Source organism: Flavobacterium resistens (genome assembly GCF_900182645.1).
In the GTDB taxonomy this organism is placed as follows: domain Bacteria; phylum Bacteroidota; class Bacteroidia; order Flavobacteriales; family Flavobacteriaceae; genus Flavobacterium; species Flavobacterium resistens.
This window is the reverse complement of sequence record NZ_FXTA01000004.1, coordinates 288,358-501,035: the sequence shown is the minus strand read 5'-3', so window position 1 is coordinate 501,035 and position 212,678 is coordinate 288,358. Positions and strand designations below refer to the sequence as shown.

Sequence of the window (212,678 nt, the reverse complement as noted above, 5' to 3'; positions counted from 1 at the left end):
GGGGTGCAAATGTAAAAAGCATTTTCAAATCTCACAAGCTTTTCGAAATCTTTTTTTGAAAATATTTTTTCATCATGATTCCGTATTCTTGTCAGCATTTCAGTGAACGTCTCTCGTTGTTGCGGGTGCAAAAGTAGAACCTTTATTCAGTTATACAAGCTTTTTCGATGTGTTTTTTTCATCTTTTTTTGGATTATTTCTTAACTCGCTGATAACGGATTCTTTACAATCCAAAAAATTTTACTCATCTGTAGCCTTTTTCTGAATCAAGGTGCGGTTTTGATTGTTTCCGGGGCTTTTCTGCTTTCCGTTTTATTGATTTTTTAGTCTTTCGTACACTTCTTTGACAAGAAAACAACCTTTTGAAGTCGAACATTTGGCCGTTTTGATTCCGGAAAGGCGCAAAAGTCCCGAGCTTTCTTCCTTTCAGCCCCTCCTTTTACACGCAATCTTCCCTTCTCACTCTGGATTTCTCCTCAAAACAGCTCCCATAGCCCCGATAGTAGCGGAAATCCTTTTGCTTTTTTCTTTAAAAAGCAAAAGATTGGAGCGGATAGCGGGAAATAGCTCCTTATATACAATCCAAAATTCAGTTTTTTTTTACTCTTATATATAGTATAGCTTTCTATATACATATATGTATAGAAAAAAAACAAACCCGACAGGTTTTCAAAAACTGTCGGGTTTGAAATGAAAATATTTAAATATCAATCAAAACGAATTGCTTTGACTGGAGATATTCTCGTTATTATATAAGACGGAATCAGCAAGACCATAAAACAAATTATCACTGTAAGTAAATTTAATGCTATTACATAACCCCAATTTAAATATACTGGAGCTTGGTTTACATAATAATTTTCTGGATTAAGATGAACAACTCCGAACTGCTGCTGAATTAACAAGATTGAAATACCTATAAGATTACCCCAAAACAGACCTCGTATTATTAGATAGAAAGCGTTATATAGAAATATTTTTCTGACTGTCCAATTATTTGCGCCAAGAGATTTTAAAATACCAATCATTTGTGTACGCTCTAAAATAAGAACCAGCAATGCTACTACCATATTTATAGTTGCAACCAAGATCATAACACCAAGAATTACTACTATATTAAAATCAAAAAGTTGCAACCAATCAAAAATATAACTGTACTTTTCAATTATAGTTTTAGTATCCAAGCCCGAGGGGGTTTGCTCGTAAATTTGATTGCCGGTTTGCTTTATTTTTGTAAAATCTTTTACAAAAACTTCGAAAGCACCTATTTGATCAGGATTCCATTTGTTGATTCTCTGGATATGACGAATGTCACCTATTATAAAAGTAGCGTCAAAATCCTGAAATCCCGAACTAAAAATACCTACAATTTTAAATCGGCGGCTATTTGGCACTTTCCCTTGTTCTTCTTTTATAAAAAAAGTATTAAAACTATCTCCTAATTTTAAATTGAGTCGGTCAGCAAGATATCTGGAAATAATAACTTCTTCATTGAGTGATTTTGTAAAATCTGGCAAATTTCCCTCTACAAGATATTCTTTTATATTGCTCCAATCGTAATCAGCACCTACTCCTTTAAAAACTATTCCTTCGAATGCGTTTGCAGTTCTAATGATTCCTGCTTTTGTAGCAATTGCCTGGACATGACTTACCTCTGGAACGGATTTGAAATTAGGATAAAAATCTTGTTTTTTTGAAATTGGAACTAAAGTAACTTCAGAATTATTGTTATCAAAATTCGATATAATAACCTGACCATTGAAAGCAGAGATTTTATCTCTGATTTTTTGCTGCAGTCCAATTCCGGTTGCTACGGAAACCAGCATCATAATAATACCAATTGCAATTGCCGAAATAGCAATTTTTATGATTGGCGCCGAAATACTGCTTTTATAATCCTTTGCAGTAATAAGTCTTTTGGCTATAAAATATTCTAAATTCAATTTAATGATGTTATATGATGATACTTACCGCTTAATTTATTTAAGTCAAAAATACGTTTAAAAAATCAGAATTGAATTGTCAGAAAAAACAATTACGATTTTTTCAGATTCCTTATAAAGGCATTTTCTTTTTCATTTCTTCAACAATATTATATGCAGCAGGGCATATTGCTACATTTTTTAATGTCAGATCTGAAATTTGATGAAACTTTTTACGATCAGTATGTGGGAATTCGCGACATGCCTTTGGACGCACGTCATATATCATACAATAATTTTCACTATCCAAGAAAGTACACGGAACACTTTTTAAAACATAATCTTTATCTTCATCAATTCGTAAATACTGATCAATAAATTGCTGTGGTTTTTGCCTAAACGATTTCGCGATTCTTTCAATATCAGCCAAGGTAAATAACGGCCCTGTAGTTTTACAACAATTGGCGCATTGCAGACAATCCGTTTTTTTGAATTCGGCGTCATGCAAATCCTGCATTATATAATCTAAATTTTTAGGCTGTTTCTTTTTAAGCTTATCAAAATACTTTTTGTTTTCGATATGCTTATCTTTGGCTAACTTATTTAAGTTATTTAAAATTTGCTTCAAGTTTAAAATTTAAAGTTGATTCTGCAAAATTAAACAACTTTGAACTTGAAACCTTAATCTTTGAACTAAATTACGATGAAAGATCTATTTGGGAAAGCGATGTACGATTTCCAAACCAATAATTCACCTGAAGATATTATTACCGAGACCTCAATTTCTGAAGAAGACGAAATGAGTGTTGCGTATTTATTTCGGTCTTATAATGAAATGCCGAAATTAGAACAAAAAGCACTTCAGTTATCTTTCGGCAAAATTTTAGATGTGGGGTGCGGAGCAGGAAGTCATAGTCTTTCATTACAAAATGATCGTAATTTAGATGTCACCTCGATTGATATTTCAGAAAAAGCAATCGAAACTTGTAAATTAAGAGGAGTAAAAAAACCAAAAGTTCAAAACATTCTTGATTTTCAAGAAGAAAAATTCGACACCATTCTTCTATTAATGAATGGTACCGGAATTTTTGGAAAATTAGAAAACTGCAATCAATATTTATCAAAACTTAAATCGTTATTAAATCCTGGAGGTCAAATTTTAATTGACAGTTCAGATATTATATATATGTTTGATGAGGATGAAGATGGCGGAAAATGGATTCCGTCAAGCAATGATTATTATGGAGAACTAACTTTTACAATTTCTTACAAAGGAGAAAAAGAAGAATCGTTTGACTGGCTTTATCTAGATTACAACACACTACAAAACGCAGCAATTGCTAATGGATTAAAATGTGAACTTATTTTAGAGGGCGAACATTATGATTATTTAGCCAAACTTTCTATTTAACATTTAAACATACACAATGAAAGAATTTGATCTTGAAAATTTAAAATATCCTATTGGAAAATTTATTGCTCCAGAACATTATTCGCCAGAATATCATTCTGAAAGAATTAAAGAAATTGAAGCTTTCCCTGAAAAATTAGCAAAAGAAACCATTCATTTGACCAATGAGCAATTGGATACGCCTTATCGTCCCGATGGATGGACCGTGAGACAAGTTATCCATCATTGCGCTGAAAGTCACATGCATTGTTATGTTAGAATCAAATGGGCATTAACTGAAAACAATCCCGTGATTAAAGCTTATGATGAAGTTTTATGGTCTGAACTAAATGATAATTTAACAATGCCGATTCAGCCAACCTTAGATTTATTAAAAGGGCTTCATTTCAGACTAGGCTATATCATGAAAAACTTATCAGAATCTGATTTAGAAAAGACGTTTATACATCCAGCAGATAACTCAGAAAACAAACTAAAGAAAATTATAGGAATGTATGCCTGGCATGGAAACCACCATTTGGCGCACATTACGACTTTAAAAAAATATAAAAACTGGCAATAAAAAAATCTCTTCAATTGAAGAGATTTTTTTTACGGTATATTCAAATATTTATGCGTCTGTAGAGAAACACGCCATTTTGGATTATTCATTACATAATCAACAATCAGCGGAGTCATTTCTTCTTTTTTACTCCATTCTGGCTGAAGAAACAGAATTGCATTGTCATTAACAAGTTCGGCTTGTTCTTCTGCAAAAATAAAATCGTGTTTGTTGTAGATAATCACTTTTAATTCATCAGCATTATCATAAACCGTTTGAGTTGGCAATTTGTTCTTCTTTGGTGAAAGGCAAATCCAATCCCAAGTTCCACTTAAAGGATATGCTCCAGATGTTTCAATATGAACTTTTAAATTTTCATTTTTTAATTGCTGCGTAAGCAAAGTCATATCCCATGTTAAAGGCTCCCCACCAGTTATTACTACAGTATCTGCATAAGTTGAAGCATTTTTCACAATTAAATCAATACTTGTTGGCGGATGAAGTTCTGCATTCCAGCTTTCTTTCACATCGCACCAATGACAACCAACATCACATCCTCCAATTCTAATAAAATACGCCGCTGTCCCTGTATGATAACCTTCTCCCTGAATGGTATAAAATTCTTCCATCAGAGGCAACATAGCTCCTTTATTAACTTCTAATTGTATTTCTTTTGATAACATTATTCAATTTTAAAGTGCAAAGATAGTCATTTCTTAACGGAACAAAAAAACCGACAGCTCATTGAACTGTCGGTTTTATAATAAGTTAGAAACTAATTTATTATTTTAAAGCTTTTACAGAATCAGCTGCATATTTATTAGCAGGATCTAAAACTAAAGATTTATTGAAATATTCAACTGCTTTAGCTTTGTCTGTATTAGCATAAGCTGCACCAATACTATTGTAAGACTCAACTATTTTTTTTACTGTCGCAGGTTTTGCTAATTCTTCAGCACCTTTAGCAGTTGTTTTTGCAACATACTCTTCGTAGTTTTTGATAATTAAATCATCTTTTTCCAATAAGTTATTGATTCTTCCTTTGTATAAGTAAGCCTCATCATAAGTAGGAGAAGCCACAAGAACTCTGTCAAAAGCAGCATCAGCTTTAGTCAAAGCAGCAGCATCAGCAGTCCCAGCAGGTTTGTTAGCATTAGCATAATAAAGTGAAATACCTAAATAAACATTATCGTTTAAGTAGTTTTTTTGCTCTGTATTAGTTGTGCTTAACTCATAAATAGCAGCAGCTTGATTGTATTGTTTTTTACCAAACAATTCTTTACCAAAATCACCAAGATCCTCAACAGCTAATGGTTCCATAGCAACGGCTTTTTTGATATCAGTCAAACCAGCTTCAAACGCAGAAGCTTCAATTGTACCATCAGCAGCAGTACCTTTTTTAATTTTCGCAAATCCTAAGTATAAATAATCTTTAGCAATTACTTTATTGTTAGGAACTTTTACATAATCCTCTAATGATTTAAGAGCAACATCGATGTTTCCATTCTCATAAGCAGAATATCCTAAATATCTGTAAATTCTAGGATTAACTTTGTCCTCAGCAATCATTTTGTTTGCAACAGTTTCTAGACTTTTGTAATCTTTTACCAAGATCAAGAAATCTGCATGACGCATTTTTGAATCTAAAGAGTAATCTGTTAAACTTAAATATTTCTCGTAATTTGTAATTGCATTCTGCAAATTAGTTTTAGCTGTAGAAGGCTTATTTCTAGCCCATTTGTAATACGTTTCAGCTAATTCTCTGTAAACAGGACCATAACCAGCATTAATAGTAATAACTTCATTGAATGCTTTAATAGCTTCATCATATGATTTAGCACCTTTCAACAAAACACCTAATTGCATTTTAGCTCTCAAAAGCGTTGGATCAGCAGTAAAAGCATCACGGTAAGCTTTGTAAGCATCATTTTGATTATTTGCTCCGTAATAAGCATCACCAATTGTAAGCAAAGCTGTTGGATTTTGTGGTTCAATTGCTAAAGCACGTTTCAAACTAGTGATTGCACTATTGTAATCAGGATTGTTTGAATTGATGTAAGCTTTACCGATGTAGATATATTCATCAACATCTTTACGCTTCATATCTTTAGTTGCCAAACCAAAATTAGCTTGAGCAGCAGCGGTATTTTTGTTATCAAGATCAATTTGACCTAATCCAATATAATTCAGATTTTTTTTATCAGCTGCTTCAATACCATTTAGGTAATAAATTTTAGCAGAATCGATAACGCTTTGGTTTAAATAGATATTACCTAAAACAAAATTAGCTTCACCATCTGAAGGCTTTGCTTTGATGATTGACTTTAGCAAAGATTTTGCCTTTTGAAACTGCTCAGCATCAATTGCTTTTTTAGCTTCTTTGATGTCTTGCGCGTTTGCAACAGAAGCTGTAGCAACTAAGGCAAGACTAAAAATTTTAAATTTATTCATCTTTGTAGTAATTAATTTATTCTTTATCTTTTAAAATTTGGGTTCTAATATTAAGTTTTCTTCCCGGTGTTTTCACTGGCATCAAACTAGATTTCAATATAATTCTTTGACCAATTTCTCCTGCCATAAATGACGAGAAGCCCATTCCTAATCCTGTATAACCCTGACAATTTATAATAAACAAATCACGTGCCAAAGGATACTTCTCTTCGGCAAGGTCATTTTGGCTTGGATAGTAATATTGATTGCCGTTTACACCTTTCACGCCCAAAATATTGACTTTTTCTATATATTGAGTCATATTTGCTGAAGGCTGAGACAACCAATTAACACCAACTACCCCAATCATTCCTTCGTTTTCAGAAACGAATTTAATCACTTCATCATTGGTTTTAAAAGAAAACACTCCAGTTGCTGGAATATCTTTCATCTTGGCCAAATCCTTCATATAACGAACTGTACTAGAGTTTGGATTATCAAAAACAAGCCCTTTAATTCCGGTATCTTTTTTTCCTTGCATAAAATCTATCACAGACTTCAACGCAATTAATGTGTCATTATTGCTTTTATTTGAAATTAAAGCTATTGCATCTATAGCAAACGGCGTAACTCTAGGATTAATTTTACTTTTTTCAAATCTTTTCAATTCTTCCGCTGTCAAATTACGAGCAGTTACTACAACTTTAGCTTTTTTATTAAGCAAATCATTGATAAGCTCAACCTCAGATTTAGGTTTCACATTGATTTTGGCATCATAGTAAGTTCCTTCGAAAACAGCAACCTGATCATCAACAATTGGTTTTATTGTTTCATCAACTGTAACATCAAGTGATCCTTTTAAAATTGTTTCTTCTGATTCATTCTTGCTTTTTTGGTTGCACATGGCAAACAAAAAAACAAAAGCAACCAAACCAAAGACTTTACTATACTTCAACATATTAGTCCGTATTAGAATTAATTAACCTAAGGAAGCGTATTCCTGAATACACAATCAATAGTCCTCCAAAAGCATATCTGTATTTAGGTTCCATGTTTAAAGGTAATTTTTCCCAAAACATAATCATTAAACCCAGCACAAGATATATTAAAAAAAACAGTATTCCTAAAACAAGAAGAAATCGCTCTTTGAGCGATTTCTTCTGAATATTATTAAGCATATCTTTTAACATTATTCTGCAGATTGAATAGTAATAGGAAGAGAGTACAATACCCTAACTTTTTTACCATTTTGTTCGCCAGGAGTCCATTTTGGACATTTTTTAAGAACACGAATTGCTTCTGCTCCTGTACCGTAACCGATATCCCTTAAAACTTTAATGTCGGTTAATGAACCGTCTTTTTCAACTACAAACGTAACGTAAACTTTACCTTTTAAACCTTCTTCTTCTGGAGTTTTATAATTGTTTCCTACGAATTTGTAGAATTTTTCAATACCTCCAGGGAAATCTGGTTTTACTTCGATACCAGCTGTGTTATATACTTGGTTATCTTCTTCAACTACTGCAGCAGTTCCAGTACCTACTGGTTCCTCAACAGTTAAAACTGCATCTGGATCTCCTTTAATAGTTTCAGCACCAACTTTCTTATCTTTAAGATCTTCAATTTTTGGTGGATCCTCAGTAACTTCTTCTGCTTTAGCAACAACCGGCTTCACAAACTTCACCTGATCCACTTTTGGTGGTGGTGGCGGTGGTGGCGGTTCATTTGGTTTTACCTCTTCTTTTTTCTTAGGAGGTAATTTAACTGTAGCGATCTTAATATCTTTATTCGCATCATCTTCGCTAGAATCTGGCAAATAGCTTGCAATAAGAGGAGCTGCTACAGCAAAGCTAAAAATAATCGAACCAATGATAAGTGCTCTTACCGTAGTTTTGTTGTTCGATTTTCTTAACTCATATGCACCATATATCTTATTACGTCCTTCGAATACGATATCAAGCCACTGATTTTTTATAATATCTAATTTCATTTTTCTTGATTATTAGGATGTTCAAACAAGATAATTCTTATTTTTTATCTATCAATTTTGTTTCCTCAGGACTAAACTCAGGAACAATTGCATAAGTTTCAACTCCAGTGATCGCCATTTCATCTAAGATATCAACCAAATTACGGTAATTTGATTTCTTAGTTGGTTTGATAATCACAATGATTCCATTCTTAGGTTTTCCTAAAGCTGTAGAATATGCTAAAACATTTTGTTTCTGTTTTAATAATTCTCTACGGATACCATCTTTTCCATAAGTTATATCCTTAGGACCTACTTTAGGACTAGCTAATAATCCCATGTAATAAATCACTTTATTATCTCCACCTAACATTACTGTCATAGTACGATTCTCATCTACTTTGGTATCCTTTTGTTCCGGATTTTTCTCATCCTTATCCGGCAACGATAAATCCATCGCTTTAGGTTTTGACAACGATGTGGTTAACATAAAGAACGTGATCAATAAGAATGCCAAATCCACCATTGCCGTTAAATCGACTTTTGAGTTTTGCTTTTTACTTCTTACTTTACCACCTTTTCCGCCACCACTGTCGCCAGTATTTAATTCAGCCATTTTAGTGTATCTTTTTTAATTAAAAGTCTTTTCCTCTTGTACCTGTAACTAAGTTAAAGGAATTGATTTTTTGCTCCTGTAAAATATCCATAATCTTTTTGATTTGAGGATATTGTTCTTTAGCATCTCCTTTGATTGCAATCTCTAACTCTTTGTCTTCAAGGTCAATTGTAGCTCTTCTTGAAACCAAAAGCCACTCTTTTAATTGATTATCCAAAGAATCGATTGGAATACCTGGCTGATTTGCTTTAGTTCTATCAGCTGCTTTCATATCAATGATTTGCTTTAAACTTGCTACTGGAACACCAAAGTCATCCATTAACGCAAATTTAGCTTTATCATCTTCTGAAAAAGTCACTCCAAATTTTGCTCCCATACCTTCAAGAGTTCTTTTACGAATCTCTCTTCCTTTGATATCGAAAAACACTTTGCTCTTTCCGTCTGATCCTTTTCCTATTGTAATAATTGCCAAATTAGAATCTGGTAATTTATGTTCTACAGTAGAAGCAGGCATATCTACAGGAAGCGCTTCAGGAACTTTAGCAGTAGCAGTCAAGATAAAGAACGTAAGCAAAAGGAACGCAACATCACACATGGCAGTCATATCTGTCGATGTTGACTTCTTTTTCATTTTAATTTTAGCCATTATCTTTTATTTTATTTTTTTGATATAATTAAATCTAATTATTTATATATCAAAAATTAATTATTGTTTTAAACTTCCTCTGAATTTTCTGTAAGTATTCACGATTGTAGTACCAGCCTCATCGATAGAGTAAGTTAAATCGTCAATTTTAGCAGTAAAGAAGTTGTAAGAAACAATTGCAAAGATAGAAGTAGAGATACCTGTTGCAGTGTTGATAAGTGCCTCAGAGATACCTGTTGCAAGAGCTGCCTGGTCTGGAGTTCCAGCAGAAGCTAACGCACCAAACGCTTTAATCATACCTGATACTGTTCCTAATAATCCTCCTAATGTACCTAAAGATACTAAAGTAGAGATAATAGTCATATTTTTTTCTAACATTGGCATTTCTAATGAAGTAGCCTCTTCGATTTCTTTGTGGATTACTTCTGAAGCCTCTTCACTATTGAAACCTTCTTTTTTAACGTCTTGATATTTAATCAAAGCAGATTTAATTGCATTTGCAACTGAACCTTGTTGTTTGTCACATGAAGCGATAGCAGCCTCGATGTTTCCTTCTTTAATGCTTCCTTGAACACTTTTCATGAATTTGTCTAAGTTAGCTTTACCTGCAGCTTTACCGATAACGATAAATCTTTCAATAGAAAAAACAACAACCATTAAAAGCATACCTAATAATACTGGTACAATGAAACCTCCTTTGTAAACCATACCTAAAGTATTGATTGGGTGACCTGTTTCTGGATTCCCTCCTTCAAAGTTAGCTGAATCCCCCATAACGAATTTCCAAATACACCAACCAACAAAAACACATGCTGCAATAATGATTCCTGAAATCATTCCTCCCCCATTTGAAGTGCTTTCTTTTTTAACTTTAACGTTTGCCATTTTTTTTAATTTTAATAGTTTTAAATAATTTTTATTTTTTAGTTATATTTAACTTGTAGAGGAGCAAATTTATACGTTTAGTTTAAATAAAAAAACTTTTTTTAATTTTATTGAAGGAAATTTAACGTCAATTTAAAAAATATCTCATTAATTTGTCGCTGTCATTTTTTTGATAAACCAAAAAAAAGGTCGATTAGTAAAAAAATTACAACGTTTTAGTAAATATTCAATTAATCCATTGAAATCTTCTTAAAAAGCTGAGAATTTATTTTTTATATCATTTTCAATCAAAAAAAGCATTTTCTTACTAAAAAAAATATAGTCTTATTGTTAAAAAATGAAGCAAAACTCTTATAATCATCTAAATTACAAATAAAAACATGAATAAAAAAGATAATTTCATTCAAGACATCAACAACGGTTATCTTTCTAAAGGCGATAGCATTACTTTAGGAAGTGCAATTCTGGATGGAGAGGCTGTTGCAGATGCTCATGTAAAAATTCCGTTAAAAACCCTGAACCGCCACGGACTTATAGCTGGCGCGACTGGAACTGGAAAAACAAAGACAATTCAGGTTTTCTCAGAACAATTATCAAATGTGGGAATTCCTGTTTTAATGATGGATATTAAAGGAGACTTCAGTGGTATTGCAAAAGAAGGCAAAGAACAAAGCTTTATTACGGAACGCCATGCAAAAATGAATATACCTTATAATGTAGCTTCATTTCCTGTAGAATTAATGTCACTCTCTAAACAAAACGGAGTTCGTCTTCGTGCAACGGTATCTGAATTTGGTCCTGTGCTGTTTTCCAGAATATTAGACCTTAATGATACTCAGGCTGGTGTTGTTGCAGTTATTTTTAAATATTGTGATGACAAACAAATGCCTTTATTAGATTTAAAAGACATTAAAAAAGTCATTAATTATATTACTGAAGAAGGTAAAGACGAAATTGCAGCAGATTATGGTAAAATTTCTACTGCAACAACAGGAACAATTCTTCGAAAAATAATTGAATTGGAGCAACAAGGCGGTGATTTATTTTTTGGTGAATTATCTTTTGACACTGAAGATTTGATGCGAATTGACGAAAATGGAAAAGGTTATGTAAATATCATCCGCTTGACGGATATTCAGGATAAACCAAAATTGTTTTCAACTTTCATGTTAAGTTTACTTGCCGAAATTTATCAAAAAATGCCTGAAAAAGGTGATGCCGAACAACCAGAATTAGTAATTTTTATTGACGAAGCGCATTTGATTTTTAATGAAGCCAGCAAAGCATTATTGGAACAAATTGAGACTATTGTAAAATTGATTCGTTCAAAGGGTGTTGGTGTTTATTTTGTAACTCAAAACCCGATGGATGTTCCAAGTGGTGTTTTGGCGCAATTGGGTTTAAAAATCCAGCATGCATTAAGAGCTTTTACAGCAAATGATCGCCAGGCAATTAAAAAGACGGCAGATAATTATCCAACTTCCGATTATTATAAAACGGATGAGTTGCTAACTAGTTTAGGAATTGGAGAAGCATTAGTTACTGCGTTAAGCGAAAAAGGGATTCCGACTCCGCTTGTTGCGACGATGATGCGCGCGCCAATGAGCAGAATGGATATTTTAACCGACGATGAAATTGAAGAAATAAACGGCAAATCAAAATTGGTTAAAAAATATGCCGAAGAAATTGATCGGGAAAGTGCCTACGAAATATTGAATAAAAAGATTGAAAGCGCTACTCAGGCTGCAGCTGAACAAGAAGAACAAGCTCCAACAAAATCTTCAAAAACAGGACCTAGTACTACAGAAGTCGTTACAAAATCTGTTTTGAAAGTTGTTACCAGTGCTACTTTTATTAGAGGCGTTTTTGGTGTTTTGACCAAAATCTTTAAGAAGTAGAAATTACATCATATAAATGATATAAGTTCATTTAATTTTATAAATACAAAACCCGAAAGATTTTAAAATCTTTCGGGTTTTATTATTAGACACAAATGAATTTATATCAACTTATATCACTTATATGGCTAAAAGTTATGCGTTTTGTAGCAACGCAAGAATTTTATTTTCAACTTCTGGCGTATTCCAGATATTTTCGATGTTGTCTAGTTTTAAAACTTCTTCCATAATTGCATTTTGAAAATCACCAATCGCTAAAGCTTCAGAATAAGGACGATCACTAAATGTAACACGGCTGTAAAGCGGAATCCATTTGTCTGGATGTTTATCGGAAAAAATCTTTTCTATTTTCTTTTGAAGCAAGAATTTTTCATCTGCAGTTTTAGTGCTCATTTCCATAAAATTACGATATGAAAGCTCTGCAATTGCATCTGCATTTGGTTTTCTGGAAATTTGGTATTCTGAAAATATTTTTTTCCAATCGTCTTGGTACTTTTCAATCATTTCATTCAAAACCGTAATATCTTCAAAACCTGCATTCATTCCTTGTCCATAAAACGGAACAATGGCGTGACAAGCATCTCCAATCAAAGCAATTTTATTCTCAAAAGTCCACGGAAAACATTTCATTGTAACCAAAGTACTCGTTGGATTTTTAAAGAAATCATTTGCCAACTCCGGAATCACCTCAATCGAATCCGGGAAATTTTTCTCAAAGAAATCTTCCACCATTTTACGATCCGTCAATGATTCGAAAGAGTTTTCACCTTCAAAAGGCATAAATAAAGTACAGGTAAAACTTCCGTCAAGATTTGGCAATGCAATTAACATGTACTCGCCTCTTGGCCAAATATGAAATGAGTTTTTATCTAATTTATGAGTTCCATCAGCATTTGCCGGAATATTCAATTCTTTATAACCCATATTCAAAAATTCCTGCGAATAATTGAACATGCTCTGTCGCTGCATTCTGTGGCGGATTCTTGAGAACGCTCCATCGGCACCAAAAACCATATCAAATTTTCGTTCTTCCCACTCGCCTCTTTCGCTTTCGCCAATATGCAAGGTTGCATCGCTTAAGGTAACGTCCCAAACTTTTTGCTCAAAATGAAATTCAGCTCCGGCTTCTTCAGCCAAATCGATCATTTTTCTGTTCAGTTTTCCTCTTGAAATCGAATAAATAGATTCTCCTTCCTGGCCATAATTCTGAAAATTCAATTTATCTACTAAATGAATCGCACGTTTATCCATCGGAATTGCAATTTCACGAACCGAATCGCCAACTCCTACAGCATCAAGTGCTTTCCATCCGCGATTCGACATCGCCAAATTTATAGAACGGCCAGAGAAATTTATTTTTCTAATATCGGGACTACGATCATAAACATGAACGGTGTGACCAGCTTTTTTAAGATAAATTGCCAAAAGCGATCCTACAAGTCCAGAACCAACTACAGCAATTTTTAATGAAGTTTGCATCGAGGGAAATTCTAATATATTGGGTCGTAAAAATAAGTAATAATTATAGATAACCTTTAAAATAAACGAATTATTTGTGAGCCAACTATTTCGAATAACGTTTTTAATTGTTATAGTTTTAAAAGTTAATCATACCTATAATATAATTGGGCAAAATCAGAATTTGATCTTTTGTTTTACAAATGCAACATTTTGTTATATTATTCAATTTATTTACAAAAATTAAACAACTACCTTCGCTTTAAGATTACATTAATATTTTAAAAAATCATGAACAGCGAAATTTTACAATCGGATATTATTCTAGAAAACGAAAAAGCAGTATTAATTCCATTTGATAGTGAAAGAAATACAGAACTCAAACAAATTATTTTTGATGATGAAATCTGGAAATATATGGGAATGTACGTTCGAAATGAACGAGATTTCGAAAACTATATTCAAAGCACCTTAAAACAAAAAGCAGACGGAATTTGTTATCCGTTTTTAATTATAGACAAAGCAACAAATAAAGTTGCAGGAAGCACACGTTATGGTTATGTGAATCATGCGAGTCAAAAATGCGAAATTGGCTGGACTTGGTACGGAAAAGAATTTCAAGGAACTGGTTTAAACAAAGCCTGCAAATTTGAGTTGCTGAATTTTGGTTTTGAAAAGATTCAATTTAGAAGAATACAATTCAGCGCAGATCTAGAAAATATAAGATCACAGAGAGCAATTGAAAAACTTGGAGCTTTAAAAGAAGGACTTTTTAGAAATAATTATGTTGATTCTGAAGGAAAAAGCAAAGACGACGTTTATTTTAGTATTATTTTGGAAGAATGGGAAAATACTAAACGAGATTATTTTGGGGAGTTTATATAATTACATTTTATTCTTTAACAAAAAAAGTGATACATTAGCTTGATACAATTTTCAAAAATCCATGAAAAATAAAACCTTTTTTATCCTATTTTTTATTCTGGTTTCTTTCAATTTTTATGCGCAATCAAAGTTGTTGACTGGCAATAAACATTTAATAATGCTAAATATTCCCAAAAATTGGATTCAGGTTGAGAATGAGCAAATTCCTTTTTTAATAAAACCTAATGAAAAAAATGTCAGCGATAATACATATATGTATGTTTACGGATTAGATTATCAATCGCCTCCTGATATGGATTTATGGATTGAAGGAAATAATTCAGGCTTAAAAAATGATATTCCTCAAATAAAGATTAGCGATTTAAATTTAAAATTTGAGAATTTAAAAACTGGGAATTTTTTGACTGGACGTTACAAACCTGTATCTTATATTTATCCAGATTCTAAAGAAGAAGTTTTACTGGTTATTGAATCAAAAACTACAATTATTACTGCTGTTCTTTCTGCAAAGGATAATGTCGAATTCAATAAATATCTTGATTCTTTTAAAGAACTGGTTAATTCATTAAAAATTAATGGAGCCAATGTTACCTATAAATAAATATCTGAAATTCCGTTTCGCCAGATTTATAAAAAAATAAAAAACAGCAAGACAACACTTAAAAAATGAACCTCTACTCTGAACATTATGTCTCTAATAAAACGGAAAGGTTCGTCAATAAAATTTGGTGTCTTGACAACAGCATCGGCGAAAGCCAAATTGAAAACAAACTCGTTTTACCAAATGGCTGTTTTAATCTAGCGATTGTAAACGGAAATGCAATAGAAGTTCATACAAGCAAACAGAAATATGAAATGAGTGAAGGCATTTATTTCTGTTCACAAATGACCAATAAAGTTCTGGTCAATATTCAGCCGAAAACTAAAGTCACTATTATTCAGCTTCACGCCTGGACGATTTCGATGTTTCCCAAATATGACTTGAGCAATTTTGTCGATTCAATCATTAAAATTGATGCGGCAGAATTGCCTTTTCAAATTCAGATTGATTCTGATATTGAAACTTTATTAGGTAAATTAAACTCTTATTTTGAAGAACTGAATAATTCAAATCCGAATCAAAATACGATTGAAAAAATCTGTGAAATAATCCGAATGCAGGAAGAAGAAATTTCAGTTTCGGACATTTCTAAAAAGATAAAATCTTCGCAGCGTCTTCTTCAAATTAAATTTAAAACGGCAACTGGGCTTACGATCAAAAAGTACATTCAGATTTTAAAATTCAGAAAATCGGTCGACCAGATGATTTCTGCCGATTTAGAAAAAATGAGTCTGACCGATATTGCGCTCTACAATAAATATTTTGATCAATCTCATTTTATACGAAAGTTCAAAGACGTAACAAAAGCAAGTCCGAAAACATTCAATCCAAGTTCGTATTTTCTTTCTCAAAAAAGATAATATTTCGCTTTTGTACAATTTCCCTATTTTTGATTGTAGTATTCTTGCAAAATCATTAATCATCAATCAATTATCAAAATGAAAACCATCAATTTTATTACTTTCCAATTAAAAATCATTTTACTCGGAATTGCATTATTCTGTTCTCAAACCATATTTTCGCAAGAAGAAAAAAACTCAGAACTGTACAAAACTATTATGTCACGTGACAGCCTTCTTTTTAATGTTGGTTTTAACACTTGTGATATTAGCCAATTTGAAAATTTATACAGCGATCAATTCGAATTTTATCACGATAAAGACGGAACTTCAAACAAAACAGAATTTTTACAAAGCTTCAAAAATGGTTTATGTGGTTCACCGGCAACCTATAAATGCAGACGTGAATTAGTTGATGGAAGTACCAAAATTTTTCCGATGTATAAAAAAGGTGTTTTATACGCTGCTATTCAAACTGGAATTCATCAATTTTATGAAAATGTAGCAGCTAAAAATGAACCTTTAAAACCTGAAAACGAAAAATTAGTTGGTAAAGCAAGATTTACGCATGTTTGGGTTTTAGAAAATAATGTTTGGAGATTAAAAAGATCTTTGAGCTACGATCACAATGCTGTAAATGAAGCTGAAAAAACAACTCTTTTTGACAATGAACAGGAAACAGAGAAATGGCTGAAAGAGAATAATATCCCAACTTTAGGCCTCGGAATTATTTCGGAAGGAAAACTGAAGCAAATCAAAGTTTATGGCGAACTTAAAAAAGGTATTACTGCACCTTATAACACAATTTGGAATGTAGCTTCGCTAACAAAACCAGTTACAGCAATTGTAGCATTAAAATTAGTAAGCCAAGGAAAATGGGATTTAGACGAACCTTTATATAAATACTGGACGGATCCAGACATTGCAAACGATCCGAATCATAAATTACTAACTACGCGAATTGTTTTAAGTCATCAAACTGGTTTTCCAAACTGGCGTTATATGAATAAATCCGGAAAATTGGATTTTAAATTCAAACCTGGAACTCAATATCAATATTCTGGCGAGGGAATGGAATATTTGAGAAAAGCTTTAGAGAAAAAATTCCACAAAACCCTTAATCAGTTGGCTTCAGAATTAATTTTTGAACCACTGAAAATGAACGACACACAATATATCTGGAACGATAAAGTAGATATTTCAAGATATGCTATCAATTATGACAAAAACGGAAATGCATACGAACCTGTAAAAAACAAAACCGCAAATGCTGCCGACGATTTATTGACCACAATTCAGGATTATGGAACTTTTTTATGCAGTGTAATGAATGGCGATGGTTTGAGCAAAAAAGTTTATGAGGAAATGAATAGACATCAGGTAAAACAAACAAAGGCTGACAAATATTTTGGATTGGGTTTTGAAATTTACGATTTAGGAAATGAAAATTACGCGTTATCGCATGGTGGCGCTGATCAAGGCGTACAAACGCTGTTTTTTCTTTTTCCAAAAACAAAACAAGGCTTGATTATTTTTACCAACGTCGATGATGGATATAAAGTTTACACGAAGCTTATGGAACATTTTTTAGGAGAAAATGGAAAAAAATTGATTGAAATTGAAACCAAACGATAATTCAGTCGTCTAACAATTAGAACACGATAATTTATTTCGGTATTTTTACTACAAAATACTGAATATGTAATTGTTATGACGTTTCAATCATCAATCAAAAAACAAATTATTTCATTAATCCTAAAACCATAATCATCAATCATTATGAAAAAGTCAATCAAACCAATTGCCCTCTGTGCAATATTATTTCTTTTTACCATTACAACTTTCGCTCAGGAAAAAGCCAAACAAATTGAACAGCTTTTGAGCAAATACAACGAATATGGGCAATTTAACGGATCGGCTTTAGTGGCTGAAAACGGAAAAGTAATTTTCAAAAAAGGTTTTGGCTCGGCTAATTTTGAATGGAATATTCCCAATCAACCTGACACTAAATTTAGATTAGGATCTATTACAAAACAATTCACAGCGCTTTTAATTGTGAAATTGGCCGAAGAAGGAAAAATAAAATTAGATGTTCCAATTACGACTTATTTACCAGATTATCCAAAAGAAACTGGAGATAAAATAACGATTCATAATCTCTTGACGCATACATCTGGAATTCCTAATTACACAAGTGTACCAAACTTTATGCGAGAGAAAGCCCGAAATTCGTATACACCTGAAGCATTTGTAAAAACATTTTCAAGTCTTCCACTGGAATTTACGCCAGGTGAAAAATTCAATTATAGTAATTCGGGTTATTTTTTACTGGGATATATTATCGAAAAAATCACAGGAAAAACATACGAGCAATATTTACAAGAAGTTATACTGACGCCTCTAAAAATGACTAATACTGGTTTTGATCACAGCGAAATCATCATAAAAAACAGAGCGGCAGGTTATGAAAAAGAGGGAAAAAATATAACTAACGCTTCTTTTATCGATATGAGTATTCCCTATGCGGCGGGATCTTTGTATTCGACAGTTGAAGATTTATATCTTTGGGATCAGGCACTTTATACAAATAAATTGCTTTCAGAAAAATCAATGGAATTGCTATTCAAACCTTATATTAAAGCTTGGGATGGTTCATACGGATATGGTTGGGGCGTTGAAGAAGTTACAGTTGGTGATAAAAAACTAAAAATTATAGAACACGGCGGCGGAATTAATGGATTTAATACTATCATTTCAAGAATTCCTTCTGATAAGATTTTAGTTGTTTTATTAAATAATACAGGCGGAACTGTTTTGGGCGAAATGAATAATTCAATCAGAGCTATTTTATACAAACAGCCTTATAATCAGGCAAAAAAATCATTGGCACTTGATTTATTAGATGCCTATTCACAAAAAGGCGTTACAGCAGGAAATGAAACTTATAAAAAGTTAAAAAATGATCCGACATACGCCATTAAAGAAGGCGACATGAACCGAGTTGGATATCAATTATTACAAACAGGCAAAAAGAAAGAAGCGATTGAAGTTTTCAAAATTAATGTAGAAGCTTTTCCAAAATCAGGAAATACTTATGACAGTCTGGGTGAAGCTTATTTAGCCGATGGCGATAAACAGTTGGCAATTGAAAATTATACAAAATCGGTTCAACTTGATCCTGGTAATGAAGGTGGTAAAAAAGTTTTAGCTGAACTTTCGAAAAAATAAACGAAATCATAAATTCAAAAAACTCCGACAAGGCAGCTTCAAACTGCTTTATCGGAGTTTTTTTGTTATAACTTATAACATTCCTATTCGATGATTTATCATAAAAAATACTATTTTAGCTCTTCCCAAAAACAGCTAAATAACCTATGAAAAATCTAAAAAAGTATAGTCTTTTGACTGCCTTGTTTTGTTTGTTTATTTCCTCAAAATGCTTGTCGCAAAACAATCCGCCACCTCCGGCAATGCCAACACAGCAAAACAAAATCATCGTCGATAAAATTGTCGAAGCGGTACATTATAAAACTTATGTAATTGATTTTTGTCTGACTAAAATTAATGAGGCCTCCGCCAAAGAAGGCTGGAACGAACAAAAATCGATGGAAATTACGCAAAGCATCAATTATAAAAATTTCAGGGACGCCATTTATAATTCTTTTGCCTTTTATGATGAAGTAGAATTAGAAACTCTTCTAAAAGCGTACGAAAAAGATACTGCCTACCAAACCAAAAATGTAATGCTTGCTAACAAAGCGCTTGCAAATAATCTGAACATTTTTGCAAATGATATTGTTTTAGGGAAGTATATTTCTAAATAAGGTCCAAAAGCACAAAGTTGAAAAGGTTCAAAGGTTTTTCTTTTAAAACCTTTGAACCTTTTTATTTTAAGCTGAAAAGTTTAAATATTGGTTGTATGCAAATAACCTTCTATTGCTTTTACCAAAAATAAAAGAATGCCAAAAATTGGGATAATCAAGAAATAATAGGCTCCACTAATTTCACTTTTCTTTTCTTTAAATACTTCGGTATTTGACAAATTATCATGCCAGCTGGCATTAAACAAAAAAGATACTCCGTCAAAAGGAATATTTCTACATAAAGTTCTTAAAAGCACATTAGAATTAGCAGGAACTAAACCTTCACTGTTGACCAATCTGCTTTGTGTTAAAAATTTTCCGGGTGTTGCGCTAAAAAGCTTTTCAAATATATAATAGTAAACAAAGCTGAATACTGGAAAAACAATTAGTAAAAAAAATCGATCAGCATGATCTCCTCTCACTATTCCGAAATAAGAATTGACAAATTCAAAAGATAAAATTCCCATGAAAAGTTGGTATCCAATCAGCAAGAAAATTAAATTATCAATTATGAAATGAAGCAAGCGTTCCCAATTTCCTGTCTTAAAATAATAAACTTCTGTTGATTCCGTATAATCAACCGTTTCAAAATCTAATGATTGTTGCTCACTCATGAATTTTATGCTTTTATATAAAACATAAAGTACAAAAAAAGTTATTACATAAGAGATGGCAATGCCTGCATAACTCTTTACTTCAATTCCCTCGAATCTATTTAAAATAAAAATAAACTGAACAACAACACCAAAACAAAGCTGTACAAATAATGTAGCGAAACTAAAGCGCAAAAGACGTGTTTCTTTACCTTTTGAAAAATAATAAGCAATCACACCAACAAACAATAGAAAATTGAAAAATAATCGCAAGGTTCTAGCTTCAATCCAGCCTACATCAATCCATCCTGCAATACTATAATTGAAAAAACTTAAAACATAATACAAGTTCGAATTATAATCATTATAAAAAGCAGTGAAAAAACTAATAACGGAAAGGAACAAAGCAAAAGCAATAATTTTTTTATACATAGAGATGGGGTTTTATTTCAATTAATAATTTTTAAGTTGTCTATATCTTTGGTTTCAAAACCAATTTCGTTGAAGTTTTCACAATCTCATCTTTATTCAATTTCATTTTTCTGAATTTGCCTTCATTGTACATTTTTGCCTGATCGTGATAATGTTTACTGAATGGATTTCCGGATTGTCCGGTTGGTAAAATGCTCCAGCTGTTTTCAATATCAGAGAAATCGACAATTCTTCTGGTTGAAGGTCCGCCTTTTACGTAATATTTACCTTCTTCGTTAAAACCAAAGAACAAATTATTAATCACTTCATTTGATCCTGGCGATGCAAAAGGTCCAACATTAAATAATTTTCGCAATGCTGCTACTTTTCCTAACGGATGTTCATGCTCAACGGTGTGAACTTTGCCCCAATTCCAATCTGAAATCGTAGTTCCTAATTGTTTTTGAAGTGCTGTAACCGCCTCATGAAATGATTTTGAAACAATATCTTTTCTCGTTTCTTTTACATTTTTGGTTTTGATATTATCCCACCAAACTGAATTTTCATTTGCAACTTGTCTGGCAATAACTTGTTTACCAATATGCGTTCCTAAAAACAAATCGAAATTGTCTTTTCCCATTTCATCTTCAAAAGTATTTTTCATGTACAAATAAATCCATTTGTTGTAAATCGTTGGCGCAACATCTTGTAGATTTGTTGTTCCTTTCCATGATTTTAAAACATCTATAACTTGTTTTTCTTCTGATGAAAGCGCTTTATTATCTAAATTTGAAATCAAACTTTGAGCAGTTCCCGGAGCAATCGGAGAAGTATTATCATAAATCATTTTACTGATTGCTTCTTTATCCCAATCTGATTTGGCATCCATTAAACCTGAAATTCTTTTCGCACGATCTTCCGGCAAATAATAACCCGGATACAAATAACCATCTATAGCTTCAGGCTGATTATTCGCCGAATAAACATAACCCCATTTCGGGTTTTCAGAAGATGGATTTTTTGAGAAATCCAGATATTCTTTAATATCATCTTTTCCGCTTGCGCCATCAAGAATCAAAAAAGTATTCACGCCTTTGTCGTGTTTATACAATTTTCCTGTTGCCCACCAAGCCACATTTCCTTTAGCATCGCCATACATCACATTCAATCCCGGCGCTGCAACTAATTGAACGGCTTTTCTAAAATCATCTTTGCTTTTTGCATGCGAAAGTCCGTAAACCGCATCTAAAATCTGAATAGGTTCTCGCGTATAAGTCCATGACATTGCAATAGGATTTTTTTTATCCAAACGCTCTAAAACATCATTCATAATTGGTCCATGTCGGCTAGATTTTATAGTCATGACAACATCAGAAGTATCTTTGACTTTGATTGTTTTTTTTCTGATTTCATAAGTTGCAAAACCCGTCGGAGTTTGGTATTGATTATTGTCTCCCGATTTATTTTTCTCCTGATAAAAATCAATATCATCATTTTCAAACATTGTCAAACCGTAAGCATAATCGCGATTGTGCGCCAGCAACGGAAACGGAGTTCCTGCTAAATAACAACCGTACAATTCATGTTCAGACGTAATCAAATGTGCCTCGTACCAAGTGGCAGGCTGTGAGAATCCAATATGTGGATCATTGGCAAAAATCACTTTTCCGCTTTTGGTTTTATGAGGTCCGGCTACCCAACTGTTGCTTCCAATAAATGGTGGAATTGGTGATTTGTCCAACAAAGCCGCAACCGATTTTGAAATTTCTGTATACTCCTCAATATTCTCTTTTGAGCTTTTTAACTGAGTCGTATTGAATTCACCTTCAATTCCTAAATCTTTCAAATATTCGACACCATATTTATTGCGAATTTCAGTCAATAACGGATCTGTTTTTTGAGCCATTGCAAAACTGAAAGACATATATCCGAAGATATTATAAACATCTTTTATAGTAAATTTTTCTTTTTTCACACCAACCAAAGTAAATTCTACTGGCGTAACACCTTCATCTAAATATTGATTAATTCCATCCAAATAAGCCATCGTCAACTGATACGCCTGACTATTTTTATCTAATTTGGAAATGGCTTTCGCCGAAGCTTCTTCAATACCAATTCCGGAGAAAAACTTATCATTTTTCAGCGCTACAGATCCGAAAATTTCAGATAAACGTCCCGGAGCGATTCTTCGGAGCAATTCCATTTGCCATAATCTTTCCTGCGCGTGAACATATCCAAGCGCTGTCATCGCATCTTTTTCAGAATCGGCATAAATATGAGGAACTCCAAATTCATCAAAATAAACAGTCGTTTCTTTTTCAAGATTTTTCAATTCCAGCTCTCCTTCATACTTGGGTTTTAAATGAAAAATATAAGCGCATAAACCTATTCCTAAAACAACAATCAGGACAAATAAAACCAGCAGGAATTTCTTAAGTTTTTTCATATTCAAAAAAAGTGTTGCGATGTGATAATTAGTTAAAATGTAACGTAAAAACAAAATCATGTAAACGACTTTATTTTCTAAAGTCTAAATTTATATTTAAAATCAATACAATAAATGTCAATCTATAAAAAAATAGCAATCGGAGTAATTTCTCTGTTTATTATTGTGATTCTCGCCAATGTTGGTTTGAATTACTGGATCAAAAAACAGCTTCCGATTATCATTCATGAGAAAAACAAAACGGCATACAATATCAATTATGAAAAAATTGAAGTATCGCTTTTTTCTCGAAATATCTATGCTCAGACATTATTGGTAAGTCCGAAAAACGAGCCGAAAGACAGTAAAAACGGTCTTTTTTCTAAAATTGAATCGATTACTATAAAACATTTCAATATTTGGGATTTGGCTTTTCACGATATTATTCAGGCCGAAAGTATAATCATCAATAAACCTCGCGTGATTTTATACAAAAAAGGCGAAAAACTTTTGAATAACAGCAAAAGCATTGAAACTGAAATTGTGGCTCCTTTCCGAAAAATAGTTGCGGTTTCGAATATTTATCTGAATGAGGGAACAATTGATGTTGTTTCGCTCGATACTGAAAAACCAATTTTCAGCGTTAAAAAAATCATTTTAAAATTGGAAGGAATTTTAATCACCGATACGACTTTAAAAGAAAAAATTCCGCTTCAATATCAAAAATATGCTTTAATTATTGATAGTTTATTTTACAGACCTAATGCTTTTTATCATATAACTATTGGAAAAATAAGCACGGAGAAAAACTTTCTGAAAATCAATAATTTTACCAATCTTCCTCAGTTTGACCGACCTAATTTTGTGAAACGATTGGAAAAAGAAAAGGATATTTATACCTTAAAATTCGATTCGGCTCAAATTGCGAAAATGGATTGGGGATTTAAAAATGACCAATTTTATTTTAAAGCAAATTCCCTTGTAATACATCATTTTGACGCCAATATTTACAGAAGTAAAATACCAAAAGACGATTTAAGCAAAAAATATCTTTACAATCATTTATTGCGAAATATTAAATTCCCGCTTCAAATTGACACTCTTCAGGTTTTGAAATCGAAACTGGTTTATGAAGAAGAAATTGATTTTTCAAAAGGCCCCGGAATTTTGACATTTGACCAATTCAATTTACAGGCAACAAATTTGAAAAGCGGTTTTGGATTAAAAAAAACGGATGATGTAAAAATCAAAGTGAAATGTATTTTCATGAAAAAATCTCCATTAGATGTAGATTGGAATTTTAATGTTTTAGACAAAACCGATGGATTTCACATTCAGGGCATCATCTCAAATTTTGACGTTGTTGCAATGACAAGATTTACCAAACCTTATATGAACACCACTTTTACCGGAACTTTCAATAAATACCGATTTAATTTTTACGGAAATGATAATGTTTCAAAAGGAAATGCTTCTTTAGATTATGACGATCTTAAAGTGAAACTTTACAAAAAGAAAAATCCAGAAAAAGAAGCCAAACTCAAAACGGCCGTCGCAAATTTATTGGTAAAAAACGATTCAAAAGACAAAGCCAAAACCGCCGATGTCGAAGTGGAAAGAATTCAGGAAAAATCATTCTATAACTTTTTGTGGCGAAGTATTGCAGAATCATTGAAGAAGATTTTGATATAAAAATCACAAAGATTTTCCTCAATCTTGTCATTCCGAGGAACGAGAAATGACAAGATTGAGGAGAATTTCTGGCGGAAAAACTTCCTCAACATTTTCAAAACCTGACAATTATCAGGTTTTAGGAAAATCCTTTTTTCAATATTTGTCTTTATTTTAATCTGCAATCTAATGACAAAAACACCTTTACATACTTTCCATATTCCGGTAATGGGACTTGCTTATACAATCGACAGTCCCATTCGCGTTGCACAATATGGAATTTCATCTGTGATCGCGCTCGCCGACCATGATTTGATTGAAAAGATGCGTAATTTTTATAGCGTAAAATTCAATCTTCCGTATGAAGAAATCACGCAAAAATTTCATGATTACCGCGCTGAAAGAATTACTTCTTACTTAAATTTAGTCGATAAAATTGTAAAAGAGAAATTCGAAAATTTCAAAACTGAATTAACTGAAAGCAAAACAGCTTTGGAAAACTTCATGTCAATGTTACCCAATACTTCTGACATAAAAAAAGGTTTCCAAAATTTATTAGACGACGGAATAGCTTTTAAAGAAAACATTCAGCATTATATTGAATCACATCTTTTTCCCGGAGAAATCGATGTCAATATTATGACAAAACTGGATAAAGATAATTTTATCAAAAATGAACAGCTTCCAATTGAGTTTAATGACGCTCATGCCGCTTTGCGAGGTTTTGCGAACAGTAATTTAGAATCGTCTGTGGTACTTTCAGCCGGAATGAATCCGAGATTGTTTGGTTATTTTGAAAACTTCAAAGATTTTTTCCCGAATGAAAATAATGAACTGAGAAAGAAAATCATTTTAAAAGTGAGTGATTTTAGATCGGCTATGATCCAGGGAAATTTCCTTGCGAAAAAAGGACTTTGGGTTTCCGAATACCGAATTGAGTCAGGATTAAACTGCGGTGGTCATGCCTTTGCAACCGACGGACTCTTATTGGGCACTATTTTAGAAGAATTCAAGCAAAAAAAAGAACAACTGACACAATCTGCCCACGATTTAATGATTAAAGCTTTACAGCTAAAAAATCAGCTTTTTCCTGAAAATCCTTTACCATTAAAAATTACGGTACAAGGCGGTGTTGGAACTTCTGAAGAACATGAATTTTTATTAAACGAATATAATGTAGATGCTGTTGGATGGGGTTCTCCGTTTTTATTGGTTCCCGAAGCCACTTCTGTAGATAAGGAAACTCGTAATTTATTGATGAATGCAAAGGAAGATGATTTTTATCTAAGTAATATTTCACCTTTGGGAGTTCCGTTTAATACTTTGAAAGGAACAACAAATGAATTTTTAAAACAAAAACGTATTCAGGAAAATAAAGCCGGAAGCTCGTGTCCGAAGAAATTTTTAGCATTAAGCAAAGAATATGATCCACATGGAATTTGTACGGCATCAAAAAAATATCAAGATATAAAACTGGAAGAACTCGAAATCAAAAAAGATTCTTTATCAGCCGAAAATTTTGAAAAAAGCAAAATCAAAATCACCGAAAAATCATGTTTGTGTGTTGGTTTGGCAAATGCATCTTATCTTGAAAATGATATTAAAATAAAAGGGCAATCGCAAGGTGTTGTCATTTGTCCCGGACCAAATTTGGCTTATTTTGATCAGGAAGTTTCATTGAAAGAAATGCTTCAGCATATTTATCAGGGGAAATCAGTTTTGAGAACAGATCGTCCTCATTTATTTGTGAAAGAATTAAAAATGTATGTTGATTATTTTAGAAACGAAATCGAATCTGTTTCTGAAGTTACTTCAAATCAACTGAAAAAATGGAATTCTTTCAAAGCCAATATTTTGGAAGGAATTGAATATTATCAAAATCTATTTTCATCAACTTTTTACTTCAAAAACGATGAAGAAAAAATCAAGAATCAATTCAATTTTTATAAATCAGAATTAAATGCCATTCAGATTCCAGCATTGGAATTAGCATAAAACAAAACGCCGATTCATAAATTTGAATCGGCGTTTTTTTATTTATAATATTTTAGATCTATTCTTTTTTCTTTTTGTTGCTGTCAATAATTGCACCTGTACCGGCACCAACTCCAGCTCCAGCCAAACCTCCTATAATGGCACCTTCACCTTTTTTCTTACTGACAATTGCTCCTGTAGCTGCACCTACTCCGGCACCAATTACTGCTCCTTTAGCAGTTGAGCTCCAGCCTTTCTTTTTTGCTGGCGCGGCAGTTGCTGTTCCGTCATTTTCGTGAACCACAACAACTTTTTGTGCTTCTGCTTTTTGTTTCTCTTCTACCTTTGCCATTTCAGTCTTCATCGAATCGATAACACGCTGTTTGTTAATCTCAACTTTCATTGAATCAATACTGGCTTGTTTGGCTTTATTTAAATCTTCCTTGCTTTGATTTTGGCAAGAAGTTAAAAGTATCGCTGCTAATAAAATATATAAGCCTTTCATGATTGTAGTTTTTAAAATTATACACTACAAAATACGGAATATCTGCTATAATGTTTATTACAGAATTTTTCGGAAAGTTTATAAGATTAGAAGATTTTTAGTTTTTCTCTCATTTATGTCATTTCGAGGAACGAGAAATCGCACTCGATATTCTACAAAGATCGAGACATACTTTGCGGAGTTTCTAGTGCGATTTCTCGTTCCTCGAAATGACAAACAGTACGCTTACTATTTTTTTTTAAATGAAACCTTATTTCCCTAAAATTCCTTTTTTCAGAATTTGTCCAAAGTCATACATGTCTTCGTATGAAGAATACAAAGGAACTGGTGCAAGACGAATAACGTTTGGCTCACGCCAATCTGTAATCACACCATTTTTCATTAAATAATCGAATAAGCTTCGTCCTTGCCCGTGAAGGAAAACTGATAATTGCGAAGCTCTTTCTTCTGGGTTTGTTGGTGTAATAATTTCAAAAGTACTTTCTACTTCTTTATCAATTTCATGAAGAATAAATTCTAAATAAGAAGTAATATGATCGCGTTTTGCAATTAAAGCATCCATTCCAACCTCAGCAAACATTTCTACTGATGCCAAATAAGGCGCTAAAGACAAAACTGGTAAATTACTAATCTGCCATCCATCAGCTCCATGAACTGGGTCAAAGTTTGGTTCCATTTTGAAACGGCGTTCTTTGTTATGTCCCCACCATCCAGCAAATCTTGGTAAATCTGAATTATGATGTTTTTCATGAACAAAACAGCCAGAAGCATTTCCTGGTCCTGAATTCATATATTTATAACTGCACCAAGCCGCAAAATCTACGTTCCAATCGTGAAGTTCTAATTTGATATTTCCAGCAGCGTGTGCTAAATCCCAACCTACTTTTGCTCCAGCTTTTTGTCCGGCTGCTGTAATGGTTTTTATGTCGAAAACTTGTCCGGTATAATAATTTACTCCGCCAATTAAAACCAAAGCCAATTCATCACCAACTTCTTCGATTTTTGCTAAAACATCTTCAAGACGAATATTGTGTTCTCCTTCTCTGCGTTTAATTTCTACAATCGCATCTTCTGGTTTGTATCCATGAAAATTCACCTGACTCTGAAACATATATTGATCTGACGGAAAAGCTTTTTCTTCGCAGATAATTTTATAACGTTTGCCTTTTGGCTGATAAAAAGAAACCATCAATAAGTGAAGATTTACAGTCAAAGTATTCATAACCGTAACTTCTGATGGAAGCGCACCCACAATTTTACTCAACGGCTCTGCAAACCTTTCCTGATAATCCCACCAAGGTTTCTCCGCATAAAAATGACCTTCAACAGCCAATTCTGCCCAATCATTCATTATTTCATCAATGTAAGCTTTGGTACGTTTTGGTTGTAATCCTAAAGAGTTTCCAGTAAAATAGATAACTCGTTTATCATTTACTTTAGGAAAAATAAATTGTTCCTGATAGTGGTTTAATGCGTCTTTCGAATCTAGCCCTCGTGCAAATTCGCGTGTATTTTGAAAAGTCATTTTGTTTTGTTTTGGTTGCTAAAATAACAAATTTTGTTCATTTTGTTTCAGGTTTCAAGTTTCAAGTTGATATGCTTTGTGTGATTTAACCGCAAAGTTCGCAAGGATTTTTATCAGGATTAACGTTTACAAACGCTAAGTTCGCAAAGCTTTGCGTTCTTTTTCATTTAGCAAACACAAACTGAGCAAAAATTCTTGCGAACTTTGCGGTTAAATTTCATAACGAACGTCAAACTTGAAACCTGAAACTTGAAACCAATAAAAAACAGAAAACCCGACAGATTCTAAAAAAACTGTCGGGTTCTTATTTTAAAGATAAATTCTAATTAAAGAATTAACATCGCATCTCCGTAAGAATAGAATTTATATCCTTCTTTGATTGCTTCGTCGTATGCTTTTTTCATTAAATCATGTCCACAGAAAGCAGAAATCATCATTAACAATGTTGATTTTGGTGTGTGGAAGTTTGTGATCATACAGTTTGCAATACTAAAATCGTGAGGAGGGAAAATAAATTTATTTGTCCATCCTTCGTAAGGATTCAAAGTATTTGCAGAAGAAACAGAACTTTCAATTGCACGCATAGAAGTTGTTCCAACAGCACAAATACGTTTTTTCTTTGCTTTTCCTTCGTTCACAATATCACAAGCTTGTTGCGTGATAATTAATTCCTCAGAATCCATTTTGTGTTTAGACAAATCTTCAACCTCAACTGGATTGAAAGTTCCTAAACCAACGTGTAAAGTTACCTCAGCAAAATTTACTCCTTTGATTTCTAATTTTTTCAAAAGGTGTTTTGAAAAGTGCAAACCAGCAGTTGGCGCCGCAACAGCTCCTTCTTCTTTTGCGTAGATTGTTTGGTATCTTTCAGCATCTTCAGCAGTAACTTCTCTGTTGATGTATTTAGGAATTGGAGTTTCTCCAAGTTCTGTTAATTTATTTCTGAATTCTTCGTAAGAACCATCATATAAGAAACGTAAAGTTCTACCACGAGAAGTTGTATTGTCAATTACCTCAGCAACTAATGAATCATCGTCACCAAAATAAAGTTTATTACCAATACGGATTTTTCTAGCCGGATCAACTAAAACGTCCCAAAGACGTTGCTCAGAATTTAATTCTCTTAATAAGAAAACCTCAATTCTCGCTCCCGTTTTTTCTTTATTTCCATACAAACGCGCAGGGAAAACTTTTGTATTGTTAAGAATTAAAACGTCTCCGTCATCAAAATAGTTGATAACGTCTTTAAACATTTTATGCTCGATAGTGTTTTTTTTACGGTCAATTACCATTAAACGAGATTCATCTCTGTTTTCTGCTGGAAATTCAGCCAAAAGTTCTTTCGGTAAATTGAAATTGAAGTGTGATAATTTCATATTTGAAGTTAGATTTTAAAATATCAATCTTAGATTTTTTTATCTAAAATTTTAAATCGCTTGCAAATATACGATTGTGAAATAGGCGTTGTCAAGTGTTTTGGCTTTTATTTTCAAAAGTCCTTGATTTACTGATGTTTCAGATTGACTTAAAAAGATATTCTTTAAGTCAAATTTAACTTTTTTGAATCATAAAGCTTTTTTATTAAACCATATAAGTTATATAGATTCAAATTAATCGAAATCTTTTGTTTGAAAACCGCTAAAATCTACACATAAAAAAAACCTCTGGTTGAAACCAGAGGCTATATTTTTGTCAACGAATATTTTTTAATTATAATTCTGAGACTTGAAAATTTAATGCTTTTAAATCGTCCCAGAAATCTGGATATGATTTTGAAACTACTCCGGCATCTTCAATGATAATTGGTACTTTTATTGCCAATGGTGCAAAAGCCATTGCCATTCTGTGATCATTATAAGTCCCGATTTTTACATCGTGATTTATATTATCTGATTTTACCAAAGTCAAGCTTTCATTTGTAACCGAAATATTCGCTCCTAATTTTGTCAACTCGATTCTTAAAGCTTCAAGTCGGTCTGTTTCTTTAATTTTTAAAGTATGAAGTCCAGTTAAATGGCATCCAATACCTAAACCTAAACAAGTTACTACGATTGTCTGTGCAATATCTGGAGTATTGTTCAATTCAAAATTTACATCTTGATAATTAAAACCTGAAACTTTTTCCAAAGTCATTTTATTGTTTTGGAAAGTCGTTTTTACACCCATCTTTTCATACAGAGAAACTAATTCTGAATCTCCCTGAAGGCTGTTTTCTTTGTAACTGCTCAAAGTTATTTTAGCAGATTCAGATAAAGCAACCAAACTGAAGAAATAAGAAGCTGAACTCCAATCCGATTCTACGACCATTTCTTTTGATTCAACAGCTTCTTTAGGGAAAACTTTAATTACGTTTCCTTCAAAACTAGTTTTAATATCTAAATCCGTCAGCAAAGCCAAAGTCATTTTGATATACGGAATCGAAGTAATTTCTCCTTCTAAAGTCAACTCTAAACCATTTTCTAATTTTGAAGCTACCAATAAAAGTGCTGAGATATATTGACTACTTACATTTGCTGCCAAAGTAACTTTTGAAGCCGTAACTTTTTTTCCTTTGATTCTAATTGGCGGATAGCCTTCTTCTTTTTCATATGAGATTTCAACTCCCAATTGTCTTAAAGTATCAACCAAAATTTTGATTGGGCGTTCCTGCATTCTGCTAGAACCTGTCATTACCACTTCTCTGCCTTCGTTTACAGCAAAATAAGCTGTCAAAAAACGCATTGCAGTTCCGGCGTGATGAATATCAACGATTTCATCATTTCCAATTAACGCTTTTTGCATTACTTCGCTGTCGTCTGAGTTTGAAGTATTGGCTAAAATGATATTTGGAAATAAAGCTTTTAGTAACAATAAACGGTTCGTTTCGCTTTTAGAACCTGTGATATTTAGTTTCGAATCATCAATTGTGAATGGTGAATTCGTGCTTAATTTTAAATTCATGATATTAGTTATGAGTTGCGAATTATGAGAAACATAATTCGAGTGCGCAATTTACCACTCCTCGTTCGTAAATCAAAATTCACGCTGAAATTTCACAATTATTTCAATTTATCATTGTTTTTGTGACGATCTTTATCTCTAACCGATTTTAAATCCATTTTTTTGTCAAAAGCAGCCTGCAAATCGATTCCGGTTTGGTTTGCCAAACATAAAACCACAAAAACAACATCGGCTAATTCTTCACCTAAATCTTTGTTTTTATCACTTTCCTTTTCAGATTGTTCTCCATAACGACGCGCGATAATTCGGGCAACTTCACCTACTTCTTCTGTAAGTTGCGCCATATTTGTCAATTCGTTAAAATATCGAACTCCGTGTTCTTTTATCCAAGTATCAACATCAAGTTGAGCATTTTTCAAATCCATTGCTATATTTTTTTAAAGACAATTTTTTCATTTTGGCTGGCGATCACTTGCTGGAAAAGATTTTTTAATCCAATATAATCGCCAGCTACAAAAATACTATTGTTAATTTCTTTTATACAGCTAATCTGAATTTTATTTTCAAGATTTGAAAGATTTAAAGTCTAAATGATTTCTTTGTTTTGTGATTTTACTTTTGTTGCAAAAAAATATGCAAAATTGCAATCGCTAAACTTTTAACCTTCATTTTTTATATACGTTTTAAAACAATTTTTTCTGTCTCTTTCGCAATCATTGTTTTATAATATTCTTTCAGCATTTCGTATTTTTCTGCAGAAAAAATAGCTTCATTAATTTGATTTGAGATAATTACCTGCAAACTATTTCCGCTCGCTGCAACATTAAATTTAAAACTTCCTGCATTATCTTCCATATTTATAGTCGCAGGAGCTGGCAATGTTTCAACGGCAAAACCATCAGGAATCTGAATTGTGATATTGAATTTATCCATTTGCGGAAATCCAAAATCAACCGGATATTCTCTCACTTCCTGTTTAAACGGATTTTTATCATTTGTAAAAAACAGCATTGGACTAATATAAATTTTACCACCAATAATTTCGCATAAATCATTTCCGGTAAAGGCATATGTTTCTATGGCAGGCAACAAAATATCTTTTTCGTTAGTTCGGCTGTAATCACTAATCTCAATTTTTCCGCTTTTATTTTCTAATTTCTCAAGATAATCTTCTTCTTTAACACCATCAATTTTTTCTCTTGTAATCATTGCCATGTGATCTGTGTATTGTCTTTTGGTTTTCCCAGAAATTTTTCCATCAGCATCAATACTATAAATCATAAAAACAAAATCATTTGATGCTTTTTTAGGTGTCAGCTCAATTTCTTCAGAAGTACCGTCTTTACGGATCAATCTTCCTGTCCAGTTAATGGTTCTAAAAGGAAGAATATTTGGTGTTGAAAATTTATTGGAAGCATCTAACAATAAATTTCCTTGCGGCGTTTCGACAGCGGCAACTACATAATCGAAAGCAGTTCTGTTAGGAAATAAAGCAATTCCGTTTTCACGTGTACTTAGCAAAACCGGATTTGCAGTCAGACCTGCATAGCGAAGCATTGAAGTAAGCATTAAATTGATGTCACCAATATTTCCTGTTTTTTCTTTATATGCTTTTTTAACGCCATTGTCACAATCATAACCCGTGTAACCGTTCCATTTCACATTAGATTTTACGTGATTCAAAATCACCCAGATTTTTTCTTCAGGTGTATTTTTTCCGGCAAGAAGCGCTTTTAAATCATCTTCATAATAACCCGTTTTATTTAATTCAGGACCAAAAGTTTCATAATCATAAATTGTTTTCACTACCGATTCCCAATCTGTTGAATACATTTTCAGCTGTGAATTCGGATATTTTATCATCGCTAATTCATGTTGAACGCTGGAAACATAATTGTCCATATTGTTTACAAAAGATTCCTCTTTTATAGCTGGAAAATTTTGTGCTATGTATGTTGTTCTTGTTTCTATATATTCGTATTTGTCTGTTGAAAAATCGGTTCTGACTGGACCGCCAAATCCGCCAACATTTGATCGTTCTTTAGTTGTAATTATAATGGAACGTGGTCCTTTTTCAACCGACATTTTAGGAAAAACATAGCCTTTTTGTCTTGGATTAAACACATAATATTCTGGAATATTAGTACCAAATTCAGAATAATTTACCGGAATAGCTTCCTGGAAATTCCATTCTCTTATTATTCTGTCGCTCGGACTTTTGATCGTATATTTAAATTCAATTACAGAACCTTCTTTTACATTAGGCATTGTAATTTTTTTCTGCGCTTTGAACTTGTTTAGCACTTCATCAAAAATCCCTTCAGGTTTTAATTTTGTTTTTTCGACTTTACCGTTCACTAAATTATAAGTATAGGCATCTGAAAAAGTAACTTTTTCAACAAAGTTAGCTTGCTTATAATACCAAACTGCCTGATTCGCCCATTCATAACCTTCTTTTTTATAAACTTTTATTCGAACCTCAACATCGGCCATTGTAGCAAAACCTCCTTCACTTACATCGTACTCAATTCTGGTTCTTCCTCTTTTATATAAAATAGCGGCCGGCGCTGCTGAATCTTTGGGATGCACTTTTTGCTCTAATTCGGCAACAGATACTTTTCCTAATTTAAATTCTTGTGCTGTAGTTTTTGAAACGATTAACAGCACAATTGAAATACTGAAGATCTTGATTAATTTCATGTGGTATTTTTTGATTAGTTGGTTTTGGTTAGTTTATTAGCTTTTAATCAATATAATTTTTGCATTATCATTTTTTGAAATCTGTTCCATAAACAAACGAAATTCATCATATTCCTTATTTGAATATTTTCCTTTATTCAAAAACATGCTTCGTTTGTAAACAAGCTTATTATTCTCTTTTTTGATGATTTCGGTTTTGTATTCGCCGAATTTCCCTTTGAGTTCATAATTTCCAGGAAGAAATTCGATTGTAAAACCGGCAGGAAGATTCACTTCAATTTCATCAGAATCTAAAAAACCACGCTGAATTTGGAACGGATTTTTTCTGTTTCTAATTCGTTTTATATTTCCTGTATTTTGATTGAAAGCATCAATGGCAAAAATCATTTTGTTTGCTGAAATTGAAGCGTAATTTATAGCGCTGAATTGTACATCTTCAGTAAAACGAACATTTTCCTTATCGTTTGAAAATGTTATTTTTCCTAATTTCAGATTATTGATATTATCCCAATATTCCTTATAATGAGCTTCTTTTTCTGTTGGCTGATAGGTTTCGATTCTATATTTCTCATTATATTTCGAGCCTTCAGAAGTTATCGAAATAGAACCTGAAAAGTTTCCGTTTTCATCAATTGTATAAATTCCTTTGTCTTTTTGGATATTTCCTTTGTCTTCGTAAATCTTTGTGCGAACAATTTCACCTCCTTCTGGCTTAACAATCAAAACATCACGATCATCTGTAAAAGTTCCCTGATAACCGAAAGGATCGTCTTGACTTGTACATTCCAAAAAAGTATAATTGTCTCCATTTGGAATTGCCAATATCATATGATTTCCCTGCATTGAAACAAAATCAGACTGAATATTAGATTTATATGAATCTCCATATAAAATGGTATTGTAAGAAGGAACATCAACTGCTTGTAAAAGTGCTTTGGTATAATTTGACAATGCTTTACAGTCGCCATATCCCAGACGGTCAACATCGCTGGCCAGCATTGGTTTCCATCCGCCAATTCCAATAGCAATATTTACATATCTTGATTTTTTTTGGACATAATCGTAAATGATTTTTGCTTTCTTGATCGGGTCTTTTTCATTGCCTACAAGCGCCTTCATTTTTGACTTGGTTTCTTCCGACAAAGTCGTTGTTCCGGTTAAAATTTTATCTCCGTACCATTTCCCAAATGCTTCCCAGGTTGTTGCCGTTCCATCAACACCTTCTAAATGAAACTTTTCTAAACCCATTATAATTTTTGGAAACAAATCAGATGGAGACGGACTTAAATCTTCTCCTTTTTGAGCCAAAATATTCGATGCTACATAACTTAGTTTTGTAGCGGTTTCTTCTGTCTTTTTGATGTTAAATCCAGTAAACTGAAATTCCTTTTTCTTGAAACCTAAATCACTCGGAAAAGTAACATTCAAAATACATTTCTCAATGCTTGCATTATAGCCTCCTACAAAATACCAACGCGGAATAAAGGCAGTATTTGAAGTCTCTGTCTCACATGTATAAGCAATTGTAAAAGGATATGAAATTGGTGTATAATTTAAATAAACTACCCGACTATCTGAAAAAAGCGTACTACCGCTTACTGCACTTTGGTCTCTAAAATCTTTACGCTTGATTTTTTTGATTTCATTGCCCGCTACATCATAAACAATTGCCTCAATGCTGTTTATTGAAGTCGTTTTATCGTAGTGCTCATAAGCATCGATATCACCGAGTCCTTTTTCATTTAAAACGGTTACAATTCTTTGTTTTTTGATAATCATGCTTCGTTGCGAAGCAATAGTAATATCCATTTGATCTAACCGAACAACTGCATTTGCATTTTGTTTTAAACTATCTGGAATAGAAGTAACGTTATAATTAACCTTTTGAGAATAAGAATTAAGGGCAATTAGAAATAAAAATAACGCAAAAAAAGGGTTTTTCATTAGTAAGGAATTTCCCCAAATATATATTTTTTTTAGAAATCCTTAACATTTGTTTATATTTTTTTACTCTCGATTTTTGCTGTCCATAACGATTGTGACGGGGCCATCATTTAAGAGGCTGACTTTCATATCGGCACCAAAAATTCCGGTTTGGATTTTTTTACTGAATTCTTTTTCCAAAGTTTTTACGAAGGTTTCATACATCGGAATTGCAAAATCTGGTTTTGCTGCTTTTATATAAGAAGGGCGATTTCCTTTTTTTGTAGAAGCATGAAGTGTAAACTGACTAACTACAATTATCTCACCGTCGATATCCTGAACTGAACAATTCATAACATCGTTTTCGTCTCCAAAAATTCTCATTTTAATGATTTTGCCGGCAAGCCAGTCAATATCTTCCTGAGTATCGGCATCTTCTATTCCAACTAAGATTAGTAAACCTTTTTTTATATCTGCTGTTTTTACATTATCAACAGTTACAGATGCCTCAGAAACTCTTTGAAGTACAATTTTCATTATTATTTTGATCTAATGTAGCAAAAGTTTTTAGCCACAGATTACACGGATTTAACAGATTTTAAAATCCAATTTTAGATCCACTCTATTACGCTTTGCAAATAGAATGTTCTACTATTTAATTGGAATTTTATTTTTTATTTCCTCGTTTCATCGCTCGCAGCGCGATCTTCTCCATACGTGTCAGTGCGATAATGTTCTTCGTCGCCCTCTAAAATTTTAAGATAACTATTGTAACGCGACCAGGCGATTTCATCTTTTTCTAAAGCGGCTTTTATAGCACAATGCGGTTCTTCTTTGTGTAAACAATTGTTAAACTTGCATTGATCTTTTAATTTGAAGAATTCCGGAAAATAACCGCTGATTTCTGTGGGTTCCATATCTACGATTCCGAAACCTTTAATTCCTGGAGTATCAATAATTCGGGCATTAAAAGACAAATCGTACATTTCTGCAAAAGTTGTAGTGTGCTGACCTTGTTTGCTTTGCTCTGAAATTACAGTCGTTTTTAAATGAAGACTTGGTTCCATCGCATTTACCAAAGTTGATTTTCCAACTCCGGAATGTCCTGAAAACATACTTACTTTTCCGACCATCATTTCTTTCAGCTTGTCAACACCTTTATTTTCGGTAGATGAAATTCGCAGACATTTATATCCAATTTCCTGATAAATGTGCTGTAAATAAAGCTGATCATCTAAAGTCTGATCATTTAAAGTATCAATTTTATTAAAAATCAAAATGGCTTCAATTCCGTATGCTTCGGCAGTTACCAAAAAACGGTCAATAAAACTGGTTGTTGTAGGTGGATTATCGATTGTGACCAATAAAAAAACCTGATCAATATTAGAAGCAATAATATGAATCTGTTTCGACAAATTAACCGATTTACGAACGATATAGTTTTTCCTTTCATGAATATTATGAATCGTTCCGGTAACGGCATCTGAAGTTTCCTCCAATTCATAATCAACAATATCACCTACAGCAATAGGATTGGTACTTTTTATACCTTTAATTCTAAATTTCCCTTTCATACGGCATTCGATAAAATCTCCATTTTCAGATTTTACGGTATACCAGCTTCCTGTAGATTTATAAACGGTTCCTGTCATTCTTTAATTTTAGATATCCGATTTTAGATTTTAAAATATTTTAAAACCTAAAAAATAAAAGGCAAAATTACGTTTTTAGAATTGAACAACGCAACTTCGCCTTTTAAATTTGAAATCTAAGCTTTGGATTTCTGACTTTTACCAAACAATTTCGGCCAGAATTTCATTTTCTTTTATTTTTCCTATCTGAATTGTTTTCAAAGTTCTGGAAGTTTTTCCGGCCTTAGTTGTATAAATTTCAATCATTACAGTTGCCGGGCCATTTTCAGTTAATGTGGTTTCGCCAAAGAAATTAGTTTTTATTTTATATTTCCCTTTTACCGCATTTCGAATCAAATATTGCTCTGGGCCGTAACCTTGTGTAAAATCTTTAGAAAATCTGCCACCAATTTCTGTCGAAGTATGACTATAATAACATTCTTCGCCAGTTGGTTCAATTACATGTAAATCTAAATCAACATCCATTTGGTTCCAGTTCATGATGATTCTGACATCGACAGGCATTTTTGCAATATATTTTTTATCTAATTTTCCAGTTTTCAATCCTGGGTGCTCTTTCATTATTCGATTAATATCCATTAAAACAATATCTTCTACACCTTCATATTGACCGCTCATTTCTCCGTAATAATTTACTTCAAGTGATTTTACTAATTCATCAAATGCTTCTTGATATTTTCCGGCATCTTCTAGTGTTAAAGCGTAATCTCTTAGGCTTTGCGGTTCATGTTCTCTCCATTTTGCAACTTGTTTTGCAGTAAACACTGCATCACCATAATCTTTCCATTCGCGCAAAGTATAAGTTAATGTTTTATACAATTGATGATTTTCTAAACCTAAATCAGCAATGTTACTGATGATTAGTAATGCCTTTTTAACATCGCCTTGATTATAGAAAAAGTGAGCCACATCAAAATAAAAACTCGGATTTCTTTCCTGAGCTTTTCTTAACTCAAAATACAAATCGTATTGTTTTTCTTTTGGCGCCGATGCCAATGCTTTTAAATACAATCGATCTGGATTCCAGCTTTTTGTTTGAACAACACTATTAGAAGACTTCTTTTTTGTTGTTATAATAATAACTCCATTTGCCCCTCTGCTACCATAAGTAGCAATTCTCGATGCATCTTTCAAAACATCTACAGTATCGATATCATCTGATTTTAAATCGGTCAATTCGCCTTCATAAAACTGACCATCCACTATAATTAAAGGCTTTTTGGAATCTCCAGCTAGATAACCTCTATCTAGATTTGTTTCGTTTTGGATAGTTTTTACGACCTGACCTGCGACTTCGGGTTTTATATCTTGTACAGCATCTTTATTTTTTACAGCACTTTCAGCAGAAACACCAACAAGATCTCTTTTCCTTTGAATTCCGTCCGCAACGACCACAACTTCACTTCCAACTTTTTTATCTTTTAATTCAGTGATTACAGGTGCAGAATTATCTTGAGGAGTCATGTTATATACATTATTATCTTCCTCAACAGCTACGGCAGTTCCACTACCAACAGGTTCGTCTATTGTTAAAACAGCATCAGGATCTCCCTTAATTGTTTCATAACCAGCAATAGTTACGACTTCACTTAAAGTCTGAGAATTCTCTCTTAATCTTATAGAAACCAAATTGTTTCTGCCTACATTAACACGAGCAGGTTCGAAACCAATATACGTAATATTAAAAATAGTATTCTGAGGAGCTTTTATCGTAAATTTTCCATCAAAATCGGTTTGAACTCCCTCACTTCGTCCATTTATAATAATACTCGCTCCTGGCAATGGCTGACTATTCCCATCTAAAACAATTCCAGAAATAAATCCTGCTGGTACGGTTTGACTACTTCTTAAAATTGTATTTGCAACATTATTATTTGCTCTTTGGGAATTCTTGATTTTAGATTTTGACGCTAATTTAGATGCAGAATATTTCGTGTCTTTTTTCCACCAGGCGTTTATGCTGGCAAAATAACTTTCAATACTTTCCCAGTTATTTCTTTGCTGGGCCAATGTAGCATCACGTTCTTGTTTTTTAATTCGATCAAATTCTTCGCGTAATTCTGCCGGCGGTAAAATATCATATAAAATATAATCACTTAGATTTTCCAGAACAATCAACGAGGTATTTTTAGTTACAATTCCGAATTTCTTTCCAAGAAGTTCAATTTCATCTGCATTTTTAGCATATTCTAATTCAAGATTGGCGATTTTTTTCTGTGCCCAAAGTTTCTCAACATTAATATCATTAGTGTTTTGAACCGCACCATCAAGTATAATTTTTCTTTCTAAAACAGCTTCATTATTATAGCCAAATAATAAAATAATTTCATTTTTCGGATTTAAAGAAATTCCTGAAAAACTAAAATTCCCTGAAACCGAAGTTCCTTCCATCGGAAACAAATCAGTTACCGTTAAATTTTCTTTTATTCCGAGAAATTTCAAACTAGAATTCGTCAATTTATCCAAAGCTGTTTCTGAATTTATCTGATTTAAATTGATAAAATTACCGCCAGTTTTTGTTGAAGAAAAATTCAAAAAAGCAAAATCGGCAGAAACTGAAGAGGTAATCGTATAAACAGGTTTTTTAGTTTTTGGCAGAAGATTTTCACTCAAAGAAGATAATCCATCAGTAAAAAACAAATATTCATCTTGACCCGTAAAATTCAGTTGCGAAAAACGAGTCCCTCCATCGTATTTTGTTTTTTCTAAAACGGCTTTTAAAGCATCCCAATTTCCATTGGAAACAATATATTCTTGTTGTTTATCGAAAGTATAATTCAAAAAGTACAGCGTAACTTTTGTATTTTTTATTTTCTGAAAATAAGCATCCAGCAAATTCAATTCTTTCTTTAAATCCCTATTCTGACAGCTCAAAGAATTATCCCAAATCAAACCAATCGAAGCTGGTATCTTTTTAACCGTTTTATTTCCTTCAATAAAAGTATTTCCATAAAAATAATGTTGTCCGCCAACATCCTGCATCAAAACACTTGGAATATTTTGCTGAATTGGAATTTTAAGAACAATTTTTTCTGCAGGCTGGTAATTTTCTTTTTTAATAGAAGCCTGAAAAGCTTGATTCCATTTTGAAAAAGTAATTTCATTTCCTGAATTTTCAGTAACAGTTGGTGCTGTCGAAGTTCCTAAAACCGAAACATTAATTTCAAACTTATCCAGTTTTTTCGGAAAACGGCTTACCAATTGATACGCCATATTATCTTTATCAAAAGCCGAAAGTTCTTCTTCGTAACCAATAACAACAGTTCGCTCTCCGTTTGGCATCAGCGGATAAATTCTCGTTTTAAAATTATTGCCGTCTACTTTTTCCAGTAATCCCGGATCAACACGTCGATGTTCAATGGCTTCAAAAACTTGTTTTCCCTTATTTTTGTTTACCGGTACTGCTTCACGAAGTTTTCCATTAATATCAATTGCATATCTTGAAACCGAAACATTTTCTGGCAACGGAAAAATAAGTTCCGCTTCCATCTGGCGAGTTCCTGAATTAAAAAAATGCATTTCGGCAGTAGTGTATGCAATATTTCCCACCACTTTTACATTAACGAAAAGTTTATTCATTCTCACTTTTTCAGGTTCTTCTCCTTTAACAGTAAGTTCAGGACTTTGTGCGAAAGTTTTTGTTCCAATAAAAAACAGAAAAAAAAGCAATACATTCAAATTCATTTGAAAAATGCCCGGCGCAGACGAAAACAATTTTAACTTCATGACACGAAAATTAAGGTTTATATTGTTATAGAGAACAAAAAACATCAAAAGGTTGGGAAGATAAAAATATTTATGCAAAAAAAATCTCCACCACTTCTTACTTAAGTGATGGAGATTTTAAAAAAAACAATCTAATTTTACCATTATGATATAAGAAAACCTAAAAACAAAGTTCAAAAGATTTTAAATTAACTTATACCATAAATATTATTTAGAGAAAATTATGCATTGAAAATTTTCTCCTGGTGTCCAATACTTTCCTGGTGAATTGCTTTGAACATTCTTAAAACAAACTCTTCAGTAAGACCTTTTTTCTCGCCTTCAAGAATCATTTTGCCTAAGATTTCGTTCCAACGGTTGTTTTGAAGAATCGCAACGTTTGCATCTTTTTTCACCTGACCAATTTCGTCAGCTACTTTCATACGTTTTCCTAATAACTCTAATAAGTTAGCATCAAGAACATCGATGTTAGCTCTTAGTTTTTTCATTTTTTGACTGTACTCATCTGTAGTATCATCCGTTTTTCTGATTGTCAAATCTTTAATGATTTGTTTCAAAGCGTCTGGAGTAACTTGTTGCGCAGCATCAGACCAAGCATTGTCTGGATCGTAGTGCGTTTCGATAATCATACCATCATAGTTCAAATCTAAAGCCTCTTGCGTTACTTCAAAAATCATTTTACGATCTCCTGTAATGTGAGATGGATCGATGATTAATGGCAAATCAGGGAATTTATTTTGCAATTCGATAGCAATCTGCCACTCTGGAATGTTTCTGTATTTTGTTTTCTCGTAAGTAGAGAAACCTCTGTGGATAACACCTAATTTCTCGATTCCAGCCATGTGCAAACGCTCAACACCACCTAACCATAAAGCTAAATCCGGGTTTACTGGGTTTTTAACCAAAACGATTTTATCAGTTCCTTTTAAAGTATCAGCAATTTCCTGAACTGCGAAAGGGTTTGCAGTTGTACGAGCACCAACCCATAAAACGTCGATATCATGTTCTAAAGCCAGTTTACAGTGAGCCGCAGTCGCAACTTCAGTTCCCATTAATAAACCAGTTTCAGCTTTTGCTTTTTGCAACCATTTTAATCCAATTTCTCCAACACCTTCAAATCCTCCTGGACGTGTTCTTGGTTTCCAGATTCCTGCTCTGAAAACACTTACTTTTGAATCTTTCAATTCGTGAGCAATTTTCAATACTTGATCTTCAGTTTCTGCACTACATGGTCCAGCTATCACAAGTGGGTGATTTAAATTGAAATCTTCTAACCACTTTCTCATTTCTTTCTTATTTTCCATCTTAATTCTAATTTACTTTTTAGTTGTTGTTAATCCGTTTAGTATTTCTTTTATTTTATTTGTGCTTTCCATTTCTTCAAAAATGGCATTGTAATTTTCGTCTTTCAACAAATCCCTAAACCGACTGAGATTTGAAATATATTCTTCTAATGTTTCCAGAACGTGTTCTTTATTTTGCTTAAAAATTGGGGTCCACATAGCCGGCGAACTTTTTGCTAAACGAACGGTGCTTTCAAATCCACTTCCCGCCATATCAAAAATATCCTGTTCGTCTTTTTCTTTATTCATTACCGTTTTACCGAGCATAAACGAACTAATGTGTGACAAATGCGAAACGTAAGCGATGTGCTTGTCGTGCGAAGTCGGATCCATATATCGAATCCTCATTCCTATTTCGCTAAAAAGCTTTAACGCCTTTTCCTGCAATTTAAAAGTGGTTTTTTCCACTTCGCAAATAATATTTGTTTTTCCTTTAAACAAACCTCTTATCGCCGCCGAAGGTCCTGAAAACTCCGTTCCTGCTATCGGATGCGTGGCAATAAAATTTCTTCTTTTCGGATGATTGGCAACTGCATCACAAATTGGTTTCTTCGTCGAACCAACTTCAAAAACAATCGTTTTATCTCCAACTAAATCCAGAACTTTAGGCAAAACCGTCAGCGCCACATCCACGGGAACCGAAACAATTACAAAATCGGCTTCAGCCAAATCTTCAAAACTTCCTGCTTCGTCGATAACTCCTAAATCAATGGCTTCTTGCAAATGTTTCTCGTTGCTGTCGATTCCAAAAATCGTCGAATCAGGATGTTGGTCTTTGATATCCAGCACCATCGAACCGCCTATTAATCCTATTCCTATTACGTATACTTTCATACTTTTTCTTTAATTTTCAAATCTTGATTTTTTACTTGTCACCCTGAGCGAAGTCGAAGGGCTTTCCAATTGGAACGTGGGCTTCGACTTCGCTCAGCCTGACAATCTAAAATCTGATATCTAAAATTTTCAAAATCGATCAATTGCTTCTTGTACTTTTTCTTCTTTCACACACAATGAGAATCTGATATAACCTTCGCCGTTGCTTCCAAAAATGGTTCCCGGTGTAATGAAAATATGTTTCTCATATAATATTTCGTCAATGAACTTCTCTGCTGATTCAATTCCTTCTGGAAGTTTTGCCCAAACAAAAAGTCCAACTCCTTCTTTATATACTTTACAGTTTAACTTTTCAGCTAACTTCTCCGTTAATTCTCTGCGGCGTCTATAAATTTTGTTTTGATCTTCGAACCATGATTTATCACATTTTAACGCTGCGATAGCACCTTTCTGAATTCCGTAATACATCCCGCTGTCCATATTGCTTTTTACTTTTAGAACCGCATCGATAATTTCAGGATTTCCTAAAACCATTCCGACTCTCCAGCCTGCCATGTTGAAAGTTTTACTTAACGAATTCAATTCTAAAGCCACTTCCTTCGCGCCTTCAACCTGCAGTAAACTCATCGGATTATCATTCAAAACAAAACTATACGGATTGTCATTGATCAATAATATATTGTGTTTTTGAGCAAAAGCAACCAATTTTTCAAATAACGCTAAACTTCCTCTCGCTCCTGTTGGCATGTGCGGATAACCCAGCCACATAATTTTTACTTTCGAAAGATCTAATTTTTCTAAAGCTTCAAAATCCGGTTCCCATCCATTTTCTTCTTTCAAATCATAATAAACCGGAACTGCCTGAACCAAATTGGTTACCGAAGTATAAGTCGGATAACCCGGATTCGGAATTAAAACGTGATCACCTTCGTTTAAAAATGCTAACGAAATATGCATAATTCCTTCTTTCGAACCCATAAGAGGTAAAATCTCATTATTCGGATTCACTTCAACACCAAACTGATCTTTATAAAAATCTGCCATCGCCTGTCTCATTTCTGGTAATCCCTGATAGCTTTGATAACCATGCCCGTTTTCGTCTTGAATTGCGGCAGCTACTGCTTCAATTACTGCTTTTGACGGACTCAAATCAGGGCTTCCGATTCCCATATTGATGATCGATTTTCCTTCAGACATCAACTGACGAACTTCTCTTAATTTTGATGAGAAGTAGTATTCTTCAACTGTGTCTAATCGTTTTGCTGTTGTAATCATTTTTTTATTGCTTTAGGCCGTAAGCTTTAGGCTATAGGCTTTTTTTAAATTTTCTATTTTTGACTTTAAGACTTACGACTTTATAACTTACGACTCGCTTAAAGGTTTTGTATTTTTATATTCTCCTAATACTTTGAAATATTCTGCCATAATGTTTAATAATGCTTTGGCTTTTGCAAAATCTTCGTATTTCTCAAATGTCACGTCTACGAAGAATGAATATTTCCAAGGTGTTTCTATTTTTGGAAGCGACTGGATTTTTGTCAAATTCAGTTTGCAATCGCTCATTACATTTAAAACTGCCGCTAAGCTTCCTCTTTTATGATCCAATTCAAATTTCACAGATGCTCTGTTGATTTCGCTTTCCGGCAAAAATGAATTTTGCTTTTTGATGATTACGAAACGTGTCATATTATTTTTAATCGTTTGAATCGATGACACAATAATATCTAAATTATACATTTCAGCTGCCGTTTCACTTGCAATTGCCGCAATTCCGGTTAACTGTTTTTCCTGAATTCTTCTTGCCGTTTCTGCTGTATCTTTATCCTCAACCAATTTGATATTTGGATATTGTTTCAGAAAATCCATACACTGCAAAAGTGCCATCGGGTGCGAATGAACCTCTTTTATATCTTCAATTTTCTGACCTTTTAGAGCCATTAAATTCTGCTGAATGTTTAAATAATGCTCTCCAATTATGTGTAAATTATTCTTGTCTATCAAAGCATAATTCGGAATAATTGGCCCTGCAATTGAATTTTCGATCGCCATAACCGCCTGATCAGATTTTCCGGCAATAAGGCTGTCGATTAATTCTTCAAAAGACAAACACTCATCAATATCCACATTTTCAGAGAAATACTCTTTCACAACTTGATGATGAAATGATCCTTTAATACCTTGTATTGCAATTTTCGTTGTCATATAGTCAAAAAAAAATCCTGATTTGCATCAGGATTGTATATTAGTTTTATTTGTCTTAAAATTCGATCTCAAATAACCATAGCACAATCCTGACTTCTACTAAAGAAGAAATAAAAATTGTTGCTAAAATAAAAACGGTTACTTGCCATTTTGTTTGTGTTTTGTTTTAAATTCTCTGCGAATGTATAAATTATTTTTAGTGCACCAAAAAAAAGATTGCATTTTATGAAACAAAAAAGGATTTCTTAACAAATTTAGCAGGTTTTGTATGATAATATAAAAATATGGGCTTAAAATGAGATATATACAATTGCTTTTGAAAGGTTATGAGGTTATGAGATACTAAGGTGCTGAGTTTTTTTCGCCACGAATTCACGAATTAGCGTAAATCATTGTGGTTATTTAATTCGAATTACACAGATTTTAAGAAATAAAATTCGTGAATTTGTGGCTATCTTCAAATCAAAACAATCCTGAAACTGGTTTATTCGAAATCCCGATTTTAGTATAATCGAAATTCATTTTTTCTTTTAATAAAGAAGCGTAGACACTTCTAAAATCGATTTGATATTTTAAATCGCCGTTATCCAAGTCGGCTAAATTTGGATTATTTCCTAAAATTGCTCCTTTATTATTTCCTCCAATAATAAACATTGGCGCAGCAGTTCCGTGATCTGTTCCATTTCCGTTGTCTTTTACTCGTCTTCCAAATTCAGAAAAAACAACGATAGTCACATTCTGCAATAATTGCGCTTGTTTTAAATCCTGATAAAAACTGTACAAAGCATCATTCAAATCGGCCAATTTTTTCTCATGAATTGTAATTTGATTATCATGTGTATCAAAACCGCCGAGAGAGGTATAATACACTTTTGAATTTAAATTTCCTTTTATCAGTCGTGAAATCCATTCCAGATTTTTAGACAATTCTGTTTTAGGATAATTAATTTCATTTTTAGATTTTGATAATGCTTTTTGAATTTCGTCTGAACCTTCTGTAACCGAATTGGCAATCTTCCGAACAAAATCCAAATGCGGATTATTCGACAAGGTTACATTTTCTTCCAAATCTGATTTTACTTTAAATCGGTTTGGATCTTTAATTGTAATAAAATTGGGTTCAGTTCCTTTCAACGCCAGATTATCGATTGAATCTAAATTTATTCCGGCTGTCGCCTGATGGCCATTGCACTGTAAATCCAGATATCTTCCCAACCAACCTTGATTACTATATTTATTCGAATCGGTTGCAGTCTGCCAGATTTCCTGGCTTCTAAAATGAGAACGGATCGGTTCCGGATATCCAACGTTTTGAATTACCGTCAAATCTCCATTTTGTTGTATTTGTGCAAAATCTTTTAAAGAAGGATGAAAAGCCATTCCTTTGTTTTTTCCAATAACTGCATCTTTATTTAAAGCAATTTTACTCCTGAAATCATAATATAAAGGATCATCATACGGAATAAACGTATTTAAACCGTCATTACCCCCATTTAATTGCACAAAAACTACGCATTGCTCGCCAATAATTAAATTATTCTGCGAACCTAAAGCGTGCAAAAAATCAGGAAGAATTAGCATTCCGCCTGTGAAAGTTCCTGTCAAGGTTAGAAAATTTCTTCTGTTCATGATTTCTGCTTTTTAAATTAATTGATATTCGGGTAGTTTTGCGATGTAATTAAACAATCTGATTACAGCAAAATTGGCATGCGGTTCTTTTGGATCAAAATCATATTTCAAAATGCTTTCCATATCTTTTTGAGCTGCTTCACTTACATTGAAAAGCAATCTGCCAGACAATTCAGAAATAATGGTTTTGTTATTTCCAGTGGCATCAAAATCAATTTTTACATCAATTTTCTCAAATTCCACTTTCGGTTTCTCATCAACGTTGCTCATTGTGTTTAGGATTTTCTTCGAGATACTTCTTCCGCTACAGAGCAAATCAGCTGTATTGTTTCGCTGCAAATAGATTTGCGAAGTCAGCCAGGAATTTCCGCCGTCCCAGCCCTTAACGTTTACCTGATTGTACAAATCCATTCCTTGTTGCCTCAAAAAAAGCGCAATCATGGCATTGTCAAAGTCTTTTATTTCTAATTCTTCAATTAACTGAATGATATAAACCAAAGGATCTTTTATCTTATTTCCCGAATTTTCCTTCGCATATTCTTCTGTAAAAATTTTAGTCAATAAAGGTTCGCTTTCAAATTTTTTCTTTCGGAAGTAATCCCCATAATAAGTTACTAAATCCTCCGGCGGATTGTCATAAATAAACCATTTCAGAATTTTTCTGGTAATGAGATACGGAATGTTTTTTTGCTCGAAAATGATATCAACAAGGTCATCGGCTTTCCAATTTCCAGTTTTTCCAAAATAAGTTTTGTCGCTGTTATCTTCAGAAAAACGTCTGTAGACTGCGCCCTCGTCTCCATAATTTAATCCAGCTAAAGCTTTTGCGCCGTTTTTGATATCGCTTTCAGAATAATTTCCAATTCCGATAGTGAATAATTCTAATAATTCCCTGCTGAGATTTTCGTTGTATTTTTCTTTTTTATTATCGACATTGTCCAGATATTTTACCATCGCATTCGATTTGATGATTTGTTTGGTCAACTCTTTAAAATTACCAAAAGCATTTTCGCGTAAAATCATATTATGCTGATAAATCCAGTAATTGACTTTTACTTTTTGAGAAGTTGAAACGAAATGATTATGCCAAAAACAAACCATATTTTCGCGCAACGGAAATTCATCAGTCCGCATTTTATCAATCCACCATCTTCGTAACTCGATAGCGGAATAAACTTCTTTTTTTAGGATTTTTTTCTTGGCTTCAGAATCAGCATTTTTTACTAATTCCTTAAATGCTTTAAGTTCAATAAGTGTTTTGGGATCGTCGTCTAAAAATGACGGAAGATTTTTATCGAATTTTGAATCATAGGAATGCTTTAGAAACTTTTCTAAGCCTAATTCCTCAATTTGAGTTGCTTGTTTTCCTGAAAAACCTAATCGTAAGGACCAAAGATTGCTTTTTTTCATCATTCAGAAATTATTACAATAAGACTTTGCTTTCTCATAAAGGTTTAATTTAGAGAAAGTTTCTGAGTTACTTAGTTATTGAGATGCTAAGTTTTAAAAATCTTTGGTAATAATTTAAACGGGGAATTATTGGGGATATTGTTATCAGAATAAAAATAATTACAATCAAACACAAGCCAAGTTTGAAATCGAAAGCTATATTTCTCAAATTGGCATAGAAACAAAAAAGCAGCTATCATTACAATAACTGCTTTCTATAAATTAAGAATAAATCTTTTCTCTTTCTTCTATTTTCTTTCTTCTAAAAAAGGAATTAAGACCCACACATCTCACAATCCTCAGGATCTGCAGCTTGTGCTTTAAGCAACATCGCTTTATAATCCTCAACACTGATTGCTTCAGTTTCTGCAACTAATGATGGAGCTGTTTCTTCTTTTTTATCGTTGTTCAATGTGAATTTAATCGCATCTACAGCTGCTTTTGTTCTCAAGTAATACATTCCTGTTTTTAAACCTGATTGCCAAGCGTAGAAGTGCATTGACGTCAATTTAGAATAGTTAGCATCTTGCATGAACAAGTTCAACGATTGAGACTGGTCAATGAAATATCCTCTTTGACGAGACATATCGATAATATCTTTCATCGACATTTCCCAAACTGTTTTGTAAAGATCTTTTAAGTCTTGCGGAATCTTATCAATATTTTGAACAGATCCGTTATGACGCATAATTTCTTGTTTCAAATCTTCGTTCCATAAACCTAGTTTCACTAAGTCTTCTAGTAAATGTTTGTTTACTACGATGAATTCCCCAGACAATACACGACGTGTGTAAATGTTTGATGTATATGGTTCGAAAGCTTCGTTGTTTCCAAGAATTTGAGAAGTAGAAGCTGTTGGCATTGGCGCAACTAACAATGAGTTACGAACTCCATGCTCTACCACTTCTTTTCTTAATGAAGCCCAGTCCCAACGACCTGATAATTCTTCATCTTTCATTCCCCACATATTGTGTTGGAATTCTCCTTGTGACATTGGAGAACCTTCGAAAGTTGAATATGGTCCTTCTTCTTTTGCCATTTCCATAGAAGCGGTTACAGCTGCAAAGTATAAAGTTTCGAAAATCTCTTGGTTTAACGCTTTTGCTTCGTCGCTTGTAAATGGCAAACGCAACATAATAAAAGCATCTGCTAAACCTTGCACTCCTAATCCAACAGGACGGTGACGCATGTTAGAGTTTTCAGCTTCTTTTACTGGGTAATAGTTTCTGTCGATTACTTTGTTCAAGTTACGAGTTACACGTTTTGTAACGTTGTAAAGCGCTTCGTGATCAAATTTTCCGTTTTCGATGAACATTGGCAACGAAATAGAAGCTAGGTTACAAACTGCAATTTCATCTTTAGATGTAAACTCCATAATCTCTGTACACAAGTTAGAAGAACGAATTGTTCCTAAATTCTTGTGGTTAGATTTACGGTTTGCTGCATCTTTGTACAACATATATGGCGTTCCAGTCTCAATTTGAGATTCTAGGATTTTCTCCCATAATTCACGAGCACGGATTGTTTTTCTACCTTTTCCTCTAAATTCATAATCGGTATATAATGCTTCGAATTCATCTCCGTAAACATCATATAATCCTGGACATTCGTTAGGGCACATTAAAGTCCAAGTTGAATCTTCCTGAACACGTTTCATGAATAAATCTGAAGTCCACATTGCGAAGAATAAATCTCTTGCACGCATTTCTTCTTTACCTGTATTTTTCTTTAAATCCAAGAAGTCAAAGATATCAGCATGCCAAGTTTCGATGTAAATTGCAAAACTTCCTTTACGCTTTCCACCACCTTGATCTACGTAACGAGCGGTATCATTGAAAACTCTCAACATCGGAACAATTCCGTTTGAAGTTCCGTTTGTACCACGAATATATGATCCCGTTGCACGAACGTTATGAATAGAAAGTCCAATTCCTCCCGCTGATTGCGAGATTTTTGCTGTTTGTTTTAATGTATCGTAAATTCCGTCAATACTATCATCCTGCATTGCCAAAAGGAAACAAGAAGACATTTGAGGTTTTGGCGTTCCTGCGTTGAACAACGTTGGCGTTGCATGCGTGAAGAACTTTTTAGACATTAAATCGTAAGTTTCAATTACCGATTTTAAATCGTCTAAGTGAATACCAACAGAAACACGCATTAACATGTGCTGCGGGCGCTCAACGATTTTTCCGTTTATTTTAAGAAGATAAGAACGCTCTAAAGTTTTGAAACCAAAGTAATCGTAATTAAAATCTCTTGTGTAAATAATGTGAGAATCTAAAAAAGCAGCGTTTTCCTGAATCACTTTAAATACGTCATCAGCAATTAATGGTGCGTCTTGACCATTTCTTGGATTTACGTAGTGATACATATCTTTCATCGTTTCAGAGAAAGATTTTTTAGTATTTGAATGTAGGTTTGAAATTGCTACACGAGCTGCCAATTGAGCATAATCAGGATGCGCAATAGTCATTGAAGCCGCCGTTTCTGCCGCAAGATTATCTAGTTCAGAAGTAGAAACCCCATCATACAATCCCTCGATAACTCTCATCGCTACCTTAACCGGATCTACGAGCTCATTCAAGCCGTAACACAATTTTTTGATTCTTTCTGTAATCTTATCAAACATTACGGGCTCTCTGTGGCCATCTCTTTTTACTACATACATAAGCTTACCTTTTATAGTTATTGAAAAAATGAAAGTAACTAGAAAACGAATTCCAGTCCCTAAACATTGCGTGTTTTTAAATTATTTTTCGAGAATTACAGGATTCTCAATAGTTGCCCTTTTCCAATTTGAATATCAAACCGAAAAGCCGTTAAAATTGCTATTAAATCTCCGATTTGGGTGATAGAGATTCAACCTAATAAATGTTCTGTAAATATTAATTATGGCTTTAGATAAAATCGGCCAAAATTAAAATGCTGTTGTTCTAAAAATCTGCGTCAAATGAAATTTTTTGAGCATCGCTGTCTGTGTTCATCACACCAGATTTTTGATACTCGGCAACACGTTTTTCAAAGAAATTAGTTTTTCCCTGAAGAGAGATCATGTCCATGAAATCAAACGGATTCGCTGATCCATACACACGCTCACAACCTAATTCTACTAGTAATCTGTCGGCAACAAATTCTAAGTATTGCGTCATTAAAGTCGCGTTCATACCAATTAAACTTACCGGAAGAGATTCTGTTACAAATTGTCTTTCGATATCAAGAGCATCAACGATGATTTCTTTGATTCTCTCTTTTGGTACTTTGTTTACTAAATGGTGATTATGCAAGTGAACTGCAAAATCACAATGTACACCTTCGTCACGAGAAATCAACTCATTAGAGAATGTCAAACCTGGCATTAAACCACGTTTTTTCAACCAATAAATTGAACAGAAAGCTCCTGAGAAGAAAATACCTTCAACAGCAGCAAAAGCAATAAGTCTTTCAGCAAATGAATCAGACTCGATCCATTTTAAAGCCCATTCTGCTTTTTTAGCAATCGCCGGAAAAACTTCTAAAGCGTTGAACAATTCTGTTTTCTCAGCTTCGTCTTTCACGTAAGTGTCAATCAATAAAGAATACGTTTCACTATGAATGTTTTCCATCATGATTTGGAAACCATAGAAAAACTTCGCTTCAGCATATTGAACTTCGTTTACAAAGTTCTCAGCAAGATTCTCATTTACGATTCCGTCAGAAGCTGCAAAAAATGCAAGGATGTGTTTGATGAAATATCTTTCATCATCATTTAATTTGTTATTCCAGTCTGTCAAATCCTGGTGCAAGTCGATTTCTTCCGCAGTCCAAAAACTAGCTTCCATCTTTTTGTACCATTCCCAAATATCATGATGTTTAATTGGAAAAATAACGAAACGATTTTTATTTTCTTGTAATATTGGTTCGACTTGTGACATGACAATTTTTGTTTAATTTTTATACTGAAACTTTACTAATTCAGTAGACTACAAAGATTGTCAATTATCGCTAAAAATGAAAGTCAAACTTATTCACAATTCGACGTAGTTTTTAACAACGGGTGAAATTTGAAATGATTTTCATACAATAATTAATTTATTGCAAATGAACACTTTAAAAGCATAAATAGCATCTTGAAGTCCCGTAGAATATAGACTTTTTGAAATAAAAAGCAAGAAATTTTAAATTGTTTTTAAAAGTTTTTTTTGAGTCAAAACTTTATTTTTTTGAGTTAAATCACGCCCTCGCAAAAGGGTATTTTTTACACTTGACTTTTACGAGTTTTTAAGTTCCTCAGCAACTTTTTCAAGTTCCAAATACCAATCTTCACCAAAACGGCGAATCAAAGCTTCTTTAACAAATTTGTAAACCGGAACTTCTAATTCTTTTCCTAAAGAGCAGGCATCATCGCAAATATCCCATTTATCATAATTCACCGCAGCAAATTCTGTAAAATCTTTCACACGGATTGGATATAAATGACATGAAACTGGTTTTTTCCAGTCTACGATTCCTTGATTATAAGCTTGCTCAATTCCGCAAAGTGCCGTTTTTCCGTCAAAAATTACGTAAGCGCAATCTTTATTATCAATAAGCGGCGTTTCAAGATCGCCGTCGGTTCCTTTTACCCAAGTTCCTTGGGCTTCAATTGCAGCAATTCCTTCTTTTCGTAAAAAAGGTTTTACTTTCGGATAAATCTCTTCCAGGATTTTAGTTTCAGCTTCACTCAAAGGCGCACCTGCATCACCGTCGACGCAACAAGCCCCTTTGCATGCTGATAAATTACAAACAAATTCTTTTTCGAGGATATCCTCTGACACTATGGTTTTTCCTAATTGAAACATTTTGCAAAGGTAACCAAAGATTCAGGAAATAAAAACCGCTCGCCAATATATGTTTGCAAACCCAACTTATTTAGAATGTTACCATTTTATCTACATAAATTTATAATCCGATTTATTAAATGTATAAGAACTTTTTTCCAAGCTAAGACATTTCATTGTGGTTACTTTTTTGCTTTTTAAATCTTTCATAGTCATATCCATTAATAAGGTACGATCTTCGGGTTTAAAATAATTCGACAATCCTTCGGGCATTTTCCAGCCTTTTTGGTTTTTGAACATATCGCCAAAGCTCACTTTTGCTTCGCTCGTGTAATAACAAATAATATCGTATTCATCACTTGTCATCTGAATTCCTTTGCAGTTGTAACCTAAAAAAGTTTTGTTTGGAAGTGTCTTAAAAGTGAATTTTGATTTCTCTCCTTCTTTTTTCGCCATTTCTGTATAATCAGGCATTTTTGAAGCTGATGCCATTTTTTCCTTGCCGTTTCCAAAAGCAGTTACCGTAATACTGTTTTTAGAATCCATAATCATAAACATATCCTGTCCTTGTCCCTGAGAAATATTCATTCCAAAATACGCCGCATTTGGTTCCAGTAAATAATTTGCATTCATAGCTTTTCCTTCATCGGTTTTAATTTCCATTATATATTTCCAGCTGAAATTATAGGAATTCGGCACAACCGAGGGATCAACTTTGTTTTTACCGTAACTTAAAACGGCATTTTCCATATTTACATTTTGATCAGCAGCTCCACTTCCATTTTGGCCTTTTTGTTGCGCTGCTTTTTTAATTTGTTGCCAGATTTGGGCTTGTGAACTATTGGACGAAAACAATAAACACAAGAAAACTATAACAAACATCATCTTTTTCATAACCATTCCTTTTTAAGTTACAACAAATTTAACAATTGATTTTCAGTAAGTTATATTTTTTAACGTTTGATTTTTTATACCCTGTTCAGAACAACAATAAAATAAATCAAGTTCAAAAACAAACCGTTCTTTTTTCTTGATATCAATAATTTTAGCATCATAATGTTACAAATATCACACTTTACATATCTAAACAATGTTTTTATAACAAAAATACAATCTGTGAAAAAATCACCTAACTTTATTACCTACTTTTGCACCAAATTATTAATCGCTTAAAATCAGAACTATATGTTAGAAATTGACTTTAAAGAAATTATTACAGTTGGAATGGTACTTTTTGCAGTAATTGATATTGTAGGATCAATTCCGATTATTGTCAATTTACGAGCAAAAGTAGGTCACATCGACTCAGAAAAAGCTTCATTAGTCGCAGGTATGATTATGATTATTTTTCTTTTTGTTGGAGAGGGATTATTAAATTTGATTGGCATCGACGTACATTCATTTGCCGTTGCCGGATCTTTTGTATTATTCTTTCTTGCTTTGGAAATGATTTTAGGAATCCGAATATATCGTGATGAAGAACCAGGATCTGCTTCAATTGTTCCGTTGGCATTTCCACTGATTGCTGGAGCCGGAACCATGACCACTTTATTATCACTTCGATCTCAATTTCATACCATCAATATTATTATCGCCATTTTATTGAATATCATACTGGTTTACATTGTTTTAAAATCATCTAAGAAAATTGAAACTTTATTAGGCGAGAACGGTCTAGGCGTGGTCCGCAAGACATTTGGGGTCATACTTTTAGCGATTGCTGTTAAATTATTCGCTGCTAATGTTAAAGGTTTGTTTGTCTAACATTTATTTTTATACTTTTACCCCGTAAAATTTCTAAAAACAAAACTTTAAGCTCTTTTTAAAAGGTTTTGCTTTAATTATTTTAAACAAAAAACAACCAGATGAAAATTTTTACTTCAATATTAGTGCTTTTGGCATTAGCTTTAATTGTGTTTAATATTACGCTATTAGACTTTAAAAACCCTTTTCAGGGTGACAGCATGGTAGCTTTTATTGGAATCGTCGCTTCTTTCTGCGCCGTATTGATTCTTTTGATTTTTAGAATTTCAAAAAGAATTGAAGAAAAAACAAACGGCAGATAATAATGTTTGACGTTTTAATTATTGGCGGAGGCGTATCAGGAATGTCTTGTGCACTCGTTCTAGGCTCTGCTAAAAATAAAGCTTTTGTTACCGATAAGAAAATCGGAATTTTTACACATCAAAAGAATTCTTCTCTACAAGAAGCAATTTTCTACAATGCTTATGGTATTACACCTGGAAAATTAGGCTCTGAATTACTTACAGAAAGTACGCAGGATTTGGCAACGACTTACCCTCACATTACTCAAATTCCAAATGAAAAAGTAATTAAAGTGGAAGGGCAATTTCCAGAATTTACTGTAACAACAAATAAAAACTCTTATAAAACAAAAAATATCGTTGTCGGAATCGGTTCTGCCAATACTTTTGACATTGAGGGTTTAATGCAATTTGTTGAACCTCATAAAAAAGCACTTCCAGAAAAACACCGCATTCAACTTAAAAACGAAGATCATAAAGTTGCTGAGGGTATTTATGCAATTGGAACTTTAGCAGGCTGGAGAAGCCAATTAGCAATCGCCGCAGGAAGCGGTGCTGCTGTTGCTACAGATATTCTTACTTTATGGAATAATGGCGTGCAAACTCATGCGCACGATAGCATTCGATAATTTTTTTCACCATTAAGAGATTAAGAAAATTAAGTTCTCTTTGTTACACAAATTTAATTTCGAAGTTCATTAAGAATAAAATACAAAACCATTAAGAAGTTAAGAAAACAAGCTATAAAGCTTAACAAACTTAATCTCTTAATGGTTTGAAAAATATTTAATATTGAATTTATTTTACAGAAATAATCTGCGTAACCTTAATATGGTTTTCATCTTCACTTTTCCAGAATTCCCCTTTTACTGAGACTTCATCACCGATTTTTACTTGTTTGTAATTTTGCGGTCCGCCCACGTTTACGATACTGATTGTAGCAAAATAAACTTCTTTTTGAGCTGTATTGATTTTTGCTGTGTAGCCGTCTTTACCGCCTTCAATTGATTCTACTTTTCCTGAAACTGTCTTACTGCTGTCTTTGGCAGTTGCGCAAGAGATTATAAAAGTCATTACAACCAGGAGAAAGCTTATTCTTTTTAAATTTTTCATGTTTTAAATATTATTTAACCGCAAAGTACGCTAAGAATTACGCAAGGATCGCTAAGTCTAATTTTATGTTACTATTAAATTTCTTTTCAAAATTTATGCCAATGGAGTGCAGCTTCCAGCAACAACTTTTAGATTTTCATCAAATTGTTTCCAAACTCTGATATATTTCAAAACACCATTTATTGGAGCATTATCATAAGTTCCTTTCAATGAAATCGCTACAGTTACGACAGCCACATCATCAATTATATTAATAATTTGATCTGAAGCTTCTAATGATTCGACTTGCATTTTTCCCGAACGATAAGAATCTAAATCGAAATCTTTTGTAATGGTATTTCCGTCAGGTAAATTAAAAAGCAGATCGTCGTGAAGGATTTTTTCTAGAGTTGAAACATCAGCATTTTTAATTGCAGTCAAAAGTTCGATTTCAGCATTTACAACGGCTTCTGTTTTCATATTTTTAAAAAATTTCAGGATTGTTTTTTTGGACTCAAAACCGACTTGATCATCGCATCTTCTTTCAAAACCACATTATAATAATATACTTCGCCGAATAACTGTCTTGCAAATTCAGCTGTGATATAACGATTTACCAAGGCTTTAGTTTTATCTAATTTCAAATCAAGACCCGTTATTGCTACGTAGTTTTTGAACTTTTTAAAATAAACATCTGAGTTTTTCATTTCGTCTAAAAACTCATTAAAATGAAGTCCGGCAAATGCTTTTCTGTTTTTATCCAATTCTTCAAAAACAAAATGACCTACAATTCCGGTTTGAAGCAAATACGCAACGTTTTCATTTCCGTGTTCTGCTTCCATCGGAACAAAAACATCTGGAACGATTCCGCCACCGCCGTAAACGATTTTACCTTTTGGAGTTTTGAATTTTAAAGAATCGGCCACTTTAATACTGTCTTTTGCATAAAGTTCACCCGATTTAATTCTGGATTCTGATTCTTTAAAATACTCTTCATTTCCTTTTTTATAAGGTTTTTGAATCGATCTTCCTGTTGGTGTATAATAACGCGCTACAGTCAATCTTACCGCTGATCCGTCATTAAAATCCATTTCGCGCTGTACCAAACCTTTCCCGAAAGAACGACGTCCGACAATAACACCACGATCATTATCCTGAATTGCTCCGGCTAAAATTTCACTAGCTGAAGCGCTGTTTTCATTTATTAAAACATATACTTTTCCGGTTTCAAAACTTCCAGCTTTTGTCGCATATGTTTTTTCAGTTGTACCGTTTTTATTCTTTGTAAAAACGATCAACTGTTTGTCTTTCAAAAATTCATCGGCAATAGCTATGGCTTCTTCCATATAACCGCCGCCGTTGTCTCGAAGATCAATTATCAGCGACTGAATTCCGCTTTGTTTTAATCTCGTTAAACCGGTTTTAAATTCATTATAAGTTGTTTCGGCAAATCGATTAATTTTGATATAACCTGTATTATTTCCAAGCAAAACAGAGGCATCAACGCTTTTTATCGGAATAACATCTCTTTTTATTTTAAATTTCAGTTTCTTTTGTTCTGATTTTCTAAAAACGGTAAGTTCAATTTCAGAACCCTGAAGTCCTTTTAATTTGGAAAACAAACTATCAGAAGGCAATTTTCTTCCAAATAATTTGGTTTTTCCGGCAAATAAAATTCGGTCACCCGATTTTATTCCGGCTTTTGCCGATGGCCCATTTTCTATTGGTTTTATAATCGCAACTGAATCTTTATACATATAAAAATTAATTCCGATTCCAACAAAATCGCCTTTCATGCTTTCAGCAACTTCGGCTTGTTCGCTTGGCGGAATATAAACAGAGTGTGGATCTAATTTGGAGAGAATATTATCAACTGTAAGATTTACAATTGAGTCTGTATTGATACTGTCGACATATTCATTATTGATAAAATCGATCAGTTTATTTAATTTGGTTTTAGAGTAATTTTTAGCCAAAAGCTGATCATCTGCGGGAGCATTCATTAAGCTTCCGAGCACCGTTCCGAGAGCAAAAGTTGCTCCAATGACAATTGGCAAATATTTTGGATTAAATTTCATTACTCTTCTAAAACAGGAATATGTTCGACTTCAATACCTGCTTTTATTAAAAATTGAATTCCAGAATCATCACGATATCCATCTTTGTACACCACTCTTTTTATTCCCGACTGATGTATTAATTTACTACATTCTTTACATGGCGAAAGCGTGATATATAAAGTTGCGCCTTCGCAAGATTGTGTCGACCTTGCTACTTTCAAAATTGCATTTGCCTCGGCATGCAACACATCCCAACGGGTTAAACCGTCTTCATCTTCGCAGCAATTTTCAAATCCTGACGGCGTACCATTGTATCCATCAGAGATAATCATTCGGTCTTTTACGATAATGGCTCCTACTTGTTTGCGTTTGCAATAAGAAAGCAAACTCCATTCTTTTGCAATTCTCAAATAAGCTTTATCGTATTTGTTTAACTTTTTTATTTCCATTTATTTTATCTGTTCCAAATAGGGCTTTCGATAATCATTGGAATCACAACTCCAACAATAAAAGCCGACATTACAAGTGCCCAATCGCGTTTTGAAAAACGAAATACGGTTTGCACTATATATGATAGTACCAAAACTACAAAAACTACAACTAACTGCGCTGCTTCGATTCCTAACGCAAATTCTCCTAAAGGTACTAATTTTGACGTTGCGGTACCACCTAAAATTGTTTTAAAATAATTTGAGAATCCAAGTCCGTGAATTATTCCAAAAAACAACGTGACCATAAAAATTAAATTTACACCTTCATTTTTAGTAGCTTTTCCTGCCGTAAACAAGTGATATAAAGCGGTAATCAAAATGGTAATCGGAATTAAAAATTCGACTAAATTTACTTTGACAGCAATTATTCCGAAAACTGAAAGTATTAAAGCTAAAGTATGACCAATTGTGAAAACGGAAACCAATAGCAAAATGCGTTTCCAGTCTTTAAATGAATACGGAACTGTTAGTGCGATTAAAAAAAGAACGTGATCGTAGGCGTGGATATCTAAAACGTGTTTTAATCCTATCTGAAAATAAATCCAAAATTCTGACATAGGGGTAATGATATTAAATGATTAGGGGATGTAAACTTACGATTTATTTTCAAAATTTCGTGAAGTCCATCTTTAAAACAACGCAGAAAAATAAGTTAAATTTTATGAGAAATTTAAAATTATGAATTAAAATAACTTTTATCTTTGTTTAACAAAAACCTTAATTAATTATGTCATTTTCAGAATTATTTGATAGCGAATTCAAGCAAAGAAACAAAGGGCACTTTTCAGCTATCGTTCGTGTAGCATTAGCAGACGGAGTTGTATACCCAGAAGAAAAAGCCTTTTTAGACAAACTTGCTTCTCGTTTAGAAATTACAGAATCGGAATACGAAGAAATTCTTAGCGATCCATTAAAATACCCAATCAATCCACCTTATTCATATGTTCAGCGTTTAGAGCGTTTATATGATTTAACAAGAATGGTACATGTTGACCATCATCTTGAAGATAAACAAGAAGTATTGTTAAAAAAGATAAGTGTAGCTTTAGGATTTACTCCAAGCAACGTGGATTATATCATTGCAAAAGCATTGTCATTAGTTGACCAAAAAGTTGACGGCGATACTTTTATCTACGAAATGCAGCACATGCACAAATAGTATTCAGTGATCAGTTTTTAGTGTTCAGTTTTGATACTGAAACTTGACTGTGAATGAAAATTAAAATAAAAAACCCGATAATCAAATTATCGGGTTTTTTCATAAAATTGAATTGTGTATTAATCCTTAATTAATTTCAAATTCAATTTTCCGTATTGATTTTGAGAATCATTTGCAGTAATTTCATAAGTATAGTTTCCTTTTTCCAGTGGTGTTTCTCCAACATAATCAATAGGTTGCAATGTATAAGTTTTCCCGTCAATTTGCAATTCAACAAATGCGTAGCTATATGCAAACGAGAAACCTTTATATTTTGTCTTCTGTCCAGAATCTACATTTTCAAAATTAACATTACCAGTTGTAGTATTTACTGTAATATTTTGAAAATTGAATTTACTGGCATTCGACAATCGAATTCTTAAGTCAGACGAATCTTCCTTCGAAAAACGAGATGACGAATCTTCACTAGAACAGCCAAATAAAACAAAAACCAAGACAACTAAAACAAATATATTTTTCATAAGTCTATTTTATTTAATAGATATTGAAAACACAAAAAGGTTGCGTAAAAAAGAATCTTATCGCTATTCAACCTCTGCCATAAATTCCTCGGCTTTTTCGACCATATTTTTGCTTCCACAGAAAAACGGAACTCTTTGATGCAGTTCTGTCGGCTGGATTTCCATAATTCTTCCAAAACCGTCTGTTGCTTTTCCTCCTGCCTGCTCAGCAATAAAAGCCATCGGATTACATTCATATAACAAACGTAGTTTTCCTTTTGGCGCTTTTGAACTTGTCGGATAAATATAAACACCGCCTTTAATCATATTTCTATGAAAATCGGCTACCAGACTTCCTATATATCTTGAAGTATAAGGTCTGTCCTCTTCTTCACGCTGACAATATTTAATGTAATTTTTTACTCCTTGCGGAAAATGAACATAGTTTCCTTCATTCACTGAATAGATATTTCCATTTTCAGGAAACTTCATATTTGGATGTGAAAGATAAAATGTACCAATTGCCGGATTCAGTGTAAAACCATTTACTCCATGTCCAGTTGTATAAACCAGCATTGTTGAAGTTCCATAAATTACATAACCTGCTGCCACTTGATTGATTCCCGGTTGTAAAAAATCCTCGCTTGTTACCGGAGTTCCTATTGGCGTAATTCTTCTGAAAACAGAAAAAATTGTTCCTACAGAAACATTTACATCAATGTTTGAAGATCCGTCAAGCGGATCCATCAAGATCACGTACTTATTATTATGACTGTTGTCGCTCCCCTGAACAGTTATAAAATCGTCGTTTTCTTCTGAAGCAATACCACAGACAATCTCACGGTTTATTAACGTCTGGATAAATACTTCGTTGGCATACACATCTAATTTTTGCTGGTCTTCTCCCTGAATATTTTGTTCGCCTGCGGCGCCAATAATATCCACTAATCCTGCCTGGTTAACTTTATAGTTCACGACTTTTGCCGCCAAACGTATAGAGTTGATAATCCGGGAAAGTTCTCCCGACGAATACTGAAATGCTTTTTGGTTCTCAATAATAAACTCTCCCAGTGTTTTATTGCGTTCTTCCATTGCTATATCGTTATAGTTTTAATTTAAAGTCACAAATATCGCTTATTTTGTGAGAATGATTTAAAAATTATTTTGTTAGTTTGCTACTATTGTATATTTGCTAATTAATAGCAAAAAGTACCATATAAATAAATGCTTTTTTAGCTAATAAACACTTAATAATACGAATAAATGAATATTAGAAAAGGAAATCCCGAAGACATGAAATCGGTTTTAGGGCTAATACAGGAGCTGGCAATATTCGAAAAAGAACCGGAAGCTGTCGTAATTACAGAAGAAGATTTAGTTCGTGACGGATTTGGAGAAAAACCTCTTTTTCAGGTTTTTGTTGCCGAAATTGAAAGTGATTCAGAAGAAAGTAAAAATGGAAAGGAAATAGTTGGAATTGCATTATACTATTACCGTTATTCAACTTGGAAAGGAAAAACAATACATCTTGAAGATTTGATTGTAAAAGAAAAAATGCGCGGTACAGGTTTGGGATCGGCACTTTATGCTGAAATCATGAAACAAGGAAAAAAAGACAACGTTCGAAGAGTGGAATGGAATGTTTTAGCATGGAATACACCTGCAGTCAATTTTTACAAGAATTCTGGCGCAAGAATTCTGGAAGACTGGCAAGTTGTTCAAATGGATGAAGCTGGAGTTAATTCGTTTCTAGAAAAATTATAAAAACAAAAAAACATAAGATTTCGCCTCAAATCTGAAATCTATCCCGATAGCTATCGGGACTAAATCTAATAAATTAATAATGAGAGTATTTAAATTTGGAGGAGCATCGGTAAAAGATGCAGATGGAATTAAAAACGTATACGACGTTTTACAAAAAGTAGGTTACGAAGATGTAATTCTTGTAGTTTCGGCTATGGGAAAAACAACAAATGCTCTAGAAGTTGTAATCAAGAATTACTTTGATAAATCGGCAGAATTAAATTCTTCTGTTCAGGAAATAAAAAAATACCACAATCAAATATTATTGGATTTGTTTGAGGATGAAAAACATCAGGTTTTCGCAGCTGTAAATGAGCAATTTACTGAACTTGAGTATTTTTTAGCGCACAATAAATCACCCAATTATAACTTTGTTTACGATCAGATTGTAAGTTTTGGAGAATTGATTTCTACAAATATTTTAAGTCACTACATGAATTTTAGAGGAATTCAGACGCAATGGCTTGATGTTCGTAATTTCATTAAAACCAATGCAAATTATAGAGATGCTGAAGTAGATTGGGAAGCAACTCAGCAAAACATCAGTAAAAATGTTCCAAGAAAACAGCTAAACATCACACAAGGATTTTTAGGTGCTGACGAAAACAATTTTACTACAACTCTTGGGCGTGAAGGTTCTGATTATACTGCTGGAATTTTTGCTTATTGCTTAAATGCTGAAAGTGTAACTATCTGGAAAGATGTTCCTGGAGTTATGAATGCTGATCCTCGTTATTTTGAAAATGCTAGTTTATTAAATCAAATTTCATATCGTGAAGCAATCGAATTAGCATTTTACGGAGCAACGGTTATTCACCCAAAAACATTACAGCCGTTACAGAAAAAAGAGATTCCATTATATGTAAAATCTTTCATTAATCCTTTATTAAAAGGAACTTGTGTTTCAAAAGGTGTTGACTTAGAACCACAATATCCATGTTTTATCGTAAAAAGAGAGCAACTTTTAATTTCGCTTTCTTCAATTGATTTCTCTTTCATTATGGAAGAAAACATTAGTGAGATTTTTGGTTTATTCCACGAATTTAAAATCAAAGTGAATTTGATTCAGAATTCTGCGATTAGTTTTTCTGTTTGTGTGGAAGATAAATTTGGAAACTTCAATGATTTGAATGCAATTCTTTCGAAAAAATTCAAAGTGGAGTATAGCGAAAATGTGACCTTATATACAATCCGTCACTTTACAGAAGAAGCTGCGCAAACCGTTGAAGCTAACAAAGAAGTTTTATTGAAACAAGTTAGCCGTGAAACAATGCAAATTGTGACTAAGGAACTTAATTAATATTGCTTTATAAAAGGTAATTATTTCAATTCAAATATATTTTCAAAAAAGGCTTCACAAATTGATGAAGCCTTTTTTCATTTTACCTCGCCCTATTATTTTCCGTCTGCTCAACTTCTGATTTTTTATAAGTCGTCTTTTTAGAATCTCCGAAATTGTATGTTGCAATTAATTTAAAATAATCCGTACTATAGGTTCGGTGATAATAAATCTGAGTCTGTCCGACATTATAATCACCAGAAACCATAAACTTATGAAAGATGTCGTTTGCGGTAAAATTGAGTTTTAGTGCGTCTTTAAAAAAGTTTCTCTCTATTCCTAAAGTTACAATCGAACGGCTGTTTTCACTTCCTAATCCATAACTTCTATCACTTAAATACCAAGCCAAAAGCTGTAACTTAAAAAATTTAGGAATCGTAAATGTATTATTAGTATATAAATAAATCTGAGGTTCTACGGGACTAAAAGCAAATGCATAATAATTGTCTACAGATTTCTGCCAAGTAATGCTTGCTGTATTAACAGAATTCCACCATTTGACATTGAAGGATCTGGATAGTGAAGTAAAAAATGTATGCCCTTTTTCAAGATTCAGCGCTCTTAAAATATAGCTATTTGGTGTGTCGCCACGCAAAGCCGCCGCAGAAATCGGATCATTTTTATAAGTGTAGCCAACTTTAAAATCGAACTTTTTGTACATCGTACCTATTTCAAAAGCGTGTGTTTTTTCTGGAAGAAGATTCGGATTTCCTTCAATCGTCGTAAACGGATCTTGGTAAATCACATACGGATTTAAAGCCTGATATCTCGGTCTTGTAATTCTGGAAACATACGAAAAATGTCCTTTCCAATCTTCTGAAAGATCAAAATTTAAAAGTGCATTTGGAAAAAAGTTACTGTACGATTTCTCAAATTTCTGAATTCCGTTGGCATTTGTGAATAAATCATAACTTGTTTTTTCGGCTCTTACGCCAAGAGAAAAATTGACTTTTTCGTTTAATGTTCCAATATAATTAAAGTAGGCAGCAGCAATTTTTTCATTGTATTCAAAATCACTCGAAAGCGCATCGTCCAGCTCAAAATTTACATTATCAGCTGCAATCAGGAAATCTGTTCCTGAGTTTATTGTGGCATGACTCAACTTGGCTCCTACTTCAAGTTTTGTTTTTTCATTAATTTTCTTCGAATAATCGGCTTGAACTGCGATTATATTGATTCGACTTCCAACATTATTCTTCAAATATCTTTCAGAATCGGTTTGTTCTACCAAACTGCTTTCTTCAATAAAATCTCTTATAGTTTGATTGTAATTTGAAAATTGTGATCCTATAAATAATGTCGAACCTTTATCAGTTGTCCAGTTATAATTCAAATTGATAAACTGGTTTAACAAAACATCGTTTCGGTCAACATCTGTGGCATAAAAACTAATTCCTGAATTGTTGGTTATGGAATTCCTGCTTTCTGTAATTCCGCCTAAATCATTCACGTTTCCGCTATAAGCCAATGAAATATAATTATTTGGAGAAAAACTATATTGAAGTCCGAATCCGAAATTAGAATAATTATTAAATCTTCTTTTCCAATCGGTCGTCAATTCAGATTTCATAAAATCATCAGGATTTGGACGAGTTCTGGTAGTGTACAGCAACTCGCGGTTTTTTCCTAACTGCAAACCATAATTGGTTATAAAAGAAAACTTTCCTTTAGAATAATTAAAATCAAAAAGCGTGTTATAAAGGGTTCCGCCAAATTTAGAAACTGTTACCTGCTGATTGACAGCACCCATTATACCGCTTTCAATATTTTGTTTTGTAATAATATTGATGACAGCTTTTCCTTCTGCATCGTATCTCGCAGAAGGATTGGAAATGACTTCGATCTTCTGAATTTGTGAAACGGGAATTGCAGCAAACCTTTCGTAATTAATCAAAACTCCGTTGAGATAAATAATGGCTTCTCCTTTTCCAACAACGCTGATTTCTCCGTCGGCAACCACAACATTTGGCACTCTTCCCAACAATTCGTTTACCGAACTGCTCGTTGCGAGAACAGTTCCATTTACATTCACATCGATATTTCCGTTGGCTCCATATTTTAATAATGACGGATTGCTTTTTACCACAATCTCATTTAACTGATTATTATTTTCTGAAACTATAATGGAGCCCAAATCAATGTTTGATGAATTTGAAAATTTTATGCCCAAAAAAAGATCTGCAAATTCTACCGAAGTCAATTTCAGAATAATTTCATTTTGATTGATATCTGATAATTGAAAAACGCCGTCCAAGAAATCCTGCTGTTTTATAATTACAGAATCGCGAACAGACAAAACCGATGCCGTTCCCATCATCAATTCATTGTTTCGATTGACAACTTTACCTGAAATTTTTTGGATTGATTGCGCTTTTGACGGCACAGAATTTAAAAGAAAAAAAGAAACATAAATGAAAACCAGAATTAGAAACCTCATAAAATTTAGGGATTAAGATTTGACTTTTTGTAGCAACAAAAGTCAGTTCTAAATCACGAAACGAGGTAATCGAAAGTGAAATCAGGAGTACGAATTTATAAATCGACACTCTGTTTTACGGCTGTAAAGCCTGAAGCTGATAATTTAGAGGCGTTGTTCCGGTATGTTTTTTAAAAGCTGCAAAAAAGGTTGATTTCGAATTAAAACCAACATCATAACCAACAGATTCTAAAGTCAGTTTATCATTTGAAGTAATGATTTTACAAGCCTCGTTTATTCTAAATTCATTCACAAAACTGGTAAAATTCTTTCCCATGTTATTATTTAAAAACTGTGATAATTGATGACTCGAAATATTAATTTCACGCGCCAAATCCTGTAAATTCAAGTTTGGATTTTTATACAAGTCTTTTTCATTCATTACATTTTCTAATTTTTCAGAAATAATAACGGCTTCGACTGCATCTATTTTTTTTCCGTAAACCTTCTGGCTATTCAGCAGAAACAAATCGTCGGTTTTTTTTCGGTATAAAAGAATAGAAATGATTAGATATAAAATAAAAGAAAAAACAACAGCGCCACTTATATAAGTTGCTGCCGGAGCTCCCAAAATAGCTAAAAAGTAAAAAAGGAATAATAAAAAAGTGCCTAGAAAAAGGGTTCCAAACCAAATTTCTGATGAGCTTGCTTTTTCTTTTATATTGAAAATTTTCTTTAAAACACCTCGAATTGTAAATCCAGAAAGAATAACATATACAAACCATTGAAAATAAATGATTCTAATAAAATAAAAACTCCAAAGTGTTGGATAAGTTTCGTACGGATATAGGATTCCGACAACAAAAATTAGGATTCCCCAAAACAGCAGAATCATTTTCCACGATTTTGGCATTATATTGATTTCTTCAACCGCCGATCTTAAAAAATAATACAAACACGGACCAATAAAGAAACAAGCACTAAGCCCTAACTGCAAATACATTTTTGGCAGTTCGGGATGAAAATAAACAAAAACAGATTTCCCAATTCGTATACTTAATGCAAATAAAAGTGCACCAAGGAAATAATTTGTGAGGTATTTTTTCTTAGTAAAAAAGAAAAAATAAACTCCTAAAATAATTCCGTTGAAAGATCCCAAAGCGCTAAAAAAAAATAAAAGTTCTTTGCCGGTATCCATAATTTAAGTTCGTTATATCTTGAGCAAAGCTAAAAAAAAGATTGATTTATGATGAGAATTATACTTCAAAATATAATTAAAAATAAGGCTTAAAATGAGAAAACGAACTTAAAATCAATCAATTGTCCAATAAATAAAAGCCTCACAATTTCTTGATTATAAATACTACTTTTGAATTTTTAGAGTTAAAGTATTTATGCTGAAAAAATTACTGTTTTTAACGGTTTTCATCTGGTTTTCTGGGCTTCATGCTCAGGAAACAGAATCATCGTATAAAACAAAAAAAGTAATTGCTTCCCGCGACACCATTCATCTGGAAAAATTCAGCATAAATCCAAGTTACTTTCAGCTTTTGAACACTAAAAATGAAGCTGTCGATTCTACTTTTTATAAAATTGATTTTCAAAAAGGAACACTTCTTTTAAATGAAAAATTCACTTCAATTTCAGATACTTTAATTGTCAATTATTTAAAATATCCCGATTTTATTACCAAAGAATATAGTCTTTACAAATCTGATCAAGTGGTCAGCAATGAAGCCGGTTCTGAAAAACTGTACAAAATTGACAACAAAAACACCAAAAAAGTTGTTCCTTTTGATGGTTTAAATACTTCCGGAAGTATTACGCGTGGCGTTACAGTTGGAAACAATCAAAATACGGTTTTAAATTCTAATCTAGATTTGCAGATTACCGGAAAAATTTCCGACAAAGTCAGTCTGCGGGCTTCGCTTCAGGACAATAATATTCCGTTACAAGATGGCGGTTATTCGCAAAAGCTAGATCAGTTTGACAATATTTTCATGGAACTTTTTAGCGACGATTGGAATATTCGCGCCGGCGATGTTTTTCTGGAAAACCGAAAAACACAATTTCTTAATTTCAATAAAAAGGTTCAAGGACTTTCTGCAAGTTTCGATTTTGATACTGAAAAAAGCAAAACCAACATTTTTGCATCGGTCGCTTTTGTCAAAGGACAATATGCAAAAAGTACTTTTACAGGACAGGAAGGAAATCAAGGGCCTTATAAATTGAAAGGCCAAAATGGCGAATTGTATGTTTTGGTCATTTCAGGTTCTGAGCGTGTTTATGTGAATGGTGTTTTGCTAAAACGTGGTGAAAACAACGATTATGTAATTGATTATAATGCGGGCGAAATTGTTTTTACATCACTTTTCACAATCACTTCTGAAATGCGTATTAATATTGAATATCAATATTCAGAACGAAATTACAACCGATTGGTAACCTACGCCGGCGGTACGCATGAAAACAAAAACTGGAGTTTTGGCGGTTATGTTTATTCTGAAAGTGATTTGAAAAATCAGCCTTTGCAGCAAAATCTTTCTGCAGATCAGGTTCAGATTTTGAAAAATGCGGGCGACAATCCGGATTTAATGAAAGCACCTTCGGCTTATGAAGATAAATATGCCGATAATAAAATTTTGTACAAGAAAACACTCATCAATTCAGTTGAAGTTTATGAATATTCGAATAATCCTGCTGACGTTTTATATAATGTAAAATTCAGTCTTGTGGGAAATAATGCTGGAAATTACATTATCCAAAACAATAATTCGGTTGAAAGAATTTACGAATATACGCCACCGGTAAACGGAATTTTGCAGGGAAATTACGAGCCAATTGTGCAATTAGTTCCGCCAATAAAACTTCAGGTTGCTACTTTTTTAGGAAAATATAATCCGAATGAAAAAACACTTGCCGATTTTGAACTTGCCGTTAGCAACAACGACAAAAATTTATTTTCGGGTATTGATGATGGAAATAACGAAGGAATTGCTTTTAAAACCAATCTCAAAAAACGTCTTTTTACCAAAAGCTGGACACTTGACGCATTTGCAAATTATCAATATGTTGCAGAAAATTTCAAGTCGGTTGAGCGTTTGTATAATATTGAATTTAACCGCGACTGGAACTTAAATACCACACTTTTTGGCAATCAGAGTTTGTTATCTACTGGTTTTAATTTTGATTTATTTGCGAAGAAGAAAACTTCGAACATAGGATTATTGACGTATCAATTTGAGAAATTAGATTTTAGCGAAAGTTATACAGGAACGCGCCACACTACAACCGCGTTTTTTAAAATAAAAAAGTGGACTTTTGAAAATCAGGGAAGTTTCCTGAATTCAGATGCGACAACATCAACTTCAAAATTTATTCGGAATCAAACGCGAACGAAATATCATTTTGGTAAAAACTGGATTGGCGCCAGCATGCAACTTGAAGACAATCAGGAAAAAGACAAAACAACCAATCAGTTTTCGGCTTTAAGCCAAAGATTTTCAGAATTTGGCGGTTTTATAGGCCGTGGCGACAGTACTAAAGTTTTTGTAGAATTGGGTTTTCTGCAACGTAAAAATGACAGTTTACAAAATGGATTACTACAACATGTCAACAATTCGCAGACTTATTATTTAAAATCGAAATTGATTCAGAATAAAAAAACAAATTTGGCGGTTTATGCGAGTTATAGAAATTTAGATTTTACAGATCCAAATCGGAAAAATGAACCTTCTTTAAATTCGAGAGTTTTATACAATGATCGTTTCTTTAATCAATTAATCCAAGCCGGAACCGCTTATGAAACGAGTTCAGGAACTATTGCTCAACAGGAATTCACTTATATTGAAGTACCAACTGGGCAAGGTGTTTATACATGGAACGATTATAATGGTAATGGAATTCAGGAATTAGAAGAATTTGAAATTGCTCAATTTCCAGATCAGGCAAGATTTATCAGAATCTTTTTGCCGAATCAGGTTTATATAAAAACCAATCAAAACAAATTTTCACAGTCGGTTACGCTGAACCCGACGCAATGGCAAAATGAAAAAGGCCTGAAAAAATTTGCCTCGTATTTCTATAATCAAACTTCCTTTATTATGGATCGAAAAGTAAAAAGTCAAGGCCAGCGTTTAGAACTAAATCCGTTTGAATCTTCGGAAGAAAATATTTTGGGGTTGAATTCAAGTTTGAGAAACAGTTTGTACTTTAATCGAGGCAAACAAAAACATTCGGTTACCTATTCTTATTTAGTCAATAAAGGAAAAAATCTGCTTTCTGTAGGTTCGCAAAATGTCACGAACAATTCGCATCAATTGCAATACACCCATTTATATAAAAAAACCTGGCTTTTTAATTTTTTCACCAAAACCATAAAAACCGATTTAGTTTCAGAAGATTTTGTAGAGAAAAACTATGATTTGAAAGGCTATCAAATTGCGCCAAAAATCAGTTATTTATTTTCAAAAAATACAAGTCTGGATTTCTTTTATGAATTTCAGAATAAAGAAAACCAAATTGGAAATTTAGAAACTTTAGTCCAAAAAAGACTTGGAACTTCATTTTCATTTGCCGGAGAAAAGAAAGTAACACTAAATGGAGAATTTTCTTTTTATGACAACAAATTTAACGGAAATGAATTTTCATCAGTAGGATATCAAATGCTTGAAGGACTTCAGGCAGGACAAAATTTAGTTTGGAAACTCCTCTTACAGAAAAACATAACATCATTTTTAGATATTAATCTAAACTATCAGGGCCGAAAAAGCGAAACTGGAGCAACCATACACACAGGAAACGTAAACCTTCGTGCATATTTTTAACGGGTTACGAAAAAGGTGACAATAAATTGATTAATTTTAGTAGAAATTTAAATATGTAACCTTATGAAAAAATTATTATTACTTTGTTTTATAGTTGTTTTCTCATCTAATTTCTATGGTCAGGACGCCGCTGTAAAAGCAACAAAGAGCCAAACTGAAGCGGCTGCAAAAAAAGCAAAAGCTGACGCAAAAAAAGAAGCTGACAAATCTAAAAAAGCAGCAGACAAATCTAAAAAAGCGGCAGATGACGCAACAGCATCAGCAACAAAAGCTAAAAAAGAGTCGGCAAGTGATGCAAAAAAAGCGGCAGACAAATCTAAAAAAGCAGCAGATGACGCAACCGCAGCTGCAACAAAAGCTAAAAAAGAATCAGCTAGCACTGCTAAAAAAACTGCAGATAAAGAAGCTACAAAAGCAAAAAGCGAAGCTGACAAAGCCAAAAAATCAGCAACAAAAGCTGATGCTGCAAGCAAAAGCGCAAAAACTGAAGCCGACAAAGCTAAAAAATCAGCTTCTAAGACTTTAAAAGAAACTAATGAGAAAGCTCCAAAAACACCAGATAAAGTTACAGGAGAATACAACGGTAAAAAAGTATACACCGGACCAAAAGGCGGTAAATACTACATCAACAAAAATGGAAATAAAACTTATATTCAGGATTAGGGACTAAGGTTCTAAGTTATTGAAATACGACATTTAAAAAGCCGAACTTACGTTCGGCTTTTTTTTATTTAATACAAAAACCTCAGAACCTTAGCGCCTCAGTATCTTAGCACCTTAAAAAAAATATTCAGTTAATAATTTAGTAATATGTCCGAAATATCATCAAAAACATATTTCTTTATCTTCGTTTTTTAAAAAGCGTATAAACATATGAGCATTGACTATTCTGCGAACAAAACAATTTTAGTTGCTCCATTAAACTGGGGATTAGGCCATGCCACTAGATGTATCCCAATTATCAAAGCGCTTCAAGAGAATAATTTCATTCCGATTATTGCTTCTGATGGAGTTGCACTTGCTTTATTGCGAAAAGAATTTCCGTATATACAAACTTTAGAATTGCCTTCTTATCATATTGAATATGCTAAAAACGGTAAAAACTTCAAATGGAAACTGATTAAGAATCTTCCAAAAATGATTACAGCCATTTTGGATGAGAAAAAAGTCGTGAATTCTTGGATCAAAAAACATGGAATTGACGGCATCATTTCTGATAATCGATTGGGCGTTTTCAGTAAAAGAGTTCCGTCTGTTTTTATGACACATCAATTGAATGTAATGACAGGAAACACAACTTGGTTTACAAGCAAATGCCATCAGCACATTATAAAAAAATATACGGAGTGCTGGGTTCCTGATACAAATGAAGAGACAAATCTTACCGGAGATTTAGGACATCTTAAAAACGATCATCTTAATTTAAAATATATTGGTCCTTTAAGCAGAATGAAAAAGAAGGAAACACCAATAGTTTATGACTTAATGATTATTTTATCGGGTCCTGAACCTCAACGTACTTATTTGGACGAAAAATTACAAAAGGAAGTTTCTAATTTCAAAGGAAAAGTGGTCTTTGTTCAAGGTATTGTAGAGAAAGTACAAAGCAAATGGCAGGCAGGAAATGTTACTTATTACAATTTTATGAATTCAAAACAGCTGGAACAGACTTTCAATGAGAGTGAATTTGTTCTTTGCCGTTCTGGATATACAACTGTTATGGACTTGGCAAAATTGGGCAAAAAAGCTTTTTTTATTCCAACTCCAGGGCAATATGAACAGGAATATCTGGCGATTAAACTACAGGAAGAAAATTTGGTACCGTATGCAATGCAAGACGACTTTACCATTGAAGATCTTTCAAAAGTAAAGTCGTTTAAAGGATTGTCCCAATTTAAAAATGATATTGACTGGGATAAATTATTTTCGGTTTTTGAAGAATAACATTAGAAGTTAAACTGCGCCTGTAATCGTAGCAAATTCCCTTCTTGTCTATTAATCGGGCGGGCGCTGTCTTCAAAAGTTCTATCCGCGATAACATATTCGGCAGTTAATTCGAATGCTTTGATTGGTTGCCATTCGATACCAAATTGGTAATCTCTCACCACATAACTTCTCGCATCTTTTTCATATTTTTTGCCTCCGTCATAATATTGAAATTGGGCGTAAGGATAAATATGTTGTTTCTTGTAATCCCATTTGTAATTCAGTAAAACATAACCTCCATTCAAACTCTTTTCGTCAACAGTATTTGTTGCTGGATTATAGCGAGGTCCTTTACCTATATTATATTCTGTTTGGATTCCGAAAGGTTTTGGATACAAAACAAACGTTGCACCTACTCTTTCATCTTTCACATATTTAGGATCATTAACAATTACACCTGTAGAAATTTCGTCTGTAAAAGCCCATTTTCCGTCATACGCCTGAATTCCAGGTTCAATAATCTGGCTTCCAATTACAAAAGGATAAGAAACTCTGGCTACTACATTCAAATCTCTGTTTGCATCTATTTTATTGGCAATTTGTCCGTTATAAACTCCAAAAGCAAAAACTCCAAAATCGCCTGAACCTTTATAACCATCTTTTACTAACATAGCAAAACGCTCTCTGATTTCGGCTGGAGCCCAATAAAAAATCAGTCCCAAATCACGTTCATTTGCTATTGAACTGTTTATTCCATCAGGACGATCTAAAGTTAAACGTTGCGAACTAGACTGCATGTTTATAAATCCATATGGAATTTTACTTTGTCCGACACGAACACGATATTCTCTTTTCTTATCAAAAGAAAGGTCAAAATATAAGTCTCGAATTTGAACGAAATTTTGGATTCCGGTAACTGGTGAACTGGCAAAATCGGGTTGAAAATAGAAAAATACATTTGGATGAACCTGACCAGAAAATACCAAACGGGCACGACGAATAAAAAGTCCGTTGTTTGCTTTTGCGTCCGGAGCGGTTGAAGTCGTTCCCCAAGATCTGTCACATTGGTCGCAAGCAACTTTATCGTTTGTAGAAAACAAACCATTGTATCGAATTTGGGCATAACCTCTTAAAGAGATTTTATCGTACCAATGTTCTTCAATACCTCCTCCTGATTTTGTTTCTGGAAGTTTAGCTTTATTGATAGAATCTAAAATACGAAGTACTTCATTTTTTACTTCTTGTTTATTTACATTCTGCTGATTTACATCTTGTGCATTTACTGCTATTGCAAACAATATTGTCATCACAAGAACTAATTTTTTTATCATTTTTCTTTTACCCTTAGTTTCAGGATGCAAAGATGACGCACCTATGTTAAGAAATCATTAACAAGATGTTACTATAATAAAAATTTAATGTTAGGCACTGAAACCTAATGTTTCTTTAATGTTAAAAACCTTGTTCTACGGCTTCTAAGAAAAGCCAACTTACAATTATTTAACCTCAGTTTTTATCGTTTTATTGGCTTTTTCGAGTGTAAAAGAGAATTCTGAACCAATTCCGAATTCACTTTCTACATAAACTTTCTCTTTATGAGCCTCAATAATATGTTTTACAATTGCTAATCCTAAACCAGAACCTCCTTCAGATCTTGTTCCGCTTTTGTCCACTCGGTAAAAACGTTCAAAAAGTCTTGAAATATTCTGTTTTTCAACTCCTTCCCCGTTATCGCTGATTCGGATTAATACTTTTTTCTTTGTAAGATTTACAACGCCAACTTCAGTCAAACCGCCTTCTTTTCCGTATTTAATTGAGTTCACAATCAGGTTTTCCAGAACTTGCTGAATTCTGTCCTGATCTCCTCGAATAATTACGGACTGAACATTTTTGCTTTCAAAAGCCAATTTGATTTTCTTTTTATCAGCTTTCATTTCTAACAAATCAAAAACATTCTGAATCAATTCGACAATATCAAAATCAGTCATATTCAAATCCAAATCTCCCGATTCTAATTTGGTAATCATATCCAAATCTTCGACTATATATATAAGACGCTCTACACCTTTTTCGGCACGTTTTAAATATTTTTTACGAATATGTTTGTCATCCATTGCGCCATCTAACAAAGTCGAAACATAACCTTGCACTGTAAACAATGGCGTTTTAAGTTCGTGTGAAACGTTTCCTAAAAACTCTCTTCGATATTGTTCACGAATTTCAAGCATTTCGATTTCAAGTTTCTTATCCGTCGCAAATTTTTTCACTTCTCGCGAAAGCGTTTCCATATCGGTTGTTATAGGCTGATTGATAAGCGGCGTTGATTCCAGCAACGAAACCTCATCGTAAATTTTCTTTACTCTTCTATAAATGAAACGTTCAACGCGATATTGAAGCACTAAAAAAGAGAAAATATAAATTGAAATTATAAAAACGATTCCAAAAGCAATTTGATGTTTCAGTTGATTTTTATAGAATAAAGACATCAGCATCAATACAAATCCCGTTGAGAAAAGACTGATATACAATGCCGATTTTATTGCGAATTTGTATGTTTTTTTAAAATTGATTTTCATTAAAAATAGCTCCCATTAAGGGATTAAGTAAAATTAAGTTTAACTCAAAAACCATATAAAAAACTGAAGTTAAAGTAAACTTCAATTTCTTATATGGTTTAAATATAGTGAATGTTTTAAATAATTTGAGTGAGCTTAAAATTAACTTCAATACATTGTTACTAAAAACCTTAGCAACTTAGTATCTTAGAATCTTAGCTACTAAAAAAATTATACTTCGAATTTATAACCAACTCCTTTTATGGTTTTAAAAAGGTCTTCGCCAATTTTCTCGCGAAGCTTTCTAATGTGAACGTCGATTGTTCTTCCTCCTACAACCACTTCATTTCCCCAAACTTTATCAAGGATTTCATCTCTTTTGAAAACTTTCCCTGGTTTAGAAGCCAATAAATAGAACAATTCGAATTCTTTTCTTGGCAAAGCAATTTCAACATTGCCTTTTATGATCTTGTATTCTTCGCGGTTGATCTCGATTCCGCCTACATTTATAGTGTCTGTAACAATTTCTTGTTCTTTTAACCTTCTTAACAAAGCCTTTACTTTGCTGACCAATAATTTTGGTTTTATTGGCTTAGTAATATAGTCATCAGCACCTGCGTCAAAACCAGCTACTTGCGAATAATCCTCACTTCTTGCCGTTAAGAATGTTATGATAACATTATTTAATTCTGGAATTTTTCTGATGTGTTCACAAGCTTCCATCCCGTCCATTTCGGCCATCATTACATCCATGATGATTAATTCCGGCAATTCTTTCTGAGCTTTTGCTATCGCTTCTTTTCCATTTGAAGCTGTTACAATTTGATAGCCTTCTTGAGCAAGGTTATAGCCAACGATTTCTAAGATATCTGGTTCATCGTCAACTAATAAAATCTTAGTTTGTGTTTTTTTCATAAATAGCAAAAATTGAGATTTTGACATCAAATTTCATTTGTTATTATTTGATGTTTTTTATTTCACAGCGTAAAGATAGTAACAAAATAACCGTTAAAAATTACGGTTAACGGTAATTTAATTTGGTAACAATTTGATAATCTTGACAACACAAAAACATAACAAGTGCCTAACATGAACTTTACAATGCGTGTCTTTCTTTGCACCAAAATAAATTAAACACAACACTGAAATGAAATTCAATTTAAAATTTCTATTAATCACATTATTTATCTGTTCGATTTCGATCGCGCAAAACAAAGGTACGATTTCTGGTGTATTAACCGACAAAGAAACTAATAATGAAGTACTTCCTTTTGCAAATGTTTTATTAAAAGGAACAAACATTACTGCCAACACTGACATTGACGGAAAATATTCGTTGACTGTAAATCCTGGAACTTATACTATTATTTTTAGTTTCGTAGGATATGAATCTGTAGAAAAACCTGTTACTGTAAAAGCTGGTGAAACAATCACTGTTAACCAAGTACTTTCATCAGGAAGTTATACTCTTAAAGATGTTGTTGTAAAATCGACAGCAAATAAAGAAAAAGAAACTGCTCTTTTATTAGACCAAAAAAATGCTGTTGTAATCAAACAAAGTATTGGTGCACAGGAAATGTCTAGAAAAGGTGTAAGCGATGTTGAAGAAGGTTTGACAAAAGTAACCGGAATTACAAAAGTAGGTTCAAGAGGAATATTTGTTCGTGGTCTTGAAGATCGTTACAACAACTTATTGATCAATGACCTTGCTGCTCCTTCAAACAGTCCATACTCAAAAATTGTTCCGCTTGATTTGTTCCCAACAAATATTGTAGGTGTAATTGATGTTTACAAAACTTTCAACCCAAACATTTACGGAGATTTTGCTGGAGGAACTTTTAATATTCAAACTTCAAAACCAACAAAAAACATTACTAAAATAAATCTTGGAGCAGGATATACAACTGGAAACAGCTTTAAAGATTTCTTGCTTTCTGGAGATGCAGATTCTGCTGCAGGATTCTTTGGATTTAATGGAAAAGACAGAGAGTTACCAAGTTTCTTAGGCGAAACTGCCGGAAGAACAACTTTCACGACAGATCAGGCATTAAATTCTGTAAGTGGAGATAAAGGTTTTAACGTAAACAAAAGCAAAAGCCCGCTTAACTCAAGTTTCAATTTTCTACACGCAGAAAAATTTGACTTAAGCAATAACCGCAACGTTTCTTATTTATTATCTCTTAATTTTGATAATAGCTTTGCAGTTAGAGAAGGTGTTAACAGAACACTACAAACACTTGGTGATAAATACAACAATGATTTCATCAATACTGAATATCGTTTCAAAACCAGTACTTCTGCTTTAGTAGGTGTAAATTATTCAGCTGAACGATACAAATTATCTTTCAACACTTTATACTTAAAAACAACATTAAACTCGATTTTAGATCAATACGGAGTTTTAAGTAATAATGGTGTTAAAAACAACTTTATTCGTACGAATCAATTGGACAAAACAGATTACTTAAATGCTCAATTATTAGGTGAATACAATTTGACAGAAGATAAAAACCAAACTTTAAAAGGTGGTGTATCTTATGCAAATACTAAATATGGTCAACCGGACAGAAAATTCTACACTGGTACTCAAGAAGCTGACAACCAAATCAACACTTCATATGGAGGTAACAACTTCTTACGTCAGTATTTATCTGTAGATGGAAATGTATATGTTTCTGGGTTATTAGAATACAACTTGAAATTTGGAAAAGACAAACAAAACAAATTGACTGTTGGTTATAACGGAAATTTTTCTAAAATGGAATCTTCTTACCGTTTCGTAGCAAGTTATGGTGGTACTTTCTCATCAAATGACATCAACAATATCGATTCTAAAATCACTAGCGACATCAACAGCAATGCGGTTTTCTTTGCAGAAAGTTCAAACACAACATACAAAGTAAAACTTAATGAAAGCGCAAATGCAGGATATGCAAACTTATTCTGGAAATTCGCTGACAAGTTTGAACTTAATGGAGGTTTAAGAGTTGAAAACACTATTAAAGAAACATACTTCAGAACTTTAGGTTCTTTTGATGATCCATTCAAAAAGAAAACATACAACAATCTTTATGTTTTGCCTTCTGTAAACTTGAAATACTTAATGACAGAAACATCTAATATTCGTTTCGCGGCAAGTAAAACATACACAAAGCCAGTTGTAATGGAATCTTTCCCGATCTCATACATCAATGCTGATAATACTTCTACACAAGGTAACTCATTATTGAAAAATAGTGACAACTATAATGTTGATTTGAAATACGAATTATTCCCAACAGCTAAAGAAATGGTAACTTTTGGAGTATTTGGAAAATATATTGATAATCCAATCGAAAGAACATTTATTGCAAATGCAACTTCTGGAACTGTAACTACTTTCTTAAATTCAGACAATGCAACTTTATACGGAGCAGAAGTTGAATTCCTTTTAGGACTAAACAGAATTAGCGACAAGTTAGAGCATTTCTCTTTCGGATTAAACGCTTCTTTGATGTCAACAAAAGTAAATGTTGCTAAAACTTACGAATCTCAGGATGAGGACGGAGTTGTTACTATCAAAAATTCTATTGAAACACACCAAACAAGATCATTGCAAGGTGCATCAGATTGGTTAGTGAATTCTGATTTAAAATATGAATTTACTTTAGGTAAAGATTGGACAAACACTATGTCTCTTGTTTATGGTGTATTCGGAAAAAGAATTTATGCAGTAGGAACAAACGGTCAGGACAATACTTATGAATTACCAGTATCTCAATTAGACTTTGTTTGGGGAAGTAAAATCTCAGACCATTTTGATGTGAAATTTACAGCAGACAACTTAATAAACCCTGCAAGACAATTAGAATTTGGAAACAACGGAACAGTAAAAGTTGATGAACCATCTTTATTAGCAAACAGCTACAAAAAGGGTGTAGGATTCTCAGTTAAAGTTGGCTACACATTCTAATATTAAGAACATAACAAACTTAAAAGCTCCAGATATCTGGAGCTTTTTTTATGGCTACAATTTGCAAAGATTCACTTAACATTCTCTTCACATTTTAGTCAATTTTTGATAACTGTAATGTAATGTTGAGATAACACCTTAAAAAGATTAACCTCATAATTTTGACAAAAATAAAAACGAATAATACAACACAAAAACTATGAAAACTAAAATTCTTGCTTTAGCACTTGCTACAGGTTTATTTTTTAATTCTTGCTCAAGCAGTGACGATCCAACTCCTGCACCGACACCTGCTACAGGCGAAATTACAGGTCCAATTACTGCTAACAAATCTTATGCTTACGGTAACTACACTTTAAAAGGAATTGTAAAAATCAATTCTGGTGTAACTGTTACTTTTGATGCAGGATCTACAATCACTATAGACAAAGCTACCGGAGACAACGCTTTAGTTGTTTTGAACGGAGGAAAATTAATCATCAACGGAACTGCTGACAAACCAGTTGTTTTTACAGAAAAATCTAAAGTTCCAGGTTCTTGGGGAGGTATCATCATGTACGGTGATGCACCTGCAAAAGTTGCTGGAGGAGGAACTTCTTCTACTTCTGAAGACGGAAACAATATCTCTTACGGAGGATCAAATGCAACTCACAATGGTGGTTCATTAAACTATGTTAGAGTTGAGTACGCTGGTTCTAAATTAGCTGACGGACAAAAAGAAAACAACGCTTTCACATTCTACTCTGTAGGTTCTGGAACAACTTTAGATCACTTAGTAGCTTACAAAGGTGCTGACGACGGATTCGAATTCTTCGGAGGAACTGTAAGTATGACAAACGCTATCTCTTATGGTAACTATGATGATGCTTTTGACTGGCAAGATGGATGGCAAGGTACTACTAATACAAACTGGTATGCTTACCAAACTGGAAAAGGAAACTACGGAATGGAAATCGAAGCATCTGCAAATGACAATGCTTTCGGACCAAAAGTTTCTAACATTACTTTAAAAAGAGAAGCTGGAAACGTTCCTGAAGTTGGAGACAACCAAGTTGATGCTTTCCAATTCAAAAGAGAAGGTAACGGTGAATACAGCAACATCATTGTTGATGGATACGGAAACTTCACAACTGGAACTACAACTTACCAAGGTGCTGTAGTAAGTATCTTAGATGCTGCAACTAACACACACCAAGTAAACACATCTAAAATTAAAGTTTTAAATGTAAAAATTTCTAACACTACAAGTGTAATACCAGTTGCTGGTGCTGCAGGCTTTACTGTTGCTTTCCCAGCTGGAACTTTCACTACAAGTGCTACAGCTACTGGAGCTTCATTAACTGCTGGAGCTTGGGCAACTGTTGACGGTGCAAACTTGATCAAATAATTTACTTCGAACATAAATTGTTAAAAACATCCTAAATATTTAGGATGTTTTTTTTTGGCGTAATTTTTGTAATTTTTTTTGTATATTTACGTATCAAATAAATGCGATGGCAAAAAACTACTTTTATATTACATTCTTATTGGCTTTTTTCTTTACTGTAAGTGTCTCGGCGCAAGACAGTAAACAATTACCAAAACCTCAAGAGTCTACTTCTATTGAGGGTCTAAGCTTGTATCCTAACCCTGTTATTAACGGAAAAGTATATATTTCGACCAAAAATGATCTTGAAAAAGAAATAATCATTTTTGATCTTCTTGGCAAAAAAGTACTCCAGACACATTTAAGTTCGCGAGAATTGAACGTTTCAGATTTGGTTCCAGGCGTTTACATCATCAAAATAAGTGAAGAAAATGCATCCGCAACCCGAAAACTGATTATCAGATAAATATAAAAAAAGCTCCTTCTTGGGAGTTTTTTTAGTTTTCAGTCACTGTCTCACTTTTCAGTTAAACTAAACCCAAAAACCGTGGTCGAAAACTGAGACTAAAAACTAAAAACAATATCTTTGCAAAAAAAAGTTTTGATTACAGCCAGCGATATCTTTACCATTTCAAGTCAGAAACAATTTGAAAAAATAGCACTAAAAGTGTTTCGTTTTCAGCACGAGAACAACAAAGTATATCGTGATTTCTGTGACTTTTTAAATGTAAATCCGCAACAGGTAAAAACATTGAAGCAAATTCCGTTTTTGCCAATCCAGTTTTTCAAAACTCATAAAGTAGTTTCTAATTCAGATTTCCCACAAGTTACTTTTACAAGCAGTGGAACAACCGGAATGGTCACAAGCCGACATTTAGTTACCGATGTTTCACTTTACGAAGAAAGTTATCGCCAGGGATTTTCTCAGTTTTACGGCAATATTGAAGATTATGTCGTTTTAGCCCTTTTACCGTCTTATTTAGAGCGCGAAGGCTCTTCGTTGATTTACATGGTAGAAGATCTTATAAAACTCTCTAATCAGCCTGAAAGTGGGTTTTATTTACACAACCACGAAGAACTTACCCAGAAGCTAATCCAATTAGATAATGCCGGACAAAATGTAATTTTGATTGGCGTTACATACGCACTCTTAGATTTAATCGAAAAACATCAGTTTCAGCTTCAAAATACCATTATAATGGAAACTGGTGGAATGAAAGGAAAACGCAAAGAAATGATTCGCGAAGAATTACACGAAATTTTATGCAAAGGTTTTGGTGTTTCTTCAATTCATTCTGAATATGGAATGACCGAACTTCTTGCACAAGCTTATTCATTAGGAGACGGTATTTTTGAATGTCCATCTTGGATGAACATTTTAGTTCGTGATCCTGAAGATGCGCTTACCTATGTGAATGACGAAAAAACAGGCGGAATCAATGTTATCGATTTGGCGAACATCAATTCATGTTCCTTTATTGCAACCCAGGATTTAGGCAAAAAATATCCCAACAACTCTTTCGAGGTATTGGGACGTTTTGATAATTCTGATATTCGTGGTTGTAACCTTATGGTTCTTTAAAGGTTTAACCGTTAATTTGGTTAATCGTTTAATTGCAAAAAACCGATCGATAAAAAAAATATTTTCATTATTAGAAATCTCAAAAAAAATCCCAATAACTCTTCGAGGTATTGGGATTTCATATATCTAGATTTAACTTTGCAAAAATCGATTAAACAATTAACCGATTAAACAGTTAAACAAAATTTAAACAGTTCTTATCACAAAATAGTTTTTCTTTCCACTTTGTAATAACACGAATTGATTATTAATTAAATCATTTGCTGTCAAAACAAAATCTTCTTTGATTTTTTCTCTGTTTACCGAAATTGAATTTGCCGTTAAAGCTCTTCTCGCTTCTCCGTTTGATTTAAAAAAACCAGTTTTTTCGTTTAAAACCGTAATAATGTCTAATCCATTTTCTAAATCTGCTTTTGCGATTTCAGCTTGCGGAACACCGTCGAAAACTTCCAAGAAAGTCTTTTCATCCAATTTCTTTAAATCTTCAGCAGTTGAATTTCCGAACAAGATATTCGAAGCTTGAATTGCTTTTTCCAACTCTTCTTTGCTATGAACAAAAATCGTGATTTCTTCAGCTAATTTCTTCTGTAAAACTCTTAAATGTGGAGCAGCTTGATGTTCAGCGATTAAAGCATCAATAGTTTCTTTATCCAAGAAAGTAAAGATTTTAATATATTTTTCAGCATCTGCATCTGTAGCATTTACCCAAAATTGGTAAAATTTGTAAACAGAAGTCTTATCGGCGTCAAGCCAAACATTTCCACCCTCAGATTTACCAAATTTAGATCCGTCCGCTTTTGTAATTAATGGAGTTGTCAAGGCAAAAGCTTTTGCATTTTCCCCACCCATTCTGCGCACTAATTCCGTCCCTGTGGTAATATTTCCCCATTGGTCAGAACCTCCCATTTGCAAAAGGCAGTTGTTATTTTTATATAAATGATAAAAATCGTATCCCTGAATTAATTGATAAGTAAATTCTGTGAAAGACATTCCTTCTCCCTCTCCGTTAATTCTTTTTTTAACCGAGTCCTTCGCCATCATGTAATTTACAGTGATTCGTTTTCCAACTTCACGTGCAAAATCAATAAACGAGAATTCCTTCATCCAGTCATAGTTGTTTACCATAATTGGACCATTTGGTTCGTTTGAATTAAAGTCTAAGAAACGAGACAAAACACTTTTGATTCCGGCAACATTTTTAGCCAAAGTTTCTTCGTTCAACAGATTTCTTTCGTCAGATTTTCCAGATGGATCGCCAATCATTCCGGTCGCGCCACCCACAAGAGCAACTGGCTGATGACCAAAATTCTTTAAATGAACCAATAAAATAATCTGAACCATACTGCCAATGTGCAGCGAATCTGCCGTTGGATCAAAACCAATATAAGCCGATGTTACCTCTTTTAGCAATTGTTCTTCCGTTCCTGGCATGCTATCATGGTACAAACCGCGCCATTTTAATTCTTCAACTAGATTCTTCATTTTTTAAATATTTTGCGCAAATATAATCAATGACAATGGCAATATCAAAAAGCAATCACAATATCAATGCATAAAAACTTTGAACCTCTGCAACTTTGTCTCTTTGCTCCTTTGCTCCTTTCAACCAAAAACTTATCTTTACAAAATGGTATTAGTAACAGGAGGAACAGGTTTAGTAGGCTCACATTTATTACTTCATTTACTTGAAAATGGAGAAAATGTTCGGGCTATTTACCGCAATAAAAGTGGTATCCAAAAAACAAAATCGGTTTTTGAACTTTATCAAAAAGACGATTTATTTGAAAAAATAGAATGGCTTGAAGCCGATATTTTAGACGTTCCTTCTCTCGAAATTGCTTTTGAAAACATCAATTATGTTTACCACTGCGCCGCTTTAATTTCATTTGACCCAAAAGATGAAGATGCGCTTCGAAAAACCAATATTGAAGGAACTGCCAATATGGTCAATTTTTCGATTGCCCGTGGAATAAAAAAATTCTGTTTTGTAAGTTCTATTGCGGCTTTAGGAGATTTGGCTTCTCATGAAAAAGAAATCACTGAAGAAACCGACTGGAATCCTGAAAAACCACACAGTGATTATGCTATTTCTAAATATGGTGCCGAAATGGAAGTTTGGCGCGCTGTTCAGGAAGGTTTGGATATTGTAATTGTAAATCCGGGTGTGATTTTAGGTCCAATTCCGAAAACGAAAGACGCACAACAAGGAAGTGCCGAATTATATGTGAAAGTTAGAAACGGACTTCCATTTTATACACTAGGAAGCACAGGTTTCATCACCGTTGACGACGTTGTCAAAATCGCATATCAACTAATGAAAAGCGACATCAAAAACGAGCGTTTCACACTAATTGCCGAAAATGTAGTTTTTAAAGATATTCTTGATACGATTGCTGTAGCTCTAAAAGTCAAAAAACCACATATTCACGCAAAACCGTTTTTAATGAATTTCCTTTGGATGGCCGATGGTGTGTTTTCGACTATATTCTTCCAAAAAAGACGCCTTACCAGAGCAACAGCAAAATCTTCATACACTAAAGATTTGTATTCGAACCAAAAAATAAAAACCGCTCTAGGAACGGTTTTTCAAGATGTACACGAGTACATTATAAATATTTCAAAACTCTAACTTGTTATCGATCTAAAAGTTTTTGCCTACCGTTCGGATTAACATTTGCAGGGTTTGATGCACTTTTTAAAGAATCTTTAGGTTTTTCAATTGCTTTCTTTTTAGCTGCTTTAGCCGCTTTTTTCTCTTCTATCTTAAGAATTGAATCTGTAGCTCTTTCCTGAACAGCCAATCGCTTGCCCAATTCATCAAACATGTCCTTATACGTTTCATAATCTGCTGCGTAATAAATATTGCTTTGAGCAAACTGCAGACTATCCACTTTATATTTTTTAAGAATAAATTTTTTCGGATCAGATTCAACCGAATCTAATGAAAGCGGATTTTGATATTTGATTGCTTCCAAAAGAGACAAATCATACATAATATCAACCATTTTCCCTTTCTCAATAAGTCCTTTTGGCTCTTTTACAAGCTCTTTTTTGCAACTTACAGAAAGAAACAAAACCAATATTATAAATACAAAATTCTTCATTTCCTTTTTTTATCTGTCAAATAATAATCTTTTTCCAGCGCGTACATCTTTTACTTTGAAATTGTTATAAACCATTTCTCCGTTCACAAAAGTATGTGTGATTCTAGATTTGAAAGCCATATTCTCAAAAGGCGACCAACCGCATTTGTATAAAATATTATCCGAATTTACACTCCAAGGCAAACTTGGATTTACAATTACTAAATCGGCATAATATCCTTCTTTGATAAAACCTCTTTTTTCGATTTTGAAAATTTTAGCCGGATTGTGACACATTTTCTCCACAATTTTCTCCACACTGATTTTTCCCTGATGATGAGCTTCAAACATTGCAACTACTGCATGCTGCACAAGCGGACCTCCAGATGGTGCTTTCAAATAAGATTGCTGTTTTTCTTCTTTTGTATGAGGTGCGTGATCTGTTGCAATAACATCAATTCGGCCATCATTCAAAGCTTTCCAAAGTTCAGCACGATCTTCAGCAGTTTTAACAGCTGGATTCCATTTTATGTAATTCCCTTTTGTTTTGTAATCTTCATCAGTAAACCAAAGATGGTGCACACAAACCTCAGCAGTAATTTTTTTATCTTCTAACGGAATTTTATTCGTAAACAATTCCATTTCCTTAGCAGTCGAAAGATGAAAAATATGAAGTCTTGCTCCTGTCTTTTTTGCTAAAGCAACTGCTTTTGAAGAAGAAATATAACAAGCTTCAGCACTTCTAATCAAGTGATGCGCCGTTACCGGAATATCCTCTCCATATTGTTCTTTAAATTTCGCTAGATTATTTTGAATTGTAGTTTCATCTTCGCAATGAACCGCAATTAACATTGGAGTACTTGAGAAAATTTTCTCCAAAGTCTCTTCTCTGTCAACCAGCATATTTCCAGTTGAAGAACCTAGAAAAATCTTAATTCCGGCAACATTTTTTGGATTTGTTTTTAGAACTTCTTCCAAATTATCATTTGTTGCTCCCATCATAAACGAATAATTCGCAAATGATTTTTGAGCTGCAATCTGGTATTTTTCTTCTAATATTTCCTGAGTAACCGCATTCGGAACCGTATTTGGCTGTTCAATAAAAGAGGTAATTCCTCCTGCAACTGCCGCTCTCGATTCTGATTCAATATCACCTTTGTGCGTTAATCCCGGTTCTCTAAAATGAACCTGATCATCAATCGCCCCTGGAATTAAATAATTCCCTTCGGCATCAATTACTTTGCAATCTGAAGTTTTTAGGCTGATGCTGTCTGAAACCTCAACAATCAAATCATTTTCGATCAATACATCACCTTCAAAAATTGATCCTTCGTTTACAATTTTAGCGTTTTTTATTAAAATCCTGTTCATCGCCTTTTGTTTATAATGTATTGAATAATTTTTTTAATCGAAGAGAAATCACACCGAGAATAGCTTCCTTAATAATGGCGTTGCTCATTTTAGAAACTCCTTTTGTTCTGTCTGTAAAAATAATTGGAACTTCAGTTATCTCAAATTTACCACAATAAGTTCGATATTTCATCTCAATTTGAAAAGCATATCCAACAAATTTGATTTTGTTCAGATTAATTTTTTCCAAAACCTCTCTTTTATAACAAACAAAACCTGCCGTAGCATCGTGAATTTTCATTCCGGTTATAAACTTAACATAAACCGAAGCAAAATACGACATCAAAACACGACTTAATGGCCAGTTTACGACATTCACACCCGTAACATAACGAGATCCAATAGCTAAATCGGCGCCTCCAAAATGACAAGCGTCAAATAATTTTTCAAGATCATTTGGGTTGTGTGAAAAATCGGCATCCATTTCAAAAATAAAATCATATTTGCGCTCTAGTGCCCATTTAAAACCATGAACATAGGCTGTTCCCAAACCTGATTTTTTTGCTCTTTTTTCCAAAAATAATTTACCAGGATATTCTTCCTGCAATGCAATTACTTTATTTGCAGTATGATCTGGAGAATTATCATCAATAATTAAAAGATGAAAAGATTTATGTTGCGAAAGAACAGCTCTCACTATACTTTCGATGTTTTCAATTTCGTTATAAGTAGGAATTATGACAATGCTATCACTCATTTTTTTCTCGGTAATTTCACCGCAAAAGTAAACTTTTTATAGCATTTGCTTCATAATAAATCTATAATAAAACTATTGAAATAAAAAATTACTAATTTTGTGACACTATGATTGAACACCTTCATCCACGAATTATTGAAAACAAAGACTGGGCAACTGCTTTATTTGTCCTGACTTTTGCTGTTGTTGCGATAACAAAATCTGCTTACGAAACCCGATTCTCTGAATTCAGTAAGCTTATTTTTTCTGATAAATATGCCAAAATCTACCGTGACAACAGCCACATGAAAAGCAGTTTTACGGTTGGATTATTTTTTGTTCAAATTATCTCGTTTGCCTTTTTTATTCAATTGGCGATGCATATTTTTTCAGAGAATTCAAAAGCCGCAGAAATTGTCCTAAAAACCGACTGGATTTTATTTATTCAGATTGCAACATTCCTTCTTTATTTTATTTTGGCGAAATATTTAGTCGAGAAAATTGTTGCAACTTCCTTTAATATCGAAGAATTTGTTGATCTTTTTAACTTACAAAAAGTCACTTATCGAACTTATATTGGCGTTTTATTGCTTCCTATCAACGCGGTTTTATTTTATTATGACAATATTCCGAGCATTGTTCCGTTGGCAATCATAGGTATTTCGCTGTGTATAAGTATATACTCCTATTTTATTTCAATTAAAACGTATCAAAATGCAATAATCAGCAAGTTATTTTATTTTATTTTATATCTTTGCGCTCTTGAAATAGCCCCTTATTATTTTCTCTATTATTGGATAACAAAAGGGAGTGCTTAGAAAATGTTTATAATATGAAAGTGAAAACAATTTTGGTGTCACAGCCTGAACCTAAAGTGGAGAATTCTCCTTACTTTGAGCTCCAACAAAAACACAAAATAAAAATTGATTTCAGACCATTTATTCATGTGGAAGGGGTTAGCGCAAAAGAGATTCGATTACAAAAAATCGATCTTAATCATTACACTGCGATCATTTTAACAAGTCGAAATGCTGTAGATCATTTTTTTAGAGTGGCTGATGAAATGCGTTACAAAGTTCCAGAAGGATTGAAATATTTTTGTCAATCTGAGGCTGTTGCATTTTACCTTCAAAAGTATGTTGTGTACAGAAAACGTAAAATTTACGTTGGAGCAAAAGATTTTGCAGACTTATCTCCGCTAATCAAAAAGTACAAAGACGAGAAGTTTTTACTTCCTGCATCTGACCAGTTAAACGCAGATGCTCCTGTAACACTAAACAACTTAAAAGTTGATTGGGCACAGGCTATTTTTTACAGAACTGTAATGAGTGATTTGTCTGATTTGGCAGATGTTTATTATGATGTTTTGGCATTTTTTAGCCCAACAGGAATTAAATCTTTGTTTAAAAATTTCCCTGATTTTAAACAAAACAACACCAGAATTGCCGTATTTGGAAGCACAACTCAAAAAGAAGCTTTAGATCATGGTTTAAGAATTGACATTCTTGCTCCAACTCCTGAAACTCCTTCTATGACAATGGCTTTAGAAAAATACATCGCCGAAGCAAACAAAGGAAAATAACCTAAGAATAAAAATATACAATTTTTTAAAATCCAAATTCCAACTTAATCACTTGGGATTTGGATTTTTTGTTTTATAACAATCCTTCGATTTTAGAATTTCATTATTGGAATTTCATTATTCAGAGCCTTTTAACTACATTTGATTTCTATTTAAAACCCAAATCACAAAAAATAGTTTCAAATTTTAAGTTATGAAAATTAATTCCCTAATAATTGAAATTGACGGTATCGACAAAGAGATTCTTCGTTATTTAATGGACGATGCCCGAAAACCGATATTACAAATCGCCAACAAAATTGGCATTTCAGGCGCTGCAATTCATCAGCGATTAAAAAAACTCGAGCAATCTGGCGTTATTTCAGGATCAAAATTCACTGTAAATCCAAAAGTTTTAGGCTACAATACAATGGCATTTATTGGAGTTTATCTGGACAAAGCTTCCCGAAACTCAGAAGCCGTAAAAGAATTGAGAAAAATCCCCGAAGTTTTAGAATGTCATTACACAACAGGAAACTGGTCAGTTTTGATTAAAATTATTTGCCGCGATAATGAACATTTAATGTCGCTTTTAAATAATAAAATCCAAGCTATTGAAGGCGTTTCGAGAACAGAAACTTTTATATCGCTAGATCAGCAGATTGACAGACAAATTCAATTGTAAATTAGAAAATTTGTCAATTTAATAATTAGATAATTCCAACATGCTAACAAACCTTCGAACCGAATACAAAACTTTATTATTCTACAGCATTTATTTCATTACTACATTCATATTTGATAAAATAGATCGAGGCGGACCATGCACACCGGGAATGGGCGGCATATTATTTTTACTTTCAATCCCTATAAGTCTGATTTATGTTTTTGTATTAATTTATAAACTATATAAATTTGGTGAAAAACAGTATCAAAATAGCATTTTTATAATCACGGCAATCTGGATCTTAATATTTTTTATTTTAAAATATAAAATACTATAAAAAACAAAACCCGACAGATTTTTAAAACCTGTCGGGTTTGCCATAAATTATCTAATTGACTAATTATCAAATTAATTCCTCCTACTTCCCGAATAAATCGAGATATAATACAACAATGTCGCAATTGATCCAATAGCTGCAACCACATAAGTTCTTGCCGCCCATTTTAAAGCATCTTTTGCCCCTGCTTGTTCTTGTTGTGTCAACATGTGCTTATTTTCAAGCCATGCCAACGCTCTGTTGCTCGCATCATATTCAACTGGTAATGTAATGATCGAAAATAAAGTTGTTGCCGCAAAAAGCACAATTCCCACTAACAATAATTGCGGAAAAGCTTTAATCATCAAGATTCCTGCAAGTAAAATCCACTGCATGAAATTTGACGCGACATTTACAATCGGAACTAACTTTGAACGCATTGTAAGCCATTCATATCCGACAGAATGTTGCACCGCATGTCCACATTCGTGCGCTGCAACAGCCGCTGCTGCCGCGTTTCGATGATTGTAAACCGCTTCACTTAAATTTACTGTTTTGTCTGACGGATTATAATGATCGGTTAATTGTCCCGGAGTCGAAATAACACGAACATCTCTAATTCCGTTATCAGCAAGCATTTTTTCGGCGATTTCTTTTCCGCTCATTCCATTTTGCAATTGCAATTTAGAATACAATTCGAATTTGCTTTTAAGTTTTGAACTCACCATCCAGCTAAACAACATTATAGCTCCGGCAAGTAATAAATATCCACCTCCCATATTTGTATTTTTTTGATTGATTTTTAAAGTTACAAAATCAATCACAATTTATGAACCATTTTAACAAAATGACATTTTGACATTTTTCAGAACAAAAAAAGCTTTACAATACTGCAAAGCTTTCCGATTTAAGACTCTAATTGATTATTTACCTCTTCAAACTTTTCAATTAGACTGTTTATTTTTGATTGTTGTTTTTTAATTTGTTTTGGACGAATATAAAACCAATTAAACAAAATCCACAGCAAAGTGATTCCGTAAGTCAAACTCGCGCCTAAAACACTCATTCTGCTTGCGTATTCATACATATAAAGACAAATTCCCGCTGTTAAAAGCAAAAAGTACAAACTCATCATATTCGTCTGTAAAAATTGTTGCTTCTTTTGAATAAAAACTAATTTTTGAAGATATTCCTGATTCGTCTGTGTTGCATCAATGTCTTTATAATTGCTGAATAATTTATTCGAAACAAAGAGATAAATCACCATTGCAAGTATCGTTAAAACAATTCCGATTTTGGTCGAAATAAATTGCGGCTGATAATAAATCCATATAAAAATTATAAAAGCACTGGTTGCAAAAAGCATAATATTTGTCATCCATAAACTACGCAAAGATGCTTTTTTAAATTTGCTTAATCTAGAAAGCAAATCCTGCATATCAGGCTGACTTACGGTTTGTTTTTTCCATAAATCGTTGAAGTTTATATTATTGTTTTCCATTTTCTTTAAATTTTTGAGTCAATTTTTCTTTAATTCTGTGAATCTTCACCCTTACATTTGCTTCTGAAAGACCAACGATTTTGGCAATTTCAGCTTGCTTAACTTCTTCTAATTCCAAAGAAATAATGATACGATCGGTTTCTGGCAATTCGGCGATGCATTTATACAAAAACTGAATCTGTGGTTCGATCGATTGTTGTTTTTCCTCAGAAAGATGAACCGGCAATTCTGATTTCGGAAAACGTTTTTGTTTTTCAATCTGTCTCAAACAATTATTAGAAGCAATTCTAAAAATCCAGGTTCCAATAGCCGATTCGTTTCTAAAAGTGTCCAACTTTTGCCAAACAATTATAAATGTTTCCTGAGCCAAATCCTGCGCAATGTCATAATCATTGACAAAACCCATGCAAAGCCTGAATATTCGATCCCAATATGTTTTGTAGATTTGTTCAAATTCCATTCTTATTATTTTATAAAAGTGTTTAATTGTGCCAAATACCAATCTTTGTCATCATACATAATAAAATGAAGACCTTTGTTTGCATATTGAAAATTGGCTGTTTTTAAATTTTTATATTGCTCTTCAATTGCTGGTTTTAAATTTATAAAATAAGACTCTAATAATATTAACGACGGACATTTAATCTGTGCGATTTTCGCTCTTAAATCGGTATTTGAAAAATCACAATACATTTGTCCGAATGTTTTTCTGTCTGATTTTACACTCCAATCCACTACCATATCCATTTTTGAAGCATCTGCCAAAAGTCTTGGCATTGTTTTTTTCTGCATTTCAAGAAATTGAACATCAGTCATTCCGATCATTTGATTCACGGTTGCAGCGCAATCATTATTTTCTTTTGATTTGAAAGACGGGTCCATTAGTGCAGCCATACACGGAAGCGCATCAACAACTACAATTTTTCCAATTAATTCTGGATAATCAGCTGCAATGGCAAGCGCCAATCCGCCACCCATGCTATGACCAATAAGAATTGGTTTTACGATTTTGTTTTCTTTGATATAATTAGCGATTTCTGTTTTCCAATTTTCAAATGAAGGATTTTCTTGTGGTTTTGCTCCTGCAAATCCGGCCATTGTAAGTGTGTAACAAGTGAAATCTTTTTCGAAAGCAGTTTTGGTTTCGTTCCAAACTTCGCCAGAAGAAGCAAATCCGGGAATGAAAATTATGGATTGTTTTCCTTTTCCGGTTTTAAGAACTTCGAAAGAATATGATTTTGTTTGTGCAAAAACATTTAGACATAATGCTGAGAATAAGAATGCGATAATTAAGATGATATACTTTTTCATTTTTAATAGTTTTAAGTTGTTAATTTAATCGGATCCGTCCTTTTGATACGGCAACTATTAAAATGTTACAAAAGTTTTTAAAATTTTAATTATTAAATTTCAAATTCCAATGTTGGTACGGGTTTTTAACCGCAAAGTGCGCATCCCGATAGCTATCGGGATCCGCAAGGAACGCTAGGCTTTTTTTGCTCGCAAAGACGCTAAGTCGCAAAGTTTTTTTCACAATCTTGTCATCTCGAGGGACGAGAAATCTCCGCGAGTAGCTCCGCAATCAAAATCGCCAATCTTTGTTGAGTTACTTGTGGAGATTTCTCCTTCGTCGAAATGACAAACAGTACTTATTGTCAGTCTGAGCGAAGTCGAAGACCCACAAAGATTGTCAAAAATAATTCGTGAATTCGTAGCGGAAAAAAACTTCACAAAAAAAATCCCAAACTCCAATCGTAAAATTGGAATTTGGGATTTTTATATTGGAATTTTAAAATTATCCTACAAGGTTGATAATTTTTCCAGGAACGATAATCACTTTATTTGGTGTTCTACCGTCTAATTGTTTTTGTGTTCTTTCGTCTTTCATTACGATTTCTTCGATTTGTGCTGCGGTTAAATCCAAAGGCAATTCGATTGTGAAACGCATTTTTCCGTTGAAAGAAACTGGATATTCTTTATTTGTTTCAACCAAATGACTTGCCTCAAAAATTGGGAACGCTACTTCAGAAATTGAAGTTGTATGCCCTAATTGTGACCATAATTCTTCTGCGATATGCGGTGCGTATGGCGAAACCAAAATTGCTAATGGTTCTAAAATCGCTCTTGAATGACAGTTTTGAGAAGACAATTCATTTACACAAATCATAAATTGAGAAACAGAAGTATTGAAAGAGAAATTCTCGATATCTTCTGCTACTTTTTTGATGGTTTTGTGCAATGATTTTAAGTTGTCTTTTGTTGGTTCGTCGTTGTTTACGATTAAACCATTATCATCAAAATACAATCTCCATAATTTTTTCAAGAAACCAAAAACTCCTGAAATACCAGCAGTATTCCAAGGTTTTGCCTGCTCTAACGGACCTAAGAACATTTCGTACAAACGCAATGTATCAGCACCGTATTCTGCACAAATATCATCTGGAGTTACTACATTATAATATGATTTCGACATTTTTTCGACTTCACGACCTACAATGTATTTTCCGTTTTCATCTAAAATAAATTCTGCCGTATTGAAATCTTCTCTCCAGGCTTTGAACTTTTCGATATTCAATTCATCCGAAGAATTTACAAAATGAACATCAACGCGAATTGGCTGTACATTTTGACCTTCAATTTTATTTTTAGACACAAAAGTATTTGTTCCTTCCAATCTATAAACATAAGCCGTCGTACCTAAAATCATTCCCTGATTAATCAGTTTTTTGAACGGTTCTTCAGTTGGAGCAAAACCTTTGTCTTTTAAAAATTTATTCCAGAAACGAGAATACAATAAATGACCCGTTGCGTGTTCGCTTCCTCCGATGTATAAATCTACATTTTCCCAGTAAGCTAGAGCTTCTTTACTTGCAAATTCATTTTCGTTATGCGCATCCATGTAACGCATCCAATACCATGAACTTCCCGCCCAACCTGGCATAGTGTTCAATTCTAAAGGAAAAATCGAAACATTGTCAACTAAATCTGTATTGACAACTTTGTTTTGTTTTGTATCCCAAGCCCAAACTGCCGCATTTCCTAATGGAGGCAAACCGTCTTCGGTTGGTAGATATTTCTCTACTTCTGGTAAAATAATTGGCAAGTGTTGTGTATCGATCATTTTAGGCAATCCATTCACATAATAAACTGGAAACGGTTCACCCCAATAACGTTGACGAGAGAAAACAGCATCACGCAAACGGTAATTTGTTTTTCCGGTCCCTTGTCCAATTTTCTCCAAAGCCGTAATGGCAGCCTGAGTAGCATTTTTATAATTTAATCCGTTTAAGAAATCAGAATTTGCGATTTCAACGTTATCTTTTGATCCGTAAGCTGCTTCAGAAATATCAACATTAGCGAAGATATTTTTGATTTCAGACATTCCCTTCTGACCTTTAAAGAAATTAGCAAAAGCGTAATCTCTTTCATCTCCACAAGGAACCGCCATTACAGCGCCCGTTCCATAACCAGCCAGAACATAATCACCAATCCAAACTGGAATAGCTTCTTTTGTAAATGGATGTTCAGCATAAGCTCCGGTAAATACTCCAGAAATAGTTTTTACATCGGCCATGCGCTCACGCTCAGAACGTTTTGCTGTTTTTTCGATATACGCTTCAACAGCTTCTTTTTGTTCTGAAGTTGTAATTTTAGCTACCAAATCATGTTCTGGTGCCAAAGTCATAAAAGTAACTCCAAAAATAGTATCAGGACGAGTTGTGAAAACCTCGATAAAATTTGTTTCAGGTTTCATGTTTAAAGTTTCATCACTTTGCGCATCAACCTGAGACTTGAAACTTGAAACTTGAAACTTAACTAAAGCCCCAACCGATTTCCCTATCCAGTTTCTTTGAGATTCTTTTATAGACTCACTCCAGTCAATATCATTTAAACCTTGAAGCAAGCGTTCGGCATAAGCAGAAATTCGCATACTCCATTGTGTCATTTTTTTTCTTATAACAGGAAAGCCTCCACGTTCCGAAACTCCGTTTACAATTTCGTCATTTGCCAAAACAGTTCCTAAGCCAGGACACCAGTTTACTTCGGTTTCTGCCAAATAGGTCATTCTGTATTGCAGCAAGATTTTTTCTTTTTGATCTTCAGAATAAGCGTTCCATTCGTCAGCGGTAAAAATCGCTACGTTGTCATCGCAAACGGCTTCAACTAATTTATTTCCTTCTCCTTCAAAAACTTTTACAAGCTCAGAAATTTCAAAAGCTTTTCCTTGTTTTCTGCAATACCAAGAGTTGAACAATTGGATAAAAATCCATTGTGTATGTTTGTAATAATCTGGGTTTGACGTACGAACTTCACGAGCCCAGTCAAATGAGAATCCGATTTTATCTAATTGTTTTCTGTAACCGGCAATTTGTTTTCCTTCTTTATCTACACCACCGTCAATATTTACACGTGTTGTATCTTCCGGACGCTGTCCTGTCTGAATTGCATATTGTTCTGCCGGCAATCCGAAACTGTCGTAACCCATTGGATGCAAAACATTGAAACCTTGATGTCTTTTGAAACGAGAATAAACATCTGAAGCTATATAACCCAGCGGGTGCCCAACATGCAGTCCTGCTCCAGAAGGATACGGAAACATATCGAGAACATAATGTTTTGGTTTTTCAGAGTTATTTTTTGCTGCAAAAGTTTGATTTTCTGCCCAATATTTTTGCCATTTGGCTTCAATTTCGTTTGGATTGTACTTCATTTCTAAGTGACTAAGATTCTAAGTTACTAAGGTTCTAAGCTTTTCACTAAATTAATTAAGCCGCAAATTTACATTTATTGTATGAAACTTAAAACTTTAGGCATTATTAACTTTAATAAATAAAAATTGCTGTTTAAATTGAGTGATTTCCTATTTATTGAGTTTTTCAAACTCTTCTTTTGTTACTTTTTTACTTTGAAAATAATAAATCTCTTCTGTGGTGTTTGTTTTACTACTGTAAACAGTTGTCAACCCATGCCATTTTCCATTTTTCAGATGTTTTATTACATATCCTCCATCAGCATTATAATTAGAGTTGACTATTTGCTCTCCTTTGTCATTGTACTCTATTTCTGTGTCAAGATATATTTTATTTTCTTTACTTGTCCTGTAAGTTTTATGAGTCCCAATTGGTGTACCAGTCAATTCCCATTTGTTTTCACAAAGTAATTTTTTCTGGTTATCAAAATATCGAACTGCCATTCTTCTACCATCCTTGCTAAAATCAGTTTCTTTATATACTGTTCCTTCAGGGTAATACTCCTTTTCATTTTTTCTGATATCATTTTCATATAAGGATTCTATTTTTAAAACTCCTGTTTTTTGATCAAAAGACTTTGATATTCCATTTCTTTTACCGTCTTGGTATTGTGTCGATTCGATAAGAATTCCATTTCTAAACTCTTTACTAGTTCCTTCCAACTTATCATTTACATATATCTTTTCTGAAGCTACAACTCCTGATCTTTCATAATCTTTCCAAACTCCAGTTTTCAATCCGTCTTGATCATAATATTCTTCAGAAATAAGTGTTTTATCAAAAAAATAACGTTTATGTTCTCCTACGCTTTTTCCAAATTTATATTCATTTTTATAAAGAAATTCTCCATTCGGATTATAATATTCCTCAAAACCGTTTTTATCACCAAAATAGTATGGTGTTTTAATCTTTAATTTTCCCGTTTCAGGATAATAATCTTTAAGATCACCGTGTAATTGTTTACCGTCGAAAATAGAAAACTCTGAAAGCAACTTATTATCAGCATAATATCTTACATTACCTTTTTTAAGATCGTTTGGATAGTAATAAACTCCATTTTCATAAGAAATCTTTAATTCTCCTTTTAAGATGCCAGCAACATAATTCCCTTCAATAATAATATCATGTCGTTTGGGAATAGTTAATCTGCGTAGACCTTCTTTGAGATTATTTTTATAGTTAGTCTCTAAGACCAAATCATTTCTGTCATTAAAAACTTTAGCAATTCCGTTTGCTTTTCCATTTTTATATTCAATTTCCTGAAAAATCTTTCCTTTTTCCTGAAAAATCTTCTTTGTTCCGTCCAGCAGTCCATTTTTATACCCGGACTCTGAAAATGTTTTTCCGTTTATTAGGATCTTAACCGTTGTAACTTCTTTCTCTTTATTTATAATATATTCAATATTTTTTTCTTTATTTCTTTGTTTAAGATTTTCAATATCCGATAATTTATTCGGAAAATCGGCAGGATTTGCTTCCCATTCTGTATAAAAGAAATTATAAGCATCTTCTAAATTGGGCATACTGTTACTAAAACCAGAATAACCAGCATAACTTCTAGATTGTGAAAAGATTAAAGTGTTGAATAGTATAAAAAATATCGCTATTAGCTTTTTCATTTTATTAATTTTTAAAATACAATATTCCATTATCGCTCGCATAGCCAACAAGATTTTTATTCTCATCGACCAGTTCCAATAAATTAATGGTTTGTGTAATTCCTTCTGAACTTTCCCATTCTTTTTTTGGATAATTAAGCATAATATCTTTCAAAGGATAGTCAAAAAATACTGTTTTTTGATTCAATTCTTCACTATATTTCTGTATAATAAAACGATACTTATCGGCTTTTTTAACCTGAACAAGCGCTGCAGTTGAATTAGAACTTTGAAACTCTTTTATCTCATCATATTCGGGTTTTATAATTTCATGTCCACTATTCAGGACAATTCCATATTTATTTCCTGTTTTAACTACAAAAGTCTTGATACCATCATCATGCTTTAAAATTGATAATTTGAGTTCATCAAAATGAACGGGAAATAAAAGTTTTTGATCACTACTGTAAAAACTATATTTGAATTTATTCGTTTTTGCATCCTTATTTCCTACTGTAAAAACAAGTTTGTTGTTCTTTTGCTCATCATAAAACCAGGTTCCTTGTTTTGCAATTGTGTCAAATTCTACTAAATTTTTAGTTTTAGATGAAAACAAAACTCCTTTCTTATTATTCTTTTTATAAAAAACAATATTTTTAAAATAATTAACTGTATCGTTTTTTCTGTTAAGAGTTGTATAGTATTTTAATTCCATATCTCCAACTGGAACTTTTAACGGTACTGAAACTGTTTTCTTTGGGCCGTTATTTTTATCATTTTGAGCTAATAAAACAAGCTTATCATTTTCTATTTTAAACTCGTTTTGCATATATACCGGCTCTTTTACAACCGTAGATTTATTTTCTCCTGATCCTACAGGCTCATCAACCGTCAGCACATCACCAGTATCTCCTCTAACCACGTAATCTCCACTATAGCTTCCGCTACCGCTACCAGATTCTTGAGGACTCTTCTTCATAAAAAGTGCCATTAAATCTGCTTCATTTTTATAATACGTTTTAGATCTGGAACTCTTTTTTGGCAATTCTGAGAAATCCCATGTTTCAAGTGAAACTCCGTCGTTTTGTTTTCTTTTAACTTTGAAATTCACCTGTTTTATATCTTTTATTCTCAATAAATCCAAAGAGTAAACATCTTCATACAACCATTGCGAAATAGTTTTCGATGCCGGATCATAAATAAAAAGACTTTCTGTAAAATCTAAATTCAGAACATGAAAAAACTGAAATTTATTATCAAAATTCTCATTTACTATAATTTCAGTAATCGGGTGCGCCAGAATCGATTTACCATCTGATAAAATTACCTCTGTTTTCTTTTGTCCATTTTCTAATTTTACAGCAATATATAAATCGTTTTTTCGCGAAATAGATTCATAAACTGGAGGCAAAATTTCTTTTCCGTTAATGATCAAGCCTTTTCTACCTTTCACTTCAGAAATTAAAACTCTGTAATCTCCCCAAAAGGTATAAAACTGCACATTATCAAATTTTGGTTCTATCAGTAGTTTTGCTTCTGCATTACAAATGCCCCATTTTTTTCCGTCGCGATAAGGAATAGCAATTTCTTGAGCAAAACTTACATTGATAAGCAGTAAAAAAATAAATTGTAATTTTCTTTTCATATTAAAATTAAATAATCTCAAACAAAACTACATTTATTGTGCATTGTACCAAAGCTATTTTATTAGCAAAAAAATAAAACAACAAATTACTTATCTTAAATTAAGTAAAAATACGTATTATTGCAAAAACAAATACTTATTTACACTGAAATTAATGACAGAAAATAAGAAATATAACATAGAAGTTCGCGTTTGGATTGAAGAAGCTGAAGGTGCGTTTCTTGGAATTGGAAAAATCTGGCTTCTTGAAAACATCAGGAAAACCGGATCAATTACCAATGCAGCAAAAGAAATGAAAATGGCATATCGTCAGGCTTGGCAATTAGTTGAAGAAATGAATCAGCGTGCTGAAAGTCCTTTAGTAGAAAAACTTCTTGGCGGAAAAGGCGGTGGAGGTGCAAGATTGACCGAAGCCGGTGAAAGAGCCATTGCTGTTTTTTATGAAATTGAAAAACGCATTAAAGAATTTGCTCAAAAAGAAACTCAGAATTTAAAATTTTAATCCGCAATTATTATCATAAAAAAACAAATTAACCAAACCAATTTTTCAACTATCAGTGTTCATTTTAAAACATACTGATTTTAACCACCAAAACATGAAGCTAAAACTATATATACTCTTTATTCTTATTAGCCTGAAAAGTTTTTCTCAAATAGAAAATTCGAAAACAAAACAAGACAGTATTAAAAAAGAAGAACTTAATGAAGTTGTCATAACTGCTTCTCGTCGTTCTGAAAATATTATGCGTTCTCCTATTAGTATCGAACAATTAAAATCGGCGGAAGCCAAAAAAATGGGATCGCCAAGTATTTATGAAGCACTCGAAAATGTAAAAGGCGTTCAAATTATTACCCCAAGTTTAGGCTTTAAAGTAATAAATACTAGAGGTTTTGCTAATTCAACAAACGTTAGATTCGCACAATTAGTGGACGGAATCGACAATCAGGCTCCACATTTGGGCGCCCCAATTGCAAACGCTTTGGGCGCAAATGATCTCGATATTGATAAAATCGAAATTATTCCGGGAACGGCAGCCGCTTTGTACGGAATGAACGCTATTAATGGTTTGGCCAATATTCAGACTAAGAATCCTTTTGAATATCAAGGTGTGAGCGTTCAGCAATTAACAGGCGTGAATCATGTTGGAAATATTGATTGGTTTTCACCAAAAGTATATTCGCAGTTTAATTTAAGATTTGCAAAAGCTTTTAATGAAAAATTCGCTTTTAAAGTTAATGCTTCGACAACCGGAGGAACAGATTGGGTTGCTGATGACCGAACAGATCTGGCACCAAATGCAAATGCTTCGACTAATTTATTTGGTGCCGATAATCCGGCGTACGACGAAGTGAACGGTTACGGAAACGAATCGGCAAACCGAAAAACATTAAACTTAAACGGCAAAAATTATGTTGTGGCCAGAACGGGTTATCGTGAAACTGATATTTCTGATTATGAAATTAAAAACTATAAAGCTGATGTTGGACTTTATTTTCGTCCAAAAAAAGATCATGAACTTTCCGTCACTTACAAAACGGCTTTAATCAATACAATTTACCAGCGTTCAAACAGATTTCGCTTAGACGATTATACTTTAAATCAATTTGCCGCAGATTATCATACTCCAGTTTTTCAGGTAAAAGCATACGCGACTACTGAAAACACCGGAAACTCATACAACATGCGTTCTTTGGCCGAAAATATGGATCGCGCTTTTAAATCTGATGATAAATGGTTTGCTGATTATACTGTTGCATACAAAAATGCAATCACAAATGGTGCAAGTGTTGCCGATGCGCACAAAATTGCCAGAACGCAATCTGATCAGGGAAGATTTATTCCGGGAACTGAAGCTTATGAAAAGAAAAAAGAAGAATTAATCGATATTAATAATTGGGATATTGGTGCAGCTTTGCGCGTAAAATCGACTTTGGTTCATGCCGAAGGTTTATTTAATTGGGACAAAGCTTTTTCATCTTTCTTCGAAAAAATCGACGCAAAACTTTTAAGTGGTTTCGATTACAGAAATTACATTATTGTTCCTGACGGAAATTATTTCATCAATCCTGTACATGCTGACGAAAATTTGACGTATCAAAAATTTGGCGGATTTACGCAATTGACAAAAGATTTCTTTAACTCAAAATTGCGTTTGGGCGCTACAATCAGAGCGGATAAAGCCGATTATTTTGACACCAAATTTACACCACAGTTTACAGCAGTTTATTCTCCAAAAGAAACCATTAATTTTAGAGCTTCGTATCAAAACGGTTACCGTTTTCCGAGTATTTTTGAAGGATTTTCTAATGTAAATTCCGGCGGTGTAAAACGCGTTGGCGGATTGAGAATCATGTCTGATGGAATTTTCGAAAATTCGTATACCAAAGCTTCAATCGATAAATTTCAGGCGCAGGTAAATACTGATGTAAATACAAATGGTTTAACTCAAGCACAGGCAATCGAAAAGAATAAAAATACGATTCAGAAAAATCCTTATACTTATTTGGAACCTGAATTTGTAAAATCGTTTGAATTTGGTTTTAGGGGAATGGCTTTAAACAGAAACCTTTTTATTGATGCCGATTTCTATTATAACTCTTATAAAAATTTCATTGCTCAGGTCGAAGCCAGTATTCCGAATACGACAGATCCAAATTTAATTCCGACTGCATTATATTCAAAAAACACTCAAAATCGTTACAGACTCTGGACGAATTCTAAAAGTAAAATTTACAATTATGGCGGAAGTTTAGGTTTGAAATATCGTTTTGATAATACTTTCAGCGCATTAACAAATCTTACTTATACAAAACTCGACCGAACAGATGATAAAGATGGTTTGGAAGATGGATTCAACACACCGGAATTCAATGTAAACGGAACTTTAATTGCTCAAAATATCTGGAAAAATCTTGGTGCGAGTGTAAGCGCACGTTATCAAAACAATTTTGATTATGTTTCTTTTTTAGTCAGCGGAACTGTTCCGGCATATTGGACAATGGATGCTCAGATAAACTATAATTTCAAAAAAGAAATTTCGGCAAAATTAGGCGGCACAAATATTTTGAATAAAGCATATACATCAATTCTCGGTGGACCTTCAATTGGCGGATTATATTACTTGTCTCTCGTTTGGGAAACAAGTAAAATTTAACCGCAAAACACACAAGGCTTTTTGCCCACACAGTTTGCAGATAAACGCAAAGTTCGCAAAGCTCTATCAACATAAAGCTTTGCGAACTTTGTGCGATTATAAAAGTTGCAATAAAAAAACTTTGCGCACTTTGCGGTTAAATAAAACTTTTTATTCAATATGGAATTGTACTTTTATAGTATAAAAGTTCGTTAATAACTTTAAATAAAGAAATTGTTTATTATTTTTACCACATAATTTAAGCAGACTATGAGTTCTAACTTTGATAAATTTCAAAAGCGCAGGTTAATTTCCTCTTATTTTTCGGTAGTATTAAGTGTATTCTTGGTTTTATTCCTTTTGGGAGTACTAGGATTATTCATTATTAATTCTAAAAAACTGGCTAATGATTTTAAAGAAAAAATCGCGATGACGGTTTTCTTTAAAAATGAGGCTAATGATAGTGTTATCAAAGCATTCAATGCAGATTTAAAAAGAGCGCCTTTTGCAAAATCTTTTGTTTATGTTTCTAAAGAAAGAGCAGCAAAAGAGCATACTGATATCATTGGAGAAGATTTCTTGACTTTCCTGGGAGAAAATCCATTATTGAACTCATACGACATACATTTAAAAGCGGATTATGTTGAAAGAGACAGTATTTCTAAAATTGAAAGCAAACTGCGCCAAAATACAATGATTGAAGATATTGTTTACGACAAGCAATTGATAAATCTGGTAAACGACAACATCAAAAAAGTAAGTATGTGGATTTTGATTATCAGCGGTTTTCTTGCTGTAATTGCAGTTTTATTAATAAACAGTTCACTACGCCTTTCTATACATTCTAACCGTTTTATTATTAAAACTATGCAAATGGTTGGTGCTACAAAATCGTTTATCCGTAAGCCTTTTGTTATGCGTAGCGTAAAATTAGGAATGTTAGGAGCAGCATTAGCAATAGTAGCTTTAATTGCACTTTTAATTTATGTTGAGACTAATTTCCCTGGCTTAGGAATTTTAGAAGATAAAGCGCTAATCGGATTGGTTTTATTGGCCGTTTTCGGATTAGGTGTTTTAATTACATGGGTAAGCACGCATTTTGCAACACAACGTTTTCTAAATTTAAGAACTGACGATCTGTATTAATTTTAGACTTAAAACACATCTGAATTCCCTTAGGATAGGTCATAAATAACCTTAATTTTTGCAAGGTTTAACAAAAGATAAAAATGAAAAACAACAATATTAAAGAAGGAAAACAAGATAATCACGAATTTCTTTTTGACGGCATTAACTACAAAATCTTATTAATTGGAATTGGAGTTATTGCTTTAGGATTTATTTTAATGTCTGGCGGAGGAAGTAACGACCCGAATGTTTTCAACGAAGATATTTTCAGTTTTAGACGTATTCGTTTGGCCCCAACAACTGTTTTAATTGGTTTTGGAATTACTATTTATTCTATTTTCAAAAAATCAAAATAAATAGGTTTAAAGATTTAATTGGAATACCCTTAGGCTTCTCTCAGGGTCACAATCTAAAATCTGAAATCTAAAAATTTAAATTCTACATGGATACATTACAAGCTATCGTTCTTGCCATTATTGAAGGAATTACAGAATTTTTGCCTGTTTCTTCAACAGGACATATGATTATTGCCTCTTCTTTTTTCGGGATTGCGCATGATGATTTTACTAAACTTTTTACGATTGTAATTCAACTTGGTGCGATACTATCGGTTGTAATTTTATACTTCAAACGTTTCTTTCAGACATTTGATTTTTATTTCAAACTTTTAGTAGCATTTATCCCTGCAGTTGTACTCGGATTATTATTAAGCGATTTTATTGATGGCTTATTAGAAAACCCTGTTACAGTTGCAATTTCGCTTTTGATTGGAGGAATAATTCTATTGAAAGTTGACGAATGGTTCAACAGTCCAAACACAGCCGAAACTTCACAAGAAATCACTTATTTACAAGCCTTCAAAATTGGATTATTTCAATGTATTGCCATGATTCCGGGAGTTTCCCGAAGTGGGGCAAGTATTGTGGGTGGAATGTCACAAAAATTATCCAGAACTACAGCTGCAGAATTTTCATTTTTTCTGGCAGTTCCAACAATGTTGGGTGCAACGGCAAAAAAATGCTACGATTATTACAAAGCAGGATTCGATTTATCTCACGACCAAGTAAACATGTTGGTTATTGGAAATATTGTTGCTTTTGCAGTAGCGCTTTTAGCGATTAAAAGCTTTATTGGATTTTTGACTAAAAACGGTTTCAAAATTTTCGGTTATTATCGAATCATTGCCGGTATCGTTTTATTACTGATCCACTTTTTCATTCACCCGCTTACCATTATATAATGACACCTGAAGAATATTTAGAAGGACAAGTTTTATTGATTGACAAACCACTAAAATGGAGTTCGTTTCAAGCTGTCAGTAAATTAAAATACCTTTTAATTAATAAAGTCGGACTTCCAAAAAAGTTCAAAATTGGTCACGCTGGTACTTTAGATCCTTTAGCAACAGGCTTACTATTAATCTGCACCGGAAAATTCACCAAAAGGATTTCTGAATTGCAAGGTCAAGCCAAAGAATATACAGGAACATTTTTCATTGGAGCCACTACTCCATCTTATGATTTAGAAACAGAAATCAATCAAACTTTCCCAACAGATCATATTGACGAAACATTAATTCATGAAACCGTAAAAAAGTTTTTGGGTGAAATTGATCAAAAACCGCCTATTTTCTCTGCTATTAAAAAAGATGGCGTTCGTTTATATGAACATGCACGAGCAGGAGAAACGGTTGAAATTGCAAGCAGAAAAACAACAATTCATGAATTTGAAATTACTAGAATTGAATTACCTGAAATAGATTTTAGAGTTGTTTGTTCAAAAGGAACTTATATTCGTTCACTTGCTTATGATTTTGGAAAAGCAATGAATTCAGGTTCACATTTAACTGTTTTGCGCCGAACCAAAATTGGCGAATATGATGTTAAAAATGCGATCGATATTACTTTATTTGAAGAAAGCTTAAAGTAATAAAAAAGCACATTACAAATAAGCAGTAATGTGCCAAGCTCGTAAATCAAAGTATAGTTATTCCATACTTATTCCCTCTGAGTTAATAGTGAGGCACATTTTTCCCTCCAAATAAAAAGGTTGAAAAGAAATCATAGAATCTTTCGAATAACTTTTTCATAATAGTGATTTTTTAATAGTTAAACATTAAATAAACACCAATAAAAAGAGTAAATCAGAAAATTAATAATAGAAGTGGGATAGTTTTACTAAGATACAAAATTTTCCTGCAAATAAAAATTTTAAAGCTTTTATTTAACATCTTATTTAGTTTATTATCAACAGGTTATCAACAATAATTCTTCCTATTATTTCTTCAAAATAAAAGCATTATAAACGATTATACTTGATTTTTTCCATAATCTCCAAAAGTTCTTCCTGAACTGAAATCCCTTTATCGGCCAAGTACCATAATTGCAGATCGGTTTTTATTTTTTCATCAATTGGCCCAACTTCTTTTTTGTGTTTTGCCATTAACTCTGTCGCGCCTTTTGGTCTTGGCCCCCAATCTGTTCGAACAATTCCCGCTTCTTTGCAAATGACAATTACTTTTGGAATTGCTCTTCCGCCATTTGTCAAATAATGATTCATCAAGTCATCGTTTTCATCACGAAACACAATTCGCAAATCGATTTTTTTATCTGAAGCAAGCGCCATTTTATTTAAAATTGGAAGAATCTGAGCCGCATCGCCGCACCAGCCTTCTGAAATTACAAGCCAGATATAATGATTATCCAAATGCTGCAATTTTGAAATTGTATCTTCAGAAATTACAATCGTTTTTTCCAGTCGGTTCATTCTGGCTTCATTCAGTCTTGAATAATTCGTCAAACTGTCAGATTGCTCATTTCCGGTTGATTTTCCTTCTGATAATAAATCGGTTACTAGTTTTCGGTATTCAATATAGGAGTGGCTATTGAATAATGCTTTGGCTACGATACTTTTCATAAATAGTTATTTTGCTTAGCATAAATTTACGGATTTCTGAAGATTGAAGAATGACTTTTGTCAGATTTGATATAAAAAAACTGTAAAACTCTTTATAATTTTAAAATCACGGCACAATTATTTTTTTGTAAACATTATTTTTAAAAATCAGAATATGTCTATATTTGCACAAATTAACGCAACACAAACATGAAATATAAAAGAATTCTTCTAAAACTTAGCGGCGAGGCCTTAATGGGTGATTTACAATACGGAATTGACCCGAAAAGACTAGGCGAATATGCAGATGAAATCAAGCAAATTCACGATAAAGGAGTAGAAATTGCTATTGTTATTGGAGGAGGAAATATTTTTAGAGGCGTTGCCGGAGCAAGCTCAGGAATGGACAGAGTGCAAGGTGATTACATGGGAATGCTTGCAACTGTTATTAACGGAATGGCTTTGCAGGGCGCACTTGAAGACAAAGGAATGAAGACTCGTTTGCAGACTGCTTTGAAAATGGAATCTATTGCAGAACCATACATCAAAAGAAGAGCCGATCGTCATCTTGAAAAAGGCAGAATCGTAATTTTTGGAGCCGGAACCGGAAATCCATATTTCACAACAGATACTGCAGCTGTTTTAAGAGGAATCGAAATCAATGCCGATGTTATCCTGAAAGGAACGCGTGTTGACGGAGTTTATGATTCTGATCCGGAAAAAAATGCTTCAGCGGTAAAATTTGATTTCATTTCATTTGACGACGTACTTAAAAAAGGATTAAATGTAATGGATACTACCGCTTTTACATTAAGCCAGGAAAACAAATTGCCAATCGTTGTTTTTGATATGAACAAAATTGGAAACCTTTTGAAAATCTGCGCAGGCGAAAACATTGGAACTGTAGTAAATATCTAGACTGCTTAGATTGTTAGATTGTTAGATTTTTAAAAAATTAAATTTTTCTACATTCGAACAATCTGTATAGCAATCTCAAAAAAATAAAAAACAATATCAGTTAGTAAATTAGAAGTTAAGTTTTTAGAGTCTAAGAATTTAATCTTCTAAAAATCTAAAAATCTAAAAAAATGAGTGAAGAAATAGATTTCATATTAGAAAGTACTGAAGAATCAATGAATGGTTCGATTGCACACTTAGAAAAAGAATTTCTAAATATTCGTGCAGGAAAAGCTTCTCCGGCAATGCTTGGAGGTGTTTTTGTTGATTACTACGGAGCTGCAACACCACTTTCTCAAGTATCAAAAATCAGTGTTCCTGACGCTAGAACAATTACTTTACAACCGTTTGAAAAAAACATGTTGTCAGCAATTGAAAAAGCAATTATGGTTGCTAATATTGGCTTTAACCCAATGAACAATGGTGATGTTATCATTATTAGCGTTCCGCCTTTGACAGAAGAGCGTCGTCGTGATTTGGCAAAACAAGCAAAATCTGAGGCTGAAGATGCTAAAATTGGTATTCGTAATTCTCGTAAAGATGCGAATACTGATATTAAAAAATTAGAAAAAGAAGGAACTTCTGAAGACATCTGCAAATCTGCTGAAGAAGAAGTTCAAAACTTAACAAATGCTTTTACTAAAAAAATTGATGAATTATTGGCTGCAAAAGAAGCTGAAATCATGAAAGTGTAATTACATTTGGCACAAAATAAAAAATCCGTTTGGCAAAATAGCGTCAGACGGATTTTTTTATTCTTATTTTTGCATACCAAAAGTAAAATCTTTTCGTTTTTGAAACTATAACACGCTGTATGAAGCTATTTTGTTTTTTGACTTTGTTTTTCACGCTTACCATTCAGGCGCAGTTTCAAATAAACGGAATTGTTACCGATCCACACAATAAACCGCTTCCTTTTGCAACCATAACTACTGCAGACAACAACAATACTATTACAGATGTTGATGGAAAATTTGAACTTAAAATCAATTCAAAAACAACCACTTTTGCAGTTTCCTATATTGGCTTTCAGACAAAATTAGTTCCTGTTGTAGAGAAGAAAAAATTTTACCCCGTTTCGCTTTCTCAAAAAACAGATGATTTAAAGGAAGTCGTTGTTTCCAATGAAAACCCAGCATTAGCAATCATAAAAAAAGTTATTGCGAATAAAAACAAAAACAATCCACAAAAAAAACTCAACAGTTTTGAATACAAAACATACAATAAACTGATTGTAACGGCAAATCCAGATTCGATCGACGGCCGAATCGATTCTTCTGCAACCTATAAAGATTTTAACAAAAAGCAAATCAACATTGATTCTTCTGACTATAAGTTTAAAGAAATCATAAGCAAACAGCATTTATTTCAAACTGAGAAAGTTTCGCAATATCAATTTGGAAACAATAAATTAAAAGAAACAATTTTAGGCACAAAAATGGCTGGTTTTAAACAGCCAGTTTATGAAATTATTGCTTTTAATCTGCAGTCCATTTCGATTTACGATTCGAAATATGAATTGTTTGAAACCAAACATCAAAGTCCAATTGCCGATAATGCATTTTCTGATTACAATTACAAACTTTTGGACACCGTTCCCATTAAAGGTCGAAATACCTTTATGATTTACTTTAAAAACAAGAAAAGAAAAACAAATGCGCTAGAAGGTGTTTTATATATTGATCAGGAAAATTTTGCTGTTGCAAAAGCTGTAATGCGTATAAAAGCCGTTTTAGATATAAGCGGAATTCACGAATTTGAATATGTTCCAGAAGAAAAAATCTGGTTTCAAAGCAATACTACTTTTAAAATTGTCAAGGGAAAAAATGACGATGATATTAAAATTTTGGGAGGAACGATTCAATTTGATGGCGACGTTGAAGACAATTACGAACGAAGAAAAAAAGTAGCTTCAGACTTTACTTATTTAATTTCTGAAAGCAACAATTTTGACATTCATTACAATACAAATCCATCCATAAAAAATCCGTCGCTTTATATTGAAATTAAAGATGATGCCAATAAAAAGCCCGAAGAATTCTGGAATACTTACCGAAAAGAAGCTTTAGATCTTAAAGGCCAAAGAACCTATCAATTAATAGACAGCTTGTCGTTGAGCAAAAGAATTGAAAAACGTCTTGGTTTGGGCCGAAAAATCATCAATGGTTATCTTCCTATCGGGCCAATTGATTTGGATTTAAAAAAAGTCATCAGTTATAATAACTATGAAGGATTTCGTTTAGGCCTGGGAGGTGTTACAAACGATCGATTTTCCAAAAACTTTAGAATTGAAGGTTATGGCGCGTACGGAACAAAAGATGGTGCTTTTAAATACAATATAGGTTCTGGCGTTTTATTGGATAAAAACACCAATACCTGGCTAAATGGATCTTATACAGATGATGTTCGGGAAATTGCGAGTACCGTTTTTGCCGTTGATAAACGAGTTTTCAAAATCTATGATCCGCGTCCAATCAACATTAGTACTTTCTACAAATATATCAGCTGGAAAGCCAATGTTCAGACCAAAATTATTCCGAAAACTGAAGCTGTTTTTGAATTCGCAAGAACGTATGTCGAGCCAAAATTCGATTATCTTTTCAATTTAAACGGACAATTATACTCGAATTACATCATGACTACTGCAATGGTTTCAATTGTTTGGGCGCCATTCAGTGAATTTATGCAGACTCCTACTGGCAGAACAGAATCAGACAAAAGATTTCCTCGATTTACATTTCAGTACACGCAATCATTACCAAATGTTCTCGAAAACGATTTTACATTCAGTAAAATAGATTTCAAAACAGAGTATGAAAAAAAATACCTGAATGGACAAAAAACGAGTTTGCTGTTGCAGGGAGGTTACGCAATGGGAGATGTTCCTATTACGCACTTGTACAACACGATGCCAAATAATTTAACTAAAGAAACGGTTATTCAGCGTATTACTTTTGCAGGAAGAAACAGTTTTGAAACCATGTATTTTAATGAGTTTTTCTCTAGTCAATATTTATTCTTTCAAATAAAACATGGTTTTGACCGAATCAAAATCATGAAAAAAGTTCGACCTTCTTTAGTCTTGGTTACCAGAATGGCTTGGGGGAATATGGAAAATCCACAACAACATGTTGGACCTGAATATAAAACTTTAGACAAAGGTTATTTCGAATCAGGAATTGAGTTAAACCGAATTTTCAAAGGTTTCGGTCTAGGAGGGTTTTATCGCTACGGACCAAATCAATTATTAAAGTTTGAAGATAATATTGCGGTTAAGATTTCTTATGTTATTGATTTGGGGCTTTAAGATTTTAATTCCAATATATTAAATCCCAAATTTTTCAGCCACAGATTCACGAATTTCACCTCTTAACTTTGTGAAAATTTTTCCGCTGAATTTCACAAATTGATTTTGTTACAATTTGTGAAATTTATGGTTAACAAACTGCGCAAAGAAATGTGGTAAATTCATGAATTCGTGCCTATAAAAAAAATCCCAAACTCCAATCATAATAATTGAAATTTGGGATTTAAAATATTAAAATTTAAAACTATTTAAGGTTTAAGAATCAAAACAGAAGGCGTATTATTCAACCAAGTGCTTTGAGATTCAATCAGTTTTTTCCAGCTGTCTAAACTTATGATCATTAAGTTTTGCGTTTCTAAAAACTCTTTCTTAATTGTTCTGTCATGCATAATCATAATATGATTTGGAGCAATCTGTTCAATCGAGCGAATTGTTTCCTGAATATCGCGAGTATTTTTTACTTCACCGCTAGCATCCAGAACTGTAATCTGAGAACCATTATTATTGATCAGTTTTTTAGCATATTCAATCAAATACGCATCTTCTTTGCTAAAAACCGGCATAAACACCTGATCAACTTCTTCTAAATCTTTATCAATAAAAATCCCGACTGGCATTTTGCTTTTAGCTATAATATGACGTGTTCTTTCATCAAACGGAGAGTTTTCAAACAAACCTTCTTTTCCTGTAAACTTGTCAATTAATCGATCTGGATTTACAATTCTGGTTGTGAAACCAAGAATTTTCCCTAACAAAGTTCCTTCAAAAATAGACTGGCCTAAACCTACCAGCAACAAATCATATTCACCTTGATTTGCGGTATCGATAATATCTGAATCAATATCATTTGTTACCTTAAAAATACTCAGCATATTTTGATTTAGCTGTTTTGATTCTTCAATAACCGGAAGTAACATTTTTCGTTCGTGATCTTTAACATCAAATGAATGTATTTCTGTACTTAACGACAAATGCATTGCTGTTACTATCGAATTATCACCTTGTTTTTTAACTAAACTATTTGCGATTTTTAGCAATTTTTTCCCTCTTTCAGGAGTTGCAAAAGAAAGCAGAATCTTGTATTTGCTTTTGGTCCCAATTTCTTCTGGAACTGCTGTAACTTTATCTTTAAAAACAAAATTGATAAAATCTAAAGCTGGTCCGGTCATAAAAGTTGTAATCAAAGCCATGATTACCATCATTGTAAAAATCTCAGTAGATAATACTCCTAAATCATAACCAATATTCAAAACAACCAATTCCATTAAACCGCGTGTGTTCATCAAAGCACCGATTGCCAAACTATCTTTCCAGTTTTGCCCGACAAATTTTGCTGCTAAAGCACTTCCAAAGAATTTACCAACTACAGCTACAACAATAATAAGACCTGTAATTTCCCATAAAGCAGGATCATTCAACAATCCTATTTGTGTGCGCAGACCCGTAAATACGAAGAATAAAGGCAAAAGAACAATTATCGAAACGTCTTCTACTTTTTCAATAAAAATATTTCTAAATTTATTGTTTTCCGGCATAATTGCTCCAGCCAAGAAAGCTCCAAATAATGCGTGAATTCCAATTAATTCAGCTGCATACGCAGAAAATAAAAGTGTCAAAAAGAAAATCGCAACGACAGGTTTATTCAAACTTTCGCGAGTTGAATTTAAATCACCTACACGTTTCAAGAAAGGACGAACAATTTTCAACATGATAATCACATACAAAATCGCCAAACCAATTACATAAAGTGAACTAGCTAATGAACCTGCTTTTACAATAGCAATTACTACTGCCAAAATACACCAAGCCGTAATATCATCAGCTGCCGCGCAAGTAATGGCTATAGTTCCTAATTTCGTTTTTTGAAGACCTCGCTCCTGCACTATTCGCGCCAGAACCGGAAATGCTGTAATACTCATCGCAATTCCCATAAACAATCCGAAAGATGAAAAAGCAACGCCCTGAGGCGCAAAAGTTCCGTAAATAAAATAAGCAAGTGTCAATCCTAAAGCAAACGGAATAACAATACTGGCGTGACTGATTACAACGGCATCGTGCGCTTTATTTTTCAAAACTTTCAAATCCAATTCCATCCCGATAACGAACATGAAAAGAATAAGACCGATCTGACTTAAAAACTGAAGATTTCCTAAAGACTCCTTTGGAAACAAAGCGGCCGAAAACTCCGGAAAATACATTCCAACTAAAGATGGCCCTAGAACAATTCCCGCAATCATTTCTCCAATTACAGATGGTTGTCCAATTTTTCTAAAAAACCACCCGAACAAACGTGCAACTAAAATAATGGTTACAATCTGTGCTAATAATATAGCAAGAGGATGCTGAAGGTTTTCAATCATGGAATGCAAAAAATCATTCCAATGATTACTTTCTATTTTTTTTTCTAATACATTTCGGCCCGCTTCAAGAGATGAACCTTGTGAAATTATCCAATATATCAAAGTAGTAAAACCGCCAATTACTGTAATGTAAAATAAGGAGTTTTTAAAGTTATTCATAATTCGTTTTTTTAAATTATGGAACAAATATCAGAAGTCCACTTTACGTGAAAAAGCAATTTTACCGCTAATTTTAAATCTATGTAATAAGTCTGTAAAACTTTGTAATAAGTTATATTTTCACCTTTTTCAAAAAGTCTGCGCGGTACGTTTCGCTGAGAATCAGCGTTACATTTTTGTTGTTTTCTTCCAGATGATGCAGCACAATTTCGTTATGATTAAAAAATTTAATTGCTTTTACTGCAATGATTTCTTTTTTATTCACACGACAAAAATCGGAGTCGGGCAATTCATTTAAAAGTGTATCAAATTTAACATTTTTCAGATTCAGAAAACTGCCATCTGTCAATAAAACAGTTTTGTCCCGACTGTCTCCCAAAGCCGTTTTTATATATTGAATTTGATTAAAATAAAGCAACGTTTTGCCTTTGTCGGTATTTAATTGAATGAATTTCTTTTTGGCATCTGGTTTATCAAAACGTTCAACAGCTTTGGCAATCGCTTTTTGCAGACGTTCTAATTTTACCGGTTTTGTAATATAATCAACGGCATCAATATTAAAAGCATCGGCGGCGTATTCTTTATAAGCTGTACAAAAAATAACCAATTTATTTTGGAACATTTCAGCCAAATGAAGTCCGTCGATTCCTGGCATTTCGATATCCGAAATCAGCAAATCAAAATCAAGATCGGCTAAATCAGATAGAAGTTTTTCGGGATTATTATATGTTTTTACAATTTCCAATTCCGGAATTTGTTCGCAAAGCATTTTCAGGTAAGTTAATCCCGGAAGCTCATCGTCCAGAAGCAAGCATTTCAGTTTTGTATCCAAGTAAATCTATTTTTAGATGAGCAATATAAACATCGTTTTCTACAAACTTATCGAGCTTGAAATTATTCTTGTAAATAATTCGCAAACGATGCTCTAAAGTGGCATGTCCAAAACCGCTTCGTTCCTTTTTTAAAACTTTTTTATCCGAAATTTTATTCGAAACGGTCATAAAAAAAGCATTATCCTTAAACTCAAAAACAACCGATATAAAAGCATCGGCACTTTGCAAATCAGCATGTTTAAAAGCATTTTCAATTAAATCAATCGAAATTAGCGGCGCCAATAAAGGCTGATCATACAATTTGTCTTCTTTATTAATATTGGTTTTGATTTTCAATTCAAAAAGCGGACTGATCTTGATTTTATTGATTTCGATCAAATTCAGTGCAAAATCAATTTCTTCTTTTGCGGTGACGAATTTCTTTTTGCTTTCGTATAAAATATAATCCAGGACATTTGCCAATTTATCTAAAGCAAAATAAGTTTGATAAGCGTGCGACTGAATCGAATTTAAAATATTCTTAAACAAATGCGGATTCAGTTTTGATTCTAAAGTTTCAAGCTGCAAATCGTTTACTTTTACTTCGAGTGCATAAAAACTTTTTTCGGCGTCATCTTTTGCTTTTTTTGCTTGTACCAATTGGTAAATCATAAAGCAAATTATAACGACGAGCAATAATAGAATCGCTAAAAAAATAAAAGTTGTTGTGTTGTTTTGTTGCATATTTAAGACTCCCAAATTTCTTTTAATGATTCTTTGTAATAAATAAAAATTCCGATTGTTAAAACTAAAATGCTGGATACCCAAAAATAATATCCTAATTCTAGAGAAACGATTTGTGCCATTGAACCGCTTTCTGCTCCTAAAATTTCTTTCCAAAAAGAAAAAGAAACTGATAAACATGAAGCAATAAAACTTAGTACGACTGCTTTTTTACTATTATCTTTAATAAAATAAATAATTGCAAAAAAGCTTAATGGATTTGCCATCCAAATAATCTGTTCTAACAAACCCCCACCGAGAAATGCTGTTGATCCCATCAAAAAATAATCAATAGACGATGAAACTTTTATTTCATTACTATAATTAATTGTTACAGCATTTTGAGTTAACGAAACACTGAACAACAAAATACTAAAAATAATAATAAGCAATTTACTCTTTTTAAATTCCATTCTTTTTAAAAAGTCTTTTCAACTTGATTTGTTTAAATTCATTTTCACTACAAATATGAGAAAAGCTAACGACTAAATAGTAAAAAACAAGAAAATTAGCACAATCTAAAAACTTGCAAAATTATGTTAACATTGCGTAAAATACAATCGATTGTTTATGATTTTGAGGCATTTTCACTACATTTGCAACCATTTTTAAAGATTTTATGAAAAACGCTATTCAAGTTGGATTTTGGGAAAAACTGGCCCGAATCATACTTAAAAACAGAATAACAATTCTGATTATCCTTTCTGCATTGACTATTTTCCTTGGTTATCAATGGAAAAACCTTTCTATGACTTATACCGAGGCAAACCTGCTTCCAAAAGATCATATTGCAAATAAAGAATATCAAAAATTCTTAGACAAGTTTGGTGAGGAAGGAAATCTTGTTGTAATTGGTTTTAAAGATCCTAAATTCTTCACACCAAAAAACTATGCAGCTTGGAATGAATTAATGACAGGTTTAAAAAAATCGAAAGAAGTTGATTTGGTTGTTTCTTTGAACGATTTGAAAAAACTGGAAAAAGATACAATTAATGAAAAATTCGTTTTAACGCCTTTTATCGATCAAAGCAAAGCCTTAGATCCTGCATATTTAAAAAGTGTTCAACACGATTTATTCAACAATTTGCCTTTTTACGAAGGATTATTATTCAACAAAGAAAGCGGAAGTGTTCGTTCGGCGATTTATATCAATAAAGCTTTAGTAAATACTCCCGAAAGAAAGACTTTTATACTTGAAAATTTAGTTCCGAAAATCGCTAAATTCGAAAAAACAACCGGAATTGATTTGAAAGTTTCTGGAATGCCATACATCAGAACAATTAATGCTGATGATATGAAAGGCGAAATCGGACTTTTCATTGGCGCTGCTTTATTGACGGTTTCTTTGATTTTCTTTTTCTTTTTCCGTTCGTTCAGAGCGACATTTATTTCAATTTGTATTTTAATTGTCGGCGTAATCTGGTCATTTGGAACGCTGGGATTATTTGGATATAAAATCACGATTTTAACCGCTATTATTCCGCCGCTAATTATCGTAATCGGAATTACAAACTGTATTTTCCTGATTAATAAATATCAGCAGGAAATTAAATTACACAACAATCAGGCAAAAGCTTTACAACGTGTTATTTCGAAAATTGGAGTGGCGACTTTAATGACAAATTTAACCACTGCGATTGGTTTTGCAACGTTTATGATTACTGGAAACGATTTGCTTTTTGAGTTTGGTTTAGTGACTTCAATAAACGTAATTTCTGTTTACTTACTGACACTTTTTATTGTGCCAATTATTTACAGTTTTATGCCGCTGCCAAAAGAAAAGCATTTGTATCATTTGACTAAAACGTACATTTCGACTTTACTAAATGTTGTTGAAAATCTGGTAAAAACAAAACGTAAATATGTCTATATAGTTTACGGACTACTTTTGGTTTTCAGTGTAATTGGAGTTGCTCAAATGAAAGTTTCAGGAAGTTTGATTGGCGAAATGCCAAAAAGCGCTTCTTTCTTTAAAGATATTTTATTTTACGAAAAAGAATTCAACGGCGTTATGCCATTGGAAATCATGATTGACACCAAAAAGAAAAAAGGTGTTATGAAAGCCTCGACAATTCGTAAAATGGATGAATTGCAAAATACAATTGCTGAAATTCCAGAATTGGCAAAACCAGTTTCTATCGTGAATTTGGTTAAATATTCTAAACAGGCTTTCTATAACGGAAATCCGGAATATTACCAATTACCAACTTCGCAGGAGCAGGCTTTCATTTTGAGTTATGCCAAAAATGCAACAAAAAACAGCAAAGAAAATCTAATGAAAGCGTACGTTGATTCGACTGGACAATATGCTCGAATCACCACTTTCATGAAAGATATCGGAACGGATGAAATGGCAAAAGTGGAGAAAAAATTACATTCAAAAATTGATGAAATTTTCCCGAAAGACCGTTTTGAAGTTACCGTTACCGGAAAAGCATTGGTTTTCCAAAAAGGAACTTCATACTTAGTTGACAACTTAATAGAATCGTTGATTTTCGCAATTTTGACGATTGCAATTCTTATTTTATATTTATTCCGTTCGTTCAAAATGGTAATGGCTTCGGTGATTACGAATATTTTACCGCTTTGTATTACGTCTGGATTAATGGGTTATTTCGGAATTCCGTTAAAGCCGTCTACGATTTTGGTATTCAGTATCGCCTTCGGAATTTCGGTTGATAATGCGATTCAGTTTATGGCGAAATATCGACATGACTTGCTTCAAAGTGGCGGAAAAGTTAAGAAATCGGTTTTCAGTGCTTTAAGAGAAACTGGAATTAGTACTTTCTATACTTCTGTAGTTTTGATTTTAGGTTTTGCGACTTTTACATTGTCAAGCTTCAGCGGAACGATTGCACTTGGAGGATTAATTTCTTGTACTTTGGCTTTTGCAATGTTTGCTAATTTGGTTGTATTGCCTTCTTTGGTTTTGACTTTTGAGAAGAAGAAGACTAAGAAAGAGGAATTGGAGAATTTGGATGATTAAGTTTTTTTGTTAGCCAAGACCCGAGCGATAGTGAACAGGCGAAGCAATTTCACGAATTGGCATGAATTTAAAATAAAAAAAACTTTGTGAAGGTTTTCAACTTTGACAAAGGTTGACATATAGTTTGTTATTCCGAGGAACGAGGAATGACAAAAAAGAAAAACAATTTGGTCTCTTGAAAACGAGGGCCCTAGCCCTGATAGGAGCGGTATCCTTTTTCTTGCTTCTTTAGCAAGAAAAAGATATAGCGGATAGCAGGAAACAGCTTCAAAAATTAATTATTATCGATTATATTTGCAATTCGATATAAAAAACACTGATTTTAATTTAATCTAAAATCAGCAATCTAAAATCTAAAATAAAAATGAAACACACAAAGGTTAAAGACTTATTAAACAGTACGACGACGCTACAGGAAGTGAATGCAAAAGGATGGGTGAGAACTTTTAGAAATAATCAGTTCATCGCGCTTAATGACGGTTCTACAATTAATAATATACAATGTGTTGTTGATTTTGAAAATACTCCGGAAGAAACTTTAAAAAGAATCACAACTGGAGCTGCGGTTTCTGTAATTGGAACTTTGGTTGAGAGTAAAGGTGCAGGTCAGAAATATGAAATTCAGGTGAACAAACTTGAAATCCTTGGAGATTCTGATGCTGAGAAATTCCCAATGCAGCCTAAAAAACACTCTTTAGAATTTTTACGTGAAAACGCTCACTTGCGTGTACGTACAAATGCTTTTGGTGCGATTATGCGTGTTCGTTCGGTATTGTCATTTGCGGTTCACAAATATTTTCAGGAAAAAGGTTTTGTGTATGTAAACACACCAATTATCACTGGAGCTGATGCTGAAGGTGCTGGAGAAATGTTTCAGGTAACTTCATTACCATTGGATAATCTTCCAAAAAATGAAGAAGGAAACATCGATTTCAAAAAAGATTTCTTTGGGAAACATACGAACTTAACGGTTTCTGGACAATTAGAAGGTGAAACTTTCGCGATGGCTTTGGGTCAGATTTATACTTTTGGACCAACTTTTAGAGCGGAAAACTCAAACACTTCTCGTCACTTGGCGGAATTTTGGATGATCGAGCCAGAAGTTGCTTTCAATGATTTGGATGACAACATGGATTTGGCTGAAGATTTTATTCAATATGTAATTAAATATGCTTTAGACAATTGTCAGGATGATTTGAAATTCTTAGAAGGAAGACTTTTAGAAGAAGAAAAATCAAAACCGCAAGCTGAAAGAAGCGAAATGAGTTTGTTAGAGAAATTGAACTTCGTATTAGAGAACAATTTCAAACGTGTTTCTTATACAGAAGCAATCGACATTTTAAGAGATTCAACTCCAAATAAAAAGAAGAAATTTCAATATATCATCAACGAATGGGGAGCTGATTTACAATCAGAACACGAGCGTTATTTAGTGGAAAAACACTTTAAATGTCCGGTAATTTTATTCGATTACCCAGCAAACATCAAAGCGTTTTACATGCGTTTGAACGACAACACAGAACCAGGAAGAGAAACCGTTCGTGCAATGGACATCCTTTTCCCTGGAATTGGAGAAATCGTTGGTGGATCTGAAAGAGAAGAGCGCTACGATGTTTTGGTTGAAAAAATGAAAGCATTAGAAATCGACGAAGAAGAATTATACTGGTATTTAGACACCAGAAGATTTGGTTCTGCAACGCACGCAGGTTTCGGTTTAGGATTTGAGCGTTTGGTATTGTTTGTTACTGGAATGACAAACATTAGAGACGTAATTCCTTTCCCAAGAACTCCTGGAAGTGCAGAGTTTTAATCTGAGGTTCTAAGGTACTGAGGTACTAAGATTCTAAGGTTTTAAAATTTAACAATAATAATTAAATACGAATTCATTCGTCAACATAAGATACTTAGTGCCTTAGCATCTTAGTACCTTAGCACCTTTTTTTATGCTAAAGCAATTTTTAAATTTAAAATTATCTCAAAAATTATCTCCACAGCAAATTCAGCTGATGAAGTTAATTCAATTGCCTACGCAAGCTTTTGAACAACGTTTATTAGAAGAAATGAACGAAAATCCGGCTTTGGAAGCAGGAAAGGAAGAAGAATACGAAACTGATGAATATGCTAATGACGACTACGACGATTATGATGACGCAGAATCAGACAGAATCGAAGCAGAAGACATTAATATTGACGAATACTTAAGCGACGACGATACGCCTGATTACAAAACTCAGGTAAATAACTACAGTGATGATGAAGAGCGAGAAACTCCTTTTGCGGCTCCAATAAGTTTTCATCAGGATTTGATCAATCAGCTTAATACTTTTATTTTAAATGATGAAGAACGCGAAATCGCTGAATTCTTAGTTGGAAGTATTGATGATATGGGTTATATCCGTAGAAGCATTTCGGATATTGTTGACGACATGGCCTTCACTCAGGGAATTTATACTGATGAAGCAATGGTCGAAAAAATGATGACCGTGATTCATGAACTCGAACCTTCGGGAGTTGGCGCGCGCGATTTGCAGGAATGTTTATTATTGCAATTAAAGCACAAAACACCAACCGAATATGTTGATTTAGCGATTGACATTATCGAGAATCAGTTTGATGCTTTTACGAAGAAACATTACGATAAATTATTACAGAAATACAGCGTTTCGAACGAACAGCTTAAAAAAGCAATTCACGAAATTGAAAGACTGAACCCAAAACCAGGCGGTTCTTTTACAGGAAACAATAAGGTTACAGAAAATATAGTTCCGGATTTTGCTATCAGAATTATAGACGGCGAATTAGAACTGACTTTAAATGGAAGAAATGCTCCTTCTTTGCACGTTTCTAAAGATTATCAGGAAATGATGCAGACATATAAAGATTCTCGTGATAAATCGTCGGCACAAAAAGATGCGGTTCAGTTTATCAAACAAAAACTGGATTCGGCTAAATGGTTTATTGACGCAATTAGACAACGTCAGGAAACGCTTTTTGTAACAATGAATGCGATTATGCATTATCAGGAAGAATATTTCTTAGACGGTGACGAAACCAAACTAAAACCAATGATCTTAAAAGACATTGCAGATATGGTTGGTTTGGATATTTCGACAATTTCCCGTGTGGCAAACAGCAAATATGTTGAAACGCCATACGGAACAAAACTAATCAAAGAGTTTTTCTCTGAAGCGATGAAAAATGATCAGGGTGAAGATGTTTCAACTTTGGAAATCAAAAAGATTCTTAAGAATACAATTGAAGAAGAAGACAAAAAGAAGCCTTTACCAGATGATCAATTGGCTGAAATCTTAAAAGAAAAAGGTTATCCAATTGCCAGAAGAACAATTGCAAAATACCGTGAACAACTTGATATTCCGGTAGCAAGAATGAGGAAGAAAATTTAAATTTTTTAAAAAACAAAACCCGACAGATTTCAAAAATTTGTCGGGTTTTGTTTTTTTCTTTAAGCTTATTTATATTGATCCGGCAAAATTTTCACCGTAAACAAAAACACTTTCTTTTTATCACTGTAACTATAAATCAAAGTATAATCATTATCTCTAAAAACCTGAAGTCCGGGATTTGCTTTCGCTGTGCTTAAAAGACTTTTTTCAATTTCTTCTTTTATAACATCAGTCTCTGCTGTTATCTTCTCAACATTTATCAAGGTCAAATTGTATTGAACAACTTGCTTTTCGTGCAAACTCACACTATCCAACCGAATTCCTTCCTGAATATTTAATGGGCAATTTTTATTGTATTTCGCAACTAATTCAACAATTTCAGAATTCACCTCATCTTTATTTTCAGATAAATAAAACTGAAAAAAGACAGCCAAAACAACCGCAATTCCAATAACAGCTAATAATAAAATATTTTGTTTTTTACGGTTTTGTTTATCCTGCATAATTTAAATTTTAAATAAAATTTGAAATCTATTTTTCCTGAATTTTCTTCATGGCATTAAAATACGCAGCACGGCTAAGCGGCTCATATTCCTCCGTTTCTCCTAGCATTACTAATTTATCATTATCCGTTTTTCTGAAACTATAATTAGCAAGATTTCCTGTTCTGGTACAAACAGCATGAACTTTCGTAACGTATTCGGCTGTTGCCATAAGCGCAGGCATTGGTCCGAAAGGATTTCCTTTAAAATCCATATCAAGACCGGCAACAATTACACGAATTCCCTGATTAGCTAAATCATTGCAAACTGTAACAATTTCATCATCAAAAAACTGCGCTTCGTCAATTCCGATAACGTCGCAACCTTGTGCTAAAATCAAAATATTAGCTGCGGCCGGAACCGGTGTAGAACGAATTTCATTAGCATCGTGAGACACTACCATTTCGTCATGATAACGGGTATCGATAGCGGGTTTGAAAATTTCGACTCTTTGTTTGGCAAATTGCGCGCGTTTTAATCTGCGGATTAATTCCTCGGTTTTACCCGAAAACATTGATCCACAAATAACTTCAATCCAACCAAATTGTTCTTTGTGATTTACTGTATTTTCGAGAAACATTTTGTATTTTTCTGCCTTTAAAAATGAATAGTTTTTATTACTTTGTACTGGTAATAAATCGACGTAAAAATGTGCTGTTTTACATTTTTTCAAAAGTAGAAAATTTTTATCAAATCGGAGATTTGGAATTGCTTATTAACAGAAATAAAAAATTATCTTTTGAATTTCTTCAAGATTAAAGACATTCAGACATCAAATACACTAAAATACCTTATTCACTATAATTTCAACAGTTATGAAAAAAAAATTGGAAGCCGATTTAATCAGCATTGCACATCGAATTTTAAAACTTAAAAACAAATCCGATATCAATCAATTGTACCTTGAAACGCAGAAATTATATGAGAAATTAGCTATTTTAAAATTTGTCGATGAAAATTTCGACGAAGTAAAACCTACAATCAGCCACAGCGAAATCAGTTCTGAAATCGAAACTATTTTCGAAAAAGAAGAAGAAGCACCGGCAGAAGTTATAATTGAAACTCCAATTGCAATTGAAAAAACTCCTGAACCAGCAATTGTTGAAGAAATAATTGCCGAAATTCCAGAAGAAACAACTCCAGAGCCAATTGAAGAAGATACTCAGGAATCTATTGAAGAACCTATTGTTGAGAAAGTAGAAGAAGCTGAAGCAGTTAAAGAAACTGAAACTGTCGAAAGTACTAAAGATCCAATTATTGAAAAAATTCAAGCGGCTGTTTCTGAAGCTAAAAAAACAATCGAAGCAAATGATCTTTCATTTAAAACAGTCAATGATTTAAATCCAATTCCGGATTTTAAACCCGCTTTTGAATTAGAGAAACCGTCAGAAATAGAAGAACCAAAAGTAGAAAGTTCATCAAAACCAACTTCAGCCCCGATTGCGTTCGAAGATTTCGGAATCAATTATGCTGATGCCCAGTTTGTAAAAGTAGACAGTTTTGAAGCCGTTTCTCCAACTCCGACATTTGATTTTGCAGAAAAGAAAGTTGTTGAAACTGCCGTTTTAGAAACTAAAGCAGAACCAAAAGCAACAACTTTAAATGAAAAACTGGCAAAAGGTTTTCATATCGATTTAAACGACCGAATTGCGTTCACCAAAAATCTTTTTGGAAACAGCACCGAAGATTATAGTCGCGTTTTAAATCAATTGCTGACTTTTGACACTTATAGCGAAGCACAGGAATTTATTGAAAACATGGTAAAACCAGATTATAATAACTGGGAAGGAAAAGACGATTACGCAGAACGTTTTCTGGGAATCATCGAGAAGAAATTCGCATAACACTTTTCACATCTCACATTTTACATCTCACATTTTACATTTCACATTTTACATTTCACGAATAAAAAAATATGTCAAAATTATATATCGTTCCAACGCCAATTGGCAATCTTGAAGACATGACTTTCAGAGCCATTCGGGTTTTGAAAGAAGTCGATTTGATTTTGGCCGAAGACACACGAACAAGTGGCAAATTGTTGAAGCATTTTGAAATTGGTACGCACATGCACAGCCATCACATGCACAACGAACACAAAACCACCGAAAATTTAATTGCACGTTTGAAAGCTGGCGAAACTATCGCTTTGATTTCTGACGCTGGAACTCCGGCGATTTCAGATCCGGGTTTTTTATTGACTCGTGCTTGTGTCGAAAATAAAATTGAAGTCGAATGTCTTCCTGGCGCTACGGCTTTTGTTCCCGCTTTAGTAAATAGTGGATTGCCAAATGACAAATTCGTTTTTGAAGGTTTTCTTCCTGACAAAAAAGGACGTCAAACTCGATTTTTGGCTTTAGCCGAAGAAACAAGAACAATGATTTTATACGTTTCTCCGCATAAACTCGTTAAAACTTTAGCTGAATTTGTGCAATATTTTGGCGAAGACCGACAAGTTTGTGTTTCGAGAGAATTATCAAAAATGCATGAAGAAAATGTACGCGGAACCGCAAAAGAAGTTTTGGCACATTTCGAAAAAACAGCGCCAAGAGGCGAAATCGTCGTGGTCGTTGCCGGAAAAACAATAGAAAAAGAAGCTAAGAAAAGTAAATATTCTAAGGATGAAGACGAATAAGTTTTATTTATAATCCAAACGATACTGTAATAAATGAAAAAGTTAATCTTTATAATTATCTGTATTACGTTATTTAGTTGTAATAATTCAGAAAATCGTTCAAACGAAGAAAAGGCTTTATTAGATAAAATTTCCCAACTTGAAAATGAGAATAAAAACTTAAAAGATTCATTATCAAAAAATGAACGTGATTTTTTAAACTCTCAAATGTTAATCGGAGTTCCTGATGTTGAAACTATTAAGATTGGAGAAAAGAACAATATTGTAATGTTATTTCATACATCCAATAAAAAATTACCTAAATATGAAATTTATAAGATTGACGGAAATAAAAAAATTAAAATTGGAGAAAATAATCAAACAAAATTCAATTACAACTTTACCCCAAAATCAACTGACGATAACAAAATGCATCTATTAGTAAAAATTCCATATGAAGGAAAAACTATTATGATACAAAATGAAATGTCATTTAACGTAAAAAAATAAGATCAAAAATCATGAGCATTCAAGCCTTTTTAGAAAAAGTAAAACAAACTCCAACACAAATCACATTTCCTGAAACGATTGCAGTAATCGAAGAAAACTACAACTTTACTCCAACCGCTTTTCAAAATGGAACACAACATAACGCAGCCGGAGAAAACTCAGGTTCTTGTAAATTATTTTCTTTCGCAAAATTGCAAAACTTAAGCAAAGAAGAAACTTTAGCATGTTTTGGCGCTTTTTATTTTGAAGAAGTTTTAGGAGATCCAAATGGAACAAATCATCAAAATATTAGAAATTTCATCAATTTAGGCTGGGACGGAATTCAGTTTGAGGGCAACGCTTTAGAAGCAAAGTAACATTTGAAAGGCTGAGCTAAATCGAAGGCCTTTCAATACAAAATATATTTCTGCCACAGATTAAAGGATTTAAAAGTTTTTTTTTAATCTGTGAAATCAGTGGCAAAAAAATTTCTATCCAGATTAAACGATTTTTGATTTCTCCAATCTAAAATCTAAGATCTAAAATCTACATTTAAAAATGCGTTGGACATTAAAACCAAAACCTTCTGAAGATAAAATCAAACATTTGGCGCAAGCTTTAAATGTAGAAGATTTTGTAGCAACACTTTTGATTCAGCGTGGCATTGAAACTTTTGAAGATGCTAAAAATTTCTTTCGCCCTTCATTAGAACATCTTCATGATCCGTATTTGATGAAAGATATGGACAAAGCGGTTTCCCGAATCGAATCGGCAATTGAAAACCACGAAAACATTCTGGTTTTTGGCGATTATGATGTCGACGGAACAACCGCAGTTTCTTTGGTTTCTTCGTATTTAAAATCACATTATCCTAATATTGCGACTTATATTCCCGATCGTTACGACGAAGGTTACGGAATCTCATATAAAGGAATTGATTACGCAGATGATAATGGAATTTCCTTGATAATAGCTCTCGACTGCGGAATCAAATCAATTGATCATATCGCTTATGCGAAAGCAAAAAACATTGATTTTATTGTTTGTGACCACCACCGTCCTGGAGAAACACTTCCAGATGCTGTGGCCGTTTTAGATCCGAAAAGAGAAGACTGCTCCTATCCTTATGATGAATTATGCGGTTGCGGAGTTGGTTTTAAATTGATTCAGGCTTTAGGTCAAAATCGAAATGAAACCGTAGAAGATCTTGTTCCCTATCTGGATTTGGTTGCAACGGCAATTGCTGCCGATATTGTTCCGATTACGGGAGAGAATCGTGTTCTAGCTTACTTCGGATTGAAAGTAATCAACAGCGAACCAAGACCGGGAATTAAAGCTCTGGTTCATCAGGTAAAAAAGAAAGTTTTAGACATTACAGATGTTGTATTTATTATTTCGCCACGAATAAATGCGGCCGGAAGAATCAAACACGGAAATCATGCTGTTGAGCTTTTAACCGAATTTGATTTGGAACAAGCACAACAATTTGCTTCAGAAATTGAACAATACAACGCCGACCGAAAAGATTTAGACAAAAAAATCACCAAAGAAGCTTTTCAACAGATTGTAGAAAACAACGAAGAAGAACGTTTTTCTACAGTTGTATTTCAGGAAGACTGGCACAAAGGCGTAATTGGAATTGTAGCTTCAAGATTAATCGAAACCTATTATCGTCCGACTTTGGTTTTTACTAAAAGTGGCGACAAATATGCTGCTTCAGCACGATCTGTAAAAGGTTTTGATGTTTATAATGCATTAGATGCCTGCGCAGAACATTTGGAACAATTTGGAGGACATATGTATGCGGCAGGAATGACTTTAAAAGCAGAAAATTATCAGACTTTTAAAAACGCTTTTGAAAAACAAGTTCAGGAAACTATTCTTCCCGAAATGTTAACACCAGAAATCGAAATAGATGCAGAAATTGATTTCTCTGATATCACGCCAAAATTAATTCGAATATTAAAACAATTCGAGCCTTTTGGCCCACAAAATATGACACCGGTTTTTATGACTTCTGATGTAAAAGATACTGGTTACGCAAAAACCTTAGGTTCGGAAGACGAACATTTAAGGCTTTTCGCAAAACAAATCAACTCCGACGGAATTGCCGCAATTGGCTTTGGACTCGGAAAAAAAATAGATATTACAAAAAATCAAAACCCGTTTCAACTAGCCTATACAATTGCTGAAAACGAATGGAACGGCACAATTTCAACACAGCTTATGCTGAAAGACATTAGAACAAATGGAAGAAATTAAATCAAGTAAACCAGATCCTTACCAGGCGCTTCGTTATAGAGAATTCAATGTGTATTTATTACTGCGCTTCTGCATGGTTTTTGCCTGGGCCATGCAATTTATTGTGATCGAATGGGAAGTCTACAGTTTAACTAAAAATCCACTTTCACTAGGAATTATTGGTTTGATGGAAGTAATTCCTGCTGTTGGAATGGCTTTATTTGCCGGACATATTGTCGATCAAAGTGAGAAGAAAGGATTATTGGTAAAATGTATTCTGGGATTTTCTGTAATTAGTTTTGGATTGTTTTTATTGACATGGCCAAAAATTGTTGGTGGTTTATCGCAGACTGTTATTTTATATTCCATTTATGCTTTAGTCTTTTTGGGCGGATTGGTTAGAGCATTTTTAGGTCCAACTACTTTCTCTCTTCAATCACTGATTATACCTAAAAAAGTATATCCAAATGCTTCTACCTGGAGCAGTTCAGTTTGGCAAATTGGAGCCGTTATGGGGCCGGCATTGGCAGGATTTTCAATTAACTGGATTGGCGTTCACTGGTCGATGTGCCTGGTTTTCGGATTCTCAATTCTCGCCTTAATTGCCTTGTCACAAATCAGTAAAAAACCAATCGTAAATCCGAAGATTGGAGAATCGATAAAAGACAGTCTTACCGAAGGATTAACTTTTGTCTTCAAAAACCAAGTTGTTTTAGGCGCATTATCACTTGACATGATTGCTGTACTCTTTGGAGGCGCAGTAGCATTATTACCGATTTTTGCACAGGACATTTTAAAAGTTGGTGCTGAAGGATTTGGAATATTAAGAGCAGCACCTGCTGTTGGATCTTTTATTACCATGCTCGTTTCTGCTTATGTACCTTTGTATAAAAATGCAGGAAAAAAACTTTTAATCGCCATTTTTGTTTTTGGATTATCAATCATTTTATTTGGACTTTCTACTTATTTCTGGCTTTCTGTTTTTGCTTTATTTTTAAGCGGATTAGCTGACGGAATTTCAGTAGTTATTCGTCAGACAATCTTACAGCTTAAAACGCCAGATCATATGCGTGGACGTGTGGGTGCCGTAAATTCAATTTTTGTTGGATCTTCAAATGAATTAGGCGCTTTTGAAAGTGGTGCAACCGCTAAATTAATGGGAACTGTTACTTCCGTTGTTTTTGGAGGAAGTATTACACTTTTGACTGTTTTAGGCTTCGGTTTTATATCTCCTACTTTTAGAAATTTAGATCTGAAAAGAGATATGGAAGAGCATCATAATCAGGAATAATAAAAATCATTTATAGACTTTACTCAGAACAACAAAATTGGTTGCCTACTCTTATTTATTTTTCATAAACAACTAAAAATCAATTATTAATAAGGTTTTTTATCATTTTTTTATGTTTTTCTTAATCAAGTGTTAATACAAACAGTATGTATCTTTGCAACCTAAAAAATTGCCATGAAGGACATCGAACAGATATACCGCAACGATTTTGGAATTTCATTTTATTGGAAAGAAGGCAACGAAATTGTATCAGATAAAATTCAGCTTCTTTTTAAACAAATGGGATTTTATTTTTCAGTTCAGGAGTTAAATGAATTTCACGATTTAATTGAAGACTGCGTAACAGACCATAATGATTATGACGCGCGTGGTGTAAAACGCACATTCGATAAATTTTTATTGAAAACACCCTATGTTGCGTTAGATTTAGAAATATCCCCAATTGAATTAAATTCCATTAAAGATTTGGTTGACGGTTCATTATTTCGACTTAATCTCAACGAATATATTTATGGTCCTGGAATAAACTAAAACATTTCTAACTTTCTCAGAAGACAAATCTTAACTTTCACTGTACTCTGATATGCTAACTGAGATAAGATTTTTTTCAAACTTTTATGATTTTTTTATTTAGAATTAATATAAATAATATTTATATTTGTTGAAATAAAAGGTTTTACGATGAGAGAAATAGAACAAATCTACCATAATAATTTTGGCATAGCTTTTTACTGGAAACAAAATAGTCAAACAATAATCGATAAAGTACAATTAGTTTTTAAAGAAACCGGTTTTTATTTTACTATATCAGAGCTCAATCAGTTTTGTGATTTAATTGAAGACAGCATAATCGAAAATGCTTGTTGTGAAGCTTGCGAAATGAAATATTCCTGCCATAAATTTTTATTAAAAACGCCTTGTAATTCTATTGATTTAGCGGTTTCTATGACCGAATTGAAATCGATAAAAGATTTAGTTGAAGGTTCTTTATTTAAAATTGAACTCGACGAATATGTTTATGGAGTAGGCATGAATTAAGAATTATTCTAAATATTTTAACAGCATTTTTTCATTATTGAAATATATTTTGATTTTCTTCAAAAAAAAGTATATTTACGGCAATGAAAAAAACATGCATTCTTTTTGCCTTAATACTTTTTACGCTAGTTTTTACAAGCTGCAAAAATTCTTCTGACGATTATATTGACCCGCGCGGTACTGATTATGCAGGTTCTGAAAGCTGTATTCAGTGTCATCAAACGCAATATGATCTGGCTTTGAAGAGTTCTCATTTCAAAGCGACTGCTCCGGCAACTTTAGAAAACGTACTTGGTGATTTTGACAAAGGCAATCATACTTTTATTTATGACAAAGACACAAAATTAGTCATGGAAAAACGTGGCGACAGTCTTTTTCAGATTTTATATAAAAATGGAAAAGAGGTCCAGGCGCATAAATTTGAAATTGTATTTGGAACAAAACATGCGCAGACTTCAGTTTATTGGCGTGAAAACAATACTTACGAGTTACCTGTTTCTTATTACAATTCTATAAATAACTGGGCGACAAGTCCGGGTTTCCCAGCAGATAAACCTTATTTTGACCGAATGGTAGTGAAAGACTGCTATTCTTGCCACGCCTCAAATGCCAGCAGCCGAGATGTGAATCAAAATTCTGCAGAAAAAAACATGATGTCTATGGATGTTGAAGATATCATCAAAAAGGAAACAATTGTTTATGGAATTGATTGCGAACGTTGTCATGGTCCGGCCAAAAAACATGTCGAATTTCATTTGAAAAATCCGAATGTAAAAATTGCAAACAGCATTACAAGTTTTAAAAATTTAAGTAAACAACAAAGACTAGATGCCTGCGCGCTTTGCCATGCTGGAAATGATGGAATGAAATTAAAGTCTCGTTTTGATTTTAAACCGGGAGATAATTTATCTGAGTTTTATAGAGCAACCAGAAGCATTACAGACACGGCGCAATTTGATGTCCATGGAAATCAATTTCGTTTAATGGCACAAAGCAAGTGTTTTATCAACAGTGAAAAAATGGATTGCATTACATGTCATAATCCCCATGAAAATGCTTCTAAAAATATGGCTTCGTATTCCAAAATTTGTATGAGCTGTCACCAAGATTTGAAACACAATGAACAGACACAAAAAATAATGCCAGAAAAACTAATGGCCTCTAATTGTGTGGAATGTCACATGCCGAAAAAAGCATCAGGAGCAATTAAATTTCAGCTTTCAAGCAGTAAGCAACTTTCTGAATATATTCTGCGAACACATAAGATTGGTATTTATCCGATGGATAAAAAGTAACTATTTTTCGAATTTTTTAAGTTCAAAATTCTCACCGTCAAAAACGCCGTAAGTAAAATAACCAATCCAATCGCCAAGATTTACATAATTTGAATCTTCTCCAACCGGAATTATCATTGGTAAATGACGATGCCCAAAAATAAAGTAATTATAATGTTTGGTTTCGAGTTTACGTTTGGCGTATAAAACCAACCATTCGTTTTCTTCACCTAGAAATTTCACATCTTCATCGCCAGAAATCAATTTATTTTTAACCGAAAGATATTGCGCTAAACTAACGCCAACATCTGGATGAAGCCAACGAAAAAGCCATTTTGAAAACGGATTTGTAAAAACCTTTTTCATTCGTTTATAACCTTTGTCACCAGGACCTTTTCCATCACCGTGCCCAATTAAAAAGGTTTTTCCGTTAAAAGTAAATTCTTTGTTATCGTGATAAACCGGAATATTCAATTCGGTTTCAAAATAATCATTCATCCATAAATCATGATTTCCGACGAAAAAATAAATCGGAATACCACTGTCGCGAATTTCAGCTAATTTGCCCAAAATACGCACAAAACCTTTCGGCACTACCGTTTTATATTCAAACCAAAAATCAAACAAATCACCAAGCAAAAAAATAGCTTCTGCATCTTCTTTAACCTCGTCAAGCCACGCTACGAATTTTTTTTCGCGTGGCAAACTCAACTCAGGAGTTGGCGCACCAAAATGCTGATCTGAGGCAAAATATATTTTTTTCATTTATCTTTTGTGAAATGTGATTTGTGAGATGTGAAACGTTTTACTTTTAACAATTTACTTTTTACTGATTATCACTTGCATACCATTCTGCAAATGAAGATTCTGTTTCCTGAAGCTTAAGAGAAAAAAGAGAAATTCCTTTTGGAAGGCGAGCCACAATTCTTTCAGCAAAATCAACCACCATATTTTCACTTGTTGGCTGATAATCAACTAAAATAACATGATGACCACGATTTTTCAATTCGTTTGCCAATTCGATATGCGGCGTAGTTTGATTGAAAACCGTTGCATGATCAAACTGATCGACGATTTCTTCTTTTACAATTTTCTTTAGGTCAGAAAAATCAATTACCATTCCGAATTTCACATTCGATCGATCTGTAATTGGCGAACCAATAACGGTTACCGACAATTTATAACTGTGTCCGTGAACGTTCTTGCATTTTCCGTCGTAACCGTACAAAGCGTGACCGGTTTCGAAACTAAATTGTTTTGTAATTCTAATATTACTCATCGATGTTTAATTTTAAGCTTGCAAATTTACAAATTAATAACCGTTTTCGTCTCTTTTTTTAGCACGGTTATACATCCACAAAGCAATTCCGCCTAAAATCAGGAACGGAATAAAAGATCCAATGACAACACCAATCTGATAACCGCTGTCTGGTGCATTCTTAATTTTCTCTGCAACGTCAACTTTTTGCAGTAATGAAATGATATACATATTCTAAAATTTGGTTTAAACACATAGCTATGTTTTTTAATGCAAGTGAAACGCTTTTTTTTTGCAGTTTTAAAAGCTATATCTCTATGTGTTTAAATTTATTAGTCTTCCTTATTTTTTAAATTGAAGCAAAGCATTTCTGCTAAAATCAGACAAAACCAATTTACCTGTGATTTTAGCTCGATCAATTAACAATGATTCCCATTGTTCAGTGCCCTCCCAAATTATTTTTTTCATTTCAAACAAAGCTTCAGGATTGTATGAACTTAGTTTTTGAGTGAAATTATGAACTTCGTTATCCAATTCTTCCAAAGAATAAAGTGCGGCATAAAGTCCGTTTTGAAGTCCCCATTCTGCCGATTTCCATTCGTGTGCTGCCAAAGTCATTTCGGTCATTGCTCTTTTTCCGATTTTACGCGAAACAGCCGGCTCGATTACAAAAGGCCCAATTCCAATCGCAAGTTCAGATAATTTCACAGCACTCTCCATCGTAGCAAAAACATAATCACAAGCCGAAATAATTCCGACACCGCCTCCAACAGCCTTTCCCTGAACGCGACCAATGATTAATTTATTGCAATTGCGCATTGCATTGATCAAATGAGCAAAACCAGAGAAAAATTCAGTTCCTTGTTCTTCGTTTTCTACCTGCAAAAGTTCATCAAACGAAGCTCCGGAACAAAAAACTCTGTTTCCTTCACTTTTTAAAATAATAACCGAAACCTCTTCATTTCGGCTTAAAGAATTAATTTCTGCCGTAAGGCGATCCAATAATTGACGCGGAAAAGAATTACTCGCAGGATGACCAAACTGAACCGTTGCAATAGTATTTTGAAAAGAAGTTTCTAAGCTTCCGTTTGCATTTTCTAAACTCATAAAAAAAAGATTTAAAAGTAAAGTTACGCTTTTGAAAAATAATACTTCAGAAACTCACCGAAATTTGTTTTTTGAAAATTATTTAACTTTATTTGTTAACGTATTGGGGGATTAGCTCATTTAATTTTTCAACGTCAAAATAAAAAAGGGGGATTAGCTCATTTGGCTAGAGCGCTACGCTGGCAGCGTAGAGGTGATCGGTTCGAATCCGATATTCTCCACAAACTAAAAACCCTTGTAAAATAGAATTTACAAGGGTTTTGTTTTTTTATGATTTCGCAATCTTGTCATTTCGAGGAACGAGAAATCACACTCGTTGCTCGCCAAAGAATGGCGACTTAGTTTGCGGAGTTTCTAGTGTGATTTCTCGTTCCTCGAAATGACAAAAAAACTATTTCTCATTCGCCGAATCATCGGCATCCACTCTATCTTTTTCCGCTTTTTTGAAATCGTTATTCAGCAAATTTTCCAATTTCTTTTTTTCTTTCTGATTTTTTCTGATTGTCAGCACAACCAAAACCACAACCAAGATTGCTACAATTCCTATTATATTCCAATTGATATCCATGACGCGAATTTTATACTAAATATAAAGTTTTTTTGATTTCTGTATATTATCAAAAAGTTAAGTCTGTTATTTAAAAAATTTGTAAGAACCCTTTTATTATTTACAAAAAACAATTTATGCATTAATTCGAGAGCTTTTTTTGCTCTAAAATTAACTATTAAGCAATTTTAGGACTTTTTTAAATTGCTATTTTAAATAAAAAACAAAAATTTAACCTTAAATTGAGAATTAATCAACATGTTGTTTGTACTTTTGCAAAAAATTTAAGTACAATATGAGTCTAAAGAAGACTAAAGCACACTTAAATTTAAAAAAACATTAAGTATCTGTTTTTGAATTAAGTATCATTTTTAAATATTTCTGAATTAGTACCCCGAAATTATTAAGATAGAAAATTCATATTATAGATAAATACCCAAAAAAGCCATGACAAAAGTTATGGCTTTTTTTATTAAAAAACCTATCTCTAACTATATTAGTAGTTGCAAATTTTAAAACTAGACTAAAGCTTTAATATAATTTTTAACCAGCATTAAATTTTGAAATTGATTTTGCAATGAATTTGACATACTAGCAATTACTGGTCTAGTATAAATACTTCTGGAAAGAGTTCTCTCATAAACTTCATCGGAAAGACACTCATTATAATTATCTTTTAAAAATTGCAAATACTTTGTAAAAGTCATTTTTTGAAAAAACAATTCATCCGGACATTTATTACCTTCTATGTGTTTTTTGAGCAAATCTTGAATTTCTAATGATATTTTTTGATTCATTTTAAAACTAATTTTTAGTTCCTCCATCTCTTCATTTGGCTCAATAAACTTTACTTCTTGAGGTTTCTGACTTTGGACAAATGTCGCTATGGCAATACAGAGACCAATCAAGCCAATAACAATTTCAATAGTCATATTTTAAAGTTTTATTCCAGCAATAAAAGAGTGCGATTTGTCAATTCATTCTTATACTTTAAAACATCATCAACACTATTTAATAAATACTCATTATTTTCGATTACAATCTTCAATTTTGCATCTGTAAAAATCAATTTACAAATCACCTTTTTTAAATTATCATCAACACTAATATTAAAAAAACTTTTAAAATCTTTAAAGAAAATTCTTTGACTTGGAATCTTTTTATTCTGAATCAGCAAAGTCCGTATAGTATGATAAGCTTGAATCTCTGCTTCGGTTGTAATAATTCCTCCTGTGTTTGAGTTTGATTCAGAAATTACTTTTTTGTCATATAAAGATTTTAACAACGCTGAATTAATCATATTAATCATTTTACCTTGCGTTTCTTCAGTAAACTTTGTTTTGAAGTTCATGTTTCGATGAATAATCTTCAATAAATCTTTTGAAGGCGCAATAAATTCTTTTAACAAGCTAGCTTCAAAATCTTCAGCGAAAACACATTCTTGCGCTGTTTTAATAATCTCATTTATGACTACATATCTTTTGTCGAATTTAATTAGCGTTTCTAAATCTTTATCGGAATAATTAATCAGATTAAATACAAAAAAGGGTTTTGTATCAATAACATTTGGCAATAAAATATCTGAATAAAATCTATATTCTATTCCATTAGTTAAAACTGCAATTCTTGAACTTTTAGTGTTATTAAAATATCCGTTGAGTTGTCCAGCCTCTTTATCACTAAGTTTGCTATTATATTTTTTTGCTTCAATTAAAATAGTTTCCTTTTTATTGAGTAAAATCGCATAATCAATTTTTTGACTTACTCTTTCTCCAAAATCAGCATTGAATTCAGGTATTAAATCATTAGAAATATAGTTCAGAAGGTGAAAAAATGGTTCAATCAAAAATTTACGAGTTTGAGCTTCGTTTGTGCACAATTCAATTGCATCATTAATTTTAAAATTCTCTAGTGCTTTTTTTAATTGGTTAATAGATTGTTTAGGAATGTTTGTGGTCATTTTAGAGGTTTGTTAGTTAGACGAAAATTAAAACTAAACTAATGAAAATTAACCAATTACTAAATCTTTAAAAATCATTACTTTAAATTAGGACAAATATCTTCATTTAATCAATAATAGTTTTACGGAAAACCATAGCGACATAGATTAATTAAGACATTATCCAAAAGTAGCATTTTAGAAATGTATATCATCAAGTGTTTATACCTGAAAACCAAAACAATAAAGAGTTTTTAATCTAATTTGCTCAAAAAAACTTTGCAGAGCTTCTTGTGGAGATTTCTCCTTCGTCGAAATGACAATACTTTGAAATGATTCCGAAAAACTTCGCGCCTTTATTACCTAATCAAAAACCCCAATCGAATACTTCCATAAAAATACCCAGAATTAGTATCAATTCCTGGATCTTTCAATTCTCGGCCCCGATACAGAAAAGAATACGAAATATTGAATTTATTATGTCGGTATTTCAAACCAAACTCCGCATTGAAACGAAGCGGTTCTAAGTTGAAAGTCACTGGGCTCGTGTCGCTAAACATGCTTCCTTGAATTGTAGCATCATAAAACTGATAATTGATACTTGGCATGGCATAAAAATAAAATTCGCGGATTTCATATTGCGGCTCCGAACTTACAGAAGCATCGTGTAAATTGGAATTGTAAATTGGTTGGAGTTTTTTAAACCCAATGCGGGTTAAAAATCCTGTTGAAACACCTGTAAAAATAGTTCCTAAATTTGCTTCTGATTGAAAATGAAGATCTATAAAATCATTGTGTTTGCTCGGAAATAATTTCTTCGAATACATTACGTGCGCCTGAACAGCAAACGCATTATGCAACTGATTTTCCCAGCCGTACACTTTTTTGTAGCCAATAAGATGATGAAAACTTTCCTGAGTTTCGCGTCCAAAAGCATTTGGTCCCATATAACCCAATTGAAAATCTGTTTTTAGAATTGATTCGCTTTGGTAGAAAAAACCGCGTCCGGCTTCGGCAAAAAGATAACCGGTAAAAGGCCGATCATTAATATCTACAGCCGTTTGATTGATATATCTTGGATTGTAAATGTATTGACCTAAACGAAATTCGGTTATTTTTTTATTGATTTTTTCGTTTTCGTTTTTGGATAAATAACGAAAGAAAAGTTCTAAACCATTGGTATAATACATATCATTTTTAGATGATGTATATAAATCATTATCCGAGATAAAACCGAATTCTTTTGTATTTCCCTGTCCGAAAACCAAAGTTGTTGCGAGCAGAAAAACCGCCAGAAAAACGTTTTTATTTACCATCGTAATTTATTTTTCCAACGTAGCGCATTTCACGAACAATTCTTTCTTTTCGTCTATTAATATAACTTGAGGAACCTGTAGCTTTAAATTTTCTTGGATTTGGAAGGATTGCGGCAATTCCTGCTGCCTGCATTGGTGTCAGGCTCGAAGCATCACGGCGGTACCAATGTTCAGTCGCGGCATAAGCGCCATAAACTCCGTCGCCCATTTCGATACTGTTCAAATAAACTTCCATGATTCTTTCTTTGCCCCAGATAATCTCAATCAAAACAGTAAAATAAGCTTCTAAACCTTTTCGCAGATAACTTTTTCCTTGCCATAAAAAAACGTTTTTGGCAGTTTGTTGCGAAATGGTACTTCCACCTCGAATTCGACGTCCGCGTTCATTACTTTTATATGCTTTTTGAAGGGCTTTAAAATCGAAACCGTTATGTGTTAAAAAAGTTCCGTCTTCGCTGGCGATTACCGCTTTTTGAAGATTATTCGAAATTTTTTCAATTGGCTCCCAGTCATGATCGAAATAAACTTCCTTACCCGCCATTTTATTTTCGATGGCCCGAATAATCATCAAAGGCGTGAAAGGCACCGGGACATATTTAAAGAAAACAACAGAACCTATTGACAATCCAAAAAACCACAGCATTGCTTTGATAAAAAACCATTTGACTTTTTCGCCAAAGGTTTTGTTTGTTTTCTTTTTTGTTGCTGGTTTTGGTTTACTTGTTGCCGGCTTTTTTGGTGCTGGTTTTTTGGTTGCTGCCATTATATTAAATCTGCTAATTCTGTTCCTATTAAACTTCCTATTGCCACGCCCATTCCGCCTAAACGTACTCCGCAGAATACATTTTCAGAAAGTGCTGACACAACAGGATTCTTACTGTTCCCGATTCCCATAATCCCGCTCCAACGATGCGCAATCTGAAAATCCTGATTTGGTAAAATTACATTTTTCAGCAAATCTTCCAATTTATTTTGAATAATTTTCGTGTTACCAAATTCAGTTGTGGTTTCTCCATCAAAATCAAGATTTCGGCCTCCGCCAAGTAGAATCCGATCGCCGATATTTCTGAAATAGTAATATCCTTTATCTAAATGAAACGTTCCTTTTATATCTAAATTGTGAATAGGTTCTGTAATTAAAACTTGCGCTCTGGCAGGTTTTACGGCACCATTTGTCAACGATCCGGCAAAACCATTCGTCGCAAAAAAGAGTTTTTGAGTTTTAAAACTAAAATCATTTAAAACAACTTCAACCTGATTACCTGAATCCTGATAAGAAGTTACAGTCTGCTGATTCAAAATCAAAATATCAGCCGAAATTGCTTGCTTCAACAATTCCTGCATCATATTTCCGGTATCAATCTGCGCTTCAAACGGATTAAAAATTAAATATTCCTGAATATTTTCAAATCCAAAACGATCTACTTCTTTAGAAAAAACATCGGCTTTGAAAAGTGGTTTTAAAACTTCATTTATAAACGGAATTTTCGAAATGCATTCACTAAATCCGAGCTCGTCGTCTTTCAAGAATAGTTCATATCCGCCATGAGGTTTAAAATCAATTGCTGAATCGCCCAGTCTTTTTCGGAGCATTTGCAAACCTTTCCAGCGTTTTTCGATCAGCGCCACAACATCATCCTCGGAATGCGTTTTTAAATCATCCAAAATTTCCGAAAGACTTCCAAAACAAGCAAAACCTGCATTTTTTGTACTTGCGCCTTGCGGCAACATTCCTCTTTCTAAGACTAAAATTTTAGCAGCAGGAAATCTTTCGCGCAAACGTAATGCGGCATGCAAACCAACAATTCCGCTGCCTACAATTGTATAATCAATATTTGTAAACCAATTTTTTAGTTCCCAATAGCTCAATTCCATATTCAGACTTTTTTATAAAAATAATGATTTTTCCTTTCGCCACGACTCGAGCGATAGCGAATAGGCGAAGCAATTCACGAATTTTTATTCTCAAAGATTATTAAAAAATAATTCGTGAATACGTGGCGGAAAAACATCGTGGAATTTTAACAGAAAATTGGAATTCTCATTTTCACAAAATGGAATTTAATTGTTGTATTTTTAGCGGACAAAAATTACAAGTTTTATTATGAAAAAAGTTTTATTCACAACCTTAATAATGATGAGTTTAAATGCTATCGGACAAAATGTAATGTCTCCGGAATTGTTATGGAAATTAGGACGAGTTACTGCACTTGGACTTTCAAAAGATGAAAAAAATGTTGTTTTTAAAGTTTCTACGCCTTCTGTAGCAGAAAACAAATCAACTTCAAAATTGTACATTATTCCAGTTAACGGAGGTAATGCTACTGAAATCAAAGACACAAAAGATGTTTTAAAAGACAAAAACGTTTCGCCTGACGGAAAATTTTTGGTTTACAATGAAGAAGTAAAAATCGACAAGGTTTTAGGAAAAGATTTTTATCCAAATCTTGACAAATCTGACGCTCAAATTTATGATGGTTTAGATTACCGTCACTGGGATACTTGGAACGAAGGTAAATTCAACCATGTCTTTTATAAAGAGAATAAAGATGGCGCTGCCGGAATAGATATTTTAAAAGGCGAAACTTTTGATTCTCCTCAAAAACCTTTTGGTGGCGACGAAGATTATATCTGGTCACCTGACGGGAAAAGCATTTTGTATGTATGCAAGAAAAAAGCAGGAACCGCTTATGCTGTTTCGACAAATACAAACATTTATGAGTACAATTTAGAAACTCAAAAAACAATCAACAGAACTGAGGATAATCTTGGTTATGATACTGCACCGCAATTTTCTCCGACAGGAAATTTGACTTGGTTGCAAATGAAACGTGACGGTTATGAAGCTGATAAAAACGACATTATTGTTGAATTTAAAGGAATCAAAACCAATTTAACGGCAAATTGGGACGGAACTGTAGATAATTTTATCTGGAGTAAAGACGGAAAAAATGTATTTTTCGTTGCTCCGGTTGATGGTACAAAACAGCTTTTTACCGTTAATTTTCCTGGTTTGACCAAAATGGCAATTAACGTTCGCCAAATTACAAATGGTGATTTTGATGTGGCTGATTTAGTAGGTTTTGCTGGCGATGACATCATTGTTACAAGAACAGACATGAATCACGCAGCTGAAATTTATTCTTATAATTTGAAGAAAAACACTTGGAAACAAATTTCAAATGTAAACACAGATACTTATAAGACATTAACGCTGAGCAAAACTGAAAGACGTTATGTTACAACAACGGACGGCAAAAAAATGTTGGTTTGGGTAATTTTGCCTCCGAATTTTGATGCTACAAAAAAATATCCAACTTTATTATTTTGCCAAGGCGGACCACAAAGTGCGTTGACACAATCGTATTCTTTCCGTTGGAATTTTTCTTTAATGGCTGCTAAAGGTTATGTTGTAGTTGCACCAAATCGTCGTGGAATGCCAGGACATGGTGTTGCTTGGAACGAACAAATCAGTAAAGATTGGGGCGGACAAGTTATGGACGATTATCTTTCTGCAATTGACGATGTTGCTAAAGAAAATTATGTTGACAAAAGCCGTTTAGGATGCGTTGGCGCAAGTTATGGAGGATATTCTGTATTTTATTTAGCGGGAATCCACAACAACCGTTTCAAAACTTTTATTGCTCATGATGGTGTTTTCAACACGGTTTCAATGTTAGGAACTACTGAAGAAGTTTTCTTTAACAACTGGGATTTTGGCGGAGCATATTGGGAAAAAGATAATGCTGTGGCTCAAAAATCATATACAACTTTCAATCCGGCAACTTTGGTACAAAACTGGAACAGACCAATCTTGATTTTTCAAGGAGGAAAAGATTTCCGTGTACCAATCGGGCAAGGACAAGAAGCTTTTCAGGCGGCTCAATTAAGAGGATTAAAAAGTCGTTTTGTTTATTTTCCTGATGAAAATCACTGGGTTTTACATCCGCAAAATGCTCAGGTTTGGCAAGGCGAATTTTTTAAATGGCTGAACGAAACGCTATAATTAAAAAACAAGAAATAATTTAATAGCCACAGATTTATATAATCTGTGGCTATTTTCTTTTTCAGGCCTTTGAATTATATAACACTTTCGGTCGTATTTCTCTTTTTAAAACAGATTTTTTTGAATAAATTGCAGTGAATTCGATTTTAAATCTACCACATCTCCACTTTAAAAATCTATGGAAAGCAAAAAAAGTTACACGGCCATCAAAGTGCTTTTCAGCTATGTTGCATTACTTGCATTGGTTGTTACCGTGGGATGGTTTTTATATTCTGAGAATGTAGTTTATAATAAATTAGAAGATAAAATTGCATTTGAAAAAACAAAAATCTTAAGAGTCAGTAAACTTTTCTCGAATGTTTACAAAACAGAAAGTTTAGCCCGAAAAACAATCCAAACCAACTCTGATAAAGACTTTAAAAGTTATGTAATTGAAACCGATTCTCTTCGTGCACGAATCGACACTTTAAAGCAAATTGTTACCACAGAATATCAAAAAGTGCTTTTAGACAGCGTGACTTATTTATTGGCAGAAAAAACCAAAAATATTCAGCAACTAAAAACCATAAAAAATAAGGCCGATGATGAAGTTTCAGTAAATTCAGCTATTGATGAAATCACTAAAATGGAGTTTAAGCTTCGCAAATTAGAACTTCAGGATTTTACCAAAAATCCAAATCAGCTTGGTGCGTATCAAAAAAATGTGCTTCAAAAATATGTTGATTATCTTAATCAGAATATTCCGGATGACAGCACAAATACACTGAGCAAAAAAGCTTCGGATTCGATTTTAGCCAATTCCAAAAAACTTTTGAGTTCCGTAAAATTGAGAGCCGAAAAGAAAAAAGAATCTTTGAACTTTGAAGAAAACAAATTGCTGAAAAATGAAATCGCAATTTCGGAACAACTTCGAAAAGTACTTCGAATTATTGAACGCGAAATCATCATCAACTCCATTAAAAACAATTCTTTAAAAGAGAAATCGCTTAAAAAAGTAAATGAAATTGTAACAGCTTCGGCTATTATTGGTTTGATTCTGACGATTTTCTTTTCAATTTTAATTGTAAGCGATTATTCAAAGTCGCAATTGTATAAAAAACAGCTTGAAATCGCGAATTTCAAAACAAAGAATCTTTTAAAAAGCCGTGAACAATTAATCTCGACTGTAAGTCATGACTTAAAAACGCCGTTGAGCACCATCGTGGGTTATTCTGAACTTTTAGGCAATTCTGATGTTAATACAAAACAATCTTATTTCATTAATAATATCAAAAATTCCTCTGAATATATCACACAGTTAGTACAGGATTTACTGGATTTTTCTCAAATAGAAGCAGGAAAAATTACGATTGAAAAAGTCCCATTTTCACTGCCTCAAATTATTGATGAAGTCGCCAAAAGCATTCAAACCGTTTACAAACAAAAGAACATAGATTTAATCATTAATATTGATGAAAAACTAAATTCAAAAATTGTTGGAGATCCATTCCGCCTGAAACAAATTTTAAGCAATATCATTGGAAATGCCTACAAATTTACAGAAGAAGGTTATATCAGAATTAATGCTTTTTTGACTGAAAACAATGACTTTTTCACAATCACAATTGAAGATACCGGAATTGGAATTGAAAAAGGAAATCAAAAATTGGTTTTTGAAGAATTTGCACAAGCGAATGAAAACATCGAAAAAAAATATGGCGGAACAGGATTAGGTTTATCTATTTGCCAAAAAATAATTTCGATTCTAGGCGGAACATTACAGCTTGAAAGCATTTTTGGGCAAGGCAGTACTTTTGAAATTCAGCTTCCTTTATTATTTGACACTAGCTCGAATACAATTGACGAAATTAAAAAACCAAATTTGTCGCCAATCACATCACAGATCTTTGTCGTTATTGATGACGACATTAATCTCTTAAATTTGACCTGCGGTGTTCTAAGACAAGAAAAACATCAGGTTTTATCTTTTAGCAACGCGACTAAAGCTTTGGAAGTCATTCAGAAAACAAATTTTGATTTTGTAATTACTGATATTCAAATGCCAGAAATTGACGGATTTATGTTTCTGAAACAACTTAAAAGCACTATTGCTTATAAAAATCAGCCGGTAATTGCATTAACTGGAAGAACTGATTTGGACGCTTCTGTTTACGCAGAGGCAGGTTTTACCACAGTCGTAAAAAAACCTTATTCGCCAAAAATATTATTGGATACAATCAGAATTATTTTAGAGAATGAAACACTTCCTCAAGTTGAAATAAAAGAAAATGAAGAAAAAAACGATATTAAATTATTTTCTTTAGAAACCCTTAAAGATTTTTTAGGCCATGATAAAAATGCTTTAAATGATGTTTTAAAATCGTTTATAGAAAGTACAAATGAAAATTTAGTTTATTTGGAAAATGCGATTACTGATGAAAATGCTGCAGAAATAAATGCAATTGCACATCGAATTGCGCCGATGTTCAAACAAATTGAAGCAAATGAGATTGCCGGAATTTTAGTAGTTTTAGAAAAAAATGATTTTGAAATTGCTGAAGCAAAAAACATTTATACCGATTTAAAAAATAAAATTACTTCACTTTTTAAAATCTTAGACGGCGAAATTGTTTAATCAATATTGTATTGCTTCAATTTATTATAAAGCGTCTTTCTAGTAATTTTAAGCAGTTTTGCCGCTTCTGATTTATTGTTTTGCGTTTTTGAAAGTGCATGAATAATTGTTTCTTTTTCATTTTCAGATAAAGAAAAACCAGCCGCTGATTCAAAAGAATTTTGTTTTTGAATCTGAAAAAATTCAGCAGGCAACACTTCACTTTCAATAAAATTTCCACGTGTCAAAAGTGTAGCGCGTTTTACGCAGTTTTGAAGTTCACGTAAATTTCCAGGCCAATTGTAACTTTGAAAAATAGTCACCACTTCTGGCGAAAATCCAATAATATCTTTATTGAGTTGTTGATTGGCTTTTTCCAGGAAATAATCCGCAAAAACCATTAAATCTTCTCCTCTTTCTTTTAAAGAAGGCGAAAGAATCGAGAATTCATTGATTCTATGGTATAAATCTTCTCTAAAATCGCCGTTTTTTACTGCTTCACGTAAATCTTCATTTGTAGCAGTTATGATTCGGATATCGACGTTTATTTCTTTATTGCTTCCAACGGGTTTTATTTTTCGTTCCTGAAGTGCTCTCAACAATTGAATTTGGTTCTCATAAGAAAGATTCCCAATTTCATCGAGGAATAAAGTTCCGCCGTTAGCTGCTTCAAAATAACCCATTTTATCGCTGATTGCTCCAGTAAAAGATCCTTTTAAATGTCCGAAAAATTCACTTGCCGCTAATTCTTTCGGAATCGCGCCACAATCGACTGCAATAAAATTATTGTTTTTTCGAGTACTTTGCTGGTGAATGCTTTTGGCAATAATTTCTTTTCCAGTTCCGCTTTCGCCGATAATCAAAACAGACATATCTGTCGGACTTACCAATTGAATATGATCTAATAATTTTCGTGAAGCAACAGAAATTCCTCTTACGAATTCATTTTCTGAAGAAACTTGCTTTTTAGCTGGTTTCTTCTCTTTAGAAACAACTTCCTCCGTTTCATTATTATTTTGCAACGCGTTTGTAATAACTAATAAAACCTCATCAGGATTAAATGGTTTCGAAATATAATCTGCCGCACCATTTTTTATCGCTTTTACAGCTGTATTCACATCAGAATAGCCAGTCATCATAATAACAGGAATGTGCGGATGAGAATTCTTGATTTCAGTCATTAGTCCGATACCATCAGAATCAGGCAGACGAAGATCAGTCAAAATCAAATCGAATGATTCATTTTTGATTGCTGATCTGGCTTCTGCAGCAGAGAAAGCTATTGTTACTTCGTATGCTTTTTTTATTAGAAACTTCTCTAATAGTTTACAAAACGAAATATCATCTTCTATCAATAATATCTTGGACATCTGTTTTTAAGGACTTTTTTGCTAAAATAATACTATTAAAGTTGTATTCTCACAAAATTATGCAAAAAAAAAGAGACTGCTATAAGCAATCTCTTTTTCACCAAAAACATAAATCTAATTCACCTAATTATATTTATAATATATTTATTATATTTTCAGCCAATTGCCATTGACATCTGAGTAAACAGTAGCCTTTTGGTCCTTAACTGATATTTCTAATTTGTATTCTTTTTTTTCGTTTACAAAAGCTTTTTCCAATTTTGCATTTGGATAAGCGGTCTGTAGAGCAGTTTTTACAGCTGCCGGAACAGCATCTGCAGTTACTTCTGTATATTCAGTTTGAACTAAAACAGACATTTCTGTTTTAGTTTGTACCGTTTCTGCGTTTGCAGGAAAAGACAAACTTGCTAGAACAACTACTGCCGTTGCGATGGCTAACTTTTTCATATTGCTCAAAAATTATTTTTTAATAATATTTCCAGAAGCATCTGTAAAAAAAGTATACTTTTTCTCTCCGCTTGCTATGACAAGTTTATATTCGTTCTTCGCGTTTTTGTATGCTTTTTCTAGTTTTGTACCAGCAAAAGATTTTTCAATAGTCGATTTTACTGCTGCCGGGACAGCATCTAAAGCTACTTCAGTATATTCATCTTGAATGTTAACTGATTGAACCAATTCGGTCTTTGCAACAACAGTTGCAGCATTGATTGACAAACTTCCAAAAACGACAGCTGCCGATAAGATTAACTTTTTCATAGTGGGGATAGTTTAAATAGTTACTTTTTAAGAATGTTTCCTTTTTCGTCAGTGTAAACTGTTGATTTTACGTCTCTCACGATAATGTCAATTTTGTATTCTTTTTTATCGTTTACATACGCTTTATCAAGTTTTACACCAGGATAAGCATTGTCTAAAGCAGTTTTGATGGCTGCCGGAACAGCATCAACTTCTTTATATTCATCCTGAACTTTTACAGTTGCTACATTGGCAACAATTGGTGTGGCTTGTATTGACAGCCCTCCTAAAAGGATTGCTGCCGATAAGATTAACTTTTTCATAATGCTATATTTTTAGTTATTGAACTTCTTATTTTTTGATCCAAGATCCATCTGCATTTGCATACAGAGAACCCACTTTATCGCCTACTGTAATTTCAAGCTTGTATTGTGAAGCTGTATTTTTGTAAGCTTTATTAAGTACTGCTGTTGGATAGGCTTTTTTAAGCGCATCTGTAACTGCAGAAGGAACTTCTTCATTTTTAATTTCTGTGTATTCATCCTGAACAGAAATTGATTTTACGATTGAATTTGTAATTGGAGAAGTTGAAGCAAATGATGTTAAACTTCCCAAAACGATAGCGGCTGATAAAAATAAATTTTTCATAGTGTGTATATTTAATAGAGTTAATTAATTTTATTGGAACAAAAAGGGACTATTTTTTAACCCAAGTTCCATCTGCGTTAGCATAAACAGAACCTACTTTGTCACCTACAGTAACGTCAAGTTTATATTGTGATGCAGCATTTTTGTATGCTTTTGAAAGCACTGCATCTGGGTAAGCTTTTTTAAGTGCATCTGTAACTGCAGAAGGAACTTCTTCTAATTTAATTTCAGTGTACTCGTCTTGAATTGAAACTGTTTTTACGATTGAATTTGATATTGGAGAAGTCGAAGCAAATGATGTTAAACCTCCCAAAACGATTGCGGCTGATAGAAATAATTTTTTCATGATAATAGTATTTTAAGATAGTTAATTTGATTTTAGTATTTTTTATTTGAAAATACATGGGACGCGTCTTTAGATTATTTTTGAATCCAAGTTCCGTCGGCGTTAGCAAAAAGATTTCCTTCTTTGCCACCAACTGTTACATCTAGTTTATACTGTGCTTTTTCATTTTTGTATGCTTTTGAAATTACTGCATTTGGAAATGATTTTTTTAAAGCATCAGTTACTGCTGTTGGTAATTCTTCTAATTTGATTTCAGTATACTCGTCCTGAATTGAAATTGTTTTTATAATAGAACCTTCAACTGAAGGAATCGCAGCGAATGAAGTTAAACTTCCCAAAACAATAGCGGCTGATAAGAATATCTTTTTCATAATGTAAATTTTAGTTTTGTTTATAGTTGTTTACGCTTTAGATAATGAAATTATTATGCCGTAAACAAAAATTTGCACTCCATATCGCACAAACCCTTATTAACAAAGGAATTATCCCTATTGTGCCAAAAATTATTCATTCAGAAAAGTGTGTAATTCTAAAAAGAAGTGTGTAAAAAGTATACACTTTTAGTGTTTCCTTTCGTATTTAAACAACAAAACCCGATAAGTCATTAAACTCATCGGGTTCTATTTGAAATAAAAAAGGCTGCCGAAATCGACAGCCTTTAAAATTATTCTGGACTATTCATTTTGAAAGTATCCATAAATGCAGTTGTATAATCTCCTGCAATATATTTTGGATCATCCATTAATTGTCTGTGGAAAGGTATTGTAGTTTTCACACCTTCGATTACGAATTCATCCAAAGCTCTTCTCATTTTACTGATAGCTTCTTCACGAGATTGTGCAGTTGTAATCAACTTAGCAATCATAGAGTCGTAATTTGGTGGAATGCTGTAACCAGAATAAACGTGAGTATCTAAACGTACTCCGTGGCCTCCTGGCATATGAAGCGTAGTAATTTTTCCTGGTGAAGGTCTGAAATCGTTATAAGGATCTTCAGCATTAATACGAACTTCAATAGCATGTAATTGTGGAAGGTAATTTTTTCCTGAAATTGGAATTCCAGCAGCAACCATAATTTGCTCGCGGATCAAATCGTAATCAATTACTTGTTCAGTAATTGGATGTTCAACCTGAATACGAGTATTCATTTCCATGAAATAGAAGTTTCTGTGTTTGTCAACTAAGAATTCTACAGTTCCAGCTCCTTCATATTTAATAAACTCAGCAGCTTTTACTGCAGCTTCTCCCATTCTTGCACGAAGATCATCTGTCATGAAAGGCGAAGGTGTTTCTTCAGTAAGTTTTTGGTGACGACGTTGTACTGAACAGTCTCTTTCAGAAAGGTGACATGCTTTTCCATAAGAATCTCCAACAACCTGAATTTCGATATGACGTGGTTCTTCAATAAGTTTCTCCATGTACATTCCGTCATTTCCAAATGCTGCAGCGGCTTCCTGACGCGCACTTTCCCAAGCTTTCAAAAGCTCATCTTCTTTCCAGATTGCACGCATTCCTTTTCCACCACCACCAGCGGTAGCTTTCATCATCACTGGGTAACCAATTTCTTTAGCTACTTTTTGTGCATGTTCGTAAGATTCTAATAATCCGTCTGAACCTGGCACACAAGGTACTCCTGCCGCTTTCATTGTAGCTTTTGCAGAAGCTTTATCTCCCATTCTGTCGATCATTTCAGGAGCTGCACCAATAAATTTGATTCCGTGCTCTTGACAAATTTTTGAGAATTTAGCATTCTCAGAAAGGAAACCGTATCCTGGGTGAATTGCATCTGCATTTGTAATTTCTGCAGCAGCAATAATATTTGACATTTTTAAGTACGATAAGTTACTTGGTGGGGGACCAATACAAACCGCTTCATCAGCAAACTTAACATGTAAGCTTTCTGCATCGGCTGTAGAGTAAACGGCAACTGTTTTAATTCCCATTTCCTTACATGTACGAATTACACGAAGTGCAATTTCTCCTCTATTCGCAATTAATATTTTTTTAAACATCTTACTTTAATTAGATAATTAGACAATTTGATAATTAGATAATTTTAGATGTCTGATATTAATTCTGCAGATCATCTAAAACCTAAAATCTAAAATCTAAATTTATTTATGATGGATCTACTAAGAATAAAGGTTGATCAAATTCAACTGGAGACATATCGTCAACAAGAATTTTAACAATTTTTCCTGAAACTTCTGATTCGATTTCGTTGAATAATTTCATTGCTTCAATTACACAAAGAACATCTCCTTTAGCGATTGTGCTTCCAACTTCAGTGAAAACTGGTTTGTCTGGAGATGGTTTTCTATAGAATGTTCCAATAATTGGAGATTTTATAGTTATGAATTTAGAATCGTTAGCAGCCGGTGCTTCTGGAGTTACATTTACAACAACTGGAGCAGCCACCTGTGGAGCTGCAGCTTGTGGCAATGCAGCCTGAGCTGGCAATTGCTGTACATAAGTAGCCTCAGTTACATTTGTTTCTAAAGTTGTTCTGATAGTGATTTTTACATCATCCATTTCTAACTTTACCTCAGCAACTCCCGAATTTGCTACAAATTTGATTAGGTTTTGAATTTCTTTTAAATCCATAATGATTCGTTTTTAGTTTTGATTTATTTTGTATCGTAAGCCCATTTTAAATAGATAGATCCCCAAGTGAATCCACCACCGAAAGCGGCTAAAATAATATTATCTCCTTTTTTGAATTGGTGTTCAAAATCACTTAATACTAATGGCAAAGTTGCTGAAGTTGTATTTCCATATTTTTCAATATTCATCAACACTTTTGAATCTTCAAGATTCATTCTGCTTGCAGTAGCGTCAATAATACGTTTGTTTGCCTGATGTGGCACTAACCAATCTACATCTTCATTAGTCAAATTGTTTCTTTTAACAATCAATTCACTAGCGTCTGCCATGTTAGTAACTGCATATTTAAAAACAGTTTTTCCGTCTTGAATAATGTTGTGTTGTCTGTTTTTAACGGTCTCTTCTGTAGTTGGAATTAGAGAACCTCCAGCAGAAATTTTAAGAAAATCGCGTCCTACACCATCACTTCTTAGGTATTCATCTTGTAAACCTAAACCTTCATAATTTGGTTCAAACAAAACAGCACCTGCTCCATCTCCAAAAATAATACAAGTAGATCTGTCTGTGTAATCTACAATTGATGACATTTTATCGGCACCAATTAATAAAACTTTTTTGTAACGTCCTGACTGTACGTAAGCCGCAGCAGTAGACATTCCGTATAAGAAACTTGAACATGCAGCCTGCAAATCATATGCAAATGCATTAGTAGCTCCAATTTCTGTTGCAACATAAACTCCTGTAGAGGCTACCGGCATATCTGCAGTAGCTGTTGCCATTATAACCATATCAATCTCTAACGGATCGATATTTGCTTTCGCTATTAAATCCTGCGCTGCTTTTATAGCAAGAAACGATGTTCCTTTGTCAGCATCTTTCAGAATTCTTCTTTCTTTAATTCCGGTACGAGTGGTAATCCATTCGTCATTGGTATCAACCATTGTTTCTAAAACTTTGTTTGAAAGTACAAAGTCAGGAACATAAGCTCCAACAGCGGTAATTGCGGCTGTGATTGTATTCATTATATTCTATTATTTCCTTTCAAATACAGTGTATTTGAAAAATTTTTAAAAGACTTGAAAATTACAAAAAAAAACGTAACGAATTTGTCTATATTTTCCTAAAAAACGAAAATTATAACCAACAAAAAAAACTCTCACTATGTGAGAGTTCTAGTATAATTTACAAAAACGTATTAAGCAACCGCTTCAGATTTATCGATAACAACTTGCCCTCTGTAGTACATTTTACCTTCATGCCAGTAAGCTCTGTGGTATAAGTGTGCTTCTCCAGTAATTGGACATGTAGCGATTTGAGCTACAGTAGCTTTATAATGTGTTCTTCTCTTATCTCTTCTTGTTTTCGAGGTTTTTCTCTTAGGATGTGCCATTTTACTATATTATTTATCCGTTAATAGTTTCTTTAATTTTTCCCAACGCGGGTCAATATCTTCTTCTTGTTTACTCTCTTCCTTTTGTTCTTTTACTCTTAATTCATTCAGTTTGTTTAAAGCTTCTGTTTGCAAACTTCCGTCTTTCACTCCTGGATGAACTCGTTTTAGAGGTACCGACAACGCAATCATTTCATAAATGTATTGTGCAACATCTATTTCAAACTCTCCGTGTGGTAATATCAGCAACTCTTCATTGTCATTATTAAACTCATCTCCAAAACGAACGATTAATTTCATTTTCCCTTTTATAGGTAAATCAAAATCTTCGCCTGTCAGATCACAAGGTACATTTACAGTTCCTTTGTGTTTAAAATCCAATTCAAGCATAGTGCTTTTCTTATCTAAAACCAAACTAACTTTGATATCCGAACTTTGAAATTCGTTATACTCAAAGTTCTCAAAGAACTTGTTATTTACCTGATACTCAAAATGGTGTTTTCCTAGTTTTAATCCTACGAAAGGAATTAAAAATTCTTTTGTTTTGCTCATTTCAACATCAATTTGAACAATTCGCATCTGTAAACAGATATCTGAATTGGGGTGCAAAGATATAAAATTATTATAAATCTAATAATCTTATTGACCTTTTTTTGTTTATAACTGTTTTTCTTTTATTTTTAGAGGTTTTTGGCTAATCTCCTCATACTGATTACGCGAGCGAAAAATATCGATCGCAAGATAAACTGCTTCTTTAAATGAATTAAAATCTGCCATATCTTTTCCTGCTATATCATAGGCTGTACCGTGATCTGGCGAAGTTCTAACTTTATTCAAGCCCGCAGTATAATTCACTCCTTTTCCGAAAGATAGTGTTTTAAAAGGAATTAACCCCTGATCATGATAAGTTGCAATAATTGCATCATATTTTTCATATTGACCACTTCCAAAAAAGCCATCTGCCGAAAAAGGCCCAAAAACCATTGTTCCCGATTCAAATATTTTTTTCAAAGTTGGTTTCAAAATCAAATCTTCTTCTTTTCCGATAACTCCGCCATCTCCACTATGAGGATTTAATCCCAGAACAGCAATTTTTGGCTTCACTATACTAAAATCCTGAATTAATGATTTTCGGATTGTTTCGATTTTTCTGGTGATTAATTCTTCAGTCAAATGTGATGAAACTTCATTTAAAGGAACATGATCTGTTAACAGACCAACTCTTAAATTATCCTGAACCATCATCATTAATGCATCACCTTCAAGCTCTTTGTCCAAATAATCTGTATGACCCGGAAATTTAAATTCCTCTGACTGAATATTGTATTTATTAATTGGAGCTGTAACTAAGACATCAATTGAACCTTCTTTCAAAGCTTTGGTTGCTGCTACAAAAGATTTGATCGCATATTCGCCAATTTTTTCATCATTTTTCCCAAGAGTAATATCAACACCTTCTTTCCAAAGGTTTAAAACATTCACTTTTCCTGGCAAAACCTGCTCTAATTTATCAACTCCATGAAATTGAACAGAAGATGTAAAACTTTTTTTAATGAAAGAAAGTATTTTAGCATTTGCAAAAATAACTGGCGTACACAATTCCAGCATACGAGAATCCTCGAATGTTTTCAATATAACTTCGCTTCCAATACCGTTTAAATCTCCAACTGAAATTCCAACAATTATATTTTCTGCTTTTTTATTCATGAGCTCAGCTTATTTATTACTAATTTTGATGTGCAAATTTAGTAAAATAAAACAACAATGTTCACAGGAATTATAGAAACCCTAGGAAGGGTTCACGAAATACAAAAAGACCAAGGCAATCTTCACATCACAGTTGACTCCTCTATTACGAATGAATTAAAAATCGACCAAAGCGTTTCTCATAACGGAATCTGTCTGACGGTTGTATCAATAAAAGATTCTTTTTATACGGTTACAGCAATTGGAGAAACCATTTTAAAAACCAATATTGGCGACTGGAAAACTGGTGACATTGTTAATTTAGAGCGTGGCATGAAACTTGACGCTCGTCTTGACGGACATATTGTTCAGGGACACGTAGACCAAACGGGAACTTGTATTAAAATCGAGGAAGCAAACGGAAGCTGGAATTACACTTTTGAATACGACAAAAACCTCAGCAACATTACAATTGAAAAAGGCTCAATTACTGTAAACGGAGTAAGTCTTACTGTGGTCAATTCGAAAACAAATGAATTTAGCGTTTCAATAATACCTTATACTTTTGAAAATACGAATTTCAAAAACTTTGTAGTAGGGACTAAAATAAACTTAGAATTTGATGTTATTGGAAAGTATATCTCACGATTATACTCAATAAACAAATAACAAAAACCTATTTTCAAAAAAAAAAAAGCTTCAATTTAAATTGAAGCTTTTTTTATTAAATTGTATTTATATATCACATATATACCAAACAAAACTGCGAATCCTGCCAAAATAACTAAATTTTGATCAATAGACACTCCTGGAGGAGCTGGCGGACCTGGTTCTGGCGGATCATCATAAGCGAATGCATTTGAAACGTTTAACAAAACAATACAACATGCAATAAAAATAGTTTTCGTTATCTTCATAAGTTTAAGCTTGCCAAAACAAGCGGTTTTAAATTAGACTTGGGGTCTTTTATGAAATTTCGTACAAAGCCTTACTATTAAAGACTTGTACGCGACAAATGTAGAAGATTTTTACAGAAATACAACCCTAAAAACAAAAAAAGCTTCATAAAAATTTATGAAGCTTTTATATTTTGTGGTCCCACCTGGGCTCGAACCAGGGACCACCTGATTATGAGTCAGGTGCTCTAACCAGCTGAGCTATAGGACCGGTTTGAGGATGCAATATTACTACTATTTTTCATTCACTCCAAATATTTTAAGACATCATTTGTATTTAATTCTATTTTGAAGTATCAGTATTAAAAAACGAGATTGATTTTCAATACCTTATTTAAAAACAAAAAAACTTTTTTTTTATTTAATTTCCTGACAAAGCTCTACTAAAACGCCATTAGTATTCTTTGGATGTAGAAAAACAACCAATTTATTGTCGGCACCTTTCTTCGGAACTTCATTTATCAGAACAAAACCTTCACTTTTTAAACGAGTAATTTCAGCTTCGATATCATCAACATCAAAAGCAATGTGATGAATTCCTTCTCCTTTTTTCTCTAAAAACTTTGCAATCGGACTTTCAGGATTGGTTGCAACCAAAAGTTCGATTTTATTATTTCCTGTCTGAAAAAAAGAAGTCAAAACGCCTTCGCTTTCTACAGCTTCCATTTTATAAGATGGAACACCCAGCATTTTTTCAAACAATACATTTGCATCGTCCATATTTTTTACCGCAATCCCTATATGTTCTATTTTATTTACCATTGTTTTAAATTTATTGGTTTACGTATGTATTAAAGTAACCACATTCTGCAATCACATCCTGATAATATTTCGTATCCGAGTAATCCTTCCTTAATATTTTGAATGAATTCCAGGCAATAAAATTAATTTTATCATCTTGAATTTCCCAGTAATTATTAACGTCATTGTATTTTTTATTGTAATAGTCATTTCGTTCGCATTTCGAAATCAGGTACAAACATTTTGCTTTTTGCTCTTTATTTGAAGCTGCTTCAAAAGCCTTTTGATAATACATTTTCGAAACTGAATTGTTTGTAATCATTTCTTTCATCGTATTTCTGAACGAATACGGACTTGAGCCATAACCAACAATGCTAATTTCATAGAAAGTTCTTCCGTTTCCAAAATGCGAAATATTATAAAATGCATTTCCTAATAAAAGACTATTGGTGTAAACATCTTCTTTCTGCGCCAATTTATCCTGCATATCTTTGATTGTAGTTAGAAAATCCATTTGAGAATATTTCTTTTTTTGATACGCCGCATGCTCACAATCGTGACAATCTTTTATATTTCCGTTAAACGGATTTCCTAAAAACTTGTAATACTGCACCGAATCTGCTTGTTTCATAAATTCAATTGCTTCCGGAATCTTATTCTTGAAAGTCGCCTGAACTGCCTGAAAATTATTAATATCTTTCAGTTTCAAACTGTAAATTCCTGCACCAGTTTTCTCAATTTCAGTTTTATTTTGTTTTGACAAAAATGATTTTATATCTAACAAATTCTTCTCATTATCATAAAAAGCATTTCCGTCATTCCAATAACTGTAACGGGATTCGCCAAAAATCTCAGCCATTACAAAATCTCCTTTTTCTCTGTAAAGCGTTGACAAATAACTTCGACTCCAAGATGAAGCATTTTGATAACGAAATTCCTGTCCTTTATATGTTTTTGGAAGTTCGTAATACAGCCAATTCAAGTCGGCAATAATTGTTTTTTCATTTTTATCTGTCAGCTTGTCGATTTTACTTAGATTATTTACAAAGCGAAGTAATCTGAGCTGAAATCCTGCCAATTCTGTTTTAGGAAGCGTTTTTGTCGCTTTGTCAAAACTCTTATCTGCATTTGTATATTCTCCTTTTAAAGTTTGAAGATACCCCAAAGACAAATCCCATAAATATGGTTTTTGAGTATTTCCTGCATTTGAAATTTTTGCAATTAAAGCAAATGCGTCAGTATTAAGTTTAGCCAGATTTTCTGTTTTATTTTCAGCAACTGTTTGTATTTTCTCTTTCGTATTTTCTCCAGCTTCTTGTTTAAACGAATTGTTTATTGCCTGTTCCTGTTTATTTACCAATCGGGTTGCGAGATAATTCAAATGTTCGCTTTTTGGATCTAATTCGTAAATTTTTTCAATTGCTTGCTTTTCATCTTTATAAAATCCGTGAATTGCCCAAAGCGCCGCTTTTTCATCGTTATTTTTTGCCATTGCAAGCGCTTTATTCCAGTCGGCATTGTTTTTCGGACTAAAACTGTAGGCAGTTACAACTCGTAGTTCAGGACATTTATCAAAAACTTTAGCATATAAATAATTCGAAACTGCATATTTTTTTTGCTTATAATTAATTCCTGCAACATAAGAAAGCGCTCTGTAATACAAGGTATTTTTTGGAACCGAGCTTTCTGTTTTATTGAAAAAATCAATTGCTTTTTGTTTGTCATTACTGTAAAAACGAGCTTTCATAGTAAGAAACCAATAACGATTTTTCAAAAACGGATCTGAAGTTGTATTGTATACATTCTCAATGGACTGAATCATTTTTGCATCCTTAAAAGTTTTTGCCACTACAGGATCATAACTCCAATAATCTTCGCCAATTGATACGGTCTCAATTTTTTGCGCCAAATATAAAAACTCAACAAAACTCTTTACTTTTTCATCTTTTAGATTGAGTTTTTTATTCCATTTCTGAGTTGTTTTATTCTCTTTTTTAGTCTTGTAATAAACATGAAGATCTGCAATTTCTTCTTTGTTTTTAATTACGTTTTTATCATCAGAATAATAACGTGGCTTTTCATCTCCAATTAAAAAATAATTGACAGAAGTAGTATCTGCTTTTCCTTTTAAGTGCGAAGCCCAATCTGATTTTATGTTTTTATTGAATCGAGAATTATGCTCTGTATCAAATTCGATTCCGTAAAAAATGGAGCCAGATAAAAACAGCGGTGAATAGGATTTATCAGCAAAAGTTTCCGGAGTAAAATTCGAATTATATCCAAAAAAATCCCAGTCGTCTCCGCCGGCGCACGCATAAATCACTCCGTAAACCGAAAGCAGACCAACACTAAAAACAAGAAACAGTTTGTTCGAAAATATTCTTTTCATAATTTTTTAAATTGAATTCATCTAAATCGTAAAATATAATTTCTCTAGGAGCCTGAGCTGAATTTTCACTCAAATCTTCGGCCATGTTTTTTAAATCTTCGGAAGAAATTGCTTCCATTTTAAGCAAATCATTTTCTTCATAATAAACCCCGTTTTTATAATTAGATTGTTTGACTCTAAAGAAAATCGGACTGATTTGTTCAAAGTTTTTATCTTTTTTAAGTTCGGTAAAATTCAGTTTTGACCGAAGCCCCAAAACCTTTTGATTTCTAATATGAATTACCCACGAATATATTGGCAATGCAAAATCTAAATGAAGCGGATAATGTTTTAAACTTTGAAGATATTTCTCTGAAATTTCCCGGTTGTATATCGAATTTAGAGAATCTGGCGCAATGCTTCCCATATTGTAAAACATTAAAACCCCTGAATCTACATTTGGGATTTTAGTTTTCTTAAAATATTTAACCTGATGAAGTCGTATTGTAGCGGAGAGTTTTTTATGCGAAAGCTTTTTAATCTGTTCAATAAATTTAAGATAATTGTCTTTACTATTTAACGACCAATCGCAGTCAATTTGAATTTCGGCACAATTAATTTTATTCTTTTTATTGATTTCTGAAATCAAATGAATCGTTTTTTCAGCCAAATCTTTAATATCAAGTTTCGCTTCGAGCATTACTTTATTCTGAATAAAAACGACCGGAACAATTTCAAAATTCTGAATATTTTCTTTGAAATGAATCGGGCTTATCGGAAATGGATTTTGCGTTTGCGGATGAAGTCCGATATCAAAATACCGAATATAAAGTTTACGGACATTATTGTCTTTCAAGACTTTTTTCTCGGTTTCAGAAAATTTCAAACTGGTTTTCCAATAATAAAAAGCGATTGTAGGTTTGTCACTTTTGCTGCAGGCTGTCAACAAAAGAAAGAATGAAATCCAAAAAAATCTTTTAAACAAAACTAAGTGATATTACATTTAAATTCAAAAGTAAGAAAATATTACTACAAAAAAGAGCGAAATCCGAAATTTGCAAATCCTAATAAATAGATAAAAAATTTCGATTAAAGCAAATATAATCGTTATTTTGTGCAATCAAATTCAAAAACGATTATGTTGAAAAACACTCTGAAATACATTTCACTTTTACTGGTATTTTTAATGATGAGCTGTGCCAAAAGAGGCAGTATTACAGGCGGATTAAAAGACACCCTTGCTCCTGTTATAAGATCAAGTTCACCTGAAAATTTCAGCACCAATTTCAAGGCCAATGAAATCATTTTGACATTTGATGAATATGTAAAGCTGAAAAACTTAAACAAACAGCTGATAGTCTCGCCGCCAATGAAGCATCAGCCGCTTGTATTGCCAACTAATGCGAGTAAATTTATCAGTATAAAAATCAAAGACACTTTACAGCCAAATACCACTTATAGCCTGAATTTTGGAGAAAGTATTGCAGATAATAATGAAGGAAACTCAATGCATCAGTTTAAATATGTTTTTTCGACTGGACCTTATATTGATTCACTTTCCATAAAAGGTATTATCAAAGATTCTTATGAAAAATATGTCGATAATTTTGTTTCTGTTATGCTTTATGAGGTAAATGACCAATATAAAGATTCTGTAGTTTACAAAGAATTTCCAAGATATATCACAAACACACTTGACAGTTTACGAACTTTTAAATTAGAAAATTTAAAGGCCGGAAAATATCTTTTAGTTGCCATGAAAGACAAATCAAGCAACAACAAATTCAATCCGAAAGACGATAAAATTGGTTTTATAAAGCATCCAATTACAATTCCAAATGATACTATTTTTGAATTGGAATTATTCAAGGAAAAGTTACCTATAAAAACTTTCAAACCTATTCAGGCGTCGGGAAACAGATTATTACTTCCTTATGAAGGAAATATGAATTTCAAAGTTACTAAACCTAAAATTACGCTTAAAAACCACAATGAAGTTCTACAAACAATTGTCACTCAATTCCCTAAAAAAGATTCGCTACAAATTTGGTACAAACCAATAAAAACCGATTCGCTGTCTCTGGAAATTAATTCCGACAAGTATAACAAGAAATTCGGTTTGAAAATTAAAGATTTGAAAAAAGACACTTTGAATATCACAGCAGTTCAAAGTGGTGTTCTTAATTTCAGGGAACGATTTACACTAGAAACAGAAACTCCGCTTATTAAAATTGACAGTTCTAAAATTTCATTAGTCAACAAAGATTCAGTTGCTGTGAAATACACTACTGAATACAATGAATTTGAGCAAAAATTATATTTCGATTTCAAAAAAGAACCATTAGAAAAATACCGTATTACTTTATTGCCTGGAGCTTTGACTGATTTTTATGATAAGTCGAATGATACTTTATCTTATAAATTAACCACGAAAGAATTGGAAGATTACGGAAACTTAGTCGTAAATCTTCAAAATGTAAAACGTTTCCCGATTATTGTTGAAATTACCAGCAAAAAAGGAGATAAAGTTCTTGCCAGTGCTTATTCTGAAGGTGAGACCAAAATTGAGTTTAATTTGGTTGAGCCCGAAGCTTTTGCTATTCGTGTAATTTATGATGACAATAAAAACAAAGTTTACGACACTGGAAATTTCTTAACTAAAACTTACGCTGAAGAAGTCTTTTATTTTCAAAAAGAAGTTGATGTCCGGGCGAATTGGGATGTTGATCAACCTATTGATTTAAGTATTCCTTTTAGTCCTGAAGTTGAGAAGAAAACAGATGAAAAGAAAAAGAAAGAAGCCGAAAAGAAACGAAAAGCTTTTTAGATTTTAATTTCGAATTCATCCTGATCACTTAAAAAATCAAGTTTTTTACGAGTTTCATACATGGTGTTTTTATCTAATTCTACGATAAAGACACCATTTTTTTCTTGTGGCTCTAAAACATAGTTACCTAAAAAATCAACCGCTTGCGAATGACCAATGTGTTCGTAATTGTTAGCATCAACACCAATTCGATTCACGCCGATTGTGTAACTCAAATTTTCAATAGCGCGCGCTTTCAGCAAAGCGTCCCATGCGTTGGTGCGTATTTTTGGCCAATTGGCAACATATAAAAGCAAGTCGTAATTCTCGGTATTTCGGGCAAAAACTGGAAATCTTAAATCGTAACAAACCTGCAGACAGATTTTCCAATCTAAATATTCTACAATAACTTTTTCTGTTCCTGCAGTATAAAATCGATCTTCTCCCGCCAATGTAAATAAATGGCGTTTGTTATAATATTGAATTTCTCCTGACGGAAAAACAAAAAACATTCGGTTGTAAAATTTTCCGTTTTCAGTAATTACTAAACTTCCGGTAACGGCAGCATTTTTCTGCTTTGCAACTTCTTTCATCCAAAGAACAGTTTCGCCTTGCATTGTTTCAGCAACTGCGGAAGCATTCATTGTAAATCCGGTCGAAAACATTTCGGGCAAAACAATCAAATTCACCTCAGAATCAATTGAATTTATTTCCGATTCGAAGTTTTTTCTGTTTTCCAAAGCATTTTCCCAATGCAGATCTGATTGTATAAGTGCGATTTTCATAATTCAAAAATACGAATTTTCAGCCAAATTATAAATTTTGCAAAAAAAGCATTTTCTGCAAAATTTTCTCAAAAAACGTCTAAAATCAATATTTCATAAGGAAATTAAAAACATATCAAACTTTTATTTTGCAAAAAAAATGCATTTTATGCAAAAAAAATGCAAAAGTGAAAAATTAATATATATATTTGACTTGCCAATAAAAACCAAAAAAAACATGAAAACCAAAGAATTATGAAAACAAGGCTAATTTCATTAGTATTTGCCGGAGGTATGATTTTCTCGGCAAATGCAAAAGAGACTGCAATAAAAACGCATCTTTTTGAACAGAAAAGCAATCAAACTGAAATTTCAGGTCAAGTTATAGGCCAGGACGACGGAATGCCAATTGCCGGAGCTACAATTATTGCAAAAAGCAATAATAAAATCGCCACCGTAACAGATGAAAATGGAAGATTTAAACTGAATGTTCCAGAAAACGAAAGTCACATCATCATTTCGTATATGGGTTATGGAACATTAGAATTCAAATTAGATAACACAAAAGACGTAACGATAAGTTTAAAACCTGCAGAAAATGTTTTGGATCAGGTTTTAGTAACTGCATTAGGAGTTAAAAAAAGCGGAAAAGCAGTTTCTTATGCCGTAACAGAACTTAAAGGAACGGAATTTACTAAAGCAAAAGAAACCAATATTACGAATGCGTTAGTTGGAAAAATTGCCGGAGTGAACGTAAGCAGCACAGCAACGGGACCAAATGGTTCAAGCCGAGTTGTAATTCGTGGAAACGGTTCGTTAAACGGAAACAACCAGCCAATGTATGTGGTTAACGATTTACCGATTGACAATACACAGTTAAATCTTCCAGGTATTGGAAATGGTCCTGGATCAACCAGAATCAATGTCGATCGAGGTGACGGAACTTCAGTAATTAATCCAGACGACATCAAATCGATTACCGTTTTAAAAGGAGGAACAGCTGCGGCACTGTATGGCGCCAACGCTGCAAACGGAGTTATTTTAATTCAAACCAAACGAGGAACTGCCCAAAAAGGCATTGGAATTGAATACAATAGCTCTTTTACTTTTGAAACTCCATCAATAATTCCAGATTGGCAGTACGAATACGGCTCTGGTCATAACGGAAAAAAACCAGCAAATCAGGCTGAGGCTATTGCTGACGGGCGCTGGTCATGGGGAGCAAAAATGGACGGAACAGATGTTGTTCAGTTCGACGGCGTTGCCCGACCTTATGTAGCACAAAAAGACAACATCAAAAACTTCTACCAAACCGGAACTACTTTTATTAACTCAGTCGCTTTATCTGGAGGAAGTGAAAAAGCAACTGGACGTTTATCATTTTCGAATTTAGAAAATGAAAGTATTTTGCCAAATTCTGGTTTCAACCGCAAAACATTCAACTTGGCTAGTAATGTAAATTTGACAGACTGGTTGAAATTTGATGTCGTAACGCAATATAATTTAGAAAAATCGGCAAATAGACCAACCGTTTCAGATGCTGAAGCTAATGCAAACTGGGGAACGTACATGATTGCCAATACTGTTGATATCAGAAATCTTGCCCCAGGTTATGACGAAAACGGCATTGAAGAAGCATGGAATCCTGTAGCTGTAGCAACAAATCCTTATTTCGTTGTCAATAAAATCAAAAACAACGATACCAAAAATCGTTTTATCGGAATGTTAAATGTAAAACTGAATTTTACACCTGAGCTTTTTCTGCAAGGTCGAATCGGACAAGATTACACCGATTATGAGTTCTTTGGATACATTCCAAAAACAACATTAAATAATCCTGTTGGTTATGCGCAAGGTTCCAGAATGAAACTTTCAAATTTAAATACCGAAGCAATTTTAAATTATACTAAAAAGAATTTCTACAAAGATTTCTCTTTGAATGCCTTAGTTGGTGTAAACTCCCGAACTACTTTGAGAGATGAAACTAAAGTTGAAGGATCTGGTTATGTATTAGATGATTTTTATGCTTTAAGCAATTTACAAACTCTTACCTACTCTTATCCTTACGGAAAAACAAAAACAAACTCTGTTTATGGCGCTGTCGATTTTGATTATAAAAATGTCATTTTCTTAAATTTCACTGGACGTCAGGATTGGTTCTCAACACTTTCTGCAGAAAACAATACAGTATTTTATCCTTCAGTTGGAACAAGTATTATTGTTTCCGATTTATTAAAAATGCCGGAATGGGTTTCGTTTGCAAAATTAAGAAGTTCTTGGGCTCAGGTTGGAGGTGCAACTCCAGATCCTTATGCTCTAAACCAATCTTATTCGATGGTTCAAGGCGGACATAACGGACAACAATTACAAGGACCTACAAGCAGCAGAGTTCCAAATTCAACTTTAAGTCCGCTGACTTCAACAACATTTGAAATTGGTACCGATTTAGGTTTTTTCAATAATCGTTTAAATCTTGATTTTGCTTGGTACGATCGTGCAACAACAAATGATATTGTCGAAACTACAGTCTCAACAAGTTCAGGAGCAAATACTGCGTTGCTGAATCTTGGAAAAATGAAAAATACCGGTGTTGAATTTTTACTTAGCGGAAAAATCATCAACAATCAAGATTTTTCATGGGACGCTACTTTCAACGGATCTTATAATAAAAATACTGTTCAGGCACTTACAGATGATTTGAATTCTATTACAATGGCAACTTCTGTTAACGGATACGTTACCATTACAAGTGATGTTGGCCGTCCATACAGTATTATAAAAGGTTACAAGCCTTTAAAAGATGCTAATGGAAATACAGTTTATAATGTGAGCGGAGGATCTGCTAGTATTGCCAGAGGACCGCTTGAAGAATTAGGACAAGGTGTACATCCTTGGGGCGCGGGAATCAACAATGAATTCAAATACAAAGCAGTATCCTTCAGCTTTTTAATTGACGGGAAATTTGGCGGAAGCTTATATTCTGGAACCGATTTGTACGGAACACGTATGGGATTAACTAAATTGACATTAGAAGGTCGTGAAACCGGATTACCAATTTCAGGAGTTGATACAAACGGAAACCCTGTAAACATGGTAATAGCGCCAGAAAACCTAAGAACTTATTATGATGGTTTAAGAAACATTTCATCAACTTTTATTTATGACGCGAGTTTTATCAAATTAAGACAAGTAATTGTTGGTTATGACTTACCGCTTGAAAGAATAAAAGCATTGGCTAAACTTCAGAGTCTTTCTGTTTCTTTTGTTGCCAGAAATTTATTCATCCTTTACAAGAAAACGCCAAACGTTGATCCGGAATCTGTATTTAGTGCAGGAAATGCTCAAGGTGTAGAGCAATTTGGATTGCCTAAAACAAGAAGCTTTGGTTTAAGCTTAAACGTTAAATTTTAAATTAAAGAGAAATGAAAAAATTAACTCTATTATACATAACAGGAATACTTTTAGGAGGTATGACTTCTTGTTCCAAAGATTTTGAAGAAATCAATACGAATCCGAATGTTGTTGAAAAACCGAATCCGAATTATATTTTCAGCAAAGCGCAATTGGATGGCTTAAACAACAATTATTTTGCAACCAATATTTTGGAATGTGGCGGTATGTTGCAGCATTATGCAACTTATAAAGAAGCTTCGGGAGCTGGAGATAAATATCTTAGTAATGAAGTTTATTACTCTGCTTATTTCAATCAGGCATATCCAACTGGAATAAATGAAACTGAAATTGTTATCGATGCTGTAAAAGGTAATCCAACTGACAGCAACAAACTTAATATCGCCAGAATCTGGAGAGCTTATTTGTATCACAGAATTACGGATTTGTATGGAGATATTCCTTATTCTCAGGCTGCAAAAGCAAACACTTCATCTATTTTTCTTCCTAAATATGATTCTCAGGAATCAATTTATAAAGATTTGCTGAAAGAACTTGATGAAGCTGCAACGGCTTTGGATGCATCAAAAACAAGTTTTGGAAAAGCAGATTTTTTATATGATGGAGATGTAGCAAAATGGAAAAAATTCTCTTATTCTTTAATGCTTCGTTTAGGAATGAGATTGACTAAAGTTGACCCTGCATTGGCAAAAACTTGGGTAACCAAAGCTATCGCTGGAGGTGTAATCATAAATGGAACTGATAACGCTGTAATGCGCTATACTGACGGACCAAATGATATTAACAGAAACCCTGTTGGATTTGATTCAAGAAGACAAGATTTTACAGCAGGATCATACGGACAGAAAAATGTCGAAGGCGGAAAATTAGGTAAAACATTTATCGATTTATTGAAATCAACTGCTGATCCTAGAATTAGTGTTTATTCAGGTGTTTGGCAAGGAACTACTCAAAATACTGCAATTGCAGTTCAAAAAGGTTTTCCTAACGGAACTAAAACTGCTCCAACACCAGCCGAACAAGGAACTTATTCTGAACCAAATCAAAGTACGGTTTTCAAATATGATGCGCCACTTATGGTTATAAGCAATGCCGAAACTAATTTGCTATTGGCCGAAGCTGCTGCAAGAGGTTGGTACACTAATGAAACCGATAAAGATTTATATGAAAAAGGTGTAAAAGCTTCTTTCTTAAACATGGCAATTTACGGGCCGACTTATGCAATAACCGATGCAACACCTTATTTAACATTAAATCCATTCAATACTGCAGGTTCTTTTGAAGCAAAAATGAATCAAATTCATACTCAAATTTACATCGCACTTTTTGTAGATGAACAAGAGGTTTATTCTAACTGGAGACGAACTGGATATCCGGTTTTAGTTCCGGTAAATTTCCCTGGAAATGTCACAAATGGCACAATTCCAAGACGATTCAAATATCCAACTAGTGAATATTCTGTGAATTCAACTAACTTAGCAGAAGCAGTTAAGCGCCAGGGCGAAGACAATTTCACAACAAAAATCTGGTGGGATAAATAATAAAAAAATAGATAATGAGCATTATAATTCTTACGGCATGTATTGCATTTTTAATCCTTCAAATCGCTTGGTTTAAAATCAATCCGTTTATTGCCTTTATCATTACAGCTTTGCTAGCAGGCCTATTTCTAGGTCTGCCAATAAACACTTTGTCACAAACGGTTCAAAAAGGTTTGGGCGAAATGTTGGGTTCGATCACATTAATTATCGTTTTTGGAACCTGTATTGGCAAACTTGCCGTTTCATCTGGCGCGGCAAATGTCATTGCAAAAACAGTTATGGGATGGACAGGTAAAAAACACGTTCGCCTAGGATTAATGATTACCGGATTTATTGTTGGGATACCTCTATTTTATAGTGTTGGTTTTGTTTTGTTAGTTCCCTTAATCTTTTCAGTAGCCCACCAATTTAAACTTTCAAAAGTATATCTCGGAATCCCAATGCTGGCGTCGCTTTCAGTAGCACATGGTTTTTTGCCTCCACATCCTTCCCCAATGGCGTTGAGCAGTATTTTAAAAGCTGATATTGGTCTTGTTTTAGTTTACGGAATCATCATTGCTGTTCCTACTATTTTTATTGCCGGTTTATTATTTTCCAATTTATTGAAAAACATCAAAACCGAATCAGATCATGAAATAATAAATATCGAAGAAGTCGCTAACGAAGGCAAATTACCAAGTTTTTCGATCAGTTTATTTTCGGCTTTATTTCCTGTTTTTGGTTTGACGATTACTTCTTTACTGCCATTAATTACAACAAATGAATCCGTAAACAATCTTTGCAAAACAATTGGAGACCCCAGTATAATTATGCTGATTTCCCTTCTTCTTTGCACCTATACATTAGGTATAAGAATGAACAGAAGTCTGGCTTCTGTAATGGATGATTATGCAATCGCGATAAAAGATGTTGCGCTGATTGTTTTAATCGTAGGCGGAGCAGGAAGCTTAAAAGAAGTTATGATTGTAAGCGGTGTAAACGAAACAATCGTTACAACTTTAACTCAAACCAATATTCATCCTTATTTACTCGCTTGGTTAATGGCAGCAATCATTCGCATTTGCGTTGGTTCAGCCACTGCAGCCGGATTAATGACTGCGAGTGTTTTATTACCTTTGTTACAAGTGAATGGACTGGACCCCAACTTATTAGTATTAGCAGTTGGAGCCGGAAGCCTAATGTGTTCACATGTAAATGATCCGGGTTTTTGGATGTTCAAAGAATATTTTAATATCAGCCTAAAAGATACTTTTAAATCCTGGACCGTAATGGAATCTTTAGTATCAATTTTAGGAATCATTTTCGTTTTTATTTTAAACTCTATAATACATTAATATCATGAATTTATTGCCTCAAGAAAAATTTGAAACCCTTGGTTTGTCTTTACCACCAGCGCCTCAACCTCTTGGCATCTACAAACCATATTTAGTTGATGGTAAATATTTATACCTGTCTGGTCACGGTCCGGTTCGTGATGACAAATCCTTAATCATTGGCAGAATTGGTGATGATATGGATATTGAAGAAGGAAAACTGGCAGCAAGACAAGTCGGATTAACGATGCTTTCTACGATAGTAACCAATTTTGGAAGCTTGAATAAAGTAAAAAGAGTTATCAAAGTACTTGGAATGGTGAATTGCAATGGCGAATTTTTAAGACATCCGTACGTAATAAACGGCTGCAGTGAATTATTTGCTGAAGTTTGGGGACAAGAAAACGGAATTGGAGTACGAAGTGCCGTTGGAATGGGTTCTTTACCAGACAATATTCCTGTCGAAGTTGAAGCCGTCTTCGAATTATTTTAAATAAAGAATTTGTGCCACAGACGATAAAGATTAAAGAGCAATCTGAATTGGTTAAGGAAAATAATTTAATCCAAAGTCTGTGGCAAAAAAAATAACAACAATGAATACAATTACCTCACAAACAAGAATAGCAACATTTGGAGAATTATTACTCCGAATGAGTGTTGCCGATGGAAACCGGTTTACGCAGGCCAATGAAATAAAAATACATGTTGGAGGCGCCGAAGCAAATGTTTGTGTTTTACTTTCCCAACTCGGAATCCAAACTGATTATATTACAAGATTGCCTCAAAATGATTTGGCTCAATTAGCAATAAACGAACTTCAAAAACACAAAGTCAACACTTCAAAATGTGTTTATGGCGGAGAACGTCTGGGCTTATATTTTGTTGAATCAGGAAATCAGATCCGACAATCACAGGTTATTTACGACAGAAGCAATTCATCTTTTGCTACAATTCAAAAAAATCAGATTGATTGGGAAGAAGTTTTAAAAGATGTAACGCATTTTCACTGGTCGGGAATCAGTCCAGGTGTTTCTTATGAAGCGGGAATTGTCTGCAAAGAAGCAATTTTGGCAGCGCACAAAAAAGGATCACCAATTTCATCTGATTTTAATTATCGTTCCAAATTATGGCAATACGGAAAAAAACCTTCTGAAATCATGCCCGATTTACTTCAGTACAGCACAATCACTGTAGCTGATTTGGACGCCATCGAAATTTACTTCGGAATAAAAACCGACAAAAAAGAATCAGATGCAAATCGTTTTCAAAAAACTTTTGAATTACTAAAAAAAGAAATGCCTTTTCTACAAACACTCGCAATGAGCTTTAGAAAATCAGATGGACCGGCACATTTATACAAAGGTTTACTGATGCATGAAGGCAATTTTTACGAAACCAAAGAACATAAAATACACATTGTAACAGACCAAATTGGTTCTGGCGATGCTTTTAATGCCGGTTTGCTTTATGGTTTATCCAATAAATTATCGGGTCAGGAATGCATTGAATGGGCAACGGCCTGTGGTGTAATCAAACAAAGCATACATGGCGATTTTGCCATAACCAGTCTTGCCGAAATAAATCATTTTATGGAAAACGGCTCAAGCAACAGAATTAACCGATAATAAATTACCCCAAATATGTACAGCATTTTAAAAGCTCAAGGCGTGCTTCCGCTAGTAACACAAATCAACATTGAAACAGCTAAAATTGTTTTGCAATCCGCAGCTGATTCAGGCATAAAAATTATTGAATTTGCCGCGCGGGCAGATGATGCAAAAGAAGTTTTCAGTCAAATGATCGAGTTTAAAAAGGCAAACAATTTAGATGTTAAACTGGCCGTTGGATCTATTTTAAGTGTTGAAGATGCCGAAACATTCATAAACCTAGGAGCAGACTGCATTGTTTGTCCGCATACTGATTCTGAAATTGGAAATTACTGTTTTAAAAACAATATTTACTGGATTCCCGGCGCTGCTACTTTAAACGAAGTGCTTCATGCCAATAAATTAGGAGCTGAAGTTGTAAAACTTTTTCCTGCTGATAAAATTGGCGGACCTGGATACGTAAAAGCAATCAGAGCTCCATTTCCGAATTTGAAAATAATGCCAACCGGAGGCGTAACTTTAGAAGAAAGCAATTTAAAATCTTGGTTCAAATCTGGTGTTGTTTGCGTGGGAATTGGTTCTAATTTGTTTTCGAAAGAAATGCTTTTAAATTTAAATTATGAGCAGTCGCTGAAAGCTTTTCAGGATTTAATTGAAGTTGTAGAAAAAACCAGAAACTAAGTTATGCAAGAAAATTGGTGGAAAATAAATTCCGAAATCCGTGTTGACACTCCGTTTATTGCTGTTTATGAAAATCGTATGCAGCAAAATATCGAGCGTCTGATTGAAGCTGTAAATGGTGAAGTTCAAAATTTGAGACCTCATATCAAAACGCATAAAATTGGCGAAATTCTGGATTTATTCAAGACATACGGAATCAATAAAATAAAATGCGCCACAATTGCGGAGGCTGAACTTGCGGCCATTCATGAGATTTCAGATATTCTTCTCGCCTATCAGCCTGTTGGAAATAAAAAAGAAAGATGGATTTCTCTTATTCAGAAATATCCAAAAAGCGCTTTTTCAACCATTGCCGATAATTTAGATTCGGCGAAAGCCTTAAATGAAATTGCTCAAAAAAATAATTTATCGCTAACCGTTTATTTGGATTTAAATACCGGAATGAACAGAACCGGAATTTCAATTTCTGAAAATTGGACTGCTTTAGTAGAAGAAATTCTGAAACTAAAAAACATTCATTTTTCCGGAATTCATATTTATGACGGCCATTTAAAAGGAACTTTGGAACACCGAATTTCAGTTGCTTCAAATTCTTTTTTCAGCATCAGCGAAAAATTAAAAACGATTCAGGAAAAACTAGATTATCAATTAAAGATTGTCGCTGGTGGATCGAATACGTTCCCATTTTACGCTTCAGAAAAAAATGTAGAATGCAGTCCGGGAACTTTTGTTTTCTGGGATTCCAATTATCAGATTCATCTTCCGGAACAAAAATTTGAACCAGCATTTGTCATAGTTGGAACGATTATTTCAAAACCAACAAAATCAACTTTTTGTATCGATATTGGCTACAAAGCCGTTTCTTCAGAAAATCCAATTGATAAACGTTTGGTCATTTTGAATGATGAAAATCTGATTCCGACTGCTCACTCAGAAGAGCATTTAATCATTGAAAATAAAGGACAAAATCAGTATGCTATCGGAGATATTATTTACGCAATTCCGTATCATGTTTGCCCAACTTGCGCACTTTATGATTCGGTTCAAGTCGTGAATTCGGCACATGAAATTTGTGATGAATGGAAAGTTGCCGCCCGAAGCAGAAAAATTAATATATAAAATTAAGTTCAAACGAATATGTTTATACTAGACGCCCATTTAGACCTGAGCATGAATGCGATGGAATGGAATAGAGATTTACGAAATGATGTTGCAACTTTACGTCATTTAGAAAAAGGAATGACAGACAAACCAGACCGTGAACGTGCGACGGTTTCTTTTCCTGATTTGCGACGCGGTAATATCGGGATTGTTGTGGCGACTCAAATTGCACGATTTGTAAAACCAGACAGCATTATTCCGGGGTGGAATTCTCCTGAGCAAGCCTGGGCACAAACTCAAGGGCAAATCACATGGTACAAAGCCATGGAAGAAGCTGGAGAAATGACACAGATTACAGATAAAAAATCGCTTCAGAAACAAATTGATTTGTGGAATGACGGAACTCCAAATGATAAAAAACCAATTGGCTATATCCTTAGTTTAGAAGGCGCCGATTCAATTATTGATATTTCCTATTTAGAGAAAGCTTACAATTACGGATTACGTGCCATCGGTCCCGCGCATTATGGTCCTGGACGATACGCAAACGGAACTGATGCGACGGGAAAAATGAATCAAAACGGTATTGATTTATTAAAAGAAATGGAGCGTTTGAATATCATTTTAGATGCAACACATTTATGCGATGATGCTTTTTGGCAGGCATTAGATCATTATAATGGGCCAGTTTGGGCAAGTCATAACAATTGCAGAAGTTTGGTTGACCACAATCGTCAATACAGCGACGAAATGATCAAAGCATTAATTTCAAGAGGAGCTGTTATTGGTGGTGCTTTAGACGCCTGGATGTTAGTTCCAAATTGGGAAAGAGGCATTTCTACTCCAAAAGGAACAAATTGCAATCTAGAAACCGTTTTTAAACATATGGATCACATTTGTCAATTGGCAGGAAATGCAGATCATATCGGAATTGGTTCTGATCTTGACGGCGCTTTTGGTACCGAACAGTCGCCTTATGATTTAAACACGATTGCCGATTTACAGAAACTCGTTCCGATATTTAAAAACAACGGCTATTCTGATGAAGATTTAGATAAAATCTTTCACCAGAACTGGATTAATTTTTTAATGAAAAATTGGGATTAGATAAAAACTAAACTTGGAACTGCCTTCTTATACGATTTTAATTTTTCGTCACTTGGATCAACTTCGGTAACCACATAATCAACTTCAGATAAGTTGGCAATTTTCATTTTTAAAACGGTGTCTAATTTTTCAGAAATAGTCAAAATTGCTGTTTTTTCAGAAGCCTGAATCATGGCTTTTTTAACCTGAACTGTTTCCCAGTCAGAATCTGAGAAACCGCCTTCAATATCTAAGGCATTAGTTCCTAATATTAATAAATCGACTTTAATATTAGCCAATTGATTATAGACATCCCCGCTCACGCACATTTGGCTGTAAGATGAAATACTTCCGCCAATCATGATAATTTTGACATTTGGTTTATCTAGAAGTTCAACAGCTGATAAAACAGTAACTGTAAAAATAGTAAGATTTAAATCATTCGGAATTAAGCGAATAAACTCTCTAATTGTAGTTCCACCTCCAATTAGGAGAACCATTCCGTCACGAAGAAGTCCTAATGTTTTTTGCGCAATAATCTGTTTTGATTCGCCGGCATAAGTCTGATTTGAGGAAGAATGATGGTACGCTTTTGTCATCGCGCCACCTTTCACTTTAATCAATAAAGAGTCTGATTCAAGTTCATTAATATCACGTCTGACAGTATCTTCTGAAACAAATAATTTGGCAGAAAGTGTTTCAAAACTTACACGAGTGTGCAGGTTAATCTCTTTTAAAATAAGATTTTTTCGTTCTTCCTTAGTGTAATTTATCAGTTCATTTTCATTATTCATGCCAATATATTTTTTAAACAAATGTAAACAAATAATGCAATATTATTGCGAAACAAATTATAACACAATGTAATAAAAAAGTTAACTAAGCTATTTTAAAGACATTTATACACTAAATTGCTTTGCATATTTTTTGCAAAAAGAAATTTCCAAATATTAAATTTGCCAGTAACCTCAATAACTGAACAGTAACCAGCCATGAAAAAAAACATCTTTCTCTTTTTACTATTTTGCTGTTTTATCGGAAAAGCTCAAAACATTTCAATAATTCCTGCTCCAAATTTATACAAAGCAACTGGCGACAGCATAAGCTTGAATGGAAAAATAAAAGTTGTTTTTGAAAACAACAAATACAGTGCAAAAGAACTTAAAACAGCTCAAATTTTTGAAGCTGCAGTAAACGGAAATTTGCCAGCAAAAAAAAGTCCAATTGAAGTTTTTTTTGTTGTCAAAAATCCATCATCGGCAAGTAAAGAATCGTATAAAATTTCTATTTCTTCCAAAAAAATAATGGTCACAGGTTCTGAAGAAGGATTATTTTATGCCGTTCAAAGTCTTTTACAACTTTTACCAAATAAACCATCAGAAAAAAAAGAAATAAAACTCCCTTGCATAACCGTTGAAGACGCGCCAAGATACGCTTACCGAGGATTACACCTAGATGTTTGCCGTCACTTTTTCCCTGTTGATGTTATAAAAGATTTTATTGCACAAATGTCTAGCTATAAGTTAAATAACTTTCATTGGCACTTAACTGACGATCAAGGTTGGAGAATTGAAATAAAAAAGTATCCAAAATTAACTGAAGTTGGTTCCAAAAGAGCACAGACTTTAGTCGGAAATAAATTTGAAAGATCACCACTTTTTTTTGATGGAAATCCATATGGCGGATTTTACACACAAGAAGAAATCAAAGACGTTGTAAAATTTGCCGAAGCCCATTATGTAAATATTATTCCTGAAATCGAAATGCCGGGTCATGCAACTGCGGCCGTAACCGCATATCCAAATTTATCTTGTTTTCCAGAACGAACATATAAAGTTGTAGAAACATGGGGCGTTTTTGAAGATATTTTTTGTGCGGGAAAAGAGGAAACTTTTACTTTTTTAGAAGATGTTTTAACTGAAGTTATGACTTTATTTCCGAGTAAATACATTCATATTGGCGGAGACGAATGCCCAAAAGCAAGATGGAAAGAATGTCCGAATTGCCAAAAAAGAATCAAAGAATTAGGTTTAAAAAACGAGCATGAATTACAAAGTTATCTCACAACAAGAATCGAAAAATTCTTAAACGCAAACGGAAGACAAATTCTGGGCTGGGATGAAATGCTTGAAGGCGGATTAGCACCAAATGCAGCCGTAATGTCTTGGCGAGGTGAATCAGGCGGAATTAGTGCGGCGAAACAAAAACATTTTGTAATTATGAATCCCGAACAAGTTCTTTATCTGGATTACAATCAGGGATATTCGCCTCAGGAACCGTTAACAATTGGACGATTGACGACAGTCGAAAAAATTTACAATTATAATCCAACCCCTGTTGACAGCTTAACAGTTGAAGAACAGAAATACATTTGGGGTGTTCAGTCCAATCTATGGTCAGAATATTTAACAAGTCCGGCCAAATTAAATTATATGCTTTATCCCCGATTATTTGCTTTGGCAGAAATTGCCTGGACGCAGACTCAAAACAAAAACTACAATCATTTTATTTTGAATCAAATGCCGTATCATTTAGAAAAATTAGAACAACAAAAAAGGCTTTACAAAGTTCCAACGCCTTTTGGATCTAATGAAACTGCTGTAATTACATCAAAATATATTTTAGATTTAAAACCAACAATCAAAAACGGCCAGATTTTTTACACGATTGACGGATACAATCCTGATGAAACGGCTGAATTATACACCAGACCGGTTACTATAAATGTCCCGAAAGGCGAATATAGAATTATAAAAATAGTTCAAATAAGCCCAAGCGGAAGAAGAAGTTCTATTAGCAAAATATTAGTCCGAAATCCTGATTTAAAATCGGCTTTAGCCATACAACCAACCAAAAAAGGACTGAAATATGATTATTATACTGGAACATTTCAGCAGGTTCAAGATTTAGAACTTATAAAACCTGTTAATTCAGGCATATTTGAAGGAGCAATCAGCAGTGAAAAATGGAAGACAAAAACCGAGCGTTATATCGGTTTAAAATTTGACGGATATATCTTTGTTCCAGAAACGGCAAATTATACGATTTCAACGCTTTCAGACGATGGATCGAAACTTTTTATAGACAATGAGCTTGTTGTAAATAATGACGGCATTCATTGGTTAAACGAAGCTTACGGAGTTGTCAAACTTGAAAAAGGATTTCACAAACTCAACATCAGTTATTTTGATCAGATTGGAGGAACTTCTTTAACCTGTTTCATTCAGCAGGAAGGAAAAGAAAAACAGGAAATTAGCGAATCAAATTTATATTACGAATAAGACATAAAAAAAGCATCCCGTCAGGACGGGATGCTTTTTTTATTTAAAACTAAAAATGTTTTTTAGATTATCCTTTCAAGCTTGCTGCTAAATACTCACGGTTCATACGTGCAATATTTTCAAGAGAAATTCCTTTAGGACATTCTACTTCGCAAGCTCCAGTATTTGTACAGTTTCCAAAGCCTTCCAAATCCATTTGGTGAACCATGTTTAAAACACGGTCAGTTGCTTCAACTTTACCTTGAGGCAATAATGCATATTGAGAAACTTTTGCAGAAACGAATAACATTGCTGAAGAGTTTTTACAAGTTGCAACACAAGCTCCACAACCAATACAAGCAGCAGCATCAAATGATTTATCTGCGTCGTCTTTATTAACTGGAATTGTATTTGCATCAATTGTATTTCCTGAAGTATTTACAGAGATAAATCCTCCTGCATGCTGAATTCTGTCAAAAGAAGTTCTATCAACAACTAAATCTTTAATAACCGGGAAAGCTTTTGCTCTAAATGGCTCAATAAAAATTGTATCACCATCTTTAAACATACGCATGTGTAACTGACATGTTGTAACACCTCTGTCTGGTCCGTGCGCTTCACCATTGATGAATAAAGAACACATTCCGCAGATTCCTTCACGACAATCGTGGTCAAATGCTACTGGCTCTTCTCCTTTATTGATTAAACCTTCGTTAAGAACGTCTAACATTTCAAGGAAAGACATATCTGGTTCGATTCCATCGATAGGATATTCTACAATCCCTCCTTTATCTTGAGCGTTTTTTTGACGCCATATTTTTAATGTAAGTTTCATACCTTTTTCGTTTGAAAGTCATAAAGTCGAAAGTCGAAAGTCGCTTGGCACATTTTGCCTTTTGACTTTAAGACTTTGGCTTTCGACCAAATTCTTATTTATAACTTCTTTGAACTAATTTAATATTTTCGTAATTAAGAGGTTCTTTATGTAATACTGCATCACTTGGTTTTCCTTTGTATTCCCAAGCTGCAACGTATGCAAAGTTATCATCATCACGAAGTGCTTCCCCTTCTTCTGTTTGGTATTCCTCACGGAAGTGACCTCCACAAGATTCATTACGGTGTAAAGCATCTTTCGCGAACAATTCTCCTAATTCCAAGAAATCGGCAACACGAGTTGCTTTTTCTAATTCCTGATTAAATTCGTTAGCCTTTCCTGGAACTTTTACATCTTTATAAAACTCTTCACGTAAAGCAGCAATTTCTTCGATAGCTTCAGCTAAACCTTTAGCGTTACGAGCCATACCTACTTTATTCCACATGATTTTTCCAAGTTTTTTGTGGAAATAATCTACAGAATGTGTTCCGTTATTATTGATAAATTTATTAATTTGATCTACAACCGCTTTCTCAGCTTCAACGAATTCTGGCAAGTCTGTAGAAATTTCTCCCATTTTAATATCCGGAGCTAAATAATCTCCGATAGTATATGGCAATACGAAATATCCATCAGCTAAACCTTGCATTAAAGCAGAAGCTCCAAGTCTGTTTGCACCGTGATCAGAGAAGTTAGACTCTCCAATTGAGAAACATCCAGGAATTGTAGTCATTAAGTTATAATCAACCCAAGTTCCTCCCATTGTGTAGTGAACCGCTGGATAAATCATCATTGGTGTTGTGTAAGGATCTTCATCAACGATTTTGTAATACATTTGGAATAAGTTTCCGTATTTACTTTTCACGATAGCAGCTCCTAGTTTAGTTACAAGAGCAGTATCTTTATCATCTAAACCTTTTACATAAGCATCTTCAGTTCCGTAACGTTTAATTGCCGCTGCGAAATCTAAGTAAACTGCTTCACCCGTTTTGTTAACTCCAAAACCAGCATCACATCTTTCTTTAGCAGCACGAGACGCAACGTCACGAGGAACTAAGTTACCAAAAGCAGGATATCTTCTTTCTAAGAAATAATCTCTTTCGTCTTCAGATAAATCAGTTGCTTTTTTCTTTCCTTCACGGATAGCTTTTGCATCTTCCAAGTTTTTTGGTACCCAAATACGACCATCATTACGTAAAGACTCAGACATCAACGTCAATTTAGACTGGTGATCTCCTGAAACCGGGATACATGTTGGGTGAATTTGTGTATAACAAGGATTTGCGAAAAACGCTCCTTTTTTATGAATTTTCCAAGCTGCTGTTGCGTTACTTCCCATAGCATTTGTTGAAAGAAAAAACACGTTTCCGTATCCTCCAGAACCAACAACTACAGCGTGAGCAGAATGTCTTTCTATTTCTCCAGTGATTAAGTTACGAGCGATAATACCTCTCGCTTTTCCGTTCACGATTACAATGTCAAGCATTTCGTGACGGTTGTACATTTTGATTTTTCCACGACCAATCTGACGGTTCATTGCAGAATAAGCCCCTAACAATAATTGCTGTCCTGTTTGTCCTTGTGCGTAGAATGTACGAGAAACCAAAGTTCCTCCAAAAGAACGGTTATCTAAAAGTCCGCCATATTCACGAGCCAATGGCACCCCTTGAGCCACACACTGGTCAATAATATTTCCCGAAACTTCAGCCAAACGGTAAACATTTGCCTCACGTGCACGGTAGTCACCCCCTTTTACAGTATCATAAAACAATCTGTAAATAGAGTCACCGTCACCTTTATAATTTTTTGCTGCGTTGATACCTCCTTGTGCTGCAATAGAGTGCGCACGACGTGGAGAATCTTGGAAACAGAATGCTTTTACGTTATATCCTAACTCAGCCAAAGTAGCCGCCGCAGAACCTCCAGCCAAACCTGTACCAACAACGATAATATCTAAATTACGTTTGTTAGCAGGGTTTACTAAATTAATATGATCTTTATAATTTGTCCATTTGTCCGCTATAGGACCACTTGGAATTTTTGAATCTAATGCCATTATAATTGATATTAATTATTGAAATGATGAAATAATGCGATAATTATGAAAAGAGCTGGAACTACAACTGCGAACCAGTAACCTACTTTACTTAAGAATCTAGAATATTTGTTGTGCATCCCTACAGATTGAAGAGAAGATGCAAACCCGTGCCATAAGTGGAAACCTAAAAGCACAAAAGCCACACAATATAATCCTGTGCGGATTGGATCGTGGAATTTATGAACTAACTCTCCATAATACCTTGTAGCATCTGGCGCTGTACCTGCAATATATTTATAGGTAACTTCAGGAAACCAGAAATCATAAAAGTGCAATCCTAAGAAAGCCAAAATAACCAATCCAGAAATAATCATATTTCTAGAACTCCAAGAAGCATTAGCAGCTCCGTTGTATTTTGCATAAGCAATTGGCCTTGCCGCGCTGTTTTGTGCCGTCAGTACAAATCCCATAACGAAATGGAAAATTACTCCGAATGCCAAAACTGGCTGCATTACATACTGGATCAGCGGATTGTATCCCATAAAGTGAGAAGCCTCATTGAAAACATCTTCACTAATAATAGAAATAAAATTTAAGGAAACATGCAGCGCTAAAAACGTGATTAAGAATATTCCCGAAAGAGCCATAGCCACTTTCTTTAAGATGGAAGCATTCAACTGTGCAGATTGTGCCATAAGTGTTAAGTAGTTTGTTTTAAAAAATTACACAAAAATAACTCAAATACAAAAGAACTACAACCATTTCGTTGTTATTTATAATCATTTTAAAATAGACTGCGCATACGTATTTTTACGTATAAATTTAGTATAGCAAATCTAAAAAATTGCTTTACAGTCACTTTCTGTTAATTTTAATACGTATTCAGATTACTAAAAATTTATCATATTGTTATTTTATTCAAAGTTTTGATTTGTTTTCTTCAAAAGTGCCAGCCACACTTAATTTTATACGAGCAAAAAATTGTCATTCCATAACATAGTTTTACCTTTAGCGGCTCAAAAAAATAAGAATGAAAACAGGAATTGATGCTATCTCTTTTGATGTAGCAAACATACATTTACCCATAAAAACTTTGGCTGTTGCCAGAAATATTGAACCAGAAAAATTAGAAAAAGGTCTTGGACTACTAAAAATGACCTTTCCAGATGTTCATCAGGATGCTGTTGTTTTTGGAGCAAACGCTTTAACAAAACTAATCCTTGACAATAAAATCAATCTTAACGAAATAAGCCGAATCTATGTTGGTACTGAAAGTGGTATCGACAGTTCTAAACCAATTGCTTCTTATTTAATTAATTTAATGGAGCAAAAATTTGGAGAAGATTCTTTAGCAGAATGCGATGTTGTAGATTTTACTTTTGCTTGTATTGGTGGTGTTGACGCTTTGCAAAACTGCCTTGATTTTGTGAAATTAAACCCAACTAAAAAAGCAATTGTTGTTGCAACTGATTTTGCAAAATACGATTTAAATTCAGGTGGAGAATATACACAAGGTGCCGGAGCTGTTGCGATGTTGGTAACTGCAAACCCTAAAATTATTGCTTTTGATGACAATTGGGCAACAAGCACAAAAGGTGTTTTTGATTTCTTTAAACCATACAGAACTATTTCTAAAGAAGAAATTACAAAAAACACCAACAACGATTCCTGGTTTGACAATTTAGAAGCTGAAATCGAGATCCATAAAGACCAGCCGGTTTTTGACGGTCAATATTCGAACCAATGTTATATGGGTCGTACGCGAAATGCTTACTTCTCATTCAAAAAATTAAAAAATACTACCGAAACTTTATACAACACTTGGAATAGTATCGTAATGCACTTGCCGTATTCTTTCCAAGGAAGAAGAATGTTGTCTGAAATTTATGCTTTAGACAGTGCCGAAAAAATTATTGCTGATGATATTGCGCCAGCAGATTATCAGACCAAAATTAAAGAAGTAGCAAAATCGGAGGATTACAGAAGTTTTGTAACTGAGAAATTACAGCCTGCTGAATTGGCTTCTTCTTTAATTGGAAATCTTTACACTGGTTCTATTTTCATGGGATTGTTGTCGACTTTGGCTCATTTTTACGATACAAATAAAGAAGTTTCCGGAACTAAATTTGGTTTCCTAGCTTACGGAAGCGGATCGAAATCAAAAGTTTTTGAAGGAACGATTCAACCAGAATGGAAATCGGTTTTAGAAAACGTAAAGCTTTTTGAAAATTTAGCCGAAAGCATAGAAATTGATTTCAATACTTACGAAAGTCTTCACAAAAAAGAACAAAAACAAAGCGTGAGAACTCCGAAAAACGAATGGATTTTAGATCGAATTGAAAAAGAAATTCCTGTTTTGATTGGAGCTCGTTATTATAAATGGATTGATTAAGAAATTCCTCCCGATAGCTATCGGGGCCAAATTCCAAAACCGAAGCTTGATGTTTCGGTTTTTTTTATGCGTTTTAAATTTAACCGCAAAGTTCGCAAAGGATTAAGCAAAGTTCGCAAAGCTTTTCATGAATACAAAGCTTTGCGAACTTCGCGTTTATTTAGATATCACAAAAAAACCTTGCGTGCTTTGCGGTTAAATAACAGGTGATCAATCCTTTTTATCCTGTTGTTCCGTCTGCACAAAACTCCCATTAATTGAGCGATCTTCGGCATTCATTCCGTTTGACATTCCGAGCATAAAAGCGGTTATTATTAAAAGTGTTTTTCTTTTTATCCAATGAAAAAGTGATCGCTTGGATTGCTCCAAACGTGTTTGTTTATTTTGTTTATACATTTTGAAAATGATAAATGATTAGACATTTTTATTTCATCTATGCTTAGAAATAAATTTTCTTAAGCGTTGTATAAACTTTTACCGAAGTGTTTTGAAGTGATTATTTCATTTATAAAAACTGATTGTTTTATAAATGAAGTTATTTTTAGATGACGCAGATTTTGCAGTTTCTGCAATTTTTTAATTTGAAAAGTAAAAATATTTTCGGTTTTAAGAAAAATCAAAACAATTGAAAATCTTGTTTCTTCCCAAGAAGTAACCTGCCCGAATTTGTATAAACGAGAGCTTTTAAGATTCAATTCTCTTCTTAAAACTACAAACGAAGATTGATAATAGTCAGCCGATTTAGATTGAGAACATAAAGTACCATCTCCTGCAATCACGACAAAAGTCAGAAAGAGTGTGATTAGGTATTTCAGATTTTTTTTCAATCTTTTAAGTTTAGATTATGGAACGAAAATACAACTTTCAAATAAAAAAACAGAGCAAATATTTCAATACGAAATTTATTGTTTTTAGATACAAAATTGCAATGCCAATAAAACATCTCGATAATTTTTCGAAACTGGAAGTTCGATTTGGGTCAAAATTATTGTATTTGTGTTTCTCCAGGATTTAAAATGTACCGGATTTATTAAATGCGAACGATGTATTTGAATTAAAAAACCAAAATCATCTTGAACTTTTTTAAGCGAAGATCGAATAAGTTTCGAATGAAGTTTATCATTTTCGATGTAAAAAATCTCAACATAATTTTGTGCATTAGATACGCAGACCAAATCGGCTTTCTGGATTTTTAAAATGTCTAATCTATTTTCCCCTTTAATAATTAAAACATCATCTTTTAATGGAATCAATTTTATCAAATATCTTCTTGCCAGAATAATTACCGGAGTTAAAATCAAAGCGACTTTTATAAATATGATAAAAAAGAATTCTGAAAAATTATATCCGCCATTTAAAATTGGGCTTTTGTAAAAGGTAAAATCCCCAATCAGATATAGTACATGAAATAAAAAAATCGCTGTTATTTCTAAACCGACATTCCATTTTCCTAGTCTTTTATAAAAGCTTTTTTGAATAATCGTTAAAAAACCATAACACAAAAACGCCATAACACTAAATCCAAAACTGATTAAAAACCAAGCTCTAAAATTTATGGTTCCGTCATCAAAAGGTTTTATGATGAAAGCAAAAACGAAAAGCCATAAAGTAATCAGTAAACCAATTACAAGATTATGCTTTATGGAAATATTTAGCTGTTTCACTTTTTTTTAATCCGATTTTAAAGTTTCATTTCCATAATAGGCATGAAGCGGTTTTTTATAGAAGTTTCGAATTCTCCAATTTTTACAAATCCCATTTTGGAGTAAAAACTTTCCGCATTTGGTTCTGAATCGAGAATGATTCTTTCTATTTTTTCTTCTTTCATTTTATTTAAAAAATCAAGAAGTAAATATTTTCCAAATCCTTTTCCTATATGTTCTGGCAAGATAAATAAATTATCAAGCTTTACAGTTTTTACATCTTTAAAAATATAAGAATAGTAACCTATAATCAAATCATTTTCTATCAATTTGAATGAATTATTCTCTCGAATATAATCTTGAGTAACGGTTAAATTTCTATCCCACTTTTGAATTTGTTCATCAGAATATCCCCAATAGGCTTTTGATTTTTTGGTTATTGTTGTGAGAATTTCGTTATCGTTTATGTTAGCTTTTTCTATTTTCATTACTTATAAATGATAAACTTATCTTTCATGACGAAAATACTGATCTGATATCGTATACATTAAATCATTAAAGTGTAAATCTTTATTTTTAATTAAAAAAAAATCTTTTTCTTTTTTATACTCAACCCCGTATTCTATAAATAGTTTCTGCAATCTTACCGTATCATAATTTCTATAATTAATTAACGGTTTAAATTCTCCATAGCGATTGGCCTTGTATAATACAAATTGAGAATATGAATTCTCATATTGATTATTAATAAAAAGCAGAAGAACTACAATTGTAAACACAAGAAATATTATTCTGATAGTCAGCAAATATCTTTTCTTATTACTTGCAATTTATATCATAATATTTTGTTTTACGTTTTTTTTCATTCTGATTCTATGAAATCAGATTTAACCAAAATGTTGTCATTTACATGCAAGGAGAAATGAAAAAGTTTTATGTTTATCAATTCACTTCATCAGTCTTCTTTTTATTTTTTATTTGAATAAAATCGAAATCTGCTTCCAGATCACCTCTTAAATTCACCACAGCTTTCCTCATTAAAACAAATAGAAATACAAGCATCAAAACATAAAGAATTGTAATATTTCTAAATAAAGTCCAAAAACTTTCTGGAAAATGAGAATACCAATAAAATGAAAATCCTATGTAAAGTATCAGAAATACAATTGGCGCAAAAGTATTATTATCGTTAAAAGCGGTTACCGAAGTACTTACCGAAACAGTATTATTCTTGATATTAATTTTTCCAATTGCAATCGAACTATTATTACTAAAAGATACATAACGTTTCCTTATTCTGAAATCATTCTTAGAAACAGATCCGACATAATCATTATCACCGTCAACAAATCGATCAAACTGTCTAGAAGCAAAATCACTAGAAGAGCCTTTGTCCACTATTTCACTAAGGTTTTCAAAAAAAACATCTTTATCTATTTCTAAAGCGTAATCAAATTGGTCTTTTAGTTTTAATTTTTCAAAAAGCTTTCCCATAAATTTTGCTGTGTGATTTATTATTAAAGAATTAATTAAAATATTTTTAGTGTTTATTCGCGGATAAATATTTAAATCTGTTAGACAATATAGAAATTCCTACATTTAAAAAAAGTCATTACTTATAAATCGTAAACTTATTATGACTCAAAGTAAAACCAAGATTCTCATAAATCGCTACGTTTTCTACTCGCTTTTTATTTGTTGTTACTTCAATGCTTTTTAAATTATTTTCCTCTGCAAAATTTAAAATCTCATTTATCAATAATCTTCCAACACCTTGTCCGCGATATTTTTGATGAACAAAAAACTCTTGAATTTCACCAACTAATCCGCAATGATGTAAAAGATTTTGTGTGTGAAAACTAATAAATCCTAAACCTTCATTTTCGTTTTCGGCAATTAGATAAAGATTTTTTGAATTGGAAATGTTTTCATTGAATATTGTTTCGAAAACTTCAAAATCTAAAATTTCGTTTTCGAGTTCGCAGATTGATTTGTAGATGAAGTCTAGGTCTTTAGCTTCTATTTTTCTTATATTTTGGTTTAATTTCATGATTTCTATATCAATTATAGCCATTCTAAAGTTATAAACTTATCACAATCATCTTTCATATCGGTAGTCCAATCTATAAGTATTGCAGAGCCTCCTTTTCTAATTTCATTTCTAACAATATCATACGTTTCTTTTGCATCAACAGGTCCTTGTCCTGCTAATTCAAAAACGATATATTTTGTTTTAGAAAATGTTGCGCATAAGGAAAGCAATCTTTTAGAATTCCAGTTTTCGAATTACAAAAAAACCGAAGCATAAAATACTCCGGTTTTTAAAATTATTCTTTTCCTTCTAATTGTATATTAAAATGCCAATCGTGGTTAAACCAAACACTAGAATCTTCCAGGCTATTTTTTTTGCTAATTCTTGATTCTCCTGAATAACTGCTATTAAAACAGAATCCATCTCCGGCATTATTGTTTGCTGAACTTCCAGCATAAATACCTAATTTCTCCCCATCAATTAGATACCAATAAAAACTATACGCTTTATTAGCTTCTAAATAAAGATTTAGTTTTTGCACATCAAACGGAATAAAACCTCCATTGAAATCTCCTGAAACCTCTGTCGTCGTAGCACCTATAATATTAAGATTTGAATCCTTAACAATTAATTTCAACGTTACTGGTTTATTATATCTTAGTTTCTCATCATAGTATGTAAATCCTTCACGAAGATGAATACTAAAAGTAGAAGGAACTAAATTTTTATCTACTATTACAACTTGTCCGGTTCCCACATTTCTATCGTAAGCTAATATATCTGGAGCATTATTTCTACTATCACCACCAAACCATTTCCACGCATTTGCTTCAGTACATGATCTTATTTTATACATATCCATATATTCCAGCTTCACTTGATACACCTTTTCTACTCCAGATTCTGACTTCACTGTAAAATTTACTGGCGAAGAATAATCTTTTATGGTTTTGGGATCAGGTGTTATTGTAGCATATTTTGAAAATTTGACTTCTACGTTTAAATTTTTAAGATCATTATTTTCAGGTATTCTCTTTGTTATGAAGCCTGTTTCTTTGTTAATAGCACCACTTAATGATAAATTTGGAGTTTTAATATTTAATTCTAAAATAAAATTATCTGTGCTTGGTTCTCTGCTAATATCTACAGTATAATTTTTGATTTCACCATTTTCAGCTGTAACTGCAAAAACCAATGGCCCGTTAATCGACTTAATCGTAGCTGGATCTGGGCTTATTTTTGCGCCTTTCGGAATTAAAATAGCTACGCTTACATCAGTTAATTCAAAAGTACTTTCAACTTTTCCACTAATTGAGTTTGCACTAATCGTAAATTCCTTCTTGATGTTTTCTTTGGTAATAGTAAAAGATTGTATCGTGTTGTCTGCACTTAAACTCACTTCGGAAACGCATGAGAACATTAAAAACGAAAAAAGTAATAGGGTAAATTGGTAAATCTTTGTTTTCATAATTTTAGATTAGCTTATAGGTCACAAATATTACTTTTTATAAAACGATTTCTTTACGGAAAACCACAATTTCCAGAAAAATCATCAATTAATTTTAATTTTAATTTAAACAAATCGCATCTCAATTGCCTCGAATATTCTTTGCCGCTCAAAATGATCCGATTATATTCAATATTTTTCTTGAACCACTTTTTAAATCTGTGGCTAAAAAATTAGAACCAAAACAAATAATAAAACTTTAAGAAATCAATTTCGTGCTGTTTACCGAAAAAACGTAATTTTGAAATTCGAAGTTCAAAAACTAAGTTATTATGAAATATCATCAAATAAACAGCGCTCTTTTTGTAAAAAACCGCAGAAAATTCATGGCAGAAATGAAACCTAATTCTGTTGCCGTGTTCAATTCAAATGACATTTACCCAATTAGTGCCGACAGTACTTTGCCGTTTGCACAACACAGAGACATTTTTTATCTGAGTGGTGTAGATCAGGAAGAAAGTGTTTTGCTTTTGTTTCCGGATGCACCTTATGAGCACCAAAGAGAAATTCTTTTTTTAAGAGAAACCAACGATCATATTGCAGTTTGGGAAGGTGAAAAACTGACTAAAGAACGTGCTTTTCAGGTTTCAGGAATTAGAACAGTTTATTGGCTACAGGATTTTCATAAAGTTTTGAACGAAATGATGACGTATGCTGATACAATGTACATCAATACTAACGAACATTACCGCGCAACTGTTGAAACAGAAACACGCGAAGCTCGTTTTGTAAAATGGTGGAAAGAACGTTATCCAGCGCACAACGTAGCGAAAAGTAATCCGATTTTGCAAAGGCTTCGTTCTGTAAAAGAAAGCGAAGAAATCGATTTGATTCAGCACGCCTGTGATATTACAGAAAAAGGTTTCCGCAGATTATTAGGATTTGTAAAACCAAATGTTACCGAATATGAAATCGAAGCTGAATTAGCTCACGAATTTATCCGTAACCGTTCTAAAGGCTTTGCTTACACGCCAATTATTGCTTCTGGAAACAATGCCAATGTTTTGCATTATATCGAAAACAATCAGCAATGTAAAGACGGAGATTTGATTTTGTTGGACGTTGCAGCTGAATATGCAAATTATTCAAGTGATATGACGAGAACAATTCCAGTTTCAGGACGTTTTTCTGAGCGTCAAAAAGCAGTTTATAATGCGGTGTTGAGAGTTAAAAACGAAGCTACAAAAATGCTTACGCCAGGAACACTTTGGAAACAATATCATGTTGAAGTGGGTAAAATCATGACTTCTGAATTATTAGGTTTAGGTTTAATAGACAAAGCTGATGTTCAGAACGAAAATCCAGAATGGCCAGCGTATAAAAAATACTTCATGCACGGAACTTCTCACCACATGGGATTAGACACGCACGATTACGGTTTACTTCATGAACCAATGAAAGCTAATATGGTTTTCACAGTTGAACCAGGAATTTATATTCCGAACGAGAAATTCGGAATTCGTTTAGAGGATAACGTTGTCGTTCAGGAAAAAGGAGAACCTTTTAACTTGATGCGCAATATTCCGGTTGAAGTGGATGAAATCGAAACTTTGATGAATGAATAATTTCATGATGAAAAAGATTTTTCTATTTGCTTTTTTATTAATTGCCGGAAACATTTTCGCGCAAACAGAAGGTTACGCAACCAACAATGATTCGAGCAAAACCTATTACAAAACGTTCGGAAAAGGTGAACCGCTTTTGATTATCAACGGCGGCCCGGGAATGAACAGTAATGGCTTTGAAGATATGGCGAAAACTTTGGGCGAAAATCAGCAAACAATTATTTACGATCAAAGAGGAACTGGAAAATCGAAACTTTCAAAAATAGATGCTAAGACGATTTCAATGAAAATAATGGCCGATGATATTGAGTCATTAAGAAAACATCTTAAAATCAAAAAATGGAATATTCTAGGACATTCTTTTGGAGGAATGCTTGGTTCCTATTACGCGACGATTTATCCAAATAGCATTAACAAATTAGTTTTATCGTCTTCCGGCGGTGTTGATTTGAGTTTATTGAAAGGCCCGAATTTGATTGAAAAAAACCTAAGTAAAGTCGAAAAAGATTCAATGGATTATTGGAACGACAAAATCGAAAAAGGTGATACTTCTCACACTGCACGCTTAGCACGCGGGAGAGCTATGGCACCGGCGTATGTGTACGATCGAAAGTTTCTACCAATAATTGCTGAAAGATTAACTCAGGGAAATTCGACAATAAACGGCTTGTTATGGGCAGATATGCAGAAGATGAATTTTGACTGTAAAGACAAATTGAAGAATTTCAAAAATCCCGTTTTAATTATTCAGGGAAAAGAAGATATTATCAGCAATGAAATTGGAGAATTGGCAAAACAAACATACCCAAACTCAAAACTGATTTTATTAGAACATTCTAAACATTACGGATGGCTTGATGCAAGAGAAAAATATTTCTCGGATATCAATTCATTTTTAAAATCATAAAAATTAAAAAGCCCTTAAAATATTAAGGGCTTTTTAATTTTATAAACGTTTTATTTATCCGATTTTTGAAATCTGAACATCCAATTGAAATTTACCGTCAGCTTCGTTTCCGTTGATTAATTCAAAAAGTTCTAAAGCTCTTCTTGCGTTTTTCTCTTCTTCTCTTTGTTCAGCCACATACCACATCATAAAATCTTCTGTAGCATAATCATTCTCAGCTCTACATTTTGCGATTACTTTATTGATTGCCTGAGTAACTGCAATTTCGTTTTGCAAAGCAATTTCAAATACTTCTCTAAAAGAAGCAAATTCTTGCTGCACTTCCGGAACAGATGGCGTAATTGCAATCCCTCCCATATCTGTAATATATTTGAAAACTTTTAGGAAATGCTCTCTTTCTTCTTCGGCTTGCTTGTACATGTAAGATGCTGTATTTGCATAACCGTTTCTATCCAACCATGCAGCCATAGCTAAATATTTATTAGAAGCATCGCTTTCTAATTTTGCCTGTAAGTTCAATATATTTTCGATTCCTTCAACTAATGAAGTACTTGTTCTTAGTAAATCTTTCATAACCTTAAATTTTTATACGTGTAAAATTACAAAAATTAAAGACGGCAACTCTAAGTGCCTGAAAATTTGGATTTAATCTAAGTAAGAATCTAAATAAGCTCTACGTTGACCGTATTGCAAAGCAAAGAGTGTAAAGTAAGGGTGAATTTAGTTCCGTTTAATAAATCTCTCAACTGCACTATTTCGCAGATTGTAAGATTTCGGGAAAAATTTCTTTTGGTAGTTTCAATCAACTGTGCGTCTGACTGATCAGACAAGTCGTAAAGCATATTGAGAATGTCAACGCTATTAACCTTTCTTTGAAAAATCAAAAAATCATGAATTTTATAACTTGACACTGTATCAACAAAATTAATAATTATGCTATTGGTCAAATCACATTGATAACTGTATCCTTTTTCGGTTTCAAATAATACTTTGGTGGTCAAATCACTAACTAATGCCATTCTGATAAAATATAATAACGGTGCAAAAATATAGAATTTAAAGCAATAAAAAACATAATTAAGACTAATTTAAAATAACAAAAACTGTTAATGTTCTTAAAAACAGCTGAAGTACACTAAAGATTGTAACATTCTGCAGCATTATTAGTCTAATTTAAAAAAACAAAAATTCAGAAATCATGCAAGCACACGAAATAGATTATCACATTTTTGGAGAAGAAATGCAATATGTCGAAATAGAGCTGGATCCGCAAGAAATAGTAATTGCAGAAGCTGGGAGTTTTATGATGATGGAAAACAACATTCAAATGGAAACCATTTTTGGCGACGGATCCAACCAACAAGCTGGTTCCGGACTATTTGGCAAACTGTTAAATGCCGGAAAAAGAGTTCTTACCGGTGAAAGCCTATTCATGACAGCATTTTTAAATCAAGGAAATACTAAAAGCAAAGTTTCCTTTGCATCACCTTATCCAGGAAAAATTCTTCCAATTGATTTAACCCAATTTCAAGGCAAATTTATTTGTCAAAAAAGTTCGTTCTTATGCGCTGCCAAAGGCGTTTCTGTCGGTATAGAATTCTCTCAGAAATTGGGCCGAGGTCTTTTCGGTGGTGAAGGATTCATCATGCAAAAAATAGAAGGAGACGGAATGGCATTTGTACATTCTGGCGGAACAATGGCTAAAAAAGAATTAGCCTCTGGAGAAGTTCTAAAAGTAGATACTGGTTGCATTATAGGTTTCACCAAAGATGTCGATTATGATATTGAATTTATTGGTGGCATCAAAAATTCTCTTTTCGGTGGTGAAGGTTTGTTTTATGCTACTCTTCGCGGTCCCGGAACAGTTTATATACAATCTTTACCTTTCAGCAGATTAGCTGACAGAATCATAGCATCGGCACCAAGATCAGGCGGCAACAGTCGTGACGAAGGAAGCCTCTTAGGCGGATTGGGAAATCTTTTAGATGGAGACAATCGTTTTTAATTTTTATAAATCTATAATTGACGGCTTTCAGAAATGAAGGCCGTTTTTTTTGACTGCAATAAACTTATATTTTCTATATGGTTCTTCAATTAGTACCTTTGCATTTTACATTTTAAACTATCATTTTGAAAAACATTCTATATAAAAACACCAAAATATCTTTTACAGATTCAGGAAAAGGAAACGCAATTGTTCTGTTGCACGGCTTTTTAGAAAATAAAAAAATGTGGAAAGAGTATATTGAACTTTTCTCAGAAAAAAATCGTGTCATTACCATTGATTTATTAGGTCACGGCGAATCTGATTCTTTGGGATATGTGCATGAAATGGAGGAAAATGCAAATGCTGTAAATGAAGTTTTGGAATATTTAAATATAGAAAAAGCAACAATTCTTGGCCATTCAATGGGTGGATATGTTGGTTTGGCTTTCGCCGAATTATTTCCAGATAAAATCAAAAAATTAGTTTTACTGAATTCCACTTCAAAAGAAGACAGCGTCGAAAAAAAACTGAACAGAACTCGTGCCATAAAAGCCGTAAAACAAAATTATGTAGGTTTTGTGAGTTTAGCGATTGCAAATTTATTTAGTGAAAACAACCGAATTCGTCTGGCAAATGAAATTGAAAAAGTAAAAGAAGAAGCTTTAAAAACACCTTTACAGGGAATTGTAGCATCACTCGAAGGAATGAAAATCAGAAAAGACAGAGAATGGCTTTTACACGAAAACCGTTTTCCGCTTTTATTGATTTTAGGCAAAAAAGACCCGGTTTTAAATTATGAGGACAGTTTATCGCAAATCGAAGACACTACTGCAGAATTAGTTTCGTTTGAAGATGGGCATATGAGCCATATTGAAAATAAAGACGAACTGAAAAGCATTTTAAACAACTTCTTTTAAAAGAAACGAAAGCTTTTTAAATCAGAAAAGGCCATCTCGAAAAATATCGAAAACAGCCTTTTCTTCCTTTTGTGGGGGCAAAAAATTATAATTTGGCAACAATGTCTTTCTTAAATTTAGACAAAGTCACTCTCGTTAATCTATGATTTACTTCTAATTATTCTTTGTTGAAGATCCCATTATTCACATTCTCAGACACATTACAAATTATGCCCTTCTCTTTTCTAAATCGATTTTCCTTCTAAGAAGTCTCAAAGATATTTTAATTAACATAATTGTGCGATAAACACTTGTTAAAAAAAATCGCTGTATAATCTTTTGAATCACTTTTATTTATAGCATAATTATTGGCTTTTTTTAGAAGAAAATGCGCAAAAAAAAACAACAGAAAAAAAAGATTCATTGAAAATAATAACATTTTGTTCCATAAAATTCATTTTTAATAGCTGTATAGGCCATTAAAGTTTACACGAGGAAGTATTTTTATAGAAATGCATAAATAATTGCAAAGATAAAAACTGTTTCAGAAATACTATTTAATCTATGTATCAAAGTGATTAAGGCTACGAAATCTAGTTTTGAAAACGGAAAAATAAACAGTCCAGATTCGCAAGGGCTTGAAAAGAAAGGCTTCTTTAAAAAAAACATCTGGTTACTAAACCAATTAAAAAGCCATACTTGTAAGATATCCTTTTTCGACAAGTTCGGTTTTTTCTTTTATTGGATGAGTCTTTCCGTCTTTTATCAAAACCAGCCGATTTGCGATTTTTACTACATTCTGATAGTTATGGTCCGTAACAATAATCCCTTTTTTGTTTAAGCTGCCTTTTATCATTTCGTTTATAGTTTCGATCATCAGCGGAGAAAGTCCATTATAAGGTTCGTCGAGCAATGCAAACAAGGATGAATTGGAAAGCACAATTTTTATTTCCAGATAACGTAATTCGCCCGTTGACAAATGTCTTATTTTTTTGTTTAGAAGCTTTTTGATAAACTGATCTTCACAAAAATTAATTCTATTTTCTTTATCAATTGAAAGTGCAATCACTTTTTGAACAGAAAGATGATTCGGAATAAACTGATCCTGATCCAAATAACTGACATTATTCATCAATGCATTTTTAATATTCAAAGAAACAGAATCGATTCGAACACAACGATCCGGAACTGATTCTAAACCGGCTACAATTTTCAACAAAGTAGATTTTCCAGAGCCGTTTCTCCCGAGCAATCCAATAATTTCTGAAGTTTCACATTTCAAATAAACATCAGAAAGTATCGTTTTATCTCCAAATCTTTTCTGAATCCCGCTAATTTCCAAAGTATGTTTTTTCAAAATAATTTATTTTTTAAAAAGACGATTAAACCAAATAAAATTGCGGTGCAAAAAGTCATCAGATAACTAAATAACATAAGTTGGATTTTTGAAACACCATTATTGAAATAAAACAAATAATTTTTTTTGCGATAAAATTCCTTGAAACCGATGCTGGCTAAAAAACCAAAACTTAGAAACCATATAAAGAAATAATCAAAACCACCCAAAAAAACAGCAATTGCAGAAACCAACAAGTTAACTATCAATGTTGTTTTAAAAAACTCGAATATGTTTAGTAGCTTTCTGATCATTAATTTATTTTTTCTTCAAAAGGAATTGTAGTGTCAAAAATTTCATTCAAAAGCAAAACTATTTCTTTCAGATACAAAGCGAGAGTTTGCTCAGACACAGTTGTATCCAAATCTTTTTCTTCTTTGAATATAAAAGGCAAAAAACCTGATTTTAGATTCTTAAATGAAATAATTCCAACTTCAATAGGCATGTTGCCAGCTTCTTTTTCAAACATGAATGCATAAGCTAAAACCTGAATGATTTTGTCGTTTTTAAGCTCATTGGTCAATCCGTTCCATGTTTTGAGTACAACATTCGCCTTTTCGACTTTTCCTGTCTTATAATCAATAATTCTTATTTTTCCATTTCGCTGTTCAATTCGGTCAACATTTCCTTTTATAAGAACCGGAAATGGCAAACTTGGATGTGTGAGTTCGCGCTGATATGTTTGCTCTAAAGCAATAATTTTAATTGCGTCTCCATTTCGAATTGCTTCTAATTCCACTTTCAGAAAATTAAAAACATTTCGTTTTGCAACTTCGAAAGCTAAAAGATTTCGGCCTTTTTTAATTTCACCTTCTTTATAAACTACTTTAAATTGTTTTAAAACCTCTTCATCAAGAAGTTTAAAGCATTTTGTTATATCTTCTTCAGAAATAAATCGACCAATAAAAGGTTCGTAAAGCGCTTTTAACGTTTCGTGTATTATCGTTCCGAGAGTATTCAACGCGATATTTTCCTCTACTTCTTCTACTTCACGGATTCGAAGTATTTTTTGGAAATAAAAATCAATCGGGTTTCGAATATAACTTGTCAGTGCAGAAGGAGAAAATCCCGCTAAAGCGATCTCTTTCAATCGGTTCATAACAGCCTCCGATTTTGGAATCACCATTGGCTGATATGCCGTTGAAGGTAAAACCGGATTATAAATATCAAAAGTCAGATTATGCCTAGGTTGTTTTTCCACCTCTAACTGTGTGATAAAACGACTTCTTTCACCTGCATCTAATCCATCATTTTCAGTATTGTAAATAAGATAGATATTTTTGGCACGCTGAAGTAAATGATAAAAATGATACGTATAAATTGCATCTTTTTCTTTAAAAGTCGGCAAACCCAATTCTCTTTTTACATCATAAGGAATAAAGGAATTTTGAGATTTCCCAGCCGGAAATTTTCCTTCATTCATTGAAGTTATAATAACCGTATCAAAATCGAGAACACGACTTTCAAGAACACCCATTATTTGAAGTCCACGCAAAGGTTCACCTTCAAATGAAACTTCAGCAACATCAATAATTTGTTTGTAAATGGCGTGAAGCGTATCAATGTTATCAATATGATTATGACTAGTGTAATAATTGATAAGTTTATTTATGACTTTAAAAACAGCATAAACAAAAGATTTTGCAATTTTCTCCTCTTCATTATCCTTATCAAAATTTGTTTTGATCAAAAGCAAAAGTGCTGAAATATTTTCAAGTACAGCTAATGAACCGCTTTCCCATTTTTTAAATAATAAATCGAACAGATTAGATGAATGACCATACAATTCAATTATTCTGTTATGAGAAATAAAAGTGTAATTATTCTCTTTGATAATCTTAACCAGATGATTTGCATTTGCATAAGGAGCCACAAGCGGATGTGTTAAAACATCTAAAACATCTTTATAATAAAATACATAACTGTCGCCCTTTCGCGAAAGCGCATTTGTATGCATTTTAAACAATTTAGCAATTAAAATCTGTGACGGATTGTTTTTACCAGAATATCCCATGGTAATATTCAAAGCACCAACTGAAGCAGGCAACGAATACAAAACCGGAATCAGCAAGCTTTCCTCACCTAAAACCACCGCAACTTTATCTAAAGATCCGGCAGGATTCTCGGTAATTAAATTTTCAATTATACTTCCTGCAATTTTTGCCTGGCCGATAGTTTTTGGCGAACCAATTACCTGAATATTTTTGGATTGCGAAAAATCATCTACAATCCATTCAAAAGGATGCGATTTATAATACTTCCAGCTTTCTTTAAAACGCCTTACAAAAAGCCCCGCGTCGTGATAAGGATCATTCAAAAAGGTCTGGTCTGTATCCCAGTATATTTTTGCCTGATCCATAGCCAATAAATGTTGCACTATTTTCTCTTCAGCAGCATTTAACGCATTAAAGCCTGCAAAGATAAAAGAACGGCTTGAAACCGTATTCGAGAAATGATTAAGATTATTGACAGCTTCTCGATAAATCAAACCTTGATAACCAATTGCTTTGTTTAACAAATGATTATATAATGCGTCATAATACAAAGGAAGAAGCTTCCAGAAATCAATATAATTCTCTAAAAGTTTTGTTTTGTTTTCTACTTCGACTCCCCACTTTTTTATATCCTCAATATCTTTCAAATAAGAAAGTACATGGTTCGGATCTAGAAGATATCGATCAATTTCATTAAAATCCTGTAAAAGTGTTTTGGCCCAATTAGCAAATAATTCAAATGACTGCTGATGCTGTTTTTCTGTAACAGACAAATACACTTCATAAAATTCAAACAAAAGCTCGATTGAATCTATTGAACGAATTGAAGCCACGTCCTGAACAAAATCCTCAATGCTAATGATATCCGGCGAAAGAATAGTTTTGTGAGTTTCTTTTTTTAAAGCTTCAATTAAAAAAACCTTCGCTCTTTTATTAGGCAGAATAATAGTTGTTTCAGCAAGCTTTGTTTCATAATTCTGAATAACTACAGCTGCAATTTTTTCAAGAAAAGAAGTGTTTATCATTTTATAAAAATAAAAAAAGCCATTCAATTAAGAATGGCTTTTAAGTATTATTTACAAAGTAAATTATAGTTTACCTTGGTATTTAGAACCAATGTGTCTGATTTCAGTTCTTCTGTTTTGAGCTTTACCTGCAGCAGTTTTATTACTTGCAACTGGTTGAGAAGATCCAAATCCTTTAGACTCTAAGTTTTCAGCATTAACACCTCTTTCAACTAAAGCATCCAATACAGCTTTCGCTCTATCTTCAGAAAGTTTTTGGTTGATTTTAGCTGAACCTGTACTATCTGTGTGTCCTTCGATAGAGAATTTCGCGTTTGGATAGTTTTTAAGGATTTCTTTAATAGCATCTAATCTAGCTGGAGTTTCTTTATCTCCTGTTTTGAAAGTAGCTTTACCTGAGTTGAAGTAAACTGCTCTTGCTTGAACTTTAAGATCTTCTAAAGCCTCAGAAGTTACTTCTGGACAACCTCTGTTACTAGCAGGACCGTATACTGTAGGACAATCGTCATCTTTATCAGCAACACCATCTTTGTCAGCGTCTAAGAAAGGACAACCACCGTTTTCTTTTGGACCAGCAACTGTAGGACATTTATCATCTTTATCAGCGATTCCGTCTCCGTCAGTATCAGGACAACCTTTTAAAGCAGCTAAACCAGCAACATCTGGACAAGCATCATCTTTATCAGCAATTCCGTCTCCGTCTGTATCAGGACATCCGTTTAATGCAGCTAAACCAAATACATCTGGACAAGCGTCAGAAGCATCAACGATTCCATCTCCGTCAGTATCAGGACATCCGTTGAATTGTTTTAAACCAGCAACATCTGGACAAGCGTCATCTTTATCATAGATTCCGTCTCCGTCAGTATCTTTACCTCCGAATTTGAAGATAAGACCTGCTGTGTGTTGGAAGTGAGAAACAGCATCTGGAGCTCCAGAAGCATCAACTCTATCTCCACTAACAGCCCATTTGTATCTTGTAGCTAACTCAAGACCAATAGCATCAGTAAACCAGAAAGTTAAACCAGCACCTGGGTTAACAGTTCCGTAGCTATTATCTCCTAAGAAAGTATAACCACCACCAACAGATAACGAAGGATCGATCACTTTAGATTTGATTAATTCTTGGAAGCTGTATTTGATAGTAGCATCAATTCCGTAGTACATTAAGTCACCAGGATTAGTTACAACATTCCCTCTTCCGTCATGCCCTGGAGCATATGGAGCAAAGCTAACGAATTTATCAATTTTGTTTACAGAACCTTGCAAACCAACAGAAAATCCACTACCAACATATCTAGACACACCAATGTAAGATAATGAAGGAAGAATATTCCAGTTGTCTTTTACAGCGAATGGCTGAGAAAAGTGCTGATCAAAGAAACCATGTCCTGCTCCAGAACTTGTTCTGGTATCCACTGCATTAACCCCAAATGAGATTGCCCATGGATTGTTACTGTCTTGTGCGTGAGAACTTAAACCCATCACCATCATCACAGCAACTAAAAGTTTGTTAAGATGTTTCATACTTAATTTTTTTAATTACAATTTAGTTAATTACAAGCAAAAGTAACACCAAATTTTTTAAATACAAAATGAAATGTTAAAAAAAACCTACAAAAATTTACAGAATATGGTAATTATATAACTTTTAACATTTTACCTGTTAATGTAAAAGCTTCTATTGCCTTGTCCAAGTGCTCTTTAGTATGCGCAGCTGAAAGTTGAACGCGTATCCTTGCTTTGTCTTTTGGAACTACTGGGAAAAAGAATCCGATTACGTAAATTCCTTCTTTTAATAATGCATTTGCCATAGTCTGCGACAATTTAGCATCATATAACATAACAGGAACAATTGCAGAATCTCCGTCAATGATATCGAAACCTGCTTTTTTCATTCCTTCTTTGAAATAATTTGTATTCCATTCTAACTTATCTCTCAATGAAGTATCTTTTTCCAATAATTCAAAAACCTTAATGGAAGCACCAACAATAGCAGGAGCCAAAGAATTTGAGAACAAATAAGGACGAGAACGCTGGCGTAATATCTCGATAATTTCTTTTTTAGCTGTTGTATATCCTCCCATTGCACCTCCTAAAGCCTTACCTAAGGTACCTGTTATAATATCAACACGTCCCATAACTCCTTTTGCCTCAAGAGTTCCTTTTCCGGTTGCACCGATAAATCCTGCTGCATGACACTCATCAACCATTACCATCGCATCATATTTATCTGCTAAGTCACAAATTTTATCAAGAGGCGCCACTAAACCGTCCATAGAGAAAACACCATCTGTAACAATTAATTTGAAACGAGCTCCGGCTTCATTTGCTTTAATCAACTGTTGCTCCAAATCTTCCATATTGCTATTTTCATAACGATAACGAGCCGCTTTACACAAACGAACCCCATCTATAATAGAAGCATGATTTAAACTATCTGAAATAATAGCATCATTTTCACCTAATAAAGGTTCAAAAACACCTCCATTAGCATCAAAAGCTGCAGCATATAATATGGTATCTTCTGTTCCATAAAAATCTGCAATCTTTTTTTCTAATGTTTTATGAATATCCTGTGTTCCGCAAATAAAACGAACAGACGACATTCCAAATCCATGCGTATCCATTGCATCTTTTGCGGCCTGCACTACTTCTGGATGAGAAGAAAGTCCCAAATAATTGTTTGCGCAAAAATTCAATACAGTTTCTCCTGTAGAAATTGTAATTTCAGCACCTTGAGCTGAAGTTATAATACGTTCTTTTTTAAAAATTCCGTTTTCTTCAATAGTCTGCAATTCATTTTGCAGATGTTCTTTAATTTTACCGTACATTTCCTTATATTTAAAACGTTAAAAATTAACAACTTAAACCTAAAATAAGTGTGTTTATCTTTAACATCTGATTAATTTTTTCACAAATTTACTACATCGATTTCGGTTCCTATATACACCAATGCTTTTTTTAACACTTTATATCCCAAATCCTCAATAGCGTCTTCATATTCCTGAAGTTGCTGCTTATATTTAGAATTTATTGCTCCGGTTTTATAATCCAACAAATAAGCATTTTTATCTTCTGTAAGCACAACTCTATCCGGTTTTAAAATTTTCCCTTCTTTCTGGATAATATTCTGCTCATTTAAAATCTTGTCTTTTCCTTCGAAACATACATTAATTTCCGGATGATTCACAATATCATGAAGCGTTTTCAAAACCTGCTCTACCTGATCAATCTTTATTAAGCCCGCTTCAATTGCTTTTGTAACTGCCAAATCAATATCTGATTTATCTTTTACAAAAGCCAAAATTTCATGAACAACATTACCGTAAGCAATTGCTTCCTGCTGATGTGTTCCCCACATTAAAGCTTCTCTCTGTGCAATTTTTATATTTTTTGGATTTAAAACTTCTTTGACAACCGGAATCTCTTTTATTGAATCAGTGAATTCAACCGAAGAAGATAATTTTGCGGGATCTCCAAATTCATATTCTAATTTTCCTGAATCATAAACCCCCTCATTAATCAAATATTTAATAAAAAAAGATGCCATATTACTAGGGAATTCTCCATCTTTTCTTTCGTTCAAAGATTGCGAAATAACATATAGTTGTTCTTCGGCACGTGTTAAAGCAACATACAAAACATTAATATTATCCAATAATTCTTCCTGCTTTTTCACATTAAAAACCGCCGAAGCACTTTCGCCAAAACCTTCTACCGCGCTGCTGTTATCAATCAAAGCCTTAGGAACACCTAAATCTTCATTTTCAGCATCAAGCCATAATTTATCTTTTGGCTTTCTATTATAATCTTCTTCGGCAAACGGCATAATCACAACCGGAAACTCCAAACCTTTCGATTTATGAATTGTCATGATACGAACAGCATTATTTCCCTCCGGAGACGGAATACTGAATTTTTCAGCATTTTTATCCCAGTAACTTAAGAAGTCGGCTATACCAGCCTGACTCCTCATATCTCTTTCTAAAACAATGTCCAGAAAAAACTGCACATAAGCATTTCCTTCTGAAGGAATGAATTTAGAAATGATAATTTCAACAGCTTCATACAATGATTTTTTTCTAACATCTTCAAAATTCAATGAAACATCAAAAGTCAGAAGCCATTTTTCAAAATCGGCTTCTACTCTATTTGACATTCCTTTTTCAATAAAATCATGAATAGGCATTTTATGATTTATATTGGAGGCTAAAAAATGAAGAAAATTAGCTTTGGATTCTAAATCGGCGCTATTATTCAAATATTTTAGAAGATGAATTATCAAACGAACTTCAGTAGCATTCTGAATCATTAAAGTTTCTGAAGACAAAAGCGGAATATTTTGCTCCGTTAAATAATTTGCAATTGCAATTCCCTGACCTCTTTTTCGAGTCAAAATCACAATGTCTCTGTACTGAAAACCTTGTTTAACAACTTTTAGAATCGTATTTAAAGTTGCTAAAACATACAAATCTGATTTTTCAACAACTTCTTCTTCCTCTACAGCATCAGTTTTTTCAATAATTGGAAGAAATGAAATATTTACATATCCTCCTTTTTTCGCATTTGAATTCTGAAAACTGTGATTTTCGTATAAATCTTTATAATCTTCATTTGAAAATTCGGAAGAAATTAATTTAAAAAAAGCATTATTAAAATCAATAACTTCACTATAACTTCTATAATTGGTATTTAAATGCTTTATTTCTTTATCCGGATTATTAAAGGGATTTACATCTTTACTAAGCTCAATAAATTGCTCTGCTTTTCCTCCGCGCCAGCGATAGATTGATTGTTTTGGATCACCAACAATCATGAGCGTTCCTTTATTCCCTAAATCATCCTGACCTGAAAGTGAATTGTCAATCAGCGGAATCAAATTTTGCCACTGCATTTCAGAAGTATCCTGAAATTCATCTATAAAAAAATGACGATACTTTTCTCCCAAACGCTCATATATAAAAGGCGCAGGCTGGTTCTGAATTTCCCGATGAATAATGGCATTAAATTCTGAAATGGAAAGAATATTTTGTTCCGACTGTATTTTTGCCAATTCATTACTTACTGTATTCAACAGCGAAAGTGGCGTTATATTTTTCAGGAAAGCTTTATAAAAATCTCTTTTTTCGAAATTCTTGTAAATCTTGCTCAAAATCTGAAGCAAATCTGGAATGATATTTTCAATTAAAGCTCGATCTTTAGCCGTTTTATTAATTGCAATATCATCAAACTCATGAAAAGTTTTATTTCTTGGATTGAATTTTCCGTCACGAATACTTTCTAGATGATTTGGAAAAGTACCACGTGAAAATGATTTTAAATCGATTCCGTTTTTATCAATTAACGAAAGTGCATCTATTGCCCAACCTTCGTTTTCAGATTCCAGATCTTTGCAAAGCGCAAGCATTTTCTTTTTAATCTCGATAAACTCTTCAATAGATTTATCGTGAAAATGCAAAATTTCATTTCGATTGTTTTCATTGAGCACTAATCTACCAGTTTCTAAAATTTCACGAGAAACATCCCAACTTTTATCATCGTCGGTTTTTTCCATTGTAAAATCGATAAGTAAATTGGTCAAAGTTTCATCCTGACCCGCTTGTGCAATTATTGCATCAACTGCTTCGATTAATAAATTTTCAGTATCCAAAGTAACTTCAAAAGTCATTGGAAGATTTAAATCGTGCGCAAAAGCCCGAATTACTTTGTGGGTAAATTTATCAATTGTCGAAATATCAAAAGCCGCATAATTATGAATCAAATGCTTGATGATGCTTTGCGATTTAATTTTGATTTTAATAATCGAAAGTCCGGTTTCCCGAGACAAATCTTCCATCAAAGCAATTGCTTTTTCAGAAGGCTCATCTTTAGCAAATTCAGAAAGACTACCAACAATACGGCTTTTCATTTCATGAACCGCTTTGTTCGTAAAAGTGATCGCGAGTATATTTCGATATGCATCGTTTTTTGGCGAAGAAAGAATAATTTTAAGATATTCTTTAACCAAAGTATAAGTCTTTCCTGAGCCTGCAGAAGCATCATAAATAGAGAAAGACGGACTTTGCATAATTCGATTTTTTGTATGGTAAAAATAGTATTTATAAAACACTATCCATTGAAAAATCTAAAGAATCTGAGAAATCGACAGAATTTAGTGCTTTGGAAAAGCTCTTTTATTGAAAACCAATAATATTCCAACTCCTGTAGAAATAGCTATATCGGCAACATTAAAAATAGCATTGAAAAAAGCAAAATGTTTGCCTCCAAAAATTGGCAGCCAAGTTGGTAAATTACCTTCCCAGATAGGAAAATAAAACATATCAACTACTAAACCATGGAACCAGCTTCCATAAGGATTCGGCGAAAAAAGTGTTGCCATAGTGTGCGTGCTGTCATCAAAAATAACTCCGTAAAAAACCGAATCTATGATATTACCCGCTGCTCCAGCAAAAATTAATGCAATCGCCACTACTAAATAAGTAGAATGACGTTTTTTAATCGCATCTGAAAGCCACCAACCGATACCGAAAACAGCAAAAATTCTAAAAACAGTCAGAATTAATTTTCCATATTCACCTGGAATTTTTGTTCCCCATGCCATTCCTTCATTTTCTATAAAATGAATCTTAAACCAATCAAATAAAACAACCTCTTCACCCAGAACAAAGTTTGTTTTTACGTAGATTTTTGATAGTTGATCAACAATTAAAACTAAAAATATAAGGAAATACGCTTTTCGTAATGACATTTTATAAAATTTTGATGCGCAAAAATAACTAATTAAATCAAAAAAGCACTTTTTAAGTAACGTTAATTGTTTCGTAATAAATCGAAATCAAACGGATTCGCTTTTTGCATCTGTAAGAAATGCTTTTTCGCAATATAATTTACCGAAATTAAAACTTGGAAAGTCGTATTAAAGAAAAAAGCGCCCCATTTTGGGACGCTTTTTTTAAGAATGATAATATTATTATCTCTGCAAGTTTTTAGCTTCGATACTCATTGTAGCATGAGGAACAATTTTAAGCCTTTCTTTGCTGATTAATTTACCTGTTACTTTGCAAATACCATATGTTTTGTTTTCAACACGGAATAAAGCGTTTTTCAAGTCGCGGATAAACTTCTCCTGACGAATTGCCAATTGAGAGTTTGCTTCTTTAGACATTGTTTCACTTCCTTCTTCAAAAGCTTTGAAAGTTGGAGATGTATCGTCTGTTCCGTTATTCAAATCATTCATATAGGCACTTTTGATCAAATCAAGATCTTCTTGTGCTTTTTTAATTTTTGCTTGGATTATTTCTTTGAACTCCGCCAAATCAGCGTCAGAGTATCTTGTAATTTCATCTATCATGGTATTATACTTTATTTTGAAATTAATATCATTGTTTTAATATCATCAAACTCAATTTCTGTGCCGTTTTCTAAAGCATCCACAAAAACCAAATCATCTGTTAATGTCTCAGACTTAATATAGTCTTCATTTTTCAAAACTGCATCTTCTAAAATGCTGTCTCTCTTTATCTGTACCTTAATCTTATCAGTAACTTCAAATCCTGAATCTTTACGGATATTCTGAATTCTGTTTACCAATTCTCTCGCGATACCTTCATTTTTCAACTCTTCAGAAATTGTAATGTCAAGCGCAACTGTAATTCCATTTGAATTTGCAACCAGCCATCCTTCAATATCCTGAGATGTTATTTCGACGTCTTCTAATGATAAAGTTACATTATTTCCAGAAATAACAATATCCAGTGTTCCCTGCTTGTCCAACTCATTAATTTGCTCAGCTGAAAAACCTTGTATTCCCTTAGAAATCAGACCCATATCCTTTCCAAAACGTGGCCCAAGAGCCTTAAAATTAGGCTTAATTTGTTTTACCAAAATACCTGAAGCATCGTCTAAAAGTTCGATTTCTTTCACGTTTACTTCGGCTTTTACCAGGTCAGAAATAGCTTCGATTTCAGCTCTCTGATTGTCGTCAAGTACCGGAATCATTACCTTTTGCAAAGGTTGACGCACTTTGATCATTTCCTTTTTTCTAAGTGATAGAACCAAAGAAGAGATCGTCTGCGCCTTCTGCATTTTGCTCTCTAACGTTTTATTAACAAAGTTTTCGACAAATTTCGGGAATTCAGCCAAGTGAACACTAGCAAAATCCTCGGTTCCCGTCGAAGCAGTTAAATCGCGATACAATTTATCCATAAAAAATGGAGCTACTGGAGCGCTCAATTTACTGATTGTTAACAAGCAAGTATAAAGCGTTTGGTAAGCTGCGATTTTATCTTTAGCATATTCCCCTTTCCAGAAACGACGACGGCATAAACGAACATACCAGTTACTTAAGTTTTCTTGAACGAATTCAGAAATAGCTCTTGTCGCTTTTGTTGGTTCGTAATCTTCATAACATTCGTCAACAAACTTCACTAAAGTATTCAACTCAGAAATAATCCATTGATCGATTTCTGGTCTTTCGTTTAACGGAATCTCTGCTTCAGCATATTTAAATCCGTCGATGTTAGCATATAACGAAAAGAAAGAATAAGTGTTGTATAAAGTTCCGAAGAATTTACGGCGAACCTCAGCAATTCCCTCAAGGTCAAACTTTAAGTTATCCCACGGATTTGCGTTCATAATCATGTACCAACGTGTGGCATCAGGACCGAATTCTTCAATGGTTTTAAACGGGTCTATAGTATTTCCTTTACTCTTAGACATTTTAATTCCGTTTTTATCTAAAACCAAACCGTTTGAAACTACGTTTTTATACGCTACTTTATCAAAAACCAAAGTTCCGATAGCGTGTAATGTATAAAACCATCCACGAGTTTGATCTACTCCTTCTGCAATAAAATTCGCAGGAAAATCTTTGTTCCCATCGATTTTATCTTGATTTTCAAAAGGATAATGCCATTGTGCATAAGGCATTGCTCCAGAATCAAACCAAACGTCGATCAAATCGCTTTCGCGTTTCATTGGCTGGCCTGAAGCCGAAACCAATGTAATTTGATCCACTACATTTTTGTGCAAATCAATTAAATCATAATTTGATTCAGACATATTTCCGATTTCAAAACCTTTAAACGGATTTTCCTTTTGAAAACCAGCTTCAATAGATTTCTCGATCGCATTGTATAATTCTTCAACAGAACCAATAAGAACTTCTTCTTTTTTGTCTTCAGTTCTCCAAATTGGCAACGGAATTCCCCAATATCTAGAACGAGATAAGTTCCAGTCGTTGGCATTTTTAAGCCAGTTTCCAAAACGTCCTTCACCAGTAGATTTAGGTTTCCAATTGATAGTTTCGTTCAGGTCGAACATTCTATCTTTTACATCGGTTACTTTGATGAACCATGAATCTAGGGGATAATATAATAACGGCTCGTCAGTTCTCCAACTGTGTGGGTAACTGTGCACGTATTTTTCAACTTTAAAAGCTTTATTTTCTTCTTTTAGACGAATTGCGATTTCAACATCCACCGATTTCTCCGGAGCTTGTCCTGCATCGTAATATTCGTTTTTCACATATTTACCAGCAAGTTCACCAACATGAGAAGTGAATTTCCCTTGTAAATCAACTAACGGAACTGCATTTCCTTCTTCATCCAAAACCAACATTGGCGGAACTTCCGGTTTTGCTTCTTTTGCCACTTTAGCATCATCTGCACCAAAAGTTGGCGCTGTATGCACGATTCCTGTTCCGTCTTCTGTAGTAACGAAATCACCAGAAATTACTCTAAATGCATTTTCTGCATTTTGATATGGCAATACATAAGGCAATAATTGCTCGTAACGGATTTCTACTAAATCTGCTCCTTTTGCTTCAGTTAAGATTTTATATGGAAGTTTTTTGTCGCCGTTTTTAACATTGTCAAAATCAGCATCATCTTCACTTAAGAAAAATCCTTTTCCGAATTGTTTTCCAACTAAGTTTTTGGCCAAAATCACATTGATTGGCTCAAAAGTATATTGATTGAAAGTTTTTACTAAAACATAATCGATTTTTGGCCCAACTGTTAGAGCTGTATTCGACGGCAATGTCCAAGGAGTTGTCGTCCAAGCTAAAATGTGAATATCTCCAAAACCTTGTAAAAAGCTTGGAAGCGTTTCCGGCAAAGTCTTGAATTGTGCTACAATTGTAGTATCTGTAACATCTCTATAAGCTCCAGGCTGATTTACTTCATGAGAAGATAATCCAGTTCCGGCTTTTGGAGAATATGGCTGAATCGTGTATCCTTTATACAACAAACCTTTATCGTAGATTTGTTTCAAAAGCCACCAAACAGATTCCATGTATTTTGGTTTGTAAGTCACATATGGATCTTCCATATCAACCCAATATCCCATTTTTTCGGTCAAGTCATTCCATACGTCAGTATAACGCATAACGGTTTTTTTACACGCTTCGTTATATTCTTCGATCGAAATCGTTTTGCCAATATCTTCTTTTGTAATTCCTAATTCTTTTTCAGTACCCAATTCAACAGGCAAACCGTGAGTATCCCATCCGGCTTTTCTTTTTACCTGAAAACCTTTTTGAGTTTTATATCTGCAAAAAATATCTTTAATCGCACGCGCCATTACGTGGTGAATTCCTGGTAATCCGTTTGCTGAAGGCGGACCTTCAAAAAATACGAAAGGCTCAGCACCTTCGCGAGTAGTTACACTCTTTTCAAATATATTTTCTTTCTTCCAAAAATCAAGAACTTCAGACGCTACCGTTGGCAAGTCAAGTCCTTTGTATTCAGTAAATTTTGTACTCATTTTATCCTTTTCTTAAACGAGGTGCGAAAGTAAGGAATTTTGAGGAAAATAGATAAAAGATGAAAGAAAAAAGACCGATTTCAGGAAATTTCAGGTATATTCCGCAACAAATAATAGCCTTTTAATCGATTTAAGAGAAAACTTCCTTTAAAATCTCTAAAGATTTAGGTTTTTTGAATCCTTCCAAATGCAGACTGTAATAATCAATCAGAATTTTTAGAAGAATTTGCCTTTCTAAAACATGAAAGACTTTTTGATCATTATCGAATTTTAATTCGACCAATTTTTTAAACAAATTGGTTTCGTGTTCCGTTAAAACACTTGCTCCTTGAAAAAGTGTAAAAACACCTTCATTCATTTCAAAATGAGGCAAATTTATTTCTGAAATATCTGGATAAAAACCCAAATATTTTGTGATTTCTAAAAGTAGAATCAAATGAAAATTGGAAATTTCTTCATGATGATCCAGCCAAGTCAAAGCCGTTTCTAAAAAGAGAAAAAGCTGTTCGTTTTTTTCTTCTTCCTGAATGGAATAGTGAAGCATTTCAGACAAAAACATCACCATTGTACTTTTTACAATATCAGTATGAATGCTCTGAAACGGAACTGCACTTTTTATTTCTTTAAAATTTTCCAGTGTTCCTTTATTTTTATGAACGGCTTCAATTTCTAAAATCGAAAACGGCTGAAAATAAGCAATCTTCTGGCTCGCTTTCCGACTCGAAAAAGCATCGCGTACAAAATACGATTTCAGTCCGCTTGAAAGTGTAAAACATTTTACGATCAAGCTTTTTTCCTGAAATTTTAGGGATGAGATTACTATGGCTTTGGTTTTGACTAGCAAAGTTTTTGTTTTTTTGTTTCAGGTTTCACGTTTCAGGTTTTACTGAAAACTGAGACCGCGACTGAATACTATCTAAAGTAAATTTTTAATATTTTAATTCAACTTTCTCTATTAAAAGAAAATCAAAAAAACCATTTTTCAATTTTATTTCAACAGCTTTTGCCATCGAAATTTCCAAATACTCATTTTTTGGAAGATTAATATCTCGTTCATCTCCTTCAATTTTAACAACAATATGATGAACAGAGCGTCTAGAGGCCTCGTGTTTTTCCAGAATCAAAACAGTTTGTTTGTAATCTTTATTGTCAGATAAATATTCATTTAAAACAAAAAAAGCTGAACAAGAAATTGATCCGTATACCCATAAGCTCCACACAAAATGATCATATGTTTTAAAATCAACTCCTTGAAATCCTTTTTCATATTGATACAAAATTGCCCCAAACAAAAGCCCTGAAACAACAAAAATACCTACTAAATAACTAAATTTAATAATCGTAAAATTATCGTATTGTCTTAATGAATGAAAGAAACAAAAGAAGGCTAAGAAAAAAAGCATTAACCGCAAAATTAAAATTTTGTTCCCTTTCTTCTTTCGCTTTGGCATTCCACTTTTATTTCTTCTGCTCATCCTTAAAACTAATTTTGACTAACGAATAATCATAACTTTTTTGACTTTCGTTTCACCTCCGTCTTGCGCAGAAATAAAAATCATATAAACTCCAGAAGAAACTTTATATTTTCCAAAAGCGGTTGTGTCCCATTCAATTGTTCCTCCTTCTGAAGTTGTTTCGTAAACCAAATTACCTTCAATGTCTGTGATTTTAATATTGGCTTTATCCAATAATCCCGCAACTTTTACAGTTCCCGAATAGGTTGGCCGTACCGGATTTGGATACACATAAACATTACTCAAATCTTCATTGGCTTCAGTTGCGATTCCGCCAAAAGAAATTAAACCTTTATTGGTCGCAATAAAAACTTCACCCGTTGTACTATTGATTTTAATATCATTTATGGCATTACTAGGCAAAGGCGAATTACTATTTGTAAAATGATATTTTGTTTCCTGTCCGTTTGGCGAAACCATAAAAACCCCAGAATCACTTGTTCCAATCCATTTATTATTTGCGCCATCAACCGCAATTGTGGTAATAAATTGCTCGTAAAGAAGCTCCTGAGCCAAATTATCTTCCATAATAATTATTGGATTCGCTTTTAGCTGGCTGTCATTCTGAAAATTTCCAACATTGGACAAAACGCGCAATCCTTTTGTCGTTCCAATCCAAAGCTGATTTTTAGTATCAATTGCAAGCGCTCTAACATCGGCAACTGGAAGATTTCCGGCATCGGCACCAAAAGTCATTTTTTTGAAGGTATTATTCGTTTCATTAAAACCAACAACACCGTCACGATTTGTTCCAATCCATTTTACGCTGTTTTTATCCACCAAAATACTGGAATAACTGCTAGCTTGAGCATCGTCTAAGATTGAGGTCATGGCATAACTTCCCCATTGACCATTGGTTTTTAAAACTTTCAAACCATTTTTTATACGACTGTTTGTAACCCACAAATTTCCTGCTTTATCGAAAGCAGTCGCATTGATACGGACATCAATATAATTTGGACCTTCAGTAGTAATTGATTCTAAACCGCTATTTTTTTCATTATACAAAAGATTCGGAACATCATTTTCTATTCGCAATAAACCTGAAAAAAATGAACTTGCATAAACTTGTTTTTCATTCTTTGGATTCACAATAACTCTTGTCATCGACTTTGCATTGTAAACGTCAGAATAAGAAATATTTAGCCAGCCAGAAGTATTGTATTTACTAACCCCATAACTATCTAAATCATACGGATTATAATAGGTGTCATAATCTCCATAAACTGTCCAAAGAACACTTGGCGTTACATCCATTGAAAAAATATTATTTCGGGCCGGCCCAGATGGAGTACTATTTACAAATGCAGAACTGCTTGAAAGCGATGATGAAAACAAACCTTTTTCTTTTGTTCCAATAAAAATCACATTGCCGACCGAAGTTGCGCAAGTAAAATTTATAGTATTATCCAATACCTGAGCATTAGAAATTTGCCGAATTAATACCATTTGATTGCTATAAACATATACAGCATTTTTTATGGTTATAAACAAATTATGATTTTTCGCCCGCATATCAACCGAAGCCTGTGGAAGTTGCGAAAATCCAACAAAATTGTTAGTGTTAAATCGATGAATATAACCCGAAGAATTAATAGCAATCAGTTCTGCATCTAAACTTTCAACACTTGACCAATCGCCGGTATTCACAACAGACCATTGCTTAAAATCATTTAAATTGGGATTTGCAATATCGGCGCTTCTTATTCCGCTTGAAGTTGCGGCGTAAATAAATCCGTTAAAAAATGTAGTTTGCTTAACACTGATTTCTGCGCCATTATCTCCTATAAAATAGGTGTCACCAAATTTCAGAGTTGTCAAATTAAACTGTACAATTCCAAAATCGCAGGAGACATAAACCAAACCATTATGCTCCATAAAATGATTGATTTTTTTTAGATTAGGAGCCAATTGCTTATTGATGATATCTACAACTTTAAGCATGCTTCCATCAGCTTCATTAATTACAATCATCAAACCATTTTCATAACCTACAATTGTTTTTTTAAAGGTTTCGCTATAATGCATAGCCGAAATAGTCTGACCTGAAAGTCCGTCAACAGTAGTAATGGTTTTAGTTGTATTTGTTGTTGCATCTTTTGTAAACAAAGCATTTTCTGAGGCTGCAAAAACCGCAGTAGAAGATTCTGAAATATCTTTTACTTCGTTGAACGAAAAATAACCTTGCCATGACAATTTGTTCTGTGAAAAACTAAATTGAGACAAGAGTAAAAACAAAATATACAGAAACTTTCTTTTCATTATTTTACGTATTCGAATAAACAAATATACTACAAACGGAATTATTTGTTTTTTGTTCTTTTTATAAATAAAAAAAACCTTCAAATGTCCAGAGACAAATGAAGGCATTTCAAAAAACTATAACTAAAAATTACACTACACCTTGAGCGAGCATAGCATCGGCAACTTTAACAAATCCTGCAATGTTTGCTCCTTTTACGTAGTTCACATAGCCGTCTTCTTCAGCGCCATATTTTTTACATTGGTTGTGAATTCCAACCATAATGTCTTTTAATCTTAAATCTACTTCCTCACTTGTCCAGTTTAGACGAATAGAGTTTTGTGTCATTTCTAATCCAGATGCAGCAACACCACCAGCATTAGCTGCTTTTCCTGGAGCAAAAAGTACTTTATTATCTAAGAAAAGTTTAATAGCATCTAATGTCGAAGGCATATTAGCCGCTTCAGTTACACATAAAACGCCATTATCAATCAATTTCTTAGCATCTTCTCCAGTTAACTCATTTTGAGTTGCGCATGGAATTGCGATATCTACTTTTACTTCCCACGGACTTTTTCCTTTATGGAAAATCGCATTTGGATACTTCTCTAAATATCTTTCTGCTCTGTTATCTCCGGTAGCTCTCATTTCAACCATATGGTCGATTTTTTCTCCGGAAATTCCGTCTTCATCATAAATATAACCATCAGGTCCAGAAATCGTAACTACTTTTCCTCCTAATTCATTTATTTTTAAAGCTACTCCCCAAGCTACGTTTCCAAATCCTGAAATCGCAACTCTTTTACCTTTTATATCATGACCAATTGTACGAAGCATTTGATCTGTAAAATATACAACTCCATATCCTGTAGCTTCAGGACGTATTAATGAACCTCCATAAGCCAAACCTTTTCCAGTTAAAACTCCTGTAAATTCATTTCTGATTCTTTTATATTGACCAAACAAATAACCAATTTCTCTTGCTCCAACGCCGATATCTCCAGCTGGAACGTCAAGATCTGGACCGATATGACGGCACAATTCTGTCATAAATGATTGACAGAAACGCATAATTTCACCATCCGATTTTCCTTCTGGATCAAAATCAGAACCACCTTTTCCTCCGCCCATTGGAAGTGTTGTCAAACTATTTTTAAAAACTTGTTCGAAAGCAAGAAATTTTAAAACTGATAGGTTTACAGTGTGATGAAATCTAATACCTCCCTTATAAGGTCCGATTGCTGAATTCATCTGAATTCTAAATCCGCGGTTTACAATAATTTCTCCTTTATCATCTACCCATGGAACTCTGAAAATTATAGATCTTTCCGGTTCAGCTATTCTAAGAAGTAAATTTTTTCCATCATATTTTTTTCTTTCAGCAATAAACGGAATAACTGTTTCTGCAAATTCTCTGACAGCCTGAAGAAATTCTGGTTCGTTTGGATTTTTTGACTCAACCAGAGCCATAAATTCATTTATTTTTTGTTCCATTTTTAAATAAATTATTCAAATAATAGTTTTTAGCTTAAAATCAATTATAATAAGAAAAACGCCTTAAAGAAAACGTTTTCGTAACAACATGCAAAGATAAGGCAAAACAATCATGAATTGTTATTTTTTTTCGTTTTTAGAGAAGAATTGTGTAATTTCTAAACAAAAATTAAAATACAATTTTACACCTCTGATTTTACATCAAATCATTGCACTTAAAGTCAGAAAATTAAGTGTTTTGTTACTAAATTTTTAATACAAGAATTTATTATTTTGATTAGACAACCTTTTTTATATATTTGCCAAGATTTGAAAGCCCAAATACTATGCTCAAACCCGTAATTATCACGCTATTTACCATTCTTGGTATCAGTACTGCAGTAAACGCCCAATCTGATTTAGCACAAGAAATAGGAATATTCGCAGGACCTGTAACACTGCAATCTGATTTTGGTCAGAGAAACAACTTTGACACTAACGTCGGAAACACCGGATTTGGGATTGGAGTTATGCATTTCATCAACTTTTCAGCCGCCAATAATCATGAAAGTTTTTTTACTGAACACTTTAAAGTAAGATCTGAACTTTCGTTTAGCCATACTGAACTTAAACATTTTGGAAGATGGGTTGACAAAACGCCAGAAACGGTATTTGTTAAGATGCTTAAAAACATGGAAGCAAGTTCAACTACATTAGGAATAGGATCTCAATTAGAATTTTCTTTTATCAAAATACATGACTTCGAAAACACAGTTGGTAGTTTCAGTCCGTATTTGAGTCTTGGATTTCAGGTAGACTATTATTCAGCAAAAGTTGGTTCTCGTTTAGGAGATTTGACATTTCCAAATGTTACTATAGGAAAATATTTAACACCATCAGACGGAAGACCACACGGTTTTTCTACTGAAACAGGAGTTGTTTTAGCCGCAACCGGAGGAGTTGGTGTTCATTATAAAATGACAACAATGAGCGATTTAATGTTTGAAACTCGTTTTAAAATGTTCAGCAATGACTGGGTCGATGGTCTAAATCCTAATAAAGATATTTATAAAGAAAACAAGTCAAACGACTGGCAAGTATGGTTTAACTTTGGATACATCTATTATTTAGAGTTCTAGAGAAATTCCAAAATAAAAAAAATCCCAAATTCCAAAATAATCAAAATTGGAATTTGGGATTTTTTATTGCTATTTTTTTTAAGATAAAGCCTGCTCTAAATCGGCGATT

General features: G+C 33.3%; 186 protein-coding genes and 2 tRNA genes (1 of these 188 running past the window's edge). 69 read left to right on the top strand and 119 right to left on the bottom strand.

Annotation, left to right across the window (positions count from 1 at the left end; genetic code table 11):
• Positions 1–707: 707 nt before the first annotated feature.
• Both FN795_RS16865 and FN795_RS16860 read right to left on the bottom strand, forming a co-directional pair.
• The gene (locus FN795_RS16865) at positions 708–1,943 is read right to left on the bottom strand and encodes an ABC transporter permease (protein WP_142451727.1); all 1,236 of its coding nucleotides are present in this window, start codon (positions 1,941–1,943) and stop codon (positions 708–710) included.
• Between the two features lie 112 nt (positions 1,944–2,055).
• Positions 2,056–2,550, bottom strand: coding sequence for a YkgJ family cysteine cluster protein (locus tag FN795_RS16860; RefSeq protein WP_035653470.1), 495 nt, complete (start codon positions 2,548–2,550; stop codon positions 2,056–2,058).
• A 75-nt stretch (positions 2,551–2,625) separates the two neighbouring features.
• Here FN795_RS16860 and FN795_RS16855 point away from each other — a divergent pair, with 75 nt between their 5' ends.
• Complete coding sequence (locus FN795_RS16855) at positions 2,626–3,333, top strand: class I SAM-dependent methyltransferase (RefSeq protein ID WP_142451726.1); 708 nt, start codon at positions 2,626–2,628, stop codon at positions 3,331–3,333.
• 16 nt (positions 3,334–3,349) lie between these two features.
• Positions 3,350–3,895 carry a YfiT family bacillithiol transferase gene (locus FN795_RS16850; protein ID WP_142451725.1) on the top strand — a complete coding sequence of 182 codons (546 nt, stop codon included), beginning with the start codon at positions 3,350–3,352 and terminating at the stop codon, positions 3,893–3,895.
• Between the two features lie 29 nt (positions 3,896–3,924).
• Here the strand turns inward: FN795_RS16850 and FN795_RS16845 are convergent, their stop codons facing one another.
• From FN795_RS16845 to FN795_RS16810, 8 genes are all read right to left on the bottom strand, one after another.
• Positions 3,925–4,557 (bottom strand): 7-carboxy-7-deazaguanine synthase QueE, encoded by a 633-nt coding sequence (locus tag FN795_RS16845; protein ID WP_142451724.1) that lies wholly within the window; start codon positions 4,555–4,557, stop codon positions 3,925–3,927.
• Between the two features lie 100 nt (positions 4,558–4,657).
• Positions 4,658–6,325: a tetratricopeptide repeat protein gene (locus FN795_RS16840; protein ID WP_142451723.1), complete on the bottom strand. Its 1,668-nt coding sequence runs from the start codon at positions 6,323–6,325 to the stop codon at positions 4,658–4,660.
• A gap of 16 nt (positions 6,326–6,341) precedes the next feature.
• Positions 6,342–7,262 carry a PstS family phosphate ABC transporter substrate-binding protein gene (locus FN795_RS16835; protein ID WP_142451722.1) on the bottom strand — a complete coding sequence of 307 codons (921 nt, stop codon included), beginning with the start codon at positions 7,260–7,262 and terminating at the stop codon, positions 6,342–6,344.
• Position 7,263: 1 nt separating this feature from the next.
• A complete protein-coding gene (locus FN795_RS21590; RefSeq protein WP_026728445.1) occupies positions 7,264–7,494 on the bottom strand; it encodes a hypothetical protein in 231 nt (76 codons plus the stop codon).
• Complete coding sequence (locus FN795_RS16825; RefSeq protein ID WP_142451721.1) at positions 7,494–8,294, bottom strand: energy transducer TonB; 801 nt, start codon at positions 8,292–8,294, stop codon at positions 7,494–7,496. The genes FN795_RS21590 and FN795_RS16825 overlap by 1 nt, the downstream gene beginning before the upstream one ends.
• A gap of 37 nt (positions 8,295–8,331) precedes the next feature.
• The gene (locus FN795_RS16820) at positions 8,332–8,889 is read right to left on the bottom strand and encodes an ExbD/TolR family protein (protein ID WP_142451720.1); all 558 of its coding nucleotides are present in this window, start codon (positions 8,887–8,889) and stop codon (positions 8,332–8,334) included.
• A gap of 19 nt (positions 8,890–8,908) precedes the next feature.
• Positions 8,909–9,535, bottom strand: a complete 627-nt coding sequence (locus tag FN795_RS16815; RefSeq protein ID WP_142451719.1) for an ExbD/TolR family protein — start codon at positions 9,533–9,535, stop codon at positions 8,909–8,911.
• Between the two features lie 60 nt (positions 9,536–9,595).
• Positions 9,596–10,420, bottom strand: coding sequence for a MotA/TolQ/ExbB proton channel family protein (locus tag FN795_RS16810; RefSeq protein WP_142451718.1), 825 nt, complete (start codon positions 10,418–10,420; stop codon positions 9,596–9,598).
• 380 nt (positions 10,421–10,800) lie between these two features.
• Here FN795_RS16810 and FN795_RS16805 point away from each other — a divergent pair, with 380 nt between their 5' ends.
• Positions 10,801–12,318 carry a helicase HerA-like domain-containing protein gene (locus tag FN795_RS16805; RefSeq protein ID WP_142451717.1) on the top strand — a complete coding sequence of 506 codons (1,518 nt, stop codon included), beginning with the start codon at positions 10,801–10,803 and terminating at the stop codon, positions 12,316–12,318.
• Between the two features lie 135 nt (positions 12,319–12,453).
• Here FN795_RS16805 and FN795_RS16800 read toward each other — a convergent pair whose 3' ends face one another.
• A complete protein-coding gene (locus FN795_RS16800) occupies positions 12,454–13,797 on the bottom strand; it encodes an FAD-dependent oxidoreductase (RefSeq protein ID WP_142451716.1) in 1,344 nt (447 codons plus the stop codon).
• 270 nt (positions 13,798–14,067) lie between these two features.
• Between FN795_RS16800 and FN795_RS16795 the strand changes: the two genes are divergently transcribed.
• The 6 genes from FN795_RS16795 to FN795_RS16770 all read left to right on the top strand — a co-directional run bounded on the left by FN795_RS16795 (position 14,068) and on the right by FN795_RS16770 (position 19,925).
• A complete protein-coding gene (locus tag FN795_RS16795) occupies positions 14,068–14,661 on the top strand; it encodes a GNAT family N-acetyltransferase (protein WP_142451715.1) in 594 nt (197 codons plus the stop codon).
• 157 nt (positions 14,662–14,818) lie between these two features.
• Positions 14,819–15,262, top strand: a complete 444-nt coding sequence (locus FN795_RS16790) for a hypothetical protein (protein ID WP_142451714.1) — start codon at positions 14,819–14,821, stop codon at positions 15,260–15,262.
• Between the two features lie 65 nt (positions 15,263–15,327).
• Positions 15,328–16,122: a helix-turn-helix domain-containing protein gene (locus FN795_RS16785; RefSeq protein ID WP_142451713.1), complete on the top strand. Its 795-nt coding sequence runs from the start codon at positions 15,328–15,330 to the stop codon at positions 16,120–16,122.
• Between the two features lie 78 nt (positions 16,123–16,200).
• The gene (locus FN795_RS16780; RefSeq protein ID WP_142451712.1) at positions 16,201–17,736 is read left to right on the top strand and encodes a serine hydrolase; all 1,536 of its coding nucleotides are present in this window, start codon (positions 16,201–16,203) and stop codon (positions 17,734–17,736) included.
• Between the two features lie 144 nt (positions 17,737–17,880).
• A complete protein-coding gene (locus tag FN795_RS16775) occupies positions 17,881–19,329 on the top strand; it encodes a serine hydrolase domain-containing protein (RefSeq protein WP_142451711.1) in 1,449 nt (482 codons plus the stop codon).
• Between the two features lie 146 nt (positions 19,330–19,475).
• A complete protein-coding gene (locus FN795_RS16770; RefSeq protein ID WP_142451710.1) occupies positions 19,476–19,925 on the top strand; it encodes a hypothetical protein in 450 nt (149 codons plus the stop codon).
• 80 nt (positions 19,926–20,005) lie between these two features.
• Here FN795_RS16770 and FN795_RS16765 read toward each other — a convergent pair whose 3' ends face one another.
• Both FN795_RS16765 and FN795_RS16760 read right to left on the bottom strand, forming a co-directional pair.
• Entirely contained in the window at positions 20,006–20,989 is a 984-nt protein-coding gene (locus FN795_RS16765) for an RDD family protein (RefSeq protein ID WP_142451709.1), read from the bottom strand.
• A gap of 40 nt (positions 20,990–21,029) precedes the next feature.
• Complete coding sequence (locus FN795_RS16760; RefSeq protein ID WP_142451708.1) at positions 21,030–23,417, bottom strand: penicillin acylase family protein; 2,388 nt, start codon at positions 23,415–23,417, stop codon at positions 21,030–21,032.
• 114 nt (positions 23,418–23,531) lie between these two features.
• Between FN795_RS16760 and FN795_RS16755 the strand changes: the two genes are divergently transcribed.
• Together FN795_RS16755 and FN795_RS16750 are read left to right on the top strand one after the other, a co-directional pair.
• Positions 23,532–25,088, top strand: a complete 1,557-nt coding sequence (locus FN795_RS16755) for a hypothetical protein (RefSeq protein ID WP_142451707.1) — start codon at positions 23,532–23,534, stop codon at positions 25,086–25,088.
• A gap of 168 nt (positions 25,089–25,256) precedes the next feature.
• Positions 25,257–27,062 carry a hypothetical protein gene (locus FN795_RS16750; protein ID WP_142451706.1) on the top strand — a complete coding sequence of 602 codons (1,806 nt, stop codon included), beginning with the start codon at positions 25,257–25,259 and terminating at the stop codon, positions 27,060–27,062.
• A gap of 58 nt (positions 27,063–27,120) precedes the next feature.
• Here the strand turns inward: FN795_RS16750 and FN795_RS16745 are convergent, their stop codons facing one another.
• From FN795_RS16745 to FN795_RS16645, 20 genes are all read right to left on the bottom strand, one after another.
• Positions 27,121–27,546, bottom strand: a complete 426-nt coding sequence (locus FN795_RS16745) for a YMGG-like glycine zipper-containing protein (protein ID WP_035653411.1) — start codon at positions 27,544–27,546, stop codon at positions 27,121–27,123.
• A gap of 250 nt (positions 27,547–27,796) precedes the next feature.
• On the bottom strand, positions 27,797–29,071 hold the full coding sequence (gene kynU / locus FN795_RS16740) for a kynureninase (protein ID WP_142451705.1): 1,275 nt from the start codon (positions 29,069–29,071) through the stop codon (positions 27,797–27,799).
• 326 nt (positions 29,072–29,397) lie between these two features.
• Positions 29,398–30,447 (bottom strand): tRNA preQ1(34) S-adenosylmethionine ribosyltransferase-isomerase QueA, encoded by a 1,050-nt coding sequence (gene queA, locus FN795_RS16735; protein WP_026728430.1) that lies wholly within the window; start codon positions 30,445–30,447, stop codon positions 29,398–29,400.
• A gap of 334 nt (positions 30,448–30,781) precedes the next feature.
• Complete coding sequence (locus tag FN795_RS16730) at positions 30,782–32,011, bottom strand: 3-phosphoshikimate 1-carboxyvinyltransferase (RefSeq protein WP_142451704.1); 1,230 nt, start codon at positions 32,009–32,011, stop codon at positions 30,782–30,784.
• A 98-nt stretch (positions 32,012–32,109) separates the two neighbouring features.
• Positions 32,110–32,436 (bottom strand): nucleotide pyrophosphohydrolase, encoded by a 327-nt coding sequence (locus FN795_RS16725; protein WP_012022600.1) that lies wholly within the window; start codon positions 32,434–32,436, stop codon positions 32,110–32,112.
• A 247-nt stretch (positions 32,437–32,683) separates the two neighbouring features.
• Positions 32,684–34,711 (bottom strand): DUF3857 domain-containing protein, encoded by a 2,028-nt coding sequence (locus FN795_RS16720; protein WP_142451703.1) that lies wholly within the window; start codon positions 34,709–34,711, stop codon positions 32,684–32,686.
• Between the two features lie 36 nt (positions 34,712–34,747).
• Positions 34,748–36,655, bottom strand: a complete 1,908-nt coding sequence (locus tag FN795_RS16715) for a DUF3857 domain-containing protein (RefSeq protein WP_142451702.1) — start codon at positions 36,653–36,655, stop codon at positions 34,748–34,750.
• A gap of 63 nt (positions 36,656–36,718) precedes the next feature.
• A complete protein-coding gene (gene dtd / locus FN795_RS16710; protein ID WP_142451701.1) occupies positions 36,719–37,171 on the bottom strand; it encodes a D-aminoacyl-tRNA deacylase in 453 nt (150 codons plus the stop codon).
• A gap of 137 nt (positions 37,172–37,308) precedes the next feature.
• Positions 37,309–38,286 (bottom strand): ribosome small subunit-dependent GTPase A, encoded by a 978-nt coding sequence (rsgA, locus tag FN795_RS16705; RefSeq protein ID WP_035653394.1) that lies wholly within the window; start codon positions 38,284–38,286, stop codon positions 37,309–37,311.
• A 138-nt stretch (positions 38,287–38,424) separates the two neighbouring features.
• Positions 38,425–42,012 carry a VIT domain-containing protein gene (locus tag FN795_RS21450; protein ID WP_154275359.1) on the bottom strand — a complete coding sequence of 1,196 codons (3,588 nt, stop codon included), beginning with the start codon at positions 42,010–42,012 and terminating at the stop codon, positions 38,425–38,427.
• Between the two features lie 221 nt (positions 42,013–42,233).
• Entirely contained in the window at positions 42,234–43,316 is a 1,083-nt protein-coding gene (locus tag FN795_RS16690; RefSeq protein WP_035653393.1) for a bifunctional 3-deoxy-7-phosphoheptulonate synthase/chorismate mutase type II, read from the bottom strand.
• A 12-nt stretch (positions 43,317–43,328) separates the two neighbouring features.
• Positions 43,329–44,189: a prephenate dehydrogenase gene (locus tag FN795_RS16685; protein WP_142451700.1), complete on the bottom strand. Its 861-nt coding sequence runs from the start codon at positions 44,187–44,189 to the stop codon at positions 43,329–43,331.
• A gap of 129 nt (positions 44,190–44,318) precedes the next feature.
• A complete protein-coding gene (locus tag FN795_RS16680; RefSeq protein ID WP_142451699.1) occupies positions 44,319–45,464 on the bottom strand; it encodes a pyridoxal phosphate-dependent aminotransferase in 1,146 nt (381 codons plus the stop codon).
• Between the two features lie 87 nt (positions 45,465–45,551).
• A complete protein-coding gene (locus tag FN795_RS16675; RefSeq protein WP_142451698.1) occupies positions 45,552–46,391 on the bottom strand; it encodes a prephenate dehydratase in 840 nt (279 codons plus the stop codon).
• Between the two features lie 462 nt (positions 46,392–46,853).
• The gene (locus FN795_RS16670) at positions 46,854–48,020 is read right to left on the bottom strand and encodes a DUF1501 domain-containing protein (protein WP_142451697.1); all 1,167 of its coding nucleotides are present in this window, start codon (positions 48,018–48,020) and stop codon (positions 46,854–46,856) included.
• A gap of 12 nt (positions 48,021–48,032) precedes the next feature.
• Entirely contained in the window at positions 48,033–49,433 is a 1,401-nt protein-coding gene (locus FN795_RS16665; RefSeq protein WP_244289994.1) for a DUF1800 domain-containing protein, read from the bottom strand.
• 310 nt (positions 49,434–49,743) lie between these two features.
• The gene (locus tag FN795_RS16660) at positions 49,744–52,137 is read right to left on the bottom strand and encodes a ribonucleoside-diphosphate reductase subunit alpha (RefSeq protein WP_142451696.1); all 2,394 of its coding nucleotides are present in this window, start codon (positions 52,135–52,137) and stop codon (positions 49,744–49,746) included.
• A gap of 265 nt (positions 52,138–52,402) precedes the next feature.
• The gene (locus tag FN795_RS16655) at positions 52,403–53,380 is read right to left on the bottom strand and encodes a ribonucleotide-diphosphate reductase subunit beta (RefSeq protein ID WP_142451695.1); all 978 of its coding nucleotides are present in this window, start codon (positions 53,378–53,380) and stop codon (positions 52,403–52,405) included.
• Positions 53,381–53,716: 336 nt separating this feature from the next.
• Entirely contained in the window at positions 53,717–54,286 is a 570-nt protein-coding gene (locus FN795_RS16650; RefSeq protein ID WP_142451694.1) for a DUF3109 family protein, read from the bottom strand.
• Positions 54,287–54,376: 90 nt separating this feature from the next.
• Complete coding sequence (locus tag FN795_RS16645) at positions 54,377–55,159, bottom strand: DUF4412 domain-containing protein (RefSeq protein ID WP_167498091.1); 783 nt, start codon at positions 55,157–55,159, stop codon at positions 54,377–54,379.
• 291 nt (positions 55,160–55,450) lie between these two features.
• Here FN795_RS16645 and FN795_RS16640 point away from each other — a divergent pair, with 291 nt between their 5' ends.
• The 3 genes from FN795_RS16640 to FN795_RS16630 all read left to right on the top strand — a co-directional run bounded on the left by FN795_RS16640 (position 55,451) and on the right by FN795_RS16630 (position 56,939).
• Positions 55,451–56,029: a MarC family protein gene (locus tag FN795_RS16640; protein ID WP_142451692.1), complete on the top strand. Its 579-nt coding sequence runs from the start codon at positions 55,451–55,453 to the stop codon at positions 56,027–56,029.
• A 101-nt stretch (positions 56,030–56,130) separates the two neighbouring features.
• Positions 56,131–56,331, top strand: a complete 201-nt coding sequence (locus tag FN795_RS16635) for a hypothetical protein (protein WP_035653375.1) — start codon at positions 56,131–56,133, stop codon at positions 56,329–56,331.
• A gap of 2 nt (positions 56,332–56,333) precedes the next feature.
• On the top strand, positions 56,334–56,939 hold the full coding sequence (locus FN795_RS16630; RefSeq protein ID WP_142451691.1) for an FAD-dependent oxidoreductase: 606 nt from the start codon (positions 56,334–56,336) through the stop codon (positions 56,937–56,939).
• Positions 56,940–57,108: 169 nt separating this feature from the next.
• Here the strand turns inward: FN795_RS16630 and FN795_RS16625 are convergent, their stop codons facing one another.
• From FN795_RS16625 to FN795_RS16605, 5 genes are all read right to left on the bottom strand, one after another.
• Positions 57,109–57,423 (bottom strand): hypothetical protein, encoded by a 315-nt coding sequence (locus FN795_RS16625; protein ID WP_142451690.1) that lies wholly within the window; start codon positions 57,421–57,423, stop codon positions 57,109–57,111.
• A 93-nt stretch (positions 57,424–57,516) separates the two neighbouring features.
• Positions 57,517–57,882 (bottom strand): nuclear transport factor 2 family protein, encoded by a 366-nt coding sequence (locus FN795_RS16620; protein ID WP_142451689.1) that lies wholly within the window; start codon positions 57,880–57,882, stop codon positions 57,517–57,519.
• 14 nt (positions 57,883–57,896) lie between these two features.
• Positions 57,897–59,480 carry a S41 family peptidase gene (locus tag FN795_RS16615; RefSeq protein WP_142451688.1) on the bottom strand — a complete coding sequence of 528 codons (1,584 nt, stop codon included), beginning with the start codon at positions 59,478–59,480 and terminating at the stop codon, positions 57,897–57,899.
• The gene (locus FN795_RS16610; RefSeq protein ID WP_035653364.1) at positions 59,480–59,911 is read right to left on the bottom strand and encodes a deoxycytidylate deaminase; all 432 of its coding nucleotides are present in this window, start codon (positions 59,909–59,911) and stop codon (positions 59,480–59,482) included. The genes FN795_RS16615 and FN795_RS16610 overlap by 1 nt, the downstream gene beginning before the upstream one ends.
• Positions 59,912–59,916: 5 nt before the next feature.
• On the bottom strand, positions 59,917–60,510 hold the full coding sequence (locus tag FN795_RS16605; RefSeq protein ID WP_035653361.1) for a HupE/UreJ family protein: 594 nt from the start codon (positions 60,508–60,510) through the stop codon (positions 59,917–59,919).
• Positions 60,511–60,680: 170 nt separating this feature from the next.
• Here FN795_RS16605 and FN795_RS16600 point away from each other — a divergent pair, with 170 nt between their 5' ends.
• A complete protein-coding gene (locus FN795_RS16600) occupies positions 60,681–61,112 on the top strand; it encodes a TerB family tellurite resistance protein (protein WP_035653359.1) in 432 nt (143 codons plus the stop codon).
• A gap of 119 nt (positions 61,113–61,231) precedes the next feature.
• Here FN795_RS16600 and FN795_RS16595 read toward each other — a convergent pair whose 3' ends face one another.
• Both FN795_RS16595 and fbp read right to left on the bottom strand, forming a co-directional pair.
• Entirely contained in the window at positions 61,232–61,633 is a 402-nt protein-coding gene (locus FN795_RS16595) for a hypothetical protein (RefSeq protein WP_142451687.1), read from the bottom strand.
• Between the two features lie 63 nt (positions 61,634–61,696).
• The gene (fbp, locus tag FN795_RS16590) at positions 61,697–62,704 is read right to left on the bottom strand and encodes a class 1 fructose-bisphosphatase (RefSeq protein WP_035653356.1); all 1,008 of its coding nucleotides are present in this window, start codon (positions 62,702–62,704) and stop codon (positions 61,697–61,699) included.
• A 171-nt stretch (positions 62,705–62,875) separates the two neighbouring features.
• Between fbp and FN795_RS16585 the strand changes: the two genes are divergently transcribed.
• Both FN795_RS16585 and FN795_RS16580 read left to right on the top strand, forming a co-directional pair.
• Entirely contained in the window at positions 62,876–63,376 is a 501-nt protein-coding gene (locus tag FN795_RS16585; protein WP_142451686.1) for a GNAT family N-acetyltransferase, read from the top strand.
• Positions 63,377–63,455: 79 nt separating this feature from the next.
• Positions 63,456–64,715: an aspartate kinase gene (locus FN795_RS16580; protein WP_142451685.1), complete on the top strand. Its 1,260-nt coding sequence runs from the start codon at positions 63,456–63,458 to the stop codon at positions 64,713–64,715.
• Positions 64,716–64,797: 82 nt separating this feature from the next.
• Here FN795_RS16580 and FN795_RS16575 read toward each other — a convergent pair whose 3' ends face one another.
• Both FN795_RS16575 and FN795_RS16570 read right to left on the bottom strand, forming a co-directional pair.
• Positions 64,798–67,191 (bottom strand): TonB-dependent receptor domain-containing protein, encoded by a 2,394-nt coding sequence (locus FN795_RS16575; protein ID WP_142451684.1) that lies wholly within the window; start codon positions 67,189–67,191, stop codon positions 64,798–64,800.
• Between the two features lie 115 nt (positions 67,192–67,306).
• The gene (locus tag FN795_RS16570) at positions 67,307–68,368 is read right to left on the bottom strand and encodes a helix-turn-helix domain-containing protein (protein WP_142451683.1); all 1,062 of its coding nucleotides are present in this window, start codon (positions 68,366–68,368) and stop codon (positions 67,307–67,309) included.
• A 196-nt stretch (positions 68,369–68,564) separates the two neighbouring features.
• On the opposite strand from FN795_RS16570, the gene FN795_RS16565 reads away from it, so the two are divergent.
• From FN795_RS16565 to FN795_RS16555, 3 genes are all read left to right on the top strand, one after another.
• On the top strand, positions 68,565–71,996 hold the full coding sequence (locus FN795_RS16565) for a hypothetical protein (protein WP_142451682.1): 3,432 nt from the start codon (positions 68,565–68,567) through the stop codon (positions 71,994–71,996).
• A 63-nt stretch (positions 71,997–72,059) separates the two neighbouring features.
• Positions 72,060–72,659: a hypothetical protein gene (locus FN795_RS16560; RefSeq protein WP_142451681.1), complete on the top strand. Its 600-nt coding sequence runs from the start codon at positions 72,060–72,062 to the stop codon at positions 72,657–72,659.
• A 210-nt stretch (positions 72,660–72,869) separates the two neighbouring features.
• Positions 72,870–73,940, top strand: coding sequence for a glycosyltransferase (locus FN795_RS16555; RefSeq protein ID WP_035653339.1), 1,071 nt, complete (start codon positions 72,870–72,872; stop codon positions 73,938–73,940).
• Between the two features lie 2 nt (positions 73,941–73,942).
• Here the strand turns inward: FN795_RS16555 and FN795_RS16550 are convergent, their stop codons facing one another.
• The 3 genes from FN795_RS16550 to FN795_RS16540 form a co-directional block, all read right to left on the bottom strand.
• Positions 73,943–75,253, bottom strand: a complete 1,311-nt coding sequence (locus FN795_RS16550; RefSeq protein WP_142451678.1) for a porin — start codon at positions 75,251–75,253, stop codon at positions 73,943–73,945.
• 165 nt (positions 75,254–75,418) lie between these two features.
• Complete coding sequence (locus FN795_RS16545; protein WP_142451676.1) at positions 75,419–76,498, bottom strand: sensor histidine kinase; 1,080 nt, start codon at positions 76,496–76,498, stop codon at positions 75,419–75,421.
• Between the two features lie 210 nt (positions 76,499–76,708).
• Positions 76,709–77,392 (bottom strand): response regulator transcription factor, encoded by a 684-nt coding sequence (locus FN795_RS16540; RefSeq protein WP_026728392.1) that lies wholly within the window; start codon positions 77,390–77,392, stop codon positions 76,709–76,711.
• A 232-nt stretch (positions 77,393–77,624) separates the two neighbouring features.
• Here FN795_RS16540 and FN795_RS16535 point away from each other — a divergent pair, with 232 nt between their 5' ends.
• The 4 genes from FN795_RS16535 to FN795_RS16520 all read left to right on the top strand — a co-directional run bounded on the left by FN795_RS16535 (position 77,625) and on the right by FN795_RS16520 (position 83,377).
• Positions 77,625–80,429 (top strand): TonB-dependent receptor, encoded by a 2,805-nt coding sequence (locus FN795_RS16535; RefSeq protein ID WP_142451669.1) that lies wholly within the window; start codon positions 77,625–77,627, stop codon positions 80,427–80,429.
• 199 nt (positions 80,430–80,628) lie between these two features.
• Complete coding sequence (locus FN795_RS16530; RefSeq protein WP_142451668.1) at positions 80,629–81,816, top strand: hypothetical protein; 1,188 nt, start codon at positions 80,629–80,631, stop codon at positions 81,814–81,816.
• 106 nt (positions 81,817–81,922) lie between these two features.
• Positions 81,923–82,261, top strand: a complete 339-nt coding sequence (locus FN795_RS16525) for a T9SS type A sorting domain-containing protein (protein ID WP_142451667.1) — start codon at positions 81,923–81,925, stop codon at positions 82,259–82,261.
• A 135-nt stretch (positions 82,262–82,396) separates the two neighbouring features.
• Positions 82,397–83,377, top strand: a complete 981-nt coding sequence (locus tag FN795_RS16520) for a LuxE/PaaK family acyltransferase (protein WP_154275365.1) — start codon at positions 82,397–82,399, stop codon at positions 83,375–83,377.
• Between the two features lie 186 nt (positions 83,378–83,563).
• Here the strand turns inward: FN795_RS16520 and tyrS are convergent, their stop codons facing one another.
• Entirely contained in the window at positions 83,564–84,859 is a 1,296-nt protein-coding gene (gene tyrS, locus FN795_RS16515; RefSeq protein WP_035653317.1) for a tyrosine--tRNA ligase, read from the bottom strand.
• A gap of 145 nt (positions 84,860–85,004) precedes the next feature.
• Between tyrS and FN795_RS16510 the strand changes: the two genes are divergently transcribed.
• Complete coding sequence (locus FN795_RS16510) at positions 85,005–86,006, top strand: NAD-dependent epimerase/dehydratase family protein (RefSeq protein WP_142451664.1); 1,002 nt, start codon at positions 85,005–85,007, stop codon at positions 86,004–86,006.
• Positions 86,007–86,010: 4 nt separating this feature from the next.
• Here the strand turns inward: FN795_RS16510 and FN795_RS16505 are convergent, their stop codons facing one another.
• Genes FN795_RS16505 through FN795_RS16495 form a run of 3 tightly spaced genes read right to left on the bottom strand, consistent with a single transcriptional unit; the run spans position 86,011 to position 88,567 of the window.
• The gene (locus FN795_RS16505; RefSeq protein ID WP_142451662.1) at positions 86,011–86,481 is read right to left on the bottom strand and encodes a DUF4296 domain-containing protein; all 471 of its coding nucleotides are present in this window, start codon (positions 86,479–86,481) and stop codon (positions 86,011–86,013) included.
• Positions 86,482–86,490: 9 nt separating this feature from the next.
• Positions 86,491–87,831 carry a dihydroorotase gene (locus tag FN795_RS16500; RefSeq protein WP_142451660.1) on the bottom strand — a complete coding sequence of 447 codons (1,341 nt, stop codon included), beginning with the start codon at positions 87,829–87,831 and terminating at the stop codon, positions 86,491–86,493.
• A 10-nt stretch (positions 87,832–87,841) separates the two neighbouring features.
• Entirely contained in the window at positions 87,842–88,567 is a 726-nt protein-coding gene (locus tag FN795_RS16495) for a polyprenol monophosphomannose synthase (protein WP_142451658.1), read from the bottom strand.
• A 107-nt stretch (positions 88,568–88,674) separates the two neighbouring features.
• On the opposite strand from FN795_RS16495, the gene FN795_RS16490 reads away from it, so the two are divergent.
• The 3 genes from FN795_RS16490 (at position 88,675) to FN795_RS16480 (ending at position 90,792) form a co-directional block, all read left to right on the top strand.
• Complete coding sequence (locus tag FN795_RS16490; protein WP_142451656.1) at positions 88,675–89,364, top strand: DUF4271 domain-containing protein; 690 nt, start codon at positions 88,675–88,677, stop codon at positions 89,362–89,364.
• A 14-nt stretch (positions 89,365–89,378) separates the two neighbouring features.
• Positions 89,379–90,128, top strand: coding sequence for a uroporphyrinogen-III synthase (locus FN795_RS16485; RefSeq protein ID WP_035653304.1), 750 nt, complete (start codon positions 89,379–89,381; stop codon positions 90,126–90,128).
• A 193-nt stretch (positions 90,129–90,321) separates the two neighbouring features.
• Positions 90,322–90,792 (top strand): Lrp/AsnC family transcriptional regulator, encoded by a 471-nt coding sequence (locus FN795_RS16480; RefSeq protein WP_035653302.1) that lies wholly within the window; start codon positions 90,322–90,324, stop codon positions 90,790–90,792.
• Between the two features lie 390 nt (positions 90,793–91,182).
• Here the strand turns inward: FN795_RS16480 and FN795_RS16475 are convergent, their stop codons facing one another.
• The 7 genes from FN795_RS16475 to FN795_RS16445 all read right to left on the bottom strand — a co-directional run bounded on the left by FN795_RS16475 (position 91,183) and on the right by FN795_RS16445 (position 100,585).
• Positions 91,183–91,869, bottom strand: a complete 687-nt coding sequence (locus FN795_RS16475) for a zinc metallopeptidase (protein ID WP_142451733.1) — start codon at positions 91,867–91,869, stop codon at positions 91,183–91,185.
• A gap of 128 nt (positions 91,870–91,997) precedes the next feature.
• Complete coding sequence (locus FN795_RS16470; protein ID WP_142451654.1) at positions 91,998–92,591, bottom strand: DUF485 domain-containing protein; 594 nt, start codon at positions 92,589–92,591, stop codon at positions 91,998–92,000.
• Positions 92,578–93,051: an RNA polymerase sigma factor gene (locus tag FN795_RS16465; RefSeq protein WP_142451652.1), complete on the bottom strand. Its 474-nt coding sequence runs from the start codon at positions 93,049–93,051 to the stop codon at positions 92,578–92,580. Before FN795_RS16465 ends, FN795_RS16470 begins: the two co-directional genes overlap by 14 nt.
• A 5-nt stretch (positions 93,052–93,056) precedes the next feature.
• Positions 93,057–93,902: an alpha/beta fold hydrolase gene (locus tag FN795_RS16460; protein ID WP_142451650.1), complete on the bottom strand. Its 846-nt coding sequence runs from the start codon at positions 93,900–93,902 to the stop codon at positions 93,057–93,059.
• Between the two features lie 484 nt (positions 93,903–94,386).
• Entirely contained in the window at positions 94,387–97,302 is a 2,916-nt protein-coding gene (gene leuS / locus FN795_RS16455) for a leucine--tRNA ligase (RefSeq protein WP_142451648.1), read from the bottom strand.
• A gap of 150 nt (positions 97,303–97,452) precedes the next feature.
• A complete protein-coding gene (locus FN795_RS16450) occupies positions 97,453–98,961 on the bottom strand; it encodes a toxin-antitoxin system YwqK family antitoxin (protein ID WP_142451646.1) in 1,509 nt (502 codons plus the stop codon).
• Positions 98,962–98,965: 4 nt separating this feature from the next.
• Positions 98,966–100,585 carry a WG repeat-containing protein gene (locus FN795_RS16445; protein WP_142451645.1) on the bottom strand — a complete coding sequence of 540 codons (1,620 nt, stop codon included), beginning with the start codon at positions 100,583–100,585 and terminating at the stop codon, positions 98,966–98,968.
• Between the two features lie 154 nt (positions 100,586–100,739).
• Between FN795_RS16445 and FN795_RS16440 the strand changes: the two genes are divergently transcribed.
• The 6 genes from FN795_RS16440 to truB all read left to right on the top strand — a co-directional run bounded on the left by FN795_RS16440 (position 100,740) and on the right by truB (position 106,776).
• Positions 100,740–101,087, top strand: a complete 348-nt coding sequence (locus FN795_RS16440; protein WP_142451643.1) for a winged helix-turn-helix domain-containing protein — start codon at positions 100,740–100,742, stop codon at positions 101,085–101,087.
• 94 nt (positions 101,088–101,181) lie between these two features.
• Positions 101,182–103,740, top strand: a complete 2,559-nt coding sequence (locus FN795_RS16435) for a TonB-dependent receptor (RefSeq protein WP_142451641.1) — start codon at positions 101,182–101,184, stop codon at positions 103,738–103,740.
• Between the two features lie 249 nt (positions 103,741–103,989).
• Positions 103,990–104,865, top strand: a complete 876-nt coding sequence (locus FN795_RS16430; protein ID WP_142451639.1) for a cell division protein FtsX — start codon at positions 103,990–103,992, stop codon at positions 104,863–104,865.
• A gap of 83 nt (positions 104,866–104,948) precedes the next feature.
• On the top strand, positions 104,949–105,203 hold the full coding sequence (locus tag FN795_RS16425) for a DUF3098 domain-containing protein (RefSeq protein WP_035653289.1): 255 nt from the start codon (positions 104,949–104,951) through the stop codon (positions 105,201–105,203).
• Between the two features lie 86 nt (positions 105,204–105,289).
• Positions 105,290–106,087: an undecaprenyl-diphosphate phosphatase gene (locus tag FN795_RS16420; RefSeq protein WP_142451637.1), complete on the top strand. Its 798-nt coding sequence runs from the start codon at positions 105,290–105,292 to the stop codon at positions 106,085–106,087.
• A complete protein-coding gene (gene truB, locus FN795_RS16415; protein WP_142451635.1) occupies positions 106,087–106,776 on the top strand; it encodes a tRNA pseudouridine(55) synthase TruB in 690 nt (229 codons plus the stop codon). The genes FN795_RS16420 and truB overlap by 1 nt, the downstream gene beginning before the upstream one ends.
• Positions 106,777–107,145: 369 nt before the next feature.
• Here the strand turns inward: truB and FN795_RS16410 are convergent, their stop codons facing one another.
• Positions 107,146–107,763 carry a thioredoxin family protein gene (locus FN795_RS16410; RefSeq protein ID WP_142451633.1) on the bottom strand — a complete coding sequence of 206 codons (618 nt, stop codon included), beginning with the start codon at positions 107,761–107,763 and terminating at the stop codon, positions 107,146–107,148.
• 189 nt (positions 107,764–107,952) lie between these two features.
• On the opposite strand from FN795_RS16410, the gene pyrH reads away from it, so the two are divergent.
• The 3 genes from pyrH (at position 107,953) to FN795_RS16395 (ending at position 112,006) form a co-directional block, all read left to right on the top strand.
• Entirely contained in the window at positions 107,953–108,660 is a 708-nt protein-coding gene (pyrH, locus tag FN795_RS16405; RefSeq protein WP_142451631.1) for a UMP kinase, read from the top strand.
• Between the two features lie 170 nt (positions 108,661–108,830).
• Positions 108,831–109,394, top strand: a complete 564-nt coding sequence (gene frr, locus FN795_RS16400) for a ribosome recycling factor (RefSeq protein WP_142451630.1) — start codon at positions 108,831–108,833, stop codon at positions 109,392–109,394.
• 119 nt (positions 109,395–109,513) lie between these two features.
• Positions 109,514–112,006, top strand: a complete 2,493-nt coding sequence (locus FN795_RS16395) for a DUF5686 family protein (protein ID WP_142451628.1) — start codon at positions 109,514–109,516, stop codon at positions 112,004–112,006.
• 248 nt (positions 112,007–112,254) lie between these two features.
• Here FN795_RS16395 and FN795_RS16390 read toward each other — a convergent pair whose 3' ends face one another.
• The 4 genes from FN795_RS16390 to FN795_RS16375 form a co-directional block, all read right to left on the bottom strand.
• The gene (locus FN795_RS16390) at positions 112,255–114,525 is read right to left on the bottom strand and encodes a cation:proton antiporter (protein WP_142451627.1); all 2,271 of its coding nucleotides are present in this window, start codon (positions 114,523–114,525) and stop codon (positions 112,255–112,257) included.
• A gap of 112 nt (positions 114,526–114,637) precedes the next feature.
• The gene (locus tag FN795_RS16385; RefSeq protein ID WP_142451625.1) at positions 114,638–115,357 is read right to left on the bottom strand and encodes a LytR/AlgR family response regulator transcription factor; all 720 of its coding nucleotides are present in this window, start codon (positions 115,355–115,357) and stop codon (positions 114,638–114,640) included.
• Complete coding sequence (locus FN795_RS16380) at positions 115,320–116,081, bottom strand: sensor histidine kinase (RefSeq protein WP_142451624.1); 762 nt, start codon at positions 116,079–116,081, stop codon at positions 115,320–115,322. Before FN795_RS16380 ends, FN795_RS16385 begins: the two co-directional genes overlap by 38 nt.
• A 2-nt stretch (positions 116,082–116,083) precedes the next feature.
• Positions 116,084–116,533, bottom strand: coding sequence for a hypothetical protein (locus tag FN795_RS16375; RefSeq protein ID WP_142451622.1), 450 nt, complete (start codon positions 116,531–116,533; stop codon positions 116,084–116,086).
• 206 nt (positions 116,534–116,739) lie between these two features.
• Here FN795_RS16375 and FN795_RS16370 point away from each other — a divergent pair, with 206 nt between their 5' ends.
• The 3 genes from FN795_RS16370 (at position 116,740) to rpoN (ending at position 122,510) form a co-directional block, all read left to right on the top strand.
• Positions 116,740–119,106: an efflux RND transporter permease subunit gene (locus tag FN795_RS16370; protein ID WP_142451620.1), complete on the top strand. Its 2,367-nt coding sequence runs from the start codon at positions 116,740–116,742 to the stop codon at positions 119,104–119,106.
• 364 nt (positions 119,107–119,470) lie between these two features.
• Positions 119,471–120,916 (top strand): asparagine--tRNA ligase, encoded by a 1,446-nt coding sequence (asnS, locus tag FN795_RS16365; RefSeq protein WP_142451618.1) that lies wholly within the window; start codon positions 119,471–119,473, stop codon positions 120,914–120,916.
• Positions 120,917–121,049: 133 nt separating this feature from the next.
• A complete protein-coding gene (rpoN, locus tag FN795_RS16360; RefSeq protein ID WP_142451617.1) occupies positions 121,050–122,510 on the top strand; it encodes an RNA polymerase factor sigma-54 in 1,461 nt (486 codons plus the stop codon).
• A gap of 65 nt (positions 122,511–122,575) precedes the next feature.
• Here the strand turns inward: rpoN and FN795_RS16355 are convergent, their stop codons facing one another.
• Both FN795_RS16355 and FN795_RS16350 read right to left on the bottom strand, forming a co-directional pair.
• Complete coding sequence (locus FN795_RS16355) at positions 122,576–123,013, bottom strand: hypothetical protein (RefSeq protein WP_142451615.1); 438 nt, start codon at positions 123,011–123,013, stop codon at positions 122,576–122,578.
• 28 nt (positions 123,014–123,041) lie between these two features.
• Positions 123,042–123,632 carry a thymidine kinase gene (locus tag FN795_RS16350; protein ID WP_035653260.1) on the bottom strand — a complete coding sequence of 197 codons (591 nt, stop codon included), beginning with the start codon at positions 123,630–123,632 and terminating at the stop codon, positions 123,042–123,044.
• Positions 123,633–123,867: 235 nt separating this feature from the next.
• Here FN795_RS16350 and FN795_RS16345 point away from each other — a divergent pair, with 235 nt between their 5' ends.
• From FN795_RS16345 to FN795_RS16305, 9 genes are all read left to right on the top strand, one after another.
• Positions 123,868–124,896: a hypothetical protein gene (locus FN795_RS16345; protein ID WP_142451613.1), complete on the top strand. Its 1,029-nt coding sequence runs from the start codon at positions 123,868–123,870 to the stop codon at positions 124,894–124,896.
• A gap of 71 nt (positions 124,897–124,967) precedes the next feature.
• On the top strand, positions 124,968–125,687 hold the full coding sequence (gene rsmI, locus FN795_RS16340; RefSeq protein WP_142451611.1) for a 16S rRNA (cytidine(1402)-2'-O)-methyltransferase: 720 nt from the start codon (positions 124,968–124,970) through the stop codon (positions 125,685–125,687).
• Positions 125,688–125,720: 33 nt separating this feature from the next.
• On the top strand, positions 125,721–126,176 hold the full coding sequence (locus FN795_RS16335) for a hypothetical protein (protein WP_142451610.1): 456 nt from the start codon (positions 125,721–125,723) through the stop codon (positions 126,174–126,176).
• Positions 126,177–126,187: 11 nt separating this feature from the next.
• On the top strand, positions 126,188–126,532 hold the full coding sequence (locus FN795_RS16330) for a HopJ type III effector protein (protein WP_008465164.1): 345 nt from the start codon (positions 126,188–126,190) through the stop codon (positions 126,530–126,532).
• A gap of 181 nt (positions 126,533–126,713) precedes the next feature.
• Positions 126,714–128,417: a single-stranded-DNA-specific exonuclease RecJ gene (gene recJ / locus FN795_RS16325; protein WP_142451608.1), complete on the top strand. Its 1,704-nt coding sequence runs from the start codon at positions 126,714–126,716 to the stop codon at positions 128,415–128,417.
• Positions 128,404–129,687, top strand: coding sequence for an MFS transporter (locus FN795_RS16320; RefSeq protein ID WP_142451607.1), 1,284 nt, complete (start codon positions 128,404–128,406; stop codon positions 129,685–129,687). The genes recJ and FN795_RS16320 overlap by 14 nt, the downstream gene beginning before the upstream one ends.
• A gap of 174 nt (positions 129,688–129,861) precedes the next feature.
• Complete coding sequence (locus tag FN795_RS16315) at positions 129,862–130,218, top strand: hypothetical protein (RefSeq protein WP_142451605.1); 357 nt, start codon at positions 129,862–129,864, stop codon at positions 130,216–130,218.
• A 150-nt stretch (positions 130,219–130,368) separates the two neighbouring features.
• Positions 130,369–130,725 (top strand): hypothetical protein, encoded by a 357-nt coding sequence (locus FN795_RS16310; RefSeq protein WP_035653242.1) that lies wholly within the window; start codon positions 130,369–130,371, stop codon positions 130,723–130,725.
• Between the two features lie 83 nt (positions 130,726–130,808).
• Positions 130,809–132,020 (top strand): cytochrome c3 family protein, encoded by a 1,212-nt coding sequence (locus FN795_RS16305; RefSeq protein WP_142451604.1) that lies wholly within the window; start codon positions 130,809–130,811, stop codon positions 132,018–132,020.
• Here FN795_RS16305 and FN795_RS16300 read toward each other — a convergent pair whose 3' ends face one another.
• From FN795_RS16300 to FN795_RS16290, 4 genes are all read right to left on the bottom strand, one after another.
• On the bottom strand, positions 132,021–132,764 hold the full coding sequence (locus FN795_RS16300) for a UDP-2,3-diacylglucosamine diphosphatase (RefSeq protein ID WP_026728343.1): 744 nt from the start codon (positions 132,762–132,764) through the stop codon (positions 132,021–132,023).
• 61 nt (positions 132,765–132,825) lie between these two features.
• A complete protein-coding gene (locus FN795_RS16295; RefSeq protein ID WP_142451602.1) occupies positions 132,826–133,278 on the bottom strand; it encodes a 6-pyruvoyl trahydropterin synthase family protein in 453 nt (150 codons plus the stop codon).
• 33 nt (positions 133,279–133,311) lie between these two features.
• On the bottom strand, positions 133,312–133,488 hold the full coding sequence (locus tag FN795_RS21445; protein ID WP_167498085.1) for a hypothetical protein: 177 nt from the start codon (positions 133,486–133,488) through the stop codon (positions 133,312–133,314).
• A 111-nt stretch (positions 133,489–133,599) separates the two neighbouring features.
• A complete protein-coding gene (locus FN795_RS16290; RefSeq protein ID WP_142451600.1) occupies positions 133,600–134,364 on the bottom strand; it encodes an enoyl-CoA hydratase/isomerase family protein in 765 nt (254 codons plus the stop codon).
• A 147-nt stretch (positions 134,365–134,511) separates the two neighbouring features.
• On the opposite strand from FN795_RS16290, the gene FN795_RS16285 reads away from it, so the two are divergent.
• Positions 134,512–134,585, top strand: a tRNA-Ala gene (locus tag FN795_RS16285).
• 170 nt (positions 134,586–134,755) lie between these two features.
• On the opposite strand, the gene FN795_RS21440 is transcribed toward FN795_RS16285, so the two are convergent.
• The 6 genes from FN795_RS21440 to FN795_RS16260 all read right to left on the bottom strand — a co-directional run bounded on the left by FN795_RS21440 (position 134,756) and on the right by FN795_RS16260 (position 140,041).
• Positions 134,756–134,932: a hypothetical protein gene (locus FN795_RS21440; RefSeq protein ID WP_167498090.1), complete on the bottom strand. Its 177-nt coding sequence runs from the start codon at positions 134,930–134,932 to the stop codon at positions 134,756–134,758.
• A 497-nt stretch (positions 134,933–135,429) separates the two neighbouring features.
• Complete coding sequence (locus FN795_RS16280; RefSeq protein WP_142451599.1) at positions 135,430–135,843, bottom strand: hypothetical protein; 414 nt, start codon at positions 135,841–135,843, stop codon at positions 135,430–135,432.
• 11 nt (positions 135,844–135,854) lie between these two features.
• Positions 135,855–136,871: a type I restriction enzyme HsdR N-terminal domain-containing protein gene (locus tag FN795_RS16275; RefSeq protein ID WP_142451598.1), complete on the bottom strand. Its 1,017-nt coding sequence runs from the start codon at positions 136,869–136,871 to the stop codon at positions 135,855–135,857.
• Between the two features lie 338 nt (positions 136,872–137,209).
• Positions 137,210–138,166: a lipid A deacylase LpxR family protein gene (locus FN795_RS16270; RefSeq protein WP_142451597.1), complete on the bottom strand. Its 957-nt coding sequence runs from the start codon at positions 138,164–138,166 to the stop codon at positions 137,210–137,212.
• Positions 138,156–138,929, bottom strand: coding sequence for a monofunctional biosynthetic peptidoglycan transglycosylase (mtgA, locus tag FN795_RS16265; RefSeq protein WP_142451595.1), 774 nt, complete (start codon positions 138,927–138,929; stop codon positions 138,156–138,158). The genes FN795_RS16270 and mtgA overlap by 11 nt, the downstream gene beginning before the upstream one ends.
• Positions 138,929–140,041 carry an NAD(P)/FAD-dependent oxidoreductase gene (locus FN795_RS16260; protein WP_142451593.1) on the bottom strand — a complete coding sequence of 371 codons (1,113 nt, stop codon included), beginning with the start codon at positions 140,039–140,041 and terminating at the stop codon, positions 138,929–138,931. The genes mtgA and FN795_RS16260 overlap by 1 nt, the downstream gene beginning before the upstream one ends.
• A gap of 229 nt (positions 140,042–140,270) precedes the next feature.
• On the opposite strand from FN795_RS16260, the gene FN795_RS16255 reads away from it, so the two are divergent.
• Entirely contained in the window at positions 140,271–142,172 is a 1,902-nt protein-coding gene (locus FN795_RS16255; RefSeq protein WP_142451592.1) for a S9 family peptidase, read from the top strand.
• A 178-nt stretch (positions 142,173–142,350) separates the two neighbouring features.
• Positions 142,351–144,786, top strand: a complete 2,436-nt coding sequence (locus FN795_RS16250) for a hybrid sensor histidine kinase/response regulator (RefSeq protein ID WP_142451590.1) — start codon at positions 142,351–142,353, stop codon at positions 144,784–144,786.
• On the opposite strand, the gene FN795_RS16245 is transcribed toward FN795_RS16250, so the two are convergent.
• From FN795_RS16245 to pdxA, 13 genes are all read right to left on the bottom strand, one after another.
• The gene (locus FN795_RS16245; RefSeq protein WP_142451589.1) at positions 144,783–146,135 is read right to left on the bottom strand and encodes a sigma-54-dependent transcriptional regulator; all 1,353 of its coding nucleotides are present in this window, start codon (positions 146,133–146,135) and stop codon (positions 144,783–144,785) included. The two genes, FN795_RS16250 and FN795_RS16245, sit on opposite strands and share 4 nt — an antisense overlap.
• A gap of 147 nt (positions 146,136–146,282) precedes the next feature.
• The gene (locus FN795_RS16240) at positions 146,283–146,582 is read right to left on the bottom strand and encodes a hypothetical protein (protein WP_142451587.1); all 300 of its coding nucleotides are present in this window, start codon (positions 146,580–146,582) and stop codon (positions 146,283–146,285) included.
• Positions 146,583–146,594: 12 nt separating this feature from the next.
• Complete coding sequence (locus FN795_RS16235; RefSeq protein ID WP_142451585.1) at positions 146,595–146,891, bottom strand: hypothetical protein; 297 nt, start codon at positions 146,889–146,891, stop codon at positions 146,595–146,597.
• Positions 146,892–146,911: 20 nt separating this feature from the next.
• Positions 146,912–147,193 carry a hypothetical protein gene (locus tag FN795_RS16230; protein ID WP_142451584.1) on the bottom strand — a complete coding sequence of 94 codons (282 nt, stop codon included), beginning with the start codon at positions 147,191–147,193 and terminating at the stop codon, positions 146,912–146,914.
• Between the two features lie 28 nt (positions 147,194–147,221).
• Positions 147,222–147,518, bottom strand: a complete 297-nt coding sequence (locus FN795_RS16225) for a hypothetical protein (protein WP_142451582.1) — start codon at positions 147,516–147,518, stop codon at positions 147,222–147,224.
• 49 nt (positions 147,519–147,567) lie between these two features.
• Positions 147,568–147,864 carry an RNA-dependent RNA polymerase family protein gene (locus FN795_RS16220; protein ID WP_142451581.1) on the bottom strand — a complete coding sequence of 99 codons (297 nt, stop codon included), beginning with the start codon at positions 147,862–147,864 and terminating at the stop codon, positions 147,568–147,570.
• A 74-nt stretch (positions 147,865–147,938) separates the two neighbouring features.
• On the bottom strand, positions 147,939–148,235 hold the full coding sequence (locus tag FN795_RS16215) for a hypothetical protein (RefSeq protein ID WP_142451579.1): 297 nt from the start codon (positions 148,233–148,235) through the stop codon (positions 147,939–147,941).
• Positions 148,236–148,528: 293 nt separating this feature from the next.
• Positions 148,529–149,875 (bottom strand): acetyl-CoA carboxylase biotin carboxylase subunit, encoded by a 1,347-nt coding sequence (gene accC / locus FN795_RS16210; protein ID WP_142451577.1) that lies wholly within the window; start codon positions 149,873–149,875, stop codon positions 148,529–148,531.
• Positions 149,876–149,981: 106 nt separating this feature from the next.
• A complete protein-coding gene (gene accB / locus FN795_RS16205) occupies positions 149,982–150,467 on the bottom strand; it encodes an acetyl-CoA carboxylase biotin carboxyl carrier protein (RefSeq protein ID WP_115887483.1) in 486 nt (161 codons plus the stop codon).
• 23 nt (positions 150,468–150,490) lie between these two features.
• Positions 150,491–151,489: a beta-ketoacyl-ACP synthase III gene (locus tag FN795_RS16200; protein WP_142451575.1), complete on the bottom strand. Its 999-nt coding sequence runs from the start codon at positions 151,487–151,489 to the stop codon at positions 150,491–150,493.
• Positions 151,490–151,662: 173 nt separating this feature from the next.
• Positions 151,663–151,857, bottom strand: coding sequence for a 50S ribosomal protein L32 (gene rpmF / locus FN795_RS16195; protein ID WP_008465217.1), 195 nt, complete (start codon positions 151,855–151,857; stop codon positions 151,663–151,665).
• Between the two features lie 9 nt (positions 151,858–151,866).
• Positions 151,867–152,409 (bottom strand): YceD family protein, encoded by a 543-nt coding sequence (locus FN795_RS16190; protein WP_142451574.1) that lies wholly within the window; start codon positions 152,407–152,409, stop codon positions 151,867–151,869.
• A 105-nt stretch (positions 152,410–152,514) separates the two neighbouring features.
• Positions 152,515–153,564, bottom strand: a complete 1,050-nt coding sequence (gene pdxA / locus FN795_RS16185) for a 4-hydroxythreonine-4-phosphate dehydrogenase PdxA (RefSeq protein WP_142451572.1) — start codon at positions 153,562–153,564, stop codon at positions 152,515–152,517.
• Between the two features lie 57 nt (positions 153,565–153,621).
• Here pdxA and FN795_RS16180 point away from each other — a divergent pair, with 57 nt between their 5' ends.
• A complete protein-coding gene (locus tag FN795_RS16180; protein WP_142451570.1) occupies positions 153,622–154,212 on the top strand; it encodes a riboflavin synthase in 591 nt (196 codons plus the stop codon).
• 35 nt (positions 154,213–154,247) lie between these two features.
• Here FN795_RS16180 and FN795_RS16175 read toward each other — a convergent pair whose 3' ends face one another.
• The 5 genes from FN795_RS16175 to FN795_RS16155 all read right to left on the bottom strand — a co-directional run bounded on the left by FN795_RS16175 (position 154,248) and on the right by FN795_RS16155 (position 158,494).
• Complete coding sequence (locus FN795_RS16175; RefSeq protein WP_142451568.1) at positions 154,248–154,460, bottom strand: hypothetical protein; 213 nt, start codon at positions 154,458–154,460, stop codon at positions 154,248–154,250.
• A gap of 176 nt (positions 154,461–154,636) precedes the next feature.
• Positions 154,637–154,710: transfer RNA gene (locus tag FN795_RS16170), tRNA-Ile, on the bottom strand.
• Between the two features lie 146 nt (positions 154,711–154,856).
• Positions 154,857–155,261: a methylmalonyl-CoA epimerase gene (gene mce, locus FN795_RS16165; protein ID WP_142451567.1), complete on the bottom strand. Its 405-nt coding sequence runs from the start codon at positions 155,259–155,261 to the stop codon at positions 154,857–154,859.
• A 10-nt stretch (positions 155,262–155,271) separates the two neighbouring features.
• Positions 155,272–157,629 carry a hypothetical protein gene (locus FN795_RS16160; RefSeq protein WP_142451566.1) on the bottom strand — a complete coding sequence of 786 codons (2,358 nt, stop codon included), beginning with the start codon at positions 157,627–157,629 and terminating at the stop codon, positions 155,272–155,274.
• On the bottom strand, positions 157,589–158,494 hold the full coding sequence (locus FN795_RS16155; RefSeq protein WP_244289993.1) for a hypothetical protein: 906 nt from the start codon (positions 158,492–158,494) through the stop codon (positions 157,589–157,591). Before FN795_RS16155 ends, FN795_RS16160 begins: the two co-directional genes overlap by 41 nt.
• A gap of 252 nt (positions 158,495–158,746) precedes the next feature.
• Between FN795_RS16155 and FN795_RS16150 the strand changes: the two genes are divergently transcribed.
• Positions 158,747–160,435 carry an Ig-like domain-containing protein gene (locus FN795_RS16150; RefSeq protein WP_142451562.1) on the top strand — a complete coding sequence of 563 codons (1,689 nt, stop codon included), beginning with the start codon at positions 158,747–158,749 and terminating at the stop codon, positions 160,433–160,435.
• On the opposite strand, the gene FN795_RS16145 is transcribed toward FN795_RS16150, so the two are convergent.
• Positions 160,432–161,199, bottom strand: coding sequence for a nitrilase family protein (locus FN795_RS16145; RefSeq protein ID WP_142451560.1), 768 nt, complete (start codon positions 161,197–161,199; stop codon positions 160,432–160,434). The genes FN795_RS16150 and FN795_RS16145 overlap by 4 nt on opposite strands.
• A 234-nt stretch (positions 161,200–161,433) precedes the next feature.
• On the opposite strand from FN795_RS16145, the gene FN795_RS16140 reads away from it, so the two are divergent.
• From FN795_RS16140 to FN795_RS16105, 8 genes are all read left to right on the top strand, one after another.
• A complete protein-coding gene (locus FN795_RS16140; RefSeq protein ID WP_142451558.1) occupies positions 161,434–164,589 on the top strand; it encodes a SusC/RagA family TonB-linked outer membrane protein in 3,156 nt (1,051 codons plus the stop codon).
• A gap of 11 nt (positions 164,590–164,600) precedes the next feature.
• Complete coding sequence (locus tag FN795_RS16135) at positions 164,601–166,130, top strand: SusD/RagB family nutrient-binding outer membrane lipoprotein (protein WP_142451556.1); 1,530 nt, start codon at positions 164,601–164,603, stop codon at positions 166,128–166,130.
• Between the two features lie 14 nt (positions 166,131–166,144).
• Positions 166,145–167,464, top strand: coding sequence for a GntP family permease (locus FN795_RS16130; RefSeq protein WP_142451555.1), 1,320 nt, complete (start codon positions 166,145–166,147; stop codon positions 167,462–167,464).
• Between the two features lie 4 nt (positions 167,465–167,468).
• Positions 167,469–167,936, top strand: coding sequence for a RidA family protein (locus FN795_RS16125; RefSeq protein ID WP_142451554.1), 468 nt, complete (start codon positions 167,469–167,471; stop codon positions 167,934–167,936).
• A gap of 100 nt (positions 167,937–168,036) precedes the next feature.
• Entirely contained in the window at positions 168,037–169,068 is a 1,032-nt protein-coding gene (locus FN795_RS16120; RefSeq protein WP_142451552.1) for a sugar kinase, read from the top strand.
• Between the two features lie 15 nt (positions 169,069–169,083).
• A complete protein-coding gene (locus FN795_RS16115) occupies positions 169,084–169,731 on the top strand; it encodes a beta/alpha barrel domain-containing protein (protein ID WP_142451550.1) in 648 nt (215 codons plus the stop codon).
• A 3-nt stretch (positions 169,732–169,734) separates the two neighbouring features.
• Positions 169,735–170,850: a D-TA family PLP-dependent enzyme gene (locus FN795_RS16110; protein WP_142451549.1), complete on the top strand. Its 1,116-nt coding sequence runs from the start codon at positions 169,735–169,737 to the stop codon at positions 170,848–170,850.
• Between the two features lie 18 nt (positions 170,851–170,868).
• Positions 170,869–171,939: a dipeptidase gene (locus FN795_RS16105; RefSeq protein WP_142451547.1), complete on the top strand. Its 1,071-nt coding sequence runs from the start codon at positions 170,869–170,871 to the stop codon at positions 171,937–171,939.
• On the opposite strand, the gene FN795_RS16100 is transcribed toward FN795_RS16105, so the two are convergent.
• Entirely contained in the window at positions 171,936–172,712 is a 777-nt protein-coding gene (locus FN795_RS16100) for a DeoR/GlpR family DNA-binding transcription regulator (RefSeq protein ID WP_142451546.1), read from the bottom strand. The genes FN795_RS16105 and FN795_RS16100 overlap by 4 nt on opposite strands.
• A 198-nt stretch (positions 172,713–172,910) precedes the next feature.
• Between FN795_RS16100 and FN795_RS16095 the strand changes: the two genes are divergently transcribed.
• The gene (locus FN795_RS16095) at positions 172,911–175,199 is read left to right on the top strand and encodes a family 20 glycosylhydrolase (protein ID WP_142451545.1); all 2,289 of its coding nucleotides are present in this window, start codon (positions 172,911–172,913) and stop codon (positions 175,197–175,199) included.
• A gap of 67 nt (positions 175,200–175,266) precedes the next feature.
• On the opposite strand, the gene FN795_RS16090 is transcribed toward FN795_RS16095, so the two are convergent.
• The 3 genes from FN795_RS16090 to FN795_RS16080 all read right to left on the bottom strand — a co-directional run bounded on the left by FN795_RS16090 (position 175,267) and on the right by FN795_RS16080 (position 178,785).
• Positions 175,267–176,013, bottom strand: a complete 747-nt coding sequence (locus FN795_RS16090; RefSeq protein ID WP_035653144.1) for a succinate dehydrogenase/fumarate reductase iron-sulfur subunit — start codon at positions 176,011–176,013, stop codon at positions 175,267–175,269.
• Between the two features lie 94 nt (positions 176,014–176,107).
• Positions 176,108–178,108 (bottom strand): fumarate reductase/succinate dehydrogenase flavoprotein subunit, encoded by a 2,001-nt coding sequence (locus FN795_RS16085; protein ID WP_142451543.1) that lies wholly within the window; start codon positions 178,106–178,108, stop codon positions 176,108–176,110.
• An 11-nt stretch (positions 178,109–178,119) separates the two neighbouring features.
• Positions 178,120–178,785, bottom strand: a complete 666-nt coding sequence (locus FN795_RS16080; RefSeq protein ID WP_142451542.1) for a succinate dehydrogenase cytochrome b subunit — start codon at positions 178,783–178,785, stop codon at positions 178,120–178,122.
• A gap of 335 nt (positions 178,786–179,120) precedes the next feature.
• On the opposite strand from FN795_RS16080, the gene FN795_RS16075 reads away from it, so the two are divergent.
• Complete coding sequence (locus tag FN795_RS16075; RefSeq protein ID WP_142451540.1) at positions 179,121–180,482, top strand: hydroxymethylglutaryl-CoA synthase family protein; 1,362 nt, start codon at positions 179,121–179,123, stop codon at positions 180,480–180,482.
• A gap of 210 nt (positions 180,483–180,692) precedes the next feature.
• Here FN795_RS16075 and FN795_RS16070 read toward each other — a convergent pair whose 3' ends face one another.
• From FN795_RS16070 to FN795_RS16035, 8 genes are all read right to left on the bottom strand, one after another.
• On the bottom strand, positions 180,693–180,878 hold the full coding sequence (locus FN795_RS16070; protein WP_142451538.1) for a hypothetical protein: 186 nt from the start codon (positions 180,876–180,878) through the stop codon (positions 180,693–180,695).
• A gap of 59 nt (positions 180,879–180,937) precedes the next feature.
• On the bottom strand, positions 180,938–181,309 hold the full coding sequence (locus FN795_RS16065; protein ID WP_142451537.1) for a hypothetical protein: 372 nt from the start codon (positions 181,307–181,309) through the stop codon (positions 180,938–180,940).
• Positions 181,310–181,393: 84 nt separating this feature from the next.
• Complete coding sequence (locus tag FN795_RS16060; protein ID WP_142451536.1) at positions 181,394–182,146, bottom strand: LytTR family DNA-binding domain-containing protein; 753 nt, start codon at positions 182,144–182,146, stop codon at positions 181,394–181,396.
• 17 nt (positions 182,147–182,163) lie between these two features.
• The gene (locus FN795_RS16055) at positions 182,164–182,613 is read right to left on the bottom strand and encodes a GNAT family N-acetyltransferase (protein ID WP_142451535.1); all 450 of its coding nucleotides are present in this window, start codon (positions 182,611–182,613) and stop codon (positions 182,164–182,166) included.
• A gap of 454 nt (positions 182,614–183,067) precedes the next feature.
• On the bottom strand, positions 183,068–183,619 hold the full coding sequence (locus tag FN795_RS16050) for a hypothetical protein (protein WP_142451532.1): 552 nt from the start codon (positions 183,617–183,619) through the stop codon (positions 183,068–183,070).
• A 118-nt stretch (positions 183,620–183,737) separates the two neighbouring features.
• Positions 183,738–184,199 carry a GNAT family N-acetyltransferase gene (locus FN795_RS16045; protein WP_244289992.1) on the bottom strand — a complete coding sequence of 154 codons (462 nt, stop codon included), beginning with the start codon at positions 184,197–184,199 and terminating at the stop codon, positions 183,738–183,740.
• Positions 184,190–184,387: a hypothetical protein gene (locus FN795_RS16040; protein WP_142451531.1), complete on the bottom strand. Its 198-nt coding sequence runs from the start codon at positions 184,385–184,387 to the stop codon at positions 184,190–184,192. The genes FN795_RS16045 and FN795_RS16040 overlap by 10 nt, the downstream gene beginning before the upstream one ends.
• Before the next feature lie 65 nt (positions 184,388–184,452).
• Positions 184,453–185,625 (bottom strand): DUF5018 domain-containing protein, encoded by a 1,173-nt coding sequence (locus FN795_RS16035; protein ID WP_142451529.1) that lies wholly within the window; start codon positions 185,623–185,625, stop codon positions 184,453–184,455.
• Between the two features lie 311 nt (positions 185,626–185,936).
• Here FN795_RS16035 and FN795_RS16030 point away from each other — a divergent pair, with 311 nt between their 5' ends.
• The gene (locus FN795_RS16030; RefSeq protein ID WP_142451527.1) at positions 185,937–187,229 is read left to right on the top strand and encodes an aminopeptidase P family protein; all 1,293 of its coding nucleotides are present in this window, start codon (positions 185,937–185,939) and stop codon (positions 187,227–187,229) included.
• Positions 187,222–188,136, top strand: coding sequence for an alpha/beta fold hydrolase (locus FN795_RS16025; RefSeq protein WP_142451526.1), 915 nt, complete (start codon positions 187,222–187,224; stop codon positions 188,134–188,136). Before FN795_RS16030 ends, FN795_RS16025 begins: the two co-directional genes overlap by 8 nt.
• A 54-nt stretch (positions 188,137–188,190) precedes the next feature.
• On the opposite strand, the gene FN795_RS16020 is transcribed toward FN795_RS16025, so the two are convergent.
• Entirely contained in the window at positions 188,191–188,709 is a 519-nt protein-coding gene (locus FN795_RS16020; RefSeq protein WP_142451524.1) for a ferritin, read from the bottom strand.
• An 89-nt stretch (positions 188,710–188,798) separates the two neighbouring features.
• Complete coding sequence (locus FN795_RS16015) at positions 188,799–189,155, bottom strand: hypothetical protein (RefSeq protein ID WP_042565526.1); 357 nt, start codon at positions 189,153–189,155, stop codon at positions 188,799–188,801.
• 179 nt (positions 189,156–189,334) lie between these two features.
• On the opposite strand from FN795_RS16015, the gene FN795_RS16010 reads away from it, so the two are divergent.
• Together FN795_RS16010 and FN795_RS16005 are read left to right on the top strand one after the other, a co-directional pair.
• Complete coding sequence (locus FN795_RS16010; RefSeq protein WP_142451523.1) at positions 189,335–190,141, top strand: TIGR00266 family protein; 807 nt, start codon at positions 189,335–189,337, stop codon at positions 190,139–190,141.
• 125 nt (positions 190,142–190,266) lie between these two features.
• Positions 190,267–191,040, top strand: a complete 774-nt coding sequence (locus FN795_RS16005; RefSeq protein ID WP_142451522.1) for an alpha/beta fold hydrolase — start codon at positions 190,267–190,269, stop codon at positions 191,038–191,040.
• 664 nt (positions 191,041–191,704) lie between these two features.
• Here FN795_RS16005 and FN795_RS16000 read toward each other — a convergent pair.
• The 12 genes from FN795_RS16000 to gdhA form a co-directional block, all read right to left on the bottom strand.
• Positions 191,705–192,376, bottom strand: a complete 672-nt coding sequence (locus FN795_RS16000; protein WP_142451521.1) for an ATP-binding cassette domain-containing protein — start codon at positions 192,374–192,376, stop codon at positions 191,705–191,707.
• A 292-nt stretch (positions 192,377–192,668) separates the two neighbouring features.
• The gene (locus FN795_RS15995; RefSeq protein WP_142451520.1) at positions 192,669–195,434 is read right to left on the bottom strand and encodes a PD-(D/E)XK nuclease family protein; all 2,766 of its coding nucleotides are present in this window, start codon (positions 195,432–195,434) and stop codon (positions 192,669–192,671) included.
• A gap of 63 nt (positions 195,435–195,497) precedes the next feature.
• Positions 195,498–196,961, bottom strand: a complete 1,464-nt coding sequence (locus tag FN795_RS15990; RefSeq protein WP_142451519.1) for an OmpA family protein — start codon at positions 196,959–196,961, stop codon at positions 195,498–195,500.
• 113 nt (positions 196,962–197,074) lie between these two features.
• Positions 197,075–198,268 carry a glycine C-acetyltransferase gene (gene kbl, locus FN795_RS15985; RefSeq protein ID WP_035653097.1) on the bottom strand — a complete coding sequence of 398 codons (1,194 nt, stop codon included), beginning with the start codon at positions 198,266–198,268 and terminating at the stop codon, positions 197,075–197,077.
• Between the two features lie 80 nt (positions 198,269–198,348).
• Positions 198,349–201,504, bottom strand: coding sequence for a UvrD-helicase domain-containing protein (locus tag FN795_RS15980; RefSeq protein WP_142451518.1), 3,156 nt, complete (start codon positions 201,502–201,504; stop codon positions 198,349–198,351).
• A gap of 84 nt (positions 201,505–201,588) precedes the next feature.
• A complete protein-coding gene (locus FN795_RS15975) occupies positions 201,589–202,185 on the bottom strand; it encodes a lipoprotein signal peptidase (protein ID WP_142451517.1) in 597 nt (198 codons plus the stop codon).
• Positions 202,186–202,407: 222 nt separating this feature from the next.
• Positions 202,408–202,788 carry a TraR/DksA family transcriptional regulator gene (locus tag FN795_RS15970; RefSeq protein ID WP_012022792.1) on the bottom strand — a complete coding sequence of 127 codons (381 nt, stop codon included), beginning with the start codon at positions 202,786–202,788 and terminating at the stop codon, positions 202,408–202,410.
• Positions 202,789–202,799: 11 nt separating this feature from the next.
• Positions 202,800–206,201, bottom strand: a complete 3,402-nt coding sequence (gene ileS, locus FN795_RS15965; protein ID WP_142451516.1) for an isoleucine--tRNA ligase — start codon at positions 206,199–206,201, stop codon at positions 202,800–202,802.
• 130 nt (positions 206,202–206,331) lie between these two features.
• The gene (gene recO, locus FN795_RS15960) at positions 206,332–207,045 is read right to left on the bottom strand and encodes a DNA repair protein RecO (protein WP_142451515.1); all 714 of its coding nucleotides are present in this window, start codon (positions 207,043–207,045) and stop codon (positions 206,332–206,334) included.
• A gap of 85 nt (positions 207,046–207,130) precedes the next feature.
• Positions 207,131–207,604: a hypothetical protein gene (locus FN795_RS15955; protein WP_142451514.1), complete on the bottom strand. Its 474-nt coding sequence runs from the start codon at positions 207,602–207,604 to the stop codon at positions 207,131–207,133.
• A gap of 90 nt (positions 207,605–207,694) precedes the next feature.
• Entirely contained in the window at positions 207,695–209,977 is a 2,283-nt protein-coding gene (porZ, locus tag FN795_RS15950; RefSeq protein WP_142451513.1) for a type IX secretion system anionic LPS delivery protein PorZ, read from the bottom strand.
• Between the two features lie 130 nt (positions 209,978–210,107).
• Positions 210,108–211,451 carry an NADP-specific glutamate dehydrogenase gene (gene gdhA / locus FN795_RS15945; protein WP_133526148.1) on the bottom strand — a complete coding sequence of 448 codons (1,344 nt, stop codon included), beginning with the start codon at positions 211,449–211,451 and terminating at the stop codon, positions 210,108–210,110.
• Positions 211,452–211,777: 326 nt separating this feature from the next.
• Here gdhA and FN795_RS15940 point away from each other — a divergent pair, with 326 nt between their 5' ends.
• A complete protein-coding gene (locus FN795_RS15940) occupies positions 211,778–212,569 on the top strand; it encodes a THC0290_0291 family protein (protein ID WP_142451512.1) in 792 nt (263 codons plus the stop codon).
• Between the two features lie 78 nt (positions 212,570–212,647).
• Here FN795_RS15940 and FN795_RS15935 read toward each other — a convergent pair whose 3' ends face one another.
• Positions 212,648–212,678, bottom strand: partial view of a cystathionine gamma-synthase gene (locus FN795_RS15935; protein WP_035653075.1) — the 3' end only. The gene runs 1,112 nt beyond the window's last position; only the last 31 of its 1,143 coding nucleotides appear in the window; its start codon lies off the right edge, out of view; the stop codon is at positions 212,648–212,650.

What these genes read in the sequence shown, in the direction of transcription:
- FN795_RS16855 (WP_142451726.1), top strand. Translation starts at nt 2,626, where the DNA reads ATGAAAGATCTATTTGGGAAAGCGATGTACGATTTCCAAACCAATAAT.
- FN795_RS16850 (WP_142451725.1), top strand. Translation starts at nt 3,350, where the DNA reads ATGAAAGAATTTGATCTTGAAAATTTAAAATATCCTATTGGAAAATTT.
- FN795_RS16845 (WP_142451724.1), bottom strand. Translation starts at nt 4,557, where the DNA reads ATGTTATCAAAAGAAATACAATTAGAAGTTAATAAAGGAGCTATGTTG.
- FN795_RS16840 (WP_142451723.1), bottom strand. Translation starts at nt 6,325, where the DNA reads ATGAATAAATTTAAAATTTTTAGTCTTGCCTTAGTTGCTACAGCTTCT.
- FN795_RS16835 (WP_142451722.1), bottom strand. Translation starts at nt 7,262, where the DNA reads ATGTTGAAGTATAGTAAAGTCTTTGGTTTGGTTGCTTTTGTTTTTTTG.
- FN795_RS21590 (WP_026728445.1), bottom strand. Translation starts at nt 7,494, where the DNA reads ATGTTAAAAGATATGCTTAATAATATTCAGAAGAAATCGCTCAAAGAG.
- FN795_RS16825 (WP_142451721.1), bottom strand. Translation starts at nt 8,294, where the DNA reads ATGAAATTAGATATTATAAAAAATCAGTGGCTTGATATCGTATTCGAA.
- FN795_RS16820 (WP_142451720.1), bottom strand. Translation starts at nt 8,889, where the DNA reads ATGGCTGAATTAAATACTGGCGACAGTGGTGGCGGAAAAGGTGGTAAA.
- FN795_RS16815 (WP_142451719.1), bottom strand. Translation starts at nt 9,535, where the DNA reads ATGGCTAAAATTAAAATGAAAAAGAAGTCAACATCGACAGATATGACT.
- FN795_RS16810 (WP_142451718.1), bottom strand. Translation starts at nt 10,420, where the DNA reads ATGGCAAACGTTAAAGTTAAAAAAGAAAGCACTTCAAATGGGGGAGGA.
- FN795_RS16805 (WP_142451717.1), top strand. Translation starts at nt 10,801, where the DNA reads ATGAATAAAAAAGATAATTTCATTCAAGACATCAACAACGGTTATCTT.
- FN795_RS16800 (WP_142451716.1), bottom strand. Translation starts at nt 13,797, where the DNA reads ATGCAAACTTCATTAAAAATTGCTGTAGTTGGTTCTGGACTTGTAGGA.
- FN795_RS16795 (WP_142451715.1), top strand. Translation starts at nt 14,068, where the DNA reads ATGAACAGCGAAATTTTACAATCGGATATTATTCTAGAAAACGAAAAA.
- FN795_RS16790 (WP_142451714.1), top strand. Translation starts at nt 14,819, where the DNA reads ATGCTAAATATTCCCAAAAATTGGATTCAGGTTGAGAATGAGCAAATT.
- FN795_RS16785 (WP_142451713.1), top strand. Translation starts at nt 15,328, where the DNA reads ATGAACCTCTACTCTGAACATTATGTCTCTAATAAAACGGAAAGGTTC.
- FN795_RS16780 (WP_142451712.1), top strand. Translation starts at nt 16,201, where the DNA reads ATGAAAACCATCAATTTTATTACTTTCCAATTAAAAATCATTTTACTC.
- FN795_RS16775 (WP_142451711.1), top strand. Translation starts at nt 17,881, where the DNA reads ATGAAAAAGTCAATCAAACCAATTGCCCTCTGTGCAATATTATTTCTT.
- FN795_RS16770 (WP_142451710.1), top strand. Translation starts at nt 19,476, where the DNA reads ATGAAAAATCTAAAAAAGTATAGTCTTTTGACTGCCTTGTTTTGTTTG.
- FN795_RS16765 (WP_142451709.1), bottom strand. Translation starts at nt 20,989, where the DNA reads ATGTATAAAAAAATTATTGCTTTTGCTTTGTTCCTTTCCGTTATTAGT.
- FN795_RS16760 (WP_142451708.1), bottom strand. Translation starts at nt 23,417, where the DNA reads ATGAAAAAACTTAAGAAATTCCTGCTGGTTTTATTTGTCCTGATTGTT.
- FN795_RS16755 (WP_142451707.1), top strand. Translation starts at nt 23,532, where the DNA reads ATGTCAATCTATAAAAAAATAGCAATCGGAGTAATTTCTCTGTTTATT.
- FN795_RS16750 (WP_142451706.1), top strand. Translation starts at nt 25,257, where the DNA reads ATGACAAAAACACCTTTACATACTTTCCATATTCCGGTAATGGGACTT.
- FN795_RS16745 (WP_035653411.1), bottom strand. Translation starts at nt 27,546, where the DNA reads ATGAAAGGCTTATATATTTTATTAGCAGCGATACTTTTAACTTCTTGC.
- kynU (WP_142451705.1), bottom strand. Translation starts at nt 29,071, where the DNA reads ATGACTTTTCAAAATACACGCGAATTTGCACGAGGGCTAGATTCGAAA.
- queA (WP_026728430.1), bottom strand. Translation starts at nt 30,447, where the DNA reads ATGAAATTATCACACTTCAATTTCAATTTACCGAAAGAACTTTTGGCT.
- FN795_RS16730 (WP_142451704.1), bottom strand. Translation starts at nt 32,011, where the DNA reads ATGAATTTAAAATTAAGCACGAATTCACCATTCACAATTGATGATTCG.
- FN795_RS16725 (WP_012022600.1), bottom strand. Translation starts at nt 32,436, where the DNA reads ATGGATTTGAAAAATGCTCAACTTGATGTTGATACTTGGATAAAAGAA.
- FN795_RS16720 (WP_142451703.1), bottom strand. Translation starts at nt 34,711, where the DNA reads ATGAAATTAATCAAGATCTTCAGTATTTCAATTGTGCTGTTAATCGTT.
- FN795_RS16715 (WP_142451702.1), bottom strand. Translation starts at nt 36,655, where the DNA reads ATGAAAAACCCTTTTTTTGCGTTATTTTTATTTCTAATTGCCCTTAAT.
- dtd (WP_142451701.1), bottom strand. Translation starts at nt 37,171, where the DNA reads ATGAAAATTGTACTTCAAAGAGTTTCTGAGGCATCTGTAACTGTTGAT.
- rsgA (WP_035653394.1), bottom strand. Translation starts at nt 38,286, where the DNA reads ATGACAGGAACCGTTTATAAATCTACAGGAAGCTGGTATACCGTAAAA.
- FN795_RS21450 (WP_154275359.1), bottom strand. Translation starts at nt 42,012, where the DNA reads ATGAAGTTAAAATTGTTTTCGTCTGCGCCGGGCATTTTTCAAATGAAT.
- FN795_RS16690 (WP_035653393.1), bottom strand. Translation starts at nt 43,316, where the DNA reads ATGGAAAATAAGAAAGAAATGAGAAAGTGGTTAGAAGATTTCAATTTA.
- FN795_RS16685 (WP_142451700.1), bottom strand. Translation starts at nt 44,189, where the DNA reads ATGAAAGTATACGTAATAGGAATAGGATTAATAGGCGGTTCGATGGTG.
- FN795_RS16680 (WP_142451699.1), bottom strand. Translation starts at nt 45,464, where the DNA reads ATGATTACAACAGCAAAACGATTAGACACAGTTGAAGAATACTACTTC.
- FN795_RS16675 (WP_142451698.1), bottom strand. Translation starts at nt 46,391, where the DNA reads ATGACAACGAAAATTGCAATACAAGGTATTAAAGGATCATTTCATCAT.
- FN795_RS16670 (WP_142451697.1), bottom strand. Translation starts at nt 48,020, where the DNA reads ATGAACAGAAGAAATTTTCTAACCTTGACAGGAACTTTCACAGGCGGA.
- FN795_RS16665 (WP_244289994.1), bottom strand. Translation starts at nt 49,433, where the DNA reads ATGATGAAAAAAAGCAATCTTTGGTCCTTACGATTAGGTTTTTCAGGA.
- FN795_RS16660 (WP_142451696.1), bottom strand. Translation starts at nt 52,137, where the DNA reads ATGTATGTAGTAAAAAGAGATGGCCACAGAGAGCCCGTAATGTTTGAT.
- FN795_RS16655 (WP_142451695.1), bottom strand. Translation starts at nt 53,380, where the DNA reads ATGTCACAAGTCGAACCAATATTACAAGAAAATAAAAATCGTTTCGTT.
- FN795_RS16650 (WP_142451694.1), bottom strand. Translation starts at nt 54,286, where the DNA reads ATGTTTCAATTAGGAAAAACCATAGTGTCAGAGGATATCCTCGAAAAA.
- FN795_RS16645 (WP_167498091.1), bottom strand. Translation starts at nt 55,159, where the DNA reads ATGAAAAAGATGATGTTTGTTATAGTTTTCTTGTGTTTATTGTTTTCG.
- FN795_RS16640 (WP_142451692.1), top strand. Translation starts at nt 55,451, where the DNA reads ATGTTAGAAATTGACTTTAAAGAAATTATTACAGTTGGAATGGTACTT.
- FN795_RS16635 (WP_035653375.1), top strand. Translation starts at nt 56,131, where the DNA reads ATGAAAATTTTTACTTCAATATTAGTGCTTTTGGCATTAGCTTTAATT.
- FN795_RS16630 (WP_142451691.1), top strand. Translation starts at nt 56,334, where the DNA reads ATGTTTGACGTTTTAATTATTGGCGGAGGCGTATCAGGAATGTCTTGT.
- FN795_RS16625 (WP_142451690.1), bottom strand. Translation starts at nt 57,423, where the DNA reads ATGAAAAATTTAAAAAGAATAAGCTTTCTCCTGGTTGTAATGACTTTT.
- FN795_RS16620 (WP_142451689.1), bottom strand. Translation starts at nt 57,882, where the DNA reads ATGAAAACAGAAGCCGTTGTAAATGCTGAAATCGAACTTTTGACTGCA.
- FN795_RS16615 (WP_142451688.1), bottom strand. Translation starts at nt 59,480, where the DNA reads ATGAAATTTAATCCAAAATATTTGCCAATTGTCATTGGAGCAACTTTT.
- FN795_RS16610 (WP_035653364.1), bottom strand. Translation starts at nt 59,911, where the DNA reads ATGGAAATAAAAAAGTTAAACAAATACGATAAAGCTTATTTGAGAATT.
- FN795_RS16605 (WP_035653361.1), bottom strand. Translation starts at nt 60,510, where the DNA reads ATGTCAGAATTTTGGATTTATTTTCAGATAGGATTAAAACACGTTTTA.
- FN795_RS16600 (WP_035653359.1), top strand. Translation starts at nt 60,681, where the DNA reads ATGTCATTTTCAGAATTATTTGATAGCGAATTCAAGCAAAGAAACAAA.
- FN795_RS16595 (WP_142451687.1), bottom strand. Translation starts at nt 61,633, where the DNA reads ATGAAAAATATATTTGTTTTAGTTGTCTTGGTTTTTGTTTTATTTGGC.
- fbp (WP_035653356.1), bottom strand. Translation starts at nt 62,704, where the DNA reads ATGGAAGAACGCAATAAAACACTGGGAGAGTTTATTATTGAGAACCAA.
- FN795_RS16585 (WP_142451686.1), top strand. Translation starts at nt 62,876, where the DNA reads ATGAATATTAGAAAAGGAAATCCCGAAGACATGAAATCGGTTTTAGGG.
- FN795_RS16580 (WP_142451685.1), top strand. Translation starts at nt 63,456, where the DNA reads ATGAGAGTATTTAAATTTGGAGGAGCATCGGTAAAAGATGCAGATGGA.
- FN795_RS16575 (WP_142451684.1), bottom strand. Translation starts at nt 67,191, where the DNA reads ATGAGGTTTCTAATTCTGGTTTTCATTTATGTTTCTTTTTTTCTTTTA.
- FN795_RS16570 (WP_142451683.1), bottom strand. Translation starts at nt 68,368, where the DNA reads ATGGATACCGGCAAAGAACTTTTATTTTTTTTTAGCGCTTTGGGATCT.
- FN795_RS16565 (WP_142451682.1), top strand. Translation starts at nt 68,565, where the DNA reads ATGCTGAAAAAATTACTGTTTTTAACGGTTTTCATCTGGTTTTCTGGG.
- FN795_RS16560 (WP_142451681.1), top strand. Translation starts at nt 72,060, where the DNA reads ATGAAAAAATTATTATTACTTTGTTTTATAGTTGTTTTCTCATCTAAT.
- FN795_RS16555 (WP_035653339.1), top strand. Translation starts at nt 72,870, where the DNA reads ATGAGCATTGACTATTCTGCGAACAAAACAATTTTAGTTGCTCCATTA.
- FN795_RS16550 (WP_142451678.1), bottom strand. Translation starts at nt 75,253, where the DNA reads ATGATAAAAAAATTAGTTCTTGTGATGACAATATTGTTTGCAATAGCA.
- FN795_RS16545 (WP_142451676.1), bottom strand. Translation starts at nt 76,498, where the DNA reads ATGAAAATCAATTTTAAAAAAACATACAAATTCGCAATAAAATCGGCA.
- FN795_RS16540 (WP_026728392.1), bottom strand. Translation starts at nt 77,392, where the DNA reads ATGAAAAAAACACAAACTAAGATTTTATTAGTTGACGATGAACCAGAT.
- FN795_RS16535 (WP_142451669.1), top strand. Translation starts at nt 77,625, where the DNA reads ATGAAATTCAATTTAAAATTTCTATTAATCACATTATTTATCTGTTCG.
- FN795_RS16530 (WP_142451668.1), top strand. Translation starts at nt 80,629, where the DNA reads ATGAAAACTAAAATTCTTGCTTTAGCACTTGCTACAGGTTTATTTTTT.
- FN795_RS16525 (WP_142451667.1), top strand. Translation starts at nt 81,923, where the DNA reads ATGGCAAAAAACTACTTTTATATTACATTCTTATTGGCTTTTTTCTTT.
- tyrS (WP_035653317.1), bottom strand. Translation starts at nt 84,859, where the DNA reads ATGAAGAATCTAGTTGAAGAATTAAAATGGCGCGGTTTGTACCATGAT.
- FN795_RS16510 (WP_142451664.1), top strand. Translation starts at nt 85,005, where the DNA reads ATGGTATTAGTAACAGGAGGAACAGGTTTAGTAGGCTCACATTTATTA.
- FN795_RS16505 (WP_142451662.1), bottom strand. Translation starts at nt 86,481, where the DNA reads ATGAAGAATTTTGTATTTATAATATTGGTTTTGTTTCTTTCTGTAAGT.
- FN795_RS16500 (WP_142451660.1), bottom strand. Translation starts at nt 87,831, where the DNA reads ATGAACAGGATTTTAATAAAAAACGCTAAAATTGTAAACGAAGGATCA.
- FN795_RS16495 (WP_142451658.1), bottom strand. Translation starts at nt 88,567, where the DNA reads ATGAGTGATAGCATTGTCATAATTCCTACTTATAACGAAATTGAAAAC.
- FN795_RS16490 (WP_142451656.1), top strand. Translation starts at nt 88,675, where the DNA reads ATGATTGAACACCTTCATCCACGAATTATTGAAAACAAAGACTGGGCA.
- FN795_RS16485 (WP_035653304.1), top strand. Translation starts at nt 89,379, where the DNA reads ATGAAAGTGAAAACAATTTTGGTGTCACAGCCTGAACCTAAAGTGGAG.
- FN795_RS16480 (WP_035653302.1), top strand. Translation starts at nt 90,322, where the DNA reads ATGAAAATTAATTCCCTAATAATTGAAATTGACGGTATCGACAAAGAG.
- FN795_RS16475 (WP_142451733.1), bottom strand. Translation starts at nt 91,869, where the DNA reads ATGGGAGGTGGATATTTATTACTTGCCGGAGCTATAATGTTGTTTAGC.
- FN795_RS16470 (WP_142451654.1), bottom strand. Translation starts at nt 92,591, where the DNA reads ATGGAAAACAATAATATAAACTTCAACGATTTATGGAAAAAACAAACC.
- FN795_RS16465 (WP_142451652.1), bottom strand. Translation starts at nt 93,051, where the DNA reads ATGGAATTTGAACAAATCTACAAAACATATTGGGATCGAATATTCAGG.
- FN795_RS16460 (WP_142451650.1), bottom strand. Translation starts at nt 93,902, where the DNA reads ATGAAAAAGTATATCATCTTAATTATCGCATTCTTATTCTCAGCATTA.
- leuS (WP_142451648.1), bottom strand. Translation starts at nt 97,302, where the DNA reads ATGAAGTACAATCCAAACGAAATTGAAGCCAAATGGCAAAAATATTGG.
- FN795_RS16450 (WP_142451646.1), bottom strand. Translation starts at nt 98,961, where the DNA reads ATGAAAAAGCTAATAGCGATATTTTTTATACTATTCAACACTTTAATC.
- FN795_RS16445 (WP_142451645.1), bottom strand. Translation starts at nt 100,585, where the DNA reads ATGAAAAGAAAATTACAATTTATTTTTTTACTGCTTATCAATGTAAGT.
- FN795_RS16440 (WP_142451643.1), top strand. Translation starts at nt 100,740, where the DNA reads ATGACAGAAAATAAGAAATATAACATAGAAGTTCGCGTTTGGATTGAA.
- FN795_RS16435 (WP_142451641.1), top strand. Translation starts at nt 101,182, where the DNA reads ATGAAGCTAAAACTATATATACTCTTTATTCTTATTAGCCTGAAAAGT.
- FN795_RS16430 (WP_142451639.1), top strand. Translation starts at nt 103,990, where the DNA reads ATGAGTTCTAACTTTGATAAATTTCAAAAGCGCAGGTTAATTTCCTCT.
- FN795_RS16425 (WP_035653289.1), top strand. Translation starts at nt 104,949, where the DNA reads ATGAAAAACAACAATATTAAAGAAGGAAAACAAGATAATCACGAATTT.
- FN795_RS16420 (WP_142451637.1), top strand. Translation starts at nt 105,290, where the DNA reads ATGGATACATTACAAGCTATCGTTCTTGCCATTATTGAAGGAATTACA.
- truB (WP_142451635.1), top strand. Translation starts at nt 106,087, where the DNA reads ATGACACCTGAAGAATATTTAGAAGGACAAGTTTTATTGATTGACAAA.
- FN795_RS16410 (WP_142451633.1), bottom strand. Translation starts at nt 107,763, where the DNA reads ATGAAAAGTATCGTAGCCAAAGCATTATTCAATAGCCACTCCTATATT.
- pyrH (WP_142451631.1), top strand. Translation starts at nt 107,953, where the DNA reads ATGAAATATAAAAGAATTCTTCTAAAACTTAGCGGCGAGGCCTTAATG.
- frr (WP_142451630.1), top strand. Translation starts at nt 108,831, where the DNA reads ATGAGTGAAGAAATAGATTTCATATTAGAAAGTACTGAAGAATCAATG.
- FN795_RS16395 (WP_142451628.1), top strand. Translation starts at nt 109,514, where the DNA reads ATGAAGCTATTTTGTTTTTTGACTTTGTTTTTCACGCTTACCATTCAG.
- FN795_RS16390 (WP_142451627.1), bottom strand. Translation starts at nt 114,525, where the DNA reads ATGAATAACTTTAAAAACTCCTTATTTTACATTACAGTAATTGGCGGT.
- FN795_RS16380 (WP_142451624.1), bottom strand. Translation starts at nt 116,081, where the DNA reads ATGCAACAAAACAACACAACAACTTTTATTTTTTTAGCGATTCTATTA.
- FN795_RS16375 (WP_142451622.1), bottom strand. Translation starts at nt 116,533, where the DNA reads ATGGAATTTAAAAAGAGTAAATTGCTTATTATTATTTTTAGTATTTTG.
- FN795_RS16370 (WP_142451620.1), top strand. Translation starts at nt 116,740, where the DNA reads ATGAAAAACGCTATTCAAGTTGGATTTTGGGAAAAACTGGCCCGAATC.
- asnS (WP_142451618.1), top strand. Translation starts at nt 119,471, where the DNA reads ATGAAACACACAAAGGTTAAAGACTTATTAAACAGTACGACGACGCTA.
- rpoN (WP_142451617.1), top strand. Translation starts at nt 121,050, where the DNA reads ATGCTAAAGCAATTTTTAAATTTAAAATTATCTCAAAAATTATCTCCA.
- FN795_RS16355 (WP_142451615.1), bottom strand. Translation starts at nt 123,013, where the DNA reads ATGCAGGATAAACAAAACCGTAAAAAACAAAATATTTTATTATTAGCT.
- FN795_RS16350 (WP_035653260.1), bottom strand. Translation starts at nt 123,632, where the DNA reads ATGTTTCTCGAAAATACAGTAAATCACAAAGAACAATTTGGTTGGATT.
- FN795_RS16345 (WP_142451613.1), top strand. Translation starts at nt 123,868, where the DNA reads ATGAAAAAAAAATTGGAAGCCGATTTAATCAGCATTGCACATCGAATT.
- rsmI (WP_142451611.1), top strand. Translation starts at nt 124,968, where the DNA reads ATGTCAAAATTATATATCGTTCCAACGCCAATTGGCAATCTTGAAGAC.
- FN795_RS16335 (WP_142451610.1), top strand. Translation starts at nt 125,721, where the DNA reads ATGAAAAAGTTAATCTTTATAATTATCTGTATTACGTTATTTAGTTGT.
- FN795_RS16330 (WP_008465164.1), top strand. Translation starts at nt 126,188, where the DNA reads ATGAGCATTCAAGCCTTTTTAGAAAAAGTAAAACAAACTCCAACACAA.
- recJ (WP_142451608.1), top strand. Translation starts at nt 126,714, where the DNA reads ATGCGTTGGACATTAAAACCAAAACCTTCTGAAGATAAAATCAAACAT.
- FN795_RS16320 (WP_142451607.1), top strand. Translation starts at nt 128,404, where the DNA reads ATGGAAGAAATTAAATCAAGTAAACCAGATCCTTACCAGGCGCTTCGT.
- FN795_RS16315 (WP_142451605.1), top strand. Translation starts at nt 129,862, where the DNA reads ATGAAGGACATCGAACAGATATACCGCAACGATTTTGGAATTTCATTT.
- FN795_RS16310 (WP_035653242.1), top strand. Translation starts at nt 130,369, where the DNA reads ATGAGAGAAATAGAACAAATCTACCATAATAATTTTGGCATAGCTTTT.
- FN795_RS16305 (WP_142451604.1), top strand. Translation starts at nt 130,809, where the DNA reads ATGAAAAAAACATGCATTCTTTTTGCCTTAATACTTTTTACGCTAGTT.
- FN795_RS16300 (WP_026728343.1), bottom strand. Translation starts at nt 132,764, where the DNA reads ATGAAAAAAATATATTTTGCCTCAGATCAGCATTTTGGTGCGCCAACT.
- FN795_RS16295 (WP_142451602.1), bottom strand. Translation starts at nt 133,278, where the DNA reads ATGAGTAATATTAGAATTACAAAACAATTTAGTTTCGAAACCGGTCAC.
- FN795_RS21445 (WP_167498085.1), bottom strand. Translation starts at nt 133,488, where the DNA reads ATGTATATCATTTCATTACTGCAAAAAGTTGACGTTGCAGAGAAAATT.
- FN795_RS16290 (WP_142451600.1), bottom strand. Translation starts at nt 134,364, where the DNA reads ATGAGTTTAGAAAATGCAAACGGAAGCTTAGAAACTTCTTTTCAAAAT.
- FN795_RS21440 (WP_167498090.1), bottom strand. Translation starts at nt 134,932, where the DNA reads ATGGATATCAATTGGAATATAATAGGAATTGTAGCAATCTTGGTTGTG.
- FN795_RS16280 (WP_142451599.1), bottom strand. Translation starts at nt 135,843, where the DNA reads ATGACTATTGAAATTGTTATTGGCTTGATTGGTCTCTGTATTGCCATA.
- FN795_RS16275 (WP_142451598.1), bottom strand. Translation starts at nt 136,871, where the DNA reads ATGACCACAAACATTCCTAAACAATCTATTAACCAATTAAAAAAAGCA.
- FN795_RS16270 (WP_142451597.1), bottom strand. Translation starts at nt 138,166, where the DNA reads ATGGTAAATAAAAACGTTTTTCTGGCGGTTTTTCTGCTCGCAACAACT.
- mtgA (WP_142451595.1), bottom strand. Translation starts at nt 138,929, where the DNA reads ATGGCAGCAACCAAAAAACCAGCACCAAAAAAGCCGGCAACAAGTAAA.
- FN795_RS16260 (WP_142451593.1), bottom strand. Translation starts at nt 140,041, where the DNA reads ATGGAATTGAGCTATTGGGAACTAAAAAATTGGTTTACAAATATTGAT.
- FN795_RS16255 (WP_142451592.1), top strand. Translation starts at nt 140,271, where the DNA reads ATGAAAAAAGTTTTATTCACAACCTTAATAATGATGAGTTTAAATGCT.
- FN795_RS16250 (WP_142451590.1), top strand. Translation starts at nt 142,351, where the DNA reads ATGGAAAGCAAAAAAAGTTACACGGCCATCAAAGTGCTTTTCAGCTAT.
- FN795_RS16245 (WP_142451589.1), bottom strand. Translation starts at nt 146,135, where the DNA reads ATGTCCAAGATATTATTGATAGAAGATGATATTTCGTTTTGTAAACTA.
- FN795_RS16240 (WP_142451587.1), bottom strand. Translation starts at nt 146,582, where the DNA reads ATGAAAAAGTTAGCCATCGCAACGGCAGTAGTTGTTCTAGCAAGTTTG.
- FN795_RS16235 (WP_142451585.1), bottom strand. Translation starts at nt 146,891, where the DNA reads ATGAAAAAGTTAATCTTATCGGCAGCTGTCGTTTTTGGAAGTTTGTCA.
- FN795_RS16230 (WP_142451584.1), bottom strand. Translation starts at nt 147,193, where the DNA reads ATGAAAAAGTTAATCTTATCGGCAGCAATCCTTTTAGGAGGGCTGTCA.
- FN795_RS16225 (WP_142451582.1), bottom strand. Translation starts at nt 147,518, where the DNA reads ATGAAAAATTTATTTTTATCAGCCGCTATCGTTTTGGGAAGTTTAACA.
- FN795_RS16220 (WP_142451581.1), bottom strand. Translation starts at nt 147,864, where the DNA reads ATGAAAAAATTATTTCTATCAGCCGCAATCGTTTTGGGAGGTTTAACA.
- FN795_RS16215 (WP_142451579.1), bottom strand. Translation starts at nt 148,235, where the DNA reads ATGAAAAAGATATTCTTATCAGCCGCTATTGTTTTGGGAAGTTTAACT.
- accC (WP_142451577.1), bottom strand. Translation starts at nt 149,875, where the DNA reads ATGTTTAAAAAAATATTAATTGCGAATAGAGGAGAAATTGCACTTCGT.
- accB (WP_115887483.1), bottom strand. Translation starts at nt 150,467, where the DNA reads ATGGATTTAAAAGAAATTCAAAACCTAATCAAATTTGTAGCAAATTCG.
- FN795_RS16200 (WP_142451575.1), bottom strand. Translation starts at nt 151,489, where the DNA reads ATGAATACAATCACAGCCGCAATTACCGCTGTTGGAGCTTATGTTCCT.
- rpmF (WP_008465217.1), bottom strand. Translation starts at nt 151,857, where the DNA reads ATGGCACATCCTAAGAGAAAAACCTCGAAAACAAGAAGAGATAAGAGA.
- FN795_RS16190 (WP_142451574.1), bottom strand. Translation starts at nt 152,409, where the DNA reads ATGAGCAAAACAAAAGAATTTTTAATTCCTTTCGTAGGATTAAAACTA.
- pdxA (WP_142451572.1), bottom strand. Translation starts at nt 153,564, where the DNA reads ATGAATAAAAAAGCAGAAAATATAATTGTTGGAATTTCAGTTGGAGAT.
- FN795_RS16180 (WP_142451570.1), top strand. Translation starts at nt 153,622, where the DNA reads ATGTTCACAGGAATTATAGAAACCCTAGGAAGGGTTCACGAAATACAA.
- FN795_RS16175 (WP_142451568.1), bottom strand. Translation starts at nt 154,460, where the DNA reads ATGAAGATAACGAAAACTATTTTTATTGCATGTTGTATTGTTTTGTTA.
- mce (WP_142451567.1), bottom strand. Translation starts at nt 155,261, where the DNA reads ATGGTAAATAAAATAGAACATATAGGGATTGCGGTAAAAAATATGGAC.
- FN795_RS16160 (WP_142451566.1), bottom strand. Translation starts at nt 157,629, where the DNA reads ATGAAAAGAATATTTTCGAACAAACTGTTTCTTGTTTTTAGTGTTGGT.
- FN795_RS16150 (WP_142451562.1), top strand. Translation starts at nt 158,747, where the DNA reads ATGTTGAAAAACACTCTGAAATACATTTCACTTTTACTGGTATTTTTA.
- FN795_RS16145 (WP_142451560.1), bottom strand. Translation starts at nt 161,199, where the DNA reads ATGAAAATCGCACTTATACAATCAGATCTGCATTGGGAAAATGCTTTG.
- FN795_RS16140 (WP_142451558.1), top strand. Translation starts at nt 161,434, where the DNA reads ATGAAAACAAGGCTAATTTCATTAGTATTTGCCGGAGGTATGATTTTC.
- FN795_RS16135 (WP_142451556.1), top strand. Translation starts at nt 164,601, where the DNA reads ATGAAAAAATTAACTCTATTATACATAACAGGAATACTTTTAGGAGGT.
- FN795_RS16130 (WP_142451555.1), top strand. Translation starts at nt 166,145, where the DNA reads ATGAGCATTATAATTCTTACGGCATGTATTGCATTTTTAATCCTTCAA.
- FN795_RS16125 (WP_142451554.1), top strand. Translation starts at nt 167,469, where the DNA reads ATGAATTTATTGCCTCAAGAAAAATTTGAAACCCTTGGTTTGTCTTTA.
- FN795_RS16120 (WP_142451552.1), top strand. Translation starts at nt 168,037, where the DNA reads ATGAATACAATTACCTCACAAACAAGAATAGCAACATTTGGAGAATTA.
- FN795_RS16115 (WP_142451550.1), top strand. Translation starts at nt 169,084, where the DNA reads ATGTACAGCATTTTAAAAGCTCAAGGCGTGCTTCCGCTAGTAACACAA.
- FN795_RS16110 (WP_142451549.1), top strand. Translation starts at nt 169,735, where the DNA reads ATGCAAGAAAATTGGTGGAAAATAAATTCCGAAATCCGTGTTGACACT.
- FN795_RS16105 (WP_142451547.1), top strand. Translation starts at nt 170,869, where the DNA reads ATGTTTATACTAGACGCCCATTTAGACCTGAGCATGAATGCGATGGAA.
- FN795_RS16100 (WP_142451546.1), bottom strand. Translation starts at nt 172,712, where the DNA reads ATGAATAATGAAAATGAACTGATAAATTACACTAAGGAAGAACGAAAA.
- FN795_RS16095 (WP_142451545.1), top strand. Translation starts at nt 172,911, where the DNA reads ATGAAAAAAAACATCTTTCTCTTTTTACTATTTTGCTGTTTTATCGGA.
- FN795_RS16090 (WP_035653144.1), bottom strand. Translation starts at nt 176,013, where the DNA reads ATGAAACTTACATTAAAAATATGGCGTCAAAAAAACGCTCAAGATAAA.
- FN795_RS16085 (WP_142451543.1), bottom strand. Translation starts at nt 178,108, where the DNA reads ATGGCATTAGATTCAAAAATTCCAAGTGGTCCTATAGCGGACAAATGG.
- FN795_RS16080 (WP_142451542.1), bottom strand. Translation starts at nt 178,785, where the DNA reads ATGGCACAATCTGCACAGTTGAATGCTTCCATCTTAAAGAAAGTGGCT.
- FN795_RS16075 (WP_142451540.1), top strand. Translation starts at nt 179,121, where the DNA reads ATGAAAACAGGAATTGATGCTATCTCTTTTGATGTAGCAAACATACAT.
- FN795_RS16070 (WP_142451538.1), bottom strand. Translation starts at nt 180,878, where the DNA reads ATGTATAAACAAAATAAACAAACACGTTTGGAGCAATCCAAGCGATCA.
- FN795_RS16055 (WP_142451535.1), bottom strand. Translation starts at nt 182,613, where the DNA reads ATGAAAATAGAAAAAGCTAACATAAACGATAACGAAATTCTCACAACA.
- FN795_RS16050 (WP_142451532.1), bottom strand. Translation starts at nt 183,619, where the DNA reads ATGGGAAAGCTTTTTGAAAAATTAAAACTAAAAGACCAATTTGATTAC.
- FN795_RS16045 (WP_244289992.1), bottom strand. Translation starts at nt 184,199, where the DNA reads ATGGCTATAATTGATATAGAAATCATGAAATTAAACCAAAATATAAGA.
- FN795_RS16035 (WP_142451529.1), bottom strand. Translation starts at nt 185,625, where the DNA reads ATGAAAACAAAGATTTACCAATTTACCCTATTACTTTTTTCGTTTTTA.
- FN795_RS16030 (WP_142451527.1), top strand. Translation starts at nt 185,937, where the DNA reads ATGAAATATCATCAAATAAACAGCGCTCTTTTTGTAAAAAACCGCAGA.
- FN795_RS16025 (WP_142451526.1), top strand. Translation starts at nt 187,222, where the DNA reads ATGAATAATTTCATGATGAAAAAGATTTTTCTATTTGCTTTTTTATTA.
- FN795_RS16020 (WP_142451524.1), bottom strand. Translation starts at nt 188,709, where the DNA reads ATGAAAGATTTACTAAGAACAAGTACTTCATTAGTTGAAGGAATCGAA.
- FN795_RS16015 (WP_042565526.1), bottom strand. Translation starts at nt 189,155, where the DNA reads ATGGCATTAGTTAGTGATTTGACCACCAAAGTATTATTTGAAACCGAA.
- FN795_RS16010 (WP_142451523.1), top strand. Translation starts at nt 189,335, where the DNA reads ATGCAAGCACACGAAATAGATTATCACATTTTTGGAGAAGAAATGCAA.
- FN795_RS15995 (WP_142451520.1), bottom strand. Translation starts at nt 195,434, where the DNA reads ATGATAAACACTTCTTTTCTTGAAAAAATTGCAGCTGTAGTTATTCAG.
- FN795_RS15990 (WP_142451519.1), bottom strand. Translation starts at nt 196,961, where the DNA reads ATGAAACATCTTAACAAACTTTTAGTTGCTGTGATGATGGTGATGGGT.
- kbl (WP_035653097.1), bottom strand. Translation starts at nt 198,268, where the DNA reads ATGTACGGTAAAATTAAAGAACATCTGCAAAATGAATTGCAGACTATT.
- FN795_RS15980 (WP_142451518.1), bottom strand. Translation starts at nt 201,504, where the DNA reads ATGCAAAGTCCGTCTTTCTCTATTTATGATGCTTCTGCAGGCTCAGGA.
- FN795_RS15975 (WP_142451517.1), bottom strand. Translation starts at nt 202,185, where the DNA reads ATGTCATTACGAAAAGCGTATTTCCTTATATTTTTAGTTTTAATTGTT.
- FN795_RS15970 (WP_012022792.1), bottom strand. Translation starts at nt 202,788, where the DNA reads ATGATAGATGAAATTACAAGATACTCTGACGCTGATTTGGCGGAGTTC.
- ileS (WP_142451516.1), bottom strand. Translation starts at nt 206,201, where the DNA reads ATGAGTACAAAATTTACTGAATACAAAGGACTTGACTTGCCAACGGTA.
- FN795_RS15955 (WP_142451514.1), bottom strand. Translation starts at nt 207,604, where the DNA reads ATGCTTTTTTTCTTAGCCTTCTTTTGTTTCTTTCATTCATTAAGACAA.
- porZ (WP_142451513.1), bottom strand. Translation starts at nt 209,977, where the DNA reads ATGAAAAGAAAGTTTCTGTATATTTTGTTTTTACTCTTGTCTCAATTT.
- gdhA (WP_133526148.1), bottom strand. Translation starts at nt 211,451, where the DNA reads ATGGAACAAAAAATAAATGAATTTATGGCTCTGGTTGAGTCAAAAAAT.
- FN795_RS15940 (WP_142451512.1), top strand. Translation starts at nt 211,778, where the DNA reads ATGCTCAAACCCGTAATTATCACGCTATTTACCATTCTTGGTATCAGT.